Annotated in this window: 161 protein-coding genes and 4 tRNA genes (1 of these 165 only partly in view); 102 read left to right on the top strand and 63 right to left on the bottom strand. The window is 60.0% G+C overall.

The features are described from left to right. Nucleotides 1–188 precede the first annotated feature (188 nt). The 50 genes from birA to bfr all read left to right on the top strand — a co-directional run bounded on the left by birA (nucleotide 189) and on the right by bfr (nucleotide 36,751). Nucleotides 189–1,142, top strand: a complete 954-nt coding sequence (birA, locus tag CAF87_RS21965) for a bifunctional biotin--[acetyl-CoA-carboxylase] ligase/biotin operon repressor BirA (RefSeq protein ID WP_085733028.1) — start codon at nucleotides 189–191, stop codon at nucleotides 1,140–1,142. After that, a complete protein-coding gene (locus tag CAF87_RS21960) occupies nucleotides 1,132–1,881 on the top strand; it encodes a pantothenate kinase (protein ID WP_085733020.1) in 750 nt (249 codons plus the stop codon). Before birA ends, CAF87_RS21960 begins: the two co-directional genes overlap by 11 nt. Before the next feature lie 7 nt (nucleotides 1,882–1,888). Beyond that, nucleotides 1,889–2,314: a hypothetical protein gene (locus CAF87_RS21955; protein ID WP_085733019.1), complete on the top strand. Its 426-nt coding sequence runs from the start codon at nucleotides 1,889–1,891 to the stop codon at nucleotides 2,312–2,314. A gap of 143 nt (nucleotides 2,315–2,457) precedes the next feature. Next, a tRNA-Tyr gene (locus tag CAF87_RS21950) sits at nucleotides 2,458–2,542 on the top strand. Nucleotides 2,543–2,567: 25 nt separating this feature from the next. Further along, a tRNA-Gly gene (locus CAF87_RS21945) sits at nucleotides 2,568–2,641 on the top strand. A gap of 26 nt (nucleotides 2,642–2,667) precedes the next feature. After that, nucleotides 2,668–2,743, top strand: a tRNA-Thr gene (locus CAF87_RS21940). A gap of 84 nt (nucleotides 2,744–2,827) precedes the next feature. After that, on the top strand, nucleotides 2,828–4,021 hold the full coding sequence (gene tuf, locus CAF87_RS21935) for an elongation factor Tu (RefSeq protein WP_028614144.1): 1,194 nt from the start codon (nucleotides 2,828–2,830) through the stop codon (nucleotides 4,019–4,021). A gap of 53 nt (nucleotides 4,022–4,074) precedes the next feature. Then, nucleotides 4,075–4,150 (top strand) — tRNA-Trp (locus CAF87_RS21930). Between the two features lie 45 nt (nucleotides 4,151–4,195). Further along, nucleotides 4,196–4,564, top strand: coding sequence for a preprotein translocase subunit SecE (gene secE, locus CAF87_RS21925; RefSeq protein ID WP_085733018.1), 369 nt, complete (start codon nucleotides 4,196–4,198; stop codon nucleotides 4,562–4,564). 9 nt (nucleotides 4,565–4,573) lie between these two features. Continuing rightward, the gene (gene nusG, locus CAF87_RS21920; protein ID WP_007957598.1) at nucleotides 4,574–5,107 is read left to right on the top strand and encodes a transcription termination/antitermination protein NusG; all 534 of its coding nucleotides are present in this window, start codon (nucleotides 4,574–4,576) and stop codon (nucleotides 5,105–5,107) included. 117 nt (nucleotides 5,108–5,224) lie between these two features. Then, on the top strand, nucleotides 5,225–5,656 hold the full coding sequence (gene rplK, locus CAF87_RS21915) for a 50S ribosomal protein L11 (RefSeq protein WP_003228756.1): 432 nt from the start codon (nucleotides 5,225–5,227) through the stop codon (nucleotides 5,654–5,656). Then, complete coding sequence (gene rplA / locus CAF87_RS21910) at nucleotides 5,656–6,351, top strand: 50S ribosomal protein L1 (protein WP_011336175.1); 696 nt, start codon at nucleotides 5,656–5,658, stop codon at nucleotides 6,349–6,351. The genes rplK and rplA overlap by 1 nt, the downstream gene beginning before the upstream one ends. Before the next feature lie 198 nt (nucleotides 6,352–6,549). After that, nucleotides 6,550–7,050 carry a 50S ribosomal protein L10 gene (rplJ, locus tag CAF87_RS21905; RefSeq protein ID WP_011336174.1) on the top strand — a complete coding sequence of 167 codons (501 nt, stop codon included), beginning with the start codon at nucleotides 6,550–6,552 and terminating at the stop codon, nucleotides 7,048–7,050. A 79-nt stretch (nucleotides 7,051–7,129) separates the two neighbouring features. Further along, a complete protein-coding gene (gene rplL / locus CAF87_RS21900; RefSeq protein WP_007957596.1) occupies nucleotides 7,130–7,495 on the top strand; it encodes a 50S ribosomal protein L7/L12 in 366 nt (121 codons plus the stop codon). A gap of 220 nt (nucleotides 7,496–7,715) precedes the next feature. Next, complete coding sequence (gene rpoB / locus CAF87_RS21895) at nucleotides 7,716–11,789, top strand: DNA-directed RNA polymerase subunit beta (protein ID WP_085733017.1); 4,074 nt, start codon at nucleotides 7,716–7,718, stop codon at nucleotides 11,787–11,789. A 63-nt stretch (nucleotides 11,790–11,852) separates the two neighbouring features. Then, nucleotides 11,853–16,052 (top strand): DNA-directed RNA polymerase subunit beta', encoded by a 4,200-nt coding sequence (gene rpoC, locus CAF87_RS21890; RefSeq protein ID WP_085712352.1) that lies wholly within the window; start codon nucleotides 11,853–11,855, stop codon nucleotides 16,050–16,052. Nucleotides 16,053–16,267: 215 nt separating this feature from the next. Continuing rightward, nucleotides 16,268–16,639 carry a 30S ribosomal protein S12 gene (rpsL, locus tag CAF87_RS21885; protein ID WP_003186084.1) on the top strand — a complete coding sequence of 124 codons (372 nt, stop codon included), beginning with the start codon at nucleotides 16,268–16,270 and terminating at the stop codon, nucleotides 16,637–16,639. Nucleotides 16,640–16,748: 109 nt separating this feature from the next. Further along, nucleotides 16,749–17,222: a 30S ribosomal protein S7 gene (rpsG, locus tag CAF87_RS21880; protein ID WP_007957592.1), complete on the top strand. Its 474-nt coding sequence runs from the start codon at nucleotides 16,749–16,751 to the stop codon at nucleotides 17,220–17,222. Nucleotides 17,223–17,252: 30 nt separating this feature from the next. Beyond that, on the top strand, nucleotides 17,253–19,358 hold the full coding sequence (gene fusA, locus CAF87_RS21875; protein WP_085712351.1) for an elongation factor G: 2,106 nt from the start codon (nucleotides 17,253–17,255) through the stop codon (nucleotides 19,356–19,358). A 31-nt stretch (nucleotides 19,359–19,389) separates the two neighbouring features. Further along, on the top strand, nucleotides 19,390–20,583 hold the full coding sequence (tuf, locus tag CAF87_RS21870) for an elongation factor Tu (RefSeq protein WP_028614144.1): 1,194 nt from the start codon (nucleotides 19,390–19,392) through the stop codon (nucleotides 20,581–20,583). A gap of 156 nt (nucleotides 20,584–20,739) precedes the next feature. Continuing rightward, a complete protein-coding gene (gene rpsJ / locus CAF87_RS21865) occupies nucleotides 20,740–21,051 on the top strand; it encodes a 30S ribosomal protein S10 (protein ID WP_003186070.1) in 312 nt (103 codons plus the stop codon). Nucleotides 21,052–21,131: 80 nt separating this feature from the next. Then, nucleotides 21,132–21,767, top strand: a complete 636-nt coding sequence (gene rplC, locus CAF87_RS21860) for a 50S ribosomal protein L3 (protein ID WP_007955641.1) — start codon at nucleotides 21,132–21,134, stop codon at nucleotides 21,765–21,767. A gap of 12 nt (nucleotides 21,768–21,779) precedes the next feature. Further along, nucleotides 21,780–22,382: a 50S ribosomal protein L4 gene (gene rplD, locus CAF87_RS21855; protein ID WP_003228735.1), complete on the top strand. Its 603-nt coding sequence runs from the start codon at nucleotides 21,780–21,782 to the stop codon at nucleotides 22,380–22,382. Then, entirely contained in the window at nucleotides 22,379–22,678 is a 300-nt protein-coding gene (gene rplW, locus CAF87_RS21850; RefSeq protein WP_002555488.1) for a 50S ribosomal protein L23, read from the top strand. The genes rplD and rplW overlap by 4 nt, the downstream gene beginning before the upstream one ends. Before the next feature lie 14 nt (nucleotides 22,679–22,692). Next, the gene (rplB, locus tag CAF87_RS21845) at nucleotides 22,693–23,517 is read left to right on the top strand and encodes a 50S ribosomal protein L2 (protein ID WP_016772943.1); all 825 of its coding nucleotides are present in this window, start codon (nucleotides 22,693–22,695) and stop codon (nucleotides 23,515–23,517) included. Between the two features lie 16 nt (nucleotides 23,518–23,533). Further along, a complete protein-coding gene (rpsS, locus tag CAF87_RS21840) occupies nucleotides 23,534–23,809 on the top strand; it encodes a 30S ribosomal protein S19 (RefSeq protein WP_011336172.1) in 276 nt (91 codons plus the stop codon). 11 nt (nucleotides 23,810–23,820) lie between these two features. Then, a complete protein-coding gene (gene rplV, locus CAF87_RS21835; protein ID WP_003103908.1) occupies nucleotides 23,821–24,153 on the top strand; it encodes a 50S ribosomal protein L22 in 333 nt (110 codons plus the stop codon). A gap of 13 nt (nucleotides 24,154–24,166) precedes the next feature. Then, nucleotides 24,167–24,853 (top strand): 30S ribosomal protein S3, encoded by a 687-nt coding sequence (rpsC, locus tag CAF87_RS21830; protein ID WP_027982006.1) that lies wholly within the window; start codon nucleotides 24,167–24,169, stop codon nucleotides 24,851–24,853. Nucleotides 24,854–24,865: 12 nt separating this feature from the next. Further along, nucleotides 24,866–25,279 carry a 50S ribosomal protein L16 gene (gene rplP / locus CAF87_RS21825; RefSeq protein WP_003228729.1) on the top strand — a complete coding sequence of 138 codons (414 nt, stop codon included), beginning with the start codon at nucleotides 24,866–24,868 and terminating at the stop codon, nucleotides 25,277–25,279. Further along, nucleotides 25,279–25,470 carry a 50S ribosomal protein L29 gene (rpmC, locus tag CAF87_RS21820; protein WP_002555481.1) on the top strand — a complete coding sequence of 64 codons (192 nt, stop codon included), beginning with the start codon at nucleotides 25,279–25,281 and terminating at the stop codon, nucleotides 25,468–25,470. The genes rplP and rpmC overlap by 1 nt, the downstream gene beginning before the upstream one ends. Before the next feature lie 2 nt (nucleotides 25,471–25,472). Further along, the gene (rpsQ, locus tag CAF87_RS21815; protein ID WP_003194644.1) at nucleotides 25,473–25,739 is read left to right on the top strand and encodes a 30S ribosomal protein S17; all 267 of its coding nucleotides are present in this window, start codon (nucleotides 25,473–25,475) and stop codon (nucleotides 25,737–25,739) included. A 23-nt stretch (nucleotides 25,740–25,762) separates the two neighbouring features. Beyond that, complete coding sequence (rplN, locus tag CAF87_RS21810; RefSeq protein ID WP_002555479.1) at nucleotides 25,763–26,131, top strand: 50S ribosomal protein L14; 369 nt, start codon at nucleotides 25,763–25,765, stop codon at nucleotides 26,129–26,131. An 11-nt stretch (nucleotides 26,132–26,142) separates the two neighbouring features. After that, complete coding sequence (gene rplX / locus CAF87_RS21805; RefSeq protein ID WP_003186046.1) at nucleotides 26,143–26,457, top strand: 50S ribosomal protein L24; 315 nt, start codon at nucleotides 26,143–26,145, stop codon at nucleotides 26,455–26,457. A 20-nt stretch (nucleotides 26,458–26,477) separates the two neighbouring features. After that, a complete protein-coding gene (rplE, locus tag CAF87_RS21800) occupies nucleotides 26,478–27,017 on the top strand; it encodes a 50S ribosomal protein L5 (RefSeq protein WP_003210069.1) in 540 nt (179 codons plus the stop codon). 13 nt (nucleotides 27,018–27,030) lie between these two features. Next, nucleotides 27,031–27,336, top strand: a complete 306-nt coding sequence (gene rpsN / locus CAF87_RS21795; RefSeq protein WP_003228726.1) for a 30S ribosomal protein S14 — start codon at nucleotides 27,031–27,033, stop codon at nucleotides 27,334–27,336. A 208-nt stretch (nucleotides 27,337–27,544) separates the two neighbouring features. Further along, a complete protein-coding gene (gene rpsH, locus CAF87_RS21790) occupies nucleotides 27,545–27,937 on the top strand; it encodes a 30S ribosomal protein S8 (RefSeq protein ID WP_011336171.1) in 393 nt (130 codons plus the stop codon). 12 nt (nucleotides 27,938–27,949) lie between these two features. Then, nucleotides 27,950–28,483, top strand: a complete 534-nt coding sequence (gene rplF / locus CAF87_RS21785; protein ID WP_065259511.1) for a 50S ribosomal protein L6 — start codon at nucleotides 27,950–27,952, stop codon at nucleotides 28,481–28,483. A gap of 10 nt (nucleotides 28,484–28,493) precedes the next feature. Further along, the gene (gene rplR / locus CAF87_RS21780) at nucleotides 28,494–28,844 is read left to right on the top strand and encodes a 50S ribosomal protein L18 (protein WP_010443919.1); all 351 of its coding nucleotides are present in this window, start codon (nucleotides 28,494–28,496) and stop codon (nucleotides 28,842–28,844) included. A gap of 3 nt (nucleotides 28,845–28,847) precedes the next feature. Continuing rightward, on the top strand, nucleotides 28,848–29,348 hold the full coding sequence (rpsE, locus tag CAF87_RS21775) for a 30S ribosomal protein S5 (protein ID WP_007955637.1): 501 nt from the start codon (nucleotides 28,848–28,850) through the stop codon (nucleotides 29,346–29,348). 2 nt (nucleotides 29,349–29,350) lie between these two features. Next, nucleotides 29,351–29,527 (top strand): 50S ribosomal protein L30, encoded by a 177-nt coding sequence (rpmD, locus tag CAF87_RS21770; protein WP_003176408.1) that lies wholly within the window; start codon nucleotides 29,351–29,353, stop codon nucleotides 29,525–29,527. Nucleotides 29,528–29,530: 3 nt separating this feature from the next. Further along, entirely contained in the window at nucleotides 29,531–29,968 is a 438-nt protein-coding gene (rplO, locus tag CAF87_RS21765) for a 50S ribosomal protein L15 (RefSeq protein ID WP_003228720.1), read from the top strand. Further along, nucleotides 29,969–31,297 carry a preprotein translocase subunit SecY gene (gene secY, locus CAF87_RS21760; RefSeq protein WP_003228718.1) on the top strand — a complete coding sequence of 443 codons (1,329 nt, stop codon included), beginning with the start codon at nucleotides 29,969–29,971 and terminating at the stop codon, nucleotides 31,295–31,297. It begins immediately after the preceding gene. A gap of 27 nt (nucleotides 31,298–31,324) precedes the next feature. Next, nucleotides 31,325–31,441 (top strand): 50S ribosomal protein L36, encoded by a 117-nt coding sequence (gene rpmJ / locus CAF87_RS21755; protein ID WP_002555468.1) that lies wholly within the window; start codon nucleotides 31,325–31,327, stop codon nucleotides 31,439–31,441. Nucleotides 31,442–31,571: 130 nt separating this feature from the next. After that, entirely contained in the window at nucleotides 31,572–31,928 is a 357-nt protein-coding gene (gene rpsM / locus CAF87_RS21750; RefSeq protein ID WP_003186020.1) for a 30S ribosomal protein S13, read from the top strand. Nucleotides 31,929–31,958: 30 nt separating this feature from the next. Further along, a complete protein-coding gene (rpsK, locus tag CAF87_RS21745) occupies nucleotides 31,959–32,348 on the top strand; it encodes a 30S ribosomal protein S11 (RefSeq protein WP_002555466.1) in 390 nt (129 codons plus the stop codon). 18 nt (nucleotides 32,349–32,366) lie between these two features. Further along, nucleotides 32,367–32,987, top strand: a complete 621-nt coding sequence (gene rpsD, locus CAF87_RS21740) for a 30S ribosomal protein S4 (RefSeq protein ID WP_003176404.1) — start codon at nucleotides 32,367–32,369, stop codon at nucleotides 32,985–32,987. A 22-nt stretch (nucleotides 32,988–33,009) separates the two neighbouring features. Then, complete coding sequence (rpoA, locus tag CAF87_RS21735; RefSeq protein WP_003186012.1) at nucleotides 33,010–34,011, top strand: DNA-directed RNA polymerase subunit alpha; 1,002 nt, start codon at nucleotides 33,010–33,012, stop codon at nucleotides 34,009–34,011. A 42-nt stretch (nucleotides 34,012–34,053) separates the two neighbouring features. After that, nucleotides 34,054–34,440 carry a 50S ribosomal protein L17 gene (gene rplQ, locus CAF87_RS21730; protein WP_007955635.1) on the top strand — a complete coding sequence of 129 codons (387 nt, stop codon included), beginning with the start codon at nucleotides 34,054–34,056 and terminating at the stop codon, nucleotides 34,438–34,440. 239 nt (nucleotides 34,441–34,679) lie between these two features. Beyond that, complete coding sequence (locus tag CAF87_RS21725) at nucleotides 34,680–36,134, top strand: catalase (RefSeq protein ID WP_085733016.1); 1,455 nt, start codon at nucleotides 34,680–34,682, stop codon at nucleotides 36,132–36,134. Between the two features lie 149 nt (nucleotides 36,135–36,283). Further along, the gene (bfr, locus tag CAF87_RS21720) at nucleotides 36,284–36,751 is read left to right on the top strand and encodes a bacterioferritin (RefSeq protein WP_085733015.1); all 468 of its coding nucleotides are present in this window, start codon (nucleotides 36,284–36,286) and stop codon (nucleotides 36,749–36,751) included. Between the two features lie 65 nt (nucleotides 36,752–36,816). On the opposite strand, the gene uvrA is transcribed toward bfr, so the two are convergent. Further along, a complete protein-coding gene (gene uvrA / locus CAF87_RS21715) occupies nucleotides 36,817–39,651 on the bottom strand; it encodes an excinuclease ABC subunit UvrA (protein ID WP_085733014.1) in 2,835 nt (944 codons plus the stop codon). 191 nt (nucleotides 39,652–39,842) lie between these two features. Here uvrA and CAF87_RS21710 point away from each other — a divergent pair, with 191 nt between their 5' ends. Beyond that, nucleotides 39,843–41,240 (top strand): MFS transporter, encoded by a 1,398-nt coding sequence (locus CAF87_RS21710; protein WP_085733013.1) that lies wholly within the window; start codon nucleotides 39,843–39,845, stop codon nucleotides 41,238–41,240. A gap of 9 nt (nucleotides 41,241–41,249) precedes the next feature. Next, nucleotides 41,250–41,768: a single-stranded DNA-binding protein gene (locus CAF87_RS21705; RefSeq protein WP_007966163.1), complete on the top strand. Its 519-nt coding sequence runs from the start codon at nucleotides 41,250–41,252 to the stop codon at nucleotides 41,766–41,768. Between the two features lie 75 nt (nucleotides 41,769–41,843). On the opposite strand, the gene CAF87_RS21700 is transcribed toward CAF87_RS21705, so the two are convergent. From CAF87_RS21700 to CAF87_RS21670, 7 genes are all read right to left on the bottom strand, one after another. Next, on the bottom strand, nucleotides 41,844–43,001 hold the full coding sequence (locus tag CAF87_RS21700; protein WP_085733012.1) for a glutathionylspermidine synthase family protein: 1,158 nt from the start codon (nucleotides 42,999–43,001) through the stop codon (nucleotides 41,844–41,846). A gap of 2 nt (nucleotides 43,002–43,003) precedes the next feature. Beyond that, nucleotides 43,004–43,696 (bottom strand): DUF1190 domain-containing protein, encoded by a 693-nt coding sequence (locus CAF87_RS21695; protein WP_085733011.1) that lies wholly within the window; start codon nucleotides 43,694–43,696, stop codon nucleotides 43,004–43,006. Nucleotides 43,697–43,713: 17 nt separating this feature from the next. Beyond that, the gene (locus tag CAF87_RS21690; protein WP_085712345.1) at nucleotides 43,714–44,139 is read right to left on the bottom strand and encodes a DUF350 domain-containing protein; all 426 of its coding nucleotides are present in this window, start codon (nucleotides 44,137–44,139) and stop codon (nucleotides 43,714–43,716) included. Between the two features lie 13 nt (nucleotides 44,140–44,152). Continuing rightward, nucleotides 44,153–44,788 carry a DUF2491 family protein gene (locus CAF87_RS21685; protein WP_085733010.1) on the bottom strand — a complete coding sequence of 212 codons (636 nt, stop codon included), beginning with the start codon at nucleotides 44,786–44,788 and terminating at the stop codon, nucleotides 44,153–44,155. 123 nt (nucleotides 44,789–44,911) lie between these two features. After that, nucleotides 44,912–45,610, bottom strand: a complete 699-nt coding sequence (locus CAF87_RS21680; protein WP_085733009.1) for a PspA/IM30 family protein — start codon at nucleotides 45,608–45,610, stop codon at nucleotides 44,912–44,914. Nucleotides 45,611–45,627: 17 nt separating this feature from the next. After that, entirely contained in the window at nucleotides 45,628–46,296 is a 669-nt protein-coding gene (locus CAF87_RS21675) for a YjfI family protein (RefSeq protein WP_085712342.1), read from the bottom strand. Nucleotides 46,297–46,450: 154 nt separating this feature from the next. Further along, entirely contained in the window at nucleotides 46,451–47,005 is a 555-nt protein-coding gene (locus CAF87_RS21670) for a cysteine hydrolase family protein (RefSeq protein WP_085733008.1), read from the bottom strand. Between the two features lie 101 nt (nucleotides 47,006–47,106). Between CAF87_RS21670 and CAF87_RS21665 the strand changes: the two genes are divergently transcribed. The 3 genes from CAF87_RS21665 to CAF87_RS21655 all read left to right on the top strand — a co-directional run bounded on the left by CAF87_RS21665 (nucleotide 47,107) and on the right by CAF87_RS21655 (nucleotide 50,137). Further along, nucleotides 47,107–48,102, top strand: a complete 996-nt coding sequence (locus tag CAF87_RS21665; RefSeq protein WP_085733007.1) for a GlxA family transcriptional regulator — start codon at nucleotides 47,107–47,109, stop codon at nucleotides 48,100–48,102. Nucleotides 48,103–48,279: 177 nt separating this feature from the next. Further along, nucleotides 48,280–49,389 carry a DUF3182 family protein gene (locus tag CAF87_RS21660; protein WP_085733006.1) on the top strand — a complete coding sequence of 370 codons (1,110 nt, stop codon included), beginning with the start codon at nucleotides 48,280–48,282 and terminating at the stop codon, nucleotides 49,387–49,389. Beyond that, on the top strand, nucleotides 49,379–50,137 hold the full coding sequence (locus CAF87_RS21655) for a S9 family peptidase (protein ID WP_007955615.1): 759 nt from the start codon (nucleotides 49,379–49,381) through the stop codon (nucleotides 50,135–50,137). Before CAF87_RS21660 ends, CAF87_RS21655 begins: the two co-directional genes overlap by 11 nt. Here CAF87_RS21655 and CAF87_RS21650 read toward each other — a convergent pair whose 3' ends face one another. The 5 genes from CAF87_RS21650 to CAF87_RS21630 all read right to left on the bottom strand — a co-directional run bounded on the left by CAF87_RS21650 (nucleotide 50,138) and on the right by CAF87_RS21630 (nucleotide 55,442). Further along, a complete protein-coding gene (locus CAF87_RS21650) occupies nucleotides 50,138–51,127 on the bottom strand; it encodes a lysylphosphatidylglycerol synthase domain-containing protein (protein WP_085733005.1) in 990 nt (329 codons plus the stop codon). Further along, a complete protein-coding gene (gene clsB / locus CAF87_RS21645) occupies nucleotides 51,124–52,410 on the bottom strand; it encodes a cardiolipin synthase ClsB (protein WP_085733004.1) in 1,287 nt (428 codons plus the stop codon). Before clsB ends, CAF87_RS21650 begins: the two co-directional genes overlap by 4 nt. Continuing rightward, the gene (locus tag CAF87_RS21640) at nucleotides 52,407–53,204 is read right to left on the bottom strand and encodes an endonuclease/exonuclease/phosphatase family protein (RefSeq protein WP_085733003.1); all 798 of its coding nucleotides are present in this window, start codon (nucleotides 53,202–53,204) and stop codon (nucleotides 52,407–52,409) included. The genes clsB and CAF87_RS21640 overlap by 4 nt, the downstream gene beginning before the upstream one ends. After that, nucleotides 53,201–54,127 carry a DUF72 domain-containing protein gene (locus CAF87_RS21635; protein WP_085733002.1) on the bottom strand — a complete coding sequence of 309 codons (927 nt, stop codon included), beginning with the start codon at nucleotides 54,125–54,127 and terminating at the stop codon, nucleotides 53,201–53,203. The genes CAF87_RS21640 and CAF87_RS21635 overlap by 4 nt, the downstream gene beginning before the upstream one ends. Before the next feature lie 103 nt (nucleotides 54,128–54,230). Further along, a complete protein-coding gene (locus tag CAF87_RS21630; RefSeq protein WP_085733001.1) occupies nucleotides 54,231–55,442 on the bottom strand; it encodes an MFS transporter in 1,212 nt (403 codons plus the stop codon). A gap of 189 nt (nucleotides 55,443–55,631) precedes the next feature. On the opposite strand from CAF87_RS21630, the gene CAF87_RS21625 reads away from it, so the two are divergent. Next, nucleotides 55,632–57,737, top strand: coding sequence for a mechanosensitive ion channel family protein (locus CAF87_RS21625; RefSeq protein ID WP_085733000.1), 2,106 nt, complete (start codon nucleotides 55,632–55,634; stop codon nucleotides 57,735–57,737). Here CAF87_RS21625 and CAF87_RS21620 read toward each other — a convergent pair. Beyond that, nucleotides 57,731–62,026, bottom strand: coding sequence for a DEAD/DEAH box helicase (locus CAF87_RS21620; RefSeq protein ID WP_085732999.1), 4,296 nt, complete (start codon nucleotides 62,024–62,026; stop codon nucleotides 57,731–57,733). The two genes, CAF87_RS21625 and CAF87_RS21620, sit on opposite strands and share 7 nt — an antisense overlap. A gap of 178 nt (nucleotides 62,027–62,204) precedes the next feature. Between CAF87_RS21620 and CAF87_RS21615 the strand changes: the two genes are divergently transcribed. Next, nucleotides 62,205–63,089, top strand: coding sequence for a sugar nucleotide-binding protein (locus CAF87_RS21615; RefSeq protein ID WP_085732998.1), 885 nt, complete (start codon nucleotides 62,205–62,207; stop codon nucleotides 63,087–63,089). Continuing rightward, a complete protein-coding gene (locus tag CAF87_RS21610; RefSeq protein WP_085732997.1) occupies nucleotides 63,082–64,011 on the top strand; it encodes an NAD-dependent epimerase/dehydratase family protein in 930 nt (309 codons plus the stop codon). Before CAF87_RS21615 ends, CAF87_RS21610 begins: the two co-directional genes overlap by 8 nt. 189 nt (nucleotides 64,012–64,200) lie before the next feature. On the opposite strand, the gene CAF87_RS21605 is transcribed toward CAF87_RS21610, so the two are convergent. The 8 genes from CAF87_RS21605 to CAF87_RS29555 all read right to left on the bottom strand — a co-directional run bounded on the left by CAF87_RS21605 (nucleotide 64,201) and on the right by CAF87_RS29555 (nucleotide 70,429). Further along, a complete protein-coding gene (locus CAF87_RS21605) occupies nucleotides 64,201–64,899 on the bottom strand; it encodes an OmpW family protein (protein ID WP_085712330.1) in 699 nt (232 codons plus the stop codon). A 158-nt stretch (nucleotides 64,900–65,057) separates the two neighbouring features. Continuing rightward, complete coding sequence (locus CAF87_RS21600; RefSeq protein WP_085733027.1) at nucleotides 65,058–65,576, bottom strand: DUF3299 domain-containing protein; 519 nt, start codon at nucleotides 65,574–65,576, stop codon at nucleotides 65,058–65,060. An 11-nt stretch (nucleotides 65,577–65,587) separates the two neighbouring features. After that, nucleotides 65,588–66,853, bottom strand: a complete 1,266-nt coding sequence (locus tag CAF87_RS21595; protein ID WP_064599744.1) for an ABC transporter permease — start codon at nucleotides 66,851–66,853, stop codon at nucleotides 65,588–65,590. A gap of 1 nt (nucleotide 66,854) precedes the next feature. Next, a complete protein-coding gene (locus tag CAF87_RS21590; RefSeq protein WP_085732996.1) occupies nucleotides 66,855–67,565 on the bottom strand; it encodes an ABC transporter ATP-binding protein in 711 nt (236 codons plus the stop codon). Nucleotides 67,566–67,580: 15 nt separating this feature from the next. Further along, nucleotides 67,581–68,183 carry a DUF2796 domain-containing protein gene (locus tag CAF87_RS21585; protein ID WP_085732995.1) on the bottom strand — a complete coding sequence of 201 codons (603 nt, stop codon included), beginning with the start codon at nucleotides 68,181–68,183 and terminating at the stop codon, nucleotides 67,581–67,583. A gap of 157 nt (nucleotides 68,184–68,340) precedes the next feature. Further along, nucleotides 68,341–68,904 carry a hypothetical protein gene (locus CAF87_RS21580; RefSeq protein ID WP_085732994.1) on the bottom strand — a complete coding sequence of 188 codons (564 nt, stop codon included), beginning with the start codon at nucleotides 68,902–68,904 and terminating at the stop codon, nucleotides 68,341–68,343. Then, nucleotides 68,901–69,851, bottom strand: a complete 951-nt coding sequence (locus CAF87_RS21575; protein WP_085732993.1) for a CHAP domain-containing protein — start codon at nucleotides 69,849–69,851, stop codon at nucleotides 68,901–68,903. Before CAF87_RS21575 ends, CAF87_RS21580 begins: the two co-directional genes overlap by 4 nt. Beyond that, nucleotides 69,848–70,429 carry a PAAR domain-containing protein gene (locus CAF87_RS29555; RefSeq protein WP_256576036.1) on the bottom strand — a complete coding sequence of 194 codons (582 nt, stop codon included), beginning with the start codon at nucleotides 70,427–70,429 and terminating at the stop codon, nucleotides 69,848–69,850. The genes CAF87_RS21575 and CAF87_RS29555 overlap by 4 nt, the downstream gene beginning before the upstream one ends. Nucleotides 70,430–70,554: 125 nt before the next feature. Here CAF87_RS29555 and CAF87_RS21560 point away from each other — a divergent pair, with 125 nt between their 5' ends. After that, nucleotides 70,555–70,911, top strand: a complete 357-nt coding sequence (locus CAF87_RS21560) for a hypothetical protein (RefSeq protein WP_085732992.1) — start codon at nucleotides 70,555–70,557, stop codon at nucleotides 70,909–70,911. Nucleotides 70,912–70,915: 4 nt separating this feature from the next. Here the strand turns inward: CAF87_RS21560 and trxA are convergent, their stop codons facing one another. Genes trxA through CAF87_RS21545 form a run of 3 tightly spaced genes read right to left on the bottom strand, consistent with a single transcriptional unit; the run spans nucleotide 70,916 to nucleotide 72,945 of the window. Continuing rightward, complete coding sequence (trxA, locus tag CAF87_RS21555; RefSeq protein ID WP_085732991.1) at nucleotides 70,916–71,788, bottom strand: thioredoxin; 873 nt, start codon at nucleotides 71,786–71,788, stop codon at nucleotides 70,916–70,918. Between the two features lie 39 nt (nucleotides 71,789–71,827). Continuing rightward, nucleotides 71,828–72,484 (bottom strand): methyltransferase, encoded by a 657-nt coding sequence (locus tag CAF87_RS21550; protein WP_085732990.1) that lies wholly within the window; start codon nucleotides 72,482–72,484, stop codon nucleotides 71,828–71,830. Continuing rightward, nucleotides 72,481–72,945, bottom strand: coding sequence for a hypothetical protein (locus tag CAF87_RS21545; RefSeq protein ID WP_085732989.1), 465 nt, complete (start codon nucleotides 72,943–72,945; stop codon nucleotides 72,481–72,483). The genes CAF87_RS21550 and CAF87_RS21545 overlap by 4 nt, the downstream gene beginning before the upstream one ends. A gap of 128 nt (nucleotides 72,946–73,073) precedes the next feature. Here CAF87_RS21545 and nrdR point away from each other — a divergent pair, with 128 nt between their 5' ends. The 12 genes from nrdR (at nucleotide 73,074) to CAF87_RS21485 (ending at nucleotide 81,754) form a co-directional block, all read left to right on the top strand. Then, on the top strand, nucleotides 73,074–73,538 hold the full coding sequence (nrdR, locus tag CAF87_RS21540) for a transcriptional regulator NrdR (RefSeq protein ID WP_003228656.1): 465 nt from the start codon (nucleotides 73,074–73,076) through the stop codon (nucleotides 73,536–73,538). After that, nucleotides 73,535–74,668, top strand: coding sequence for a bifunctional diaminohydroxyphosphoribosylaminopyrimidine deaminase/5-amino-6-(5-phosphoribosylamino)uracil reductase RibD (gene ribD / locus CAF87_RS21535; RefSeq protein ID WP_085732988.1), 1,134 nt, complete (start codon nucleotides 73,535–73,537; stop codon nucleotides 74,666–74,668). The genes nrdR and ribD overlap by 4 nt, the downstream gene beginning before the upstream one ends. A 47-nt stretch (nucleotides 74,669–74,715) precedes the next feature. Beyond that, nucleotides 74,716–75,378 (top strand): riboflavin synthase, encoded by a 663-nt coding sequence (locus CAF87_RS21530; protein ID WP_085712322.1) that lies wholly within the window; start codon nucleotides 74,716–74,718, stop codon nucleotides 75,376–75,378. Between the two features lie 16 nt (nucleotides 75,379–75,394). Further along, complete coding sequence (gene ribBA, locus CAF87_RS21525; protein ID WP_065259547.1) at nucleotides 75,395–76,486, top strand: bifunctional 3,4-dihydroxy-2-butanone-4-phosphate synthase/GTP cyclohydrolase II; 1,092 nt, start codon at nucleotides 75,395–75,397, stop codon at nucleotides 76,484–76,486. A gap of 91 nt (nucleotides 76,487–76,577) precedes the next feature. Continuing rightward, nucleotides 76,578–77,054 (top strand): 6,7-dimethyl-8-ribityllumazine synthase, encoded by a 477-nt coding sequence (gene ribE / locus CAF87_RS21520; protein WP_003228649.1) that lies wholly within the window; start codon nucleotides 76,578–76,580, stop codon nucleotides 77,052–77,054. Beyond that, entirely contained in the window at nucleotides 77,051–77,551 is a 501-nt protein-coding gene (gene nusB / locus CAF87_RS21515; RefSeq protein ID WP_085712321.1) for a transcription antitermination factor NusB, read from the top strand. Before ribE ends, nusB begins: the two co-directional genes overlap by 4 nt. A gap of 17 nt (nucleotides 77,552–77,568) precedes the next feature. Further along, nucleotides 77,569–78,534: a thiamine-phosphate kinase gene (gene thiL / locus CAF87_RS21510; protein WP_085732987.1), complete on the top strand. Its 966-nt coding sequence runs from the start codon at nucleotides 77,569–77,571 to the stop codon at nucleotides 78,532–78,534. Continuing rightward, nucleotides 78,531–79,034 (top strand): phosphatidylglycerophosphatase A, encoded by a 504-nt coding sequence (locus CAF87_RS21505; protein ID WP_085732986.1) that lies wholly within the window; start codon nucleotides 78,531–78,533, stop codon nucleotides 79,032–79,034. The genes thiL and CAF87_RS21505 overlap by 4 nt, the downstream gene beginning before the upstream one ends. Before the next feature lie 28 nt (nucleotides 79,035–79,062). Further along, on the top strand, nucleotides 79,063–79,797 hold the full coding sequence (locus tag CAF87_RS21500; RefSeq protein ID WP_085732985.1) for an ABC transporter substrate-binding protein: 735 nt from the start codon (nucleotides 79,063–79,065) through the stop codon (nucleotides 79,795–79,797). A gap of 123 nt (nucleotides 79,798–79,920) precedes the next feature. Further along, complete coding sequence (gene ribA, locus CAF87_RS21495; RefSeq protein WP_065259552.1) at nucleotides 79,921–80,538, top strand: GTP cyclohydrolase II; 618 nt, start codon at nucleotides 79,921–79,923, stop codon at nucleotides 80,536–80,538. Further along, entirely contained in the window at nucleotides 80,535–80,954 is a 420-nt protein-coding gene (locus tag CAF87_RS21490; RefSeq protein ID WP_065259553.1) for an MFS transporter, read from the top strand. The genes ribA and CAF87_RS21490 overlap by 4 nt, the downstream gene beginning before the upstream one ends. Continuing rightward, nucleotides 80,954–81,754 carry a cobalamin-binding protein gene (locus CAF87_RS21485; RefSeq protein WP_085732984.1) on the top strand — a complete coding sequence of 267 codons (801 nt, stop codon included), beginning with the start codon at nucleotides 80,954–80,956 and terminating at the stop codon, nucleotides 81,752–81,754. Before CAF87_RS21490 ends, CAF87_RS21485 begins: the two co-directional genes overlap by 1 nt. Before the next feature lie 3 nt (nucleotides 81,755–81,757). Here the strand turns inward: CAF87_RS21485 and CAF87_RS21480 are convergent, their stop codons facing one another. The 5 genes from CAF87_RS21480 to CAF87_RS21460 form a co-directional block, all read right to left on the bottom strand. Beyond that, nucleotides 81,758–83,641, bottom strand: coding sequence for a TonB-dependent receptor domain-containing protein (locus CAF87_RS21480; RefSeq protein ID WP_085732983.1), 1,884 nt, complete (start codon nucleotides 83,639–83,641; stop codon nucleotides 81,758–81,760). A gap of 152 nt (nucleotides 83,642–83,793) precedes the next feature. Continuing rightward, a complete protein-coding gene (gene dxs / locus CAF87_RS21475) occupies nucleotides 83,794–85,692 on the bottom strand; it encodes a 1-deoxy-D-xylulose-5-phosphate synthase (protein ID WP_085732982.1) in 1,899 nt (632 codons plus the stop codon). 91 nt (nucleotides 85,693–85,783) lie between these two features. Beyond that, nucleotides 85,784–86,671, bottom strand: a complete 888-nt coding sequence (gene ispA / locus CAF87_RS21470; protein ID WP_085712314.1) for a (2E,6E)-farnesyl diphosphate synthase — start codon at nucleotides 86,669–86,671, stop codon at nucleotides 85,784–85,786. After that, on the bottom strand, nucleotides 86,668–86,910 hold the full coding sequence (locus CAF87_RS21465) for an exodeoxyribonuclease VII small subunit (protein ID WP_007894317.1): 243 nt from the start codon (nucleotides 86,908–86,910) through the stop codon (nucleotides 86,668–86,670). The genes ispA and CAF87_RS21465 overlap by 4 nt, the downstream gene beginning before the upstream one ends. 88 nt (nucleotides 86,911–86,998) lie before the next feature. Continuing rightward, a complete protein-coding gene (locus CAF87_RS21460; RefSeq protein ID WP_085732981.1) occupies nucleotides 86,999–88,144 on the bottom strand; it encodes a Fic family protein in 1,146 nt (381 codons plus the stop codon). A gap of 277 nt (nucleotides 88,145–88,421) precedes the next feature. Between CAF87_RS21460 and CAF87_RS21455 the strand changes: the two genes are divergently transcribed. From CAF87_RS21455 to CAF87_RS21430, 6 genes are read left to right on the top strand one after another with little or no spacing between them, the layout of a single operon-like run. Further along, nucleotides 88,422–89,213 (top strand): YfaP family protein, encoded by a 792-nt coding sequence (locus CAF87_RS21455; protein ID WP_085732980.1) that lies wholly within the window; start codon nucleotides 88,422–88,424, stop codon nucleotides 89,211–89,213. Nucleotides 89,214–89,264: 51 nt separating this feature from the next. After that, complete coding sequence (locus tag CAF87_RS21450; RefSeq protein ID WP_085732979.1) at nucleotides 89,265–90,977, top strand: DUF2138 domain-containing protein; 1,713 nt, start codon at nucleotides 89,265–89,267, stop codon at nucleotides 90,975–90,977. Beyond that, nucleotides 90,947–91,612: a DUF1175 domain-containing protein gene (locus CAF87_RS21445; RefSeq protein WP_170929639.1), complete on the top strand. Its 666-nt coding sequence runs from the start codon at nucleotides 90,947–90,949 to the stop codon at nucleotides 91,610–91,612. The genes CAF87_RS21450 and CAF87_RS21445 overlap by 31 nt, the downstream gene beginning before the upstream one ends. Next, nucleotides 91,609–96,174 (top strand): alpha-2-macroglobulin, encoded by a 4,566-nt coding sequence (locus tag CAF87_RS21440; protein WP_085732977.1) that lies wholly within the window; start codon nucleotides 91,609–91,611, stop codon nucleotides 96,172–96,174. Before CAF87_RS21445 ends, CAF87_RS21440 begins: the two co-directional genes overlap by 4 nt. Before the next feature lies 1 nt (nucleotide 96,175). Continuing rightward, nucleotides 96,176–97,795, top strand: a complete 1,620-nt coding sequence (locus CAF87_RS21435; protein WP_085732976.1) for a DUF2300 domain-containing protein — start codon at nucleotides 96,176–96,178, stop codon at nucleotides 97,793–97,795. 3 nt (nucleotides 97,796–97,798) lie between these two features. Beyond that, complete coding sequence (locus tag CAF87_RS21430; RefSeq protein WP_085732975.1) at nucleotides 97,799–98,611, top strand: YfaP family protein; 813 nt, start codon at nucleotides 97,799–97,801, stop codon at nucleotides 98,609–98,611. 58 nt (nucleotides 98,612–98,669) lie between these two features. On the opposite strand, the gene CAF87_RS21425 is transcribed toward CAF87_RS21430, so the two are convergent. The 11 genes from CAF87_RS21425 to CAF87_RS21375 all read right to left on the bottom strand — a co-directional run bounded on the left by CAF87_RS21425 (nucleotide 98,670) and on the right by CAF87_RS21375 (nucleotide 108,895). Then, nucleotides 98,670–98,966 carry a type II toxin-antitoxin system RelE/ParE family toxin gene (locus CAF87_RS21425; RefSeq protein WP_085732974.1) on the bottom strand — a complete coding sequence of 99 codons (297 nt, stop codon included), beginning with the start codon at nucleotides 98,964–98,966 and terminating at the stop codon, nucleotides 98,670–98,672. Continuing rightward, complete coding sequence (locus tag CAF87_RS21420) at nucleotides 98,956–99,195, bottom strand: type II toxin-antitoxin system RelB/DinJ family antitoxin (RefSeq protein ID WP_085732973.1); 240 nt, start codon at nucleotides 99,193–99,195, stop codon at nucleotides 98,956–98,958. The genes CAF87_RS21425 and CAF87_RS21420 overlap by 11 nt, the downstream gene beginning before the upstream one ends. A 421-nt stretch (nucleotides 99,196–99,616) precedes the next feature. Next, a complete protein-coding gene (locus CAF87_RS21415) occupies nucleotides 99,617–100,354 on the bottom strand; it encodes a helix-turn-helix transcriptional regulator (protein WP_085732972.1) in 738 nt (245 codons plus the stop codon). Between the two features lie 221 nt (nucleotides 100,355–100,575). Continuing rightward, a complete protein-coding gene (ppa, locus tag CAF87_RS21410; protein WP_007933577.1) occupies nucleotides 100,576–101,103 on the bottom strand; it encodes an inorganic diphosphatase in 528 nt (175 codons plus the stop codon). Between the two features lie 112 nt (nucleotides 101,104–101,215). Further along, entirely contained in the window at nucleotides 101,216–102,028 is an 813-nt protein-coding gene (locus tag CAF87_RS21405) for a zinc-dependent peptidase (protein ID WP_085732971.1), read from the bottom strand. Between the two features lie 4 nt (nucleotides 102,029–102,032). Continuing rightward, entirely contained in the window at nucleotides 102,033–102,689 is a 657-nt protein-coding gene (locus CAF87_RS21400) for a DedA family protein (RefSeq protein WP_085712304.1), read from the bottom strand. A 237-nt stretch (nucleotides 102,690–102,926) separates the two neighbouring features. Further along, nucleotides 102,927–103,388: an N-acetyltransferase gene (locus tag CAF87_RS21395; RefSeq protein WP_085732970.1), complete on the bottom strand. Its 462-nt coding sequence runs from the start codon at nucleotides 103,386–103,388 to the stop codon at nucleotides 102,927–102,929. 117 nt (nucleotides 103,389–103,505) lie between these two features. Continuing rightward, nucleotides 103,506–104,339, bottom strand: coding sequence for an ethanolamine ammonia-lyase subunit EutC (eutC, locus tag CAF87_RS21390; protein WP_371850985.1), 834 nt, complete (start codon nucleotides 104,337–104,339; stop codon nucleotides 103,506–103,508). Continuing rightward, a complete protein-coding gene (locus tag CAF87_RS21385; protein WP_085732969.1) occupies nucleotides 104,336–105,730 on the bottom strand; it encodes an ethanolamine ammonia-lyase subunit EutB in 1,395 nt (464 codons plus the stop codon). Before CAF87_RS21385 ends, eutC begins: the two co-directional genes overlap by 4 nt. Before the next feature lie 71 nt (nucleotides 105,731–105,801). Continuing rightward, on the bottom strand, nucleotides 105,802–107,172 hold the full coding sequence (gene eat / locus CAF87_RS21380) for an ethanolamine permease (protein WP_085732968.1): 1,371 nt from the start codon (nucleotides 107,170–107,172) through the stop codon (nucleotides 105,802–105,804). 202 nt (nucleotides 107,173–107,374) lie between these two features. Next, a complete protein-coding gene (locus CAF87_RS21375) occupies nucleotides 107,375–108,895 on the bottom strand; it encodes an aldehyde dehydrogenase family protein (protein ID WP_064599698.1) in 1,521 nt (506 codons plus the stop codon). A 301-nt stretch (nucleotides 108,896–109,196) separates the two neighbouring features. Here CAF87_RS21375 and CAF87_RS21370 point away from each other — a divergent pair, with 301 nt between their 5' ends. The 4 genes from CAF87_RS21370 (at nucleotide 109,197) to CAF87_RS21355 (ending at nucleotide 113,454) form a co-directional block, all read left to right on the top strand. Beyond that, on the top strand, nucleotides 109,197–111,113 hold the full coding sequence (locus CAF87_RS21370) for a sigma-54-dependent Fis family transcriptional regulator (protein WP_085732967.1): 1,917 nt from the start codon (nucleotides 109,197–109,199) through the stop codon (nucleotides 111,111–111,113). Nucleotides 111,114–111,183: 70 nt separating this feature from the next. Beyond that, nucleotides 111,184–112,533: a UDP-N-acetylmuramate:L-alanyl-gamma-D-glutamyl-meso-diaminopimelate ligase gene (gene mpl / locus CAF87_RS21365; protein ID WP_085732966.1), complete on the top strand. Its 1,350-nt coding sequence runs from the start codon at nucleotides 111,184–111,186 to the stop codon at nucleotides 112,531–112,533. After that, nucleotides 112,530–113,177: a flavin prenyltransferase UbiX gene (gene ubiX, locus CAF87_RS21360; protein WP_085732965.1), complete on the top strand. Its 648-nt coding sequence runs from the start codon at nucleotides 112,530–112,532 to the stop codon at nucleotides 113,175–113,177. The genes mpl and ubiX overlap by 4 nt, the downstream gene beginning before the upstream one ends. Then, entirely contained in the window at nucleotides 113,170–113,454 is a 285-nt protein-coding gene (locus tag CAF87_RS21355; protein ID WP_085732964.1) for a YceK/YidQ family lipoprotein, read from the top strand. The genes ubiX and CAF87_RS21355 overlap by 8 nt, the downstream gene beginning before the upstream one ends. A gap of 43 nt (nucleotides 113,455–113,497) precedes the next feature. Here CAF87_RS21355 and CAF87_RS21350 read toward each other — a convergent pair whose 3' ends face one another. From CAF87_RS21350 to CAF87_RS21335, 4 genes are all read right to left on the bottom strand, one after another. Beyond that, entirely contained in the window at nucleotides 113,498–116,098 is a 2,601-nt protein-coding gene (locus CAF87_RS21350; RefSeq protein ID WP_139831738.1) for a hypothetical protein, read from the bottom strand. A 241-nt stretch (nucleotides 116,099–116,339) separates the two neighbouring features. Beyond that, on the bottom strand, nucleotides 116,340–116,981 hold the full coding sequence (locus CAF87_RS21345) for an oxidoreductase (RefSeq protein ID WP_085712294.1): 642 nt from the start codon (nucleotides 116,979–116,981) through the stop codon (nucleotides 116,340–116,342). Between the two features lie 27 nt (nucleotides 116,982–117,008). Then, the gene (locus CAF87_RS21340; RefSeq protein WP_085732962.1) at nucleotides 117,009–118,736 is read right to left on the bottom strand and encodes a C13 family peptidase; all 1,728 of its coding nucleotides are present in this window, start codon (nucleotides 118,734–118,736) and stop codon (nucleotides 117,009–117,011) included. 110 nt (nucleotides 118,737–118,846) lie between these two features. Next, entirely contained in the window at nucleotides 118,847–119,302 is a 456-nt protein-coding gene (locus CAF87_RS21335) for a MaoC family dehydratase (protein ID WP_007909575.1), read from the bottom strand. Between the two features lie 193 nt (nucleotides 119,303–119,495). On the opposite strand from CAF87_RS21335, the gene CAF87_RS21330 reads away from it, so the two are divergent. From CAF87_RS21330 to CAF87_RS21320, 3 genes are read left to right on the top strand one after another with little or no spacing between them, the layout of a single operon-like run. After that, nucleotides 119,496–119,858 (top strand): CidA/LrgA family protein, encoded by a 363-nt coding sequence (locus CAF87_RS21330; RefSeq protein WP_039771873.1) that lies wholly within the window; start codon nucleotides 119,496–119,498, stop codon nucleotides 119,856–119,858. Next, complete coding sequence (locus CAF87_RS21325) at nucleotides 119,858–120,574, top strand: LrgB family protein (RefSeq protein ID WP_085732961.1); 717 nt, start codon at nucleotides 119,858–119,860, stop codon at nucleotides 120,572–120,574. The genes CAF87_RS21330 and CAF87_RS21325 overlap by 1 nt, the downstream gene beginning before the upstream one ends. Before the next feature lie 10 nt (nucleotides 120,575–120,584). Further along, entirely contained in the window at nucleotides 120,585–121,175 is a 591-nt protein-coding gene (locus CAF87_RS21320) for an LON peptidase substrate-binding domain-containing protein (RefSeq protein ID WP_085732960.1), read from the top strand. A 12-nt stretch (nucleotides 121,176–121,187) separates the two neighbouring features. Here the strand turns inward: CAF87_RS21320 and CAF87_RS21315 are convergent, their stop codons facing one another. The 4 genes from CAF87_RS21315 to CAF87_RS21300 all read right to left on the bottom strand — a co-directional run bounded on the left by CAF87_RS21315 (nucleotide 121,188) and on the right by CAF87_RS21300 (nucleotide 128,530). Next, on the bottom strand, nucleotides 121,188–122,879 hold the full coding sequence (locus tag CAF87_RS21315) for a hypothetical protein (RefSeq protein WP_085732959.1): 1,692 nt from the start codon (nucleotides 122,877–122,879) through the stop codon (nucleotides 121,188–121,190). A gap of 4 nt (nucleotides 122,880–122,883) precedes the next feature. Further along, complete coding sequence (locus tag CAF87_RS21310; protein WP_085732958.1) at nucleotides 122,884–126,324, bottom strand: hypothetical protein; 3,441 nt, start codon at nucleotides 126,322–126,324, stop codon at nucleotides 122,884–122,886. Nucleotides 126,325–126,463: 139 nt separating this feature from the next. Beyond that, entirely contained in the window at nucleotides 126,464–127,780 is a 1,317-nt protein-coding gene (locus CAF87_RS21305; protein WP_085732957.1) for a bifunctional DedA family/phosphatase PAP2 family protein, read from the bottom strand. Nucleotides 127,781–127,834: 54 nt separating this feature from the next. Next, nucleotides 127,835–128,530 (bottom strand): DNA-3-methyladenine glycosylase, encoded by a 696-nt coding sequence (locus CAF87_RS21300; protein ID WP_085732956.1) that lies wholly within the window; start codon nucleotides 128,528–128,530, stop codon nucleotides 127,835–127,837. 177 nt (nucleotides 128,531–128,707) lie between these two features. On the opposite strand from CAF87_RS21300, the gene CAF87_RS21295 reads away from it, so the two are divergent. From CAF87_RS21295 to CAF87_RS21235, 13 genes are all read left to right on the top strand, one after another. Then, nucleotides 128,708–129,979 (top strand): glutamate-5-semialdehyde dehydrogenase, encoded by a 1,272-nt coding sequence (locus CAF87_RS21295; protein WP_085732955.1) that lies wholly within the window; start codon nucleotides 128,708–128,710, stop codon nucleotides 129,977–129,979. Beyond that, a complete protein-coding gene (gene nadD / locus CAF87_RS21290) occupies nucleotides 129,948–130,670 on the top strand; it encodes a nicotinate-nucleotide adenylyltransferase (protein WP_085732954.1) in 723 nt (240 codons plus the stop codon). Before CAF87_RS21295 ends, nadD begins: the two co-directional genes overlap by 32 nt. A gap of 70 nt (nucleotides 130,671–130,740) precedes the next feature. Next, nucleotides 130,741–131,235 carry a ribosome silencing factor gene (gene rsfS / locus CAF87_RS21285; protein WP_085712284.1) on the top strand — a complete coding sequence of 165 codons (495 nt, stop codon included), beginning with the start codon at nucleotides 130,741–130,743 and terminating at the stop codon, nucleotides 131,233–131,235. Between the two features lie 10 nt (nucleotides 131,236–131,245). Further along, nucleotides 131,246–131,713: a 23S rRNA (pseudouridine(1915)-N(3))-methyltransferase RlmH gene (rlmH, locus tag CAF87_RS21280; RefSeq protein ID WP_085732953.1), complete on the top strand. Its 468-nt coding sequence runs from the start codon at nucleotides 131,246–131,248 to the stop codon at nucleotides 131,711–131,713. Between the two features lie 10 nt (nucleotides 131,714–131,723). Further along, nucleotides 131,724–133,619, top strand: a complete 1,896-nt coding sequence (mrdA, locus tag CAF87_RS21275; RefSeq protein ID WP_085732952.1) for a penicillin-binding protein 2 — start codon at nucleotides 131,724–131,726, stop codon at nucleotides 133,617–133,619. A 31-nt stretch (nucleotides 133,620–133,650) separates the two neighbouring features. Then, nucleotides 133,651–134,754, top strand: a complete 1,104-nt coding sequence (gene rodA, locus CAF87_RS21270) for a rod shape-determining protein RodA (RefSeq protein WP_085712360.1) — start codon at nucleotides 133,651–133,653, stop codon at nucleotides 134,752–134,754. A 17-nt stretch (nucleotides 134,755–134,771) separates the two neighbouring features. Then, nucleotides 134,772–135,782, top strand: coding sequence for a lytic murein transglycosylase B (gene mltB, locus CAF87_RS21265; RefSeq protein WP_085732951.1), 1,011 nt, complete (start codon nucleotides 134,772–134,774; stop codon nucleotides 135,780–135,782). Continuing rightward, the gene (locus CAF87_RS21260; RefSeq protein ID WP_085732950.1) at nucleotides 135,782–136,792 is read left to right on the top strand and encodes a septal ring lytic transglycosylase RlpA family protein; all 1,011 of its coding nucleotides are present in this window, start codon (nucleotides 135,782–135,784) and stop codon (nucleotides 136,790–136,792) included. The genes mltB and CAF87_RS21260 overlap by 1 nt, the downstream gene beginning before the upstream one ends. A 189-nt stretch (nucleotides 136,793–136,981) precedes the next feature. After that, nucleotides 136,982–138,139: a D-alanyl-D-alanine carboxypeptidase family protein gene (locus tag CAF87_RS21255; protein WP_065259591.1), complete on the top strand. Its 1,158-nt coding sequence runs from the start codon at nucleotides 136,982–136,984 to the stop codon at nucleotides 138,137–138,139. A gap of 84 nt (nucleotides 138,140–138,223) precedes the next feature. Beyond that, nucleotides 138,224–138,499: a DUF493 domain-containing protein gene (locus tag CAF87_RS21250; protein ID WP_011336094.1), complete on the top strand. Its 276-nt coding sequence runs from the start codon at nucleotides 138,224–138,226 to the stop codon at nucleotides 138,497–138,499. After that, complete coding sequence (lipB, locus tag CAF87_RS21245; RefSeq protein WP_085732949.1) at nucleotides 138,499–139,146, top strand: lipoyl(octanoyl) transferase LipB; 648 nt, start codon at nucleotides 138,499–138,501, stop codon at nucleotides 139,144–139,146. Before CAF87_RS21250 ends, lipB begins: the two co-directional genes overlap by 1 nt. Nucleotides 139,147–139,171: 25 nt before the next feature. After that, a complete protein-coding gene (gene lipA, locus CAF87_RS21240; protein ID WP_170929643.1) occupies nucleotides 139,172–140,170 on the top strand; it encodes a lipoyl synthase in 999 nt (332 codons plus the stop codon). Between the two features lie 172 nt (nucleotides 140,171–140,342). Continuing rightward, nucleotides 140,343–141,290, top strand: a complete 948-nt coding sequence (locus CAF87_RS21235; protein ID WP_085732947.1) for an LD-carboxypeptidase — start codon at nucleotides 140,343–140,345, stop codon at nucleotides 141,288–141,290. 47 nt (nucleotides 141,291–141,337) lie between these two features. Here CAF87_RS21235 and CAF87_RS21230 read toward each other — a convergent pair whose 3' ends face one another. From CAF87_RS21230 to leuS, 5 genes are all read right to left on the bottom strand, one after another. Then, the gene (locus CAF87_RS21230) at nucleotides 141,338–142,660 is read right to left on the bottom strand and encodes a lytic murein transglycosylase (RefSeq protein ID WP_085732946.1); all 1,323 of its coding nucleotides are present in this window, start codon (nucleotides 142,658–142,660) and stop codon (nucleotides 141,338–141,340) included. Between the two features lie 61 nt (nucleotides 142,661–142,721). After that, the gene (arfA, locus tag CAF87_RS21225) at nucleotides 142,722–142,886 is read right to left on the bottom strand and encodes an alternative ribosome rescue factor ArfA (RefSeq protein WP_007958672.1); all 165 of its coding nucleotides are present in this window, start codon (nucleotides 142,884–142,886) and stop codon (nucleotides 142,722–142,724) included. A 141-nt stretch (nucleotides 142,887–143,027) separates the two neighbouring features. Beyond that, nucleotides 143,028–144,065, bottom strand: coding sequence for a DNA polymerase III subunit delta (holA, locus tag CAF87_RS21220; RefSeq protein WP_085732945.1), 1,038 nt, complete (start codon nucleotides 144,063–144,065; stop codon nucleotides 143,028–143,030). 39 nt (nucleotides 144,066–144,104) lie between these two features. Then, nucleotides 144,105–144,710, bottom strand: coding sequence for an LPS assembly lipoprotein LptE (lptE, locus tag CAF87_RS21215; RefSeq protein ID WP_085732944.1), 606 nt, complete (start codon nucleotides 144,708–144,710; stop codon nucleotides 144,105–144,107). A gap of 87 nt (nucleotides 144,711–144,797) precedes the next feature. After that, the gene (gene leuS / locus CAF87_RS21210) at nucleotides 144,798–147,404 is read right to left on the bottom strand and encodes a leucine--tRNA ligase (RefSeq protein ID WP_085732943.1); all 2,607 of its coding nucleotides are present in this window, start codon (nucleotides 147,402–147,404) and stop codon (nucleotides 144,798–144,800) included. Between the two features lie 254 nt (nucleotides 147,405–147,658). On the opposite strand from leuS, the gene CAF87_RS21205 reads away from it, so the two are divergent. Together CAF87_RS21205 and CAF87_RS21200 are read left to right on the top strand one after the other, a co-directional pair. Continuing rightward, entirely contained in the window at nucleotides 147,659–147,982 is a 324-nt protein-coding gene (locus tag CAF87_RS21205; RefSeq protein ID WP_085712273.1) for a hypothetical protein, read from the top strand. Nucleotides 147,983–148,087: 105 nt separating this feature from the next. After that, nucleotides 148,088–148,867, top strand: coding sequence for a YdcF family protein (locus CAF87_RS21200; RefSeq protein WP_085732942.1), 780 nt, complete (start codon nucleotides 148,088–148,090; stop codon nucleotides 148,865–148,867). Between the two features lie 35 nt (nucleotides 148,868–148,902). On the opposite strand, the gene lnt is transcribed toward CAF87_RS21200, so the two are convergent. From lnt to miaB, 5 genes are all read right to left on the bottom strand, one after another. Next, nucleotides 148,903–150,426, bottom strand: coding sequence for an apolipoprotein N-acyltransferase (gene lnt / locus CAF87_RS21195; protein WP_085732941.1), 1,524 nt, complete (start codon nucleotides 150,424–150,426; stop codon nucleotides 148,903–148,905). A 15-nt stretch (nucleotides 150,427–150,441) separates the two neighbouring features. Beyond that, on the bottom strand, nucleotides 150,442–151,281 hold the full coding sequence (locus CAF87_RS21190; protein WP_007909641.1) for an HlyC/CorC family transporter: 840 nt from the start codon (nucleotides 151,279–151,281) through the stop codon (nucleotides 150,442–150,444). 5 nt (nucleotides 151,282–151,286) lie between these two features. Continuing rightward, nucleotides 151,287–151,781 carry an rRNA maturation RNase YbeY gene (gene ybeY, locus CAF87_RS21185; RefSeq protein WP_085712270.1) on the bottom strand — a complete coding sequence of 165 codons (495 nt, stop codon included), beginning with the start codon at nucleotides 151,779–151,781 and terminating at the stop codon, nucleotides 151,287–151,289. After that, nucleotides 151,774–152,778: a PhoH family protein gene (locus CAF87_RS21180; RefSeq protein WP_085732940.1), complete on the bottom strand. Its 1,005-nt coding sequence runs from the start codon at nucleotides 152,776–152,778 to the stop codon at nucleotides 151,774–151,776. The genes ybeY and CAF87_RS21180 overlap by 8 nt, the downstream gene beginning before the upstream one ends. A 123-nt stretch (nucleotides 152,779–152,901) precedes the next feature. Beyond that, the gene (gene miaB, locus CAF87_RS21175; protein WP_085732939.1) at nucleotides 152,902–154,230 is read right to left on the bottom strand and encodes a tRNA (N6-isopentenyl adenosine(37)-C2)-methylthiotransferase MiaB; all 1,329 of its coding nucleotides are present in this window, start codon (nucleotides 154,228–154,230) and stop codon (nucleotides 152,902–152,904) included. A gap of 134 nt (nucleotides 154,231–154,364) precedes the next feature. On the opposite strand from miaB, the gene CAF87_RS21170 reads away from it, so the two are divergent. Then, on the top strand, nucleotides 154,365–154,694 hold the full coding sequence (locus CAF87_RS21170) for a DUF1820 family protein (RefSeq protein WP_007958692.1): 330 nt from the start codon (nucleotides 154,365–154,367) through the stop codon (nucleotides 154,692–154,694). A gap of 31 nt (nucleotides 154,695–154,725) precedes the next feature. Here CAF87_RS21170 and CAF87_RS21165 read toward each other — a convergent pair whose 3' ends face one another. The 4 genes from CAF87_RS21165 to CAF87_RS21150 all read right to left on the bottom strand — a co-directional run bounded on the left by CAF87_RS21165 (nucleotide 154,726) and on the right by CAF87_RS21150 (nucleotide 158,239). Next, entirely contained in the window at nucleotides 154,726–155,280 is a 555-nt protein-coding gene (locus CAF87_RS21165) for a tetratricopeptide repeat protein (RefSeq protein WP_003228518.1), read from the bottom strand. Between the two features lie 225 nt (nucleotides 155,281–155,505). Then, nucleotides 155,506–156,789 (bottom strand): glutamate-1-semialdehyde 2,1-aminomutase, encoded by a 1,284-nt coding sequence (hemL, locus tag CAF87_RS21160; protein WP_085732938.1) that lies wholly within the window; start codon nucleotides 156,787–156,789, stop codon nucleotides 155,506–155,508. Nucleotides 156,790–156,799: 10 nt separating this feature from the next. After that, the gene (thiE, locus tag CAF87_RS21155) at nucleotides 156,800–157,423 is read right to left on the bottom strand and encodes a thiamine phosphate synthase (protein WP_085732937.1); all 624 of its coding nucleotides are present in this window, start codon (nucleotides 157,421–157,423) and stop codon (nucleotides 156,800–156,802) included. An 18-nt stretch (nucleotides 157,424–157,441) separates the two neighbouring features. After that, nucleotides 157,442–158,239, bottom strand: a complete 798-nt coding sequence (locus CAF87_RS21150; RefSeq protein ID WP_085733024.1) for a hydroxymethylpyrimidine/phosphomethylpyrimidine kinase — start codon at nucleotides 158,237–158,239, stop codon at nucleotides 157,442–157,444. Between the two features lie 304 nt (nucleotides 158,240–158,543). Here CAF87_RS21150 and CAF87_RS21145 point away from each other — a divergent pair, with 304 nt between their 5' ends. Both CAF87_RS21145 and CAF87_RS21140 read left to right on the top strand, forming a co-directional pair. Beyond that, nucleotides 158,544–160,892, top strand: a complete 2,349-nt coding sequence (locus CAF87_RS21145) for a hybrid sensor histidine kinase/response regulator (RefSeq protein ID WP_085732936.1) — start codon at nucleotides 158,544–158,546, stop codon at nucleotides 160,890–160,892. Nucleotides 160,893–160,987: 95 nt separating this feature from the next. After that, on the top strand, nucleotides 160,988–161,963 hold the 5' portion of the coding sequence (locus tag CAF87_RS21140) for an acyl-CoA dehydrogenase family protein (protein ID WP_085732935.1). 674 nt of this gene lie beyond the right edge of the window; only the first 976 of its 1,650 coding nucleotides appear in the window; its start codon is at nucleotides 160,988–160,990; its stop codon lies beyond the right edge, outside the window.

The following is a 161,963-nucleotide window of genomic DNA, read 5'->3' as shown; positions in this document are numbered from 1 at the left end:
TGCATCGCCGATGGTAGTGTGGGGTTTCCCCATGTGAGAGTAGGTCATCGTCAAGATTAAATTCCGAAACCCCAATTGCGAAAGCAGTTGGGGTTTTGTTTTGCCCGCAGGAAAGTGGGTTGTTTGAATTCTATGCAACGGCTCGGTGCATGGCTATTATTCGGGCCTCATTCCGAGGCGAGACCTGCATGCTGACGTTGTTGAACCTTCTGAAGGATGGGCGATTCCATTCCGGTCAGGCTCTGGGAGTTGCCCTGGGAATTAGTCGAAGTGCAGTGTGGAAGCAGCTTCAGCACTTGGAGGCTGAGCTTGGGCTATCCATACATAAAGTCCGGGGGCGGGGCTACCAGTTGGCCTCGCCACTGGAGTTGCTTGACTCGCTCAAGATAGAGGAAAGTCTTGCCGGCTGGCCTGTGAGTGTCTTCGACTCTATCGACTCTACTAACGCAGAGTCGCTGCGTGCCGTTGATCGGGGTCAAATGGCGCCCTTTCTGGTACTGGCTGAACGGCAAATCTCCGGACGTGGTCGTAGGGGGCGAAAATGGGTAAGTCCGTTTGCCGAGAACCTCTATTACAGTCTCGTATTGCGCATTGATGGTGGGATGCGTCAGCTTGAAGGGCTAAGTCTTGTTGTCGGTCTCGCGGTCATGCAAGCCCTTCGCGTGCTTGGGGTGCCAGGTGCGGGGTTGAAGTGGCCCAATGACGTTTTGGCTGGGCGAAAAAAAATCGCCGGGATCTTGCTGGAGCTGGTCGGAGACCCGGCGGACGTGTGTCATGTAGTGCTGGGTGTTGGCATTAACGTGAACATGCAAGCTACTGACGAGGTTGATCAGCAGTGGACCTCGATACGGCTTGAGTCGGGAAAAAGTTGTGATCGCAATATTCTGGTGGTTGAGCTGAGCAAGCAGTTGCAGCTTTATCTGCAGCGTCATCAGTCAGGGGGTTTCTCTGCGCTTCAGGCGGAGTGGGAAGCGAATCACTTATGGCAGGGACTGCCGGTTTCTCTCACGGCGGGTGTCAACCAGATAGATGGCGTGGTGCTGGGGATCGATAATCAAGGTGCGCTACGGCTGAAGGTGGATGGCGTGGAGAAAGTCTTTAGTGGTGGTGAGCTCAGCTTGAGGTTGCGTGATGATTCTTGAGCTTGATTGCGGAAACAGTTTTATCAAGTGGCGGGTGCTGGATGGCGAAGCGGGTGCCTTGGTCGCGGAAGGGGTGGTCGACTCCGATGAGGCATTGGTCAGCGGCCTTCGTTCGCTCGATAAATTGTCTCTCGGCAAATGCCGCCTTGTCAGTGTGAGAACTGAAGATGAGACCAATTTGCTGATTGGTTTTCTCAAGCGTGAGTTCGATATTTCCGTTGTCTGTGCGACGCCTGCTCGCGAAATGTCCGGCGTCAAAAATGGTTACGAAGACTACGAACGTCTTGGCCTTGATCGTTGGTTGGCGATGCTCGGTGGTTTTCATCTGGCTGGTGGGGCTTGCCTGGTTCTCGATTTCGGGACAGCGGTGACTGCTGATTTCATCTCGTCGGACGGTGAGCACCTGGGAGGCTTCATTGGTCCTGGCATGCCGCTAATGCGCAATCAATTGCGTACGCATACTCGAAAGATTCGCTATGGCGATCTGGCGGCGGAACGGGCATTGACGAGTCACGCTCCTGGGCGCAATACAGTCGAGGCAGTGGAGCGTGGCTGTTCGTTGATGCTCAGAGGATTCGTGTTGACGCAGTTGGAGATGGCGCGCTCCTACTGGGGTGAAAGCTTTAGTGTCTTCATCACAGGTGGTGATGCCGAGTTGGTGTCTGATGTCGCGCCTGAGGCTCGGGTCGTTTCCGATTTGGTGTTCGTAGGTTTGGCTATGGCATGTCCTTTGTCCTGAGGTTTGTATGCGTTGGTTGTTTCTCCTGCTTCTGGTACTCAATGTGTTTTATTACGTCTGGCATCAGCAGGAGGCTCCGTTGCGTGCAAAGGACGTCACGCCTCTCAGTCTTTATCGTGGTTCGCAGCAGGATATCCGTTTGCTGAGTGAGGCTGGTGATGCCTCGCGAGGTGCGAAGGCTGATGGGCAGTGTCTATATATAGGCGGTTCGGGTCGTCCTGAAACTGCACAGGCACTGGAACAGCGCCTGAGTGAGCTTGGGGTGAAAGCTCAGCCCTTGCCGAAAGACCTTTCCAGCAATGCATATTGGTTCCGAATCACGCCTGAAACCCAGCATTTCCTGGGCGATGCTCAGTTGCAAAACCTTTCCAAGGAATTCAATGAGTTAAAACACAAAATAATGCTGTGCGAGGGGGTTGCACCTGCGGAATAGTTTGCATAGAATGGCGCCCGCTCCACAGCGAAGACCTGAAAAGGTTGAAGCAGCAGGGCGACGTCAAAGCAGCTAACCTCAGGTTTTTAAATGAGAAAATGCTTGACAAGGGTTTGGTGTAGTATAAAATGCCGGCCTGATTAGGAGGGGTTCCCGAGCGGCCAAAGGGATCAGACTGTAAATCTGACGTCTACGACTTCGAAGGTTCGAATCCTTCTCCCTCCACCAGATTTTGGCGTGAGCTGCAGGCTCCGCGGGTATAGTTTAGTGGTAGAACCTCAGCCTTCCAAGCTGATGATGCGGGTTCGATTCCCGCTACCCGCTCCAAGTTTGCAGGTTGTGCAAAGTGTTACGCTCTTGTAGCTCAGTTGGTAGAGCACACCCTTGGTAAGGGTGAGGTCAGCGGTTCAAGTCCGCTCAAGAGCTCCATATGACAAGGCAGATATGAAAATATCTGCCTTTGTTTTAATGGCTAGGGTTGTTTGCTTATTTCTTCTGTGAGGGGTGATATCGATGGCTAAGGAAAAATTTGATCGTTCCCTACCGCACGTCAACGTCGGCACTATCGGTCACGTTGACCATGGTAAAACCACTCTGACCGCTGCTCTGACTCGCGTCTGCTCCGAAGTTTTCGGTTCGGCCGTAGTTGAATTCGACAAGATCGACAGCGCTCCAGAAGAAAAAGCTCGCGGTATCACCATCAACACCGCGCACGTTGAGTACAACTCGAATATTCGTCACTACGCTCACGTTGACTGCCCGGGTCACGCTGACTACGTGAAGAACATGATCACCGGTGCTGCCCAGATGGACGGCGCGATCCTGGTTTGCTCGGCTGCCGATGGTCCGATGCCACAAACTCGTGAGCACATCCTGCTGTCCCGTCAGGTAGGCGTTCCATACATCGTGGTTTTCCTGAACAAGGCTGACCTGGTAGACGACGCAGAGCTGCTGGAGCTGGTTGAAATGGAAGTTCGCGACCTGCTGTCCACCTATGACTTCCCAGGCGACGACACTCCGATCATTATCGGTTCGGCTCGTATGGCGCTGGAAGGTAAAGACGACAACGAAATGGGCACCACTGCTGTCAAGAAGCTGGTGGAAACTCTGGACAGCTACATCCCAGAGCCAGAGCGTGCTATCGACAAGCCGTTCCTGATGCCAATCGAAGACGTGTTCTCGATCTCGGGTCGCGGTACCGTGGTAACTGGTCGTATCGAGCGTGGTATCGTTCGCGTACAGGATCCGCTGGAAATCGTTGGTCTGCGTGACACTACCACCACCACCTGCACTGGTGTTGAGATGTTCCGCAAGCTGCTGGACGAAGGTCGTGCTGGCGAGAACTGCGGCGTTCTGCTGCGTGGTACCAAGCGTGACGACGTTGAGCGTGGTCAGGTTCTGGTTAAGCCGGGTTCGGTTAAGCCTCACACCAAGTTCACCGCAGAAGTTTACGTTCTGAGCAAGGAAGAAGGCGGTCGTCACACTCCGTTCTTCAAAGGCTATCGTCCACAGTTCTACTTCCGTACTACTGACGTGACTGGTAACTGCGAGCTGCCAGAAGGCGTTGAAATGGTAATGCCAGGTGACAACATTCAGATGACTGTTACCCTGATCAAAACCATCGCGATGGAAGATGGTCTGCGTTTCGCTATCCGTGAAGGCGGTCGTACCGTCGGCGCTGGCGTCGTAGCCAAAATCATCGAGTAAGTAGTTGTAATGTATTTTTCGGGCCGGCATAATGGTCGGCCTGATTTTGTTTTAGGTCAGTAGCTCAATTGGCAGAGCGACGGTCTCCAAAACCGTAGGTTGGGGGTTCGATTCCCTCCTGACCTGCCAGATTCACTCGGTGTGTCTGGCTTTCTTTTCACAGGATCTTCATAGATGACTCCTAAGGCTGAAGCTCAAGGCTCTCGCTTCGATCTGCTCAAGTGGCTTGTAGTAGTCGCTTTGGTGGTGGTTGGCGTTGTAGGCAATCAGTATTACTCTGCTTCGCCGATCCTGTACCGTGTACTCGCTTTGCTTGTCATTGCTGCTGTAGCTGCCTTTTTAGGCCTGCAGACTGCCAAGGGCAAGTCTTTCTTTGTACTGGTTAAGGAAGCTCGTACCGAAATTCGTAAAGTCGTATGGCCAACTCGCCAAGAAACCACGCAGACCACTCTGATTGTAGTGGCTGTTGTTCTGGTTATGGCGTTGCTGTTGTGGGGTCTTGATTCCCTGCTCGGCTGGCTTGTTTCCTTGATTGTCGGCTAAGGGTGTCCCGTGGCTAAGCGTTGGTACGTTGTGCATGCTTACTCGGGTTACGAGAAGCATGTCATGCGCTCGCTGATCGAGCGTGTAAAGCTGGCTGGCATGGAAGATGGCTTCGGCGAAATTCTGGTTCCCACTGAAGAAGTGGTTGAAATGCGTAATGGCCAGAAGCGCAAAAGCGAACGCAAGTTCTTCCCTGGGTATGTGCTGGTACAGATGGATATGAATGAGGGTACTTGGCACTTGGTCAAGGATACTCCTCGGGTGATGGGTTTTATCGGCGGTACTGCTGACAAACCTGCGCCAATCACTGATAAAGAAGCAGAGGCGATTCTGCGTCGCGTTGCTGACGGTAGCGACAAGCCGAAGCCGAAGACGTTGTTCGAGCCAGGTGAAACCGTTCGTGTCAATGACGGTCCTTTCGCGGACTTTAACGGTGTTGTTGAAGAAGTTAACTACGAAAAGAGCCGGATCCAAGTGGCAGTGCTCATTTTCGGTCGCTCTACTCCGGTAGAGTTGGAGTTCAGTCAGGTCGAAAAGGTCTAACTGGACAAGCATCCCAACCCCGCAGCCCTAGGCTGTGGGGTTTTGTCGTCACTGGGATAAACGCGCAAGTAACCGGGGAGCCTTTCGAGGCGTTCGAACCCGTAATTGGAGTGCCTCATGGCCAAGAAGATTACCGCTTACATCAAGCTGCAAGTGAAGGCCGCTCAGGCTAACCCAAGCCCACCTGTTGGTCCTGCTCTGGGTCAGCACGGCGTGAACATCATGGAATTCTGCAAAGCTTTCAACGCCCGTACCCAGGGTCTGGAAGCTGGTCTGCCGACTCCAGTGATCATCACTGTCTACAGCGACCGTAGCTTCACTTTCGAAACCAAATCCACCCCTGCTTCGGTTCTGCTGAAGAAAGCGGCCGGTCTGACCAGCGGTTCCGCTCGTCCGAACACCGTTAAGGTTGGCACTGTTACCCGTGCTCAGCTGGAAGAAATCGCGAAAACCAAAAACGCGGATCTGACTGCAGCTGATATGGATGCAGCCGTGCGCACTATCGCCGGTTCTGCTCGTAGCATGGGCCTTAACGTGGAGGGTGTGTAATGGCTAAGCTGACCAAGCGCCAAAAGGCTATCGCTGAAAAGATCGAAGCGGGCAAGTCCTACAACTTCGAAGAGGCCGCAACTCTGCTGGCTTCGCTGCCAGCTGCCAAGTTCGTCGAGTCGTTCGATGTGGCCGTTAACCTGGGCGTAGACCCGCGTAAATCCGACCAGGTCGTTCGTAGCGCTACTGTGCTGCCACACGGCACTGGCAAGACCGTTCGCGTTGCTGTGTTCACCCAGGGTCCAGCTGCCGAGGCCGCTCTGGCTGCCGGCGCTGACCGCGTAGGTATGGACGAACTGGCTGCCGAAATGAAAGGCGGCGACCTGAACTATGACGTAGTGATCGCATCACCGGATGCCATGCGCGTTGTGGGTCAACTGGGTCAGATCCTCGGTCCGCGTGGTCTGATGCCTAACCCGAAAGTTGGTACCGTTACTCCAGATGTAGCCACCGCGGTTAAAAACGCCAAGGCTGGTCAGGTTCGTTATCGCACCGACAAAAACGGTATCATCCACACTTCCGTTGGCAAGATCGGCTTCGATGCCGTCAAGCTGAAGGAAAACGTTGAAGCCCTGATCGCTGATCTGAAGCGTATCAAGCCAGCTTCCTCGAAAGGTATCTACGTCAAGCGCGTTACCCTGAGCACCACCATGGGCCCAGGTCTGGTTATCGACCAGAGCTCGCTGGACGCGTAAGACAAAAATTGGCGCAGTTGACTGCGCCAATTGAAAGATTGGGGTCCCTGCCTGGCGGGGGCTATCCAAGACCGTAGGCGACGCAAGTCTTAAACCTCAAGCCTACGCAGATGGTGCTCCCGGTTCCTTACCGAATCAGACACCAAAACGACATTCGGTTTCGATCGAATGAAACGGTAACAAGCAGGAGTTGAACCCGTGGCAATTAATCTCGAAGACAAGAAGGCCATCGTCGCTGAAGTCAACGAGGCTGCCAAAGTCGCTCTGTCCGCTGTCGTGGTTGATGCCCGTGGCGTAACAGTAGGCGCAATGACCGGACTCCGTAAAGAGGCTCGTGAAGCTGGCGTTTACGTACGTGTTGTACGTAACACCCTGCTCAAGCGCGCTGTTGCCGGCACTTCGTATGAAGTGCTGAACGACGCGTTCACCGGCCCGACCCTGATCGCATTCTCCAACGAACACCCGGGCGCTGCTGCTCGTCTGTTCAAGGAATTTGCCAAGGGTCAGGATAAGTTCGAGATCAAGGCAGCTTCGTTCGAGGGCAAGTTCCTCGCAGCGAATGAGATCGACGTGCTGGCAAGCCTGCCAACTCGCGACGAAGCTATTGCGAAACTGATGAGCGTGATTCAAGGCGCTACCAGCAAGCTGGCTCGTACTCTGGCGGCAATTCGCGATCAGAAAGAAGCAGCTGCAGCCTGAGGCTGAGCGTTTCCAATCTCGCGTATTTTTGTTTATTTCGACGGCCGTACAGGCTGTCCACCAAATCAGGAATTGAGTCATGTCTCTGACTAACGAACAAATCATCGAAGCAATCGGCCAGAAAACCGTTCTGGAAGTTGTTGAGCTGATCAAAGCAATGGAAGAAACCTTCGGCGTGACCGCTGCTGTTGCTGCTGCTGGTCCAGCTGCTGCTGCCGCTGTTGTTGAAGAGCAAACCGAGTTCAACGTTGTTCTGGTTGAAGCCGGCGAGAAGAAAGTAAACGTGATCAAGGCAGTTCGTGAACTGACCGGTCTGGGCCTGAAAGAAGCCAAAGAGAAAGTCGACGGCGCTCCTCAGGTTGTAGCTGAAGGCGTTTCGAAAGAAGCTGCTGAAGACGCTAAGAAGAAGCTGGAAGAAGCAGGCGCTAAAGTCGAGCTGAAGTAAGCATCGACTTTGCTCCTCCAGCCCGAGCGTCAAGCGACAGGCTGATGGCTGGTGGCTCTTGCCACCGGCCTTTTTCCGTTATTGGCAGCCGACTCGGTCGGTGCCGATAACGAGCTGTAACCATCCGATGTGATGGCGCAAACCATGGGGTTTGCACGATTTTCTGGCTGCTCCCGTCGGGAGGGGCCAAACAAGCAGGTGACCAAGCTGGGGAACGCTGATGGCTTACTCATATACTGAGAAAAAACGTATCCGCAAGGACTTTAGCAAGTTGCCGGACGTCATGGATGTGCCTTACCTCCTGGCCATCCAGCTGGATTCGTATCGTGAATTCTTGCAAGCGGGAGCGACTAAAGATCAGTTCCGCGACGTGGGCCTGCATGCGGCCTTCAAATCCGTTTTCCCGATCATCAGCTACTCCGGCAATGCTGCGCTGGAGTACGTCGGTTATCGCCTGGGCGAACCGGCATTTGATGTCAAAGAATGCGTATTGCGCGGTGTAACTTTCGCCGTACCTTTGCGGGTAAAAGTGCGCCTGATCATTTTCGACAAAGAATCGTCGAACAAAGCGATCAAGGACATCAAAGAGCAAGAAGTCTACATGGGTGAAATCCCCCTGATGACTGAGAACGGTACCTTCGTAATCAACGGTACCGAGCGTGTGATCGTTTCCCAGTTGCACCGCTCTCCGGGCGTGTTCTTCGACCACGACCGTGGCAAGACGCACAGCTCCGGCAAACTGCTGTACTCCGCACGCATCATTCCTTACCGCGGTTCGTGGCTGGACTTCGAGTTTGACCCGAAGGACTGCGTATTCGTACGTATCGACCGTCGTCGCAAGCTGCCGGCCTCGGTTCTGCTGCGCGCGCTCGGCTATACCACCGAAGAAGTGCTGGACGCGTTCTATACCACCAACGTATTCCACGTTAAGGGCGAGACCCTGAGCCTGGAACTGGTGCCTCAGCGCCTGCGTGGTGAAGTTGCAGTCCTCGATATTCAGGACGACAAAGGCAAGGTAATTGTCGAGCAGGGTCGTCGTATCACTGCCCGTCACATCAACCAGCTGGAAAAAGCCGGGATCAAAGAGCTGGACGTGCCTCTGGACTACGTCCTGGGCCGCACCACCGCCAAGGTCATCGTGCATCCGGCAACCGGCGAAATCCTGGCAGAGTGCAACACCGAGCTGACGGCCGAAGTCCTGGCTAAAGTCGCCAAGGCTGGTGTCGTTCGCATCGAAACGCTGTACACCAACGATATCGACTGCGGTCCGTTCGTCTCTGACACTCTGAAGATCGACTCCACCAGCAACCAGTTGGAAGCGCTGGTCGAAATCTATCGCATGATGCGTCCAGGCGAGCCGCCAACCAAAGACGCTGCCGAAACCCTGTTCAACAACCTGTTCTTCAGTCCTGAGCGCTATGACCTGTCTGCGGTCGGCCGGATGAAGTTCAACCGTCGTATCGGTCGTACCGAGATCGAAGGTTCGGGCGTGCTGTGCAAGGAAGACATCGTCGCGGTACTGAAGACTCTGGTCGACATCCGTAACGGTAAAGGCATTGTCGACGACATCGACCACCTGGGTAACCGTCGTGTTCGCTGCGTAGGCGAAATGGCCGAGAACCAGTTCCGCGTTGGCCTGGTACGTGTTGAGCGTGCGGTCAAAGAGCGTCTGTCGATGGCTGAAAGCGAAGGCCTGATGCCGCAAGACCTGATCAACGCCAAGCCAGTGGCTGCGGCGGTGAAAGAGTTCTTCGGTTCCAGCCAGCTGTCGCAGTTCATGGACCAGAACAACCCGCTGTCCGAGATTACCCACAAGCGTCGTGTCTCCGCACTCGGCCCTGGTGGTCTGACTCGTGAGCGCGCGGGCTTCGAAGTTCGTGACGTACACCCGACTCACTACGGTCGTGTTTGCCCGATCGAAACGCCGGAAGGTCCGAACATCGGTCTGATCAACTCCCTGGCAGCTTACGCTCGCACCAACCAGTATGGCTTCCTCGAGAGCCCGTACCGTGTGGTGAAAGAGGGTGTGGTTACCGACGAGATCGTGTTCCTGTCCGCTATTGAAGAAGCCGATCACGTGATCGCGCAGGCTTCGGCGACCATGAACGACCAGAAAGTCCTGATCGACGAACTGGTAGCTGTACGTCACCTGAACGAATTCACCGTCAAGGCGCCTGAAGAAGTCACCCTGATGGACGTTTCGCCGAAGCAGGTAGTTTCGGTTGCAGCGTCGCTGATTCCGTTCCTCGAGCACGACGACGCCAACCGTGCGTTGATGGGTTCGAACATGCAGCGTCAGGCTGTACCAACGCTGCGTGCCGACAAGCCGCTGGTAGGTACCGGCATGGAGCGTAACGTGGCTCGCGACTCCGGCGTTTGCGTCGTGGCTCGTCGTGGCGGCGTGATCGACTCTGTCGATGCCAGCCGTATCGTGGTCCGTGTTGCCGACGACGAAGTTGAAACCGGTGAAGCCGGTGTCGACATCTACAACCTGACCAAATACACCCGCTCGAACCAGAACACCTGCATCAACCAGCGTCCGCTGGTGAGTAAGGGTGATCGCGTTCAGCGTAGCGACATCATGGCCGACGGCCCGTCCACCGACATGGGTGAACTGGCTCTGGGTCAGAACATGCGCATCGCCTTCATGGCATGGAACGGCTTCAACTTCGAAGACTCCATCTGCCTGTCCGAGCGCGTGGTTCAGGAAGACCGCTTCACCACGATCCACATCCAGGAACTGACCTGTGTGGCTCGTGACACCAAGCTTGGGCCAGAGGAAATCACTGCGGATATCCCGAACGTGGGTGAAGCTGCACTGAACAAGCTGGACGAAGCCGGTATCGTTTACGTAGGTGCTGAAGTTGGCGCAGGCGACATTCTGGTAGGTAAGGTCACTCCGAAAGGCGAGACTCAGCTGACTCCGGAAGAAAAACTGCTGCGCGCGATCTTCGGTGAAAAAGCCAGCGACGTTAAAGACACCTCCCTGCGTGTACCTACCGGTACCAAAGGTACTGTCATCGACGTGCAGGTCTTCACTCGTGACGGCGTTGAGCGTGATGCTCGTGCCCTGTCGATCGAGAAGACCCAGCTGGACGAGATCCGCAAGGATCTGAACGAAGAGTTCCGCATCGTTGAAGGCGCGACCTTCGAACGTCTGCGTTCCGCTCTGGTTGGCCACAAGGCTGAAGGCGGCGCAGGCCTGAAGAAAGGTCAGGACATCACCGACGAAGTACTCGACAGTCTTGAGCATGGTCAGTGGTTCAAGCTGCGCATGGCTGAAGATGCTCTGAACGAGCAGCTCGAGAAGGCTCAGGCCTACATCGTTGATCGTCGCCGTCTGCTGGACGACAAGTTCGAAGACAAGAAGCGCAAACTGCAGCAGGGCGATGACCTGGCGCCAGGCGTGCTGAAGATCGTCAAGGTTTACCTGGCAATCCGTCGTCGCATCCAGCCGGGCGACAAGATGGCCGGTCGTCACGGTAACAAAGGTGTGGTCTCCGTGATCATGCCGGTTGAAGACATGCCGCACGATGCCAATGGCACCCCGGTCGACGTCGTCCTCAACCCGCTGGGCGTACCTTCGCGTATGAACGTTGGTCAGATCCTTGAAACCCACCTGGGCCTCGCGGCCAAAGGTCTGGGCGAGAAGATCAACCGGATGGTCGAAGAGCAGCGTAAAGTCGCTGAACTGCGTACCTTCTTGGACGAGATCTACAACCAGATCGGCGGTCGTAACGAAGATCTGGACAGCTTCTCCGATCAGGAAATCCTGGATCTGGCGAAGAACCTGCGTGGCGGTGTTCCAATGGCCACTCCAGTGTTCGACGGTGCCAAGGAAAGCGAAATCAAGGCCATGCTGAAACTGGCAGACCTGCCAGAAAGCGGCCAGATGCAGCTGACCGACGGCCGTACCGGCAACAAGTTTGAGCGTCCAGTTACCGTTGGCTACATGTACATGCTGAAGCTGAACCACTTGGTAGACGACAAGATGCACGCGCGTTCTACCGGTTCGTACAGCCTGGTTACCCAGCAGCCGCTGGGTGGTAAGGCGCAGTTCGGTGGTCAGCGTTTCGGGGAGATGGAGGTCTGGGCACTGGAAGCATACGGTGCTGCTTACACTCTGCAAGAAATGCTCACAGTGAAGTCGGACGATGTGAACGGCCGTACCAAGATGTACAAAAACATCGTGGACGGCGATCACCGTATGGAGCCGGGCATGCCCGAGTCCTTCAACGTGTTGATCAAGGAAATTCGTTCCCTCGGCATCGATATCGATCTGGAAACCGAATAACACGTGACGCGATCGAGAGCGGGGCAGGATTGCCCGCTCTCTGCTCCGCCAGGAGGAAAGGCCTTGAAAGACCTACTGAATTTGCTGAAAAACCAGGGTCAAGTCGAAGAGTTCGACGCCATCCGTATCGGATTGGCCTCGCCTGAGATGATCCGCTCGTGGTCGTTCGGTGAAGTTAAAAAGCCGGAAACCATCAACTACCGTACGTTCAAACCCGAGCGTGACGGTCTGTTCTGCGCCAAGATCTTTGGCCCGGTAAAGGATTACGAGTGCCTGTGCGGTAAGTACAAGCGCTTGAAGCACCGTGGTGTGATCTGCGAGAAGTGCGGCGTTGAAGTTGCACTGGCCAAGGTTCGTCGTGAGCGCATGGCGCACATCGAGCTGGCTTCGCCGGTTGCCCACATCTGGTTCCTGAAATCGCTGCCGTCCCGTATCGGCCTGCTGATGGACATGACCCTGCGTGATATCGAACGCGTTCTCTACTTCGAGAGCTATGTCGTTATCGATCCAGGCATGACCACTCTTGAAAAAGGTCAGCTGCTGAACGACGAGCAGTACTTCGAAGCGCTGGAAGAGTTCGGTGACGATTTCGACGCCCGCATGGGTGCTGAAGCTGTCCGTGAACTGCTGCACGCTATCGACCTGGAACACGAGATTGGCCGTCTGCGTGAAGAAATTCCGCAAACCAACTCCGAAACCAAGATCAAGAAGCTGTCCAAGCGTCTGAAGTTGATGGAAGCCTTCCAGGGTTCCGGCAACCTGCCAGAGTGGATGGTGCTGACCGTTCTGCCGGTTCTGCCGCCGGATCTGCGTCCACTGGTTCCGCTGGATGGCGGTCGTTTCGCGACTTCCGACCTCAACGATCTGTATCGTCGAGTGATCAACCGTAACAACCGTTTGAAGCGCCTGCTGGATCTGTCCGCTCCGGACATCATCGTGCGCAACGAAAAGCGTATGTTGCAGGAAGCTGTCGACGCACTGCTCGACAACGGTCGTCGTGGCCGCGCTATCACAGGTTCCAACAAACGTCCTCTGAAATCCCTGGCTGACATGATCAAGGGTAAGCAGGGTCGTTTCCGTCAGAACTTGCTCGGTAAGCGTGTTGACTACTCCGGTCGTTCGGTAATTACCGTAGGCCCGACCCTGCGTCTGCACCAGTGCGGTCTGCCGAAGAAAATGGCTCTCGAGCTGTTCAAACCGTTCATTTTCGGCAAGCTGGAAATGCGTGGTCTGGCGACCACCATCAAAGCGGCCAAGAAAATGGTCGAGCGCGAGCTGCCGGAAGTTTGGGACGTTCTCGCTGAAGTGATTCGCGAACACCCGGTTCTTCTCAACCGTGCACCGACCCTTCACCGTCTGGGTATCCAGGCGTTTGAGCCGGTACTGATCGAAGGTAAGGCTATCCAGCTGCACCCTCTGGTCTGTGCTGCGTACAACGCTGACTTCGACGGCGACCAAATGGCCGTGCACGTACCGCTGACGCTGGAAGCCCAGCTCGAAGCGCGTGCGTTGATGATGTCGACCAACAACATTCTGTCGCCAGCCAACGGTGAGCCAATCATCGTTCCGTCGCAGGACGTTGTATTGGGTCTGTACTACATGACTCGTGAAGCGATCAACGCCAAGGGCGAAGGTCGTGTGTTTGCGGATCTGCAGGAAGTTGACCGTGTGTTCCGTGCCGGCGAAGCCGCACTGCACGCCAAGATCAAGGTTCGTATCAACGAAACCGTGAACGATCGTGACGGCAACAGCGTGAATAACACCCGCATCGTCGACACTACTGTCGGTCGTGCGCTGCTGTTCCAGGTTGTGCCAAAAGGTTTGTCGTTCGACGTCGTCAACCTGCCGATGAAGAAAAAGGCGATCTCCAAGCTGATCAACCAGTGCTACCGCGTGGTTGGTCTGAAAGAGACCGTGATCTTCGCTGACCAGTTGATGTACACCGGTTTTGCCTATTCGACCATTTCCGGCGTTTCCATCGGTGTTAACGACTTCGTTATCCCGGATGAAAAAGCCCGCATCATCGGTGCTGCCACCGACGAAGTGAAAGAGATCGAGAGCCAGTACGCGTCCGGCCTGGTAACCCAGGGCGAGAAGTACAACAAAGTGATCGACCTTTGGTCGAAAGCGAACGACGAAGTCTCCAAGGCGATGATGGCCAACCTCTCGAAAGAGAAGGTCATCGACCGTCACGGCGACGAAGTCGAGCAGGAATCGTTCAACTCGATGTACATGATGGCTGACTCGGGTGCGCGGGGTTCCGCAGCACAGATTCGTCAGCTGGCCGGTATGCGTGGTCTGATGGCCAAGCCGGACGGTTCCATCATCGAAACGCCAATTACCGCGAACTTCCGTGAAGGTCTGAGCGTACTCCAGTACTTCATCTCGACTCACGGTGCTCGTAAAGGTCTGGCGGATACCGCGTTGAAAACCGCGAACTCCGGTTACCTGACTCGTCGTCTGGTAGACGTGGCGCAGGATCTGGTCGTGACCGAGATCGATTGCGGCACCGAGCATGGCCTGGTAATGACTCCGCACATTGAAGGCGGTGACGTTGTAGAGCCGCTGGGTGAACGCGTATTGGGTCGTGTCATCGCCCGCGACGTATTCAAGCCAGGTACCGAGGACGTCATCGTTCCTGCCGGCACTCTGGTAGACGAGAAGTGGGTCGAATTCATCGAGCTGAACAGCATCGATGAAGTGATCGTGCGTTCGCCGATCAGCTGCGAAACCCGCTACGGAATCTGCGCCAAGTGCTACGGCCGTGACCTGGCTCGTGGTCACCAGGTGAACATCGGTGAGTCGGTCGGCGTAATCGCTGCTCAGTCCATCGGTGAGCCGGGTACCCAGCTGACGATGCGTACGTTCCACATCGGTGGTGCGGCAAGCCGTACTTCCGCAGCCGACAGTGTTCAGGTGAAGAACGGCGGTACCGTCCGTCTGCACAACCTGAAGCACGTTGAGCGTGTGGATGGCAACCTGGTTGCCGTGTCCCGTTCCGGTGAGCTGGCGATTGCTGACGACTTTGGTCGTGAGCGCGAACGTTACAAGCTGCCGTACGGTGCTGTGATTTCGGTTAAAGAAGGTGACAAGGTCGACGCTGGCGCCATCGTGGCCAAGTGGGATCCGCACACTCACCCGATCGTTACCGAAATGAAAGGTACCGTGACCTACGTGGGCATGGAAGAAGGCATCACGATCAAGCGTCAGACTGACGAATTGACCGGTATGACCAACATTGAAGTACTTGATCCGAAAGATCGTCCGGCTGCCGGCAAGGACATTCGTCCTGCTGTGAAGATGGTCGATGACAACGGCAAGGATCTGTTGCTGCCAGGCACTGACGTTATTGCTCAGTACTTCCTGCCAGCCAACGCCCTGGTCGGTGTTGCGGACGGTGCGAAGATTGCGATCGGTGATGTTATCGCTCGTATCCCGCAGGAGACTTCGAAGACCCGTGACATCACCGGTGGTCTGCCGCGTGTTGCCGACCTGTTCGAAGCCCGTCGTCCGAAAGAAGCGTCGATTCTGGCTGAAGTCAGCGGCACCATCGCGTTCGGTAAAGAGACCAAGGGCAAGCGCCGTCTGGTCATCACCCCGAACGACGGTAGCGATCCGTACGAAGAGCTGATTCCGAAGTGGCGTCACCTGAACGTGTTCGAAGGCGAGCAGGTAAACCGCGGCGAAGTTATCTCCGACGGTCCGAGCGATCCGCACGACATCCTGCGTCTGCTGGGTGTGAGCGCGCTGGCCAAGTACATCGTTAACGAGATCCAGGACGTTTACCGTCTGCAGGGCGTGAAGATCAACGACAAGCACATCGAGACCATCCTGCGTCAGATGCTGCGTAAAGTTGAGATCTCCGAGTCCGGCGACTCCAGCTTCATCAAGGGCGACCAGATGGAGCTGACTCACGTTCTGGTAGAAAACGAGCGTCTGAACGCGGAAGACAAGTTTGTCTCCAAGTTCACCCGCGTTCTGCTGGGTATCACCAAGGCGTCGTTGTCGACCGAATCGTTCATCTCGGCGGCTTCCTTCCAGGAAACCACCCGCGTACTGACCGAAGCGGCCGTAACCGGCAAGCGCGATTACCTGCGCGGCCTGAAAGAAAACGTGGTTGTGGGTCGTCTGATCCCGGCCGGTACCGGTCTGGCTTATCACAGCGAGCGCAAGCGTCGCCGTGATGCAGACAAGCCGTTGCGCGTTAGCGCCAGTGAAGTGGAAGCTGCACTGACCGAAGCGCTGAACTCGAGCGGTAACTGAGTTCTGCGAAAAATGAGCTGAGGCCCTGATCTAACCGTTCATCGAATCGAGACAATTTGTCGAGGTTCGACGAGCGGGGAGGTCGGGGCCTTGCCTTGACTGGGGGCAAGATCCTCTTTAGACTCTTGATCCCCTAAATTTGGCGGGAATCCGTTCCTGCCATTTTGCTTTTCTTGCAAGACAATAGCGTCGCAAGACAACAGTGGAGCTAGTAGATGGCAACTATCAACCAGCTGGTACGTCAGCCGCGTAAGCGTATCGTCGAGAAATCCGACGTGCCTGCGCTGCAGAACTGCCCGCAACGTCGTGGCGTGTGCACCCGTGTGTACACCACTACGCCGAAAAAACCTAACTCGGCACTGCGTAAAGTATGCCGTGTGCGTCTGACCAACGGTTTCGAGGTTTCCTCGTACATCGGTGGTGAAGGCCACAACCTGCAAGAGCACAGCGTGGTACTGATCCGCGGCGGTCGTGTAAAAGACTTGCCAGGTGTTCGTTACCACACCGTTCGCGGCTCCTTGGATACTTCCGGCGTTAAAGGCCGTAACCAGGGTCGTTCGAAGTACGGTACCAAGCGTCCGAAGTAATCGGCCGTTTTGCAGATTTTCATTTTATTGAGTCGATAAGAGTAAGGTCGGGCGCGAATCCTCAAGGATCTGTCCCGAACTAACCTGAAGACCGTTTGAGGGCTTATCAATGCCAAGACGTCGCGTAGCAGCAAAGCGTGAGATTCTGGACGATCCGAAATACGGAAGCCAAATCCTCGCCAAATTCATGAACCACGTTATGGAAAGCGGCAAGAAAGCCGTTGCCGAGCGTATTGTTTATGGTGCCCTGGAAACCGTTGCGGCTCGCAAGACCGGCACCGATCCCCTGGAACTCTTCGAAAAAGCACTCGACGCCATCGCTCCGCTGGTCGAAGTGAAGTCGCGCCGCGTTGGTGGTGCTACTTACCAGGTTCCGGTCGAAGTTCGTCCGTCCCGTCGTAACGCTCTGGCAATGCGCTGGTTGGTAGACTTCGCCCGCAAGCGTGGCGAGAAGTCTATGGCTCTGCGCTTGGCTGGCGAGCTGCTGGATGCTGCTGAAGGTAAAGGTGCTGCTGTTAAGAAGCGTGAAGACGTGCACCGTATGGCCGAAGCTAACAAAGCTTTCTCGCACTACCGCTTCTAATTTTAGCTTCACTAATTTTGCGAGGGCTTTATGGCTCGTACTACTCCGATTAGTCGCTACCGTAACATCGGTATCGTCGCTCACGTGGATGCTGGTAAAACCACCACCACCGAGCGCGTCCTTTTTTACACTGGCAAAAGTCACAAAATGGGCGAGGTGCATGACGGCGCCGCGACCACAGACTGGATGGTTCAGGAGCAGGAGCGTGGTATTACCATTACTTCTGCTGCCATTACCGCCTTCTGGAAAGGTTCCGAGAAGCAGTACCCGCACGAGCATCGCTTCAACGTAATCGATACCCCGGGCCACGTAGACTTCACCATTGAAGTAGAACGTTCCCTGCGCGTACTCGACGGCGCTGTCGTTGTGTTCTGCGGTACTTCGGGTGTTGAGCCTCAGTCGGAAACCGTATGGCGTCAAGCCAACAAATACGGCGTTCCACGTCTTGTTTATGTAAACAAGATGGACCGTGCTGGTGCCAACTTCCTGCGCGTGATCGGTCAGATCAAACAGCGTCTGGGTCACACTCCGGTGCCGATTCAGCTGGCCATCGGTTCGGAAGATAACTTCCAGGGCCAGATCGACCTGATCAACATGCAAGCTGTTTACTGGAACGACTCTGACAAGGGTATGGTTCCGGTTCGCAAGGAAATCCCTGCGGACATGCTCGAGCTGGCCACTGAGTGGCGCAGCAACATGGTTGAAGCTGCGGCTGAAGCCAGTGAAGAGCTGATGAACAAGTACCTGGAAGGTGAAGAGCTGTCGATCGCCGAGATCAAGGCTGCTCTGCGTCAGCGTACTATCGCTGGCGAAATCGTTCTGGCTGTTTGCGGTTCGTCCTTCAAGAACAAGGGTGTTCCCCTGGTTCTTGACGCCGTTATCGACTTCCTGCCTGCTCCGACCGACATTCCTGCTATCAAGGGTTCCAACCCTGATAACGAGGAAGAAGAGATGGAGCGTCATGCAAGCGACGACGAGCCGTTCGCGGCGTTGGCGTTCAAGATCGCTACCGACCCATTCGTGGGTACTCTGACCTTCGTCCGCGTTTACTCGGGTGTGTTGAACTCCGGCGACGGCGTGATCAACTCGGTCAAAGGCAAGAAAGAGCGCGTGGGTCGTATGGTGCAAATGCACGCAAACGCCCGTGAAGAGATCAAGGAAGTGCGCGCTGGCGACATCGCGGCCCTGATCGGCATGAAGGACGTCACCACTGGTGAAACCCTCTGCAACGCTGACAAGCCAATCATCCTGGTTCGCATGGACTTCCCGGAGCCGGTTATTTCGGTTGCCGTAGAGCCTAAGACCAAGGATGACCAGGAAAAAATGGGTATCGCTCTGGGCAAGCTGGCTCAGGAAGACCCGTCTTTCCGCGTTAAAACTGATGAAGAGACTGGTCAAACGATCATCTCCGGCATGGGCGAGCTGCACCTGGACATCCTGGTTGACCGGATGCGCCGTGAGTTCAACGTCGAAGCCAACATCGGCAAGCCTCAAGTTTCGTACCGTGAGCGCATCACGAAGAACTGCGAAATCGAAGGCAAGTTCGTTCGTCAGTCCGGCGGTCGTGGCCAGTTCGGTCACTGCTGGATTCGCTTTGCTCCTGCTGACGAAGGTCAGGAAGGTCTGCAATTCCTGAACGAAGTAGTAGGTGGTGTGGTTCCTAAGGAATACATCCCGGCTATCCAGAAGGGTATCGAAGAGCAGATGAAGAACGGCGTTGTTGCCGGCTATCCGCTGATCGGCCTGAAGGCTACCGTGTTCGATGGTTCTTACCACGACGTCGACTCCAACGAGATGGCGTTTAAAGTGGCTGCTTCCATGGCGACCAAGCAACTGGCCCAGAAGGGTGGTGGTGAGTTGCTCGAGCCGATCATGGCGGTAGAGGTTGTTACGCCTGAAGACTATATGGGTGACGTGATGGGCGACCTTAACCGTCGTCGCGGCATGATCCAGGGTATGGAAGACACAGTGTCCGGCAAGGTTATCCGTGCCGAGGTTCCACTGGGTGAGATGTTCGGTTATGCGACCGACGTTCGTTCCATGTCTCAGGGTCGCGCAAGCTACTCTATGGAATTCAAAAAATACGATACGGCTCCGTCGCACATCGTCGAATCCGTTACCAAAAAACAAGGCTGATTCAGCCCCTTTAGGCTAGGAGTTAATTGTCGTGGCTAAAGAAAAATTTGATCGTTCCCTACCGCACGTAAACGTTGGCACCATCGGTCACGTTGACCACGGTAAAACCACTCTGACCGCTGCTCTGACTCGCGTCTGCTCCGAAGTTTTCGGTTCGGCCGTAGTTGAATTCGACAAGATCGACAGCGCTCCAGAAGAAAAAGCTCGCGGTATCACCATCAACACCGCGCACGTTGAGTACAACTCGAACATTCGTCACTACGCTCACGTTGACTGCCCAGGTCACGCTGACTACGTGAAGAACATGATCACCGGTGCTGCCCAGATGGACGGCGCGATCCTGGTTTGCTCGGCTGCCGATGGTCCGATGCCACAAACTCGTGAGCACATCCTGCTGTCCCGTCAGGTAGGCGTTCCGTACATCGTGGTTTTCCTGAACAAGGCTGACCTGGTAGACGACGCAGAGCTGCTGGAACTGGTTGAAATGGAAGTTCGCGACCTGCTGTCCACCTACGACTTCCCAGGCGACGACACTCCGATCATTATCGGTTCGGCTCGTATGGCGCTGGAAGGTAAAGACGACAACGAAATGGGCACCACTGCTGTCAAGAAGCTGGTGGAAACTCTGGACAGCTACATCCCAGAGCCAGAGCGTGCTATCGACAAGCCGTTCCTGATGCCAATCGAAGACGTGTTCTCGATCTCGGGTCGCGGTACCGTGGTAACTGGTCGTATCGAGCGTGGTATCGTTCGCGTACAGGATCCGCTGGAAATCGTTGGTCTGCGTGACACTACCACCACCACCTGCACTGGTGTTGAGATGTTCCGCAAGCTGCTGGACGAAGGTCGTGCTGGCGAGAACTGCGGCGTTCTGCTGCGTGGTACCAAGCGTGACGACGTTGAGCGTGGTCAGGTTCTGGTTAAGCCGGGTTCGGTTAAGCCTCACACCAAGTTCACCGCAGAAGTTTACGTTCTGAGCAAGGAAGAAGGCGGTCGTCACACTCCGTTCTTCAAAGGCTATCGTCCACAGTTCTACTTCCGTACTACTGACGTGACTGGTAACTGCGAGCTGCCAGAAGGCGTTGAAATGGTAATGCCAGGTGACAACATTCAGATGACTGTTACCCTGATCAAAACCATCGCGATGGAAGATGGTCTGCGTTTCGCTATCCGTGAAGGCGGTCGTACCGTCGGCGCTGGCGTCGTAGCCAAAATCATCGAGTAATCTCTTTTTTGAGATAACTTTGATGAGTTGAAAAGCCCCCGCTTAGCGGGGGCTTTTTTATTGGGTTGACACCTATCTGGGGCGTCTATAGAATTGCGCCTCCTTTTAACGGGCGTATTGCGCCCGGTGGGAATAGCAGCCGGAGTCTGAAATCCAATGCAAAATCAGCAAATCCGTATCAGGTTGAAGGCTTTTGACCATCGCCTGATCGACCAATCAACCCAGGAAATCGTGGAAACCGCGAAACGTACTGGTGCTCAAGTGCGTGGTCCAATTCCACTGCCTACCCGTAAAGAGCGGTTCACCGTTCTGGTTTCCCCGCACGTCAACAAAGACGCGCGTGACCAGTACGAAATCCGCACTCATAAGCGCGTTCTGGACATCGTCCAGCCAACGGATAAAACCGTTGATGCTCTTATGAAGCTTGATCTTGCGGCCGGTGTGGAAGTGCAGATCAGCCTCGGCTAAGACTCGGTCTTGGTCGTGTAACGCTCTGAAATGGGCGGCCATAGCGGGTGAAAGCCCCGTACACTCATGAGGTTTACAACATGACTATTGGTGTAGTCGGTCGTAAAGCGGGTATGACCCGTATTTTCACCGAAGAAGGTGTCTCCATTCCGGTCACGGTCATTGAGATCGAGCCGAATCGCGTCACCCAGTTCAAAACTGAAGAAACCGATGGCTATCGTGCAGTGCAAGTCACTGTCGGCGAGCGTCGTGCTTCCCGTGTTACAGCTGCTCAGGCTGGCCACTTCGCCAAGGCGAACGTTGCCGCTGGTCGTACCGTAATGGAATTCCGTCTTGAAGAAGGCGAGTACCAGGCCGGCGATCTGATCAACGCTGAAATCTTCGCTGCTGGTCAACTGGTTGATGTAACCGGTCAGTCCAAAGGTAAAGGCTTCCAGGGTACGATCAAGCGTTGGAACTTCCGCGGGCAAGATAACACCCACGGTAACTCCGTATCCCACCGCGTCCCAGGCTCTATCGGCCAGTGCCAGACTCCTGGTCGTGTATTCAAGGGCAAAAAAATGTCCGGTCATATGGGCGCTGAGCGCGTGACCGTGCAGTCCCTGGAAGTAGTGCGCGTGGACGCTGAACGCAATCTGTTGTTGGTCAAGGGTGCTGTTCCTGGCGCTACTGGCGGCAACCTGGTTGTACGTCCAGCAGCCAAGGCTCGCGGTTAAGGGGAAGCTGACATGCAATTAAATGTAAATGACGCTCAAGCGATCGAAGTTTCCGAACTGACATTTGGCGGCGAGTTCAACGAGACGCTGGTTCACCAAGCAGTCGTGGCCTACATGGCTGGCGGCCGTCAAGGTAGCAAGCAGCAAAAGACCCGTTCCGACGTTCGTGGTGGCGGTAAGCGCCCATGGCGTCAGAAAGGTACTGGCCGTGCTCGTGCCGGTACTATCCGTAGCCCAATCTGGCGCGGCGGCGGCACCACTTTCGCAGCTCGTCCACAGGATCACTCCCAGAAGCTGAACAAGAAGATGTACCGCGCAGCAATGCGTTCCATCCTTGCTGAGCTGGTGCGTACTGATCGTCTGGTTGTGGTTCAGGATTTCGCAGTTGAAACTCCGAAAACCAAAGACCTGCTGGGCAAACTGAACAACATGAGCCTGACCGACGTTCTGATCGTGTCCGACGCTGTTGATCAGAACCTGTACCTGGCTGCTCGCAACCTGCCGCACGTAGATGTACGTGACGTGCAAGGTTCCGATCCAGTTAGTCTGATCGCATACGACAAGGTGTTGATCACCGTGTCGGCCGTGAAGAAATTCGAGGAGCTGCTGGGATGAACCAGGAACGCGTATTTAAAGTTCTGCTTGGCCCGCACGTTTCCGAGAAGGCTACGGTTCTGGCAGACAAGAAAGGCCAGTTCGTTTTCAAGGTTGCTACCGATGCAACCAAGCTGGAAATCAAGAAGGCCGTCGAAAGCCTGTTCAGCGTGAAAGTTGAGCGTGTTACTACCCTGAACGTTCTGGGTAAGAGCAAGCGCACCGCTCGCGGTCTGGGCAAGCGTAATGACTGGAAGAAGGCAGTTATCTCCCTTCAGCCAGGCCAAGATCTCGATTTCAGCAGCAGTGCTGAGTAAGGAAGGGGTGCATCATGGCAATCGTTAAATGCAAACCGACTTCCCCTGGCCGCCGTTTTGTGGTCAAGGTGGTCAATCAGGAGCTGCATAAAGGCGCTCCTCACGCACCGCTGCTCGAGAAAAAATCGAAGTCTGGTGGTCGTAACAACAATGGCCGCATTACCACTCGTCACATCGGTGGTGGTCATAAGCAGCATTACCGTATGGTCGATTTTCGTCGCAACGACAAAGATGGCATCGTCGCCACTGTCGAGCGTATCGAATACGATCCAAACCGTACTGCTCACATCGCACTGCTGTGCTACGCAGACGGCGAGCGCCGCTACATCATCGCCCCTAAAGGCGTGAGTGCTGGCGACCAGTTGATCGCAGGCGCTCTGGCTCCAATCAAGCCGGGCAACGCTCTGCAACTGCGCAACATTCCAGTCGGTTCTACCGTACACGGCATCGAACTGAAGCCAGGTAAAGGCGCACAGATCGCTCGTTCCGCTGGTGCTTCGGCTCAGCTGATCGCTCGTGAAGGTGTGTACGTTACCCTGCGTCTGCGTTCCGGTGAAATGCGTAAAGTACTGGCTGAGTGCCGTGCGACCCTGGGTGAAGTCTCGAACTCCGAGCACAGCCTGCGTTCGCTGGGTAAAGCTGGTGCCAAGCGCTGGCGTGGCGTTCGCCCAACCGTTCGTGGTGTTGCCATGAACCCGGTTGACCACCCACATGGTGGTGGTGAAGGTCGTACCTCTGGTGGTCGTCATCCGGTATCGCCATGGGGCTTCCCGACTAAGGGCGCGAAGACTCGTGGTAATAAGCGTACCGACAAAATGATCGTCCGTCGTCGCAAGTAAATAGAGGGATACGACAGTGCCACGTTCTCTGAAAAAAGGTCCTTTTATTGATCTTCACCTACTGAAGAAGATCGAAGTGGCGGCGGAAAAGAACGATCGCAAACCAATTAAGACTTGGTCGCGCCGTTCGATGATCCTGCCACAAATGGTCGGTCTGACCATCGCAGTACACAACGGTCGTCAGCACGTCCCAGTTCTCGTTAACGAAGACATGGTCGGCCACAAACTGGGCGAGTTCGCCGGTACCCGCAACTATCGCGGGCACGTGGCAGACAAGAAAGCCAAGCGTTAAGGGGTAAGGAAATGGAAGTAGCCGCTAAGTTGTCGGGCGCTCGAATCTCCGCCCAGAAAGCCCGCTTGGTCGCCGACCAGATCCGCGGGAAGAAGGTGGGCGAAGCGCTCAACCTGTTGGCTTTCAGCAGTAAGAAAGCCGCCGAGATCATGAAAAAAGTGCTGGAGTCGGCCGTAGCCAACGCCGAGCATAACGAAGGCGCAGATGTTGATGACCTGAAGGTCAGCACCGTTTTCGTCAACGAAGGGCGTTCGCTGAAGCGCATCATGCCACGTGCCAAAGGCCGTGCTGATCGCATCGTCAAGCGGTCTTGCCATATCACTGTCAAGGTTGCTGACAAGTAACGGAGTCGAAGAGATGGGTCAGAAAGTACATCCCATTGGCATTCGCCTGGGAATCGTCAAGGAGCACACCTCCGTCTGGTACGCAGACGGTCGGACTTATGCGGACTACTTGTTCGCTGATCTGAAGGTGCGTGAATACCTCCAAGACAAACTAAAAAGCGCGTCCGTAAGCCGTATCGATATCCATCGTCCGGCCCAAACTGCACGCATCACCATCCACACCGCTCGTCCAGGTATCGTTATCGGGAAGAAAGGTGAAGATGTTGAGAAACTGCGTCAGGACCTGACCAAGCAAATGGGTGTGCCTGTGCACATCAATATCGAAGAGATCCGCAAGCCGGAACTCGACGGTATGCTGGTTGCCCAGAGCGTAGCTCAGCAGCTGGAGCGTCGTGTGATGTTCCGTCGCGCCATGAAGCGCGCCGTACAGAACGCCATGCGCATTGGTGCCAAAGGCATCAAAATCCAAGTGAGTGGTCGTCTCGGCGGTGCTGAAATCGCACGTACTGAATGGTATCGCGAAGGTCGTGTGCCACTGCACACCCTGCGTGCCGATATCGACTATGCCACCTACGAAGCTCACACCACCTACGGTGTGATCGGTGTAAAGGTTTGGATCTTCAAAGGCGAAGTAATTGGTGGTCGCCAAGAAGAACTGAAACCACAAGCACCAGCGCCTCGTAAAAAAGCTGCTAAGTAAGGGGTACGCCAAATGTTGCAACCAAAGCGTACGAAGTTCCGCAAGCAGATGACCGGCCACAACCGTGGTCTGGCACTGCGCGGTAGCAAAGTCAGCTTCGGCGAGTTCGCGCTGAAGTCTGTTGCTCGTGGTCGTCTCACCGCTCGTCAGATCGAGTCAGCGCGTCGTGCTCTGACCCGTCACGTAAAACGTGGTGGCAAGATCTGGATCCGTGTATTCCCGGACAAGCCGATCTCCAAGAAACCTCTTGAGGTTCGTATGGGTAAAGGTAAGGGTAACGTGGAATACTGGGTTGCCCAGATTCAGCCAGGCAAAGTCCTGTATGAAATCGAGGGTGTTTCTGAAGAGCTGGCGCGTGAGGCTTTCGCCCTGGCTGCTGCAAAGCTGCCGCTCGCCACCTCCTTTGTTAAACGGACGGTGATGTGATGAAAGCGAATGAACTTCGTGAAAAATCCGCACAGCAGCTGAACGAGCAACTGCTCGGCTTGCTGCGCGACCAGTTCAATCTGCGCATGCAGAAAGCAACTGGCCAGTTGGGGCAGTCTCATCTGCTCTCGCAAGTTAAGCGTGACATCGCTCGCGTGAAGACTGTGCTCAACCAGCAGGCAGGTAAGTGATCATGGCTGAAGCCGAAAAAACTGTCCGTACGCTGACTGGCCGTGTTGTCAGCGACAAGATGGACAAAACCATCACCGTTCTGATCGAGCGTCGCGTTAAGCACCCGATCTACGGTAAATACGTTAAGCGTTCGACTAAGCTGCACGCGCACGACGAAACCAATCAGTGCCACATCGGCGACAAAGTCACTATTCGTGAAACTCGTCCGATGGCCAAGACCAAGTCTTGGGCGCTGGTTGATGTTCTCGAACGCGCTGTGGAAGTCTAAGGGCTAGGGGTCGGAGAAATTATATGATTCAGACTCAATCCATGCTCGATGTGGCCGATAACAGCGGCGCTCGCCGCGTTATGTGCATCAAGGTGCTGGGTGGCTCCCATCGTCGTTACGCTGGTATCGGTGACATCATCAAAGTTACCGTGAAGGAAGCAATTCCTCGCGGTAAGGTGAAAAAAGGCCAAGTGATGACTGCTGTTGTAGTCCGCACTCGTCACGGCGTACGTCGTGCTGATGGCTCCATTATCCGCTTTGATGGCAACGCTGCTGTTCTTCTGAACAACAAGCAAGAGCCGATCGGCACCCGTATCTTTGGGCCAGTGACCCGTGAGCTTCGTACTGAGAAGTTCATGAAGATCGTCTCGCTCGCCCCAGAAGTGCTGTAAGGAGATCCGACATGCAAAAGATTCGTCGTGACGACGAGATCATCGTGATCGCCGGCAAAGACAAAGGTAAGCGCGGAAAGGTGCTGAAGGTTCTTGCTGATAACCGTCTGGTTGTTGGTGGTCTGAACCTGGTCAAGCGTCATACCAAGCCTAACCCGATGTCGGGCGTACAGGGCGGTATCGTCGAGAAAGAAGCGCCACTGCACGCTTCTAACGTCGCCATTTTCAACGGCGAAACCAACAAGGCTGACCGCGTTGGTTTCAAAGTAGAAGACGGTAAAAAAATTCGTGTCTTCAAGTCGACCCAAAAAGCGGTTGATGCTTGAACACTGCTAGGTAGAAGACCATGGCACGACTAAAAGAGATTTACCGGAAGGAAATCGCTCCGAAACTTAAGGAAGAACTTAAGCTTTCGAACGTGATGGAAGTTCCGCGCGTTACCAAAATCACCCTGAACATGGGTCTGGGCGAAGCGATCGGCGACAAAAAAGTCATCGAGCACGCTGTTGCTGACCTGGAAAAGATCACCGGCCAGAAAGTCGTTGTGACCTACGCTCGCAAATCCATCGCTGGCTTTAAAGTCCGTGAAGGTTGGCCGATCGGCGTCAAAGTGACCCTGCGCCGTGAGCGTATGTACGAGTTCCTGGATCGTCTGCTGTCGATCTCCCTGCCTCGGGTTCGCGACTTCCGCGGCCTGAATGCCAAGTCCTTCGATGGTCGTGGCAACTACAGCATGGGCGTGAAAGAGCAGATCATTTTCCCGGAAATCGACTACGACAAGATCGATGCTCTCCGCGGTCTGGACATTACCCTGACCACCACTGCCAAGAACGATGACGAAGGCCGCGCTCTGCTGCGTGCTTTCAAATTCCCGTTCCGCAACTGATTGGAGTAGGAAAATGGCCAAGAAGAGCATGAAAAACCGTGAGCTGAAGCGTCAGCTCACCGTTGCCAAGTACGCCACCAAGCGTGCAGCGCTGAAAGCTATCATCGTCGATCTGAACGCAAGTCCAGAAGCGCGTTGGGAAGCTACTGTAGCTCTGCAGAAGCAGCCACGTGACGCAAGCGCTTCGCGCATGCGTAACCGCTGCCGCCTGACTGGTCGTCCGCACGGCGTTTACCGCAAGTTCGGCCTGGGCCGTAACAAGCTGCGTGAAGCTGCAATGCGTGGTGACGTTCCAGGTCTGGTTAAAGCCAGCTGGTAATTGCTGTCAAAGTCTCGATGGTCGGGATCGCAAGAACCTGACCATCGGTGGCCTTGAACATGAATCAAGCCCCTTTTGGGGCTTGATTCATTTCTGGGGTGTGTCTAGAATGACCGGCTCGCCTGAGCCCGTGTTTTTCTGCCCGGAATTTCTCGGCGACAAGTAGTAGCCGCAAGGCTAATTTTTCTGTATTAGGAGCGTCTAGCCCATGAGTATGCAGGACCCGTTAGCGGACATGCTAACTCGAATCCGTAATGCCCAGATGGCTGAAAAGTCCGTCGTAAGCATGCCTTCTTCCACGTTGAAGGTGGCTGTAGCTAAAGTCCTGAAGGACGAAGGTTACATCGCGGGTTATCAGATCAGCAGCGAAACCAAACCACTGCTGTCTATCGAGCTGAAATATTTCGAAGGCCGTCCGGTTATCGAAGAAGTCAAGCGCGTTAGCCGTCCAGGCCTGCGTCAGTACAAGTCCGTCGAAGAGCTGCCAAAAGTACGTGGCGGTCTCGGCGTGTCTATCGTCTCCACCAACAAAGGTGTGATGACTGATCGTGCTGCGCGCGCTGCCGGTGTCGGCGGCGAAGTTCTTTGCACTGTGTTCTAAGGGGGGATAAGCATGTCTCGCGTCGCTAAGAACCCCGTTAAGCTGCCAGCCGGTGTCGAAGTAAAATTCGCAGGCCAACAGCTTTCGGTGAAGGGTGCCAAGGGTACTCTTGAACTGAACGTCCATTCGTCCGTTGAGATCGTTGAAGAAGCCGGTGAGCTGCGTTTTGCTGCTCGCAATGGCGATCAGCAGACTCGCGCAATGGCCGGTACCACTCGTGCGTTGGTAAACAACATGGTCCAGGGCGTAAGCCAAGGCTTCGAGCGCAAGCTCCAGCTGGTCGGTGTTGGTTACAAAGCGCAAGCAAAAGGTCAGGTGCTGAACCTGGCTCTTGGCTTCTCGCACCCAGTGGATTACGAACTGCCGGAAGGCATCACCGCTGAGACTCCTAGCCAGACCGATATCCTGATCAAGGGCATCGACAAGCAGCTGGTAGGTCAAGTGGCCGCCGAGATCCGCGACTTCCGTCCACCAGAGCCGTACAAAGGCAAAGGTGTGCGCTACGCGGACGAAGTCGTCCGTCGTAAAGAAGCCAAGAAGAAGTAGGGCATAGCAAATGACCGACAAAAAAGTTACTCGACTGCGTCGCGCTCGCAAAGCACGCCTGAAAATGCACGAACTCGAAGTCGTGCGTCTCTGCGTGTTCCGCTCTTCGCAGCACATCTACGCCCAGGTCATTTCGGCCGACGGCAACAAAGTCCTGGCAAGCGCCTCGACTTTGGATAAAGAACTGCGTGATGGCGCCACTGGCAACATCGACGCGGCCACTAAGGTTGGCCAGCTGGTCGCTTCGCGTGCTAAGGCCGCTGGCGTCTCGCAGGTGGCTTTCGACCGCTCTGGCTTCAAGTACCACGGCCGCGTAAAAGCGCTGGCTGATGCTGCTCGTGAAGCTGGGCTGGAGTTCTAAGTTATGTCAAATAACGACCAAAAGCGCGACGAAGGCTACATCGAGAAGCTGGTTCAAGTTAACCGCGTAGCCAAAACCGTTAAAGGCGGCCGTATCTTCACTTTCACTGCGTTGACCGTGGTTGGTGATGGTAAGGGCCGTGTTGGCTTCGGCCGTGGCAAGTCGCGTGAAGTGCCTGCTGCGATCCAGAAGGCAATGGAAGCTGCTCGCCGCAACATGATCCAGGTTGATCTGAACGGTACTACCCTGCAGTACGCAATGAAGTCCGCTCACGGCGCTTCGAAGGTGTACATGCAGCCTGCTTCTGAAGGTACCGGTATCATCGCTGGCGGCGCTATGCGTGCTGTCCTCGAAGTTGCTGGCGTTCAGAACGTTCTGGCCAAGTGCTACGGCTCGACTAACCCTGTAAACGTGGTTCACGCCACTTTCAAGGGTCTGAAAGCCATGCAGTCTCCTGAATCCATTGCAGCCAAGCGTGGTCTGCGTGTTGAGGAGATCAAGTAATCATGGCTACCGTTAAAGTTACGCTGATCAAAAGCATGACCGGCCGCATCCCTAACCACAAACTGTGCGTTAAGGGTCTGGGTCTGCGTCGCATCGGTCACACTGTAGAGGTCCAGGATACTCCCGAGAATCGCGGGATGATCAACAAGGCTTACTACATGCTGCGTGTCGAGGGTTAATCGATGAAACTCAATGATCTGAGTCCAGCGCCGGGTTCCCGTCGCGAAAAGCATCGTCCGGGCCGTGGTATCGGTAGTGGTTTGGGTAAGACTGGTGGCCGTGGTCACAAAGGTCAAACCTCCCGCTCCGGTGGCACCATTGCTCCAGGCTTTGAAGGCGGTCAACAGCCGCTGCATCGTCGCCTGCCGAAGTTCGGTTTCGTTTCCCTGAAAGCCATGGATCGCGCAGAAGTGCGTCTGTCCGAGCTGGCTAAAGTGGAAGGCGACATCGTCACCGTGCAGTCCCTGAAAGATGCCAACGTGATCAACGTCAACGTACAGCGTGTGAAAATCATGCTGTCCGGTGAAGTGACTCGCGCTGTCACTATCGGCAAGGGAATCGGCGCCACCAAAGGTGCGCGTGCGGCTATCGAAGCAGCTGGCGGCAAGTTCGAGGAATAAATGGCTAAGCAAGGTGCTCTCTCTGCGCTCGGCAAAGGCGGTATGTCTGAACTCTGGGCTCGTCTGCGTTTTCTGTTCCTGGCGATTATCGTCTACCGAATAGGCGCACACATCCCGGTTCCAGGTATCAACCCGGACCGACTCGCGGACCTGTTTCGACAGAATGAGGGGACCATTCTTAGCTTGTTCAACATGTTTTCCGGCGGCGCGCTGGAGCGGATGAGCATCTTTGCACTGGGGATCATGCCGTACATTTCGGCATCGATCATCATGCAACTGATGACCGCCGTCAGCCCGCAGCTGGAACAGTTGAAGAAGGAAGGTGAAGCTGGCCGTCGCAAGATCAGCCAGTACACCCGCTACGGCACCGTCGTCCTCGCTCTCGTCCAGGCCATTGGCATGTCCATTGGTCTGGCGGGGCAGGGCGTTGCGTTCACTGGTGACTTTGGCTTCCATTTCGTCGCGGTATCCACGTTTGTGGCTGGTGCGATGTTCATGATGTGGCTGGGTGAGCAGATTACTGAGCGTGGTGTAGGCAACGGTATCTCGATGTTGATTTTTTCGGGAATCGTCGCCGGTCTTCCGAGAGCAATCGGGCAGTCTTTCGAGTCTGCGCGTCAGGGTGATATCAACATCTTCGCCTTGGTTGCCATCGGTTTGCTGGCAGTAGCGATTATCGGTTTCGTGGTGTTCATTGAGCGTGGTCAGCGTCGTATCGCTGTTCACTACGCCAAGCGTCAGCAAGGCCGCAAGGTTTTCGCTGCGCAGACTAGCCACTTGCCGCTGAAGGTGAACATGGCCGGCGTTATTCCGGCTATTTTCGCGAGCAGCATTCTGCTGTTTCCGGCTTCGTTGGGTGCCTGGTTTGGTCAGTCTGAAGGTATGGGCTGGTTGCAGGACATCTCGCAGTCGATCGCTCCTGGTCAGCCGTTGAATATTCTGCTGTTTAGTGCAGGGATTATTTTCTTCTGCTTCTTCTATACGGCGTTGATGTTCAATCCGAAAGACGTAGCGGAAAACCTGAAGAAGTCCGGTGCCTTTATTCCGGGCATCCGTCCAGGTGAGCAGTCTGCGCGCTACATTGATGGCGTTCTGACTCGCTTGACCATGTTCGGTGCTCTTTACATGACGGCCGTGTGCCTGTTGCCCCAGTTCCTGGTGGTTGCAGCAAACGTTCCGTTCTACCTTGGCGGGACCTCGTTGCTGATCGTGGTCGTGGTTGTGATGGACTTCATGTCCCAAGTACAATCGCACCTCGTTTCGCACCAGTACGAATCCCTGATGAAGAAAGCCAACCTGAAGGGTTACGGCAGCGGCATGTTGCGCTGAGTACCCATAAGGTTCGAGGAGTTGGTGATGAAAGTTCGTGCATCGGTGAAAAAGCTGTGCCGTAACTGCAAGATTATTCGCCGCGAAGGTGTTGTTCGAGTAATTTGCAGCGCGGAACCGCGTCACAAACAGCGCCAAGGCTGAGTGTGATTGTGCTTCAAGCCCGGCAGCTAGTGCGCTGCCGGGTTGATTATTTGTTATTACAGCGATATTATCTCGCGCCCTATTTCTTGGCTTCCGGGGCGTAGGTAGCTGTCAATTGGAGTCCCACTGAATGGCCCGTATTGCAGGCGTTAACATTCCAGATAACAAGCATACTGTTATCTCGCTGACCTACATCTATGGTGTTGGTCGCACTACTGCGCAGAAAATCTGTGCAGTGACTGGGGTAAACCCAGCAGCAAAGATCAAGGATCTGAGCGACGAGCAAATTGAACAGCTGCGTGGCGAAGTGGCGAAGTTCACCACTGAAGGTGACCTGCGTCGCGAAATCAACATGAAAATCAAGCGCTTGATGGACCTCGGTTGCTATCGCGGTCTGCGTCATCGTCGTGGTCTGCCAGTACGCGGTCAGCGTACCAAGACCAACGCGCGTACCCGTAAAGGTCCGCGTAAGCCGATCCGCAAGTAATCGCCCCAGCGAATCGACAGGAATTTAATCATGGCAAAACCTGCTGCTCGTCCTCGTAAAAAAGTTAAAAAGACAGTGGTTGATGGCATCGCCCACATCCATGCCTCTTTTAACAACACCATCGTGACCATTACCGACCGTCAAGGTAACGCTCTTTCCTGGGCTACCTCCGGTGGTTCGGGTTTCCGCGGTTCCCGCAAGTCCACCCCGTTCGCTGCTCAAGTAGCTGCTGAGCGTGCTGGTCAAGCTGCGCTGGAATACGGCCTGAAAAACCTCGACGTAAACGTCAAGGGCCCAGGTCCAGGTCGTGAATCCGCAGTCCGCGCTTTGAACGGCTGTGGCTACAAGATCGCCAGCATCACCGACGTGACGCCAATCCCGCACAACGGGTGCCGTCCGCCGAAGAAGCGCCGCGTGTAATCCAGGAGATTGTAAAGAATGGCTCGTTACATTGGTCCAAAATGCAAACTCGCTCGTCGCGAAGGCACCGATCTCTTCCTGAAGAGCGGCGTGCGCGCGATCGAATCGAAGTGCAACATTGAAGCAGCACCTGGTATCCACGGCCAACGCCGCGGTCGCCAGTCCGACTACGGCACCCAACTGCGTGAAAAGCAGAAGGTCCGTCGTATCTACGGCGTTCTCGAGCGTCAGTTCAGCGGCTACTACAAAGAAGCGGCTGGCAAGAAAGGTGCAACCGGTGAAAACCTGCTGCAACTGCTCGAATGCCGTCTGGACAACGTCGTATACCGTATGGGCTTTGGTTCGACTCGTGCCGAATCCCGTCAGCTGGTATCGCACAAGTCGATCAGCGTTAACGGTCAGACCGTAAACGTTCCTTCGTACCAGGTTCGTGCTGGTGACGTGGTCGCTGTTCGCGAGAAAGCAAAAAATCAACTTCGCATTGTCCAAGCTCTCGATCTGTGTGCTCAACGTGGCCGCGTAGAGTGGGTAGAAGTAGACACTGAGAAGAAGTCGGGCGTTTTCAAGAACGTTCCTGCTCGCAGTGATCTGTCCGCCGACATCAACGAAAGCCTGATTGTCGAGCTCTACTCCAAGTAAGGGCTAGAAAATAGGTGCATCCATGCAGATTTCGGTAAATGAGTTCCTGACACCCCGCCATATTGATGTGCAGGTTGTCAGTCCAACCCGCGCCAAGATCACTCTCGAGCCTCTCGAGCGTGGTTTCGGCCACACCCTGGGCAACGCGCTGCGCCGCATCCTGTTGTCCTCAATGCCCGGCTGCGCAGTAGTCGAGGCCGAGATTGACGGTGTGCTCCACGAGTACAGCGCCATCGAAGGTGTACAGGAAGACGTAATTGAAATCCTGTTGAACCTTAAAGGTCTGGCTATCAAGCTGCACGGCCGTGACGAAGTTACGCTGACCTTGTCGAAGAAGGGTTCGGGGGTGGTTACCGCTGCCGATATTCAGCTGGATCATGATGTCGAGATCGTTAATCCCGATCACGTAATCGCTAACCTGGCGTCTAACGGCGCCCTGAACATGAAGCTCACCGTAGCTCGTGGTCGTGGTTATGAGCCAGCAGACTCGCGTCAGAGCGATGAAGACGAAAGCCGCAGCATCGGTCGCTTGCAGCTTGACTCTTCGTTCAGCCCGGTTCGCCGTATCGCATACGTGGTGGAAAACGCCCGTGTCGAACAGCGTACCAACCTGGACAAGCTGGTTATTGATCTGGAAACCAACGGTACTCTGGATCCTGAAGAGGCTATCCGTCGTGCAGCAACCATCCTGCAACAGCAGTTGGCTGCGTTCGTCGACCTCAAAGGTGACAGTGAGCCAGTGGTTGTCGAGCAGGAAGACGAGATCGATCCGATCCTGCTTCGCCCGGTTGACGATCTGGAACTGACTGTACGTTCGGCTAACTGCCTTAAGGCGGAAAACATCTATTACATCGGTGACCTGATTCAGCGCACCGAAGTAGAGCTGTTGAAGACTCCGAACCTGGGCAAGAAATCCTTGACTGAAATCAAGGACGTTCTGGCCTCCCGCGGTCTGTCCCTCGGCATGCGCCTCGACAACTGGCCGCCTGCAAGTCTTAAGAAGGACGACAAGGCGACTGCCTGATCGTCGTAATCACCGAACGTAGTGTTTGGTAAGGAATGAACCATGCGTCATCGTAAAAGTGGTCGCCACCTGAGCCGCACCAGCTCGCACCGCAAGGCCATGTTCCAAAACATGGCAGTGTCGCTGTTCGAGCACGAGCTGATCAAAACTACTCTGCCAAAAGCCAAAGAACTGCGCCGCGTTGCCGAGCCGCTGATCACTTTGGCCAAGACAGACAGCGTTGCTAACCGTCGTCTGGCTTTCGACCGTACTCGTTCGAAAGCTATCGTTGGTAAGCTCTTCAACGACCTGGGCAAGCGTTATGCTACCCGTGAGGGTGGCTACCTGCGCATCCTCAAGTGCGGCTTCCGCGCTGGCGACAACGCGCCTATGGCGTACGTCGAACTGGTTGATCGTGCTGTCGGCGGTGAAGCTGTATCCGCTGAGTAAGACGTCAGTCTGAAACAGAGAACCGGGCCTAGTGCCCGGTTTTTTGTGCCTGTAAGAAATGCGTTGTTCGTACAAGCTTCTACCCTGTTTGGGTCTGCACTATGTGTTTGGGTTTTATCGTTAGTTATTCTCTATTGATGACCATGAGTTAATGAATTTGTGGCTGTCATATTGATGATTGATACTCCCTGACAAGCCGATTAGCCGGCAGTTCAAGACTGACAGAGGAAGAAGATCGCATGAGCCAGAACAAGACGCTTACGACTGCCAGCGGTGCGCCAGTCGCCGATAACCAGAACTCTCGCTCCGCCGGGCCGCGCGGGCCGTTGCTGCTCGATGACTTTCATTTGATCGAGAAGCTTGCTCACTTCAACCGCGAAAACATTCCTGAGCGCCGTGTGCATGCCAAGGGTTCAGGCGCCTACGGTACCTTCACCGTCACTCGCGATATCACGCAATACACGAGCGCCAAACTGTTCTCTGCTGTGGGTAAGCAGACGCCGACTTTCCTGCGATTCTCCACGGTGGGCGGTGAGCGTGGCTCGGCTGACACCGAGCGCGATCCTCGTGGCTTTGCCCTGAAGTTCTACACCGAAGAAGGCAACTGGGACATCGTTGGCAACAACACGCCGGTGTTCTTCATTCGCGATCCGCTGAAGTTTCCTGATTTTATCCATACACAGAAACGCCTGCCGCAAAGCAACCTGAAAAGCGCACAGATGATGTGGGACTTCTGGTCGCATTCGCCTGAAGCGCTGCACCAGGTCACCATTCTGTTTTCTGATCGCGGGATCCCGGACGGCTATCGCCACATGCACGGCTTCGGCAGTCACACCTACAGCCTTATCAACGCTCAAGGCGAGCGTCACTGGGTGAAGTGGCACTACAAGACCAAGCAAGGGATCAAAAACCTCGCGCCGGCAGACGCGGCACGTTTGGCGGGGACAGATCCCGATTACGCCCAGCGCGATTTGTTCGAAGCCATCGAGCGTGGTGACTTCCCGAAATGGAGCGTGTGCATCCAGATCATGACCGAGGCCCAGGCTGCTGCTCACTACGAGAACCCGTTCGACGTAACCAAAACCTGGTCGCAGAAGGAGTTTCCACTGATCGAAGTGGGTGAGCTGGAGTTGAATCGCAATCCGCTGAACTACTTTGCTGAAGTCGAGCAAGCTGCGTTCGGCCCGAGCAACATGGTGCCTGGCGTAGGTCTGTCTCCGGATCGCATGCTGCAGGGGCGTGTATTCGCATACGCCGATGCCCACCGCTACCGCGTAGGCACCAATCACCAGCAACTGCCGGTGAACGCGCCGCGCAGTCCGGTCAACACTTACCAGCGTGACGGTTCGATGGCTTTTGGCAGCAATGGTGGCGCGGCCCCGAACTACGAGCCGAACAGCTACGTAGAGTCGCCGAAACAAGCTCCACACTACGCCGAGCCTGCACTGGCCTTGAGCGGTGCAGCTGATCGCTACGATCACCGCGAAGACACCGACTACTACAGCCACGCCGGTGCGCTGTTCCGCTTGATGAGCGAGGAACAGAAAGCGTTGCTGGTCAGCAACATCGCCGGCGCGATGGCAGGTGTGTCTAGTGATGTCGTCGACCGTCAGTTGCAGCATTTCTACAAGGCCGACCCGGCGTACGGAGAAGCAATCGCAAAACTGCTCAACGTACAGCTTAACGAAGTCTAAACGAGAAGCAGAACCGCCCTCATTAGGGCGGTTTTTGCGTTATTTAGCCTGCTTTTCTCAGAATATCTTCGCTTTTATTGCGCGAAGTAAGTGACCTTGCAGTCATGTTGGTTCAAACTACAGACTTTCAAGAAGGGAGATGTAGGGCGATGCAAGGCCACCCAGACGTTATCGATTACCTCAACACGTTGCTGACCGGCGAACTGGCCGCGCGTGACCAATATTTCGTTCACTCGCGGATGTATGAGGACTGGGGATTCACCAAGCTCTACGAACGAATCAACCACGAGATGGAAGAAGAAGCCGGTCATGCCGATGCGCTGATGCGCCGGATTCTGATGCTGGAAGGCACGCCGCGCATGCGTCCTGACGATCTGGACGTCGGTACGACGGTGGAGACCATGCTCGAAGCGGATCTGCGCCTTGAGTACAAGGTACGTGCTGCACTGTGCAAAGGCATCGAGCTGTGCGAAAAGAATGGCGATTACGTAAGCCGCGATATCCTCAAGCTTCAGTTGCACGACACTGAAGAAGATCATACCTACTGGCTTGAAAAGCAGCTGGGCCTGATCAAGCTGATCGGCATTCAGAACTACCTGCAATCCCACACGTCCTGATCGCAGGTGCTACAAAAAAGCCCCTGTCACTGTTGAAGTGACAGGGGCTTTTTCATGCCCGGCAATCAGGCCCGATCGCGAATCAGCAGCGGCTTGAGGTAATGGCCAGTGTGAGATTGCTTCATCTCGGCCACTTCCTCCGGCGTGCCGGTAGCGATGATCTGCCCGCCTTTCGAGCCACCTTCAGGGCCGAGATCCACCAGCCAGTCGGCGGTCTTGATCACGTCAAGGTTGTGTTCGATCACCACCACGGTGTTGCCGTGGTCACGCAGGCGATGCAGCACGTCGAGCAGTTGCTGGATGTCCGCGAAGTGCAGACCGGTGGTCGGTTCATCGAGGATGTACAGGGTCTTGCCGGTATCGCGCTTGGACAGCTCGCGAGACAACTTGACCCGCTGCGCCTCACCGCCAGACAGCGTAGTCGCCGACTGCCCCAGCTTGATGTACGACAGGCCCACATCCATCAGTGTTTGAAGCTTGCGCGCTAGCGCTGGCACTGCGTCGAAGAACTCCCGCGCTTCCTCGATGGTCATCTCGAGGGTTTCGTGGATGCTCTTGCCCTTGTATTTGATCTCCAGGGTTTCACGGTTGTAGCGTTTGCTCTTGCACACGTCGCACGGTACATAGATGTCCGGCAGGAAGTGCATTTCCACCTTGATCAGGCCGTCGCCCTGGCAAGCCTCGCAGCGACCGCCTTTGACGTTGAACGAGAAACGCCCCGGGCCATAACCACGGGAGCGGGACTCGGGCACGCCGGCGAACAGTTCGCGAATCGGCGTGAACAGCCCGGTGTAGGTCGCCGGGTTGGAGCGCGGTGTACGACCGATCGGGCTCTGGTCGATATCGACGACCTTGTCCAGATGCTCCAGGCCTTTGATGCTGTCGTGGGCTGCCGCTTCCAGTGTCGTCGCGCCATTGAGGGCTGTGGCGCTGAGCGGAAACAGCGTGTTGTTGATCAGCGTCGACTTGCCGGAGCCAGAGACACCGGTCACGCAAGTCAGCAAGCCGATCGGGATCTCCAGGTCGACATTGCGCAGGTTGTTGCCACGCGCGCCCTTGAGCGACAGCACCTGCTTCTTGTTGCGCGGTGTGCGTTTGGCCGGCACTTCGATCTTGACCCGGCCCGACAGGTATTTGCCGGTCAGCGAGTCCGGGTGCGCCATGACTTCGGCCGGCGTGCCTTCGGCGACGATCTGTCCGCCATGAACCCCGGCACCCGGGCCGATATCCACTACGTAGTCGGCCAGTCGAATCGCATCTTCGTCGTGCTCGACCACAATCACAGTGTTGCCGATATCGCGCAGGTGCTTGAGGGTGCCGAGAAGACGGTCGTTGTCACGCTGGTGCAGGCCGATGGACGGCTCATCGAGGATGTAAAGCACCCCGACCAGTCCGGCGCCGATCTGGCTGGCCAGACGAATCCGCTGGGCTTCGCCACCAGATAACGTGTCCGCACTGCGATCCAGCGACAGGTAATCCAGCCCCACGTTGACCAGGAACTGCAGACGCTCACGGATTTCCTTGAGAATCTTGTCGGCAATTTCGCCACGGCGGCCGGTCATCTTCAAATCGCCGAAGTAGTCGCAGGCATCACCGATCGGCAGGTTGGTCACCGCCGGCAGGGTTTTCTCGCCAACCCACACGTGCCGCGCTTCGCGACGCAGGCGGGTACCGCGGCAATCCGGGCAGGACTGGGTGCTGAGAAACTTCGCCAGTTCTTCGCGCACACTGGCCGACTCGGTTTCGCGGTAGCGACGCTCGAGGTTCGGCACGATGCCTTCGAACGGGTGCGAACGCTTGACGATATCGCCACGGTCGTTGAGGTACTTGAAGTCGACATTCTGCGAACCGCTGCCATGCAGAATGTATTTCTGCTGATCCGCCGGCAGTTCGTTGAAGGGTTTTTCCAGGCTGAAGCCGTAATGCGCAGCCAGTGAGCCAAGCATCTGGAAGTAATAGACGTTGCGCCTGTCCCAACCACGTATTGCGCCCTCGGCCAGCGTCAGCTCACCGTTGACCAGACGCTTGATGTCGAAGAACTGCTTCACCCCCAGACCGTCACAGGTCGGGCAGGCGCCGGCCGGGTTGTTGAAGGAAAACAGCTTGGGTTCCAGTTCGCTGATCGCATGGCCGCAGATAGGGCAGGCGAAACGCGCGGAGAAGATCATTTCTTCGCCCGGCTCGTCGTCCATCGGCGCCACCAGGGCGATGCCGTCGGCCAGCTTCAGCGCGGTCTCGAAGGATTCCGCCAGACGCTGCTGCAGGTCGGCGCGTACCTTGAAGCGATCGACCACGACTTCAATCGTGTGCTTCTTCTGTTTATCCAGTTTCGGCAGTTCGTCCAGCTCGCAGAGCCGGCCGTTGACCCGGGCACGGACGAAGCCCTGGGCACGCAGTTCTTCGAACACCGACAAGTGCTCGCCCTTGCGCTCGCGAATCACCGGCGCCAGCAGCATCAGCTTGCTGCCTTCCGGCTGAGCCAGCACCAGGTCGACCATCTGGCTGACAGTCTGGGCTTCCAGCGGGATGTCGTGATCCGGGCAACGCGGCGTACCGACGCGTGCATAAAGCAGGCGCAGGTAGTCGTAGATTTCGGTGATGGTGCCAACCGTGGAGCGCGGGTTGTGCGAGGTCGACTTCTGTTCGATGGAGATGGCCGGCGACAGACCTTCGATGGTATCGACGTCGGGTTTTTCCATCATCGACAGGAACTGTCGGGCATAGGCCGACAGGGATTCGACATAGCGGCGCTGACCTTCGGCGTACAGCGTGTCGAAGGCCAGGGACGACTTGCCGGATCCGGACAGGCCGGTGATGACGATCAGTTTGTCCCGTGGCAGGGTCAGGTCGATGTTCTTCAGGTTGTGGGTGCGGGCCCCACGAATCAGGATCTTGTCCAAAATGGCCTCGCTCGGCGGGCGTCGAAAACACAGGAGTATACGGCCAAATACTGGATGGATGCACACTATCGAATGAAGGGTTTTTCGCCTTACATGAAGAGAGTTTCATCTGTACGTGGCAAAGCGTCGCGATATACCCCGTCTTTCGATGGGACTGGTAGAATCGCCGCCGGTTCACACGAGGTTTTTCCATGCACGATCCCCACAGCGAACGCATGAGTGGCAGCGAGACCCGCGCGGCGAGCGGTCTGGCCCTGGTGTTCGCCTTCCGTATGCTTGGCATGTTCATGGTGCTGCCGGTACTGGCGACCTATGGCATGGATCTGGCGGGAGCGACCCCGGCCCTCATCGGGCTGGCGATTGGCGCTTACGGCCTGACCCAGGCGATTTTCCAGATTCCGTTCGGGATCATTTCCGACCGTATCGGCCGTCGCCCGGTGATTTACCTGGGGCTGATCGTCTTTGCCCTCGGCAGCGTGCTGGCGGCTCAGGCCGACTCGATCTGGGGCGTGATTGCCGGCCGGATCCTGCAGGGTGCCGGCGCGATTTCCGCAGCGGTCATGGCACTGCTTTCCGACCTGACCCGCGAACAGCACCGCACCAAGGCCATGGCGATGATCGGCATGACCATCGGCCTATCGTTCGCTGTGGCCATGGTGGTCGGTCCGTTGCTGACTCGCGCGTTCGGTCTTTCCGGCCTGTTCCTCGCCACCGGCGGCATGGCGCTGGTGGGGATCGTGATCGTGCTGTTCATGGTGCCGAAATCCACCGGGCCGCTGAGCCATCGCGAGTCCGGCGTGGCACGTCAGGCGTTGATGCCGACGCTCAAGCACCCGGACCTGCTGCGCCTGGATCTGGGCATTTTTGTGTTACATGCGATGTTGATGTCGAGCTTCGTCGCGCTGCCCCTGGCCCTGGTGGAAAAAGCCGGGCTGCCCAAGGAACAGCACTGGTGGGTCTACCTTACGGCACTGTTGATCTCTTTCTTCGCCATGATCCCGTTCATCATCTACGGCGAGAAGAAACGCAAAATGAAACGAGTTTTGCTCGGCGCCGTCATGACGCTGATGCTCACTGAGCTATTCTTCTGGCAGTTCGGTGACAGCCTGCGGGCTCTGGTGATCGGGACGGTGGTGTTCTTTACCGCGTTCAATCTGCTGGAAGCTTCGTTGCCGTCGCTGATCAGCAAGGTTTCACCGGCGGGTGGCAAGGGCACGGCCATGGGCGTGTACTCCACCAGTCAGTTCCTCGGTTCGGCACTCGGCGGGATTCTCGGCGGCTGGATGTTCCAGCATGGCGGTCTGTCGGTTGTGTTCCTCGGATGTGCCGGGCTGGCTGCCATCTGGCTGGCCTTTGCTGTTACCATGCGCGAACCACCCTACGTGACGAGCCTGCGCCTGCCGTTGTCGCCCGAGGCGATCCGCGAAGCGGGTCTGGTCGAGCGCCTCAGGGCCCTCGTAGGGGTAACAGATGCAGTGATAGTCGCCGATGAAGCGGCTGTTTACATCAAACTGGATAAAGAATTAGTGGATCGCGACACCCTCGAACGCCTGGTGAACAACCCGGCCGAGGCTGCTTGCGAAGCCTAGGAGAACGTTATGGCCCGTGGGGTTAACAAAGTCATATTGGTCGGCACTTGCGGCCAGGATCCCGAAGTTCGCTACTTGCCTAACGGTAACGCCGTGACCAACCTGAGTCTGGCAACCAGCGAACAGTGGACCGACAAGCAGACCGGTCAGAAGGTCGAGAAGACCGAGTGGCACCGCGTATCGATGTTCGGCAAGGTTGCCGAAATCGCCGGCGAATACCTGCGCAAGGGTTCGCAGGTGTACATCGAAGGCAAACTGCAGACCCGCGAGTGGGAAAAAGACGGCATCAAGCGTTACACCACCGAAATCGTGGTCGACATGCAAGGCACCATGCAACTGCTGGGCGGCCGTCCACAACAGGGCGACCAACAAGGCGGTGGCAACAACTACCAGCAGCAGGCGCCACGCCAGCAGGCTCCGCGTCCGCAGCAGTCGGCTCCTCAGCAGCGTCCGGCCCCGGCTCCACAGCAGGCCGCGCCGCAGCCAGCTCCGGATTTCGACAGCTTCGATGACGATATCCCGTTCTGATTCGCTGCTGTACCCGCTTTAAATAAAAAGGCCCGTCGCTGAACACGACGGGCCTTTTTCATGTACGCAGGTTTTTCAGTCAAGAATCAGATGCGGCAAGAACCGGCTCGAATCCTTGGTGATCAGACTGTTGTCCTCCCGCACGCCAATCCCTGCGGCCTGGTCGCCGATCACCCAGGAGCCAATCAGCGTGTAGCTGTCATCGAACTTCGGCAGCGGCGCAAATTCCTGCAGGATGAAGGGCGCATCCGTGTAGGGACCATCCTCTTTGACGATCAGACCGTCAGCAGTTTGCAGCTCGATGTTGGCACCTTCCCGGGAGAAGTACGGTTTGCGTACCCAGCCTTTCGGCACTGCGCTGCCCGGGTTCGGATCGAGATGAGCGGCCAGCAGATTCGGATGGCCCTTGTGCATTTCCCAGAGCAGGGGCAGGGCGCCCTTGTTGGAGAGGATGGATTTCCAGGCAGGCTCGAAAAACTGCGTGTCGCATTCGGCAATGGCTGCGCCGAACGGCTCATGGAAGATGAACTCCCAGGCGTGCAGTTTGAACAAGTGAGGAATCCAGCGATCTTCAAGATCGACGAAGCGCCCTTCGGCAGTCAGACCGATGTCTTCGATATCGATGTGCCGTGATTCGATGCCGACCTTTTCCGCGATCAGTCGCAAATAGTCCGTGGTGCCCCTGTCCTCAACCGAGTCTTTCATCGACGCAAAGTAGAACGGGCGCTTGAGCTTCAACTGAGCAAAAGCCTCATGCAGACGGGTGTCTATGCTGTTGAACTGGTCGGCATGGCGCGGCAGCATCCCACGCTCGATGCATTGTTCCAGCCAGCCCCACTGAAACGCCGCCGCTTCGTACAGGCTGGTGGGCGTGTCGTAGTTGAGTTCAAGCAGTTTCGCCGGGCCGTTGCCGCTGTAGGAGAAGTCCATGCGTCCGTACAGATGCGGATGGCCTTCCAGCCAGGACGTTCTGACCATGTCGTAGTACGCCGGTGGAATGCTCAGGCGATCGAGCAATTCCTCGCTGTGCACGACACGGTCGACCAGATCCATGCACATCTCGTGCAGTTCGGTGGTCGGATCCTCCAGATCGTTTTCGATCTGCGCGAGCGTGAACTGGTAGTACGCGCGTTCATCCCAGTAGGGTTGGTCGTCGATGGTGTGAAACATGAAGCCGAGGCTTTCGGCAGTCTGTTTCCAGTCGTGGCGCTCGGCGCAATGGATCTTCTTCATGGTCAGCTGCTCGAACTGCCCCAGCCGCCCCAACCGCTGCGCGCACTGGACTGGCTGCCGAAGCCGCCGCGGGAAGTCGAAGAGGCCACGTTGACTGGTTTACTCCGGGAGCTTGTGTAGTCCGAATCGCTTCGAGTTGTCGGAGCCGATTCGATTCGTCGGTTCAGTGTCGAGGTTTCGTACGTCGTACGCGTATCGCGCTCGCGGTAGACCGGCCGCGAATCGTTCGAGCGGTTATTGCTCATGGCATTGCCGATCAGCCATCCGCTGAGCCAGCCGTTGCTTGAGCCACCGGAACTGTGCGATGTGCTCTGCGTGGTCTGCACAGGTGCGGCTTCACCGGCCGGCATCTGGGCATTGGCCAGTGCGTCGAGATCCTGTGGCGCCTCAACATTCTGCGGTACTTTGAAGCCACTCATTTTCGGTATGAAGCGGCCGTCGGAATTTTTCTGACACCAGCCGGCGGCAAAGTCCGCGTCGCACTTCTCTTTGTCGTCATAGACAGGGGTGAGGCGCCGATGTTTGGTCAGGGCCGCTACGTAGGCGTTAGAGCAGGCGTCGGCTGCGACTTCGGCGTCGACGCACTGTTCCACGCTCTGGAAGTTGCGCTGTTGTTCCTCGGCGGCCAATTCGCCGGAAATCGCCAGCGCCACCGAGGCCGCCAGGGACAGTTGAACGTACTTGCTTCGTTTCATCTCAGGCTTCCTGCCGGTCAGTAGGACGGTGTCATGCACGCAGCGTTGAGCATGCCGACGCTGATCGCCACCGCAGCGACGTAGATACCGGCGGCGACTTCACCGTTGGCAATGCGTTGGGACGTGCCTTTGAGCACCAGGCCGGTCGCCAGGAATGCCAGCAATTGCACCGCCGCTGCAATCACGGCCCACAGGACGAAATCGAGGACGTTGATCGAGTGGGCGATGATGTTGCTCGCCGGAATCGCGAAACCGATGATCGCACCCGACAGAGCGATGGCAGCCGCGTTGTTGCCGCCGCGAATCAGTTCGAACTCCTTGTGCGGCGTGATGCGGGTGTAGACGAACTGAAACAGCATGAACAGCAGCACGGCGCCGATCAGGTAGGCGGCGAAACCGACCAGCGCGGCCTTGTTCAGGGAAACGGACAGCACTTCCAGCATGGGGAACTTCCTTTTAAATGGTGCTCAGATCGGTGGTGTACAGCGAGATGCCCAGCGATGTGCTCAGGCTGACGGTGCCTTCTTCGTCCTGTTCGACGGAGAACAGCAGCAGCTCACGACGGTCGGTCAGGCCGGTTTCCCGGGCGTACAGCATCGAATGGTGCTCGATGGTGTAGGACTCGTCGGGATTGATCACTTGTTCGGTGAGCGGGACCAGTTCGGTCTGGCCGCGTTCGGTGCCCCATTCGCGGGTGTAGGACACGCCGTCATGGGTGTAGGCCGGCAGGCCGATCAGGCTGTTCGGGCCGGCCAGGCGCTGCAGCTCGGCGTCACTGTTGACCGTGACATAGCTGACGTAATTGAACAGCGTCACCGATTCGATCTGATCGTCGCCGGTGACGTGGACCTGCAGCCAGAAATCTTCGTTGTCCAGGTAGTAGCGATACAGCTTGTTCGACTGGCCGAGGTCGATCCAGCCGGCGCTCCAGATGGCCTGGGCATCGGGAACTCGTACCGAGGTGCTGCCATCGAGCAGCAGGCCGAGCGTCGTATCGAACCGGATGCCTTTGCCCTGCGCCAGGCCAAGCGGGCCGCCGACAGCTTCAGGTATTGGAGCCGGGCTCCCCAGCAAGTTCTTTAACCATCCCATGGGTACATTCCTTGAAGCGGGTGGAGGTGTTCGTTGGCAAAACGCCGCTAGTGTACCGGCCTCGTGACAAACGAGCAGGCAAAAAAGAAGGGCACCCGGTGCCCTTCTTTTCTCTGGGTGCCCTTACTGGGCCGACTTCTGCTTCAGTCGTTCGAGGATCGCGTTGGCGCTGCCCTCGTTCGGCGTGATGCCGGCTTCACGCAGCTTGCGTTCCAGATCGTTGCCGGTCGTGGCATCGGCCAGTTCGTCCTGAGCGTTCAGCTCGGCGGCGCGTTGCTTTTGCTTTTCCTGCAGACGGTTCAAGGTGCCGACTGCTGTTTCCAGCTTGCCATTGGCGCCGCCGCTGGCGATGGATGCGCTGACCTGCGCTTTCTGCACGCTTTCACGGGCCTTGGCCATGTCCACTTGCTGGCGCAGGCTCTTGATCCGCGCTTCGGCCTTGTTGATGTCCTTGCGCATGTTTTCGGCGTAGGTGCCGAATTCGTCGCTCTGGGCCTTCTCGGTGGTCAGGTCGTTGGTCAGGGTCGAAATCGCTTCGGCGACTTCCATCGCCAGATCTTCACGGCCGGCGTTCAGGGCCGAAACAGCCTTGGCTTCCAGGTCCTTGATCTTGGCGTCGTACTCGCTCACGCGGTCGGCGGACAGCTTGTGCTTGGCCATGATGGTGACCAGTTCGCGACGGGCGTTGGACAGGGCGCTGTCGGCGTCACGGATTTCCTGGTCGAGGATGCGCAGGGCCTGTTGGTCGACGATCGCTTCGCCGACTTCATTGGCGCCGCCGCGCAGAGCGGTGAACAACTTGCTCCAGATGGACTGAGTCATTGGATTTTCCCTGTTGATTACTTGAAGAAGTGTTCGAAGGCTTCGCTGGCGCGCTGCACGTTGTCGACCAGGGTTTTCACCTCGGTGACCACGTTGGTCAGGCTCGAATCCGCACTCAGCGCGCCGAACATGTTGTAGACGGTCTGACCGTTGGGCATGGTCTCGATGCCGATCGACGACAGCGGGAACATTTCCCGGCTGCGCAGCACCGCGTCATTGAAGGTGCGCACGTCGGTGATCGAATCGATGTCCACCAGCACGGTATCGACGATGATCTGCTGACCCGCGATGGCGATGTGAATCGGCAGGCCGCCGAATTCGTTCATTTCCAGCTTGAGGCTGGGTTCGGCGCTCTGGATCAGGGACAGCGTGATCTCGTGGGAAGCCACCTCGTCCAGTGCCTTGAAAGCGTTGTAGAGGCTATCGATGTTCCAGTTGTTGCCTGCGCTCATGTAATTCTCCGACATGAAAGAGCCAGCCAGAATCGGTTGGCGTAGCTGTTGCTCCATTTGCTTGAGCAAGCTTCGGTTTTCGGGAAGCACCCAAGTTTCGTGTTTCACATAACCGGCGGCAGCCAGGCCCGCGCGCATCTGCTTCATATAGAAGCTCGACGGTTTTTTCGCGGACGTTGTCGAGCGCACTCCCTTCGGGCTCTCCGATTTTGTTGCAGGGGAGTTGCTTTTCATGGCGATGACTCCGTTATGAACATCTCACGCGTGAGCCACACTACAACCAATTCAAAGTGCCATCAATGGCTCACGCGTGAGATTTTTTCAGCGCACGAAAAAAGGCCCGCAAGAGGGCGGGCCGGTCTTTCTTGCGGACGTTCATGTAGGAGGATTAACGGGTGGCCGCGAGGAATTCGTCTGCCGAGACCACACTGGCGTAGGCAAAACCCAGCGAGGACATGAACGCCGCATGCACTTGAGCCGCCGGCACGATCAAACCATTGAATTCCAGGTCGCGGGTGGCGCAGGCATCGTGGATCACCGTGACGGTGTAGCCCAGATCCGCCGCAGCCCGGACAACGCCGTCGATGCACATGTGGCTCATGCTGCCGACCACCACCAGTTCCTTGATGTCTTGCTCATCGAGGATCGATTGCAGCTCGGTTTCGCGGAACGCGTTGACGAAATGCTTGAGCACTACCGGTTCATCGGCGCGGTTGAGCACCTTGGAATGCAATTTTGCGCCCTCAGAGCCCGGGGTGAAGAACGGGGCATTCGCCGAGGTGAATTCGTGACGGATATGGATCACCGGATCACCCGCTTCACGGAACGCGGCGATCAGTCGGGCGGCATTGTCGGCGGCGGCGTCGACGCCAGCCAGCGGCCACTTGCCTTGGGGGAAGTAGTCGTTCTGGATATCGACTACGATGAGCGCTTGCCTGGCCATGGGAGTTTCCTCGAAGTGTTTGTTGGGAGTGGAATCAGTATCCGCGCCCGCTATGTCTTCGAGGATTGGCCGCACCGACAATAGACAGGGGAAAACTGACAATGGGTGTTGAAAGGGCCGTTGCCGAGCTGGGCGTGCTGATTTATCCCGGCGCGCAACTGGCGGCGGTGCATGGCTTGACCGACTTGTTCGGCGTGGCCGACCGGATCGCCGTCGAGCATCAGGCCGCGCAATTACCGAGACTGCGGGTGAGTCACTGGCAGGTCGAGAACGAGCAGGCACCGGTCAGGATTTACGACAGTCATCCCGCTGCAGAAACGGGTTTGCTGGCGGTGCTGATTCCGCCGTCGATCGCCGGGTTCAGTGCAGAGCAGGCATCGCCAGGATTGCTGCAATGGCTGCGCGACCAGCATGGCCGTGGCGCGACGCTGGGCGGCGTCTGCGTGGGCTCGTGGCTGCTGGCCGAAAGCGGTCTGCTCAACGGTCGCAGCGCCACCACTCACTGGACCTCGGCCAAGGCCTTTGCCGAGCGTTATCCGCAGATCAGGCTCAACGCCGACACACCGATTGTCGATGACGGCGACCTGATCACCACCGCCGGGCTCATGGCCTGGTCGGAACTGGGGCTGCGGCTGGTCGATCGCCTGCTCGGGCCGAGCATCGCCAGCGCCACTGCGCGTTTCCTGGTGATGGAGCACAGCGACAGCGCCAGTGCCTGCGGCAGCAATTTCGCGCCGATCCTCAACCATGGCGACGCGTCGATTCTCAAGGTCCAGCACTGGCTGCAAAGCACCGGTGCGACCGACGTTTCGCTGGCCTCCATGGCCGAACGCTCGGGGCTGGAGGAGCGCACGTTCCTGCGCCGGTTCCGTGCCGCGACGGGCCTGAAACCCACCGAATACTGCCAGCACCTGCGGGTCGGCAAGGCCCGGGAAATGCTCGAGTTCAGCAACGGCACCATCGATCACATTGCGTGGACGGTGGGGTATCAGGATCCGGGAGCCTTTCGCGCCATCTTCAAGAAAATCACCGGGCTGGCGCCGAGTGACTATCGCAATCGGTTCGGCGTGACCCCACCGACCGCGCTGGCGAGATAACCCTCGCTGTCGGGCAAAATGCCGTGGCCGCGGCGGCCATCGTGCAGATTGAAACGGGCGCAACGCCATTACGAAAAGGCTAATCGACTGATCCGCAAAGGTTTTGGCATCGTCATCGTTTGGCCTGATCTCTGCACCCTCTGACCTACATTCACCGAGCCGCTGTAAGGGGGACGCATGACCCCGACATCCCGCAACAAAATAGTGGTCGCCCATTCCGTACGGCCCGACGCGCCGCAACACGAAGTGCAGACCAACAAGGCGCTGGCCCGATGGCTGGCGCAGATTCTCGGACTGAAATTCGGCGGCAGCTACGACGCGCAAAAGCACCACGGTCGCGACCTGTATCTGCTGCCGACCCAAACCATTGTCGGCGCCGCCAAGGCCCATGAACTGGGTATCAAAGGCCCGGACGATCTTTGGGGCGGTTTCGTCGAGCACGATTTCATCTGCACCAAAGCCATCAGCCATGGCTTGCGCAGCCATCAGGCCCGCGCGCCGCAAGGCTGGTCGCCGCTGTTTTCCGAACGCATTCGCAATGTCGTGCTCGACGGGTTCAGTGTATTTGCCCACGAGGATGCGCGACCCGCTGCTGAACATCTCTTGTACAGCGGCCCGATTCGCCTCAAGCCGATTCACGCCTGTGCCGGACGCGGTCAAGAAGTGATCAAAAGCCTCGACGCATTCGACGAAATCCTTGCGCGTTCCGATATTGCCAAACAGTTCAACGAAGGCGTGGTGCTGGAGCAGGACTTGAGCCATGTAGTTACACACAGCGTCGGTCAGTCATTCATCGGCGACCGGGTGCTCAGTTACTGCGGTGATCAATACTTGACCGAGGACGCCCATGGCGAGGAAGTGTACAGCGGTTCTAACCTGCTGGTGGTGCAGGGTGGTTACGAGGAACTGCTGAAACTGGACCTGGCGGACGATGTGCGGCTGGCCATCGAACAGGCGCAGGTTTTCGATAGCGCGGCGGATGAAGCTTATCCACGGTTCTACGCTTCGCGGCGTAACTACGACATCGCCCAGGGACTGGACAGCGAAGGCCAGCCACGCAGTGGCGTGCTCGAACAATCCTGGCGTATGGGCGGTGCGAGCAGTGCCGAAGTGGCGGCGTTGCAGAGTTTCGTCAACGATCCGTCGATGCGCGCGATCCGCGTCTCGTCGGTGGAAACCTACATCGACCAGGCCCTGCCGGCGGATGCCATCGAGGTCTATCGCGGCCCGGCCGAGAACAGCGATTTTCTCCTCAAATACGTAACGGTCAAATCCTATGACGGCTAGAAGCGAAAGCATTCAAATCGACATTGATGACGAACAGATGAGCGGGACGTTCCTCAGTCCCAAATCGAAAGTCCCCGGCGTGTTGTTCGTGCACGGCTGGGGCGGCAGTCAGGAGCGGGACCTGGAACGGGCCAAAGGCATCGCCGGCCTGGGCTGCGTGTGCCTGACATTCGACTTGCGCGGGCACACCGGCGGCACTGGCATTCCGCTGAGCCGGGTCACCCGTGAAGACAACCTGCGCGACTTGCTGGCGGCCTACGACCGACTGCTCGCGCACCCGGCGCTGGACACCTCGGCCATCGCGGTGGTCGGCACCAGTTACGGCGGTTATCTCGCCTCGATCCTCACCTCATTGCGCCCGGTGCGCTGGCTGGCGCTGCGCGTCCCGGCGCTGTATCGCGATGAGCAATGGCACACACCCAAGCGCGATCTGGACAAGGCTGACCTGCGCGATTATCGCGGCACTCTGGTACGTGCTGACAGCAACCGGGCGCTGCATGCCTGCTCGCAATTCACCGGCGATGTGCTGCTGGTGCAATCGGAAACCGACGATTATGTGCCTCACGCGACGATCATGAGTTATCGCGCTGCGTGCCAGCAGACTCACTCGCTCACCCACCGGATCATCGATGGTGCTGACCATGCCCTGAGCGATCCGACTTCGCAGCAGGCCTACACCTCGATCCTGGTCGACTGGATCACCGAGATGGTGGTGGGCGAACGGTTGAGCATCATTCAATCGCGCTGATCAGGACTTGGGCTTTTTCTCGATCCGCAGCGCCTTGGCCTTGGCTTCCACCACCAGGTACATCACCACGGTGATCAGCAGCGGCAGCAGAAAATAGATTGCCCGATAGGCCAGCAACCCAGCCACCAGACTGCCGCGCGAAGCCTCGTGCTGCAGCAGGGCGACGAACACTGCTTCCAGCACCCCGAGCCCGGCGGGAATGTGAGTAATGACCCCGGCAATCGCACTGATCAGCAGCACGCCGAGCACCAGCGGATAGTCGAGCTTGCCCGGCAGCAAAGTGAAAATCACCGCCGCCATCAACGACCAGTTGAGCGCGCCGAGCAGCAGTTGCAGAACGGCCATGCGCAGCGACGGCAGGTTGATTTCCACCCCGCGAATCGACCACTCGCGACGCCTGGAAAAACGGCAGGCGACCAGATAACCGAAGCTGATCACCAGCAGCAACACACCAATGCCCTGCAACGCATCGCTGCTGACTTTCCAGCCCGGTGGCATGCTGACCAGCCCACTGCTGAACACCGCGCCGGCGATGGTCATGTAGCCGAACCAGTTGGTCGCCAGGCTCAGGCCGAGGATCTTGGCGATGTTGCTTTTACTCACCCCGAGTCGCGAATACAGCCGGTAACGCATGGCAATCCCGCCGACCCATGCGCTCAAGTTGAGGTTGAACGCATAGCTGATGACGCCCACCGGCAGGATCTGTTTCCACGTCAGATCCTGACGGATGTAAGTGCGGCCGATCAGGTCGAAACTGGCGTACACCAGAAAGCTCAGCAAGGTCAGGCTGGAGGCGATGATCAGCGTTCGCACCTTGAAGTCGGCGAGGGTTTGCAGCACCTCGGCCCATTCGATGCGGCTGGCGAACATCGTCAGCAGGACGATCAGCGCAAGAAAAAACAGCAGGGTCAGCGGACGTTTCCAGCGACTCCAGCGAGACTTGCCCGCCGGTGCCGGATGCACCGCCGCGTGGGCTTGGGAATGGCTCATGAAGGATCACTCCCGGCGGCCTGGAAAAAGGGTTTGAGTCGTGGCTTGTGTGCCGGCAGCCAGCCGGCCATTGCCGGGAAATGCCGCAGGAAGTGAAACACCAGAAAACCCACGGTCATGTGCCAGATTCGCCCGCGTGGTGACTTCGTGGCGTCCATCGCCTTGCAGTGGTTGTGGCTGAGGTCTTCGAGGCGTTCGAACAGGAGACGATTGAAGGCTCGGTCGCGAATCAGCACGTTGGCTTCCAGGTTCAGCGACAGGCTCAACGGGTCGAGATTGCTTGAGCCGACGGTGCTCCATTCTTCATCCACCAGCGCCACTTTGCCGTGCAGCGGCCGCTCGCAATATTCATGAATCTGCACACCGGCCTTGAGCAGGTAGTCGTAGGTCATGCGCGCGGCGAGTTTGGCCACCAGCATGTCCGGCTGTCCCTGCAGAATCAGCCGCACCTCGACCCCGCGCCGGGCTGCGTTGCGGATCTCGCGCAGCAGGCGATAGCCGGGAAAGAAGTAGGCGTTGGCGATCACCACCCGCCGTTGGGCGCGGCGCAGCACCTGCAAATAGACGTCTTCGATATCGGTGTTGTGCTGGTCGTTGTCGCGGAACACCAGACGCACCTGGCCGTCGTGATCATCGAACGCCATCTCCGCGCGACGCTGCCGACGCCGTTGCCACCAAAACCTTGCGCGTCCCGGTCGGCCGCTTTGCAGCAGGGCGAAATGATGGATGTCGGTCACCGCCGGGCCCTGAACTTCTACCGAATAATCCTGCTTCGCTTCGGGGCCGAAATCGGCCAGGTGATCGCCGGAGAAATTGATCCCGCCAATGAACGCGACCAACCCGTCGACCACCACGATCTTGCGATGCAACCGCCGGAACCAGTTGGTGCGAATCCCCAGATGCCTGGGTGCCGGATCGAAGATCTGCAGATGCACGCCGGCATCGCTCAACGCGGTCAGATAACCGGCGCTCAGTTCCCCACAACCGAAGCCGTCGAGGCTGACGGTGGTGCGCACGCCACGCCGGGCGGCATCGATAAGAATTTCCTGCAATTGCTTGCCGACCTTGTCTTCGAAGACGATGAAGGTCTCCAGCAGGATTTCGCTTTTCGCCGCGCGCATCGCTTCGAACACCCGGGGGAAAAATTCCTCGCCGTTTTCCAGCAGCTCGACGCGGTTGTTTCCCTGCCAGCGATACTCGACATCGACGGTGCCCGGCTCGCGTACGGGCGGGGTGATGCTGACCGGCTCCACGGCGGATTTCTCCAACGGTGCACTGCTCATAGTTCAATCTCCACCGATAGTGGTGCATGGTCGGAAAGGTGTGACCAGGGACGGTTCGCCAGCACTTTTGGCTGACTGGCCTTGAGGTTGCGCACGTAGATCCGGTCAAGGCGCAGCAACGGCATGCGGGCGGGGAAACTGCGCGCCGGTTTGCCTTGATGCGTCGCAAACACTTCGCGCAGGCCACAGGGTTCAAGCAAGGCATCGGCGCGCTGGCGCCAGTCGTTGAAATCGCCGGCGACGATGACCTGCGCGTCATCAGGCAGCTCGGCCAGGCGCTCTCGCAGCAGGCGCAACTGATCGTTGCGATGGCTTTCGCGCAGGCCCAGATGGACACAGATCGCGTGCACTTCACGGTCGTCTCCCGCCAGGCGCAGCACACAGTGCAGCAATCCCCGGTTTTCATGGCCGCTGATCGAAACGTCGAGATTGTCATGCCGCACGATCTGGAATTTCGACAGCACGGCATTGCCGTGATCGCCGTCCGGATACACCGCGTTGCGTCCGTAGGCGAACTGCGGCCAGAGACTGTCGGCGAGAAACTCGTACTGCGGCATCGTCGGCCAGTTTGCGTAGCGTTTGGGGTGATGCTCGTGGGTGCCGTGGACTTCCTGAAGAAACACCACATCGGCGGACACGCTGCGCACCGCTTCGCGCAATTCCGGCAGGATGAAACGCCGGTTCAGTGCGGTGAAACCCTTGTGAGTGTTGACCGTCAGCACGGTGAAGCGGCGCACCGTGGTGATGACGGTGGCCTGTTCATCGGTGACGCCGACCGGCTCGGGAATGCTCATGCGAGTACCCCATCGGCGGCCGGTTCACCGGGCATGGTTTCGAGATTTTTATCCAGATCGAAACGCTGCAACAGGCTGCGGGCATCGAAAGGCGCGCGGACCTTGATGTCGTTGTCGAAGTAGCAGAAAACCTCGCGGGATTTACGGGGCCGAGGTTTCAGACGCGGCGCGATCAAATGGGCGTCGTCCGGTTGCCGGCCATGGTGCCAGGCGTCGATCCGCTCGGCCCAGCGTTGCAGCGCGGCGTCGGTGTAACCGCTGGCGTAAAGCTCCTCGGCACCGTGCAGGCGCAGGTAGACGAAATCACTGGTGAGGTCTTCGCGGTACGGCCATTTCCCGGCGGTGTCGGCGATCACCAGCGCGGTGTTGTAGCGTTTGAGCAGGCGCACGAAGTCGGGGTCGATGAAGCTGTCGTTGCGGATTTCCACGGCATGGCGCAGCGTTTTTTTGCTGTAAGCCTTCATGCTCGCGTGGCCGTGCAGGTGCGAATCGTGCTGGCGGGCGAGCTCGGCGGCCGCCTGGGTGTCGTGGGGCAACTGGTCGAGAAAGCCTTCGAAGCGTTCGGGGTCGAACGTGAAGTTGGGCGGGAATTGCCAGAGGATCGGGCCGAACTTTTCCTTCAGTTCCAGCACCCCGGAGGCGAAGAAATTGGCCAGGGGTTTTTCGATATCGCGCAGGCGGCGAATGTGGGTGATGAAGCGCGGCGCCTTGATGCTGAACACGAAGTCATCCGGTGTTTCGGCGTACCACTGGGCGTAGCGTTCGGGCCGTTGCAGGGCGTAGAACGATCCGTTTATTTCGATGCTGTTGACCGCCCGTGAGGCGAACTGCAATTCGCGTTTCTGCGACAGCCCCTTCGGGTAAAAATCCCCGCGCCACGGGGCGTAACGCCAGCCTGAAATACCGATATGAATCGTTGCCATGCCGCCCTCCCGTCGAAAGTCCCCATACGGCCTCTGTCTGTGGATGACTGTGGGCGGTTCGGGAAAGTTTCGACGGGATTACGGACGGTCGGGCCGTGCCTGATCAGTGCCCGGTGACGATCCGGGCCGAGCCTTCGGCAGGTTCGGCGTACACCGGGCCCAGGCGATCGAGGCGTCCGCTCAACGCCGTCAGAGCCAATGCCACCAGCACCACCAGGCCGCCGATCCACGCCGTATGGATCAGGCCGATGTGTTCGACGATCAGGCCGCCACCCCACGCGCCGCCGGCAATACCGAGGTTGAACGCGGCAATGTTCAGGCCCGATGCCACATCCACCGCGTGCGGTGTGTGATGTTCAGCCTGACGCACCACATACACCTGCAAGCCCGGCACGTTGCCGAAGGCGACTGCGCCCCAGACCAACACGGTGGCCAGCGCCAGCCAAGGATTGCCGGCGGTGAAGGTGAGCGCGAACAGCACGGCGGCGAGCAGGGCAAAGATGATTTTCAGCGCGCTGATCGGCCCGCGTTTGTCCGCCAGTTTGCCGCCCCAGATGTTGCCGACCGCCACTGACACGCCATACACCAGCAACACCAGGCTGACGGTACTGGCGCTGAAACCGGAGATGTCCTGAAGGATCGGCGCCAGGAACGTGAAGGCGATGAACGAGCCGCCGTAACCGATGGCGGTCATGGCGTACACCAGCAACAGGCGCGGTTGCTTGAGCACCTGCAATTGCTGCAACAGCGATGCGGGTTTGCTGTGGGCGATGTCGTTCGGCACATACAGCAAGCTGCCAATGAACGCGATCACGCCGAGTGCCGATACCGCGAGGAAGGTTTCACGCCAGCCGAAATGCTGACCGATGAAGGTGCCCAGCGGCACGCCGGTGACCAGCGCCACGGTCAGGCCGGTGAACATGATCGCGATTGCACTGGCGGCTTTTTCCTTGGGTACCAGGCTGGTGGCAATGGTCGAGCCGATGGAGAAGAACACACCGTGGGCCAGACCGGTGACGATCCGCGCCAGCACCAGCGATTCGTAACTCGGCGCCAGCCAGGCCAGCAGATTGCCGAGGGTGAACAGCACCATCAGCGACAGCAGCAACAGTTTGCGCGGGACCTTGCCGGTGAGGGCGGTCAGCACCGGCGCACCGATGGCTACGCCCAGGGCGTAGAGACTGACCAGCAGACCGGCGGACGGCAGACTGACGCCGAGATCGGCACCGATGGTGGGAAGCAGGCCAACGATGACGAACTCGGTCGTCCCGATGGCGAATGCGCTGAGGGTCAGCGCGAGCAAGGCAATGGGCATGACGGCACTCCGGTGGGGGATTGAATGGAGCGCAGTGTCGGGGTTTGGTGGGGGTGGAAAAATACAGGGAGGGGCATTTGATATTTGACCTGAGAGCAAAGATCAAAAGCCGCCGTCAAGGCGTTCTTGAACTTTGCCGAGCAAAAAACGCTCAGTTCCTTACAGGTTCAACCAAGGGAGCTTTGCGTTTTGACCAGGTTCAGGATCGCGATTCTATTGGGGGCATTGCTGTTGTTCGGCGGCAATGCAGTGCAGGCCGCCAGCCTGCCGGGTGTCCCGGCAGCCACTGCAAAATCCGCCGAACCCGAACCACTTGTGCAGGGTGGACTGCTCGGTGCCATCAGTTCCAGCATCGACGACGTGCAGGACAAGCTCGACCTCAACGAGCACCTGGTCGACGCCTGGCGCCTGCGCGCCGACCGGGCGGCTGATGAAGTCGACAGGCTGGTCAATCAGCCGTCGGATCGCTCGGGCTGGAGCGTCGCCGGGGATTTCATGATGCTATCCGGCGTGTGGCTCGGCACCTTCGCCGTGTTGACCGTGCTTGGCAGCGTGCTGGCCAAGCGGATGCGCGAGGGCCGCTGGCTGCGTACCCGCCAGCGCAGTCAGGACCTGATCGGTTATTTGCTGCCCTACACATTGCCTGCGTTGATCTGCCTGCCGTTGACCCTGTACGTCAGCCACTTCCTGCCAGCGTCGGTCGGCCGGGCGCTGGCGCTGTGTTTTGCCTACGCTACCAGCAGCGGTATTTTTTCCACCTCGATGCTGTTGTGTGTGGTGGTGATGTTCAACACCGGCCACAAGCGCCGCGCCGTGCAGATCATTCGCGACTACTGCCCGAAACCGCTGTTTCTGATCGGCTTTCTCGCCGCGTTGAGTGACGCGCTGACCAGTCCGCAGATCGCCCGGCAACTGGGCGGCAATATCACCAGCAGCATCGCGGTGTTCACCGGTCTGCTGGCGTCGATCATCTTCGGCTTGCTGGTGATTCGCCTGCGCCGGCCAGTGGCGCACCTGATCCGCAACCGGCCGCTGGCCCAGCGTCTGAAACAACCTTCACTGCAGGAGTCGCTGCGGATCTTTTCCGGGCTCTGGTACTGGCCGATCGTGTTGATGGTGTTGGTCTCGGCGGTCAATCTGATCGGCATCGGCGAGGACAATCAAAAAGCCTTGCGCTGCGCGCTGTTCACCACGGTGCTACTGATTGGCACGGTGTTTCTCAGCACTGTGCTGCAGCACCTGTTCAAATCACGCCGGGCCGAGGCGATCCAGCGCAGCAGCGCCTACAAGGAGCGTTTTCTCAGCCTGTTGCATGCGTTGCTGCGGATCGTCATTGCCGTTGCGTTCATCGATATCCTCGGGCGAATCTGGGGCGTGTCGCTGATTGATTTTGCGCAAAGCAGCACGGTCGGCCGGGCGATCAGCAATGCCTTGAGCAGCATCGGCCTGATCTTCCTCGTGACGTGGCTGCTGTGGGTGGTGCTCGACACGGCGATTCAGGAAGCGCTGAAACCGCCGGTCAGCAAACGCTCGGCGCGCCAGCCCAGCACCCGGGTGAAAACCATCCTGCCGCTGCTGCGCAATGCGATCAAAATCATCCTGGTGGTGATCTGCGCGATCACCACCATGGCCAATCTCGGGATCAACGTCGCGCCACTGCTGGCCGGTGCCGGGGTGGTCGGTCTGGCCATCGGTTTCGGCTCGCAGCAACTGGTGCAGGACGTGATCACCGGGCTGTTCATCATCATCGAAGACACCCTGTCGATCGGTGACTGGGTGGTGCTCGATTCCGGGCATGCCGGCACGGTTGAAGGCCTGACCATTCGCACCCTGCGACTGCGCGACGGCAAGGGCTTTGTGCATTCGGTGCCGTTCGGTCAGATCAAGGCGGTGACCAATCAATCGCGGCAGTTTGCGTTCGCGTTTTTCTCGGTGCAGTTCACCTATGACACCGATGTCGAGAAAGCCATCGAGTTGATCCGTGAGACCGGGGACTCGATCCGCGAAGACCCGTTCCTCAAGTACAACCTGCAAGGGCCGCTGGATGTGTTCGGCGTGGACAAAATGGACCTGAACGGCGTGGTGCTGACCGCGCAATTCCGCACGGTTTCGGGCGGACAATACGCGGTGAGCCGCGCGTTCAACCAGCGTTTGAAAAAACTTGTGGATAACAGCCCGTGGGTGCATTTCGCGCAAACTTATCCACAGCAGGTTTTGTTGCCCAAACGTCAGGAAGAGGAGGTGGCGCCGGCGCATTCCTCGGTGGTGCTGTCGGAGCAGGCGCGGACTCAGTGACGAGTCAGTTTGTTGCTGATATCGCTCATGGCGGTGGGATCCAGATCCACCCAGAATTGCTGCTTGCCGGCGATCTCCGCAGCGACCGGCAATCCGTCGCGATACACCAGTCGATTGCTCGCCAGCGCCGGTACTTTCGTCCCCGGCAACAAGGTGCCGGCGAGGTTCAGCGGATCGACGCCGCACACTGCGATCAGGCGGCCGTCATGAGGCCGACGGCGCACTTCGCGCAACAGCGGAATCGCCTCGGGCAGGGCGAATTGTTCTCCCGCCAGGCCACTGACAAACCGCCCGCCACGAATCTCGCCCCGGGCCTCCAACCGGTGAAAGGTACGCAGGAGTTCGCGCCAGCTCGGCAGCCAGTCCGCCTCACGCTCCAGCAGACGCCAGAAGACCACGCCGTAGCGACGCAGCAAGGTCATGGCGATGTGTTCGAGTGTCTCGGGCGACGCCGTTTGGCTGTTTTCCACGACCGGCCCGCGACGCAACAACGCCCAACGCCCGGCGTCGTCCATGCCACCGACAAACGCCCCGCGCCCGCGCCGACTGCTGCGCTGTTGGCGCTTGCTCGCCGGGGTAATTAGCGCTCGCAGGCCGGCAAAGCTGTCGGCATTCACCAGACCGGCGCCGACCAGTTCCTGCAAGGCGATTTCCAGTTCCGTGCGCAGCAGGTGCGCTTCATGAATCAGCTCATCGAAGAACAGCGCGCCGTGTTGGCTGAGGGCGTCGAAAACCTTGCGGGTTTTGGGCGACAGCTCACTGATTGGCGTCTGCTCGGCCAGTGAACTCCACAACCCGACCTGACTGCGCGGCAGCAACACAACCGGCGTGCTGCGCAACGCCGTGCCGCTGGTTTTTTGCCGGGCGCTGAGCCTCGTCCACACCAGTTTGCCGCTGCGGCACAGATCATCCAGCCAGATCGGTGAATAGTCCTTGAGCCTGGCCGGAAGAATGTCGCTGTCCCACGCCGAGGCGGCAGCCGGGTAGCCTTCGAACTGGCCGACAATCGCCGGCAACACGGCGCTGCCCTGACCACGGGTGGACGGGGACAGATGCTGCCAGTCGAACAGGAAACGCATGAAATCCTGCAACGCCACCGGTTCGATTTCCCGGCGCAGGCGCTTGACGGTATAGCGGTGAATACGTGCGAGCAGATGCCGCTCGCACCATTCTTCAATCGTCAGCCCGGGCGAGAACCGACCGCGCAGCACATAGCCTTCGCGTTCGAGTTGGGCGAGGGCTTGATGGACGCGTGCGGGCGGCAATGACAGCGGTTGCGCGATGGCTTCCAGTGGCAGTGGGCCGAAGGCGCTCAGTCGTGCGCGGATGACTTCCACCAAGGCATCGTCGGCGGTCCAGACCTCATCGAAACCGGGCAACGCTGGCAGTGCCGAATGCGCCTGTGGATAAAGCGCTTGCAGACAGGTCAGGCGTTCCCGTGCCAGCCAAAGCGAGTGCACGGCATCGATCTGCAATCGGCAGGCTCGACCCGTGTCGGCTAACGCATTCAGCCAATCGCGCCAGTGCGGATTGGCCTCGACTTCGTGGTCGCTGATGCACGCCAGACTCATCAGCGCTTCGTGCATTTCATCGGCGCTGTTCGGCGTCGGCCAGGCCTCTTCGCGCACGGCTTCGATCGCATCAGCGTCCAGCGCGCCGAGGTCATCGGTGGATTGCGGATCGCTCCAGCGGCGGTTGAGCACGGCCTGGGTGCGACGTTCTTCCAGCGGCGCATCGTCGAGAAAGGTGTAGGGCCGGGCGCTGAGGATTTCCGCCGCCAGCGGCGAGGGCGCCGGCAGGTCGCGGGCGATCAAACGCACTTCGCCGCGCTCCATGCGCCGCAGCAGTTGCAGCCAGCCTTCGCTGTCCATCGCCTCGTGCAGGCAATCGTCGAGGGTTTGCTCCACCAGCGGATGTTCGGGAATTTCCCGCTCGCCGGCGAGGTTTTCCAGGCAAGCGATCTGATCGGGAAACACGCTGGCGATCAAGTCTTCGCTTTTCATCCGCTGCAATTGCGGTGCGACTTTGCGCCCGCCCGTGTAGCGCGGCAGGGCCAGCGCCACCCCGGCATTCCAGCGCCAGCGCACACCGAACAGCGGCGCATCCAGCACGGCTTGAATGAGGATGTGCTCGGCGCTGTTGCTGTGCAGATAACGCCAGACCTCGTCGAGTTCGAAACTGTGGCTGGTGGACAGCGACAGCACGATCGCATCTTCACTGGCGGCGGCCTGCAATTCGAAGTTGAAGGTGCGGCAGAAGCGCTTGCGCAGGGCCAGGCCCCAGGCGCGGTTGATGCGGCTGCCGAACGGCGAATGGATGATCAGTTGGGTGCCGCCGGACTCGTCGAAAAAGCGCTCCATCAGCAACGTGTCCTGGGACGGCAACGCGCCGAGGGTGAGGCGGGCACGGGCCAGATAATCCACAAGCTGTTCGGCGCTGGCCAGATCCAGCCCCAGGGTCGCGGTCAGCCAGTGGAGGGCCGGTTGCAGGTTGCCGGGGCTGGTGCTCAGCAGTTGATCGAGTTGTGCCTGCAGGCGGGCTACCGCCATCGACAATTCGGCGCTGCGACCGGGCGCTTCGCCGAGCCAGAACGGAATGGTCGGCGGCTGACCCTGGGCATCCTCGACCCGCACTTTGCCGGTTTCCACCCGCAGGATTCGGTAGGAGGTATTGCCGAGCTGGAACACATCGCCGGCGATGCTTTCCACGGCGAAGTCTTCGTTGACGCTGCCAATGTTCAGACCCTGTGGTTCCAGCAGCACGCTGTAGTCGGCGTTGTCCGGGATGGTGCCGCCGCTGGTGACGGCGGTCAGCCGTGCGCCGCGCCGCCCACGCAGGGTTCGGCTCACCGCGTCGCGATGCAGGTAGGCGCTGCGGATGCCCTGACGACCGTTGTAGCCCTCGGCGAGCATGGTCAGCAGCGCCTGATAATGTTTTTCGTCGAGGCGGGCGTAGGGCTCGGCCCGGCGGAACCGCGCGAGCAAATCGTCTTCGGCCCATTCCTGGCAACTGACCTCGGCGATGATCTGCTGCGCCAGCACGTCCAGCGGCGCTTCTGGGATGTGCAGCGTATCCAGTTCGCCGCGGCGCACGCAGTCGAGCAGCGCGGCGCATTCGATCAGGTCGTCGCGGGTGGTGGCGAACAGTCGCCCTTTGGGCGTGCCGCCAACCTGGTGTCCGGAACGGCCGACCCTTTGCAGAAAACCGGCAATCGAACGCGGCGAGGCGATCTGGCACACGAGGTCGACTTCACCGATGTCGATCCCCAGTTCCAGCGATGCGGTGGCAATCAGCACTTGCAGTTCGCCGCGCTTGAGTCGCTGTTCCGCATCAAGGCGAAACTCCTTGGCGAGGCTGCCGTGGTGCGCCGCGACAGCGTGTTTGCCGAGGCGCTCGCTGAGGTGTCGGCTCAGGCGCTCGGCCAGGCGCCGGGTGTTGACGAAAATCAGCGTGGTGCGATGTTCCCGGGCCAGTACGGCGAGGCGGTCGTAAACCAGTTCCCAGACATCATTGGCCATGACCGCCGACAACGGCACCGGCGGTACTTCGATGCCCAGATCCCGTGGGCGGGCGTGGCCGATGTCGATGATTTCGCAGGGGCGCTCATGTCCCACTAGAAAGCGTGCGACGGCATCGATCGGTTTCTGCGTGGCCGACAGACCGATGCGGGTCAGCGGCTCGGCGCACAACGCCTGCAGGCGTTCGAGGCTCAAGGCCAGATGACTGCCGCGTTTCCCGGCGGCGATGGCGTGGATTTCATCGACGATCACCGTGCGCGTGGTGCCGAGCATCTTGCGGCCGGACTCGGAGCCAAGCAGCACGTAGAGTGATTCCGGGGTGGTCACCAGAATGTGCGGCGCACTTTTGCGCATGGCGGCGCGGTCTTTCTGCGGCGTGTCGCCGGTGCGCACGGCGGTGGTGATTTCCAGCGCTGGCAGATCCATTTGGCGTAACTGGTCGGTAATCCCCGCCAGTGGGTCCTGCAGGTTGATGCGGATGTCGTTGGACAGCGCCTTGAGCGGCGAAACGTAGACCACCAGCGTTTCGTCCGGCAGACCGTCCGGGGTTTCCAGGCCACGGTGGACCAGATCGTCGAGCACCGCGAGGAATGCGGTGAGGGTCTTGCCGGAGCCGGTGGGCGCGGCGATCAGCGTCGAGCGGCGCTGGCGGATCAACGGCCATGCGCGGGCCTGGGCGGCGGTGACCGTCGCGAATGTGCGGCTGAACCAGGCGCTGACGGCGGGGTGAAAGCCTGCCAGGGCCGCGTCCTTGGGGAGGGGCAGATTCATGTCTGCAGTTATGCGGGTGAGCAGGCGAAGTTGCAAGTACCGCTGGGGATCTACACTTTACGGGTGACGGTTGCGCACTAAACCCGCAAAATGCAACGATTCCGGCAATTATCGACGACGGAGCCACGAGCATCGTCGCTAAAGCCATCGTTCCAATCAGACTGGGCCTGCTGACTCTATGCGAATGCGCCTTATGTTACTGGGCGGCGGAAATGCCCTTGGGCAGGCGCTGATTCGCCTCGGTGCGGAGGAAGACATCGGTTTCCTCGCCCCCCGCCCGCCCGAAGACGGCTGGGATGCCGCGAGCCTGACTCAACTGCTCGACGACACCCGTCCCGATGCACTGATCAACCTTGCCTACTATTTCGACTGGTTTCAGGCGGAGACTGTCAGCGAAAGCCGTCTGTCGGGCCAGGAACGCGCCATCGAGCGTCTGGCCGAACTGTGCCAGCACCACAACATTGTGCTGGTGCAGCCGTCCAGCTACCGGGTATTCGACGGCTCCCGCGCCACCGCCTACAGCGAAAAGGACGAGCCGGTGCCGTTGGGCCTGCGTGGCCAGGCTTTGTGGCGGATCGAGCAGAGCGTGCGCGCCACCTGCCCGCAGCACGTATTGCTGCGCTTCGGCTGGTTGCTCGACGACAGCCCGGAAGGCACCCTTGGACGCTTCCTGGCTCGTGCCGAACAACCGGAAGAATTGCTGCTGGCCGATGACCGTCGTGGCAATCCGACCCCGGTCGACGACGCGGCGCGGGTGATCATTTCGGTACTCAAACAACTCGATTGCGCCGCGCCGCTGTGGGGCACTTATCACTATGCCGGCCACGAGGCGACCACACCGCTGGCGCTGGGGCAGGCCATCCTCACCGAGGCCCGCAGCCTGCATCCGCTGGCCATCGAAGAACCGACCGCCCAGGCCCACGCCGCGCGGCCGGATGCCGCCGAAGAACCGCAACACGCGGTGCTCGCCTGCAAGAAAATTCTGCACACTTTCGGGATCAAGCCGCGCGCCTGGCGTGCCGCGCTCCCGGGCTTACTGGATAGGTTTTATCGTCATGGCTGAAGGCCCTGTTCTAATCACCGGCGGCGCCGGTTTCATCGGCTCGCACCTGACTGACGCGCTGCTTGCCAAGGGCCATTCGGTGCGGATCCTCGATGATCTGTCGACCGGCAAGCGCAGCAATCTGCCGCTGGATAATCCCAAGGTCGAACTGATCGTCGGCGATGTGGCCGATGTCGCTTTGGTCGCCCGTGCGATGCAAGGCTGCAGCGCCGTCGCGCACTTGGCCGCCGTGGCCTCGGTGCAGGCGTCGGTGGATGATCCGGTGAAGACTCACCAGAGCAACTTCATCGGCACGCTCAACGTCTGCGAAGCCATGCGCGAGGCCGGCGTGAAGCGTGTGCTGTTCGCTTCCAGCGCGGCGGTCTACGGCAACAATGGCGAGGGCGAGTCGATCAGCGAAGACACGCCGAAAGCGCCGCTGACACCGTACGCCTCGGACAAACTGGCGGGCGAACACTACTTCGATTTCTATCGTCGCCAGCATGGTCTGGAACCGGCGATCTTCCGCTTCTTCAACATTTTCGGCCCGCGCCAGGATCCGTCCTCGCCATACTCCGGCGTGATCAGCATCTTCAGCGAACGCGCGCAGAAAGGTTTGCCGATCACTGTATTCGGCGATGGCGAGCAGACCCGGGATTTCATGTACGTCGAAGATCTGGTCGATGTGCTGGTGCAGGCTCTGGAAAAACCGCAAGTGGATGTCGGTGCGGTGAACGTCGGCTGGAATCAGGCGACCAACCTCAAGCAGATGCTGGCCGCGCTGGAAGCGGTGGTCGGTGAGCTGCCGCCCGTCAATTATGGCCCGGCGCGTTCCGGTGACATCCGCCATTCGCGGGCGAACAACGGTCGCTTGCTCGAGCGCTTCAAGTGCCCGACGCCAACGCCGATGAGCGTTGGCCTGGCACGTCTGCTCGGCCGCTGAGCTTCTCGCAGACATGAAAAAGGCGCCTTTGACAGGCGCCTTTTTCACGGCCGGAAATCGGATTTCAAACACATTTCCTGTAGCGAGGGAGCTTGCTCCCCGGTCGATTGCGTAACATCGCCGTCAGTTCTGAGTCTGCCCGCCACCAAGCCTCATTCACCACCACGTGAACGTTCTTTGATTGCTCGCTTAGAATTTGTAGCCCAGACCGACCATGTACACAAATGGATCGACGTCGACATTCACTTTTGCGCGAGTGCCTGGTGCAACAGCGTTGTTCTCGACGGTGGCGCGGGTGTCGATGTCGATGTAGCGCACCTGGGCGTTGAGCATGATGTTGTCGGTCAGCATGTAGTCGGCGCCGACCTGCCAGGCCAGGCCCCAGGAGTTTTTCGCCTTGAAGTTGCTGAAGCCGTTGGACTGGGCTTCGCTGCCGACGTGCTCGTCGTAGATCCAGGTGTAGTTGATGCCGCCGCCGATGTAGGGCTGGAACGCCGACTTCGCGTCCAGCGGGTAGTAGACGACGCTCAGGGTCGGCGGCAGGTGTTTCAGGGTGCCGAGCTTGCCGTTGGCGGCCGGCAGGGCAGTGCCCTTGATCTTCACGTCATGCTCGAACGGCGACGCGGCCAACAGCTCGATACCGATGTTGTTGGTCAGCATGTAGGCGAAGTTCAGACCCAGTTGGGTGTCGCTGCTCATGGTCGCCTTGCCGCCCAGGTTGGTGCCGCTCAGCGGACCCTGATCAACCTTGACGCTGGAGCTGTCGGCCTTCGGGTTGACGGTGATCGCACCGGCGCGAACGATGATGTCGCCGGCTTCGTGGGCGTGGGCGAGCGGGGCTGCGAGCGCGAGGGCAAACAGCGAGGCGCTGAGCAAGGACTTGTTCATGGAAGCTCCCAAAGGACGTTAAAAATGTTTGATGTCCTATGGTACGAATCCGTCTGATACGGTCTTTTGACTCAGCTCAATGAAACAGTGATGGGCAGTTTTTTTGTGGAACCTTTGCTCGCGTAACCGATTTGGCGGGCTATAACTGATTGCCGGATTTACTCCGGCAGCTCATAGACGTAAATCTTGTCCGCATCCATCTGATAGCCGGCATCGGCCAGTTCGCTGGTAGACGGCTTGACCTGCAACGGCCCCTCGACCCAGTACGGCTGATACAGCTCGTCGAGCTTCACGCCGACTTCACTTTTCACATGCACGATCTGGTTCGACGGCGGTGGCGGCACGTGAATGCAGGCACCGAAATACGGCACCAGCAGGAAGTCTGTGGTGCGGCCTTCCTCGCTGACTTCCAGCGGCACGATATAGCCTGGCAGGCGGATGTTCTGGCCGTCGAGGCTTTGCACCACCGGCGCGTTGGGCAGGTCCTGCTTGGCTGCCGGCGCCGATTCGGCGGACAGCGCGTCGCTCATCTTCGACAGGTCATGCAGCGGTGTCATGTTCGGCACTTCGGGCGCCGCGTCCGGCGGAATCATCTCCGACCAGGTCAGGTCTTTCGGTGCCGCTGCCCACACGGGCAGGGCGACCAGCATCAGCAGCGCAAGGACAGCGCGGGGCATGGTGAACATCCTCATAAACGGATCGACAGGCCATCGGCCAATGATTGGCGATACGCGCGCCAGGCCGGCACGCTGCCCATCAGCAGCGCGGCAGCCAGAATGCCACCGAGCAGCGTCCATTCATACTCGCTTGGCCATGCCAGCGGCAGATACAAGCCGTAATTGGCCTGCACATAACCCTGTGCCGCAGCGATGCCGATGTACAGCAACGCCAGCCCGGCGATCACCCCGGTCAGTGCCAGGGCAAAGGCTTCCAGCACCAGCAGGCTTGCGATGTGCCACGGTCGCGCGCCCACCGAGCGCAGAATCGCCATTTCGCGGCGACGCTCGTTGAGGCTGGTGAGAATCGCCGTGAGCATGCCGATCAACCCGGTCAGCACCACGAACAGCGAGACCACGAACAATGCTTTTTCAGCGGTGCTCATCAGGCTCCACAACTCTTGCAAGGCCACGCCGGGCAGGATCGCCAGCATCGGCTCGCCACGGAATTCGTTGATTTCTCGCTGCAGCGCGAAGGTGGAAATCTTGCTGTTGAGGCCGAGCATGAATGCGGTGATTGCTTGCGGCGTCAGGTCCATGTTGCGCGCCTGATCGGCGCTGATCCGCCCGTTGCCACGGGCCGGCACACCGTTGTGCCAGTCGATGTGGATCGCCTCCATGCCGCCGAGACTGATGTGCAGCGTGCGGTCCACCGGGGTGCCGGTGCGCTTGAGAATGCCGACCACGGTGAACGGTTTGTCGTCGTGTTTGACCAGGCTGATCGCCGCCACGCCATGGGCGAGCACGAGTTTGTCGCCGAGCTTGTAATGCAACGCCTCGGCCACTTCGGCGCCGAGTACCACTTCGAACGGATCGGTAGCGAAGGCGCGGCCGTCGGCCAGTTCCAGATGCTGCTGGCGGCCGTACTGGTAATGCTCGAAATAGGCTTCGGTAGTGCCCATCACCCGGTAGCCGCGATGGGAGTCGCCGAGGGACATCGGGATCGCCCACTTCACTTTCGGATTGCTGGCGAAGTGTTCAAAGCTGTCCCAACGAATGTTGTTGGTGGCATTGCCGATGCGGAACACCGAATACAGCAGCAGGTTCACCGACCCGGAACGGGCGCCGACGATCAGGTCGGTGCCGCTGATGGTGCTGGCGAAACTGGCCTTGGCTTCGGTGCGCACCCGCTCCACCGCCAGCAGCAGGCATACGGAGAGGGCGATGGCGAATGCGGTGAGCAGGGCGGTGAAGCGGCGGTTGGCGAGGCTGGCCATGGCCAGACGGAACAGATACATCTCAGACCTCGGCAGACGTAGCGGCGCGATTGAGTTCGGCCAGGGACAGGTGACGGTCGAACAGCGGCGCCAGGCTCTGGTCGTGGCTGACGAACAACAGGCTCGAACCGGCCTCACGGCACTCGGCGAACAACAGACGGATGAAGTTTTCCCGGGCGTCGTAATCCAGCGCCGAGGTCGGCTCGTCGGCGATCACCAGTTCCGGCTGACCGATCAGTGCACGTGCAGCAGCGACCCGTTGCTGCTGACCGATCGACAGCGAGTCGGCGCGGCGTCCGAGAATGCCTTCGTCCTTCAGACCCAGGTGGGCGAGCAGGGTGGCGGCGGCTTGATCGACGCTGCCATGACGTTGCTTCGCACGATCTGCCCGCAGCTTCGAAAAGTGGCAGGGCAGCTCGACGTTCTCACGCACCGAGAGAAACGGCAGCAGGTTGAACTGCTGGAAAATGTAGCCGGTGTGATCGACGCGAAAACGGTCGCGAGCGCCGGCACTCAGTTCGGTCAGTTCCTGGCCGAGCAGGCGAATGCTGCCGCGCCCGGGCTTTTGCACCCCGCCGAGCAGGCCGAGCAGGGTGGTCTTGCCGCTGCCGCTGGGGCCCTTGAGGAACAGGGTTTCACCCGGTTCCAGACGAAACGCCGGGATGTCCAGCAGCGGCGGGTGACCGGGCCAGTTGAAGCCCAGGTCGGACAGTTCGATGAGTGCTTGGGTCATGGTGCCGGTTCGTGATCAGAATTTCAGGGCGGCGGATTTGGCCGTCACTTCCGTGCCTTGCTGGCCGTTCGGGCCGATCAGTTGTACCTGAATTTTCTGGGTGGCCGGGAAGCTATTGAAAATGTTCGCCAGATCCAGGGTAGTCAAGGCGCCCGGTGCAGCGCAGGTGAACTGGTAGTGAGCGTGGATTTCGCTGTGATCGTGGTGATGCGCTTCGCCGCCCTTGGCGTCTTCGTCGTGGTCATCCTCATCGTGATCGTCGGCATCCGGCTTGTCACCGAACAGCGGGCTTTCCAGTTTCTGGCTGGCGACTTTGCAACCGGCAGCGGCTGGCAGGCTGAACAACGCCAATGGTTTTTCAAGTTGTGCACGGGCGGCGGCGACCTTGGCCTTGTCGGCATCGCTGGTGGCGACGTGTTCAAAACCGACGAGGTTCATCGCCGGGCTTTCCAGCTCCAGCTCCAGGGTCTGGCCGTCGAGCGCAGCGTTCAGGCGACCGACGCCATGCTCGTGGGCACCGAGGCTGCCATGTTCGTGATCATGATCGTGCTCATCGGCAGCCTGGGCGATGGCCAGCGGCAACAGGGCAAACGGCAAAGCGAGCAGCAGACGACGCATGGCGAACTCCGGGAAGTAAAGTGAAGTGTTTGTTATGTAATCTTATAACGAAAGTGCGCAGAGTTTGCCCGCCCGAAACGCTTTGCGCAAGGCATGACTGAGCACCGTCCGGGATGTTCCCGGAGTGGTACGTGGATTGAATGTCACGATTTTTGAATCAGAATCCGGCGCCGGGATGGTCGAACCAGTAGCCTCCCGTCAGCACATGGCGGATCAGACTTTCGTCGAGCAGATTCGGAGCATCGCGAGTGAAGCGCTGGCGCCAGGCTGGAAGCCACCAGTAGTTGATCGCCGTGCCGCGCGGAAGTACCACCACCTTCATGACCTCCGGATCTATTCTGTGCTCTGAGTAGAGTTGCTGGCTGCGATCCATGAAGCCCATGTACTGACTGATCGGCAACTGAAACATCAACGCCGTAGTGAAGATTTTTTCACTTTCACTGAACGCGGGACTCTGCAGTATCTGTAACGCTTCACAAGCGTACGGCATTGGTTGGCCGGCAACTTTTTGGCCTTCGGGAGTAGAAAGTATGTCGAAGCGGTCATCCATATCCCGCCATCCGATACGCCTATTACTTTCAAAGTAATTGTGAACGATGGCGGTCAACGGCCCTGGCGCTGCGCCTTCGGAGGTGCAGGCTGAGAGGTCGGCAGGCGACCAAAAGCTCCATGCCACAACGAGCAGGAGTGAAGCAGCCAGGATTATCCAGAGTCGTTTCATTGTGGTTTGCTGTACTTGTAACGTCGGAAGATGGTGAAGTCGTGGTCACTGCGAGCAGCATTACCCGATGCGATTCGAAAGCCTACGTCGTTGACTTCGATTTTGTCCCAGCTTGCTGAAATGCAGACACCCTGAGTCAGAACAAATCCGACGTGACCGCTGGCATCAGAGTAATTGACAGCATACGCACCAACGTCTCCGGGCAGGGGTGATTTTTCTGCGCTCCAACTATTGAGCAGCCGGTTCTCATCTGCCCATTCCCCAGCGGTTGGCGGGCTCACTTTGGAATAGCCCGGGATGTATTTCGAAGAGCCATGTTCGATCATTGCCACGTTGACACCGATGGCAGTCAATACGTCATAGACGAACACATTGCACTTGTTTGATTCCGCCCTGAACTCCACGCTTTTCTTAAGCGTTGGATGCGGTAAAGAATGTTTGACTTTGTTGCCGGCCCATTCAGTCGAACCTCGGTGTGATAGTGCCTCCATCAGTATGCGGCGCGGCATGTCTTGGATGACCACCTTTACGGTGCGGGTTTCATCCCTCCGTTTGACGCCATACTCGACCTCGTAGAATGTGTCGTTAGAGACTTTGCCGCTGGTTGATAGGGGCACTTTTACCCAAGGTGATACTGCAACTATCGACAGCGATTTACCTGAATTCAGCGTGGCTGTATGCATTGCCTTTTTTGCGCCGGAGTTACCAACAATTTGAACAGTGACTTCGTAGCTGTCACGGCTCTTTATCGGAGGTAGTTTCTGGGCGTCCGAGCGAGTAATAGCGGTTTGAGTCTTGTCCGAAACGAGCGAGTAGATGCGGGGTTTGTCATCGTTTTGAACGATGTTGTCATCAATGACAAGTCCGTCGATCAGCAACTGAAACTTCACGCCTTTTGGTGGCTGCATCAGAAAGTCTTTAAAGACGAGTTTGATTTCCGACTTCATGGCAAGTCCTGATTCAGGGGTTCTTCATAAGCGTAAAACGACCACTCGGACTCTTCACCGACCAACAGAGTGTCGTAATCCGAATGGCTTTCCACAGGGTGTTCGCAGCCTTCGCCTGTTGCATTACAGGTGATGTCTTGCAGGACGGCTGTTTTTTTCTTGTCTTTGAGTCTGTAGGCAAGTCCTGGTTTCTGGGAGTCGTCCAGGCGTTCGATGATGACTTGCAGATAGCGACGTGAAGTCGGGGCGGTAATCGAAGGGCCCATATCGATGGGAGCTGGACGGCCAATGCCGGCGAAGCCGCTGTGTTGCTGAGTGAGCAGTTTGTTGGCCATGGGCGGGCAGCCGCAGGCGATATAGTCACCCTCCAGTGCAGCCGGGCCGGCGGGCAGGATCAGAGTTCTTTCGCCAACGGCGACAATCGGTCCTTGGCCAGCGCTGCATGCCGGGCAACTGGCAAGTTGCCCGATCGAGGCGATGATTTTGCCCTCGATACGCAGGTTTTCGTTTCCTTCGAGAATTACGCCACCTGTAGAGGTAGGGCCTCCCTTCGACGCCAGTTTTCTTCCTGAAGACATGGGGTTCCTTCCCATGAAAAAAAGAAGAAATGTAGCCGACAAGGCAAGCTTCGCCAGCTCCTGACACTTGGCGTTACACAAGTCCCATGGGAGCATGCAGGTCAGAAATGTGCGGGAGCGAAGTTATGTTGCGGATACGCGGAACCGTCGGCGAGTTGCCGGTGGATTTGACCCTGGAACTGGATGAAAGCGACTGGGCGCGGCTCGGTTCGCAGTTTGGCGTGCAGGTGCAAACGGCCCAGCCGCAAGCCGCCGCAGCGCCTGTGGCGAAGCCGGTCAATCAGGATGACGCGTTGTGGCAGGTCGCCAGGGATTTGCTGCGCAAGGCCGGGCAACTCAGCGGACCGGAGCTGCTGGATCAGCTCGAAGGGCTGACCGGCAGCGCGGCAGCGGGCAAGCGCCTGCTGGTGCGCCTGCGGCATTCGTCGGACGTGAAAGTGGCGAGCGGCGGGGACACGCCGCTCTACAGCTGGATCGAGTAAGCGCTTAGTACAGCGCCGCAAACACCTTGCGCCGGTAAGCGGTCACCAGCGGGTGATCGTTGCCCAGCAGTTCGAACACTTGCAGCAAGGTCTTGTGCGGCAGGCCTTCGCCGTAGCTGCGGTTGCGAATGAACAGCTTGAGCAGCGCGTCCAGCGCCGCTTCGTATTGCTGACGGGCCAGTTGCTGAATCGCCAGTTGATACACCGCTTCATCGTCCTGCGGGTTTTGCGCCAGACGGCTTTTCAGGTCGGCGGCGTCCGGCAGGTCACGGGCCAGACCAAGGAACTTGATCTGCGCCTTGGCACCGGCCAATGCAGCCTTGTGTTCGTCGCTCTTGACCGCCTCGAGCACGGCTTGCGCTTCACCCAGTTCACCGCGTTCAGTCAGACAACGAGCGTAGAGAATCAGCGCCTTGGCGTTGGTGTTGTCTTCGTTGAGCATCACCACCAGAGCGGCTTCGGCATCGGCGTAACGGCCGTCATCGAACAGCGCCTGGGCTTGCTCGAACGGATCAGCCGCTGCCGGCGGTGGCATTTTTACGTGAGGCTCAAGCAGGGCACGCACGGCGGATTCCGGTTGCGCACCGGCAAAGCCGTCCACCGGTTGGCCGTCCTTGAACAGCACCACGGTCGGCAGGCTGCGGATGCCGAAACGGGCGACGATGTCCTGCTCGATATCGCAATTGACCTTGGCCAGCAGCAACTCGCCCTGATAGCTCTCGGCGATGCCTTGCAGCATCGGCATCAGCGCCTTGCACGGCGCACACCATTCGGCCCAGAAATCCACCAGCACCGGTTTTTGAAAGGAAGCCTCGATCACCGACTGGTCGAAGTCGGCCGTCGTGGCGTCGAAGATGTACGGCGTTTGCTGACTCATGGGGTATCTCGTAAAAGCGTGAATGGGGCAACTATACGGTCAGGCGCGGGCCGCATGGTAGAGGCTGACATGGCGAAACTCTTCGGGCTCGGCCAGATCCGGCAGGGTCATGGCTTCGAGCATTTCAATGCGCCGGTACAGTGGATGACGGAAATCCCTGACACGCGAATCTGCCACCAAGGCTTCGCGGCCGCGACTGAGAAACGCGTCGAGCAGCGGCAGGTTTTCCCGGTCGTAGAGAACGTCGGCCACCAGGATCAGATCGAAGCGATCCGCCTCGGCGAAGAAGTCCGTGGAATAGCTCATCTGCACGTCATTGAGTTCGGCATTCGCCCGGCACGCGGCAATCGCCAGCGGATCGAGGTCGCAGGCCACCACTTCCAGGGCGCCAGCCTTCACGGCGGCAATCCCGGCGATACCGGAACCGGCGCCGAAATCCAGTACGCGTTTGCCACGCACCCATTCGGGAAATTCCGCCAGATAACGCGCCACCGCCAGACCGCTGGCCCAGCAGAAACTCCAGTACGGCGGCTCGTGCAGGATCCGTCGGGTCTCCTCCGGGCTGAATTCCCGGGCCATGTTGTCGCCGTCGATCAGCCACAGTTTCAGGTCAGTGTCCGGCAGCGGACAGGCCACCAGTCGGGCGTCGCCGAGCAGTTCGCCCAGCGCCTGTTGCAGGTCCAGCGGTGCATTCATGGCGCTTTGACAAACTGCAACTGGCCCAGGGCCTGGGTGGTCGGCTGGCTGATGGTCTGCGACGGCAGGTGCAGGATCAACTGGCCGGATTGAGTGGCGCGGCCACGCAGTTCGACCCGCGCACCGACCGGGAAGGCATCAGGATTGAAGCGCAGGCGAAACGGCAGAACCTGGTTGTTGCCGATCAGGCTGGAGCTGGCGAGCAATTGTTGTGGTCGACCTTTTTCGTCGATCACCAGCAGCGCCAGTTCGACTTCAGCACCCGCCGGCACGCCTTGCAGGGCGCCGCTCAGTTCACGTTGATAGGCGGGCAGGGGGCCGAGGTCGGCTGCTTCCCTGGCCTTTTTCTGCGCCTGTTGCGGCGCCGGGCCCGGCGTTGGCGGCTGCGGCTTGGGCTTATCGCTGCCGCAGGCCACCAGCAGGGCGAAAACACTGAGCAAAACGAGCGGTCGTAGCGACATTGGTGGCTCCGTCAAAATGAAATCCATGGATCAAACGATCATGGCAGTCTGTATACCGCAAAGCCTATGGCTTGTCTTGCCACCGGGATGCGCTACCATGGCCCTCCCTTTTTTTGTTGCCAGCCACCATGCACTGTCCCTTCTGCGGTGCCAACGACACCAAGGTCATCGACTCGCGTCTGGTCGCCGAGGGCGAACAGGTGCGCCGCCGGCGTGAATGCCTGGCCTGCGGCGAACGTTTCACGACGTTCGAGACGGCCGAACTGGTGTTGCCGCGCCTGATCAAAACCGACGGCAGCCGCCAACCGTTCGACGAAGAAAAACTCCGCGCTGGCATGCAGCGCGCCCTGGAGAAACGTCCGGTGAGCGTCGAGCGTCTCGAGTCCTCGCTGGTGCACATCAAACACAAGCTGCGCGCCACCGGCGAACGCGAGGTCAAGTCCCTCGTGGTCGGCGAACTGGTGATGGCCGAGTTGCAAAAGCTCGATGAAGTCGCCTACATCCGTTTCGCTTCCGTGTACCGCCGCTTCCAGGACCTCAACGAGTTCCGCGAAGAGATCGATCGTCTCGCCCGTGAACCGGTGAAAGAATGACCACCGCCGCCGAGCAGGCCATCCTCGACGCCCATTTCATGGCCCGGGCCCTGGAGCTGGCGCGCAAGGGGCACTACACGACTCATCCCAATCCACGGGTCGGCTGTGTGATCGTGCGCGACGGGCAGATTGTCGGCGAAGGCTGGCATGAGCGCGCCGGCGAACCCCACGCCGAAGTCCATGCCCTGCGCGCCGCCGGTGAACTGGCCCGGGGCGCCACCGCTTACGTCACTCTCGAACCTTGCAGCCACCACGGCCGCACACCGCCCTGCGCTGATGCGCTGGTGAATGCTGGTGTCGGTCGGGTGGTCGCGGCGATGCGCGATCCCAATCCGCAAGTGGCCGGACGAGGTCTGCAACGTCTGGCCGATGCCGGCATTGCCACTGAAAGCGGTGTGCTGGAAGCCGAAGCGCGCAAGCTCAATCAGGGTTTTCTGAAGCGCATGGAACACGGCCTGCCGTTCGTGCGGGTCAAGTTGGCCATGAGCCTCGACGGTCGCACCGCGATGGAAAGTGGCGAAAGCCAATGGATTACCGGCCCCGCCGCACGTTCAGCGGTGCAGCGCTTGCGCGCCCAGGCCAGCGTGGTGCTGACTGGCGCCGATACGGTGCTGGCCGACGGCGCTCGGCTGACCGTGCGCGGCGATGAGCTGGGTCTGGATGCCGGGCAAACCGCGCTGGCCCTGAGCCGTCCGCCGCTGCGGGTACTGATTGACGGACGTCTGCGAGTGCCGCTGGATGCACCGTTCTTCAAGGCCGGCCCGGCGTTGGTTGCCACCTGCGTGGCCATCGAAGAACAGTACGCCCATGGCCCGGAATGCCTGATCGTGCCGGGTGATGACGGTCAGGTCGATCTGCATCAATTGCTGATCGAGCTGGCCAGTCGTGGCGTCAACGAAGTGCTGGTCGAGGCCGGCCCGCGACTGGCCGGCGCATTTGCCCGGCTCGGTCTGGTCGACGAGTTCGTGATCTTCATCGCCGGCAGGTTCCTCGGCTCCACGGCGCGTCCGCTGCTGGACTGGCCGCTAGCCTATATGAAGGATGCGCCGGAGCTGAAAATCACTGAAATTCGCGCGGTTGGCGATGACTGGCGAGTCACTGCAATCCCTGTCTCATCGGCGAGCGTATAATTCCCGGCCATCGCGTTAGCGCTGGCTTCGTTCTCAAGGAGAACCCCATGTTTACCGGCATCATCGAATCCATCGGCAGTATCCGCGCACTGACCCCAAAGGGCGGTGATGTGCGGGTGCATGTCGAAACCGGCAAGCTCGACCTGAGCGACGTCAAACTCGGCGACAGCATCGCGGTCAACGGCGTGTGCCTGACTGCAGTTGAGCTGCCGGGCGACGGCTTTGCCGCCGACGTCAGTCGCGAAACCCTTGACTGCACCGCCATGAATGACCTGAAAAGCGGCAGCCCGGTCAACCTGGAAAAAGCCCTGACCCCGACCACCCGTCTCGGTGGACATCTGGTCAGCGGTCACGTCGATGGTGTCGGCGAAGTGGTCTCGCGCAGCGACAATGCCCGCGCCGTGGAATTTCGCATCCGCGCGCCGAAGGAACTGGCCAAGTACATCGCCCACAAAGGCTCGATCACCGTCGACGGCACCAGCCTGACCGTGAACGCGGTCGATGGCGCCGAATTCCTGCTGACGATCATTCCGCACACCTTGAGCGAAACCATCATGGCGTCCTACAAGCCAGGTCGCCGGGTGAACCTGGAAGTCGACTTGCTGGCGCGTTATCTGGAGCGTCTGCTGTTGGGCGACAAGGCTGCAGAGCCAACGTCCGGTGGCATCACTGAAAGCTTTCTGGCCGCCAACGGCTACCTCAAATCCTGACTGAAGGGGGTGCCTTGTGGCGCTCAATAGCATCGAAGAACTGGTTGAAGACATCCGCCAAGGCAAGATGGTCATCCTCATGGATGACGAAGACCGCGAGAACGAAGGCGACCTGATCATGGCCGCCGAATGCTGCAAGGCCGAGCACATCAACTTCATGGCCAAGCACGCCCGTGGCCTGATCTGCATGCCGATGAGCCGCGAGCGCTGCGAAACCCTGAAACTGCCGCTGATGGCGCCGCGCAACGGTTCCGGTTTCGGCACCAAGTTCACCGTTTCGATCGAAGCCGCCGAAGGCGTGACCACCGGCATCTCCGCCGCTGACCGCGCACGCACCGTGCAAGCGGCCGCTGCGAAGGACGCGAAGGCCGAAGACATCGTCAGCCCGGGCCACATCTTCCCGCTGATGGCCCAGGCCGGCGGCACCCTGGCCCGCGCAGGCCACACCGAAGCCGCCTGCGACCTGGCGCGCATGGCCGGTTTCGAGCCGAGCGGCGTGATCTGCGAAGTGATGAACGACGACGGCACCATGTCCCGTCGCGCCGAGCTGGAAGCTTTTGCGGCCGAGCACAACATCAAGATCGGCACCATCGCCGACCTGATTCACTACCGGATGATCCACGAACGTACCGTTCAGCGGATTGCCGAGCAGCCGCTGGACAGCGAACTGGGCCAATTCAACCTGGTGACCTATCGTGACTCCGTGGAAGGCGACGTGCACATGGCACTGACCCTGGGCACCGTTTGTGCCGAAGAGCCGACCTTGGTTCGCGTGCACAACATGGACCCGCTGCGCGACCTGCTGATGGTCAAGCAGCCGGGCCGCTGGAGCCTGCGCGCCGCGATGGCTGCGGTCGCCGAGGCCGGCAGCGGTGTGGTGCTGTTGCTCGGTCACCCACTGGATGGCGACGTGTTGCTGGCGCATATCCGCGAAACCGGCGATCAGGCGGCGGTGAAAAAACCGACCACCTACAGCATCGTCGGTGCCGGTTCGCAGATCCTGCGTGACCTCGGCGTGCGCAAAATGCGCCTGATGTCGGCACCGATGAAATTTAATGCGATATCCGGTTTCGATCTGGAAGTTGTAGAATACGTGCCCTCCGAATAATGACCGGTTGTTTCCGGACCCGAATTCGCGGCAAATAAATCACTGAGGGACGCGAAACAGACGCGTCCCGGCTCTTTAAGAGATCTGACGAATGACCCTGAAGACCATCGAAGGTACCTTCATCGCCCCTAAAGGCCGCTACGCTTTGGTAGTGGGCCGTTTCAACAGCTTCGTGGTTGAAAGCCTGGTCAGCGGTGCAGTTGATGCCCTGGTTCGCCACGGCGTGAGCGAAAGCGATATCACCATCATCCGCGCACCTGGCGCCTTCGAAATCCCGCTGGTTGCGCAAAAAGTCGCCCAGAAAGGCGAGTTCGCAGCAATCATCGCCCTGGGCGCGGTCATTCGTGGCGGCACTCCGCACTTCGAATACGTGGCTGGCGAATGCACCAAGGGCCTGGCCCAGGTGTCCATGGAATTCGGCGTACCGGTCGCTTTCGGCGTCCTGACCGTTGATTCCATCGAGCAAGCCATCGAACGTTCCGGCACCAAGGCCGGCAACAAAGGTGCTGAAGCTGCCCTGTCCGCTCTGGAAATGGTCAGCCTGCTGGCGCAGTTGGAGGCCAAGTGATTAGCGACGATAGCGATCGTTTCAACCCGCGCGATCCGAAACCTGCGGATGCCGGCAAGCCATCGAAGAGCGCCAAGCGCCGCGAAGCCCGTCAGCTCGCGACTCAGGCCCTGTATCAATGGCACATGGCCAAGGCTTCGCTGAACGAGATCGAAGCGCAGTTCCGGGTCGATAACGATTTCACCGATGTCGATGGCGCGTACTTCCGTGAAATCCTCCACGGGGTTCCGGCCAACCGTACCGAAATCGACACCGCGCTCAAGCCTTGTCTGGACCTGGCGATCGAAGAGCTGGACCCGGTTGAACTGGCGGTTCTGCGCCTGTCCACCTGGGAACTGCTCAAGCGCGTCGACGTGCCGTACCGCGTTGTGATCAACGAAGGTATCGAACTGGCCAAGGTCTTCGGTTCCACCGACGGCCACAAGTTCGTCAACGGCGTGCTCGACAAGCTGGCTCCGCGCCTGCGTGAAGCTGAAGTGAAGGCGTTCAAGCGCTAAAACGCGCTTGATACCTCATGGGCGAGTTTGAGCTGATCCGCAATTTCTTCGCCGCCGCGCCTTGTGCGCAGGGCGGCGAGGGCGTTGCACTGGGGATCGGCGACGACTGCGCCTTGCTGGCGGTTCCTTCCGGGGAACAACTGGCGATCTCCACCGATACGCTGGTGGCCGGCGTGCATTTCGCCGATCCCTGCGATCCGTTTCTGCTCGGTCAGCGCTCGCTGGCCGTGGCGGTCAGCGACCTCGCTGCCATGGGCGCCACGCCCGTTGCCTTTACCCTTGCCCTGACCTTGCCGACGGTGACTGCCGATTGGCTGCAAGCCTATGCCCGCGGTTTGAACCGCATGGCGCAAAGCTGCAGTGTGGCGCTGGTCGGCGGCGACACGACGCGCGGGCCGTTGAGCCTCACCGTCACCGTGTTCGGTCGTGTTCCGACCGGTCAGGCCCTGACTCGCAGCGGCGCGCAGCCGGGGGATCTGCTGTGTGTCGGCGGTGAATTGGGCAATGCCGCCGGGGCTTTGCCGCTGGTGCTGGGGCAGCGCGAGGCAGAGCCTGACATCGCCCAGCCACTGCTCGATCATTACTGGTCGCCGCAGCCGCAACTTGCTCTCGGTCAGGCCCTGCGGGGCAAGGCCACTTCGGCGCTGGATATCTCCGATGGCCTGCTCGCCGATTGCGGCCATATCGCACTGGCTTCGAAGGTTCGCCTCGAAATTGAGCGCGAGCGAGTGCCGCTGTCGGATGCGCTAGTGGCGTTTCTCGGCCAGCGCGGTGCCGAGCGTGCGGCGTTGAGCGGTGGCGATGATTACGTGCTGGCCTTTACCCTGCCGTCCGTCGAATTGCCGGCGTTGCTGGCCGATGGCTGGCCGATCCATGTGATCGGGCGCGTGGCCGAGGGGCAGGGCGTGGTGCTGCTGGACCGCGAAGGGCATGACATCACCCCGCAAATCCGGGGTTATCAACATTTTCAGGAGTCACCGTGACAGATCACCCGAAACAGGTTCCCGGCGAATTCGTTCCGCCGTCGGTCTGGCGCAATCCCTGGCATTTCATAGCATTCGGCTTCGGTTCGGGCACCTTGCCGAAAGCACCGGGCACGTGGGGCTCGTTAGTTGCGCTACCCTTTATTCCGTTGTGGCAGATGTTGCCCGACTGGGGTTACTGGCTGATGCTCGGGATCACCATGCTGTTCGGCTTCTGGCTGTGCGGCAAGGTCGCCGACGATCTGCGGGTGCACGACCATGAGGGCATCGTCTGGGACGAAATGGTCGGGATGTGGATCACCCTGTGGCTGGTGCCGGAAGGCTGGTACTGGTTGCTCGCGGGGTTCTTGATGTTCCGCTTCTTCGACATCCTCAAGCCGTGGCCGATCCGCTGGATCGACCGGCATGTGCATGGCGGCGTCGGCATCATGCTCGACGATGTGCTGGCGGGCGTGTTCGCCTGGATGGCGATGCAGGGTCTGGTGTGGATTTTCGCCTGATTTCAAGGCGTGGATGAGGGACACAGGGATGGCTCGACGCGGGTTGGCGATACTGTTTTTTATCCTGCTGGGTGCTGTTGCCCATGCACAGGATGCGCCGCCGTCGGTCATTCACCTGGCCAGCGAAGACTGGGAAGACTACACCGCCGCCGACGGCCACGGCCTGGGCTGGGACGTCCTGCGCAAGGTGTTCGAACCGGCCGGCGTGACTCTGGATATCCGCACCGTGCCGTACACCCGTTCGGTGGGGCTGGTGCAGTTGAAGGAAGTCGACGCGCTGGTCGGCTCCTATCGCGGTGAAGCCGAACAAGTGCTGTATCCGCGCTGGAACTTCGATTCCGATCACATCTACGCGCTGGGGCTGGCCAGCAATCCGGCACCGACCGAGGCTACCCTCGGCAAATACCGGCTGGCCTGGGTGCGGGGTTATCGTTATGAGACCTACCTGCCGAACATCAAGCGTTACAACCAGATCGAGCGCCGCACCGGGATCCTGTCGATGCTCAAACAGGGGCGGGCGGATTACTACATCGACGCACTGACGGAAATCGAAGCGGTGGTGAGAAATGCCGCCGACCCTTCGCAATACCGTTACTCGCATCTGGCGGAGCTGCCGCTGTACCTCGGCTTCGCCGACACCCCTCAGGCCCGTGCACTGATGTCGATCTACGACCAGCGCATGGATCAACTGGTGAAAAGCGGCGAGCTGAAGCCAATCTTCGAACGCTGGAAACAGCCCTATCCGTTCGACTCAAGGCAATGAAGGCAGGCCTGTCATCAAACTTTTTGATCGTTATGGCCGATAATTCAGCCTAAGCGTCTGCAGGAACCTGCTGTTACAATGCCGCCCAGCGAATCTCGGACTTTTTAGATCAGGAGCACACCGGTGCCTGTCGTTTTTGTCGCCGCTTCCAAGCTGCCAACGCCTTTTGCGCAATTCACCATGCACGGTTTTCTCGATGAAGCCACCGGCCGCGAGCACGTCGTGCTGAGCCTGGGTGAGATTGCCGACGGTGCCCCGGTACTCGGCCGGTTGCACTCCGAATGCCTGACCGGCGATGCCTTGTTCAGCCAGCGTTGCGATTGCGGCTCGCAACTGGAGGCCGCCCTCAAGGCAATCGCCCGTGAAGGCCGTGGCGTGTTGCTGTATCTGCGTCAGGAAGGTCGTGGCATTGGCCTGCTGAACAAGATTCGCGCCTACGAATTGCAGGACGGCGGCGCCGACACTGTTGAAGCCAACGAGCGTCTGGGCTTTGCCGCCGACCAGCGTGACTACGCCATGTGCCTGCCGATGCTCGAGCATCTGGGCGTGAAATCCCTGCGCCTGATGACCAACAACCCGCGCAAGGTCAAAGCCCTGACCGACATGAACATCGTCGTCGCCGAGCGCGTGCCGCTGCACACCGGCCACAACCCGCACAACAAACTCTACCTGGCGACCAAGGCCAGCAAACTCGACCACATGATGGGTAACGAACATCAGGGCGAGGTAGACCGCGCGTGACTCGCGGTCAGGTGCGGCGCCGCCTGTCAGTCGCCTGGTGGAAATACCTGGCGCTGGCACTGGTGCCGCTATTTGTGCTCAACGCTGTGTTCGGCGAGAGCGAAGCGATCATGCCGGTGCTGGCGATGCCGTTGTTCATCGCTGGCGTAGCCTCGATGTTTGTCAGCCTGAAGTTTTTCGGCCGCTACAAACATGCGCTGATCGCCACACAAAAAGCCCTCGATACCCCTGAAGAGCCCGCTGCGTGGATTGCCCTCGCGGCTCGTCGTCGCACGGCGTTTCTGGCGGCGGGGTTACCGGCGTGGATTGGCGCTCTGGCGGTGTTCGTCGGCCTCGAAGCGGTGCCGCTGATGTTGTTGGCGCTGTCTACGGCGGTGCTGTTCTACCTCTACCGTATCCCGCGTCAGCTCGGTTGATGCGCCGTCTCTGGCTGGCGGTTCTGCTGCTGGCCGTCAGCAGCGAAACCCTGGCCGCCATGCGGGTGGTCAGTCTCGCGCCATCCCTGTCTGAAATTGTTGTGGAGCTGAATTCGGCCGACCTGCTGGTGGGCGTGCTGGATGCCGGTGACCGGCCATCTGCAATCAAGAATGTGCCTTCGGTGGGCCGTTACGGCCAACTCGATATGGAGCGGCTGCTTAGTCTCAAACCTGACTTGTTGCTGCTGTGGCCCGGCAGTGTCGGCCCGGCACAGCGCGATCAGCTCAAGCGCCTGAACATCCCGACCTTCGTTGCCGAACCCCACAGTTTCGAACAGTTGACCACACAGATCGTAGCCATTGCGACGCAGCTCGGTCGTCCTGAGCGCGGGGTTGAACGAGCGACCGAGCTGCGGCGCAAGCTCGACGAGCTGCGCCAGCGCTATCGGCGGGAAACGCCGTTGCGGGTGTTTTACCAAGTCTGGGACAAGCCGCTGTACACCGTCGGCGGCGGGCAGATTATCAGCGATGCGCTTGAAGTGTGCGGCGCACGCAACGTCTTCACCGACCTGACGCTGCCGGCTCCGCAGGTGAGCATCGAAGCCGTTTTGCAGCGTAACCCCGAGGTGATTCTGGCCGGCGATCAGCCGCAACTGGATGCGTGGAATGCCTGGCCGCAGGTGGCGGCGGTGAAGCACAGACAGTTGCTATTGGTCACCGATAAAGGTCTGGAACGTCCGAGCGGGCAGATGATCGAGGCGACGGCCAAGCTCTGCCAACTGATTGCGCCAGACCGCTGACCGCTAGAGCTGCGGTGTCCAGGTCACCCCGAACATGAACGCCCGGCCTTCCTCACGATAGCCATACTGACTGCCGTCATGGCTGTACAGCGCCCGGCTGTACCCCTTGTCCAGCAGGTTATCGACCTTGAAATCCAGCTTGATCTCACGGTCCAGCACCCAGCTGCTGCGCAGTTCCAGCAACGCATAACCACCCAGTGGCTGCTGATTTTTCAGGTCGTCATAACTGCTGCTGACGGCCTGCCAACTGGCGCCGAGGCCGAGGCGATCGAATTGCCGATCCAGATCCCAGCTCAAGGTGCGACGGGCACGGCGCGCCAGGGTGTGGCCGGTGTCGCGGTCGCGGGGATCGATGATTGCCACGCCGAGGTTGCTTTGCCAGCCCAGCAGTTCCTGTTTCAGGGCTGCTTCGAAGCCGTTGATCCGTGCCGAGGCGACGTTTTCCGGGCGTGAGTTGCTGCCAAAGATGATCGCGTCTTCCAGATCGGTCCGATACAGCGACGCTTCAAGGCGGCTGCTGTCACTCAACTGGCTGCGCCATTGCAGCTCGTAGCTTTTCGAGGTTTCCGGTTTCAGGTCCGGGTTACTGAAGTCCGGGTAATACAGGTCGTTGAAGGTCGGTGCACGGAAGCCTTCGCTGTAGCTGAGCAACAGATCGTTGTCCGGGTTGACCGGCAATGTCAGCGTGCCGCTCCAGCTGTTTTGGCCGCCAAACTGCTGGTTATCGTCACGACGCAGGCCGAGTTCGGTGGAGAAACTGTCGGCCTGGAAACGATGCTGGATGAAGGCCGCGCGGTTCCAGCGGCTGTCCTCGTCGAACGCAGTGCTGCTGTTGACCCGGTCTTCATACCAGTCGCCACCGAGGATCAGGCTGTTGCGTGCATCCAGGGTCAGGTCGTTCTGCCAGGTCACCGAGTCGCGGTAGGTGTTGAACACCGAGCGTTCGTCACTGAGCTTGTCGAGGGACTTGTCGCGGTTTTCGCTGTGGCCGAGTTCCAGGCGCGATTTCCAGCGCTCGTTGATCCGCGCATCGATGTAGCTGCTGAAACTGCTGACAGCAAAATCGCTGTAGGGCTGTTGCTGGACAGAGTCGAAGGTGACCGGGTCAAAGCGCCCGAACGGGTTGTCGAACTCGCTTTTGCCACGGTTATCCAGCAGGTTGGCGCCGATTTCGATGTCATCGGTCAGCGCATGGCTGAGGCTCAGGCTGATGGATTTGTTGCGGTAGGCATCGTGATCGCTGTCGCTGGGATAGGACTCGCGGGTGCGGTCGATCCCGGCGGTTTCATCGAGGCTGGCGCCGAGGTTGAAGCGGGTTTTCTCATCGCCACCGGACAGGCCGACACTGCGCTCCCAGGTCTGGTTGCTGCCGAATCCGAGATGCATCCGCGGCTGCAAACCTTGCTCGGCGCCGCGTCGGGTGAAGATCTGAATCACCCCGCCAATCGCATCGCTGCCGTAAATCACCGAACGCGAACCGCGCAGCACTTCGACGCGTTCGATCTGCTCGATGTTGAGGTGTTGCAGGTTGCTGTCGCCGGAGGTGGAGTTGCCGATGCGCTGGCCGTCGACCAGCACCAGACTCTGCGCCGATTGCGTGCCACGAATGTAGATCCCCGGCAGGCTGCCGCGCCCGCCGGTTTGTGCCACTTGCACGCCCGGTACCCGTTGCAGCAGGTCACTGACGCTGCTCGGATGCAGACGCTCAATGTCTTCGCGGGTGAATACGGTGTTGGCGGCACTGCTGTCGTTGCGCGCTTCTACCTGGCGGTTGGCGCTGATCAGCACGTCCGGCAGCTTCAGGGCCTGATCGCGCTCGAAGGTGTCGGCGAGGGCGTTGGCGTTTGGCAGCAGGAGAAGGGGCAGGGCGAGACGCGAGAGGTTCATCGGTATTCCGTAGGTCTTTCAGGTGTACACAAATCAAATGTGGGAGCGGGCTTGCTCGCGAAAGCGGTGTGTCAGTCAACTCATCATCGACTGATCCGACGCCTTCGCGAGCAAGCCCGCTCCCACATGGGTTTTTGCGTTTATCCAGCGAGTCAGCGGTTAAGCAGCTCCAGGCGCTCACGCACCGCCGCTTCGATCCCGGCCTCGTCCAGCCCGCACTCGGCCAGCATCTGCGCCGGTTTGGCGTGCTCGACGTAAACATCCGGCAAGCCCAGGTGCAGCACCGACTTGAGGATGTTCTCGCGGGCGAGGAATTCGCTGACCGCGCCACCGGCACCGCCCATGATCGCGTTCTCTTCGATGGTCACCAGCAGGTCGTGGCTGTTAGCGATTTCGCGCACCAGCGCTTCGTCCATCGGTTTGACGAAACGCATGTCGACCACGGTGGCGTCCAGGGTTTCGGCGACGTTCAGCGCTTCGGCCAGTTGCACGCCGAACACCAGCAGGGCGACCTTGCTGCCCTGACGGCGAACCACGCCCTTGCCGATCTCGATCGGTTCGAGGTCTTTCTCGATGGTCGCGTTCGGGCCGGTGCCGCGCGGGTAACGCACCGCCGCCGGGCCGTTGTACAGGTGACCGGTGGTGAGCATCTTGCGCAGTTCGTTTTCATCGCTCGGGGTCATGATCACCATGCCCGGGATGCAACGCAGGTAAGACAGGTCGAAACTGCCGGCGTGGGTCGGGCCGTCTTCGCCCACCAGACCGGCGCGGTCGATGGCGAACAGCACGTCGAGGTTTTGTACCGCGACGTCATGCACCAACTGGTCGTAACCGCGTTGCAGGAACGTCGAGTAGATCGCCACCACCGGTTTCGCACCTTCGCAGGCCATGCCGGCGGCGAGGGTCACGGCGTGCTGCTCGGCAATCGCCACGTCGAAGTAGCGCAGCGGGAAGCGTTCGCTGAACGCCACCAGGTCCGAGCCTTCCTTCATCGCCGGGGTGATGCCCACCAGACGCGGGTCGGCGGCGGCCATGTCGCACAGCCATTCACCGAACACGCCGGAGTACTTCGGCCCGCCGGCCTTCTTCGGTGCAGCGGCCGGGGCGTTCAGCGGCTCGAGCTTGGTGATGGCGTGGTAACCGATCGGGTCGACTTCCGCCGGGGCGAAGCCTTTGCCTTTCTTGGTGACGATGTGCAGGAACTGCGGGCCTTTCAGATCGCGCATGTTGCGCAGGGTGGCGATCAGGGTCGGCAGGTCGTGGCCATCGATCGGGCCGATGTAGTTCCAGCCCAGCTCTTCGAACAGGGTGCCGGGAACCAGCATGCCTTTGGCGTATTCTTCGGTGCGACGGGCGATTTCCCAGGCGCCGGGCAGGCGCGACAGCACTTTCTTGCTGCCTTCGCGCATGCTTGCGTAGGTGCGGCTGGAAAGGATCTTCGCCAGGTAGTTCGACAGACCGCCGACGTTGCGCGAGATCGACATGTCGTTGTCGTTGAGGATCACCAGCATGTTGGCGTTCACTTCCGGCGCATGGTTCAGTGCCTCGAAAGCCATGCCGGCGGTCAGCGCGCCGTCACCGATCACGGCAATCGCCTTGCGATCGCTGTTCTGCAGGCGGGCGGCGATGGCCATGCCCAGCGCGGCACTGATCGAGGTGCTGGAGTGGCCGACGCCAAAGGTGTCGTACTCGCTCTCGGAGCGACGCGGGAAGGCGGCGATGCCGTCCTTCTGGCGCAGGGTTTCCATGCGCTCGCGACGACCGGTGAGGATCTTGTGCGGGTAGGCCTGATGACCGACGTCCCACACCAGCCGGTCGTCCGGGGTGTCGAAGACGTAATGCAACGCGATGGTCAGCTCGATGACGCCCAGGCCGGCACCGAAATGCCCACCGGTCTGGCCGACCGTGTAGAGCAATTCCAGGCGCAACTCATCAGCCAGGGTTTCCAGCTCGGCTTCGCCTAACCGGCGCAGGCCGTCCGGCGTGTTCGCGCGGTCGAGCAGGGGCGTGGTCGGGCGCTTGCGGGGAATCTCATGGAACGTCGTGGGCATCAGGCGAATCGTTATAGGTATAAAAGATGCGGCAGTTTACCTGATGCATCGTCCCCTGCCCACGCGTTGGTCTTTTTTGGCTGATTAGCCTTTAGTTGCGCCGGTCGACGATATACCGGGCCAGATCGCGCAACGGCTCGGCTGCCGCGTCAAACGGTCGCAGCGCGTGCAGGGCCTGATCGCGCAGTTCCAGAGCGTAAGCCTTGGCCGCGTCAAGGCCGAGCAGGGCCGGGTAGGTCGGCTTGTCGCGAGCGATGTCGGCACCCTGGCGTTTGCCGAGGGTTTCGGTATCGCTTTCGACGTCGAGGATGTCGTCCTGCACCTGGAACGCCAGGCCAATGGCCTGTGCATAACTTTGCAGGGCCTTGAGTTCATCCTTCTCGGCGCGGCCGCTGGCCAGGGCGCCGAGCTTGACGCTGACCTCGATCAGCGCGCCGGTCTTGTGCCGGTGCATCTGTTCGAGGGCTTTCTGATCAAGCTTCAGGCCGACCGAGCCGAGGTCGATGGCCTGACCACCGACCATGCCGGCCGGACCCGCCGCGTGCGCCAGCGCCGTGACCTGCTGCAGGCGAATATCCGCGCTCAGGTCGCTCAGGCGCGGGTCGAGCAGGGCGCTGAAGGCCAGACTCTGCAGGCCGTCACCGGCAAGGATCGCGCAGGCTTCGTCGAATTTCTTGTGGGTAGTCGGCTGGCCGCGACGCAGATCGTCGTCGTCCATCGCCGGCAAATCGTCGTGCACCAGCGAATACGCATGGATCAGCTCCACCGCACACGCCGCGCCGTTGGCCTGCTCGGCCTTGCCGCCGAGGGCTTCGCAGGCGGCGTAGGCCAGCAACGGACGCACGCGTTTGCCGCCGTTCATCACGCTGTAGCGCATCGCTTCGTACAGCCGCGCCAGCTCTGGCAGCGGTGCGTTGAACAGGGTTTCCAGTGCCGCATTGACCCGCGCCTGGCTGGTCGCCGAATACGCCGCGATCATTCTGGCTGATCCGCGTCGAAGGGTTCCTCGGCCAGTTCGCCATCACGTTCCAGCAACACCTGGACCTTCTGCTCAGCCTGGGCCAGCGCTGCCTGGCAGTCACGGGTCAGACCGATGCCCTGCTCGAAAGCGGTCAGCGAGTCTTCCAGCGACAATTCACCGTTCTCCAGACGCTCGACCAGCGTTTGCAGGTCGGCGAGGGACTGTTCGAAATCCAGTGCAGCTTTTTTGCGGGCCATGGCGGCTAATTCCGGTTGACGTTAAACCGGCGCGACACTAGCAGATAGGGGGTTTATGGGCAAATGAGCGGGCCGACGGACAAGGGTGTCAGTCGGTCGAGTTACCCGGATATTGAATCTGATACCGAGTGCTCCGCCCCCCGCCCGGAAGACGTTGCAGGCAGCCCTTTTCCAGCAGTTCCGCCAGATGTCGGGTGGCCGTGGCTTTGGAGACTTTGGCCACACTCTGGTATTGCGCCGCACTGATGCCGTGCTCGTAACCGCGTTCACCACCATCGAGCAAGCGATTGAGCACTTTGATCTGCTCCACCGACAGCCCGGATTCGCGGTGCGCCTGCCAGAAGCGTGATTTTCCCAACACACTTTCAATCCGCGCGATGGCCTGCTGCAGGCTGCGCAGCAAGGTTTGCAGGAACCATGTGAGCCAGTCGGTGATGTCCAGCGTGGCTTTCTGGCTTGATTCGAGAATCCAGTAATAGCCCGCACGATCATCGAGGATGCTGGCGGACATCGCATAAAAACGAATCGCCTGCGCTTCGCCCTGAGCCAGTGCCAGGTCGGTAAGGGTGCGAGTCAGGCGCCCATTGCCGTCGTCGAATGGATGCAAGGTGACGAACCAGAAATGTGCGATGCCAGCTCGCAGCAAAGGATCGAGGCCTGCCTGATGCCGGCTGGCGTCGAACCACTTGAGAAAACTGTCGAGTTGCCGCTCAAGACCTTGTCGCGGTGGCGCCTCGAAGTGCACGGTCGGACGGTCGATTCGTCCGGAAACCACCTGCATTGGCTCATCGCCGCGTAATGCGCCGACATTGATTGCACGCGAAAGGAAACCACTCTCCTGTTCTGGAAACAGCCATGAATGCCATTCCAGCAATCGCTCCAGTGTCAGCGGTTCGGCAAAGCGATGAGTGGCATCGAGCATCAGCTGTGCCAGCCCCTCGCTGCGCTTGCTGACGTTGTCGCCATCAGGCGATTCCAGCCCCAGGCGTCGTGCCAGTGAAGAACGCACGGATTCAACATTCAATTGTTCCCCCTCGATGGCCGAGGAGGTCACGATGTTTTGCAGCAACGCGTCCAGTTCAGTCTGAGCGCTCAGTGAATTGCCCACTGATCCCGCCATGCCCATCAATTGTCCCTGCGCCTGAACGCATTCGCGCAACAGCGCCGTGAGACGCTCAGCCTGCCAGTTGAAGTCGGGCCAGTCGGGCTGCTGCCAGATCCAGTGAGTAGCCATGAAATGCCATTCCTGAGTGCGTGAGCCGAATAGAAACGCTATTCGGCTCATTTAGTGAGCCGAATATGACGCCTATTCGGCTCATCGTCCACCCGAGGGCGTGATTCCTACCGCATTTCAAGATGTATCCGATTGTTAAAAAACTGCCGAGTCGCTAACCTTCGCGCCTTCTACGACCCGACAGTCACGGGTCTTTCAGACGAAACGCAGTTTTCACCGCTGTGAAGTACCGAGGATCGGGTGCAAGGTTTCGTTCAGGCATGGCAGGAGGCATTACATGCGTTCAATTCTTTTGCTGCTGATCGGCCTGGCCTGCGCGCCGGCGCTGTCGGCCGCGCCGAGTGCCGAGATGTCGGAACCGGTGGGCGGCTGGCGCTACAACGGCTTGCTCGACCGCAGTGAAAACCCGCAAGTCGCCTATCCCACGCCGCCCATCGATCGCGGCATCCAGCGCAATCGCACGATGATCCAGGGCCAGCTCAAGGCCATTGGCAACCAGCGCGGGCCGCACACCCTGGCGGTCAATGGCAACCCACTGAACCTGTACACCGACGACGATGGGCGTTTTGCCCGGCCCTATGCGTTCGGCGCGGGCTCCAACAGCGTCGAAGTGCGCAGCGCCGAAGGGCAGTCGCTCAAGCGTGTGCAGTTCTACGAAGCGAACAACCTGCGCACACCGGCGCGGATTCGCGTAGTTCTGGGCTGGGACGATCCGAAGGCCGAACTCGACCTGCACATCATTACCCCGGACGGCCAGCATGCGTTTTTCGCCCACACGGCGTTGACCAACGGCGGCGGTCTGGACCCGGACGGCGTCGATGGCCCCGGCCCGGAAATGTTCACCATGACCGCGCCGCTGCATGGCACCTATCTGGTTTATGTCAACTATTGGGGCAACTTCGGCGACGGCGGCTATAACTTCGAGGAGGCCAGCAACCAGAACGAGGTCATCACCTCGCAGATCACGCTGGTGCTCAACGAAAACACCGTCGACGAAAAACGCGAAACGTTCATCGTGCCCCTGCGGGCCATCGGTGATCTGCTGCTGGTCAAGACTTTCAACTATTAAGCATCCCGCACCACGGATGAACTGCCGAGCTTTGGGAACATGAGCGAGAAGATGAGCGAAAACACTGAGACCCCGGCGACCGCCGCACCCACCGCCAAACCTTCCCGGCGCTGGCCGTTGCTGGTGGCCGGGCTGTGCCTGGTGGCCGGCGTGGCGGGCGGGCTCGGCTGGCTGATGCACAAGCCCAAATTGCCGGCGGCGGCACTGGCCAGTGACAAGCTCGGGCTGAGCCGCCCGGACGCGTTGCTGGAAACCCGCTCCCTGAGCCAGTTGCCCAAGGATTTGCTGACGGTGCCGTTCCTCAAAGCCACGCTCACCGAGGATTTCGTCTTCTATTACGAAACCCACGCCGACCGTCTCGGGTTGATCGGCAGTCTGCGGCGGATCATCTACGAGCATGACCTGAAGCTGCAAGACAGCCTGATCGAGCAACTCTTCGATCAACCGGCGGACGTGGCGCTGTGGCGCGGCGCCGATGGTCGTTTGAAGGATTTCCTGCTGGTGATGGATCGCGGCGGTTTGGCCAAGTTGCTGGAGCCCTTGGCGAAAGTCGCTCTGGATGATTCGCAACTGAGCGTGTTCAGCACTCTGAAAGTCGGCGGTGACGAAGTGCCGCTGTATCAACTGACCTACAACGCCAGCAAATCCCTGTTGTTCGCCTCTCGCGGCGACAAACTGGTGGTGCTTTCCAACCCGTCCAAGTTCTACGACCCGGAAAGCGGTGCTTCCGAAGAGTCCGGCCACGTCTCGCCACAAGCGCTGGCGGCGCTGCTCAACGGTGAAAAACTGTTCCCCGAAGCGTTCGGGCTGCCGGCCAAGACGCCTGAAACCAAACAGCGCCTGTCGGTCAACTCCAGCGTCCTGGCCATGGGTTACCAGCGCTTCATCCCGAACTTCGCCGGCCTGCGTTTCGACATGGACGACAAGGGCTGGCACAGCTTCCTGGCCATGGATGAGCTGGACAACCAGCCGGACTTCGATTTCAAACCGGTCTGGCAGGCCATGCCGCTGGGCGCCAGCGCTTGCGTGACCTTGCCAGTGGCCGCCGAACCGCAGAAACCGTTGCTGGTGAAACTCGGCGCCGAAGAAGCGGTGGCACAGAAACTCACCGAGCACGTGGCCGGCGCGGCGGGCCTGTGCTGGTACGCCGATTCGCGGCTGTACACGCCGTTGCTGGTGGCCAGTCTGAAGGACGAGGACAGCGGCAAACTCGACGCTGATATCGGCACGTTGTTCGATTTGATGGTCGGTGCCTACGAAAGCAAGGTCGACGACCACGCGTTCCCGGTGGTCGAGAAGCAGGAAGGCCAGAGCCACCTCTGGCAGCGTCAGGTCAGCTCCAACTTCGGCCCGTACGCGGCCAAGGATGCCGAGAATCCGGACGCGATCACCGGCAAGGCGTTCATGAAAGTCAGCCTGGCGCGCTACGGATCGACGCTGCTGTTTTCCCTCGATGACAAACTGGTCGACAAGGCTCTCGGCACCCTCGACAAACGCTTCCCGCCGATGGCCGATGTGCTGCCCAAAGACGTGCTGATGCCGATCTACTTCGGCCCGGATTCGATGGCGCAACTGATGCAGCAGGAAACCCTCGACAGCCTGCCCCAGGACATGGAGCCGGTGTTCTACAACGCCGCGCAAACCTACCTGATCCCGAAACTGCGCACTCTCGGCGGTTACGGCAAATACGCCCTGACGTTGCCTGAAGGCAGTGAGCCCGACGGCCACTGGCAATGGCTGCCGCTGGAGTGGAAAGCGCTGTGACTGGATTGATCCGCAGCCTCGGCTTGCTCGCGCTGTTACTGAGCGCGGATGCCCGAGCAGTCGAAACGCCGACGCTCGATCCTGCGCAATCCCAGGTCTTTCGCGCCTGGTTCGTGCGCATCGCTCAGGAGCAGTTGAGCAAAGGCCCGAGCCCGCGCTGGTATCAGCAGGACTGCGCAGGGCTGGTGCGGTTTGCCGCCAACGAAGCGCTGAAAGTCCATGACGACAAATGGCTGCGCAGCAATGGCGTGTCCAACCGCTACCTGCCGCCGGAGCTGGCGTTGAGCGACGAGCAACGCAAGTTCGCCCAGCAATGGCAGCAGGGCGGCGGCAAGGTCGGGCCCTACGTCAACGCGATTAAATTGATTCAGTTCAACAGCCATCTGATCGGCCGCGACGTGTCCCAGGCACGGCCCGGCGATCTGATGTTTTTCGATCAGGGCGACGACCAGCACCTGATGATCTGGATGGGCCGCTACATCGCCTATCACACCGGCACGACCACCCCAACCGACAACGGCATGCGTTCGGCAAGCCTGCAGCAACTCATGACATGGAAGGACACCCGATGGATACCCGACGCAGCCAACCCCAACTTCATCGGCGTCTATCGACTGAACTTTCTCTCCCAATGACCGGTGCCCGCATGCTGCGTTTACTGCCTTTTCTGTTGCTCTTGGCCCTGCCGTTTTCGGCCGTGAATGCCGAAGACACCGTGGAGCCAAGCGGCTACACGCCGGTCTCCGGTGAAAGCTTTTTCCTGCTGGCCGACAGCAGTTTCGCCAGCGACGAGCAGGCGGTGGTGCGCCTCGAAGCACCGGGCCGTGACTACCGTCGCTTCCGCATGGAACCGTACGGCGGCGCCGACATCCGCGTGTACAAGATCGACAAGCCGCTGGACTTCCTCAAGCGCCAGAAGAACCTGCACCGCGTGGTCAGCGACGGCCAGTTCAAGGGCGAAGGCCTGTCGAATACCCTCGCGTACCTGTGGGACAACTGGTACCGCAAATCCCGTCGGGTGATGCAGCGTGCGTTCTCCTACGAGTCGCGCCAGCAAGTCACCGAGGAGGTGCCGGAACTGAAGATGGGCAACGCCATCGCGGCGCCGACGCCGTACGACGCTCAGCCGCAATTTGCCCTGATTCCGGGTCTGCCGGTGGTCAGCCAGTTCCGTTATCCGCTGTGGCAGGCCAAGCCGATTCAGCCGCCTGCCGGGGTGAATCTGGCCGGGTCGTCCAGCGAGTTCGTCAGCGTTGCACCGGGTAACGTGTACATCCCGTTGGGTAACCTGAAACCGGGTCTGTATCTGGTCGAAGCGCTGATTGGCAAGTACCGCGCGACCACCATGGTTTTCGTTTCCAACACCGTCGCGGTGAGCAAGATTGCCGGTGATGAATTGCTGGTTTGGGCCGCACGCAAACACGAAGGCAGCTCGGTGCCGAAGGTCAATGTGCTGTGGACCGACGGCCTCGGTGTAATGAGCAGCGGCGCCACCGATACCGATGGTCTGCTGCGCCTGAAACACGTAAGCCCCGAGCGTTCGTTCGTCATTGGCGAGGACGAAGAGGGCGGGGTGTTCGTCTCGGAAAACTTCTATTACGACAGCGAAATTTACGACACCAAACTCTATGCCTTCACCGATCGGCCGCTGTATCGCCCGGGCGATTGGGTGTCGCTGAAAATCGTCGGCCGCGAATTCAAGAACGCGCGGGATTCGGTGTTGCCGGGGGCGGCGGACGTCAATGTCAGCGTGCTCGATGCGACCGGCACCGAGTTGCAGCGGCTCGATCTGAAACTCGATTCGAAGGCCGGCACCCAGGGCCGCTTCCAGTTGCCGGACAACGCGGTGGCCGGTGGTTATGAGCTGCGTTTCAACTATAAGGATCAAGCCTACAGCAGCGCGTTCCGGGTTGCGGAGTACATCAAGCCGCACTTCGAAATCTCGCTGAATCTGGCCAAGCAGGATTACCGCACTGGCGATCCGGTGAAGGGCAGCCTGGTGCTGCTGTACCCGGACGGCAAACCGGTGGCCAACGCCAAACTGACCCTGAGCCTGCGCGCCCAGCAACTGTCGATGGTCGACAACGAGCTGCAATACCTCGGGCAATTCCCGGTGGAGCTGACCAGCACCGAACTGACCACCGACAGCAAGGGCAACGCGCCCCTCGACCTGCCGGCCGCCGACAAGCCGAGCCGCTACATGCTCACCGTGTTTGCCAGCGATGGCGCGGCGTATCGGGTCAAGACCACCAAGGAAATCCTCATCGACCGCGGCGCCGCCAGCTTCCGTCTGACTGCGCCGCAGCGTTTCAGCGCGGTCGGTGACAAGGTCGCGTTCAGCTACGCCAACGAGGGCGGTAGTGAACAGGCCCAGGCCGTGGTGCCGAGCGGCTATAGCTGGGTTCGACTCGAAGACCAGACCACCGGCGAAGGCAAACTGGCGGCGAAAGACAAAGGCTTCAGTGTGACGTTCGATCGTCCGGGGACCTACAACCTGTCGCTGAAGGATCAGTTCGGCCGGGTGCTTGGCGGTACCGGCCACTCGGTCACTGGCGACGGCGTCAAGGCTGTGCCGGGCACCGTGGACATCGTCCTCGACAAACCGGAGTACAAGGCCGGCGACGAAGCATTGGCGCTGATCACATTCCCGGAACCTGTCAGCGATGCACTGCTGTCGCTGGAACGCGACAAGGTTGAAGCTACCGCGCTGCTGGCCAAGGGCGGCGACTGGCTGAAACTGGAAAAACTCAGCGACACCCAATACCGCGCGCGCATCCCGGTGAAGAACAACTTCGCGCCGAACCTGACGTTCTCGGTGCTGTACACCAAGGGCGGTCAGTACAGCTTTCAGAACGCGGGGATCAAGGTTGTTGCGCCGCAGATCGACGTGGCGATCAAGACCGACAAAGACACCTATCAACCGGGCGATACCGTGACGGTCGACCTGACCACGCAATTCGCCGGCAAGGCTGTGCCGGCGCACCTGACGGTCAGCGTCGTGGATGAAATGGTCTACGCGTTGCAACCGGAAGTCGCGCCGACCATTGATCAGTTCTTCTATCACCCGCGCCGCAATAACGTGCGCACCAGCGCCAGCCTGTCGTTCATCAGTTACGACGTGGCATTGCCGGGCAGCCCTGGCGCGCCGGGCAAGGCCAACCGCAGCGAGCGCGGGGTGAAAGTGCTGGAGCGGCCGCGTCGCGAAGACGTCGACACCGCTGCGTGGCAGCCGGAGTTGCTGACCGATGCCGACGGCAAGACCCGCTTCACCTTCAAAATGCCGGACTCGCTGACCCGCTGGCGCATCACTGCGCGGGCGATTGCCGATGACGGTCAGGTCGGGCAGAAGAAGCAGTTCGTCCGCTCGGAAAAACCGCTGTACCTGAAGTGGAGCGGGCCAAGCAAATTCCGCAAGGGCGATCAGCCGCAACTTGGCGTGTTCGCCTTCAGCCAGGCCGAGAAGCCGGTCAAGGCTGAGCTGGTGACGCACTACGCCGGCGCCGAACAGCGCCTGCCGGTGACCCTGAACAACGGCATCAACTACCTGCCGCTGCCGGCCTTCGCCTTGGCCACCGGCGAGTGGAGCGCCGAACTGGTGCAGGACGGCAAAACCGCCGACGCCCTCGCGGTGCGCCTGACCGCGACCGGCGAAGGCTGGCAAGTGACGCAGACTCAAAGCCTCGACGTAGCCAGCGGTGACACGCCGCTGAGCCTGCCGGCAGACGCCACCGACATTCGCCTGCGTCTGGATGACAGCCCGCAAGCGCTGTTCCGTTCGGCCCTCGACGACCTGCTCAGCTATCCGTACGGCGGCGTCGAGCAGACCGCCAGCCGCTTGCTGCCGCTGAGCATCGCCTATCCGTCGCTGGCATCGAACCCGCAGATCCGTGACCGCTTGCGTTTGATCATGCAGAACAGCCGTCTGCGTCTGGTGCAAATGGCCGGGCCGTCGGCGAGCTTCACCTGGTGGGGCTTCGACGGCGAGCCGGATGCGTTCCTCACCGCTTACGCCTATTACGCCGACTGGAACGCCAGCCAGGTGTTGGAGCTGACCTTGCCGCCGGAGCACTGGCAGCGGGTGTTGGAGGTCTACGCCAAGCAGGCGCCGAACACGCCGTTGCTGCAACGGGCGCTGATCCTGTCGTTCGCCAAACAGATGCACTTGCCGGTCAACACGCTGCTTAGCGGTTTGCTGGAGGATCTGGCCAAGGCCGGGGAAGGCAATGCCGAAACCCTGATGGACGACGGCGAAGACAGTCTGGTGATGGGCGATCCGGATTCGGCGCTCGGTCTGGCGGCGGCGCGGGTCTTGACCGCATCGCTGGCCACGCAGTCGAAAGTCGCTTTGCCGGACGCGTTCAACCGTCAGCTGGGCGCTGCGCAACAGCGTTTGGCCGTCAGCTCGCAACCGTTTGTCGAAGCATTGAACCTGTCGCTGCAACCGTTCGATCAGGCCCGTGCAACAGCGTTGTTGCAGCGCCTGCTGCCGCAGCAATCGACCCTCGAACGTGCGCTGGCGCTGACCTGGCTGCAACGCAGCATCGCTCAGGCGTCGCCGACCATCGCGCTGGCACCGGGCGACGGCTGGAGGAAAAACTACGGCGCGACCGGCGAGATGTTCTGGACGTGGCAGGGGGCTGCGCCGGTGCCGAGCGTGTTGACGGTGTCGGGCACTCAGGAGCGTCCGTTGCGTGCCGCGTTGAGCTTCCAGACCCAGCAACCGGCGGTCGATCCGATGGCGGTGACTATCACTCGTCGCCTGTCGCGTCTGGTGCCGGGTGACGAAGCCTTCACCTTCAAACTGGAACCGGTCGGCAGCAAGCCGTTGTCCAGCGACAGTCTGTATCTGGACGAAGTGATCCTCACCAGCAAGGCACCGAAACCGCTGCGCTACGGCATGCTCGAAGTGCCGTTGCCGCCGGGCGCCGATGTCGAGCGCACCACGTGGGGCATCAAGTTGCAGGGCAAGGACGGCACCGAGCCGACCGCGCTGGAGAAAGCACGTTTCGAACCGGGCCAACTGGCCTACGCGGTGCCGGTGGATGCGCTGAGCGGTGAATTGCGTCTGCGCCATCTGGTGCGTTTCTCGCAGAAAGGCCAGTTCAACCTGCCACCGGTGCGTTTCACTCAGGTCTACGCACCGCAGCATCAGGCCCGCGAAGCGAAAGCGGCCCTCGGTCAGGTCACGGTCAACTGACATGACCCGGCCGCTGCTGTGGCTGCTGATGTGTGTGATTCCTGCGCTGGCGACGGCGCAGGATGAACCGTTGCGCGTGGCCTACAAGGGCGAGTTACTGTCGCTGAACACCACGCAACTGACTGCTCGCGAGCCGTTGCCGTCGTCGCTGGATACACCACTGGGCAGTCTGTGGAAGGTGTTCGTTTACGCGTGGCTGGTGGATACCGGTGCACGGGAACCGGCCTATGAATGCCGCGGACAGTCGAAGGAAGAAGTCTATTGCTGCACCGCGGGCGGCAAGATCGAACGTGAACAGGCGCTGGTGAAATCCTGCGGGCTGTATTTCGAGCCAGCGCGGTTGGGGATAACCGCTGGCGACTGGAAATCCTATTGGCAGGCGCGACAGGCGCCGTCGTGGTTGCTGGACCTGCCGTCGGTGCAACCGGCTACCCGGGTGTCCGTGGCGGACTTGCTGAAGGTTTTATCCTGGTTGCCGGCTCAGGATCAGCTGCGCCGTGTGCTGCTCGACGTGGTGCTGAACGCGGCGGACGGCAATGTCGTCGGTGAACTCGGCGGACGCTTGCGGGTGAAAACCTGGAGCTGGCTCGGCGATCAGGATCCGCAATCACGTCAGGGCGGTTTCGCTGGCTGGACGGCGGACGGTTCGCCGATCTGGGCCGGTGGTCGGGGCACCAGTCAGATGGTTCTGCGGCATTACGGTTCGGCGTTGGCGACGGTTTTGCCCGCGTCATGGCCGGCGGACGCGGGGCGATGTGTCGAGGTCGGTTTGTTTTCGCGTTATCCCGTTACCCGGGTTCTGGCCGGTGATCGGGTGGCGGGTTCCGGCCCGTTGCAGGGCGATTACCATGTCGAATTCGCCAACGGCAATGCGCTGGATATCCACAGCGACGGCGAACTGTTTCTGCTCAACGACAAGCTTGTGGCGCGGCTGGATCGTGAAGAGTACGTCGCTCGAGTTCTTGAGCGTGAAGCCAAACCGGAACCTGCTGAAGCGGCTAAGGCATTGGCCGTGGCGATCCGTACGTATCTGCTGCAAAACGCCACGCGCAACGGCGAATGCCTGAGCATCGATGACAGCAGCACCCGCCAACGGGTCGCACCACGTCCAGCCTCTGTCGAGTCGCGCAACATCGCGGCGTGGACGTCAGATCTGGTGCTGGCCGGCAGCACCGTCACTTATCACTCCGATCAACCCGGCCCGGACAAACTCGCTTGGCAACAAGCCGTCGAACAAGCCAATGCCGGCCAGCGTTACGACGCGATTCTGCTGCACGCTTATCCGCGCGCCAGCCTCAGTCGCTGGGACAACCCGGTGGCGTCCTGCGAAGCGCTGCCCGCCGCGCAAGACTGGCTGCAAAAGCAGCGGCGCGGCTGGCGCCCTCGTCTGGAAAGGGAAACCGGCTACGACGAAGTGAGCACCTTCGCCGTTTGCAAACTCGCCTTCGGCCGCCCCTTCGTCGACCGCGAACGTCAGCGCATCTATGTGCGCGGCGTACTGACTTTGCAGGACCGCCTCGACCTGACTCACGAATACCTGCACCTGGCCTTTGAAGCACACCCCAACGGCCAGGATGAAACCTACATCGAAGGGCTCGCCCGTCACCTTTTGCTGGAATAGACCATGACACTCCGTTATCCACAGGTCTTGCTGTTGCTCTGCGCGTTCAATGCATTGCCGATGGCGATGGCCGCCGACAGCGTCAAACTCGACACCCCGATCGGCGGCTGGCGCAGCGGCGCGCCTGAGGGTGAGGGCGAGAGCTTTCGCCAGACCGTCAACTACCCGGCCTCCTCGGTGAACACCCCGGTCGGCCAGGCCAACACCGCGCGCATCAGCGGCGAAATCAAAGCCACCCCGAAGAGCAAAGAGCCCGGCCGCCTGATCGTCAACGGCGTCAGCATGCCGCTTAAAATCGACGACAGCGGTCGCTTCGATCGCCCGTTCTCCTTCCCCAACGGCAGCAACAGCGTCGAAGTCCGCAGCCCCGACGGCCAGCAACGCCACCGCACGCAATTCCTCAACGTCAGCGGCGGCGCCACCCCGGCCAAACTGCGCGTGCTGCTGTCCTGGGACAGCGACGGCACCGACCTCGACCTGCACCTGATCACACCTGACGGCGCGCACATCTGGTACGGCGACCGCGTAGCTCCCAACGGCGCCGCGCTGGACGTCGACGTGACCACTGGTTACGGCCCGGAAATCTTCGCCATGCCGGCGCCGATCAAGGGGCAGTATCTGGTGTATGTGAACTACTTTGGCGGTGGTTATCGCGGGGATGATGAAGGTGGGGAAGAGGCGGTACAGCCGCTGACTACGGCGCAGGTCACGGTGATTACCGAGGAAGGGACACCCAGCGAGAAGATGGAGACGTTCCTGGTGCCGATGCGGGCGGTGGGGGAGTTGACGTTGGTGAAGTCGTTTAGTTATCCGTGAGGGTAATTGGGCAGCAGGTGCTGCCCAATTTCAGAATTGACCCTAATGATTAACTGGCTCAGGGTTGGGACGACAGTCGATCCTGTGCAGCGTCATAAGCCGCCTCTCGCTCCCTCTTTCCGATAGCGACTACGAACACCACAATTTCGTGATCAATCACCTGATAAATCAGGCGATATCCAGCACTTTTCAGCTTCACCTTGTAGCAATCCGGCAGTTCCCGAAGCCTGTTGGCTTCTATGCGAGGATTTTCGAGAACCTCGGCGAGTTTCTTTTTGAACTGTTCACGGACCGTATCGCCCAGCTTGTTCCATTCCTTCAATGCACGACGATCAAACTCGAGGTCATAGGTCATCCAGACTTACCTTGACTCGCTGAGGAGCGGCAAGTCGTTCAGTGACCACGGCGATAAGCGCTTCATCTTCTTCGCTAATCAATGCCGCTTTGAATGGTAGTTTGCCCCGGTCCGCGACGTATTGAAGCGTTTGGCGCAGAAGCTCTGAGGGTGTCAGCCCGAGCTTTTCCAGCTCTGCGAAGGCGCGCTGTTTCAGTTCGTCGTCGATACGAATGTTGATGGATGCCATGATGAGTTACCTGTAATGACGTTTGTCTTTACGGTACAAGCGCGTTTGGTATCCGGCAAGCGGCGATTCAGATTTCGGACGGTAGGTTTGGCTTTTCAGCAGGCATTAAAAAGCCGGCTTGTGGCCGGCTTCTCGGGGACTGGCTTGGTTTATTTTTGGTAAACCGCGCCAGCCTTCAAAACGTACACCCGGATCTTGCGCCCGGCTGTGGGACTTGGTCAGACAGTGGTCTGCCGCGTCAGGCGTCATCTGGGCCGCTTGGCGGGTCGATGCGCGAATGTGGGGCGCAGGATACTGAGTTTTGCTTCTGATTCCCAGCTTGAAGTGCGGTTTAGAGCGATCAAACTGGAGAAAATCCAGGATTTGTACCGACTTTCAGGGCCTCATCGCCAGCAGGCTGGCTCCCACCACACCGGGTTACTCAGAGAAACGGCACCACCGGCCGCCGTTTGCCCAGCGTCGACCACCAGAACACCCACCCCAATACATGAATCCTCTGCTCCTCGATTTGCGCCGCCCGGAAGATTTCGTCCGGGTATTCGGCGCTGTTGTGGCTGCGCAGGCGCAAGGCGTTGCCGGGCATGCGGTGCAGGTATTTGATGCGCAGCATGCCGTCGTGTTCGATGGCGTAGATTTCGCCGTCCACAACCTGGGTCAGGCCGCGGTCGATGGCGAGGGTGGAGCCGTCTTCGATTTTCTCGGCCATGCTGTTGCCGATCATGTGGGTGCAGATGGCGTCGGTGTGGCGGATTTCCAGGGTTTCGAGGTGGCTGCGGGGCAGGCGGATGGTTTGCTCCGGGTCCTTGATGACATGGGTCTTGTCGGAGCCAGGGGCCGTAGGGGCTTCCTTGTAGAGCGGCAGTTCGATGTCGGTGGATTCGAGCACCGTATAGACGCCCTGAATCGCCTGGGCATCCAGTGTGTCGCCGGCGGTGTACAGGTGCGGCGCTTCTTTCGGGCCTTCACCGGTCTTCAGCCATTGGCTGTTGACGGACAGCAGGCGCGCAACTTCTTCCATGCGGTACGCGGGTACGCCTCGGGTGTACCAGTTATGAACGTTTTGGGCTTCCGTGCCCCAGAACTTTGCGAATCCCGTGGTGGTGATATTCGCAGCTTCCAGGAGTGCCTTGAATCTTGGACCGCTAGTGTTCTTTCTCATAAACACGAGTCTACGGCCGGCCTAGAGCGGTTTGAATAAACCTTGCGTTCAAAATCGCGGCAAATTTTGCGACGGGATGTAAGACGTACTTGTGGGAAATTACACACACTAAAACTTTTCTGTAGGGCGCCATAAACAAGTCGTTTAAGACCCTGCCAGCCAGGCACAAAAAACCCCGGATCAACCGGGGTTTTCTTCAAGCGTGTCGCAGGTCGCGAGGCTTAGCCTTTGTAGGCAGCAACCGACTTGGTGATCGCGGCGCGGGCAGCGTCAGCGCCGTCCCAGCCTTCGATTTTCACCCATTTGCCTTTTTCGAGATCTTTGTAGTTCGCGAAGAAGTGCTCGATCTGCTGGATCAGCAGGGCTGGCAGGTCGGTGTATTCCTTCACGTCCACGTACAGCTGGGACAGCTTGTCGTGTGGGACTGCGATGACTTTGGCATCGCCGCCGCCGTCGTCGGTCATGTTCAGGATGCCGACCGGGCGCGCGCGGATCACCGAACCTGGAGCAACCGGATAAGGGGTTACAACCAGCACGTCCAGGGGATCACCGTCGTCAGCCAGGGTGTTCGGGATATAACCGTAGTTGGCCGGGTAGAACATCGGGGTGGCCATGAAACGGTCAACGAACAGGCAATCGCTGTCTTTGTCGATTTCGTATTTGATCGGCGCGTGGTTGGCCGGGATCTCGATCGCGACGTAGATGTCGTTCGGCAGGTCTTTGCCAGCCGGAATCTTGCTGTAGCTCATTGGGCGTTGCCCCCGTTAGTAGACCAAAACACTTGGCCGGATTGACCAAAAAGTGGCGGCGATTATAGGCATATTCCACTCACGATGCCATGCACCGAAGGTCGTCCAGGCCTTAGTCGTGTGCCTGATAGACCGGGTCCTTGGCCTGAAGTTGCTTCAGCCGTGCCAGTGGATCCTGTCGATAGAAAAGCTGCAACTGCGCATACACCTGTGGATAAGCCTCGTGCAGCAGATCCGGAGCGCTGAAGAAGTACTCGCTGGTGACGGCGAAGAACTCGGCCGGGTTCTCGGCGGCATACGGGTCGATAGCGGTTTCTGCGTCGGGGTGGCGGTCGAGCTGGTGGTTGAGATCGTCGTAGGCAGCCTGCATCACCTGGGCCCAGTCGCTGACCCGCATGTCAGCGTGCAGCGGCGGCAGACCGTTGGCGTCGCCGTTGAGCATGTCGAGTTTGTGCGCGAGTTCGTGGATCACCAGGTTGTAGCCTTCCCAGCCACCACTGGCCATCACCCCGGGCCAGGCGAGGATGATCGGCCCTTGCTGCCAGGCTTCACCGCTGTGCTCGCCGTCCCATTCGTGCTCCACACCACTGGCATCGCGATGGCGCTGGGGGCTGAGGAAGTCGTCGGGGTACAGAATGATTTCGTGGAAGCCCTGATACCAGTTCAGATCGCCAAGGTGCAGTAGTGGCAATTGCGCCTGGGCGGCGAGCAGCAGGCGTTGTTCCTGATGCAGTTCGACGCCGGGCAGGGCGGTCAGGTGCTTGTCTTCGAGGAACAGGACACTGGCTTCGCGCAGCCACTGATCTTCCGTGGCGCTGATACCGTCGAGGAAGCTCAAGTGGTGACGCACCCGCTGCCACATATCATCGGCAATCGGGTGCTTCGCCAGAGTGCGTCGGCGTCGCCAGGCGCTCAGTGACCACATCGGTTCAGCGCGATTCGGCTTTGGAACCGGCACCGCCGAGGCGGCTGCGGAGCATGCCGATGATCATAGGCACCAGCGACAGAAGGATGATACCGACCACCAGCAGCGACAGGTTCTTCTTGATGAACGGCACGTTGCCGAAGAAGTAGCCCAGGGTCACCAGGCCGCCGACCCACAGGATGGTGCCGAATACGCTGAAGCCGAAAAAACGCGGGTAAGGCATCTTGGCAACACCGGCGACGAACGGCGCAAACGTACGGATGATCGGCAGGAAGCGCGCCAGGGTCACGGTTTTGCCGCCGTGCTTGTCGTAGAAGTCATGGGTCTGTTGCAGATAATCCCGGCGGAAAATCTTCGAGTTCGGATTGCTGAACAGTTTTTCCCCTGCCGTTCGTCCGATCACGTAGTTGGTGCTGTCGCCGAGAATCGCCGCCAACATCAGCAGGCCCGCCAGCAGCACCGGGTCCATGCCGCCGCCTGCGGCCACTGCGCCGGCGATGAACAGCAACGAATCGCCCGGCAGGAACGGCGTGACCACCAGGCCGGTTTCGCAAAAGATAACCAGAAACAGGATGGCGTAGATCCAGGTCCCATAGTTGTTCACCAGCATGTCGAGGTAGACGTCGAGATGCAGAATGATGTCGATCGGGTTGAAATCCATGTGGGCACCTGTCGTGATGGCCCGACTCGGCAGGCCTGTGCGGATGATTCGGTGTAAGCCTACAGACGGGTGTAGTTTTTCTTACAAGCCGGAAAGCTCCGAATTATACGGTCTGAAAGGTGAAAAGCGCGTTGGTTTTGTAGCGGGGCGTTTCGAAGGGGAACACGGCGCCGGCCTATGTGGCGATGGGGTTTGCTCCTTCGCCACGATGGCCAGCTTGCGCACTGTTAGAAAAAATCAGAGTTCGTCGCTGATCGGCAGCACATAGTTCTTGAACTCGGTGTCTTCCTTGAATCCGATGGATTCGTAGGTTTTCTGCGCCACTTCGTTGTCGCTGCTGGTGGACACGCGCATACGCACGGCCTGGGTTTCCTTGGCCATTTTCTTGGCCGTGCGGATCAGGTTGTCGGCGACCAGCTGGCGGCGGGCGTCTTCGGCGACATAGATGTCGTTGAGGATCCACACGCGCTTGAGCGACAGGGAGGAAAAGCTCGGATAGAGCTGGCAGAAGCCCATGAGCTTCTTGTCGTCGTCATCGGCCAGCGCCAGGTAGATCACCGATTCCTTGCGTCGCAGGCGCTTTTCGAGAAAGGCCCGGGACGAGTCCGGATAGGGCAGGGAGCCGTAGAACTCGCGGTACTTAACGAACAACGGGGTCAGCAAATCCAGGTGTTCGAGGGTCGCTTGGATAATCCGCATGGTAGGTCTCGTCCTTCAAGTGGCTGTCTTCACGTGGGCTGACGGCATCGGGAAACCTTGGGCGGCCGTGCGTCGATCCTGCCTCAAACCGGCGCAGAAAGGCAATGCGGAAACGGTTCAGGCTGGGGGCGGATCAAGTAGGAAATTACTCTTCATGTCTGTACCGGCTTCCGATTCCAGCGTCTGAACCTGCGCCTCGTCCTTCAGATTGACCCCCGATAGCTGCCGTCTACAGGCTTCGCGCATCAGATACAGCAGGCGATGGGCCGCCATGCCGTAGCTGAGCCCTTCCAGCCGCACGTTGGAGATGCAATTGCGGTAGGCATCCGTGAGACCGACCTTTGGATTGTAGGTGAAATATAAACCCAGGCTGTCCGGTGAGCTGAGCCCGGGGCGCTCTCCGATCAGCATCACGACCATTTTGGCGCCCAGCAACTGGCCGATTTCATCGCCAACCGCCACCCGCCCTTGTTCCACCAGCACCACCGGCGCGGTCGACCATTGGTCGGCGCTCATCTGTTCCTCCAGTCGGGTCAGGAACGGCAGGGTATGCCGATGCACCGCCAGCGCCGAGAGGCCATCAGCCACGACGATCACCAGATCCACGCCACCCGGATGCGCCAGGGCGTATTCACGCAGGGTCTGGGCGGATTGATCGCTCAATTTGCGCCCCAGATCCGGGCGTTGCAGGTAGCTGTTGCGATCCACGGCCGCGCTGTGCAGCAGCAGACTTTCGCGCCGGCGTTCAGCCAGTTGGGCGCTGAGCCCGGCGTGATCGAACGGCAAGTGCACTGCGTCCCGGGCCTGCGCGTGGGCGTATTGGAAATCCAGTTGTGCGCTGGTCGGCAGGCTGGTGCCGGTGCGGCCGAGGGCGATGCGCGCCGGGGTCAGGCGACGCAGCTCCAGCCACGGGTTTTGTGGATCGACGGGCGGTTTTTCCATCTGACTCATCCCAGTTGCGCCAACGCCTGGCGAAAGGCCGGCGGCAGGTTGTTGCCGAAGCGGACCTTGCCGTCCGCCTGGGTGAAAATGCCCATGTTCGCCAGCCACTGCTCGAACTCAGGGGTCGGTTTCAGACCCAGGGTCTGACGCGCGTAGAGGGCGTCGTGGAACGAGGTGGTCTGGTAGTTGAGCATGATGTCGTCGGAGCCGGGGATGCCCATGATGAAGTTGATCCCCGCAACGCCCAGCAGGGTCAGCAGGGTGTCCATGTCATCCTGGTCGGCTTCGGCGTGGTTGGTGTAGCAGATATCGCAGCCCATCGGCACACCGAGCAACTTGCCGCAGAAGTGGTCTTCGAGGCCGGCGCGGATGATCTGCTTGCCGTTGTAAAGGTATTCCGGCCCGATGAAGCCTACGACGGTGTTCACCAGAAACGGCTTGAAATGTCGTGCCACGGCGTAGGCCCGGGTCTCGCAGGTCTGTTGATCGACACCGTGGTGGGCGTTGGCGGACAGTGCGCTGCCCTGGCCGGTCTCGAAATACATCAGGTTCTGCCCGAGCGTGCCGCGATTGAGGCTCAGGCCCGCTTCATAACCCTCCTGCAACACGTTCAGATTGATGCCGAAACTGGCATTGGCCGCTTCGGTGCCGGCAATCGACTGGAACACCAGATCCAGCGGCACACCACGGTTGATCGCCTCTATAGAAGTGGTGACATGAGTCAGCACGCAGGCCTGGGTCGGAATGTCATAGCGCTGGATGATTGCGTCGAGCATTTCCAGCATCGCGCAGATCGAGGCGATGCTGTCGGTGGCCGGGTTGATGCCGATCATGGCATCGCCGTTGCCATACAGCAGACCGTCGAGAATGCTCGCGGCGATGCCGGACGGTTCGTCGGTCGGATGATTGGGTTGCAGCCTTGTGGATAACCTTCCACGCAGGCCGAGGGTGCCGCGAAATTTCGTCACGACGCGGATCTTCTGCGCCACCAGCACCAGATCCTGCACGCGCATGATCTTCGACACGGCGGCGACCATTTCCGGTGTCAGGCCGGGGGCCAGAGCACGCAGGCTGGATTCGTCGGCTGCTTCGCTCAACAGCCAGTCGCGAAAGCCGCCAACCGTAAGATGGCTGACGACTGCAAAGGCCTGTTTGTCATGGCTGTCGAGGATCAGCCGGGTGACTTCATCGGCTTCGTAGGGAATCAGTGCTTCCTGCAGGAAATGTTTGAGCGGGATGTCGGCCAGCGCCATTTGCGCGGCGACCCGCTCGCCATCGTTGAGCGCGGCGACGCCGGCCAGAAAATCCCCGGAGCGCGCCGGACTGGCCTTGGCCATCACGTCCTTGAGGCTGTCGAAGCGGTAGGTCTGGGCGCCGACGGTATGGGCAAATGCGGCCATGGGGCGCGGTCCTCCTGAATGAATGCTTTTAGTGCAGGCACCGAGCCTGAGGCCCGGTGCCGGTGCAACTTCTAGATACCTTCGAGCATAGCGTCTGCCGGTGCTTCGGAGCGTTGTTTGGCGGTCAGCTGGAAATACAGGTAACCGGCAGCCATGAAACCCAGGAACACACAACCGATCAGCGTGTTGAACCAGGCCATCGCCACCAGGCACACCACCGCCAGAAACAGCGCGATACCCGGCACGATCGGATAGCCCGGAGCGCGGAAGGTACGCTCAAGGTTCGGCTCGGTTTTGCGCAGTTTGAACAGGCTGAGCATGCTGATGATGTACATCACGATGGCACCGAACACCGACATGGTGATCATCGCGGCGGTGAGACTCATGCCTTGCAGATTGACCAGGCCGTCGCTGTAGATCGCGGCGATGCCGATGACGCCACCGGCCAGGATCGCCCGGTGCGGGGTCTGGAAGCGCGAGAGTTTGGCCAGGCTTTTCGGAAGGTAACCGGCCCGGGCCAGGGCAAAGAACTGCCGCGAGTAGCCGAGGATGATCCCGTGAAAACTCGCCACCAGCCCGAACAGGCCGATCCACACCAGCATGTGCATCCACGTCGAGTTGTTGCCGACCACCGCTTTCATCGCCTGAGGCAGCGGGTCGTTAATGTTCGCCAGTTGTCGCCAGTCGCCGACGCCGCCGGCCATCACCATCACGCCGATGGCCAGGAACACCAGGGTCAGGATGCCGCTGACATAGGCCTTGGGAATCGTGCGTTTCGGGTCCTTGGCTTCCTCGGCCGCCATGGCCGCGCCCTCGATGGCGAGGAAAAACCAGATCGCGAAAGGAATGGCGGCGAAAATGCCGGGAATCGAACCGAGGCTGAACTCGCTGGAGCCTGACCAGCCGTTGAGCACGAAGTTGCTGAAGCTGAAGCCCGGCGCGACCACGCCCATGAACACCAGCAGTTCGGCAACCGCCAGCACGGTGACCACCAGTTCAAAGGTCGCGGCGATGCTGACGCCGAGGATGTTCAAGGTCATGAATACGAAATACGCGCCGACCGCCGCGACTTTCGGATCAAGCTCCGGATATTGCACGTTGAGATAGGCGCCAATGGCCATGGCGATGGCCGGCGGGGCAAAGACGAATTCGATCAGCGTGGCGATCCCGGCGATCAGTCCGCCTTTTTCACCGAATGCCCGGCGACTGTAGGCAAACGGCCCGCCCGCATGGGGAATCGCGGTGGTCAGCTCGGTGAAACTGAAGATGAAGCAGGTATACATTGTCGCGACCATCAGGGCCGTAACCAGGAACCCCAGGGTTCCCGCGGTGCCCCAGCCATAACTCCAGCCGAAATATTCGCCGGAAATCACCAGGCCGACGGCAATGCCCCACAGATGCAGGGTGCCGAGTGTGGGTTTGAGCTGTGTGGTGGAAGTCATAAGTCCTCTCTGTCTTTTTTATTGTTCGATCTGTTGGACTTTCGGGTGCAGTGGTTGAGTGAGTGGGTGCTGTTCACGCAGCGGCAGTTTTCAGGCAAATCCTGAATGACGGGTACGCAAGGCCCGTGCCAGAGCGGCCAGACCAGGGTTTGTCATCGGGAAGAAAAGGGCGACACCGATCGTTCGGTGCCGCCCGGTCTTTTTAGAAGAAGCCCAGCGGGTTGATGTCGTAGCTCACCAGCAGGTTTTTGGTCTGCTGGTAGTGGTCGAGCATCATTTTGTGGGTTTCACGGCCGACGCCGGATTTCTTGTACCCGCCGAACGCGGCATGCGCCGGGTACAGGTGGTAGCAGTTGGTCCACACACGACCGGCCTTGATGGCGCGGCCCATGCGATAGGCGCGGTTGATGTCGCGGGTCCAGAGGCCGGCGCCGAGGCCGAACTCGGTGTCGTTGGCAATCGCCAGGGCTTCGGCCTCGTCCTTGAAAGTGGTGATGCTCACCACCGGCCCGAAGATTTCTTCCTGGAACACCCGCATCTTGTTGGTGCCCTTGAGCAGGGTCGGCTGGATGTAATAACCGGAGGCCAGGTTGCCTTCGAGTTTTTCCACCTTGCCGCCGGTCAGCAGTTCGGCACCTTCGCCCTTGGCGATTTCCAGGTACGACAGGATCTTGTCGAATTGCTGCTCGGACGCCTGGGCGCCGACCATGGTGTCGGTGTCGAGCGGGTCGCCGCGTTTGATCTGGCTGACTTTCTTCATCACCGCTTCCATGAACTGCGGATAGATCGACTCCTGTACCAGCGCGCGGGAAGGGCAGGTGCAGACTTCGCCCTGGTTGAAGAACGCCAGCACCAGGCCTTCAGCAGCTTTTTCAATGAAGCTTGGCTCGGCCTGCATGATGTCTTCGAAGAAGATGTTCGGCGACTTGCCGCCCAGCTCAACGGTGGACGGGATGATGTTCTCGGCGGCGCATTTCATGATGTGCGAGCCGACCGGGGTCGAGCCGGTGAAGGCGATCTTGGCGATGCGTTTGCTGGTGGCCAGGGCTTCGCCGGCTTCTTTGCCGAACCCTTGCACCACATTGAGTACGCCCGGTGGCAGCAGGTCACCGATCAGTTCCAGCAGCACGCTGATGCCCAGCGGGGTTTGTTCGGCAGGTTTGAGCACCACGCAGTTGCCGGCAGCCAGGGCCGGGGCGAGTTTCCACGCGGCCATCAGGATCGGGAAGTTCCACGGGATGATCTGGCCGACCACGCCCAGCGGTTCATGGATGTGATAGGCCACGGTGTTGCCGTCGATCTCGGCGGCGCTGCCTTCCTGGGCGCGCAGGCACCCGGCGAAATAGCGGAAGTGGTCGGCGGCCAGCGGGATGTCGGCGTTGAGGGTTTCGCGGATGGCTTTGCCGTTGTCCCAGGTTTCGGTGATTGCCAGGGTTTCGAGGTTCTGTTCGATACGGTCGGCGATTTTCAGCAGGATCAGCGAACGGGCCTGGGCGGAGGTCGAGCCCCATGCATCGGCAGCGGCATGAGCAGCGTCCAGTGCCTTGTCGATGTCTTCGGCAGTGGAGCGCGGGAATTCGGCAATCGGCTGGCCATTGACCGGCGAGGTATTGGTGAAGTACTGACCTTTGACAGGCGCGACGAACTCGCCGCCGATGTAGTTACCGTACTTGCTCTTGAACGAGACTTTGGCGCCTTCAGTACCGGGGTGAGCGTAACGCATGATGATGTTCTCCTTGGCTTTGTACTTATTAGAGAAACGCGCATGTGCGCTTGCTATAAGCGTAGAGCAAAGGTCGGGCCACTGCCGTGCAGCTCAGAAAAATCAAGGCCTTGCGTGTTTTGTGTCGGACAAATGGCAAGCGTCTGTGACGGTATCGGTACAGCTCGGGTGACAGTTTGTACCGCTTCTGGCACAACCCGTGACCGGGCGGTCTTGCCAGCATTGCAAAGACCGGTTGGCTGGAGGATGCTGGGCACCACTTCACGCATGGGCCGATGAGCCTCGGGGAGAATAATAAGAAATGCACGACAACCATTTGAGTCGCCATGCCCAACAGGTTCTCACCGTCACCCAGGGCAAGCCGCACCTGCATGGCCCCGGTGCCGACCCGTCGATCGCCCGCTCGTGGCTGCGTTGTCTTGAGGACTATCACCTCGACCCGGCCCTGACCATGGCGCCGACCGTGCTCGAACACGGTCGTGTCCTCGAAAGCCGCGAACGGCTGCAACAAGTGTTGCAGATCGCCGGCAATGAAATGACCAGCCTGCATCAACAACTCTCCGGCGCCGGCCACGCGGTGCTGCTGACCGACGCGCGCGGGGTGATCCTCAACTGTGTCACTGCCCCTTCCGAGCGCAAGATCTTCGAACGGGCCGGCCTGTGGCTGGGCTCCGACTGGAGCGAAGCCTGCGAAGGCACCAACGGCATCGGCACCTGCCTGGTGGAGCGCCAGGCCCTGACCATTCATCAGGACGAGCATTTCCGTGGTCGCCACACTGGGCTGACCTGCTCGGCGAGCCCGGTGTTCGACCCCCACGGCGAGTTGCTGGCGGTGCTCGACGTGTCCTCGGCGCGGCCGGACGTTTCACGGCAGAGCCAGTTCCACACCATGGCGCTGGTCAATCTGTCGGCGAAGATGATCGAGAGCTGTTACTTCCTGCGCTGTTTCGATAATCAATGGTTGCTGCGTTTCCATCTCCAGGCCGAATCCGTCGGGCTTTTCAGTGAAGGGCTGCTCGCGTTCGACGGGGAAGGTCGGATCAGTGCGGTCAACCAGAGCGCATTGAACCTGCTCGGCCATATTCGTGGTGGTTTGCTTGGCAAACCGGTAGAGGTGTTTTTCGATTGTTCGCTGGATGAATTGCTCGGGCGCGCCAGTGCTCATGCCAGCGCAAGCTGGCCGCTGCGTACCCGCGATGGTCGGCATCTGTTTGCGGTGTTGCGCGGAGAAGCGCGCAAGCCGTCTCCCGTCCTGCCGAAACCGGCAGCTCCCGAGGCGCCGCGCCTTGCCGGCATTTGCCTGGGCGATGCAGGGCTGCAGACGGATTTTCGCAAGGCCCTGCGGGTGTTCGAGCGCGACGTTCCGCTGCTGGTCAACGGCGAAACCGGCTCCGGCAAGGAAGCATTCGCCAAGGCTGTGCACAACGCCAGTCAGCGCGCCGGCAAAGCCTTCGTCGCGCTCAACTGCGCGGCGATTCCCGAAAGCCTGATCGAGAGCGAACTGTTCGGCTATCGCGGCGGCAGCTTTACCGGCGCGCGCAAGGACGGCATGCGTGGCAAGTTGCAGCAGGCCGACGGTGGCACGCTGTTTCTCGACGAAATCGGCGATATGCCGCTGACCTTGCAGACCCGTCTGCTGCGAGTGCTGGAAGACCGGCAAGTGGTACCGATCGGTGGCGAGCCGGAAGCGGTCAACGTGCGGATCATCAGCGCCACGCACCGCAATCTGCTGGAGCGGGTTGGCGACGGCAGTTTCCGTGAAGACCTCTACTATCGGCTCAACGGGCTGGAAGTGGCGCTGCCGCCATTGCGCGAGCGCAGTGACAAATCCGAATTGCTGGATTTTTTGCTGGCCGAAGAGGTGGGTGGAGAAACGATCCTGATCGAAGAGCCGGCGCGCCGGGCGTTGCTCGGGTTCAACTGGCCAGGCAATGTGCGGCAGATGCGCAACGTGCTGCGCACGCTGGCGGCGTTGTGCGATGAGGGGCGGATCGGGCTGGATGATCTACCTGCGATGTTCCGGCAGATACAACCGCTGTTGGTCAAAGTCGATGAGGCATCGCCCGGACAGCCGCTGGAGGATGCCGAGCGGCTGGCGTTGCTCAATGCGCTGGAGCACACGCGCTGGCACATGACCCATACGGCCGAGCAGCTTGGCGTCAGTCGCAACACCCTTTATAGAAAGCTGCGCAAACACGGGATCGCCCGCAGCGCCTGACCCCCTGAAAACGAGGATGCGGTTTTCCCCTGCCTGGGCTACCCTGCGGCCATGTTTTACGAGGTCGACTATGCACATTCATATTCTGGGTATCTGCGGGACTTTCATGGGCTCGATGGCGGTTCTGGCCAAAGAGCTGGGCCATCACGTGACCGGCTCCGATGCCAACGTCTATCCGCCGATGAGCACTCAGCTCGAAGCCCAGGGCATTCAGCTGACCCAGGGTTACGACCCGGCGCAGCTCGATCCGGCACCGGATCTGGTCGTGATCGGCAACGCCATGTCTCGCGGCAATCCGGCAGTCGAATATGTGCTGAACAAAGGCCTGCCATATGTTTCCGGTCCGCAGTGGCTGGCTGACCACGTGCTGCAAGGTCGCTGGGTGCTGGCGGTTGCCGGTACACACGGCAAGACCACTACCAGCAGCATGCTCGCCTGGGTGCTGGAACATGCCGGCATGAGCCCGGGCTTCCTGATCGGCGGCGTGCCGCAGAATTTCTCGGTGTCGGCGCGTCTGGGTGGCACGCCGTTCTTCGTGATCGAGGCCGACGAATACGACAGTGCGTTCTTCGACAAGCGTTCGAAGTTCGTCCACTACCGCCCGCGCACCGCGATCCTCAACAACCTTGAGTTCGATCACGCCGATATCTTCCCTGATCTGCCGGCCATCGAGCGGCAATTCCACCACCTGGTGCGCACAATCCCGAGCGAAGGTCTGGTGATCCATCCGACCACCGAACCGGCCTTGCAGCGCGTGATCGAGATGGGTTGCTGGACCCCGGTGCAAACCACCGGGGCCGGCGGTCAGTGGCAGGTCAAGTTGTTGAAAGACGACGGCTCGGCATTCGAGGTGATATTCGAAGGCGTATCCCAAGGCGTGGTCGAGTGGGAACTGACCGGTCAGCACAACGTCGCCAATGCCCTGGCCACTCTGGCCGCCGCGCGTCACGTTGGTGTTGTACCGTCGATGGGCATCGCCGGGTTGAGCGCGTTCAAGAGCGTGAAGCGCCGGATGGAAAAAGTCGCGGAAGTGCGCGGCATCACCATCTACGACGACTTCGCCCACCACCCGACCGCGATTGCCACCACCCTCGACGGCCTGCGCAAGCGCATTGGCGATGCGCCGCTGATCGCGATCATCGAGCCGCGCTCCAACTCGATGAAGCTCGGCGCCCACCGTGACGGTCTGCCGGACAGCGTGGTCGATGCCGATCAGGTGATCTGGTACGCCCCGGCCAACCTCGGTTGGGATCTGGCAGGCACCGCCGCGCTGTGCACCGTGCCGTCGATCGTCAGCGATTCGCTGGAAGGCATCATCGAACGCGTGAAGAGCCAGGCCCAGCCCGGCACCCACGTGGTGATCATGAGCAACGGCGGCTTCGGCGGCCTGCACGGCAAACTCGCCGAGGCGCTGAAATGAACACTCGCTTTCAGGACGGCGGCCCGGAACGCATCACGCTGGCGATGACCGGGGCGTCCGGCGCCCAGTACGGCTTGCGCCTGCTGGATTGCCTGGTGCGCGAGGATCGCGAGGTGCATTTCCTGATCTCCAAGGCCGCGCAATTGGTGATGGCCACCGAGACGGACGTGTCGCTGCCGGCCAAGCCGCAAATGATGCAGGCGTTCCTCACCGAATACACCGGCGCGACTGCCGGGCAGATCCGCGTGTATGGCAAGGAAGACTGGATGTCGCCGGTGGCCTCGGGTTCCGGTGCCCCGGCCGCCATGGTGGTGGTGCCATGTTCGACCGGCACCTTGTCGGCCATCGCCACCGGCGCCTGCAACAACCTGATCGAGCGGGCGGCAGACGTGACCTTGAAGGAGCGTCGCCAGTTGATTCTGGTGCCGCGCGAAGCGCCGTATTCGAGCATTCACCTGGAGCACATGCTCAAGCTGTCGAACATGGGTGTAACCATCCTGCCAGCCTCGCCGGGCTTCTATCACCAGCCGCAGACCATCGATGACCTGATCGATTTCGTGGTGGCGCGGATTCTCAATCTGCTGGGCATTCCCCAGGACATGCTGCCGCGCTGGGGTGAGCACCATCTGAGCAGCGATGAATAAGCTGCTGGCGATCCTGCTGATAGTGCAACTGACCGGCTGCGCCACCGCACGCACGCTGGATGCCGCCAAACCCGGTGCGCCAGTGGTGTATGCCGGCACGAGGCTGGATCTGTACGCCATGAACGGTGGCTGTTGCGCGATGGACCGGTTCGGCGCCGAGGCGCCGAGCTATCCCGGCGTGGATCTGCCGGCCAGTGCGTTGCTCGATACCCTGTTGTTGCCGCTGTCGGTGCTGACGGTACTGGGCGTCGGGTTTCAGGCGACCGGGGGGTTATGAAAAACACCGGCTCGATCAGGCAAGGTCGAGCCAGTAACCGTTCTCAGGAGAGACTGATCAGTTCGGGCGGGAAGCTGATATCGGTGGAGAAAAGGTCTTTTCCCTGCGGCAACTCGAGAACACGCTTGCCGGCTTTCGCCACCTCATCGATCAGGGCGTCATATTCGTCCCGGTTCAGGTCTCCCGCCCTTGTGCGGCCTTCGATTGCATTGTCATGGCTCTGGCTTGAACCGGTGGCGCGCTCGCGCGCCTGTGTGTGTATGTCGTCCACGGTGGCCGCGCGAGTCATGGTCGAGTTGACCAGCCAGATGCGCCTCGAAGTGAAACCGATCGGAGACATCGAAACGTGACCCTCGAGCTTCATGCTCGGGAACAGCCTGCTGTCGTCTGCCGGTTTCGGGGTGATCCGCGTTGTGTTGTAGGTGCGGTTATCCTGCCCGGAAACGACCTCGATGCCACGGGTATCAAGCAGATAGCAGAACATGATGCGCTGAGAGCGGGGCCTGGAGGTGGCGTCAGTCGTCTGTTTCGATTCGTGGGCGGTCTGTGGCGCGTTCGGATGGCCGCCGGGAGAGGCAGACAATCCTCTGGCTTCATTGGCGAAGCTCATGGCCGTTCTGAGGCTGAACAACGCGCTGACAGCCGTCCCGCTGGTGGAGCCTTCGGTCGCTAGGGGCCTTGGCTGCATGGAACCGGGCCGGGCAAATTCGAAGGGCGTGCGGTCGTCTACTTTGAACACGGCGGGAATGTCGTCCCGATACAGGTAGTTGTGTTTGTTGCGTTTGAAGCCGCAGCGTTGCAACAACTCTCGGAAAAAAGGTGCGGTCAGGCTGGCCTTCAGCAGACTTGTGCCTCCTCCCTGATTTCTCAATCGGATGATTTCGGCTTCGAATTCCGGCAGGTACGGATCGAACTGTTCGAAGCGGGTAACGACCAGCGTACGAGCCTGATGGGTCTTGACCCAGGTGGGCACCTCATCATTGATCAAGTTGTTGAACTGCCCGGTGGGTGAGATTTCGTTGCTCAGTCGCGCCAGTTGTTCAGTGGACAGATTGTAGGGCCGGAACCGGGCGATGACCTGATCCCGGGACTTGAGCGGAGAATCCGGATTGGTCCACAGCCGCAGGTAGTCGATCAGTTGTTCACGCTGTGATGGGTAATCTCGTTGCCTGACCCAGGCCGGCGGTTTCAGGTGCAGCGCGACATCCTGACGAAAGTGCAGGATATCCGCCCCTTCGATCCGGTAAAGGTTCCAGATATCGATGTCTCGCCAGTAAGGTCGAAATGCTCGTTGTTCGACCGAGTACTTGATTGGCCTGACGATGGTCAGCTCGGTCCCCTCGGGAAAAGCCACCTGGGTGAGTGGGCCATGACGGTCATCAAGCTCAGGCTTGCGCTGCATCTCGATGTAACCATGAGCGTTTGATTTGTCGGGATCCCAGGTGTAGTAGCGCTGATCGCCGTAGGCTGGTGCGCTGTCGGTGGCTGCAAGGGAATCGGGTGTCAGGTGGCGCGACAGTGGGGTGTCGGGTGTCGCCAGGTTCGGTAAGGATGTTTGCGGGTCCGGTGTACTGCGGTGCAGGGTGACTGATTCAAGGTGGTTCACCCACTGGGCGGGTGAGCGCTTCTGATGATCCAGGACGCGGCTGAGCATGTCGCGGTCCATGTCCGGACCAAGCCAGCGGCGCAACTCGTCAAACAGGTAGGTGTTCTCCATTCGGTCTGTGCGAACCCCGGCCCACTGCGGTTTTCTCCCGGTGCGGTGGGCTTCGGCGCGAAAACGGGTGATATCGGCACCCTGCAGGCCGTAGAGATTCCAGATGTCGCGGTCAGTCCAGGCTGGCAGCAGTTCGGCGGGTTGATCGATGGGATGCGTGGGGGGCTCGACACTGACAAACAATCCGTTGTCGTCCCTGAACGCATGAATCGACTGGGGCCCGACGGTGTCGTCCAGCCGCATTTTCCGGTGCATGACCACGTAGCCATGATGGTGGGTGGTGGTGCTGTCCCAGACATAGTGCCGGGTGTCGATGTAAACCGCTGTCGTGTCTGATTGCGCGAGGGACGCAAGTGCCTGCGACGGAGTGTTCTGCGGATTGACTACGGGTCGATGAACCGCAGACTCGATCAGAACTCCGCTGTCGGCGGGCTCACCGATTCGCCAGGTATTGCTTTGAGGGTCGAAGTGCAGGGCCGGGCCGGAGGGGCGCATTTCCTGCGGCAGCTTGGCTCGATAGGTTCCGGCGCCTTCGTCCCAGTCCACCATGACGGTGCTGGTCGTGGTGTATTGCACCTCGGCATAAATGCGTCCCCGGTGGACACGCAACCCTTCGGCATTGACGGCGGGCAAAAGCGTCCGTGCGTGGGGCGTCAGCTCGTAGTGACGGATGTTTTCGGTCGGGCGCGGGTGGCCGGATGACGCTCTCTCCAGGGATGCGGGAATCAGATCCTGGATCTGTATCCGGGGCAACGTTTCGCCTGAAGGCAGTTGCGTCGAGTGGTGTGGCTCGGGCAGGCGGGCGTCCGGCCCTGCGGACCGAGTCAGCCCTGGGAGCTCAACTCGTGGAGTCGACAGGGGTATTGATGCACCGGGTGGGTTGCCGGGTGTGCCGGTATTTTTCGGTATGGGTTTTTTGGGGGCCATCAAGGCGTCCTTTCATTGATTGCCTGCCGTCGGGAATTGCCATCCGATGACAAAGTGGCAGATGCAGGCGTGCTGGAGGGCACGTTATCCATGAAGGGGGAGGGAGGTGTGGTAGATAGTTAGGGGCAGTTGTTGAATCGATCCGGCTCGTTTCAGGTATCGGGCAGTTCAACACAAGGTCCTCGGAATTCATCGGAAAATGGCGTTCCGGGGGCCGTGTTGAACTACTTGATGTGGGAACTCACTTGCCGAGTTTTCTCAACTCGTCCGACTCGACGATCCGCACCCCGTCCTGTTCCTCCAATGCCAGGCGCCACATGGCCCGGGCGAGCTGGCAGGCTTCGATGCCCCGGTACTTGCCGGGAATCAGTTTCGAGAACGGTGCGGCAAGCTGTTCGCCCAGGCGAGGCTCGCTGCGGTCACCCAGCAGCAGCGAAGGCCGGCAAATGGTGAGCTGCGGCCAGTCCTGCGCGCGCAATGCATGTTCCATCTCGCCTTTGACCCGGTTGTAGAAAATCGAGGATCGGCGGTCGGCCCCCAGGGCACTGATCACGATCAGGTGCCGTGCGCCCATTTCCCGGGCGCGCTTGGCGAAAGCCACCACCATGTCCAGATCCACGGCGCGAAACGCCTCTTCGGAGCCGGCCTGTTTGATGGTGGTGCCGAGGCAGCAGTAGGCAATGTCGACCCGGCCGGCCAGTTGCGGCAGGAACGTCTGTGGATCGCCGACCGGGTTTTCCAGATGTGGATGTTCGGCCAGTGGCCGGCGTGAAGGGGCCAGGACACGGGTGATCGTCGGCTCGTTGAGCAAACGGTCGAGCAGATGTTCACCGGTCAGCCCGGTGGCTCCGGCAAGCAAGACATGCTGAGGCGTCAAGTACATAGTGTCTCTCCCTTGATACTGTTCAGCTTAGTTGCTCTTTATCGCTCCGTCGTTCAATGCAGCACTTTGCAACGCTTTTCTCGCCTGTTGTTTGCGCAGCAGTTGCCAGTGCGCGAGCACGGTTTTCGGTGCCCATATCTGCGGCTCGGAGGCTTCGAAGTTGTCCGCCAGTTCGCGTTCGGCGACGGTGGCCTTGGCCAGTTTGAAGGCTTGTTCCATATCATCGGTCTGGTTCAGCGCCTGGGCAAACAAGGCATCGCCGAAGTAGGTGAAGTTGGCTTCTTCGGAGCAGCCGAACGAAACGCGGTCGGCGCGTGAAGCGGTCATGATCAGCGTGCGTTCGTCCTTCAGCGCCGGAATGAAACCACCGGAATAGCACGAGGAGATGACAATGATCTTGTCGCGGTTCTTCAGTGGTGCGAGCACGGCGGCTAGTTCGTCGGCGGGCAGGTCGGCCAGTTCCATGCGTGGCTGGTCGAGCACCAGTTCGTGTTCGGCGGTGCCGTGGCTGGTCAGATAGATGAACACCAGGTCTTCCGGGCCAGTGCGTTCGGCCAGGGTCAGGGCGGCGCGGCGCAGGTTTTCGCGGGTGGCCATCGGCCGGTCGCCGAGATGGTCGCGGTGATTGACCAGACGGATCTGGCCAAAGGCACCGAAACGGCTGGCGAGCATGTTGGCCACGTAATCGGATTCGCGCAGGAACACGCTTTGCTTGCCATCGCCGCCGAGGGTCAGGGTGTACAGTTCCACCGCCGGGGTCGAGGCCGGTACATTGGCCAGCGCCTCGTCGAGCAGACGGCCCTGGGCCAGCAGGCCGAGTTCGAGTGTGTCCGGCAGCAATTTCCCGTCGGCGTCGCGCACGCGCTGACCGTTGATCCAGGTGCCGCTGAGCACGGTGCCGTCGGTCAGCACCAGCGTGCCCCGGCCCGTGTAGCTGTCGCTGTCGAACCCGCCGATATAGAAACTGCCGTCGGACAGGTTCAAGCGGCCCTGGCCACTGAAACGCCAGTCGTTGAAGTAACCGATGTAATGGCTGCCGTCGGCACCGATCAGTTCGCCTTTGCCGGTCAGTGCGCCTTCCTTGAACTGGCCGAGCCAGACGTCGCCGTCAGCGTTTTCGTAGCGGCCCTTGCCATGTAGCTGATTGTTCTTGAAACCGCCGACATAGATGTCGCCGTCGGCGCTGTTGAAGGTGCCGTTGCCTTCGAGCTGTCCATTGATGAAATGGCCGGTGAACTGATTGCCGCTGGCATCGCCGCGCTGGCCTTCACCGTTGGGTTTACCGTGGGCGAACTGGCCCTGATAGGAGCTGCCGTCGTCCAGCTCCAGACGGCCGAGCCCGGAATACTGGTCGGCCTTGAATTCGCCGCGATAGGTCATCGCGTTTTCCTTGAGGGTGCCTTCGCCTTCGCGCCGGCCCAGCTTGAAACCGCCGGTGTAGCTGCCGCCGTGGGTAGTCAGCGTGCCCTGGCCGTCGAACAGGCCTTGCTGGAAGTTGCCGCGATAGACCTCGCCGTTGCTGCCGTGCCATTCGCCCTGGCCATGCCACTGACCTTTGTCGAACGTGCCCGCGTACCAACTGCCGTTCGGATAGTCGACCCGGCCCTGGCCTTGCAGCAGGCCGTTGACCAGTTCGCCACGATAGCGTCCGCCATCCGGCAGGCGTGCGTCCGGGGGCAGCAGCGATTCGCCGTCGCCGCAAGCGGTGAGCATCAGGGTCAAGGCAAGCGGTGCAAGAGCAGCAAGTGAGCGCATAGCGGGATCCGGGCAATTAGGCGACCGAGTATGCCGCAGCTATGTGACCTTATACAGCCGGCGGAGGGGAGTGGATGCGAAACAGCGTGAGCCGCTTCGCATCCCGGCACTCAAACGAAGCAGAGCGACAGCGGTTCGGCGATGTAGGCCGGTTTGTCCGAGCCTTCGATCTCCAGGGTGGCGGTGGCTTTGAGCAGCCACTGGCCAGGTTTTTTCTCGGTCACTTCACCGAGATCGACCTTGAGCCGGACCTTGGAGTTGACCTTGACCGGCTGAATGAAACGCACGCTGTCCAGTCCGTAGTTGACCACCATCTTCACGCCTTGCGGCAGGATCAGGATGTCTTCCATCAGTTTTGGTATCAGCGACAACGACAGGAAACCGTGTGCAATGGTGCTGCCAAATGGCGTTTGCGCGGCTTTGACCGGGTCGACATGGATGAACTGATAATCCCCGGTGGCTTCGGCGAACAGGTTGATGCGCTCCTGATCGATGGTGAGCCATTCGGAACGTCCGAGTTCCTTGCCGACATAATCTTTGAGCTCTGCAACTGGAACATAGGGCATTGAGACTCTCCTTGGGTTCATCGGTTTTATAGTTTTTCAGGTGGGGGATTTGACCGCCCTGCGAACCACTGTAGATCATCATGGCGATTTGCTCAGGTCAACCGACCATGCTTTTGGCGAATGCCGATCCATAGCGCAGGCGTGCTTATAATGCCGGGCCCGTGCTTGGCGGGATGTCGGACGGAGATGACGGATGTTGCTACGCGGCCTGACCATGCTGGTGCTGTTTCAATTGCTCGGCACGGCCCTCAATCATTTGCTGTTGCCGGTGCTGCCGGGGCCGATCATCGGCCTGCTGCTGTTGCTGGCGTTCCTGATCGTGCGCGGTGAAGTCGGCGAGCCGCTGAACCTGGCTGCCGGCAGTCTGTTGCGTTATCTGCCTTTGCTGCTGGTGCCGCCGGCGGTGGGCGTGATGGTTTACGCCACGGCGATTGCCGCGGATTTCTGGGCCATTGTCGGTGCGCTGGTGGTCTCGCTGATTCTGTCCATGGCCTTCGCCGGCGTGCTGATGCAGCGGCTGGTCAAGCGTCACGCGCCGCATTCGGAGGAATCCTGATGCTGTTCGACTGGCACGGCGCCTGGGCGTCGGTGATTCACCATCCGCTGTTCGGCATCGGCATCACCCTGGGCGCCTATCAACTGGTGCTGGCGGCCTTCGAGAAAACCCGCTGGATCTTCCTGCAACCGGTGCTGGTCTCCATGCTGCTGGTGATCGGCGTGCTGGTGGGGTGCGGCCTGACTTACGTCGAGTACCGCAAGAGCACTGAGATCCTCAGCATTCTGCTGGGCCCGGCGACCGTGGCACTGGCCGTGCCGCTGTATCTGAATCTGCGGCGCATCCGCCAGTTGTTCTGGCCGATTTTTACTACGCTGGTGATAGGCGGGGTGGTCGCCACGGGCATGGGCGTGGCGCTGGGCTGGTGGTTCGGTGCCGATCACATGATCCTGATGACCATGGCACCGAAGTCAGTGACCTCGCCGATCGCCATGCTGGTGGCCGAGCAGATCGGTGGCGTCGCGGCGCTGGCGGCGGTGTTCGTGTTGATCACCGGGGTAATCGGTGCGATCTTCGGCCCGGCGCTGCTGAACCGTCTGGGTGTGCACAGCCCGGAGGCGCGGGGCATGGCGCTGGGCATGACGGCGCATGCGGTCGGCACGTCGGTGGCGTTGCAGGAAAGCGATGAGTGCGGTGCCTTCGCGGCACTGGCGATGAGTCTGATGGGCGTGGCCACGGCGGTGTTCCTGCCGTTGGCGGTGTCGATGGTGGTGTAAGGAAATGTCTATGAGTCTGCCGCTTTTTCCGCTGAACACGGTACTGTTTCCCGGTTGCAATCTGGATTTGCAGATCTTCGAAGCGCGCTATCTGGACATGATCGGCCGCTGCATGAAACAGGGCGGCGGATTCGGTGTGGTGTGCATCCTTGAAGGCAGCGAAGTCGGCGTCGCGCCGGAAGGATTCGCCATGGTCGGCTGCGAAGCGCGCATCACCGATTTCCAGCAGCAGGACAACGGATTGCTGGGCATCCGCGTGCAGGGCGGGCGCCGCTTCATCGTGCAACACACCGACGTGCAGCGCGATCAACTGATCGTCGCCGAGGTCGAGTGGCTGGACGACGAACCTGAACAACCGTTGCAGGATGAAGACGCCGATCTGGTGGCGTTGCTCAAGGCCCTCGCCGAACACCCGATGGTCGAGGCGCTGAACATGGGCATCGAGGCGGCGGGCCAGCAGTCATTGGCTAATCAGTTGGCCTATCTGCTGCCGTTCGCCGAGGAAGACAAGATCGACCTGCTGCAACTCGATGATCCGCAGCAGCGACTGGACGCGATCCAGGCGCTGCTTGATGAATTGCAGGGCGAGTTGTTCGCTTAGGGCGCGTTCAGGTTATTCGGGCCAGACGATGTCGTTGGCGAACCACTCTTTACCCTTGTCCAGTGTCAGCACCGGCTTGCCGGCCTGGGCAACCTTGTCGATCAGGGCGTCATATTGATGTCGGTTATTGACGCCTTGGTGCGTGCGTTCCTCAATGTGAATTCGCGAGTCGTAATCCGCTTGCTCGGCGATGTCTTCGACTTTCGCGGCGCGAGTGAAGGTAGAGTCGAGCATCCATAGGCGCTCCGCTTCTATTCCTCGTTTCGAAGTCGATATCAGCGCCTCGATTTCATCTTCGGGAAACCACGCGCCGTTTTTTCTGGCAGCGTTGTTGAGAAGGTGATTCTCCTCTCCCAGGACCACCTCCATTTTTCGCGTGTCGATGACGTAGGTGAATATGACCTGCTGAGCGTGCCGCATGGTTTCGTAATTACGTTCGGAATCCAGCTCCACGTCCGATGCATCAGACCAGTCGTTGTCGGACTCCCCCGATTCGTTGTCCGACTCTCCAGGCTTGCGCCCGGGATATTTGTTTTTCTGGTTGTTGTAGCGCAGGTATTCCGGATCGGGTGAGTCGGTGCCTCTACCGGCGTATTCATGGACCAGCTTGAGGCTGACGGTTGCACTGATCGGTTTCTCGGTCGTCGCTCCACGAGGATGTTTCAGCCGTGGCAACATCCGGCCATCGTTGTAGAACTCGAAGGGGGTTCGTTCATCAGCCCTGAACAGCGCCGGGAAGTCTGTCCGGTACAAGCAGTCACTGCCGTTGCGCAAGTAACCCAGTTTCGCAAGGAATCCATCGAGGAAATCGCGGCTGATACTTTCGCTGAAACCACCATAGTCTCCCAGATGACTGAGCAGCAGCTTGCCGTTTCTAAGTGGCAGGAGCAGCGGTTCTATTTCCTGATGCAATGCGTCATAGCGTGCAGAGTCGTCAATGTTCAAGGACCGTGCCTTGTGCTGCACGACCCATTCTGGAAGCGCTGACGGATGGGCGATCAGATCGTCGCGCAGCCGGACGTGTTGAAGGGGCGACAGGTTGTAAGAACGCAACTCCATGACCCGTTCACCGTGATTCATTTGCGGATACAGCTGTGCGAAATGTACACCCAACAATTCGGACGTGGCGGCTTTCAGTTGTGCTGGCATCGATGTGGCACGCTGCTGTTTGGCCGGTGTGGCTTCTGTCCTTTGCTCCTCTCCAGCAAGTGGTCGTTTACCCGGGCTGCCCGAGTCGGCCTGTCGGGCCGGACTCCATGTCATCTCTCCGACATTCCTGTATAGCGCGGGGCCCGGGGTAAGTTTTTTGTACAGATCCGTTGCACGATAGGTGCCCAGATTCGTGTCGAACTCCACATGCACGGTTCCGATGCCTTTTACATCGACAAATTTGCGTCCAACTACAAAGCGCAGACCTTCTTCATTGGCCGGTTGCATGTTGCGCAGCAATCCGGGGCTCAACACGTAGCTGTTCAAAGTGGTTGCCGAATCTTGCGACAGGTCTGGCAAGTCCGAGACTTCGATTCTTGAGGGGCCAGGAATCGCCGTGGGTGGCTGGTCATGGCCCGAGGTTCGATTGCCTGAAAGTGAGTGATGTAACGGTGGGGGCTGGACCTGTGGTCGCAGTCGCGGGGGATGAGCCAACGGATCGGCGGATGTATTGATTCTGGACGGGGTTGGCAGCGAGGGATTTTTGGGGCGCATGGCGTCATTCCTTGACGATGTTCAGGTGTTCGACCGATATCGAACGGGACGGGTCGTTTTCGACTCTCCAACTATTACTGTCGACGTTGTAGATAATCCTGCCGGGAGCGGCATCGCGCAGATGAATGTGGTGAACCCGCACGTCGATATTTTCAAGCTCGTCGCGCTGTTGGTGATCGCTGACGTCTTGTATCAGCGCCGCAACTGTTGAATAGGCTCGGGCATCGACAGCAAAAAGACCGATCACCTCAAACAGGGTATTGATCCGGTAACGGTTCCCCGAGGACACCACCACTTCGACGGTTTCCAGTGGAAGTTGTGGATCATTGCTGTCCGGCAGGTGGACGTGAACGCTGCCGATTTTCAGCAGGTCGTACTTGATGGAGAGGTCCCTGCGGGTGATTTTTTCCTGGAGCAGGTGGGTATGAATGAGCCAGGTGGACGAACCGGAAATTCTGGCGTCAGCTTCGGCGGTGGACAGTCGGATGGACAGATTGCTGGTCGGAAACAATTCATACGTCGTTGATCGCCCTTCCAGCCAATAGGTTGCGTTGTGCTCGCTTGCCAGAAAATCGACCCGTTGCGACGTATTCTTCAAGGTGCGTTTGCTGACAGATGGTCTGACGAACAGGTATCGGCCCGCCCGCTTACGCAGTGAGGCACGACTTTCGACGATCCGGTAGCCCGGATTCTGCGCATCCTCCAGATAGTTGTTTCGGGGGTAGTCCAGATGGTAGGAAACACCGTCACGCATCACCAGGGTCAGGGGGTGATTCATTGCCCATCCTGCAGCCATGTTGCCGGCGCCCATGTCGCTCTTTCGGCCTCTGCTCGCGATCACGTTTTCATGCAGCGAGAGCCGGGAACCCTGAGAGAAGGTGAGGGTGAAGTAGGCATTGTCGTAATTGAGGTATGTGAACGCCCCCGTCTCTGTGATGGTCACGACATAAGTGGCTTTGACGGCCACAATTTCGCTGCTGTCAAAGTCGACGTACACGGTGCTATGTGAAGGGAGCCCGTCTGTCGGGGCAATCAGGGCTGGACGACGGGTCTGGCGGGAAACGAAATAATGGGAGTGTGGTCGAGCCGAGAGCACGTGTGGAAGATCGCTTATCTGCACCGGAGACGCCTTGGGTATGCCCGCAGTGAGGATGGTGACGCTGACAGACAGGTCGCCCGGTTCCATGATTTCGGCAGGCCAGGCAGGCTGCAAGTGGAAACCGTCCTGGGTAATGAACACCCATTTGTCATTCTGTAGCAGGCGTTTGCCTTCAACGTTCCGGTAAACCGCCTCAAGTGCCAGTTCGCGCTTCGGCGATCTGGGGTCATCGTCGCGCAGTGAATCGATCACCAGAGTGTTGCGACGGATGTACCAGCGCTGGATGGCTTCGAGCGGTACGCCGAGATAGACCGTGCTTGATTCCTGTCCGTCCTCGGTGATGGAAACCTCAAGGCCCATCGGATCGAGGAAGTAGGTATCGCTGCCACTGCCGCCGTCGACAGTACCGTGCAGGCCGCGAATGGAAATCCGGTCGTCCCCGGCTCCTGCATCCACACGGTCATCTCCGTTGGCGGCAATGATGTCCGACTGATCGGAACCGGTGACGCGATTGGCTGCGCCGGCAAGTGTTTCGACCCTTTCGATAGACTTGATCGTTGAATGCTGTACCGGTTCAAGTCCCGGACTCACTGGGCGTAGCGCCAGCTTTCCGCTTTTCAGATCAATGTCGTAGCCGAGGTGGCGTGGTGGGTTCGGGATATGATCAAGATGCTTGTGCGTACCTTGCAGCCATAACAGATCGATGCCGTCCCCTCCGGACAGCTCACTGATATTGACCGGATCGGATGAGAGCGTTTCGGACGCCGATTGAAAGAGGAAAGAGTCGTCCTTTTCACCGCCGTGCAGGACTTTCTTGCCAGCTCCATAGCTGAAGAAGTTGGCTTTGTTTTCTACGCCCTGGACGTTGTCATTGCCACCGCCAAGACTCCAGAAAACACCTTTGGCCGGATCGCTTGTTGCCTTGGTGACAATGGAGTCCGAGGCGGGCAGCCCGTGTCTTGCATCATAAACATCATCGGTGTCGGAGATGACCGGCCGGTTCTCGGTAACGTACTGCGATTCGCCACGGGCTTCGTCCCACTGGTAGCGATAGAGGCGAGTGGGTTGCAGCGCCACCTCGAACCGGCCATTCACGATGGCGTCGACCGTTTCCTTGAATTCATTGTTCAGCCAGTCGAGGCTACGGGTCTTCAGGGCTTTGGCGTAGTCAGCGGTGGTTTTGGCGATCAGGTAGCGATCCATCAATGCCTTGTCCTGGTCCTGCCCGGTGAACGCGAACCAGCCGGCACGCCAGCGTTCGTTCACGGTGAGCTCGATGTAATCGTTGATGTCGTCGACCGCCCGCACGGCGCCATAGATTTTCGCCCCGACAATCATGATCGCGGCGGCGATGCCTACCGGACCTGCTGCCTGAAAGCCCGCCAAAGCTGCGCAGCCAAGAGCCAACGACAGCACACCGCTGAATACACTCAGCCCACCGGTGACATACAGATCCTGTGCTTCCTTGCCCTGAGCCTTGGCGGCATCGTTGAAGGACTTGATGGCGGTGTAGATATCGAAGGGTAGGGTCAGCACGCTGGCGATCAGTCCGGCCCCCCGACACAGCCATTTGCCCATGGAGGTCTTGCCGAATTGTTCGAAGGCCATTGATCCCTGGCGGATCATTTGTTCACCGCTTTTGTTCAGCGCGTACTCGACACCCAATGAGGTGATTTCCGCGACGCCACCGCCAACGTTGATCAACGCTTCGACCGTGTCGCCTTTCTCCAGAGCGTCGATGGCACCGATGTACGCGCTGTAGAGTCCGTACGCCTGCATCCCGACGCCCATGCTGGCCATTCCGCGGCTTTTGGTTTTGTCGACCCAGTCCGGCAAGCTCTCGGGCAAAGGGTCTCGACGAATGTCGAGGCGTTGGGTGGCGTTCAGTAAATGGTTGATCTTGCCCATGGCATCGGCGAACTCACCTGTGGGCATTTCGCGCATGAGCGGTGCGGCATCGGGTGAGCGATGGGTGACGATTTCGTAAAGAAGGGGCGGGATCTGCCGGTTTTCCGGTGAGGGAACGGCTCTCATCCGCTGTTGCACCTGAACCGCGTCGAATTCCAGCGCATCGATGAACGATTGGTCGGGTTCGGAAAAGTAAGTGGTGGTTGCCGATATGGCTTCCCCGTTGATTCGACAACCCAAGGCTTGAAGCGTCTGGCGACTGACATTGAATTCGCCGATGCGCAAAGGGCCGAACAGGACGTCCAGGTCAGCAAGCCCGGGTTTTTGGCCGGATGGCTGAAGGGGCGACTCCGGTTGGATATTCAGATCGGATATTTTGATCAGAGCTGGTGGTCGGCCAGCCCGGGAAAGATGGTTCGATTGATTCTTCAAAGTCATTGCTCTTTTCACAAGTCCGTTTGCGGTGCAACTGCCGGAATGTGGCATGAGGCACGGACTTGTTCATGACCTTTTGCTTTGCCAGATGTTTGCCGGCGCTTACCGTCGAGGCGCGCGCCGGTGAGTATTGAGTGCAGCCTTAGTAGGCATATCGCAACAGAGTGTGTGGCAAATGCCGCAACACAAAAAAACCGAACAGAGCGACCAGTGCCGGCAACACCAGCCACCAGACTTTCTGCGGCATCGCGTCAAGGGGTGAGCGGCGCTGAATCAGCCACAGGCTCGCGGCGCAGACACAGGCGGCGAGCATCGCACCGGCCAGCACATCGGTCGGCCAGTGTGCCCCCAGGTACACCCGTGACAAGGCAATCGCCAGTGCCGGTATGCAGCCGATCAACAGCCAGGTCAGGCGCAGTCTTGGCGGTTGCCCGCGTCCGGCCAGCACGGCCAGGGTCAGGAACAGCGCGAACGATCCGGACGCGTGTCCACTGGGCATGCTGTAACTGGTCAATGGGTCTGTCAGCACTTCCGGGCGTACCCGGGCGAAAAACAGTTTGGTCCCGGTGTTGGCCAGCGCGGTGACGAGCAGGGTACTGCCGGCGAAGATCGCCTGGCGCCACTGGCGGCACAGCAGCAACAGGCCGGTCAGCAGGATGCTGAACACCAGCATGTTGCGGAATTCGCCGATCAGGGTGAAGACCACCGCAACCTCGTCGAGCACCGCACTGCGGTGCTCCTGCACAAGGGTCATGACGCCCTGATCGAGCGCGCTCAGATACGGATAGCCGATGAACAGCGCGATCAGGATCAACAGGCTCATGCTGCTGATCCAGATTGTCGCCCGGCGGTGACGGCGCAGGCTGCTGTTGGCGCTCAGGCCGACCATCACCGCAATGCTGGCGGCGACAATCCCGGCCTGCAGCCAGAAGCCTTCCGGCAATGGCAGACGAATCGCCGCTCCGGTGGCCCAGCCCGGCAGCAGGTAGGCGATGCTCCAGCCCGCCGCCGCCAGCAGGCTGACGGCAACGAAGCGCGGGAAGGGCATGTCGCACATCCCGGCGACCATCGGCAGCATCGGCCTCAGAGGACCGATGAACCGCCCGACCAGCAGACTGGCGATGCCGTAGCGCTGGAAGTAGGTCTCCGCGCCGGCCATCCACTCCGGGTGATGGCGCAGTCCCGGCAGGCGCCGGATGTTCTGGTGGAAGTGGCGGCCGAGGAAATACGACACCAGGTCGCCGAGAATACCGCCGAGAAAGCCCAGCAGCAGGGTCTCGCTCAGTGACAGCGCACCGCTGCCGGCAAGTGCCGCCACGGCGAACAGCAACACCGTGCCGGGTACGATGATCCCGGCAATCGCCAGGCACTCGACAAAGGCCACGACGAATACCGCAGCGGCCAGCCACTGCGGGTTGGCGGCCAGCCATCCGGTCACGCTATCGAGCCATGGGCCCATACAACACACTCCATTTCATTGATGTCCCTGGTCGGCGTAGCGCAGAGGGGAAGTTCACAGCAGAAAATAATCGCGTCCTTCGACCTGACCCCGGCGCAGCGGGTTCCGGGTGCACCACTGGGCGTAGGCCGCATCGACGAAGCGGTACATCAAGTGCTCGTCACGACCGTGCGGGATGCCCAGGCGGGTGGTCTGGACGATGTGGCCGGGCGCAGGACCGGTATCTTCCACCAGTAGAATTTCGTGGTCGAAACGTTTGGCATCCCACACCGGCACCTTCAGGCCCAGTGCCTTGCACAGCAAAGTCTGGCCGGCGCACAGCTTCTGCGAGGGACGCGGCCGGCCCTGCGCATCGGGATTGTTCAGCAGCATCTGCGCCAGACTGGCCGGGCCGCTGATGTCATCGACCCATGGATAGGCCGACTTGATCAGCACTGCATTGCCAGGACCCTGAGCACTGAAGTTCAGCGAATCACCGCCACGGGCGTAATACATATAGATGTGGCCGCCATCCAGAAACAAAGCCTTACGTTTTTCTGTGTAGCCGAGGGAGGCATGGCTACCTTTTTCTTCGCAGTAATACGCTTCGGTTTCGATGATCCGGGCGCTGAGCCACAGGTCGCCGACCCGGTGACGGATGACTTTGCCGAGCAGATCCCGGGCAAGCGTCTGAGCGTCACGGTCGAAAAAAGCGTCCGGAAGGCCCATCGGCAGGCGCTCGGCGTGGGCACGAACGGTCAGATTGGACATGGCAAACGGTGTTTATCCAGGCGAAAGAGGTCGTGATGATAACAATCCGAGCCTTAATTACGGCTGAACATCGGCAAATCGCGGTCCATTTCGACCATCCGCCCGTCACCGCTGTTAGTCCCGGGACGCGACAGCTATAATCTGCCGCTTTCCTCTTTGCCAAGACCCCAGCAGACCATGACTGAGTCCGTTCTTGACTACATGACCCGATTGGGTCGCGCCGCCCGCGAAGCTTCCCGGGTCATCGGCCGTGCCAGCACCGCGCAGAAAAACCGCGCCCTGCTGGCTGCCGCCAATGCTCTGGACGCCGCCCGCACCGAGCTTGCGGCAGCCAATGAACAGGATCTGGCCGCCGGCCGCGCCAATGGTCTGGAGCCTGCTTTGCTGGAACGTCTGGAACTGACCCCGGCCCGTATCGACGGGATGATCGTCGGTCTGCGCCAGGTGGCGGCCTTGCCGGACCCGGTCGGTGCGATCCGCGACATGAGCTTCCGTCCGTCGGGGATTCAGGTCGGCAAGATGCGCGTGCCGCTGGGCGTGATCGGAATCATCTACGAGTCCCGTCCGAACGTGACCATCGATGCCGCGAGCCTGTGCCTGAAGTCCGGTAACGCGACCATCCTGCGCGGCGGATCCGAGGCGATTCATTCCAATCGTGCCATTGCCGCCTGCATCCAGCGTGGTCTGGCCGAAGCCGAATTGCCGGCTGCCGTGGTGCAAGTGGTGGAAACCACCGACCGCGCCGCCGTTGGTGCGCTGATCACCATGCCCGAGTACGTCGATGTGATCGTGCCGCGCGGCGGCCGTGGACTGATCGAGCGCATCAGCCGTGACGCCCGGGTGCCGGTGATCAAGCATCTGGACGGCATCTGCCACGTCTATGTCAGCGAACACGCCGACCTGCCGAAAGCCCAGCGCATCGCCTTCAATGCCAAGACCTATCGTTATGGCATCTGCGGCGCGATGGAGACCCTGCTGGTTGATCAAAGTGTTGCGAAGGAATTCCTGCCGTCGATGGCCAGACAGTTCCGTGAAAAAGGCGTCGAACTGCGTGGCTGCGAGCGCACCCGGACGATCATCGAGGCGGTAGCGGCGACTGAAGAAGACTGGAGCACCGAGTATCTGGCGCCGATCCTGTCGATCCGCGTGGTCGACGGACTGGACCAGGCCATCGAACATATCAACCATTACGGCTCCCACCACACCGATTCGATCGTCAGCGAAAACCTCGCCGACACCCGACAGTTCGTGGCCGAAGTCGACTCGGCATCGGTGATGATCAACACCCCGACCTGCTTCGCCGATGGGTTCGAATACGGATTGGGTGCCGAGATCGGCATTTCTACTGATAAGCTGCACGCCCGTGGCCCGGTGGGCCTCGAAGGACTGACCTGCGAGAAATACGTCGTGGTCGGTGATGGCCAGTTGCGCGGCCAGGCGACGGTCTGACTTGTCCGACCTCGATCTGAAAGCGCCAAAATCCGGCAGAAAGTCTCGCCCCCGGCGTATTGGCGTCCTGGGCGGAACCTTCGATCCGGTGCATGTCGGCCATTTGCGTGGCGCGCTGGAAGTCGCCGAAGCGCTGGCCCTCGATGAGCTGCGCATGATGCCCAGCGCCCGGCCGCCGCATCGCGATACCCCGCAGGTGTCGGCGCAGGATCGGCTGGCAATGGTTGAATGTGCGGTGGCCGGTGTGCCGCCGCTGGTGGTGGACGCCCGTGAATTGCAGCGGGACAAACCGTCCTGGACCATCGATACCCTGGAGTCGCTGCGCGCCGAAATGGCCGCCGAGACCCAGGTTTTTCTGCTTTTGGGCTGGGACGCATTTTGCGGCCTGCCCACTTGGCACCGCTGGGAAGAGTTGCTCCAGCATTGCCACATCCTGGTGCTACAGCGCCCGGACGCCGACAGCGAACCACCGGATGCCTTGCGCAACCTGCTGGCAGCGCGTTCGGTGAGCGACCCGTTGGCCCTGAAAGGGCCGAGCGGACAGATTGCATTCGTCTGGCAGACACCGCTCGCGGTCTCCGCCACCCAGATCCGTCAACTGCTGGCCAGCGGTAAGTCGGTACGTTTCCTGGTGCCCGACGCGGTCCTGGCCTACATCGATGCGCACGGTCTGTACCGTGCGTCGAACTGAACAAGGCGTGCTCAAGTAACACGATAATCGTGGGACGAGACGCCGAATACATGAGCAAAACGAGTTTTATATGACTGACAAAGACCAAACCAAAGTAAAGCGCAAAGGCACGTTCAAGAGCGCTCCGCTGCCGGAAGTCGCCAACACCAACGAACCGCTGAAAGGCGACGAACTGGTCAAGGTGGCCGTGGCCGCCCTGGAAGACGTCAAGGCCCAGGACATCCAGATCATCGATGTGCGCGACAAGCAGAGCATCACTGACTACATGATCATCGCCACCGGTACGTCCAACCGCCAGATCAACGCGATGCTGGACAAGGTTCGCGAAGAAGTGAAAAAGCAGGGCGCCAAGCCGCTGGGCGAAGAAGGCAAGGGCGACAGTGACTGGGTGCTGCTGGACCTGGACCTGGTGATCGTGCACATGATGACCGCCTCGGCCCGTCAGTTCTACGACCTGGAGCGCCTGTGGGCCGGTGCCGAGCAGAGCCGTGCGGCAGACGCCAAGCACCATAGCCCGGAAAACACCCACGAGCACTTCACCAAGCTCAACAAAGACCAGCTGTAAGGGACGCGCTGTGCGACTGCGACTGATCGCCGTCGGTTCACGCATGCCCAAGTGGGTGGAAGAAGGCTGGCATGAATATGCCAAGCGTCTTCCGTCCGAGCTGGCGCTGGAACTGGTGGAAATTCCGCTCAATACCCGTGGCAAGAATGCCGACGTGGCCCGCTTCATCCGTCAGGAAGGCGAAGCCATGCTGGCCAAGGTCGTGCACAACGAGCGGATCGTCACCCTCGAAGTGCACGGCAAGCCCTGGAGCACTGAGCAGCTGGCGGTCGAACTCGACCGTTGGCGGCTGGACTCGCGCACGGTCAATTTCATGGTCGGCGGCCCGGAAGGGCTGGCGCCGGAAGTCTGTGCCCGCGCCGACCAGCGCTGGTCGTTGTCGCCATTGACGCTGCCGCACCCGTTGGTGCGCATCCTCATCGGCGAGCAGTTGTATCGTGCCTGGACCGTGTTGTCCGGCCACCCTTACCACAAGTAATCCTGCCCTCATGTCCCAGCCGATCCGCATCAAGGACCACGAAAAAGACGCCCGCCTGGTGCGTAGCCGCGTCGTGTTCGGGGCCATTGCGGTGGTGCTGCTGATCTGTGTGTTGATTGCCCGGCTGTATTTCCTGCAGGTGATCCAGTACGACTACCACTCGACCCTCTCGGAAAACAACCGCGTCCATGTCCAGCCGATTCCGCCGACCCGTGGGCTGATTTACGACCGCAACGGCGTGGTGGTGGCGGATAACCGTCCGAGCTTCAGCCTGAGCATGACCCGCGAGCGTTCCGGCGACTGGCAGCAGGTACTGGACGTGATCGTTGAAGTGCTGGAGCTGACGCCGGAAGACCGGGTGATCTTCGAAAAGCGCATGCGTCAGGGGCGCCGGCCGTTCGAGCCGGTGCCGATCCTGTTCGAGCTGACCGAAGAGCAGATCGCCCGGATCGCGGTGAACCAGTTCCGCCTGCCGGGCGTGGAAGTGGTCGCGCAACTGGTGCGCCACTACCCGCAGGGTGCGCATTTTGCGCACTCGGTGGGTTACATGGGGCGGATCAACGAGAAAGAGCTGAAGACCCTCGACCCGGTCAATTACAGCGGCACCCACCACATCGGTAAAACCGGCATCGAGCGCTTCTACGAAGCCGAGCTGCACGGCCAGGTGGGTTACGAAGAGGTCGAGACCAACGCCCGGGGCCGCGTGCTGCGCGTACTCAAGCGTACCGATCCGGTGCCGGGCAAGGACATCGTCCTGAGCCTCGACATCAAATTGCAGGAAGCCGCCGAAGCCGCGCTGGGCGGGCGACGCGGTGCAGTAGTGGCGCTGGACCCGAGCACCGGTGAAGTGCTGGCAATGGTCAGCCAGCCGAGTTTCGACCCGAACCTGTTCGTCACCGGCATCAGTTTCAAGGCTTACGCCGAGCTGCGCGACTCCATCGACCGGCCGCTGTTCAACCGCGTGTTGCGCGGTCTGTACCCGCCGGGCTCGACGATCAAGCCGGCGGTGGCGATTGCCGGTCTGGACGCGGGCGTGGTGACGGCGTCGAGCCGGGTGTTCGATCCGGGTTACTACATGCTGCCCAACTACGATCACAAATACCGCAACTGGAACCGCACCGGGGACGGCTTCGTCGACCTCGACACGGCGATCATGCGGTCCAACGACACCTACTTCTATGACCTGGCGCACAAGCTCGGCATCGACCGGTTGTCGGCCTACATGAACAAGTTCGGCATCGGCCAGAAGGTCTCACTGGACATGTTCGAAGAGTCCCCCGGCCTGATGCCGTCCCGGGAATGGAAACGAGCCACCCGCAAGCAGGCGTGGTTCCCGGGCGAGACCCTGATTCTCGGGATCGGCCAGGGCTACATGCAGTCGACGCCGCTGCAACTGGCCCAGGCCACCGCGCTGGTGGCCAACAAAGGGGTGTGGAACCGTCCGCATCTGGCCAAGACCATCGAAGGCGAGAAGCCCAAGGATGAAAACCCGATGCCGGACATCGTCCTGCGCGATCCGTCGGACTGGACCAAGGTCAACCACGGCATGCAGCAGGTGATGCACGGCGCCCGGGGTACGGCGCGCAAGGCTTCGATCGGCGCGCAATACCGGATCGCCGGCAAGTCGGGTACGGCCCAGGTGGTCGCGATCAAGCAAGGCGAGAAGTACGACCGCTCCAAAGTGCAGGAACGCCACCGAGACCACGCCTTGTTCGTCGGTTTTGCACCGGCCGACAACCCGAAAATAGTGGTGTCGGTGATGGTCGAGAACGGTGAGTCCGGCTCCGGCGTCGCCGCGCCCGTGGTGCGTCAGGTGATGGACGCCTGGCTGCTGGATCAGGACGGACGCTTGAAGGCCGAATACGCCAGCCCAATCAGTGCGGAGGCTACGGCCCGTGAAGAATAATTTCGATCGCATGCTCTCCAGCGAGGATGTGATGCGTCGCCGCGCGACGCTGTTGCAACGCCTGCATATCGACGGACCCTTGCTGGTCCTGCTGCTGATCCTCGCCGCCGGCAGCCTGTTCGTGTTGTATTCGGCCAGCGGCAAGAGCTGGGACCTGCTGGCCAAGCAGGCCACGTCGTTCGGCATCGGCCTGGTGTCGATGATCGTCATCGCCCAGTTCGAGCCGAGGTTCATGGCCCGTTGGGTGCCGCTCGGCTATGTGGTCGGGGTGGTGCTGCTGATGGTGGTGGACATCATGGGCCACAACGCCATGGGCGCGACCCGCTGGATCAACATCCCCGGGGTGATCCGCTTCCAGCCGTCGGAATTCATGAAGATCCTGATGCCGGCGACTATTGCCTGGTATCTGTCCAAGCGCACGTTGCCGCCGCAGCTCAAGCACGTGGGGATCAGTCTGATGCTGATCGGTGTGCCGTTCATTTTGATCGTGCGGCAGCCGGATCTGGGCACGTCGCTGCTGATTCTGGCTGGCGGCGCCTTCGTGCTGTTCATGGGCGGATTGCGCTGGCGCTGGATCCTCAGCGTGCTGGCCGCCGCCGTACCCGTGGCGATCGCCATGTGGTTCTTCATCATGCACGACTATCAGAAGCAACGGATCCTGACCTTTCTCGACCCGGAAAGCGATCCGTTGGGCACCGGCTGGAACATTATTCAGTCGAAAGCCGCCATCGGTTCCGGCGGCGTGTTCGGCAAGGGCTGGCTGCTCGGTACCCAGTCGCACCTGGACTTCCTGCCGGAAAGCCACACCGACTTCATCATCGCGGTGCTGGGTGAAGAGTTCGGCCTGGTGGGCATCTGCGCGCTGCTGCTGATCTATCTGCTGCTGATCGGTCGCGGCCTGGTGATTACTGCCCAGGCCCAGACGCTGTTCGGCAAACTGCTTGCTGGCGCCTTGACCATGACGTTTTTTGTTTATGTTTTCGTCAACATCGGTATGGTCAGTGGCCTGTTGCCGGTGGTGGGGGTGCCGTTGCCGTTCATTAGCTACGGCGGAACTTCGCTGGTGACGCTGCTGTCAGCGTTTGGGGTTTTAATGTCGATCCATACGCATCGCAAGTGGATCGCACAGGTTTGAATAAGGTGAAGAGTTCAATGCAAGTAATGCGTGACTGGGCGACACGATACGCACCGTGGCTCGGCCTGGTAGGCATCCTTGGCAGCGCGCAGGAAGCGCTGGCCGGCGATTACGAAGGCTCGCCCCAGGTGGCCGAATTCGTCGGTGAAATGACCCGCGACTACGGTTTCGCCGGCGAACAACTGATGGCGGTGTTCCGCGAGGCGCAGCGCAAGCAGGCGATTCTCGACGCCATTTCCAAACCCGCCGAACGGGTCAAACAGTGGAAAGAATACCGGCCGATGTTCATCACCGACGCGCGCATTGCCCGTGGTGTGGATTTCTGGCGCCAGCACGAGGCCGTATTGGCCCGCGCCGAGCAGGAATACGGCGTTCCGGCCCAGGTGATCGTGTCGATCATCGGCGTTGAGACCTTTTTCGGACGTAATACCGGTAATTACCGGGTGATCGATGCCTTGTCCACGCTGGGTTTCGACTATCCTCCCCGTGCCGAATTTTTCCGCAAGGAACTGCGTGAGTTCCTGCTCCTGGCGCGTGAAGAGCAGGTCGACCCGCTGAGCCTCAAGGGTTCCTACGCCGGGGCGATGGGCTTGCCGCAGTTCATGCCGAGCAGCTTTCGCGCCTACGCGGTGGATTTCGACGGCGACGGCCACATCAATATCTGGAACAACCCGGATGATGCGATCGGCAGTGTCGCCAGCTACTTCAAGCGTCACGGCTGGGTGGCCGGCGAGCCGGTGGTCAGTCGTGCCGATGTGCGCGGCGAGCAGGTGGATGAAGGTTTGACCACCGGGATCGATCCGACGAAAACCGTCGGGGAGTTGCGAGCGCTGGGCTGGTCAAGTCATGATGCGCTGCGCGATGATATGCCGGTTACTGCATTTCGCCTGGAAGGCGACAACGGCCCGGAATACTGGATGGGCCTGAAGAATTTCTACGCGATCACGCGTTATAACCGCAGCGTGATGTACGCCATGGCTGTACATCAACTGTCTGAAGAGCTGGTAAAAGCACGGGGCGTCAAGTAATGCAGGCATTGCCTATCAACAAACCCCTGAAGCTGGTGGCATTCGCCGCGTTGGCGGTGCTGGTCGCCAGTTGCTCGACCAGCCGGGCGCCGACCCAGAAATACGCCTCGAACACCGTTCGTGCCCAACCGGGTCTGGACATCAACCGGGCCCACAAGGACGGCGCGCCATGGTGGGACGTCGATGTGTCGCGTATCCCGGACGCCACGCCGACCCTGCACACCGGCCCGTACAAGGCCAACCCGTACACCGTGCTGGGCAAGACTTACTTCCCGTTGCAGGAATCCAAGACCTACGTGGCCTCGGGTACCGCGTCCTGGTACGGCACGAAGTTTCACGGTCAGAACACCGCCAACGGCGAAGTCTATGACCTGTACGGCATGAGTGCCGCCCACAAGACCTTACCGCTGCCAAGTTACGTTCGGGTGACCAACCTGGACAACAACAAGAGCGTAATCCTGCGGGTCAACGACCGTGGGCCTTTCTATTCGGACCGGATCATCGACCTGTCCTACGCGGCGGCCAAAAAGCTCGGTTATGCCGAAATCGGCACCGCGCGGGTCAAGGTCGAGGGTATCGACCCGCAACAGTGGTGGGCCGCGAAAGGCCGTCCGGCGCCTTTGATGCTTAACGAGCCGCAAGTCGCGCAGAATACTGCGCCGGTGATCACGGCTTCGGCCGGTACCATCGAGCAGTGGACTCCGCCGCCGCAACAACACGCCTCCGACACTGTACCTGTACAGATCGGCGCAAAAAAAAACGCTTCTGCACCAGCGTCTGGCCAGTATCTGCAGGTGGGCGCGTTCGCCAACCCGGACGCTGCAGAACTCCTGAGGTCGAAGCTCAGCGGGATGGTGAGCGCTCCGGTGTTCATCAGCTCGATCGTGCGCAATCAGCAGACTTTGCACCGGGTACGCCTGGGACCGATCGGTTCGCCGGGTGAAATTGCCCAAGTACAAAACAGCGTGCGCCTGGCCAACCTTGGTTCGCCAAGTGTGGTCACCGAGTAAGTAATACGTAGCACTTGATTGACGGTTCACCAGCGATTGGGGGGTGAGCCAGGTTGTTGGCTCGTCGAAGAACAAAAGCCCGGCAAAGGGTGACTGGAGTGAGCAACTGAACACGCGATAACCCGTTAGAAGGTTATTTGATTAGTTTTTGCCCTTGGGCAAGTTTCCATTAGCGATTTCGAGAGACGGATGAACATCACCACCTTTGCCAAACGCCTGTGTCTGCTAGTCCCGCTGCTCCTCTCGCCAGCCGCCTTCGCGGCCGAGATGATGCCGTCGCCACCTCAACTGGCCGCAAAAGCCTACGTGCTCATGGACGCCAGCAGCGGCAACGTGCTGGTGGAGAACAACGGTGACCAGCGTCTGCCACCGGCCAGCCTGACCAAACTGATGACCGCGTACATCGCTACGCTGGAAATCCGTCGTGGCCAGATCGGTGAAAACGATCCGGTGACCGTCAGCGAAAACGCCTGGCGCACCGGCGGTTCGCGGATGTTCATCAAGGTCGGCTCGCAGGTGACTGTCAGCGACCTGCTGCACGGCATCATCATTCAGTCCGGCAACGACGCCAGCGTCGCAGTGGCCGAACACATCGCAGGCAGCGAAGATGCCTTCGCCGACCTGATGAACAAGACTGTCGCCGATCTGGGCATGACCAATACCCACTTCATGAACCCGACCGGTCTGCCGAACCCTGAGCACTACTCGTCGGCTCACGACATGGCGATCCTGGCGCGTGCGATCATCCACGAAGACCCGGCTCACTACGCGATCTACTCGCAGAAAGAGTTCTTCTGGAACGGCATCAAGCAGCCTAACCGCAACCTGCTGCTGTGGCGCGACAAGACCGTCGACGGTCTGAAAACCGGTCACACCGACGAAGCCGGCTACTGCATGGTGTCCTCGGCCGTACGTGACGGCATGCGCCTGATCGCCGTGGTGTTCGGCACCAACAGCGAAGTGGCCCGTGCTGCCGAGACCCAGAAACTGCTGACCTACGGTTTCCGTTTCTTCGAAACCCAGACCTTCTATCAGAAGGGCACCGAACTGGCTCAGGCCCCGGTGTGGAAAGGCACCACCAGCCAGGTCAAGGCCGGTCTGGCTGAAGACCTGACCATGACCCTGCCGAAAGGCCAGCTGAAGAAGCTCGCTGCCAGCATGACCATGAACCCGCAACTGACCGCGCCAATCGCCAAGGGCGACGTGATCGGTAAAGTCGAAGTGAAACTGGACGACAAGGTGGTGCACAGCGCCGACCTGATCGCCCTGGACGCTGTCGAGGAGGGTGGTATCTTCCGCCGCATGTGGGATAGCATCCGTCTATTCTTCTACGGCTTGTTCAACTGATTCGAGTTGACCTGCATGGCCCCGTTCCCTTCCGGAGCGGGGCCTTGTTCGTTACCGGGCTTACGCTTACGAGGCCGTTACGCCATGACCGATACCGAAGTAAAGGCGCCAAAGATCGAATTTCCGCAGGTTGATTATCCGGTTAAGGTGATCAGCGATACGGGCGTCGGCAACAAAGACAAGATCATCGACATCGTCAAGAAACACGCCAGGATCAACGATGAGCGTGTCGACGAGCGTCAGAGCAGCAACGGCAAGTACACCACCATCCAGTTGCACATCGTCGCGACCGACCAGGATCAGCTGTACAACATCAACAGCGAACTGCGGGCGACCGGCTTCGTACACATGGTGTTGTGATGCCGGGCACGCTGGGCTTTCGCGAACTTGGCCAGATGGCTTACGAGCCGGTCTGGCATGCCATGCAACGCTTTACCAACGAACGCGGCAGTGATGCCGCCGACGAAATCTGGCTCGTCGAACACCCGCCGGTGTTCACCCAGGGCCAGGCCGGCAAGGCCGAACACCTGTTGCTGCCGGGGGATATCCCGGTGGTGCAGGTCGACCGCGGTGGGCAGGTGACCTACCATGGCCCCGGCCAATTGGTGGCGTACCTGTTGCTGGATGTACGCAAACTGGGTTTTGGCGTACGCGACCTGGTCACACGCATGGAGCGGTGCCTGATCGAACTGCTGGCCAGCTACGGTGTGACCGCCGTGGCCAAGCCAGACGCTCCCGGCGTCTACGTCGAGGGAGCGAAAATCGCTTCTCTGGGTTTGCGGATTCGCCACGGTTGTTCCTTTCATGGCCTTGCCCTGAACGTGGACATGGACCTGGAACCGTTTCGACGGATTAATCCCTGCGGCTACGCCGGGCTGGCGATGACCCAGCTGAGCGATCACGCAGGATCGATTGAATTTGCCGAGGTAAGTGCCCGGCTGCGCGCGCAGCTCGTCAAACACCTCGACTATGCTGAGCAGACGACCCTGACGGGCGGAATCGACTGATATGACTACTGATGCAGTGCAAACCATGATCCCGACGCTCGACGTGACCGAGCGCCCGACCCCGCGTCCCAAGGTTGAAGCGGGCGTCAAGCTGCGCGGCGCCGAGAAGGTTGCACGCATCCCGGTGAAGATCATTCCGACCACCGAACTGCCGAAGAAACCCGACTGGATCCGTGTACGCATCCCGGTTTCGCCGGAAGTCGACCGCATCAAGAGCCTGTTGCGCAAGCACAAGCTGCACAGCGTCTGTGAAGAAGCGTCCTGCCCGAACCTGGGCGAGTGCTTCTCCGGCGGCACCGCGACCTTCATGATCATGGGTGACATCTGCACCCGTCGCTGCCCGTTCTGTGACGTGGGACACGGTCGTCCGAAACCACTGGACGTCAACGAGCCGGAAAGCCTGGCCATCGCTATCGCCGACCTGAAACTCAAGTACGTGGTGATCACCTCGGTTGACCGCGACGACCTGCGTGACGGCGGTGCCCAGCACTTTGCCGACTGCATCCGCGAAATCCGCAAACTGTCGCCGAACGTACAGCTCGAGACCCTGGTCCCGGACTACCGCGGCCGCATGGACATCGCCCTGGAAATCACCGCCGCCGAGCCGCCGGATGTGTTCAACCACAACCTGGAAACCGTACCGCGCCTGTACAAGGCTGCGCGTCCGGGTTCGGACTACCAGTGGTCGCTGACCCTGCTGCAACGCTTCAAGCAGATGATGCCGCACATTCCGACCAAGTCCGGCCTGATGCTGGGTCTGGGCGAGACCGACGACGAAGTCATCGAAGTCATGAAGCGCATGCGCGAACACGACATCGACATGCTGACCCTGGGCCAGTACCTGCAACCGTCCCGCAGCCACTTGCCGGTGCAGCGTTTCGTGCACCCGGACACCTTCGCCTGGTTCGCCGAGGAAGGTTACAAGATGGGCTTCAAGAACGTCGCGTCCGGCCCGTTGGTGCGTTCGTCGTACCATGCCGACGAGCAGGCGAAACTGGTCAAGGCCGAACTGCTCGGTTCCTGATTCAACGCTGAATGAGAAAATGCCCGCCGGGGTTTATCGCCCGGCGGGCATTTTTTTGCCCGGCCTACACTCGTTACTGACTTTTCCTGCAACCTGCGGCGAGGCTGAGCCTCTTCTGTTTGTCGCCGTTCCTGACTACTGTGTGCATGACTTCACGCAGGGAGATCCATGGATGACCGTTCGTCCCACTCACACCCTTTTTCCGCACAAGCCTGTGCCGGCGCTGCCGTCGGAAGGGCTGATAGGCGTCATTGCGCCAGCCGGCCCCGGAACGCTGGATACTGACAAGGCCGTTCAGTGGATGCGCGCCCGGGGTTACGGTTTGCGAGTGTTCCCTGGCGTCTACGAGAAGGATGGCTATCTGGCCGGCAGCGACGAGGTGCGGCTCAACGATCTGCACGCGGCGTTCACTGATCCCGAGGTCGACGCAATCATCTGTCTGCGTGGCGGTTACGGCACGCCGCGCCTTCTGGACAAAATTGACTATGATCTGCTGGCGCGCCATGCCAAGCCGTTCGTCGGCTACAGCGACATCACCGCTTTGCATCTGGCCATCAGCCGTTACGCAGGGTTCGTGACTTTTCATGGGCCGCTGCTGAATGCCGACTTGTTGGGGGGCAAGGAACCGCCGACGGTGACGTCATTCTTCGCCATGCTGCGCGGGCAGCTGAAGGCCGGCAGTGTATTGAGCCATCCGGTGGCTTATCCCTTGACTACGGTGGAGCCCGGTATTGCCCACGGGCGTTTGCTGGGCGGCAATCTGGCGATGATCGCCGCGACCCTGGGCACGCCTTACGAAATCGATGTCGAAGGGGTGATCCTGCTCATCGAGGACGTCAACGAGCCGCTGTATCGGATCGACCGCTTGCTGACCCAGATGCGCCTGGCGGGAAAGTTGGCCAGATTGCGCGGCGTGTTGGTCGGGGATGTGGCCGGCGTGGATGTCGAGGCCTTGAACCGCCTGCTCAAGCAGACCTTTGAACCGTTGCGGATTCCAGTGCTGTCGGGCTGGCGCAGCGGGCACTGCGACCCGAACCTGACCTTGCCGTTGGGGGCGCTGGTTCGACTGGATGCGGGGAAGAAGGAGTTGATGCTGGAGCAGGATGTGGTGATTCGGTAGTCGAACCCCAAAACGAGACCGCCGCCTGAAGAGGCGGCGGTCTTTTTTTACTGGCTACGCAAGCTTTCCAGCAGCTTGTGCGTCGGGTAACCGTCCGCCGGCCAGCCGAATGACTGTTGCGCATTGCGGATCGCTTTGCGCGTGTTGGCGCCGATGATGCCGTCGGCGGTACCCGCGTCGTAGTTGCGCGCAGTCAGCAGGTTCTGCAGTTCAATCCGCTCGGTACGGCTCAGCGGCAGATCATCTTTTGGCCAGGTGCCATTGATCAGACCAGCACCGTTGAAGCGCTCGGACAACAGGCTGACGGCCAGGGCATAGGACGACGAGTTGTTGTACTTGAGGATCGCCCGGAAGTTATCGAGGATCAGGAACGCCGGGCCACGATAGCCGGCCGGCAGCAGCAGGGCAGCCGACAGTTGCTCGGAGCCGGCCGGCGCCTGGCCACCGCTGGGCAGAATCACACCCAGTTGCCGCCATTCTGCGACGCTCTTGCGAATCGCGCCGTCGGCCAGGGTGTAGTTGAAACCGCTCGGCAGTTGCACTTCGAAACCCCACGGCTGGCCACGCTGCCAGCCGGAGCTTTGCAGGTAGTGTGCGGTCGAGGCCAAGGCGTCAGCCGGGCTGCCCCAGATGTCACGGCGACCGTCGCCGTCGAAATCCACCGCGTGGGTGTTGTAGGTGGTCGGGATGAACTGAGTCTGGCCCATGGCACCGGCCCAGGAGCCGAGCATTTTCTCCGGCGTGATGTCGCCCTGTTGCAGAATCTGCAGCGCCGCGATCAGTTGCGCGTGAGCAAATCCCGGGCGGCGACCTTCATAGGCCAGGGTTGCCAGAGAGTTGATCACCGACTTGGTGCCCTGGAACTGACCGAAATTGCTCTCCATCCCCCACACCGATACCAGCGCCTGGCGATCAACGCCATAGCGTTGCTCGATACGTTGCAGGATGTCGGCGTACTGGTTGATGAGAGCCTGGCCTTTGCGCACCCGCAGCGGCGACAGGGCGCCATCCAGGTATTCCCAGACCGGCCGGGCGAACTCCGGCTGGCTGCGATCGGCGCGGATCACGCTGGCGTCGAAACTGACGTTGGCGAAGGCGCGGTCGAAAACGTCGGGGCGGATACCAGCGGCCAGGGCGTCCTTGCGGAAACCGGCCTGCCACTCGGCAAAAGTCTGGGTCGGTTGAAGGTCGAGGTCGTCACCGGACGGCACTACCGGCGGAATAATCGCGGGGGCCGTGGCAACGGGAGCGGTCTGAAGCGGTTGAGCGTCGGCGGCGGTAGGTTTTTCCGCGCAGGCGACAAGCAGAATGAAACTTGTGGCAGCGATCAGTTGGCGAAAGGGCCAACGACGGGAAAGACTGAGGGGCATGCACAGGTCCAGGGGATACGAATCAGGTGCAGACCTTAACATGAGGAAGGGGTGCTGCGCTTCAAGCGGCCAGAAAGTAAGAAGCCTCCCAGCTGTCAGACTGGAAGGCTTCGCGGCGATAGCTGCCTTTACCCTTTGTTGGTCGTTCCTGGCGACTGCGGAACAGGGGTTGGGCGACGATGGATTTGGCCTTGTTATGGCCATGTTTCGATGGCTTTTTGCTCATGAGGGTTCTCGCTATTGAGTGGGTTTTGCGCGGCAAATGATCTGCCGATGCCGAGCGTCTGTCTATAGGACTGAAGACGAGATGTTCTGTAGGAAATGGTCTGTACAAAGAAAACGGGATCGCAGTGTGCGATCCCGAGTTTCATTCGGCAGGTAACGTCAGTCGCTGACCGGCCATCAACAGCGCCAGCCGACTGAGGCTCATCCACGGCGAGCCCGCCGCCTGGCCCTTGATCTGCGCATCGATGCGCTGGGCCTCGAGCAGCAACTGTGCCCAGCGCTGTGCCGAGTAGCGTTGCAGGGCCTTGCTCATCAGCGGTTTGCGCTTGTCCCAGACTGGCGGCTTGGCCTGACTGAAGCACTTGTCCAGCGGCGTGCCCTGACTGTATTGCAACGAGATGTTGGCCAGCAGGCGCAACTCACGGGCCAGGGCCCAGAGGATCACCGGCGGCTCGACCCCTTCACCGCGCAGCCCTTCGAGCATGCGCAGGGCGTGGGCCGGTTCACCGTTGAGCACCGCGTCGGTCAGGCCGAACACGTCGAAGCGCGCACTGTCGGCTACGGCCGCCTGTACGGTTTCGACAGTAATCTGACCGCCTTCGGCCATCAGCTTGAGCTTCTCGATCTCCTGCGCGGCAGCCAGCAGGTTGCCCTCGACCCGCGCGCCAATCAGTTCGACCGCGTCCTGACTGGCCGAGAGGCCGGCCTGGGACAGGCGCTGACGAATCCAGCTCGGCAGCTGATTGGCATCCACCGGCCAGATCTGGATGAACTGGGTCTGCTGACCTTCGACCAGAGCCTTGCCCCACTTGGTCTTCTGTGCGCTGCCGTCCAGCTTCGGCAGGCTGATCAACAGCACCGTGTCTTCAGCCGGGCGTGAGCAGTATTCAATCAGTGCGGCCGCACCTTTGTCACCGGGCTTGCCCGAAGGCAGGCGCAGTTCCAGCAAGCGTTTTTCGGCGAACAACGACATGCTGGCACCGGCCTGCAGCAACGTGCCCCAATCGAAATTGGCGTCGGCGGCGAACACCTGGCGTTCGTCGAAACCTTGCTGACGGGCAGCGGAACGAATGGCGTCGGCAGCTTCCTGGCACAGCAGCGGGTCATCGCCGCTGATGATGTAGACCGGCGCGAGGGCGCCTTGCAGGTGTTTGCCGAGTTGGGCGGGAGCGAGCTTCATAAGAAAGGGCGAACGGGGCGCCTGAGCGCCCCGGACGTCTTACTGCTGCGGCAGTTCGAGCGGCGACTGGCGCGGGGTTTCCGCTTCAGCCTTCTGCGCCGCTTCCAGGGCGTCGGCTTCTGCCTTGGCCCGGGCGTTGGCGGTCTGCTGCAGGGCATCCAGCTGAGCCGGAGTCAGCTGTTGCAGACGCAGCATCATGCGTTGAACCAGTTCGCGACGAGTTTCACGACGAGCGTCATTGGCTTCCTGGTCGGAGCCAACGAGGTTGTTGCCGTCGTGGATGAACACTTTCTGCACTTCAAGCTTGTCGCTTTTGAGCAGCAGGTCTTTTTCGCCACGGATATCGTAGTTGAGTACGGTGCTCACCTGATACTCGCCAGTGCGACCGGCGCCGGCGTAGCTGAGGATGCGCTGGGATTCCTGCTCATCGGCCAGGTAAAGCTTGTAAGGCGCACCGGAGACGATCTTGACACCGCTGGCCTCCAGCACCTGACGCAGTTGCGTCACGGTTTCGCCGTAGGCGTTGCGGGCGCTCAGATCAAGTTCCTTGATCGACAGTTCGTTGGTGCCAGTGCCGCGTAGCTGGAAACCGCAGGCGCTCAACAGGACAGCGAGGCCCATCACCAGCAGATTGCGTTTGATCATTGTGTTGCTCCCCTTGAAACCATGTGGGCCGACCCTGCGGCCCGAAAGGTTTTACTGGGCGTCAGGCTCACCTGACGCCCGATCCAATTAGCTGGCGACGATATTGACCAGTTTCCCGGGCACTACGATCACTTTGCGAATAGTCAGGCCGTCGACAAAACGCAGCACGTTTTCGTTGGCGCGGGCTGCCGCTTCGACTTCTTCACGGGTGGCGGCGGCCGGCATTTCGATCTGGCCACGCAGCTTGCCGTTGACCTGGATCACCAGAGTCAGGCTGTCCTGCACCAGCGCACTTTCGTCCAGCACCGGCCAGGCGGCGTCGATCACCGGATCGGCGTGGCCCAGGCGGTTCCACAACTCGTGGCTGATATGCGGTGTGATCGGAGCCAGCAGCAGCGTCACGGTTTCCAGACCTTCCTGAACCAGTGCGCGATCCTGCTCGGTCGCTTGCGCGGCTTTTTCCAGCACGTTCATCAGCGTCATCACCTGAGCGATGGCGGTGTTGAATTTGTGGTTCTGGCCGACGTCATGGCTGGCCTGCTTGATCGCCTGGTGGATCGCGCGACGAATGACTTTCTGCTCGTCATTCAGGCTGGCGATATCCAGTTTGCCCGGCAGGCCCTGAGTAACGTGGGCCTGAGCCAGACGCCAGACGCGCTTGAGGAAACGGTGCGAACCTTCCACGCCGGAGTCGGACCACTCAGCGCTCATGTCAGGTGGCGAGGCGAACATCATGAACAGACGGCAGGTATCGGCGCCGAACTGATCGATCATCGACTGTGGGTCGACGCCGTTGTTCTTCGACTTGGCCATCTTCTCGGTGCCGCCGATTTCCACCGGCAGGCCGTCCGCAATCAGCTTGGCGCTGATGACCTTGGCCTTGCTGTCGCGCTCGAGTTCCACGTCCGCCGGGTTGAACCAGGTGTAGGCGCCATTGGCTTCACGGCGATAGTAGGTCTCGGCGACTACCATGCCCTGGGTCAGCAGGTTCTTGAACGGCTCGTTGGAGCTCACCAAGCCTTCGTCACGCATCAGCTTGTGGAAGAAGCGCGCGTAGAGCAGGTGAAGAATGGCGTGTTCGATACCACCGATGTACTGATCCACCGGCAACCAGTGGTCAGCCGCGGATTTTTCCACCAGACCGCCTTCGAAGTGCGGCGAGGCGTAACGGGCGTAGTACCAGGACGACTCGACGAAGGTGTCCATGGTGTCGGTTTCACGCTTGGCAGGCTGGCCGCATTTCGGGCAGGTGCACTCGTAGAACTCGGGCATGCGCGCCAGCGGCGAACCGGCGCCGTCCGGCACCACGTCTTCCGGCAGTACGACCGGCAACTGGTCTTCCGGTACCGGCACGTCACCGCAGGCATCGCAGTGGATGATCGGGATCGGGCAGCCCCAATAGCGCTGACGGCTGATGCCCCAGTCGCGCAGGCGGAACTGGGTGCGCGAGGCGCCGAGGTTTTTCTTGATCAGGGCGACTTCCATGGCGTCGAACGCGCCGGCGAAGTCCAGACCGTCGAATTCGCCGGAGTTGATCAGCGTGCCGTGCTCACCGTAGGCGTCCTGCCATGGCGCCGGGTTGGTTTCACCGGAGCTGGTGCGGACCACGGATCTGACCGGCAGGTTGTACTTGTGGGCGAATTCGAAATCGCGCTCGTCGTGCGCCGGCACAGCCATGACCGCGCCATCGCCGTAGTGCATCAGCACGTAGTTGGCGACCCACACCGGCAGTTTTTCGCCCGTCAGCGGGTGCTCGACGAACAGACCGGTCGGCAGGCCTTTCTTCTCTTGCGTGGCGACGTCGGCTTCAGCGACGCTGCCGCCCTTGCATTCGGCGATGAACGCTTGCAGCTCAGGGTTGTTCTTCGCGGCGAGAGCAGCCAGGTGGTGTTCGGCTGCCACGGCAACGTAGGTTGCGCCCATCAGGGTGTCCGGACGGGTGGTGAAGACTTTCAGCGTGCCGCTTTCGCCGATCGATTCGACGTTGTACGGGAACTGCACTTCCATTCCGCGCGACTTGCCGATCCAGTTGCGCTGCATGGTCTTGACCTGCTCGGGCCAGCCAGTCAGTTCGTCGAGACTCTCCAGCAGCTCATCCGCGTAGGCGGTGATCTTGAAGTAGTACATCGGGATTTCGCGCTTTTCGATCAGCGCGCCGGAACGCCAGCCGCGACCGTCGATCACCTGCTCGTTGGCCAGAACGGTCTGGTCGATCGGGTCCCAGTTCACGGTGCCGTTCTTGCGGTAGATCACGCCTTTTTCGAACAGGCGAGTGAACAGCCATTGTTCCCAGCGGTAGTAATCCGGTTTGCAGGTGGTGACTTCGCGCGACCAGTCCACCGCCAGGCCCAGGCTGCGCAGCTGGGATTTCATGTAGGCGATGTTTTCGTAGGTCCACTTGGCCGGGGCCACGTTGTTCTTCATCGCGGCGTTTTCCGCCGGCATGCCGAAGGCGTCCCAACCCATCGGTTGCAGGACGTTCTTGCCGAGCATGCGCTGGTAGCGGGAGATCACGTCGCCGATGGTGTAGTTGCGCACGTGCCCCATGTGTAGCTTGCCGCTGGGGTAAGGGAACATCGACAGGCAGTAGTAAGTCTCCTTGCCTGGCTGTTCACTGACTTCAAAGGACTTTTGCTCGTCCCAGAACGACTGGGCGGCGGCTTCGATTTCACGGGGTTGATATTGTTCGTGCATGGCTACTTTTGTACTGGATAGGGGTGGCCTAATCCTCTTCAATGCGACATCCGGAGCGGGCCGGACGGGCTGGAAGTGGAGTTACAGGAAGCGCCGTAGCATACATGACCGCGCTTGGCCTAGGGAAACCCTGATTGCAGCCGTTTGACCCGTTGAAATCGCGGCGAGGGCCGTTGGTCGCGGCGTGCAGCCGGTTTGTGCAGCGAAGCTAAGCTCTAACTGGGGAGTGAGTCTTATCTTCAATGAGGTGAGGGATGGTGGAGTCACAGCAAAGAAACATAACCAAACCCGAGTTGTACGAGCGGTTGATCGATCGTCTGGGAATGGCTCTGGACGCTGCAAAAACCGCTGGACGGCTGCGCGACGAGCGCCCCCTGGAGCTTGAATTGCGTGGCTTGAGTCCCGCCGAGTTCAATCTGGTCAAGGCTTATCTGGATCGCAGTGAGCGTGAAACCCACGGATACCTGTCACAGGCAGTGAAGCAACTCGATGCAGCCCATTCGGCCAAGGTCATCTGGCTCAAGGACAAGGCACCGGGCAGAGAGACCGTAAAAGTGCGCACTCTGCAGGCCAAGTAAACGCATGGCAGGTCAAAAAGCGGATCTTTTTCAACGGGATCCGACCCTACTGGTTGTCGCGTTGTATCAACCCACTTAGGCTTCGGGCATCTCTGGAGATGCTCGATGCCTTTTCGTTATTTCATTAAACAACTTCTGTTGCCGCCCGGCCTTCTTTTGCTGCTGTTGCTCGTCGCCTGGTGGTTGAGACGTTCGCGGCCGCGACTGGCCGGGCTGTGCTTTGTCCTGGGATTTGGCGGCTTCCTGCTGATGAGCCTGCCGGTGGTCGTGCAATGGGGGGCCAAGGCCCTGGAACGCGAGCCGCCGCTGGCCCGGGATTCATGGCCAAGCCTTGCGCAGCGCGCCGATGCGATTGTGGTGCTGGGCTCCGGGCGCGAGCGCGGAGATCTGGCCTGGGGTGAAGATCAACCGACGGGCGTCGGGCTTGAGCGACAGCGCTACGCGGCGCGTCTGGCCAAGGCCTCAGGGTTGCCGATTCTGACCAGCGGTGGCCTGCATTACGGTACGCCGCCGACCGAAGCCAAACTGATGGCCGATTCACTGCGCGATGATTTCGGTGTGACGGTGCGCTGGCAGGAAGGGGAGAGCCGCACCACGTGGGAAAACGCTGCCTTCAGCGCCAAAATGCTGCTGCCGGAAGGCGTCAAACGTATCGTGCTGGTGACCCAGGCCTGGCACATGCCGAGGGCGGTGTGGAGTTATCAACAGGCTGGATTTGAAGTGGTGCCGGCGCCGGTCGGTTTCCTCGGCACCGACAATGCCCGGCCGTTCGGCGGCTGGCTGCCGGAGTTCAAGTCGATCTGGCAGAGCGGGCAATTGATGAACGAGGCGGTGGGGCAGATCGGCTATTCGTTGTTCTACCGAGCAGGCGACAGCGGAGACTGAGGGCTTTCGCGCAAGGCGCGGAAGCCCTTCAGTTGTCAGAGGGTCTTGGACATCCGGTTGGTCATCAGCGCCCAGCCAAACAGCACCACGCACAGGATGATCAGCGGCCACGAACGCCACTGCAGATACGGCGTCAGGTTGTGCATCGGCACCACTTCGCCGTACAGCACGCCTTGTTCGAACTGCGGAATGCGCTCGGTGATCTGCCCGAACGGGTTGATCAGGCCGGTCACGCCGTTGTTGGTGGCGCGGATCATCCAGCGCCCCGCTTCAAGAGCGCGCATCTGCGCCATCTGCAGGTGTTGCAGCGGGCCGACGGAGGTGCCGAACCAGGTGTCGTTGCTGATGGTCAGCAGCAGATCGCTGTGTGCGGCCAGACCGGCAGCGAACTCCGGGTATACCACTTCGTAGCAGATGAACGGCGCAATCTGATAACCCTTGGCCTGCAACAACGGCTGATCCGCAGGACCACGAGCGAAGTCGGACATCGGCAGATCGAAGAACGCGATCAGCCCGCGCAGCAGGTCCTGCAACGGCACATACTCGCCGAACGGCACCAGCTTCTGCTTCAGATACGTGCCGTCGCCTTCGCCGACCACCGTAATGCCGTTGAAGAAGCGTTTTTCGTGACGCACCGTCTGGCGGATCGGCACACCTGTAATCAGCGCCGATTTACGCTCGGCGGCGAAGGTGCCCATCATGTTCAGGTAACCCTCGGCGGACTCCTTGAGCACCGGGACGGCGGTTTCGGGCCAGATCAGCAGATCCACCGGTTTCGAACGGAAACTCAGGTCGCGGTACAGCGCCAGTTGCGCGTTGAGCTGCGCCGGGTCCCATTTCATGCTTTGCTCGACGTTGCCTTGGATGGCGGCAACGGTCAGCGGTGCGCCGGACGGGCTGGTCCAGGCATGGCCTTTCAAGGTAATGCCCGCCGCCCATGGGCCGACCAACAGCACCAGCCCGGCGGCGATAAAGCCTTTGCGACCGGTCTGCAGCAGGCGCGGTGCGTTGTAGATCAGCGCGGCGGTCAGCGCCAGGACGAACGACACCAGCCACATGCCGCCCACTGGTGCGAGCCCGGCCAGAGGACCATCGAGCTGGCTGTAACCGGAATATAGCCACGGGAAACCGGTGAGGAACCAGCCACGGAACGCTTCCTGGCCAACCCACAATGCAGCGAAAGCCAGGGCATCGGCCAGCGGTGCCTCGTTGCGGCGCAGCCAGCGCGCCCACAGCCACGCGGGCAGGGCGAAGAACCAGGCAATGGCCGCGGTGAAAATCAACATCAGGAAACCGGCCAGCAGCACCGAAGCGCCACCGAAATGGTGGATGCTGTAGTAGATCCAGCTGGTGCCGGCGCCGAACAGACCGAAGCCGAAGCACCAGCCGCGACCCAGGGCCTGGCGCGGGCTCAGCTCGCGCAGGCCGGCATAGAACAGGCCGACCGCCAGCAGGGCCAGCGGCCAGAGATCGAACGGCGCGAGAGCGAAGGTGGTGATTGCACCGGCCGCCACGGCCAGCAGGTTACCGGGCCAGCCGGGGCGGGTTGTCCAGCGCATTTCAGTCCTTATTTATTACCGGGCGATTGGCGTCAGTCGCAGCAGATGAATCCGACGACTGTCGGCGTTCAGGATGCGGAAACGATAGGCACCGATTTCAGTGATTTCGTTGCGTTTTGGCAAGTGCCCGAACGCGCTCATCACCAGCCCGCCGACGGTGTCGAACTCGTCGTCGGAAAACTCGCTGTCGAAGAACTCGTTGAAGTTCTCGATCGGCGTCAGGGCCTTGATCAAGAAATCACCGCTGGGCAGCGGCTTGATGTAGCTGTCCTCTTCGACGTCGTGCTCGTCTTCGATGTCGCCGACGATTTGCTCAAGCACGTCTTCGATGGTCACCAGACCCGCCACACCGCCGTATTCGTCGATCACGATGGCCATGTGGTTGTGGTTGGCGCGGAACTCACGCAGCAACACGTTCAGACGCTTGGACTCCGGCACGAACGTGGCCGGGCGCAGCAGGTCCTTGATGTTGAAGCTGTCGCCGTTCTCCTTGAGGATCAGCGGCAGCAGATCCTTGGCCAGCAGCACGCCCATCACGTCGTCATGGCTTTCGCCGATGACCGGATATCGCGAGTGGGCCGAGTCGACCACGGCGGGGAGAAATTCGCGGGGTGTCTGGGTCGCCTTGATGCTGATCATCTGCGAGCGCGGCACCATGATGTCGCGAACCTGCAGATCAGCCACCTGGATGGCGCCTTCGACGATGGCCAGCGCTTCGCTGTCCAGCAATTTGTTCTGATGTGCATCGCGCAGCAGCTCCAGCAGCTCCTGGCGGTTCTTCGGCTCGTGGGCAAAAGCCTGGGTCAGTTTGCCCAGCCATGACTTCTGCCCGTTGCTCGATCGATCTTCGCTCATAGCGATTACTCTGAATCCTTTGTTGTAACGATAGGGGATGTTTCGGTTTCGTCGTCCGCGTACGGATCGGGATAACCCAATTCGGCAAGCAACTCGCGTTCCAGTGCTTCCATTTCCTCGGCTTCCTCGTCATCTATATGGTCGTAACCAAGCAGATGCAAGCAGCCGTGAATGACCAGATGTGCCCAGTGGGCCTTTAGTTCCTTGCCCTGTTCGGCAGCTTCACGCTCTACCACCGCCACGCAGATCACCAGATCGCCCAGCAATGGAATGTCGAGAAACTCGTCGGGCACTTCGGCGGGAAAGGACAGAACGTTGGTCGCGTAATCCTTGTGGCGCCAGGTGTGATTCAGTTCGCGGCCTTCTTCTTCGTCGACCAGACGAATGGTCATTTCCGAGTCGGCGGTGCGCTGGCGCAGGGCCAGTTCGCACCATTGGCGAAATTCGGCTTCGGTCGGCGCAGACGCTTCGGTCGCGATTTGCAGGTCAAGCTCAAGCATCGTGGCGAATGTCCTTTGGCGCTTCATCGGCTACGCGCGTTTCGAAGCGCTCGTAGGCTTCGACGATGCGTTGCACCAGCGGGTGGCGCACCACGTCTTTGGGCTGGAAGTGGGTGAAGCTGATACCCGGCACATCCTTCAGGACTTCGATGACATGGTGAAGTCCGGATTTGGTGCCGCGCGGCAGGTCGACCTGAGTGATGTCGCCGGTGATCACGGCTGTGGAGCCGAAACCGATCCGGGTCAGGAACATCTTCATCTGCTCGACGGTGGTGTTCTGGCTTTCGTCGAGAATGATGAAGCTGTTGTTCAGCGTACGACCGCGCATATAGGCCAGCGGTGCGACTTCGATCACCTGACGTTCGATCAGCTTGGCCACGTATTCGAAGCCGAGCATTTCATAGAGGGCGTCGTAGAGCGGGCGCAGGTACGGGTCGATCTTCTGCGACAGATCTCCGGGCAGGAAGCCGAGTTTTTCACCCGCTTCGACCGCCGGACGCACCAGCAGGATGCGGCGGATCTGCTCGCGTTCCAGAGCATCAACGGCGCAGGCCACGGCCAGGTAGGTCTTGCCGGTACCGGCCGGGCCGATGCCGAAGTTGATGTCGTTGCCGAGGATTTCCTTCACATAGCGCAACTGATTCAAGCCGCGCGGGCGAATCATGCCTTTCTTGGTGCGCAGGGCGACGGAGGCTTCGGCGGGGGCGTGGTTGTCCAGTTGCTCGACGGCCGATTCCTGAAGGAACAGGTGAACCGTATCCGGCGACAGCTCTGAACCCTTGGTTTCCCGGTACAGGCGGCGAATCAGATTTTCCGCAGACGTGGTGTGCTTGGGATCGCCGATCAGCTCGAACTGATTGCCGCGGTTGCGGATCTCGATGGCCAGGCGCTGTTCGATCAGCCGCAGGTGCTCGTCGAACTGCCCGCACAAATTGGCGAAGCGGCGAGCCTCAAAAGGCTCGAGGATAAAACGATGAGGTTCTATGGGTGCGTTCAAGGTCGTATTTAGCCGCCCTGGGGCAATTAGGATGAAATCAAGGATAACGCCAGCGGCGTGGGTGCGAAAGCTCTTAAAAAGCCTGGCACCTATTCAGCCGTCTGGCGTGGTGTCCTTGCGGTGTTACTGGACCAGCGAGCCGCGTAGCGAGTGCGGTTGCGCCGCGTCGATGTGCACGTCGGCGAACTGGCCGATCAGAGTTGGATTATCGCAGCGGAAGTTGACGATACGGTTATTCTCGGTGCGCCCTTGCAGCTCGCCCGGATCCTTCTTCGAATAATCGGTCACCAGAATCCGCTGGATCGAGCCGACCATTTGTCGGCTGATCTCGAACCCTTGCTGGTTCAAACGGTGCTGCAAGGCATTCAGGCGTTCTTTCTTCAGCTCTTCCGGGGTGTCGTCGGCCAGATCGGCGGCCGGGGTGCCTGGTCGCTGGCTGTAGACGAACGAGTAGGAAAAATCGAAACCGACGTCGGCAATCAGCTTCATGGTCTGTTCGAAATCTTTCTCGGTTTCCCCCGGGAAGCCGACGATGAAGTCCGAACTGATGCAGATGCCCGGCACGGCGGCGCGCAGTTTGCGCAGCTTGGATTTGTACTCAAGCGCCGTGTGGTTGCGCTTCATCGCGGCCAGGATCCGGTCCGAACCCGACTGCACCGGCAAGTGCAGATGCTTCACCAGTTCCGGCACTTCGGCGTGGGCCTGGATCAGGCTGTCGGAGAATTCCAGCGGATGCGACGTGGTGTAGCGGATGCGGTCGATGCCATCGACTGCCGCGACCACGCGGATCAGTTCGGCCAGATCGGCCAAGCGACCGTCGTGGGTCAGCCCGCGATAACCGTTGACGTTTTGGCCCAGCAGGGTCACTTCACGCACGCCGTTTTCGGCCAAATGAATGATCTCGGCGATCACGTCGTCGAACGGCCGGCTGACTTCTTCGCCGCGGGTGTAGGGTACGACGCAGAACGTGCAGTACTTGCTGCAGCCTTCCATTACCGACACGTAGGCGCTCGGGCCATCGATGCGCGGCTCGGGCAGGTGGTCGAACTTTTCGATTTCCGGGAACGAGACGTCCACTTGCGGCAACTTGCTGATGCGCGCGGCGTCGATCATTTCCGGCAGGCGGTGCAGTGTCTGCGGGCCGAACACCACGTCGACGTAAGGGGCGCGATCACGGATCGCCGCGCCTTCCTGGCTGGCCACGCAACCACCGACGGCGATCACCATGTCCGGGTTGGCGAGTTTCAGCTCGCGCCAGCGACCGAGCTGGGAGTACACCCGGTCCTGGGCGCGTTCGCGGATCGAGCAGGTGTTGAGCAGAATCACGTCGGCATCTTCTGCGCGCGCCGTGACTTCCAGGGCCTGGTGTTCGCCCAGCAGATCGACCATGCGCGAGCTGTCGTACTCGTTCATCTGGCAACCGTGGGTTTCGATGTAAAGCTTCTTGGCCATGGAATAGGGTCGTCACGTGGTTCAAAGAACCGCGCATTATAGGGAACATGTCCCCAGGTTCCTACCGTTGCGCGTCCGGCGGCTATGCTATAGTTCGCGCCCTCATTTTTACCCCGATGTGTTGTCCGCCCGCCATGACCAAACGCGAAGCTCCAATCTACAAGGTGATTTTCCTCAATCAGGGCCAGGTGTTCGAAATGTACGCCAAGCAGATCTATCAAAGTGATCTGTGGGGCTTCCTGGAAGTGGAAGAGTTCGTCTTTGGCGAGCGCACCCAGGTGGTCGTCGATCCGAGCGAAGAGAAGCTCAAGGCGCAATTCGAAGGCGTGGTGCGCAGCTTTGTGCCGATGCATTCGATCGTGCGCATCGACGAAGTGGAACGCCTTGGCACGCCGAAAATCAGTGAAGCCCGTGGCGGTGTTGGCAATGTGATGCCGTTCCCGGTACCAATGCCCGAGAAGTAAACGGGGCGGGATAAAGGAGCTACGACAGGAGCTACGGCAGGGGCGAGAACGGCGTACGCCCGTCGGCGCTCTGCAGTTCCATCAGGTATTTACGGAAAATTTGCCCGAGCACCTGGGTTGCGGTTTCCAGGTCTTCGCGGGACATCTTTTCGGACACTTCGTCGGCGGTGTCGAGCGCGTCTTCGGCGCCGTTGACCGCGGCCATCTTCAGCACGATGTAAGCCTGAATGTTGTTGGCTTGCACGCCTTCACCGTGGAAGAACATGGTGCCGAGCTTGAATTGCGCCTGAGCATGGCCTTGCAGCGAGGCCTTTTCGAAATAGCTAAGGGCTTGATTGAGGTCGCGCGGCGCGTTCTTGCCGTCGTAGTAGAACTCACCCAACTCGTATTGCGCTTGCGCATCCCCTTCATCCGCTGCCTTTTGGCAGGCGGCGAGGGCCTGCGTGACATCTTGCGGCTGAGTATTGAGGGTGCAGCGACCCATCGCCGGGATCAACAACGAGTTGCCGCCTGCTTGTGCATGTGCGAGCAGCGGCTGAAGGAGCAACAGGCAGCCCAAGGCAAGGGTGCGGCCGGTGCGGTTCATGGGAATCGACTTACCTCTGAAGGGCGCGCGGACCCGTCGAGGGATCCAATAAGCGCGCATTATGAAATAAGCAGGGGCCACCTTACAAAGTCTTTACTCGATTTTCTGCTGTGTGGGGAATATATCACCCGGTTTGCGGGAGGTTTTTGGCAGAAGCGTCGGAGAAAACGCTGGAGTGTAGGTGAAAGCTGACGCTGGCAATGGCCAACGTCAGCGATCAAGCCATTACTTCAGTTTGGCGAAAGCGCGCTCGGCGGCGTCGAGAGTAAGTTTAAGCTCCGCTTCGCCGTGGGCGATCGAGGTGAAACCGGCTTCGAACGCACTCGGTGCCAGATACACGCCACCTTCCAGCATCAGGTGGAAGAATCGACCGAACAGCGCCGCGTCGCTGGCCATCACGTCTTCAAAAGTAACAATGTCGTCGGCGCCGCTGAAGTACAGACCGAACATGCCGCCGGCCTGGGTGGTCACGAACGGAATGCCCGCCGCGTCAGCGCGTTGTTGCAGGCCGTCGAGCAAGCGAGTGGTGTAATCGTTCAGCTCGGCATGGAAACCCGGACGGCTGATCAGGCGCAGGGTGGTCAGGCCGGCGGCCATCGCCAGCGGGTTGCCCGACAGGGTGCCCGCCTGATAGACCGGGCCCAGCGGTGCGATGCGCTCCATGATCGAACGCTTGCCGCCGAAGCAGCCGACCGGCATGCCGCCGCCGATGATCTTGCCGAACGTGGTCAGGTCCGGAGTCACGCCGTAGTAAGCCTGGGCACCGCCGAGGGCCACACGGAAACCGGTCATCACTTCGTCGAAAATCAGCACCACGCCGTGCTTGTCGCACAGGCTGCGCAGGCCTTCGAGGAAACCCGGCGCTGGCGGCACGCAGTTCATGTTGCCGGCAACCGGCTCAACGATGATGCAGGCCACGTCCTGGCCGACTTCGGCGAGCATTTTTTCAACGGCGTCGATGTCGTTGAACGGCAGGGTCAGAGTGTGTTTGGCGAATGCTGCCGGCACACCGGCCGAGCTTGGTACGCCCTGGGTCAGTGCGCCGGAACCGGCCTTGACCAACAGGCTGTCGGAGTGACCGTGGTAGCAGCCTTCGAACTTGATGATGCTGTCACGGCCGGTGAAGCCACGGGCCAGACGGATCGCACTCATGGTCGCTTCGGTGCCGGAGCTGACCATGCGCACCATTTCCATCGACGGCACCAGCGAGCAGACCAGGTCGGCCATCTCGGTTTCCATCGCGGTCGGCGCGCCGTAGGACAGGCCGTGTTGCAACTGGTTACGCACGGCGTCCAGTACGTCCGGGTGGCTGTGGCCGAGGATCATCGGGCCCCAGGAACCGACGTAATCCACATAACGCTTGTTGTCTTCGTCGGTGACGTAGGCGCCTTCGGCGTGCTTGAAGAACAGCGGCGTGCCGCCGACGCTCTTGAACGCGCGAACCGGCGAGTTCACGCCACCGGGAATGTGTTTCTGGGCGTTGGCAAACAGAGTTTCGGAACGAGACATGATCGGGCTCTCAGACTTTTAGTAATTCGTTGAATGCGCGGGCGCGGCGGGTCACTTCGGCGGTGCTGTCGGCGCCGAACAGGCCATGGACCACGGCCAGCAGATCGACACCGTGGGCCACCAGCGGCGCGGCATTGTCGAGGGTGATGCCGCCAATCGCGCAGATCGGCAGGTGCAGCGTCTGGCGGGCTTGATCGAGCAGATCGAGGCTGCAGGTCGGCGCACCGGGTTTGGTATTGGAGTTGAAGAAGCGGCCGAAGGCGACGTAGCTTGCGCCTTCTTTGGCGGCTTGTTCGGCCAGTTCAAGCTGCGCATGGCAGGTCGAACCGATGATCGCTTTCGAACCAAGCAGGGCGCGGGTCGGCGACAACGGGCCGTCAGTCTGGCCCAGGTGCACGCCGACGTTCAGGCGTGCGGCCAGTTCGGCGTCGTCGTTGATGATCAGTTGCGTCTTGTAGCGTTCGCACAGATCGCGCAAGGCCTCGGCCTCACGCAAGCGTCGGGCTTCGTCGCTGCTCTTGTCGCGGTACTGCAGCAGGGTGACGCCGCCTTCCAGCGCCGCCTCCACGTACGGCAGAAACTTGCCGGCCAGCAATGGACCGTCGGTAATGGCGTACAGGCCACGTAGTTTCATCAGGCAGACCTCACGACGTTACGAGCAGAAATCCAGCGGCAGGCGACGCGGCACGAACTGGCCTTTGCCCAGTTGTTCGGCATCGCGCAGGGTCCGCCAAGTGTAATCCAGCGCGGTACGCACGGCGCTGGCCAGGTTTTCACCCTGTGCCAGTCGACCGGCAAGGGTGCTGGCCAGGGTGCAGCCGGAACCGTGGTAGCTGCCCGGCAGGCGCTGGCACTTGAAGGTCTCGCGCAGGCCGTCGCGGCTGTAAAGGCGATTGTGGATTTCGGTTTCGTCGCCGTGACCGCCGGTGATAAGCAGATTCTTGATGTACGGCAGGAGTTTTTCAGCGCACTCGTCCGCGGTGCCTTCTGGCAGTTCGGCGAGGATCCGGGCTTCGGGAAGATTGGGGGTGGCGATGATCGACAGCGGCAGCAGGCGTTCGCGCATGGCGTAGCCGACTTCGTCCTTGCCCAGGCGTCCGCCACCGCCGGCGCGCAGCACCGGGTCGCAGACCACTGGCAAGTGCGGGTGCGCCTGAAGCAGTTCGACGACGGTGTCGACCATTTCCAGGGAACCGAGCATGCCCAGTTTCACTGCCGTGACTTCGGAATCGTTGAGCACGGCATTGGCCTGGGCCAGTACCCACTCACGGTCGAGGACGCGAAAGTCAGTGACGTTGACGGTGTCTTGCACGGTCAGGGCGGTGACGGCCGGAGCCGCATGGCAACCCTGAGCGAGCAGGGCTTCGATATCTGCCTGCAAGCCGGCGCCACCACTGGGGTCGTGGCCGGAGAGACAGAGGACAACGGGGCGGGAGCTGTAGATATTCATGGTGCGCGAGCTTACCACCAAACCTGTTTTTCGGGTGTTGTGGCGCAGCGCTTGGCCGATAACCTCGGCAACTGGATGTGCACGGGTTTTCACAATCTGACCGAGCCAACAGCTCTAGCTCGGTGCTCTGCTCTGAAACGCGCGTTCTAGAGCCTTTGTCAGAAAAATTTCCATGGTGCTCAATGGCCATCAACGGCTATGCTAGAGTGGATCCAAACCAATAACAGGTAATACCGGTTTTACGTCTACTCAAAGGGAATGGGGGGCTTCCTGACACAACCGGACAAGCCACGCTGGGGCTTCAATGCGCTATTTGTTGATGTTGCTGTTCTGTTTGCCCCTCCTGGCAAACGCCGTCGAGTTCGACGAGTTCACCCAGAGCCTCCCGCTGGGTCGATCCCTGCAAGTGTTCGAAGACCCGAGCGGTCAGGCGAGCATTGCCGACGTCCGCGCGCAAGCCGCTGCCGGACAATTCAAAAAACACGATAAAGCCACGCTCAATGCCGGTTACTCGCGTTCGGCGTTCTGGCTGAAGATCGACCTGCATTACCGCCCGAGCAATCCGGCGGCGCAGCGTACCTGGCTGCTGGAGCTGGCCTATCCGCCGCTTGATCACCTCGACCTGTATCTGCCCGACGCCGCCGGTGACTATCGCCTGGTGCGCCAGACCGGGGACGCCTTGCCGTTCGCCAGTCGCGAGATCCGGCAGAACAACTACCTGTTCAACCTCACGTTCAAGCCTGACCAGCAACAGACCGTCTATTTGCGGCTGTCCAGCGAAGGCTCGATCCAGGCACCGGTGACGTTGTGGTCGAGCACCGCGTACCTCGAAGACCAGCCGGTGCGCCTTTATGTGCTGGGCCTGATTTATGGCGTGCTGCTGGGGATGCTGGTCTACAACCTGTTCATCTACCTCAGCGTGCGCGACACCAGTTATCTCTACTACATCTTCTATATCGGCTCGTTCGGCCTTTATCAGCTGTCGGTAAATGGCGCGGCGGTCGAGTATTTCTGGCCGGACAATCCATGGTGGGCCAACGCCGCCACGCCATTCTTCATTGGTTGCGCAGGTCTGTTCGGCAGCCAGTTCGCCCGCAGCTTCTTGCAGACCAAAAACCACAGCCGCTGGCTCGACCGGCTGTTGATCGCCCTGATCGTGTTCGGTGCACTGGTGATCGGTCTGTCGCTGATGACCAGTTACGCCCTGGCCTTGCGTCTGGCGACGACCCTGGCACTGACCTTTACCGTGGTGATCTTCGCCGCCGGGATCCTCGCCTGGTGGCGGGGTCTGCGGGTGGCGCGCTATTTCATCATCGCCTGGTCGGCGTTTCTGCTCGGCGGGATCGTCAACACGATGATGGTTCTGGGCCTGCTGCCGAATGTGTTCCTGACCATGTACGCCAGCCAGATCGGCTCGGCCATCGAGGTGGCGCTGCTGTCCTTGGCGCTGGCCGACCGCATCAACGCCATGCGCGAACAACAGGCGCAGACCCTGTTCGACGCCGGCCAGAAGCTCGAAGTGCTGAACCAGCAACTGGCCCACAGCAACAAGCTCAAGGACGAATTCCTCGCGACCCTGACCCATGAACTGCGCACGCCGATGAACGGGGTGATTGGTTCGCTGGAACTGATGCAGACCGTCGAACTGGACCCGGAACTGGAGCAATACCAACAGACCGCCGCCGGTTCGGCCCGGGACATGATGCGCATGGTCAACGGCATCCTGACCCTGACCGAATTGCAGGCCGGCAAGCTCAAGGCCACGCCGGGCAGTTTCAGCCTGCGTGCGGTGGTCGAGGCGCTGCGCGTGCAGTTCGACGGCAATGCGTCGAGCAAGTCGCTGGACTTCAAGGTCGAGGTGCTGCCGACCCTGCCGGATCGCCTGCACGGCGACAGCGCCAAACTCGCGCAATGCCTGGAATGCCTGCTGGACAACGCGATCAAGTTCACCCGCGTCGGCGGCCTCGCCTTGCGGGTCACCGGCAAACCGTCGACGGATAATCGCCTGGCGCTGTCCTTCGCGGTGATCGACACCGGTATCGGTTTTACTGATCTGGGCGAGGCCACGCTGTATCAGCGATTCTTCCAGCTCGATGGTTCGATGACCCGCGAATACGGCGGGCTGGGCGTCGGTCTGGCGATTTGCCGACAACTGGTGGAACTGCTCGGCGGCAAGCTCACGCACCGTTCCGAACCGGGGCGCGGCAGTCGCTTTCAGCTGGATGTCGAGTTTGAGTTGCCGGCGGTTGAAGCGGTGCCGACGCTCGTTCGCGATGCCGTGCGCGCACCGCAGGACTGCACCGTGTTGCTGGTGGACGACAACAGCGTCAATCAGTTGGTGATGCGCGGGATGTTGCTCAAGCTCGGTTTCCGCGTGCGCACCGCCGACCACGGTGCCGCAGCCATCGAATGCCTGCAGCGCGAGCCGTTCGATGCGGTGCTGATCGATTGCCAGTTGCCGTCGCTCGATGGTGCGTCGTTGTGCTGCCAGATCCACGACTTGCCGGGCTGTGCCAGCCTGCCGGTGTTCGTGATCGCGCTGGGGGCGGATCGAGAGCATTGCGCTTCTGCCGGCTCGATCGATTACCTGAGCAAACCGGTGAAATTCGAAGACTTGCAGGTCGCGATGCAGCGTCGGGTATTGAGGTGCTGACAGGGTGAAAGCGCCGGCATTTAGGCCGATATGACACTTTGATCGGTCCGGGGGCGGTGCTTAACTGAAGCTCTGGCCGATCAAGGAGCCCCGTCATGAACCTGCATCAGTTCGCCGAAACCCACGAAGTGACCAACCAGCCACCATCGCTGGACGGCACCAACCTGTACCGCATCGACCTGCCGCTGCAGGAGTGGTCACGGCGGTTCGGCGCCGGCTGGGCCGAGTCGCGGATCGATGCCTACGGCGCACTGGCCGGCGGGCCGCTGATGGAGGCCGGGTTCCTCGCCAACCAGAACAAACCGGTGTTCGCCAGCCATGATCGCTATGGTCATCGCATTGATCTGGTGGAATTTCACCCGGCGTATCACGAGCTGATGCGCACGGCCATCGAACATGGCCTCACGTCGTTGCCCTGGGCTCATCCACAGGACGGCGCCCATGTTGCCCGCGCGTCGATGTCCTATCTGCACAGCCAGGCCGAGGCCGGCAGCGGTTGCCCGTTGACCATGACCTTCGCCAGTGTTCCCGCGCTGCGTTTGCAGCCGGATCTGGCCGAACAGTGGCTGCCGAAAATCCTCGCCACCGAATACGATCCGCGCAACGTCGGCATGGCCCACAAGGCCGGTGTCACCATCGGCATGGCGATGACCGAGAAACAGGGCGGCACCGACGTGCGCGCCAACACCACCAAGGCTTATCCGGTCGGCGCCAGCGGCCCGGGCCAGGCTTATGAACTGGTGGGCCACAAGTGGTTCTGTTCGGCGCCGATGTGCGATGCGTTCCTCACGCTGGCGCAGACCGACAAGGGCCTGACCTGTTTCCTGTTGCCGCGCCATCGCCCGGATGACACGCGCAATCAGTTCTACATCCAGCGTCTGAAAAACAAACTCGGCAACCAGTCCAACGCTTCCAGCGAAGTGGAGTTCCGTGGCGCCCTGGCGTGGATGGTCGGTGAAGAAGGGCGCGGAGTACCGACGATCATCGAGATGGTGGCCATGACCCGTTTTGATTGCATGGTCGGCTCCAGCTCGCTGATGCGTCAGGCGCTGACCCAGGCCAGCCATCACT

Source organism: Pseudomonas sp. R38(2017) (assembly GCF_002112395.1).
Taxonomy (GTDB): domain Bacteria; phylum Pseudomonadota; class Gammaproteobacteria; order Pseudomonadales; family Pseudomonadaceae; genus Aquipseudomonas.
The sequence above is the reverse complement of the archived record's forward strand: the minus strand, read 5'-3'. Positions and strand labels throughout refer to the sequence as shown.

What these genes read in the sequence shown, in the direction of transcription:
- birA (WP_085733028.1), top strand. Translation starts at nt 189, where the DNA reads ATGCTGACGTTGTTGAACCTTCTGAAGGATGGGCGATTCCATTCCGGT.
- CAF87_RS21960 (WP_085733020.1), top strand. Translation starts at nt 1,132, where the DNA reads ATGATTCTTGAGCTTGATTGCGGAAACAGTTTTATCAAGTGGCGGGTG.
- CAF87_RS21955 (WP_085733019.1), top strand. Translation starts at nt 1,889, where the DNA reads ATGCGTTGGTTGTTTCTCCTGCTTCTGGTACTCAATGTGTTTTATTAC.
- tuf (WP_028614144.1), top strand. Translation starts at nt 2,828, where the DNA reads ATGGCTAAGGAAAAATTTGATCGTTCCCTACCGCACGTCAACGTCGGC.
- secE (WP_085733018.1), top strand. Translation starts at nt 4,196, where the DNA reads ATGACTCCTAAGGCTGAAGCTCAAGGCTCTCGCTTCGATCTGCTCAAG.
- rplK (WP_003228756.1), top strand. Translation starts at nt 5,225, where the DNA reads ATGGCCAAGAAGATTACCGCTTACATCAAGCTGCAAGTGAAGGCCGCT.
- rplA (WP_011336175.1), top strand. Translation starts at nt 5,656, where the DNA reads ATGGCTAAGCTGACCAAGCGCCAAAAGGCTATCGCTGAAAAGATCGAA.
- rplL (WP_007957596.1), top strand. Translation starts at nt 7,130, where the DNA reads ATGTCTCTGACTAACGAACAAATCATCGAAGCAATCGGCCAGAAAACC.
- rpoB (WP_085733017.1), top strand. Translation starts at nt 7,716, where the DNA reads ATGGCTTACTCATATACTGAGAAAAAACGTATCCGCAAGGACTTTAGC.
- rpsL (WP_003186084.1), top strand. Translation starts at nt 16,268, where the DNA reads ATGGCAACTATCAACCAGCTGGTACGTCAGCCGCGTAAGCGTATCGTC.
- rpsG (WP_007957592.1), top strand. Translation starts at nt 16,749, where the DNA reads ATGCCAAGACGTCGCGTAGCAGCAAAGCGTGAGATTCTGGACGATCCG.
- fusA (WP_085712351.1), top strand. Translation starts at nt 17,253, where the DNA reads ATGGCTCGTACTACTCCGATTAGTCGCTACCGTAACATCGGTATCGTC.
- rpsJ (WP_003186070.1), top strand. Translation starts at nt 20,740, where the DNA reads ATGCAAAATCAGCAAATCCGTATCAGGTTGAAGGCTTTTGACCATCGC.
- rplC (WP_007955641.1), top strand. Translation starts at nt 21,132, where the DNA reads ATGACTATTGGTGTAGTCGGTCGTAAAGCGGGTATGACCCGTATTTTC.
- rplD (WP_003228735.1), top strand. Translation starts at nt 21,780, where the DNA reads ATGCAATTAAATGTAAATGACGCTCAAGCGATCGAAGTTTCCGAACTG.
- rplW (WP_002555488.1), top strand. Translation starts at nt 22,379, where the DNA reads ATGAACCAGGAACGCGTATTTAAAGTTCTGCTTGGCCCGCACGTTTCC.
- rplB (WP_016772943.1), top strand. Translation starts at nt 22,693, where the DNA reads ATGGCAATCGTTAAATGCAAACCGACTTCCCCTGGCCGCCGTTTTGTG.
- rplV (WP_003103908.1), top strand. Translation starts at nt 23,821, where the DNA reads ATGGAAGTAGCCGCTAAGTTGTCGGGCGCTCGAATCTCCGCCCAGAAA.
- rpsC (WP_027982006.1), top strand. Translation starts at nt 24,167, where the DNA reads ATGGGTCAGAAAGTACATCCCATTGGCATTCGCCTGGGAATCGTCAAG.
- rplP (WP_003228729.1), top strand. Translation starts at nt 24,866, where the DNA reads ATGTTGCAACCAAAGCGTACGAAGTTCCGCAAGCAGATGACCGGCCAC.
- rpmC (WP_002555481.1), top strand. Translation starts at nt 25,279, where the DNA reads ATGAAAGCGAATGAACTTCGTGAAAAATCCGCACAGCAGCTGAACGAG.
- rpsQ (WP_003194644.1), top strand. Translation starts at nt 25,473, where the DNA reads ATGGCTGAAGCCGAAAAAACTGTCCGTACGCTGACTGGCCGTGTTGTC.
- rplN (WP_002555479.1), top strand. Translation starts at nt 25,763, where the DNA reads ATGATTCAGACTCAATCCATGCTCGATGTGGCCGATAACAGCGGCGCT.
- rplX (WP_003186046.1), top strand. Translation starts at nt 26,143, where the DNA reads ATGCAAAAGATTCGTCGTGACGACGAGATCATCGTGATCGCCGGCAAA.
- rplE (WP_003210069.1), top strand. Translation starts at nt 26,478, where the DNA reads ATGGCACGACTAAAAGAGATTTACCGGAAGGAAATCGCTCCGAAACTT.
- rpsN (WP_003228726.1), top strand. Translation starts at nt 27,031, where the DNA reads ATGGCCAAGAAGAGCATGAAAAACCGTGAGCTGAAGCGTCAGCTCACC.
- rpsH (WP_011336171.1), top strand. Translation starts at nt 27,545, where the DNA reads ATGAGTATGCAGGACCCGTTAGCGGACATGCTAACTCGAATCCGTAAT.
- rplF (WP_065259511.1), top strand. Translation starts at nt 27,950, where the DNA reads ATGTCTCGCGTCGCTAAGAACCCCGTTAAGCTGCCAGCCGGTGTCGAA.
- rplR (WP_010443919.1), top strand. Translation starts at nt 28,494, where the DNA reads ATGACCGACAAAAAAGTTACTCGACTGCGTCGCGCTCGCAAAGCACGC.
- rpsE (WP_007955637.1), top strand. Translation starts at nt 28,848, where the DNA reads ATGTCAAATAACGACCAAAAGCGCGACGAAGGCTACATCGAGAAGCTG.
- rpmD (WP_003176408.1), top strand. Translation starts at nt 29,351, where the DNA reads ATGGCTACCGTTAAAGTTACGCTGATCAAAAGCATGACCGGCCGCATC.
- rplO (WP_003228720.1), top strand. Translation starts at nt 29,531, where the DNA reads ATGAAACTCAATGATCTGAGTCCAGCGCCGGGTTCCCGTCGCGAAAAG.
- secY (WP_003228718.1), top strand. Translation starts at nt 29,969, where the DNA reads ATGGCTAAGCAAGGTGCTCTCTCTGCGCTCGGCAAAGGCGGTATGTCT.
- rpmJ (WP_002555468.1), top strand. Translation starts at nt 31,325, where the DNA reads ATGAAAGTTCGTGCATCGGTGAAAAAGCTGTGCCGTAACTGCAAGATT.
- rpsM (WP_003186020.1), top strand. Translation starts at nt 31,572, where the DNA reads ATGGCCCGTATTGCAGGCGTTAACATTCCAGATAACAAGCATACTGTT.
- rpsK (WP_002555466.1), top strand. Translation starts at nt 31,959, where the DNA reads ATGGCAAAACCTGCTGCTCGTCCTCGTAAAAAAGTTAAAAAGACAGTG.
- rpsD (WP_003176404.1), top strand. Translation starts at nt 32,367, where the DNA reads ATGGCTCGTTACATTGGTCCAAAATGCAAACTCGCTCGTCGCGAAGGC.
- rpoA (WP_003186012.1), top strand. Translation starts at nt 33,010, where the DNA reads ATGCAGATTTCGGTAAATGAGTTCCTGACACCCCGCCATATTGATGTG.
- rplQ (WP_007955635.1), top strand. Translation starts at nt 34,054, where the DNA reads ATGCGTCATCGTAAAAGTGGTCGCCACCTGAGCCGCACCAGCTCGCAC.
- CAF87_RS21725 (WP_085733016.1), top strand. Translation starts at nt 34,680, where the DNA reads ATGAGCCAGAACAAGACGCTTACGACTGCCAGCGGTGCGCCAGTCGCC.
- bfr (WP_085733015.1), top strand. Translation starts at nt 36,284, where the DNA reads ATGCAAGGCCACCCAGACGTTATCGATTACCTCAACACGTTGCTGACC.
- CAF87_RS21710 (WP_085733013.1), top strand. Translation starts at nt 39,843, where the DNA reads ATGCACGATCCCCACAGCGAACGCATGAGTGGCAGCGAGACCCGCGCG.
- CAF87_RS21705 (WP_007966163.1), top strand. Translation starts at nt 41,250, where the DNA reads ATGGCCCGTGGGGTTAACAAAGTCATATTGGTCGGCACTTGCGGCCAG.
- CAF87_RS21700 (WP_085733012.1), bottom strand. Translation starts at nt 43,001, where the DNA reads ATGAAGAAGATCCATTGCGCCGAGCGCCACGACTGGAAACAGACTGCC.
- CAF87_RS21695 (WP_085733011.1), bottom strand. Translation starts at nt 43,696, where the DNA reads ATGAAACGAAGCAAGTACGTTCAACTGTCCCTGGCGGCCTCGGTGGCG.
- CAF87_RS21690 (WP_085712345.1), bottom strand. Translation starts at nt 44,139, where the DNA reads ATGCTGGAAGTGCTGTCCGTTTCCCTGAACAAGGCCGCGCTGGTCGGT.
- CAF87_RS21685 (WP_085733010.1), bottom strand. Translation starts at nt 44,788, where the DNA reads ATGGGATGGTTAAAGAACTTGCTGGGGAGCCCGGCTCCAATACCTGAA.
- CAF87_RS21680 (WP_085733009.1), bottom strand. Translation starts at nt 45,610, where the DNA reads ATGACTCAGTCCATCTGGAGCAAGTTGTTCACCGCTCTGCGCGGCGGC.
- CAF87_RS21675 (WP_085712342.1), bottom strand. Translation starts at nt 46,296, where the DNA reads ATGAAAAGCAACTCCCCTGCAACAAAATCGGAGAGCCCGAAGGGAGTG.
- CAF87_RS21670 (WP_085733008.1), bottom strand. Translation starts at nt 47,005, where the DNA reads ATGGCCAGGCAAGCGCTCATCGTAGTCGATATCCAGAACGACTACTTC.
- CAF87_RS21665 (WP_085733007.1), top strand. Translation starts at nt 47,107, where the DNA reads ATGGGTGTTGAAAGGGCCGTTGCCGAGCTGGGCGTGCTGATTTATCCC.
- CAF87_RS21660 (WP_085733006.1), top strand. Translation starts at nt 48,280, where the DNA reads ATGACCCCGACATCCCGCAACAAAATAGTGGTCGCCCATTCCGTACGG.
- CAF87_RS21655 (WP_007955615.1), top strand. Translation starts at nt 49,379, where the DNA reads ATGACGGCTAGAAGCGAAAGCATTCAAATCGACATTGATGACGAACAG.
- CAF87_RS21650 (WP_085733005.1), bottom strand. Translation starts at nt 51,127, where the DNA reads ATGAGCCATTCCCAAGCCCACGCGGCGGTGCATCCGGCACCGGCGGGC.
- clsB (WP_085733004.1), bottom strand. Translation starts at nt 52,410, where the DNA reads ATGAGCAGTGCACCGTTGGAGAAATCCGCCGTGGAGCCGGTCAGCATC.
- CAF87_RS21640 (WP_085733003.1), bottom strand. Translation starts at nt 53,204, where the DNA reads ATGAGCATTCCCGAGCCGGTCGGCGTCACCGATGAACAGGCCACCGTC.
- CAF87_RS21635 (WP_085733002.1), bottom strand. Translation starts at nt 54,127, where the DNA reads ATGGCAACGATTCATATCGGTATTTCAGGCTGGCGTTACGCCCCGTGG.
- CAF87_RS21630 (WP_085733001.1), bottom strand. Translation starts at nt 55,442, where the DNA reads ATGCCCATTGCCTTGCTCGCGCTGACCCTCAGCGCATTCGCCATCGGG.
- CAF87_RS21620 (WP_085732999.1), bottom strand. Translation starts at nt 62,026, where the DNA reads ATGAATCTGCCCCTCCCCAAGGACGCGGCCCTGGCAGGCTTTCACCCC.
- CAF87_RS21615 (WP_085732998.1), top strand. Translation starts at nt 62,205, where the DNA reads ATGCGAATGCGCCTTATGTTACTGGGCGGCGGAAATGCCCTTGGGCAG.
- CAF87_RS21610 (WP_085732997.1), top strand. Translation starts at nt 63,082, where the DNA reads ATGGCTGAAGGCCCTGTTCTAATCACCGGCGGCGCCGGTTTCATCGGC.
- CAF87_RS21605 (WP_085712330.1), bottom strand. Translation starts at nt 64,899, where the DNA reads ATGAACAAGTCCTTGCTCAGCGCCTCGCTGTTTGCCCTCGCGCTCGCA.
- CAF87_RS21600 (WP_085733027.1), bottom strand. Translation starts at nt 65,576, where the DNA reads ATGCCCCGCGCTGTCCTTGCGCTGCTGATGCTGGTCGCCCTGCCCGTG.
- CAF87_RS21595 (WP_064599744.1), bottom strand. Translation starts at nt 66,853, where the DNA reads ATGTATCTGTTCCGTCTGGCCATGGCCAGCCTCGCCAACCGCCGCTTC.
- CAF87_RS21590 (WP_085732996.1), bottom strand. Translation starts at nt 67,565, where the DNA reads ATGACCCAAGCACTCATCGAACTGTCCGACCTGGGCTTCAACTGGCCC.
- CAF87_RS21585 (WP_085732995.1), bottom strand. Translation starts at nt 68,183, where the DNA reads ATGCGTCGTCTGCTGCTCGCTTTGCCGTTTGCCCTGTTGCCGCTGGCC.
- CAF87_RS21580 (WP_085732994.1), bottom strand. Translation starts at nt 68,904, where the DNA reads ATGAAACGACTCTGGATAATCCTGGCTGCTTCACTCCTGCTCGTTGTG.
- CAF87_RS21575 (WP_085732993.1), bottom strand. Translation starts at nt 69,851, where the DNA reads ATGAAGTCGGAAATCAAACTCGTCTTTAAAGACTTTCTGATGCAGCCA.
- CAF87_RS29555 (WP_256576036.1), bottom strand. Translation starts at nt 70,429, where the DNA reads ATGTCTTCAGGAAGAAAACTGGCGTCGAAGGGAGGCCCTACCTCTACA.
- CAF87_RS21560 (WP_085732992.1), top strand. Translation starts at nt 70,555, where the DNA reads ATGTTGCGGATACGCGGAACCGTCGGCGAGTTGCCGGTGGATTTGACC.
- trxA (WP_085732991.1), bottom strand. Translation starts at nt 71,788, where the DNA reads ATGAGTCAGCAAACGCCGTACATCTTCGACGCCACGACGGCCGACTTC.
- CAF87_RS21550 (WP_085732990.1), bottom strand. Translation starts at nt 72,484, where the DNA reads ATGAATGCACCGCTGGACCTGCAACAGGCGCTGGGCGAACTGCTCGGC.
- CAF87_RS21545 (WP_085732989.1), bottom strand. Translation starts at nt 72,945, where the DNA reads ATGTCGCTACGACCGCTCGTTTTGCTCAGTGTTTTCGCCCTGCTGGTG.
- nrdR (WP_003228656.1), top strand. Translation starts at nt 73,074, where the DNA reads ATGCACTGTCCCTTCTGCGGTGCCAACGACACCAAGGTCATCGACTCG.
- ribD (WP_085732988.1), top strand. Translation starts at nt 73,535, where the DNA reads ATGACCACCGCCGCCGAGCAGGCCATCCTCGACGCCCATTTCATGGCC.
- CAF87_RS21530 (WP_085712322.1), top strand. Translation starts at nt 74,716, where the DNA reads ATGTTTACCGGCATCATCGAATCCATCGGCAGTATCCGCGCACTGACC.
- ribE (WP_003228649.1), top strand. Translation starts at nt 76,578, where the DNA reads ATGACCCTGAAGACCATCGAAGGTACCTTCATCGCCCCTAAAGGCCGC.
- thiL (WP_085732987.1), top strand. Translation starts at nt 77,569, where the DNA reads ATGGGCGAGTTTGAGCTGATCCGCAATTTCTTCGCCGCCGCGCCTTGT.
- CAF87_RS21500 (WP_085732985.1), top strand. Translation starts at nt 79,063, where the DNA reads ATGGCTCGACGCGGGTTGGCGATACTGTTTTTTATCCTGCTGGGTGCT.
- CAF87_RS21485 (WP_085732984.1), top strand. Translation starts at nt 80,954, where the DNA reads ATGCGCCGTCTCTGGCTGGCGGTTCTGCTGCTGGCCGTCAGCAGCGAA.
- CAF87_RS21480 (WP_085732983.1), bottom strand. Translation starts at nt 83,641, where the DNA reads ATGAACCTCTCGCGTCTCGCCCTGCCCCTTCTCCTGCTGCCAAACGCC.
- dxs (WP_085732982.1), bottom strand. Translation starts at nt 85,692, where the DNA reads ATGCCCACGACGTTCCATGAGATTCCCCGCAAGCGCCCGACCACGCCC.
- ispA (WP_085712314.1), bottom strand. Translation starts at nt 86,671, where the DNA reads ATGATCGCGGCGTATTCGGCGACCAGCCAGGCGCGGGTCAATGCGGCA.
- CAF87_RS21465 (WP_007894317.1), bottom strand. Translation starts at nt 86,910, where the DNA reads ATGGCCCGCAAAAAAGCTGCACTGGATTTCGAACAGTCCCTCGCCGAC.
- CAF87_RS21460 (WP_085732981.1), bottom strand. Translation starts at nt 88,144, where the DNA reads ATGGCTACTCACTGGATCTGGCAGCAGCCCGACTGGCCCGACTTCAAC.
- CAF87_RS21455 (WP_085732980.1), top strand. Translation starts at nt 88,422, where the DNA reads ATGCGTTCAATTCTTTTGCTGCTGATCGGCCTGGCCTGCGCGCCGGCG.
- CAF87_RS21450 (WP_085732979.1), top strand. Translation starts at nt 89,265, where the DNA reads ATGAGCGAAAACACTGAGACCCCGGCGACCGCCGCACCCACCGCCAAA.
- CAF87_RS21445 (WP_170929639.1), top strand. Translation starts at nt 90,947, where the DNA reads ATGGCTGCCGCTGGAGTGGAAAGCGCTGTGACTGGATTGATCCGCAGC.
- CAF87_RS21440 (WP_085732977.1), top strand. Translation starts at nt 91,609, where the DNA reads ATGACCGGTGCCCGCATGCTGCGTTTACTGCCTTTTCTGTTGCTCTTG.
- CAF87_RS21435 (WP_085732976.1), top strand. Translation starts at nt 96,176, where the DNA reads ATGACCCGGCCGCTGCTGTGGCTGCTGATGTGTGTGATTCCTGCGCTG.
- CAF87_RS21430 (WP_085732975.1), top strand. Translation starts at nt 97,799, where the DNA reads ATGACACTCCGTTATCCACAGGTCTTGCTGTTGCTCTGCGCGTTCAAT.
- CAF87_RS21425 (WP_085732974.1), bottom strand. Translation starts at nt 98,966, where the DNA reads ATGACCTATGACCTCGAGTTTGATCGTCGTGCATTGAAGGAATGGAAC.
- CAF87_RS21420 (WP_085732973.1), bottom strand. Translation starts at nt 99,195, where the DNA reads ATGGCATCCATCAACATTCGTATCGACGACGAACTGAAACAGCGCGCC.
- CAF87_RS21415 (WP_085732972.1), bottom strand. Translation starts at nt 100,354, where the DNA reads ATGAGAAAGAACACTAGCGGTCCAAGATTCAAGGCACTCCTGGAAGCT.
- ppa (WP_007933577.1), bottom strand. Translation starts at nt 101,103, where the DNA reads ATGAGCTACAGCAAGATTCCGGCTGGCAAAGACCTGCCGAACGACATC.
- CAF87_RS21405 (WP_085732971.1), bottom strand. Translation starts at nt 102,028, where the DNA reads ATGTGGTCACTGAGCGCCTGGCGACGCCGACGCACTCTGGCGAAGCAC.
- CAF87_RS21400 (WP_085712304.1), bottom strand. Translation starts at nt 102,689, where the DNA reads ATGGATTTCAACCCGATCGACATCATTCTGCATCTCGACGTCTACCTC.
- CAF87_RS21395 (WP_085732970.1), bottom strand. Translation starts at nt 103,388, where the DNA reads ATGCGGATTATCCAAGCGACCCTCGAACACCTGGATTTGCTGACCCCG.
- eutC (WP_371850985.1), bottom strand. Translation starts at nt 104,339, where the DNA reads ATGAGTCAGATGGAAAAACCGCCCGTCGATCCACAAAACCCGTGGCTG.
- CAF87_RS21385 (WP_085732969.1), bottom strand. Translation starts at nt 105,730, where the DNA reads ATGGCCGCATTTGCCCATACCGTCGGCGCCCAGACCTACCGCTTCGAC.
- eat (WP_085732968.1), bottom strand. Translation starts at nt 107,172, where the DNA reads ATGACTTCCACCACACAGCTCAAACCCACACTCGGCACCCTGCATCTG.
- CAF87_RS21375 (WP_064599698.1), bottom strand. Translation starts at nt 108,895, where the DNA reads ATGCGTTACGCTCACCCCGGTACTGAAGGCGCCAAAGTCTCGTTCAAG.
- CAF87_RS21370 (WP_085732967.1), top strand. Translation starts at nt 109,197, where the DNA reads ATGCACGACAACCATTTGAGTCGCCATGCCCAACAGGTTCTCACCGTC.
- mpl (WP_085732966.1), top strand. Translation starts at nt 111,184, where the DNA reads ATGCACATTCATATTCTGGGTATCTGCGGGACTTTCATGGGCTCGATG.
- ubiX (WP_085732965.1), top strand. Translation starts at nt 112,530, where the DNA reads ATGAACACTCGCTTTCAGGACGGCGGCCCGGAACGCATCACGCTGGCG.
- CAF87_RS21355 (WP_085732964.1), top strand. Translation starts at nt 113,170, where the DNA reads ATGAATAAGCTGCTGGCGATCCTGCTGATAGTGCAACTGACCGGCTGC.
- CAF87_RS21350 (WP_139831738.1), bottom strand. Translation starts at nt 116,098, where the DNA reads ATGGCCCCCAAAAAACCCATACCGAAAAATACCGGCACACCCGGCAAC.
- CAF87_RS21345 (WP_085712294.1), bottom strand. Translation starts at nt 116,981, where the DNA reads ATGTACTTGACGCCTCAGCATGTCTTGCTTGCCGGAGCCACCGGGCTG.
- CAF87_RS21340 (WP_085732962.1), bottom strand. Translation starts at nt 118,736, where the DNA reads ATGCGCTCACTTGCTGCTCTTGCACCGCTTGCCTTGACCCTGATGCTC.
- CAF87_RS21335 (WP_007909575.1), bottom strand. Translation starts at nt 119,302, where the DNA reads ATGCCCTATGTTCCAGTTGCAGAGCTCAAAGATTATGTCGGCAAGGAA.
- CAF87_RS21330 (WP_039771873.1), top strand. Translation starts at nt 119,496, where the DNA reads ATGTTGCTACGCGGCCTGACCATGCTGGTGCTGTTTCAATTGCTCGGC.
- CAF87_RS21325 (WP_085732961.1), top strand. Translation starts at nt 119,858, where the DNA reads ATGCTGTTCGACTGGCACGGCGCCTGGGCGTCGGTGATTCACCATCCG.
- CAF87_RS21320 (WP_085732960.1), top strand. Translation starts at nt 120,585, where the DNA reads ATGAGTCTGCCGCTTTTTCCGCTGAACACGGTACTGTTTCCCGGTTGC.
- CAF87_RS21315 (WP_085732959.1), bottom strand. Translation starts at nt 122,879, where the DNA reads ATGCGCCCCAAAAATCCCTCGCTGCCAACCCCGTCCAGAATCAATACA.
- CAF87_RS21310 (WP_085732958.1), bottom strand. Translation starts at nt 126,324, where the DNA reads ATGACTTTGAAGAATCAATCGAACCATCTTTCCCGGGCTGGCCGACCA.
- CAF87_RS21305 (WP_085732957.1), bottom strand. Translation starts at nt 127,780, where the DNA reads ATGGGCCCATGGCTCGATAGCGTGACCGGATGGCTGGCCGCCAACCCG.
- CAF87_RS21300 (WP_085732956.1), bottom strand. Translation starts at nt 128,530, where the DNA reads ATGTCCAATCTGACCGTTCGTGCCCACGCCGAGCGCCTGCCGATGGGC.
- CAF87_RS21295 (WP_085732955.1), top strand. Translation starts at nt 128,708, where the DNA reads ATGACTGAGTCCGTTCTTGACTACATGACCCGATTGGGTCGCGCCGCC.
- nadD (WP_085732954.1), top strand. Translation starts at nt 129,948, where the DNA reads ATGGCCAGTTGCGCGGCCAGGCGACGGTCTGACTTGTCCGACCTCGAT.
- rsfS (WP_085712284.1), top strand. Translation starts at nt 130,741, where the DNA reads ATGACTGACAAAGACCAAACCAAAGTAAAGCGCAAAGGCACGTTCAAG.
- mrdA (WP_085732952.1), top strand. Translation starts at nt 131,724, where the DNA reads ATGTCCCAGCCGATCCGCATCAAGGACCACGAAAAAGACGCCCGCCTG.
- rodA (WP_085712360.1), top strand. Translation starts at nt 133,651, where the DNA reads ATGCGTCGCCGCGCGACGCTGTTGCAACGCCTGCATATCGACGGACCC.
- mltB (WP_085732951.1), top strand. Translation starts at nt 134,772, where the DNA reads ATGCAAGTAATGCGTGACTGGGCGACACGATACGCACCGTGGCTCGGC.
- CAF87_RS21260 (WP_085732950.1), top strand. Translation starts at nt 135,782, where the DNA reads ATGCAGGCATTGCCTATCAACAAACCCCTGAAGCTGGTGGCATTCGCC.
- CAF87_RS21255 (WP_065259591.1), top strand. Translation starts at nt 136,982, where the DNA reads ATGAACATCACCACCTTTGCCAAACGCCTGTGTCTGCTAGTCCCGCTG.
- CAF87_RS21250 (WP_011336094.1), top strand. Translation starts at nt 138,224, where the DNA reads ATGACCGATACCGAAGTAAAGGCGCCAAAGATCGAATTTCCGCAGGTT.
- lipB (WP_085732949.1), top strand. Translation starts at nt 138,499, where the DNA reads ATGCCGGGCACGCTGGGCTTTCGCGAACTTGGCCAGATGGCTTACGAG.
- lipA (WP_170929643.1), top strand. Translation starts at nt 139,172, where the DNA reads ATGATCCCGACGCTCGACGTGACCGAGCGCCCGACCCCGCGTCCCAAG.
- CAF87_RS21235 (WP_085732947.1), top strand. Translation starts at nt 140,343, where the DNA reads ATGACCGTTCGTCCCACTCACACCCTTTTTCCGCACAAGCCTGTGCCG.
- CAF87_RS21230 (WP_085732946.1), bottom strand. Translation starts at nt 142,660, where the DNA reads ATGCCCCTCAGTCTTTCCCGTCGTTGGCCCTTTCGCCAACTGATCGCT.
- arfA (WP_007958672.1), bottom strand. Translation starts at nt 142,886, where the DNA reads ATGAGCAAAAAGCCATCGAAACATGGCCATAACAAGGCCAAATCCATC.
- holA (WP_085732945.1), bottom strand. Translation starts at nt 144,065, where the DNA reads ATGAAGCTCGCTCCCGCCCAACTCGGCAAACACCTGCAAGGCGCCCTC.
- lptE (WP_085732944.1), bottom strand. Translation starts at nt 144,710, where the DNA reads ATGATCAAACGCAATCTGCTGGTGATGGGCCTCGCTGTCCTGTTGAGC.
- leuS (WP_085732943.1), bottom strand. Translation starts at nt 147,404, where the DNA reads ATGCACGAACAATATCAACCCCGTGAAATCGAAGCCGCCGCCCAGTCG.
- CAF87_RS21205 (WP_085712273.1), top strand. Translation starts at nt 147,659, where the DNA reads ATGGTGGAGTCACAGCAAAGAAACATAACCAAACCCGAGTTGTACGAG.
- CAF87_RS21200 (WP_085732942.1), top strand. Translation starts at nt 148,088, where the DNA reads ATGCCTTTTCGTTATTTCATTAAACAACTTCTGTTGCCGCCCGGCCTT.
- lnt (WP_085732941.1), bottom strand. Translation starts at nt 150,426, where the DNA reads ATGCGCTGGACAACCCGCCCCGGCTGGCCCGGTAACCTGCTGGCCGTG.
- CAF87_RS21190 (WP_007909641.1), bottom strand. Translation starts at nt 151,281, where the DNA reads ATGAGCGAAGATCGATCGAGCAACGGGCAGAAGTCATGGCTGGGCAAA.
- ybeY (WP_085712270.1), bottom strand. Translation starts at nt 151,781, where the DNA reads ATGCTTGAGCTTGACCTGCAAATCGCGACCGAAGCGTCTGCGCCGACC.
- miaB (WP_085732939.1), bottom strand. Translation starts at nt 154,230, where the DNA reads ATGGCCAAGAAGCTTTACATCGAAACCCACGGTTGCCAGATGAACGAG.
- CAF87_RS21170 (WP_007958692.1), top strand. Translation starts at nt 154,365, where the DNA reads ATGACCAAACGCGAAGCTCCAATCTACAAGGTGATTTTCCTCAATCAG.
- CAF87_RS21165 (WP_003228518.1), bottom strand. Translation starts at nt 155,280, where the DNA reads ATGAACCGCACCGGCCGCACCCTTGCCTTGGGCTGCCTGTTGCTCCTT.
- hemL (WP_085732938.1), bottom strand. Translation starts at nt 156,789, where the DNA reads ATGTCTCGTTCCGAAACTCTGTTTGCCAACGCCCAGAAACACATTCCC.
- thiE (WP_085732937.1), bottom strand. Translation starts at nt 157,423, where the DNA reads ATGAAACTACGTGGCCTGTACGCCATTACCGACGGTCCATTGCTGGCC.
- CAF87_RS21150 (WP_085733024.1), bottom strand. Translation starts at nt 158,239, where the DNA reads ATGAATATCTACAGCTCCCGCCCCGTTGTCCTCTGTCTCTCCGGCCAC.
- CAF87_RS21145 (WP_085732936.1), top strand. Translation starts at nt 158,544, where the DNA reads ATGCGCTATTTGTTGATGTTGCTGTTCTGTTTGCCCCTCCTGGCAAAC.